Origin of the sequence: Streptacidiphilus sp. BW17 (genome assembly GCF_041262485.1) — a bacterium.
Classification (GTDB): Bacteria; Actinomycetota; Actinomycetes; order Streptomycetales; family Streptomycetaceae; genus Streptacidiphilus.
Genome location: NZ_JBGCCR010000006.1, coordinates 57,232 through 286,290, shown reverse-complemented (window position 1 = coordinate 286,290; position 229,059 = coordinate 57,232). Strand labels below are relative to the sequence as shown.

The following is a 229,059-nucleotide window of genomic DNA, read 5'->3' as shown; positions in this document are numbered from 1 at the left end:
CTCGACGCGGTGCTGGCACTGGCGCGCAGCGCGCCGGAGTTGCGGGCGTCGGCGTGGGATGCGGACGAGGAGATCGCCGCGCTCGGTCATTCCCTCCCCACCGGGCAACGTCCGGTCGTCGCGCTCGCGGGCGGTCCCGCGTTCTCGTTCTCCTACGCGGAGAACGCGGAGCTGCTGACTGCGGCGGGGGCGGACGTGGTGACGTTCGACCCGCTGCACGACGAGAAGCTGCCCGAGGACACGTCCGCGCTGGTCGTCGGCGGCGGCTTCCCTGAGGTCCACGCAGCGGAGCTGTCCGCCAACCGTCCGCTGCGGGAGGCGATCACGGCGATCGCCGCGTCCGGCGCGCCGATCGCGGCGGAGTGCGCCGGTCTGCTCTACCTCTGCCGCACGCTGGACGACCGCCCGATGTGCGGGGTGCTCGACGCGGACGCGGCGATGTCACCGCGACTGACCCTCGGCTACCGCGAGGCCGTCGCCCTGACCGACAGTCCCCTCGCCCCGGCCGGCCTCCGCGTCCCGGGCCACGAGTTCCACCGCACCGTCACCACCCCGGGCGCAGGCCCCACTGCGGCGTGGGGCTGGCGCACCTTCGAGGGCAGGCTGACGACCGAGGGCTTCGCCACCCCGACCCTCCACGCGTCCTATCTGCACCTCCACTGGACGGCCGCGCCGAGCCTCGCGGCCCGGCTGGTGACCAACGCCGCGCGGTACGCGGAGCAGCGCCAGGGCTAGCCGCGCGCAGAGCGGCGCATAAGACAGTTACCCCGGCCATCCGTCGCGGGAGACGGCCGGCCGGGGCTGGTGCCGACAAGCGCGAACTCCCTAACTCGACCCGACGTAGATCTGCGTGTCAGTCAACGAACAGGGAGACCCACTGCTGGACCGACCTGGCACTGGCACGCAATCCCGTTGGGGATTGCGTGACGTGTTCGGGGTACGGGTCGTGCTCACGAATGATGAACCCGGCCGGGTCCTCTCCGGGCAGACGCGTGCCGCACAGACGTATGACGCTACCCTCCGGGTCGGCCCACACGAGATCTGCCGGCCCTGGGCGCAAGCCGTCCGGAGCCGACACGCGTAGGGGCCTTCCCAGCCGTCGTCATATCCTCGTCCGTGGCACGGAACTGGTCGAACTGGCCGGACCGCACGCCCTCTACGAAGATGGTGAACTCAACTCGCGAGAAGGCCAGCACGGGGGCCTTCTCGTCCTTGTCGTCCGAGACGCCGACCATGCGCTTGCCGTCAGCGTCGGGTAGCTCCGTGACGATGACGGAGTCCTTGACGATGGGGTCAAGGTCGGTGTCGTACGCCTTGATCCAGCGCACACCCTCCGGCGCGTTGGGGTTGTTCCACGGGATCGTTGTCCTGCTGTTCGTCAGTGTGCCCATCATGATCTGTCTCCTCTGTGTCGTCGATCGGCGACCTGGAGTGCTCGCAGTCTGCGATGAAGACCAGCCCGTGAGCTGATGTGCGGTGTCGACGTTGCTCCTCGGCCGCACGCCTCATCCATGCGATGTCCCGCAGGACCGCCGCCGACAGGCGAGCCTGCCGCAGCCGGCTGCACTCTTCGCAACGGGCGGAGCTGCCCGGATTCCCTTCCGCTTGCAGAGCCCACACAGACGCGCTCATCCGTCACCCCAGGTGCACCGATTCGTGGTTTCGTCACGACGGTAGGGGGCTGCGACTGCGAGAATCCATGATCATTCAAGTGCCTGCATAGAAGCATTCAGCGGTCCCGCCGAAAGTCCTCGGACCACGCTCGCAGCAAGGTCCGCGCATCGTCCTCCTGCGCAGCCTCGCCGGCGAAGAAGTCGAACAGCTCCCGGTAGTGCTCGACATCCTTCGGGTCCCTCAGAGCCAGTCGGCCCGTGAACAGTTCCACTGTCACCAGCTTCGCCCCGTAGACGGTGAACGTGTGGAACGGAGCATCCGCTACCTGAGCGGACAAGGGCAGCACGGCAACGTTCACATTGGGCAGCAGAGAGACGGAGAGCAGCCGGTCCAGTTGCATCGCCATGACCAAGGGATCACACAGCCGCCACCGGACAGCAGATTCGGTCAGGAGAAAGTCGAACCGCTTCGAGCCGTTGAGGAGAACGGCTTGGCGTTGCAACTTGAGGGCGACTGCCGTGTTCACGTCGCCGTCCACCGGATCGATCGGTGGACTCATCGCCGTGCGCATGTAGTCCGGGGTCTGGAGAAGTCCCGTGATCATCGCTGGGAGGAAATAACGGATGTGCTGCGCCCCAGCCTCGAGAGACGCCAACTCACGCTGCCGTACGTCCAGCCCTCTGCGTACCGAGGACCGCACGTCCTCGTACTCGGCGTTCGCAACTCGGGCGAGGGCCAACAGTTCTCGGCCCAACTCGTCGTCTACGCCCAGGGCATTGAGGATCTGTTGAACGTCCACCACGGTCGGCAGAGTGCGCCCGTTCTCCAATCGGGACACCTTGGACTGACTCATGCCGCAACGGACAGCCAACCGTTCACCAGAAAGGCCGGAGGCACGTCGAAGATCCCTGAGCGCTGCGGCCAGGTCCCGGCGTTGCTCTCCGGCCTTGCTGGGGTCGAGGGTCAATCTGCGCTGTACTCCATGAACGGAACCGACAGCGAGAGGGCAAGGTCCCGCCACTTCCGGTACTGATCAAGGTCGGGTGCGTCGAGCAGATCCCGGCTGATCTGCGATCCGTCCGACCGGTAACGCATCTCTACCACGTTCTGGTCATCGAACAACCAGAAGTCCTGATCAGGTAGGCCAGGGTTCGGCTGGTCGGTGAGATCGAGAATCCGGACTTCTTCGCCGGCGGCCACGTTGTGCACGTAGGCCGCGAACTCGTAGCGGAGGTAGTCCGTCAAGGGCCGAGTGAGGACATGCACGCGGCCGATCCACCGGCCGGACGCCCGAAAAGCCCGAATCCGGGTGAGCCACGGGTCGTCGTCCGGGATGTGCAGTCCACCTGTCTCCAGAAACGCCATGAACTCTTCGTCTTCGTCCGGCATCGCGTACGCGTTCCGCGTTTCCAGCCGGAACGCCTCCCGCTCGAACGCATCGAAGTACGTCCTCCAGGCGTCACCAGCCAAGTGCACGGACCGCCTCCCTGAGCACGCTCTCGGGGATGCTGACGACAGCCTCACCCTCCGGGGTCCTGTGCTCCACGATGTCGCCCTGCACCGCGATCATGCCGGGCTCATCCGTCGTATAGATGGTCGGGCAGTCGTCGTTACAGCACTCCGGGTCTCCGCCGGCGATCCTCACAAGCTGCACGGTGCCTCCTCCGTTATGCGGTGACGTGCATAGGACGCTACGGACACGCCGCCCACCCCAGCAAGGCCCATTCACGTTCCCGCATAGACCCGCGCTACTCCGGCTCTGTGCGGAATGGGGCCCGGAACGCGGGAGAATGGCCCGCATGAGCAGCAAGTCCCGGAAGTCGTTCTCCGCCTGCCCCTGTGGTGGGCCCCGCCCGTACGCCGAGTGCTGTGGCCCGCTGCATGCGGGCAGCGCGCAGGCGGCCACGGCCGAGCAGTTGATGCGGTCGCGCTTCGCCGCCTTCGCGAAGCAGGACGCCGCGTACCTGCTGCGCAGTTGGGCGGCGGAGACGCGGCCCGGACGGGTCGACTTCGATCCGGGACTGCGGTGGGAGCGGCTGGAGATCCTGGGCACGACAGAGGGCGGGCCGTTCCACTCCGAGGGGACGGTCGAGTTCCGCGCCCACTACCGCGAGGGCCGCGCCGCCGGCTCGATGCACGAGAAGAGCCGGTTCCGGCGCGAGGGCGGCGCGTGGGTCTACGTGGACGGCGACATCCGCGACTGAACGTCTCCTGTACACCCGCCCAAGCGCCCCCGATCACCGGTCCTGACGTGCTTTCATGGGTCACGTGGGGGGTCTACTCGGACCGTGCCGGGGGGCGATGCGGCCGCGTCCGCGCCACTGGGCCGCTGTGCTGGCCGTGGCGCTGACGCTGGGCTGCCTGGTCGCCCTGCTGAACTCCGGCACCGGCGGGGGCCACCCGGCCTGGCCGCCAGACACCTCCGATCTGACGCCGGGTTGGGGCTTCACCCATACCCAGTACAGCGCCGACGACAGCGACGCGTCCGCCGCGGCCGCCGTGCGGCGGGAGGTGGGCGCCGTGCCGCTGGCGCAGGACCAGGCGCTGATGGGCTGGGGCGCGGACAACCCCGAGCCCTCCCCCGGCGTGTACGACTTCAGCCGCCTGGACGCCCGGATCGCGCTGATCACCGGCAGCGGCGGGCGGCCGGTCATCACGTTGTGCTGCGCACCCGACTGGATGAAGGGCGGCCAACCGGGTCGGACCGACTGGAACCAGTTGGAGACCGCCCCGTCCCCCGCCCACTTCGCCGACTTCGCCGCACTGGCCGCGACCGTGGCCCGCCGCTACCCGCAGGTCCACGACTTCCTGGTGTGGAACGAGTTCAAGGGCTTCTTCGACAACACCACCGGTGAGTGGGACGCGGCCTCCTACACGGCCCTCTACAACGACGTCTACCGCGCGCTCAAGGCGGTCCGGCCGGACATCCTGGTCGGCGGCCCCTACCTGCCTGTCGACAGCTACCCGACCGGGACGACCGCCCGTCCCTCGACGGTCTCCGGCCCGTGGGGGACGGTCGACCAGCGGGCGGTGGACGCGTTCCGGTACTGGCTCGCGCACGAGGCCGGGGCGGACTTCGTCGTCGTCGACGGTTCCTCCCTGCCCAAGGACGGCGGCTCGGGGGTGGACGCGTTCGCGGCGACGGCGAAGTTCAGCGCCGTCACCCGCTGGATCCACTCGCTGACGCCGCTGCCCGTGTGGTGGTCGGAGTGGTACGTCGAGCCGCCGGACTCCGGCTGGACCGAGCCGCACCGCGACGCGGTCCTCGCCGCCGGGATGACGGCGCTGGCCCAGGGCGGCGTGGCGGCTGCCTTCTACTGGAACCCGGAAACGCCCACCGGTCCCTGTCCCGGCTGCCTCTGGGACCAGTCGGGTCAGGCGCTGCCGCCGCTGACGCTGCTCCAGGGCTTCGCCCGTTGGTTCCCGCCGGGCACGCGGGCGGTCCCGCTCGCCACCGGCGGCCCGGACGTCCTGGCCCTGGCGCAGCCCGCCGAGGGCGTCGCCGTGAACACGGCCGACCGGCCGGTCAGCGTCGTGCTGAGCGGCCGGACGCGGACCTTGGGGCCCTACCAGGTCCTCTGGTTCTCCCGCTGAGAACAACCCCGCAAACTAACGCACCGTCAGAAATCGCTCGACGACGGCGGACAGGAAACCCGCCACCAGCAGGCCCGCGCTGAGAGCGAAGGCCCAGCCCCGGCCCCGCGTCATCCGGCTCGCGCCCGCCCGCAGCGCGACCACCTCCCGCCGGAGCAGGAACGGCACCAGTACGGCCAGCAGCACCGCCTCCGTCAGCGTCCAGCCCGACCAGTGAACCACCGGGCCGATGGGGCCGATCCCGATGTCGGTGGCGGCCTTGCCCGGTGGGGGCGCCGAGAGGCGGTAGAGGGCGGCATCCGGAGCCCGCACGACCGCGACCAGGTGCGGATCCGCGTCCAGAGCGGCGCGGGCGCGGGCGTACCAGTCGGGCGCATAGCCGTCGTTGGCGGCGAGATCCGCGCCCTCGGTCTGCGTCACGATGAGGTAGCTCTGCGGCCCGGCGCTGCGCAGCGCGGTCTCGAACGACCCGACGTCGGCCGGGTCGGACGGCGCGGTCGTGCCGACGTAGTCGATGGTGTCCATGCCGCGCTGGTTCCACGGGATGTCCGGCGTGGTCGTCGGGGCGCCGACGGGGCCAAGGTAGAGCACGCGGGCGCTCGGCGTGGCGTGCTGGTAGACCCAGCCGAGGGCGGCCACCTCGCCCGGCGTCACCCGCTCGAACGGCTCGTTGCCGTACCGGGCGATGCCGAAGGCGGCCACCGCGATCGCCGCCCAGGCCGTGACCAGCACGGAGATGCTCCGCCCCGGCCGCTCGCGTCCCGGATGCTCGCGCGGGTAGAAGAAGCAGGCCGCGAGCGGAGCCACGCCCGGCAGCGCGAAGAGGAAGACCCGCAGCGCGATCTCGCCGCCGTAACTCTGCATGCCGAGGGTGAAGAACGGCATCAAAGCGAGCACCAGCAGCACCCGGTCGCCCCGGTCGGCGCTGTCCGGGGCGTAGCCCGCGCGACGCCTGCGCCACCAGCCCAGCACCCCCAGCCCGAACCAGGCGGCGCTGAGCAGCACCCGCAGCTCCAGCACCGCCTGGTGGGCCGGATCGCCCTTGACCCGTCCGGCAACGCCGCTGCTGACGTTGGAGCCGAGGTGTCCGAGCCCGCCGAAGATGGTGTCCAGGTGGCCCGACCAGAAGCCCTCCGCCGCCAGGCTGATCCACCCCAGCGCCAACGCGCCCAGCAGCACGGCGAACCAGAGGCTGAGCGTGGTCCGCCTCAGCAGCCGCAGCAGTCCGACGGCGGCGATCATCACGAACGGCGTGAGCTGGTGCGAGACCAGCGCCGCGGTGAAGAGCAGCAGCAACAGGCCCAGCAGCAGCCCGCGTTCGAGGCCCGATCTGCCGCAGACACTCCGTTCGCTTCCCGAGCGCCCCCGGAAGACGGTCAACAGGACGGCCAGGAAGCACAGGTAGAGCGCGTAGGTGTAGGCCTGCGGCGAGAAGTAGTCCTGGCCGATCCAGGAGCCGACCGAGAAGAACCAGAGCGCGCACCACCGTGTCCGCCGCGGCAGGTCGAGAGCCCGCAGCACCACGGCTAGCGCCGTCAGGCACAGCAGTTGCGAGCCGACCTGGCTCCACTGCAGCACCGGCAGCGGGTTGCCGATCCCGCCGGAGCGGAACAGCAGCGCGGCCAACCCGAAGAAGCCGGGCCAGCTGAACCGCGCGTCCCAGAGCGGGAGGGTGTGACCGGTCCGCTCGATGTAGTCCACGAAGCCGAGGTGCTGCCAGGCCGTCGGGAACCGCGGCAGCGGCTCCACCAGCGCCGCCGCGCCGTGCAGCGCCAGCACCGTGGCCAGCAGCAGGAAGAGCTGCAGCCGGGGACGGGCCACGGCTGCGTTGAGGCCGAGGAAGTAGAGCACGCCGAGCCCGCACGCCGACGCCAGGGCGGCCGGGGGCAGCGCGGAGACCAGGCCCAGGCCGTCCATCCGGTCGAGCGCGGCGCCGGTGACGGTGGCCATCGACGCCAAGAAGACGCCGAGGGCCAGGGCCGATGTGGTCCAGAGCACGGCCGTGGCCGGACGCGAGCGCCGCGACCCCCCGGGCTCGGGTCGCGGCGTCGCTCCGGTCGGGTCGTCAAGGACGACGGGCGGTGCGGTCACGTGGCGTCCTCCGTTGCGGCCTCCGTTGCGGCTTGCGGTACGACATGCGTTGCGGCCTGAGCTCCGACACCCGGCCTGTCGCGCAGCACGCGGAGCAGGCCGGGCAGTGCGCAGATTGCGACGGCGCCCTGGCTGATCAGCACGGCCAGGCCGACACCCGCGATGCCCATCCGCGGCATCAGCAGCAGCGAGAGGCTGAGCACCAGGGTGCAGAGCAGCCCCTGGAACAGTGCGACCTCACGGGTGCGGCTGCGGGCCCGCAGCGTCCCGAAGTAGAGTTCGATCAGCACCCGGAGGAAGCCCGCCGCCGCCAGCCAGCGCAGCAGCGGCGCGCCCGCGGCGGCGTAGCCGGACCCGAAGACGTCGAGGATCGGGCCCGCCAGCAGCCCGAGCAGGGCGAAGCAGGGCAGCGTGACGCAGGCCATCCGGGCCAGCGCGCCGCGGGTGTTGGCACCGAGCTGGGACGGCTGACGCGAGGACTCGACGGTCAGGGAGGCGGCCATGTTCACCGCGAGCAGGTCCAGCGTGCCGCCGATGGTGTTGATGATGTAGTAGACGGCGTTCTGGTCGGAGCTGACCTTGGCCGCGACCAGGACCGGGACGAAGTAGGTGACGACCAGGTTGAAGACCGAGCCGGTGTAGTCACCGGCCAGGAACCGGCCGATCTGCCTCTCCGTCGGCGGCAGCAGGTCGCCGTCGGCAGCCGCGACTTGACGTGGAATCAGTCGCCGTAGGATCAACCAGCCGAGCGGCAGCACGGAGAGCGCGATCGCGGCGACCCAGGAGACGAAGACGCCGGTGGCCGGGATCGCCCCGGCCAGCAGGACCAGCAGTACCGCCTTGCCCACCGAGAAGGACAGGTTCCCGACCGGCACCCAGACGGCGGACCGCAGTCCGATCAGCACGCCGTCCTGCAACGTCAGCCAGGACCAGGCGAGCACCGCCAGCAGGAACCCGGCGGACCGCTGCCAGCCGCTGAGGAAGGCGTAGTGGGAGCCCCAGAGCGGCAGCGCGGCCAGGAAGACCACCGTGATCGCCGATGAGGCCAGCGCGTTGACCCCGTACGCGCGGCGCAGCAGCCGTCCGGTGGCACGGCCGGCGACCGGGACGAAGCGGGCCAGGGCGCCGGTGAACCCGAGCGCGGTGAGGCTGGACAGGAACTTCATGGCGGCGATCGCCGCCGAGCCCTGCCCCATGTCGGCCTTGCTGTAGTAGACGGCGGCCAGCCACCAGTAGACGAGGCCCAGGCCACCGGAGATGACGGTGTTCACCATCAGCGCGTAGCCGTTGCGGAACAGCGGTGCACGCGCGTCGGAGCGTGCCGGCTCCGGGTCCGACCGCCGATCGGGCCGGGGCTCGGGCTCGGGTTCGGGCTGCGTGACCGCGTCGTGCGGGGAGGTCGCAGTCACCGCAGGCTCCGCCCCCGGGTCCGCGCGAGCGTGCGGGTGCGGCGGACCACGGCGTAGCCCTTGGTCAGGGCGTGGTCGCCCAGGAAGTGGAGGGTCACCGAGCACCCCTGCACCAACTGCCGGAAGGCCGTGTCGGTCGTTCTCCGACGGATCGTCAATCGGGTGAGCTGATAAGGGCCTTGCGAGCGGCACGCGAGCGTGTTGGCCACCACGCTCGCGCCCGTCCATCCGGCTGCGCGGACGGCCGCGCGGACGCACGCGTCCGAGTAGCCGAACGGGTAGCCGAAGACGCGCTCCGGACGGCCCAGCCGGTCCTCCAACAGGTCGCGGCAGCGGACCAGTTCGTCGCGCATGGTCGCGCGGTCGACGGCGTCGAGCGCGGCGTGGCTGTGGCTGTGGCCGCCGACCTCGATCCCGGCCGACTCGATCTCGGCCAGCTGCGACCACGTCAAGGTGTCGTCCGGCCGCACGCCGGCCCGGTCGCGTCCGGCGTCGGCGAGCCAACCGGTGGTGGCGAAGAGCGTCGCCGGGAGCCCGCGGTGCACCAGCCTCGGCAGCACCTCGCTGTGGAAGTCCGCGTATCCGTCGTCGAAGGTCAGCACCACCGGCCGGTCCGGCAGCGGCGCGCCGCCGCGCCATCGGGCGAGCAGCGCACTGAAGGGGACCGGCGTCAGGCCGAGTTCGGCGAGCGCGTCCAACTGGGCGGCGAAGGCGTCGGGGTGGACGGAGAGTGCGGCCGTCCCGGCGGGCGGGTCGGCGCGGACCGAGTGGTACATCAGCACAGGCACACGCTCCTGCGCCGGTCTCGCGGGGTCCGACAGCTCGGACCGGTTCGGGTGGTTCACGACGCGTGCCTCCTCGCGCGCAGCCCGGCGGCGTAGCCGCAGGCCGTGATCAGCAGTCCGGCGGTGATCGCGCCGGCGCGCCCGAGGCCGTCCGGCTGCCCGCGCAGTACATCCCGCAGGCCCCTGGCGATGCCTGCGGGCAGCACCCGCCGCACGTAGGCGCGCTCGGTCGCGAGCCCGTCGGTCGCACCGACCTGCGCGGTGACCTGGGCCTTGGACAGGCCCTCCGCCCAGCACCGGCGGCACAGATAGCGGAACCGCTCGCGTTCGGACGGGACATGATGGTGGATCACGGCCCGGTCGTCGTATCGGAAGGAGGCGTCCGGGCGGGCCTGCTGGATCCGGATGCAGAGCTCCGTCTCCTCGCCGCCGCCCGCCGCTGCGCCCGTGGTGCCGGCGCCGCGCCCGATCCCGGACGGGAACCCGCCGGTCACGGCGAAGGCCGAGCGGCGGAACGAGGCGTTGCCGCCGAGGACGTTGCGCACCCGTGCCCGACCGACCGGCATGCCGCGGTAGCTCGCGCCGTGCACCCAGTCGAACTCCTCCGGATACCAGCCGGGTCGGCGTCCTGAGGCCCAGACGGGCAGGGTGCGGCCGCCGACGCCCATCACTGACTGATCGTCATATCCGGTGGTCAGTACGGACAGCCAGTCCGGCTCGGCGGAGGCGTCGTCGTCCAGAAAGGCCACCACCTCGCCAAGGGCCGCCTCGGCCCCGGTGTTGCGGCCGCCGGAGAGCCCCTTGCCGTGGGCGTTGGGCAGGACCCGGACCAGCGGATCGTCCTGGTGCCTGGCCCGCAGGCGGGCCAGCAACGCCTCGTTGTGGTCCACCACCACCAGGACGTCCACCGGTGGCACGGGCTGCTGCGCGCACGCCGAGTCGATCGCCGCGCAGAGCTGCGGCCAGCGTTGCTCGGTGTAGACACAGATCACCACCGAGGCGGTGACGACGGCGCGTTCGCGAGTCGGTGCGCCCAGCGGTGCGTCAACCGGTGCGTCAATCGATGTGCGTGGATCGAGAATTCCGGCTTCGTCGGATGCCGTCATGGTGCGGCGCTCCCCCTGGGATCGGTCGTGCGGGCCGACGGACGCGCGGTCGGTTGCGCGCTCCCCCGGCGGGTGCCCAGCGCGCCGAGAGGCCTCAGCGCGAGCAGGACGAGGGTCAGTGCCAGCGCGGCCAGTGCTCCCCCGGACGGCGACCAGAGCCGCAGCGTCAGCATCGCCTGGGCGATCACGGCGTCGGCGGCCAGCCCGCCGAAGACGCCGATCAGCAGGCGCAGCGGCAGTTCCTGTCCCGGCAGTGCCCAGGCCAGCGCTGAGCCTGGACCGGCCAGCAGAAGGAGCAGCGTCAACGCCGCGACGGGCTGGGCGTGCAGACCGATCGAGGAGAGCACCGTGGCCGTCGCCGCCAACCCCAGCAGGGCCCACACGGCCACGGCCAGCGCGCGTGCCGCGTGCCGCCCGATCTCTGATTGCGCGCGGTCAGGTCGCGGGCGGTCGGGACGCGTGCCGTCGGGTCGCGTCCGGTCGGGTTGCGTGTGGTTGTCCGTCACCGCTGCCACTCCTCGGCGGAGAGCACCACGGACGGGTACGGCCGCAGCGCGGTGATCGGCGGCGCGGCGTCCGACCGGGACGCGGCCGGATAGACCGGCAGCACCCGTTCCGTGGCAAAGCCGCAGGCCACCAGCCGGGCCGCGACCCGACCCAGTGCCGCGCCGGTCTGCGGCGGCCCGTCGCAGAGCAGCGCGACGCCGCCGATCCGCCGCACGCTCTCCGCGAGCTGCGGCTCCTCGGGCAACAGCGGTCCCTCGGGGCGGACGGTGCGGCAGACGACGTGCCGGAAGTCGAGGTCGGTCAGCGCGGCGGCTATCAGGGGGGCCAGGTAGGAGCCCTCCGGACGGACGCCGAGGACCAGCAGCACCCGGTCGCGGTCGGGGTGCTGCTGGGCGAAGCGTCCGGCCAGCGCGGCGCAGTCGGCCGGACGCAGGCCGCCTCCGCTCCCGGCCTCCGCCGAGGGGGCGAGCCAGCGCGGCGGTTCGGCGCGCAGACCGCGCAGCCAGCGCAAGGCGGCGCTCGGCACCCCGGCGCGCAGTGGCTCCAGCGCGCCCTTCAGCCCGGCCAGCGCCGCCTCCCGCTCCTGCTCCGGCTCGACCAGGACCGCCTCGGCCAGCACGTTGGCCAGGTCCCTGATGGTCACGTGCCACTGCTCCAGTCCAAGACGTCCGCGCAGCAGCACGGCTCCCCGGGCCAGCCGCTCGTGGCCGAAGCGCACGGCACGGACGCCCGCCCGCACCGGCAACGCGGCTCGCGCGGGCACCGGCAGGAGACGCGGTGCGCCCTGGAGCCGATCGGCCGTCAACTGGGCGAGCGCCGAGGCGGCGACGAACGCCGCCTCGGCGTCGGCGCGTTCGGCGGCCTGGACGACGCTACGGGCCAGCGCCGACGCGGTGCCGTCGGCACCCGGCCAGCGGTCAGGCATGACCCGCCCCCGGCGCGACGGGGGCGGCCACCGCGGAAGTCACCGCGGAGGCCACCGCGGAGGTCACCGGCGTGGCCTTGGAAACCGGCTGCGGATCCGTTTCGGCACGCTGCACCACGCCGGCGGCTCCGGTCCGGCCGGTGCCGGCCGTGCGCTCGCGCAGCAGCGTGCGCAGCACCCGGTGGCCGTCGCGGAACGTCCGCAGGTTGGACTGCCCGGTGCGGCGCGGGAGTTCGAGCGTCGGCACCTCGGCCACCCGCAGCCCTTCGAGCAGGGCGCGGCAGACCATCTCCGTCTCGATCTCGAAGCCGGAGGAGCGCAGGTCCAGCCTCTCCAGAGCCTCACGCCGGAAGCCGACGAAGCCGTAGCAGAGGTCCGTCAGCGAGGCCTGGTAGAGCAGGTTGGTGAGGGCCAGCAGCGCCCGGTTGCCGCACCGGCGCAGCGCGGTGATGTCGAGCGAACCGCCGCCCCCGGTGAACCGGGATCCCTTGACCACGTCGTAGCCGTGCTCCAGGAAGTGCACGTAGCGCGGGATCTCGCGCGGCGACATGGAGCCGTCGGCGTCGATCATGACGATGAAGTCGCCCTTGGCGTTGAGGAATCCGGTACGCAGCGCGTTGCCCTTGCCCGGACCCGACTGCGGCACCACCCGCAGCGACGGCAGGATGGCGAGCGCCCGTCCTGCGGTGTCGTCACTGGACTCGCCGTCGACGAGGATCACCTCGTCGACGCAGTCGGGGATCCGCCCGAGCACCCAGCTGATGTTGGCTGCCTCGTTTCGTGCCGGGACCACCAGGCTGACCGAGCCGCGGCTGCGGCCAGCCCGGAGGCCCGCGATGTCCTTCGCGGCGTCCCTGGCGGATTCCCCGACCGGCGTCCGCGCTGAAGCACGGACAGTTCCGGCCGTTTCGCTTGCAATGTCGATGGGTTGCACCTCGGTCCCCCCACAGGTCCCCCCTCACGACGCAGCACGGCGTCGTGACGGTGCGCGAAAAAGAAGGGCCATTCCCCCTGGGCCCGGTGAAGCGGCTCCCCCACGCCGCCTCAAGCAAGGTATCCGGGCCGAAGGCTCCGCGATAGCGATACGCGACAATCGATGCTCACCCGCGCATAACTTTCGTGACCTGAGCGGAACAGAACAATGCGTCATGCATTCGATCGTTGCTCACGCGTCACATCCGCACTCGTCCGTCACAAGAAGCAGACCGCTTCGTCGCGTGCGCCGTTGTGCGCCCCCACAGGTCGTCCGAAGTCCCTTGTGGACCAGTCGAGCTGCGGGGTACCTTGCGATTCGGTCAGCGCCAGAAATGGCGTCGCCGCCGTATCCCGGGGGGGACTTGTGGCACATCGGCCTTTGGCGCCGGATACCCGCACGCCCGCGCTCGTGCTGAAATTCGGTCATTATCCGCTGCATCACGGTGGAGTTGGCGCGATCCGCTCGCTCGGCCGGCTCGGCGTACCAGTGCACGCGGTCACGGAGGACCGGCTCACCCCGGCCGCCGTCTCCCGGTACACGCGCCGCGCACACGTCTGGCGCACCACCGGGACCGAGCCGCCGGACCGGCTCCTGGCCGGCCTGTTGCGCGTCGGGGAGCGGATCGGACGCCCCGCGCTGCTGATCCCGACGGACGAGGAGGCCGCGGTCCTGGTCGCCGAGCGGCAGCGGGAGCTCGCCGACCGGTTCCTGTTCCCACGCACGCCGGACGGCCTGGTCGCCGCGCTCGCCAGCAAGCAGGGGCTGCACGACCTCTGCCTGCGTCACGGCGTCAGCACGGCCCGCGCGGCGTTCCCGGAGACCCGGGCCGACCTGCTCGCGTTCGCCGAGACAGCGGTCTTCCCGCTGGTGGCCAAGAACCGCGACCCGTTCACCCGGCGCTCGCGTCCGGCGGTCCCCGGCACCACACGGATCGACGACGTGGACGCGCTGCTCGCCCTCGCCGAGCGTTGGGGTGAACAGCCTGGCGTCGTGCTGCAGGAGTACCTGCCGCGGGCCGACGCGGAGGACTGGATCGTACACATGCACACCAGCACCGCCGAGGATGCCCGTGTTCTGTTCACCGCCGTGAAAGCGCGCTCCTGGCCGCCGCACGCGGGAATGACGGCGATGGCGGTCACCACGCCCAATGAAGAACTCGCACAGTTGTCCGCGGATTTCTGCAAGGAGATCGGATTCGCCGGCGTCTGCGATCTCGACTGGCGGTTCGACCGGCGCGACGGACGGTACAAACTCCTGGATTTCAATCCCCGCATCGGAGCACAGTTCCGGCTTTTCGAGACGGAGGCACGGGTGGATCTCGTCCGGGCACTCCATCTCCACCTGACCGGACGGGAGATTCCCCGCGCGGAACAGATCCAGGGCCGCCGGATCGTGGTGGAGAACATCGACCTGCTGGCCCGGCTCGCCTACCGCCGCTCCGACTACCGCACTCCCTCCCTGCCGCCGCGCGCCCGGTGGACCGAGCGAGAACTGGGGTGGTGGGCGCCCGACGACCCGCTGCCCTTCCCGGCGATGCTGGCCCGTTCAGTGGCGCCCGGCCTCAAGTACCTGGCCGCCAGCGGCTTCCGACAGCGCTGAACCGACCCGACACGACCCGACACGCCCGTGGCGGTGCGGCTGTCGTGGCACGCCCCGAGCCGATCGCGCCGAGCCAACCGCGCAGCGGCCGTCCGTCCAAAAGCCGTGCACCGAAAAGGAGCAGCTCCATGTCCCAGTTCTCCTCCGGTAGTTCCCGGACCGTCGCAGTGATCGGCGCAGGTCCCTACGGGCTGTCGGTCGCCGCCCACCTGCGCGCGACCGGTCTTGCGGTGCGCGCCTTCGGCGACCCGATGTACAGCTGGCGCGACACCATGCCGGTCGGGATGAACCTCAAGTCCACTCCCGACGCCTCCAACATCTCCGCGCCGACGGCCGGGTACCGTCTCGACGACTACTGCCGGACCAACGGGGGGACGGCCCCGAGCGGACACGACCGGGTCCCGGTCGACCTCTTCGTCCGCTACGGGCAGTGGTTCCAGCAGCAGGCCGTGCCCTTCCTCGAGCGCGAGAACGTACGGAGCGTCCGTCAGAACATCGGTGGTGGCTTCCGGCTGGAGCTGGACGGAGGGGAGGCCTTCGACGCGGCGGCGGTCGTGGTCGCCAGCGGACTGACCGGCTTCGCACACATCCCGGGCATGCTGCGGACCGTCCTGGGGGCCGACGGCCCGTCGCCGGACGGCCCCCTCTCGCACACCTCGCAGCACCGCGACATGGCCGCGCTTGCCGGACGGTCCGTCATCGTGGTCGGCGCCGGACAGTCGGCGCTGGAGGGTGCCGCCCTGCTCCACGAGGCAGGTGCGCAGGTCGAGTTGGTGGCCCGCACGCCGCACGTGCGGTTCGGCGCGGCACCCGCGTACGGCCTCAGGTGGCAGCCGGAGTCCCCGATGGGCGCGGCCTGGTCGCTCTGGACCATGGCCCGGTACCCGCAGTCCTTCCGCGCCCTGCCCGTGCAGGCGCGGCTGCAGCTGGTCAAGAGGGTGCTCGGGCCGAGCGGGGCCTGGTGGCTGCGGGCCCGCGCGGACGGCGTCTTCCCCGTCCACACCGGCCAGTCGCTGCGCGGCATCCGGCGCGAGGGCGACAAGGTGGTGCTGATCACGGAGGACCGCGACAGCCGCGCGACCCGCGAGCACACCGCCGACCACGTGCTGTCCGCCACCGGCTACCGGGTGGACCTGTCCGCCGTCCCCTTCCTCGCCCCCGAGCTGCGCGGCCGGATCGCCCGGGTCGGCGGCTTCCCCGAACTGGACGCCGGGATGGCCGCGTCGGTGCCCGGCCTCTGGTTCACCGGGCTCCCGGCGGCGGCGAGCTTCGGCCCGTTCATGCGCTTCGTCTGCGGTACGGACTTCGCCTCGACGCGGATCGCGGAGGCGGTGCGGGCGCGGTTGGCGTAGTTCCGGGACAGCGTCAGGGGCTCGATCCCAGCGTGGGCCAGGCCACAGCAGGTCCGGTTGACTGCCATACGCGCAGCATGGTGGGATTTCGAGGCCTGAAAAGACCTGAAGAACTGAACACGGCGGCAATGACGAGGAAGTCCGGTGCGAATCCGGCGCGGTCCCGCCACTGTCAGCGGGGGTATGAAGCCCCGTGAGCCAGGAACTCTGGCCGCCGTTACCACGAGCCGGGGCGCGGACCCCGAGTGAGGACTGCTGCCGTGCGCGTACGCGCGTCTGGCCCACGCCTGGTCGGCGTGGGTATGGGACCGGGTGATCCGGAGCTGGTCACCGTCAAGGCGGTGCGCGTACTGCGCGAAGCCGACGTCGTCGTCGTGCCGGTCATGGACAGCGGCGAGACCGGTCGGGCCGAGGCCACCGTGCTGCACCACGCGGACGCCGCCAAGGTGGTGCGGGTCGTCTTCGCCCTCAACGAGCGCGAGGACCGGGCCCGCCGCGAGGCCGCCTGGGACGCCGCCGGTGCCCGCGTCGCCGAGTTGCTCCGCGCAGGCGAGGACGGGGACGAGGACACCGGGGTGACCGTCGCGTTCGCGACGATCGGTGACCCGAACGTGTACTCCACCTTCACCTACCTCGCCCACACGCTGCGCGAGCTGGTCCCCGGCCTGACGGTCGAGACCGTGCCGGGCATCACCGCCATGCAGGACCTCGCCGCCCGGAGCGGCACCGTGTTGGCCGAGGGCACCGAGCCGCTGACGCTGGTTCCGGTGACCGCGGGCGCGGACGTGCTCAAGGACGCGCTGGCCGGTCCGGGCACCGTGGTCGCCTACAAGTTCGGCCGCTTCGCGCGTCAGGTCGCCGCCGCGCTGGCCGAGTCCGGGCGCGACGCCGACACCGTCTGGGGTGCGTCGCTCGGCCTGCCGGACGAGCAACTGCACCCGGCCGGCTCGCCGCTGACCGGAGAAGTGCCGTATCTGTCGACGCTGATCGCCCCGGCGCGGCGCGAGGGCCGAGGGGGAAAGCTGTGACGACGCACGCAAACGGAAGCACTGGCAAGGTGACGTTCGTGGGCGCCGGTCCCGGCGCCGCCGACCTGCTCACCTTCCGCGCCGCGCGCGCCATCGCCGAGGCGGACGTGGTGATCTGGGCCGCCAGCCTGGTCCAGGCCGAGGTGCTGGAGCACGCGCGTCCGGACGCCGAGATCCTCGACTCCTCGCTGATCCCGATGGAGGACGTGCTCGCCGTCTACGAGCGCACCGCCCGCGAGGGCGGCCGGGTGGCCCGGATCCACTCCGGCGACCCGTCGCTCTGGGGCGCGGTGCAGGAGCAGCTGGACCGCTGCCGCGCGCTGGGCCTGGAGACCGAGATCGTGCCCGGCGTCTCCTCCTTCTCCGCCGTGGCGGCCCTGGCGCAGCGGGAGTTGACCATCCCCGAGGTCGCGCAGAGCGTGATCCTGACCCGGCTGGGCGGCGGCAAGACGCCGATGCCGCCGGGCGAGGAGGTCCGCGAGTTCGCGCGCCACGGGACCACCATGGCGATCTTCCTCTCCGCCGCCCGCACCAAGCAGCTGGTCGAGGAGCTCGTCGAAGGCGGCTACGCCCCAAAGACCCCGGTCGTGGTGGCCTACCAGGCCACCTGGCCCGAGGAGTTGCTGCTGCAGTGCACCGTCGCCACGCTGGAGGCGACGGTCAAGGAGCACAAGCTCTGGAAGCACACGCTGTTCCTGGTCGGCCCGGCGCTCGGCGCCGAGGGCACCCGTTCGCACCTCTACCACCCGGGGCACTTCCACACCTTCCGGAAGGCGGAGCGCGGCGCGCGCCGGACGCTGCGCGCGGCCGGGGCGAACGTCGAGGTCGACGTCACCGTCGACCGCGTCGCTGATCTGCCGTGATCACCGTTCTCGGCGAGGAGCACGGCTCCTCCGCCCCGCTTTCGAACGGCCCGCACCAGGCACTTTTGGCGCGTGCCGCGCTCGTCCTCGGCGCGCGGCGGCACCTAGACGCGGCGCAGGTACCGGCTGATCGGGCGCTCCCCCTCGGGCCGCTCGCGCCCGCGCTCGACGCCGTCGCCGCGCTGGTCGAACGCGCCCCGGACGCCGATGTCCTGGTGCTGGCCTCCGGCGACCCCGGCTTCTTCGGCATCGTCCGGGCGCTCGCCGAGCGCTTCGGGCCGGGCGCGCTCAACGTGCACCCCGGCGTGAGCAGCGTCGCGCGCGCCTTCGCGCGCCTCGGTGTGCCGTGGGACGACGCCATCGTGGTCAGCGCGCACGGACGCGATCCGCACCCGGCCTTCGCCGTCTGCCGTGCACAGCGCAAGGTCGCCGTGCTCACCGCCCCGGGCGCGGGCCCGGCCGAGCTGGGTGCGGCGCTCGCCGCGATCCCCTCGTCCGGACCAGCAGACGGCTGGCAGCGTCGGATGGTCGTCGCCGCCGATCTCGGCGGGCCGGACGAGAGCCTGGTGACGGTCACCCCGGCCGAGGCCGCGTCCCGCGACTGGCCCACCGTCAACCTCGTGCTCTGCCTGGCCGACACAACGCCCGTAGGTCCCGCGATGCGCAGCGTGGCCGGGTACTCCGGTCCGCCGCACGGTGGTTGGGCGCTGGCGGAGGACGCGTTCGAGCACCGCGACGCGATGCTGACCAAGGCGGAGGTCCGCGCCTTCGCGCTGGCCCGGCTGGGCCCGCGGCTCGGTGAGCTGGTCTGGGACATCGGCGCGGGCAGCGGCTCGGTCACCGTCGAGTGCGCCCGTCTCGGCGCGGCCGTCGTCGCGGTCGAGCGCGACGCGGACGGCGTGCAGCGCGTCCGCGCCAACGCCCGTGCGCACGGCGTCGACCACGCGGTCGCGGTGGTCCACGGCAGCGCGCCCGCCGCGCTCGCGGACCTGCCCGAGCCGGACGCCGTCTTCGTCGGTGGCGGTGGGGCCGACCTGCCGGCGATCGTCGCCGCCGCCTGCACACGGGCCCGGCGGACCGTCGTGGTCACCCTGGCCGCACTGGACCGGGTGCCCGAGGCCCGCCGCGCCCTGCTCGACGCCGGATTCCGCTGCGACGGCGTGCAGTTGCAGGCCAACCGGCTAGCGCCGCTGCCCGGCGACTCGGTCCGGCTCGCGGCGACCAACCCCGTCTTCGTCCTCTGGGGCCGACGCCCTCCCCTGACCGAACCGTCCACCGCCAACCCCACAGGAGCACCGTCGTGATCGGCCTGATCGCCGCCACCGCCGCAGGCCGCCGGGCCGCCGTCCAACTCGCCGACGCCCTGGGGCCCGACACCTGCCGGGTCTACGACGCGCCCGTCGGCGAGGCACTGCGCACCGCGTTCGGCGAGTGCGAGCAACTGGTCTGCTTCCTCGCCACCGGGGCGACCGTCCGCCTGCTCGCACCGCTGCTCGCGGCCGAGGGCTCGGACAAGCACACCGACCCCGGCGTGGTCTGCGTCGACGAGGCCCGCCGCTTCGCCGTCGCGCTGATCGGCGGCCACGAGGGCGGCGCGAACGCGCTCGCGGCCCGGGTCGCCGACGCGCTGGACGCCCAGCCCGTGGTCACCACGGCGACCGACGCCACCGGTCTGGCGGGCCTGGACACGCTCGGCCTGCCGGTCACCGGCGACGTCGCCGCCGTCAGCCGCGCGCTGCTGGACGGCGAGCCGGTCCGCCTGGTCGGGGCGGAGCGCCACCCGCTGCCCGCCTTCCCGGCCAACGTCTCGGCAGAGGTCTCGGCCGACGCGCCCGCGAGCGCCCCGGCCATCGTGGTCGGCGACGAACTCCCGGCCGACGGTGCCGCTTCCGCGACCGTCCAGCTGCACACGCCGAGCCTGGTCGTGGGCGTCGGCGCCAGCAAGGACGCACCCGCCGAGGAGATCCTGACGCTGATCCGCGAGACGCTCGCGGAGGCCGGGCTCAGCGAGCGCTCGATCGCCTGCCTGGCCACCGTCACCGCAAAGGCCGACGAGCCAGGACTGCTGACGGCTGCTCAGGAGTTCGGCGTCCCGGTCGAGATCTTCGAGGCCGACGCGCTCGCGGCCGTCGACGTGCCGAACCCGTCGACCGCACCGCTGAGGGCCGTGGGCACGCCGAGCGTGGCCGAGGCGGCGGCGCTGATCGCGGCGGGGGCGGACGAACTCCTGGTCCCCAAGCGGAAGTCCGCGCCGGAGGGCCGGGCCGCGATGGCGACGGTCGCGGTCGCCCGCAAGCCCGTCCGTGGTCGGCTGGCGATCGTGGGCCTCGGCCCCGGTGCCCGCGACCTGGTCACCGACCGGGCCCGCGCCGAACTGCGGCGCGCCTCGGTGATCGTCGGCCTGGACCAGTACGTCGACCAGATCCGCGACCTGCTCCGCCCCGGCGTGCGGATCGAGGCCACCGGCCTCGGCGCGGAGGAGGAGCGCGCCCGCAGCGCCGTCCGCCTGGCCCAGCAGGGCCTGGCCGTGGCGCTGATCGGCAGCGGCGACGCGGGCGTCTACGCCATGGCCTCCCCGGCGCTGGCCGAGGCGGGCGACGACATCGACGTGGTCGGCGTGCCCGGCGTGACCGCCGCGCTGGCCGCCGCCGCACTGCTGGGCGCGCCACTGGGCCACGACCACGTCTCGATCAGCCTCTCCGACCTGCACACGCCGTGGGAGGTCATCGAGCGCCGGGTCCGCGCAGCGGCCGAGGCGGACCTGGTCGTCACCTTCTACAACCCGCGCAGCCGCGCCCGGGACTGGCAGTTGCCCAAGGCGCTGGCGATTCTCAGTGAGCACCGTGAGGCGGCCACGACGCCGGTCGGCATCGCCCGATCCGTTTCCCGTCCCGACGAGTGGCACTCCGTCACCACCCTGGCGGCGCTGGACCCGGCGGACGTCGACATGTTCACCGTGGTCACGGTCGGCAACACCGCCTCCCGGCAGATCGCCGGACGGTTCGTCACCCCGCGCGGCTACCGGTGGCAGGGGTGAGCGTCGCCCCTGAACCGGGAACCCTGGTCGCTCCACAGCCGCAACACCTCGGAGGTGCCGCTTCCATGACTCGCCGTCAGGTCCACCCCATCGAGCAGGAGTCGTACCGCAGGCTGCGCGCCCGCGCCGACACCTCGCACCTGCCGCCGCTGACCCGCGCGGTCGCGGAGCGTGTCGTGCACTCCAGCGCCGATCTCGCCTACCTGGACGACCTGGTGATCGCCGACGAGAGCGTGCTGCGCTCCGCCGCCGACGCCCTGGCGGCCGGCGCGCCGCTGGTCGCGGACGTGGAGATGGTCGCCGCCGGGATCACCGCGCGGCGCGCGCTCTGCCATGTCCGGGACGCCAAAGGCGATCCGGCGACCGGGCTCACCCGCTCCGCCGCCGCGATCCGCCTGGCGCTGGAGGAGGTCGGCCACGGCGCGGTCTGGGTGATCGGCTGCGCGCCGACCGCGCTGGAGGAGTTGCTGCGACTCGACGCCCGCCCCGCGCTGGTGATCGGCCTGCCGGTCGGCTTCGTCGGCGCGGCCGAGTCCAAGGCCGCCCTGCGCGAGTCGGGGCTGCCCGCCGTCAGCAACGTCTCCGAGAAGGGCGGCTCCGCCGTCGCGGCAGCCGCCGCCAACGCCCTTCTCTACCCCGACCTCTACGAGTCCGCCTGCGACGACGTCGCTCCTGCACCATCCCCGAAGGAGTCCCTGTGACTGCCCCCGCGCTTCTCCTGGTCGGCCACGGAACCCGCGACGACGCCGGAGCCGAGGCCTTCCGCGCCTTCGTCGACTCGCTCAAGGACCGGCTGCCGGACACGCCCGTCGGCGGCGGGTTCATCGAGCTCTCCCCGCCGCCGCTGGCCGACGCCGTCGCCGAGCTGGTCGAGCAGGGCGCACGGCGCTTCGCCGCCGTGCCGCTGGTGCTGGTCTCGGCCGGGCACGCCAAGGGCGACATCCCGGCCGCGCTGGTCCGCGAACGCGAGCGCCATGCAGGCACCAGCTTCAAGTACGGCCGCCCGCTCGGCCCGCACCCGTCGCTGCTGACCGTCCTGGAGCGGCGGTTGGACGAGGTGCTGCGTCCGGAGGAGCGCGCCGACACCATGGTGCTGCTGGTCGGCCGCGGCTCGACCGATCCCGACGCCAACGCCGAAGTCGTCAAGGTGGCACGGCTGTTCTGGGAGGGGCGGGGCCTGGCCGGGGTCGAGCCGGCCTTCGTCTCGCTGGCCGCCCCGGACGTGGCAACGGGCCTGACGCGCTGTCAGCAGCTCGGCGCCAAGCGGGTCGTGGTGCTGCCGTACTTCCTCTTCACCGGCATCCTGCCGGACCGCGTCGCCGAGCAGGCCCGCAGCTGGGCCGAGGCCCACCCGGACGTCGAGGTGCGCCGGGCCGATGTGCTGGGCGCCACCGAGGAGTTGGCCGAGCTGGTGCTGGAGCGCTACCGCGAGACGCTCGCGGGCGACCTGCGGATGAACTGCGACACCTGTGTCTACCGCATCGCCATGCCCGGCTTCGAGTCCAAGGTCGGCGCACCGCAGCGCCCGCACCACCACCCGGACGACCCGGGCCACGACCACGGGCACGGCGACGACCACGGGCACCACCATCACGACCACGCCCACGGGCCGCACACGCATGCCCACTGACCCCGGCGCGGCTCGACCGACCGCTCAACCTGCCTCCGCCGAGCCGGATCTGCGCCACCACGGCGACCGTGAGGTCGGCGGCGGGCTGGTCGACCTCGCGGTCAACGTCCGGACCGGAACGCCGCCCACCTGGCTTCGGCGGGTCCTGGCCGACAGCCTCGACGGGCTCGCCGCCTACCCGGACGGCAGCACCGCACGTGCCGCCGTCGCGGCCCGGCACGGCCGACCGCCCGAGGAGGTGCTGCTGACGTCGGGCGCGGCGGAGGCGTTCGTGCTGCTCGCACGCGCGCTCCGGCCGCGCCGCGCGGTCGTGGTGCATCCGCAGTTCACCGAGCCCGAGGCCGCGCTGCGCGACGCCGGTCACCCGGTGGAAAGGCTGCTGCTGCGCAAGGAGGCGGGGTTCCGACTCGACCCTTCGGCGTTCCCCTCCGAAGCCGATCTGGTCGTGGTCGGCAACCCCACCAACCCCACCTCCGTGCTGCATCCGGCCACCACGCTGGCCCAACTGGCCCGGCCCGGCCGCGTCCTGGTCGTGGACGAGGCCTTCGCCGACACCGTCCCCGGCGAGACCGAGAGCCTCGCCGGGCGGTCGGACGTGCCGGGCCTGGTCGTGCTGCGCAGCCTGACCAAGACCTGGGGTCTGGCCGGGCTGCGGATCGGCTATGTGCTGGCGGAACCGGAGTTGATCGCCACACTCGCCGCTGCACAGCCGCTCTGGCCGGTCTCCTCGCCCGCGCTGGCCGCGGCGATCGCGTGCAGCTCCCCCGCCGCACTCGTCGAGGCCGACGCCGCCGCCAAGGCGACCGCCGCCGACCGCGACCACCTGCTGGCCCGCCTCGCCGAACTCCCGGGCATCCGGGTGCACGGCACTCCAGAGGCGTCCTTCCTGCTGGTCGAACTGCCCGGTGCGGACGAGGTCCGACTGCGGCTGCGTGCGGCCGGGTTCGCCGTTCGACGCGGCGACAGCTTTCCCGGCCTCGGGCCGGACTGGCTGCGCATCGCGGTGCGCGACCGCGCCACCACGGACGCCTTCTGCGCCGCGTTGGCGCGGGTGTTGGCCGCCTGACAGTTTGACGACCCGTCAGCCGCGTCGACGGCGCCGGGTCAGGGTGACCGCGCCGGCGCCCGCGCCGAGGAGGATCAGCGCGCCTCCGGCGATGGCGGGGGTGGCGCTGCTGCTCCCGGTCTCGGCGAGGTGGCCCGTCGTGGTGTCGGAGGCGTCCGTCCCGGTGCCCGAGCCAGTGCCCGTGCCCGAACCTCCAGACCCGGACGCCGCCGAGGCGGAGGAGCCCGGGGTCGGCTGCCCACCGCCGCCCGTGACGCCGCGTGTGCTGCCGCCGCCGGAACTGCCCCCCGAGGCCTGAGCGGGCGAACTGCTCGACGGCCCACCGGACGGCGTGCCGCCACCGGAGCTGCCGCCACTGCCACCGGTCCCGCCGCCGCTGTCACCCCCGCCGTTGCCGTCCGCCTTGGTGCAGGAGACGTCCGCCAGCAGGAACTTGCCGGTGACGGCAGCCACATTGAGGTTGAGCGGGTTCACCGAGACCTCCAGGTCCAGCGCCGTCGCCGCCGCCGAGTCGGAGGTGGTGCTGTGCTTCGACAGCCACAGGTCGACCTCGCCGAGCGCGGGCACCGGGACACGCGTCTCCCCCGACGCGCTGAGGTGGACGTGCAGGCCGAGCACCGTGATCTCGCCGAGCACGTTGGCCTCGGCGGTCGGCGCACCGTTCGCCGGGCAGTCCGCCGTCGCGGTGACGGCCTGGAGGCCGAGCAGCTCGGTCAGCGGCAGGCCGGGCAGGTGCAGGTGCGCCTCGGCCAGGGTGACGCTCGCGTGCGAGCCGCGCGCGTCGGCGGTGGCCGAGCTCTCGCCGACCTTGGCCAGCAGCAGGTTGACCGGCTGTCGCCGCCCCGGGCCGCCGACGCCGCCGACCACGGCGGTCAGCGCGGTGTCCTGCTTCGACGACGGGGCGGTGATCCGGTTCAGCGACACATCGATGGGGACATCGATGGCGCCGTTGAGCAGCCTCACGTCCAGCGCGGCCTCGGCGGTGGTCGCGGAGGCGGTACCGATACCCCCGCCCGATCCCCCGTCGGCATGCGCGGGAGTGGCGACCCCCAGCATGGAAACGGCGGCGAGCGCGCCGGAGAGCGCAAAGGGCGTGGCGAAGCGACGACGGGTGAACAAGGTGAAACCCCCACCTGGGAACGTGCGTACGCCGCTTCACGCTGACGGGCATCGAATTGCACGGACGAGCGGCGCACTATCTCGGATGCCGCCCATCCTTGCGAACCGTCCGTCACAGTGGCAGCACTCACCGTCAGTTCACTCTTAAGGGTGACTATGAATCAGAAACCTCAGGCACCACACACTCGTTAACGCCCAAACCTGGTAACACCGCAAGGCGGCCTCACCACGGTAATCCGGCACCCCGCCTCAAAGCCCACGGCCCAAGGCTCAAGTGCCGAGCCCCAAGCAAAATCCAAGCAGCACTCAGGACGGTCGCAGCGCCGTGACCACGTCCGCCGCGGTGAGCAGTCGGACCCGGGCCGCGTCGGGGGACGCAGACGCCGGGTAGAGGGCGTAGACCTCAGCGTCCTCGGCAAGCCGGACGGCGTCGCCGCGCAGCAGGTAGGCGAGCCGGGCGGGCGTCGAGGCCAGCAGCTCGTCGGCGCTGCCGTCATGGTCCGGCGAGCCGATGCGCCGCGCGAACGCAAGGGGCTCCTCATCCGCCCGGCGGGTGTAGCGGGTGGCGGTGCCGTCGACGTGGCGGAGGGCCACATCGGTCGCGCGGGCGGCGGCGTTCCAGGCGGCCAGCTCACCCAGGCCGACGCGGGCGCCGCCTGCGTAGAGCGCGGTGAGTTCCCGTGCCAGCAGGCCGAGTTGATCCTCGTGCCGGTGGACGGCGTGGTCGCTGCCGGTGACGCCCTGGACGACGTCGAGCCAGCGCAGCGTCCGCGCAGCGGTGTCGAAGACGAAGGGCACGCTCGCCCGCGCGCGGCCGACCAGGTCGAAGCGCTGCTCGACGGCGCGCGGGTCGAAGATCTCGCCCACCTGGCCGGGCTGATCACGCACCATGACCCCGGCGAAGGCCTCGGCCATGTCGTCGAAGGCGACGTTGTTGAACGAGAAGCAGACCGCGACGACGTAGCGCACACCCGTGTCGGCCAGGAGGTCCAGGTCCAGGTCCGCGAACTCGGTGGCCCCGTCCGGTGCGGGCGCGCTGGTCAGGTCCCCGGAGTGGACTGCGGCCGAGTCGGCGAAGCGCAGGTGGGTGTAGTCGCACGTCCCGACGTGCTTCCAGTCGGTGTCGAACATCGCCAGCGCGAGGTCGAGGTCGACCCGTCCGTGCTCCTCGTCCTCCATCCAGTGCAGGAACAGCCGCACCGATCGGCCTTCCGCCACCGGCAGTTCGCTGCCGCGCGGCAGGGTGAGCAGCGCCCGGGAGGCGGTGCGCTCGGCGAAGGGCGCGACGATCCCGTCGAGCGCCGCATCGAGCACGGCCAGCTCGACACGCGGTGCGGCGGCGGCACGGCGGGCGACCTCGCCGGTCAGCACCGTCACCGCCGCAGCGACGACCTCGGCCGGGATCGACGCGCGCTCGTCGGCGACGATGTGGGCCTTGGCGTTCCCGCCCTTGGGGAAGAAGACGCGCTGCGGCATGGTCGGCGCGAGGCGGGCCCGCAGGGCCCCGAGCGCGGAGAGCAGCACCGCCGGAGAGACCTTGGACACGGCTGCGCGTGCCGCGTCGAGGACCGCGCCGGTGTGGTCGTCCGCCTGGCCGACATTGCCTCCGGCGGCCAGACGCAGCATGAGGTCGAGACGCCGCAGCAACTCCCCCGGACGCCGCGTCAGCAGTGCCAGCGCCTGCGGCAGATCCCGATCGTGCAGTGCGGTCTCGACCTGACGGCCCCAACTGGGCAGCGAGACACGGCCGCACGCATCCAGCGTGAGGGGGGCCGAAGCGCCCTCGGACAGGGTTTCGGCGAGCGTCGTCCCCGTCGGCCGGGTCTGGCGCAGCGCGGCGACCGCCAGCGCGGCGCTCGGGTACCGCGCGGCGTACTCGAAGACGTGCAGCAGTTCCGCCAGCGGGAGCCAGCGGTTGCGATACCGGCGCATCTCCTCCGCCGCCACCGTCGGGTCCAGGCGGTCCAGAGCGGTCAGCAGGGCGCGGCGGACGGGCCTGCGCAGGCTGGTGAGACGTGGGCGGGTCAGCAGACCGGCGTCGCCGCCGGCCAGCACCGAGGCCAGGCGCAGCACGTCGGTGGCCGTCGTCAGACGCGCCGTCACCTCGGGCAGGGCCATCTCGAGGTGACCGGGGTCGGCCAGCAGCCAGGCGAGCACCAGGGCCTTCGTCTCCCGGCCGGGGATCTCGGCCGGGAGCCAGGAGAGATCGGTGCGGCCGGCCGCGTCGAGCAGCGCCAGCAGGTCGTCACGGTCCTGCGGGCTGAGCGCGCCGGAACGGTCCAGCAGGCCCGCGAGCTCGGCCCGCAGGTCGGCGGCAAGCTCGTCCGCTCCGCCACCGAACGTCAACACCCAGAGTCGGCGGGGCAGTTCACGCTCCGGGTCGGCTTCGGCACGGGCCCGACCGGGCCGCAGGAAGGGATCGGCCGGGTCGATCCGGCGGTGGCAGATCGGGCACGCGGAGAACTCGGCGCCGTCGAAGCAGGCGCCGCAGACCAGATGCGCGCACGGAGCGACCGCCAGCACCACGCCGGTGCGCCCACACAGCACACAGGGCTGCTCCGGCTCCTGGAGCAGCACCGTCAGCACCCGCCGCACGTAGAAGTCGGCGGTGTCGGCGGGGACGGTCTCCGGGAATCCGCGGAACAGCGGGACATGCGGCCGGTCCGCACCCAGGGCCGCGTCGACGTCGGCCAACAGCGCCCGCCCGGCGGCGGCGAGCGCCACGTCCCCGAGCGAGGCGAGCGCGTCCCGGAGCGGCCCGGCGAGCAGGTAGCCGCGGTCGAGCAGATCCGCTTCCAGCAGCGCCACTCCGATCGACTCGCGCGCGGACTCCGTCGACCCCGTCCGCCCCGCGACGGCTGTCGGCAGGTGGACGACGCCTCGCCGCGCCAGCAGCACACTTGCCAGGCTGCGCGTGACGGCGGCCGTGCTCGGAGCGTGCGGGCCGGTCGTCGCGGTGGCGGGCATGCGTCGGATCCCTCCTGGGGTGCCCCGCTGTGCAGACGCAGGGGCGGGCGCGGGCGCGGGCGTGGAAAGTCCCGCCCGCCGACGAAGACACAGAAGACGGCGAGCGGGACGGGAAGTCGAGGTGCGACGGAGATGGAGCGCACTCGTGTCAGGTGAGAGTCGGAGAAGGAAGCACCCTCGGGAGCCGCCGCACAGCGCCGAAGCTACCAGGCCAACAGCGCACGTCGCCAATGGTTTCAGGACCGGAACGCGGGCCCTTCCGTTACGGCTGACGCATCAACTGTTAAACCTGAATGCGATCTTCCGCAGCCCTCTTGTCGTGCTGCGGACAGGCGGATAGGTTCACGCCCAGTCGCCACCACTTCAGAGGGTGGTCAGAAGTTCCACGCAATTCCCTGCTCAACCCGCAGACGGGGGCGCCCCCTTCTTGCGGTCGCACCTGCACTCCCCCGGTCCCCAGTTCCAGGAGAAGTCCGTTGCGTACCAGCTCGATATCGACCGCCGCCCGCGCCGCCGTCCCGCTCATCGGGTCCGCCGCCCTCGCCATCTCCGGCCTGATCGCCGCCATGCCCGCGCAGGCGGCCACCGGCCACGGCGTCGCCTGGTCCCGCTCCTGCGCGGTGGACCTGACCCCGGGTCACGCCTTCTGCAACGCGCTGCACGTCACCAGCGCCTCCGAGCACGTCAGCGCCAAGGGCATCACGCCGAACGCGACCCCGTCGGGTTACGGACCCTCCGACCTGCTCTCGGCCTACAACCTCCCGGCCAACGGCGGCGCCGGACAGACCGTCGCCATCGTCGACGCCTACAACGACCCCAACGCCGCCGCCGACCTCTCGGTCTACCGCTCGCAGTACGGCCTCCCGGCCTGCACCACCGCCAGCGGCTGCCTGAAGATCGTCAGCCAGACCGGCAGCACCACCCTGCCGAGCAGCAACTCCGGCTGGGCCGGCGAGGAGTCGCTCGACCTCGACATGGTCTCCGCGATCGCGCCGAACGCCCACATCATCCTGGTCGAGGCCAAGACGGCGAGCATGACCAACCTCGGCACGGCGGTCAACGAGGCCGCCAAGCTGGGCGCGACGGAGATCTCCAACAGCTACGGCGGCTCCGAGTCCTCGGCCGACACGGGCTACGACTCCACCTACTTCAACCACCCGGGCATCGCCATCACCGCCTCCTCCGGCGACGGCGGCTACGGCGTCGAGTACCCGGCCGCGTCCCCGAACGTCACGGCGGTCGGCGGCACCTCGCTCACCAAGGCCTCCAACACCCGCGGTTGGAGCGAGAGCGTCTGGTCCACCTCCTCGACCGAGGGCGCCGGCTCCGGCTGCTCCGCCTACGAGCCCAAGCCCGCCTGGCAGACCGACAGCGGCTGCAGCAAGCGCACCGTCGCCGACGTCTCCGCCGTGGCGGACCCGGCCACCGGCGTCGCCGTCTACCAGACCTACGGCGCTTCCGGCTGGACCGTCTACGGCGGCACCTCCGTCGCCTCCCCGCTGGTCGCCGGCGTCTACGCCGACGCGGGCGCGCACAGCACCTCGGTCCCGGCCAAGAACCTGTACGCCAACACCGCCTCGCTGAACGACGTCACCACCGGCTCCACCGCCAGCTGCTCCCCGGCCTACCTCTGCACCGCGGAGACCGGCTACGACGGCCCGACCGGCCTCGGCACCCCCAACGGCCTGACCGCCTTCACCGGCTGACGTTTCACCACCTGAGTCAGGTCACCCAGAAGCACGCAACGACCCGGCCGCCCCCCGCGCGGTCGGGTCGTTGCGTGCTCCTCCTTGCCAACCCGCCGTTCCGGCGAGCGTCAGTGCTGGGTGGCCGCCGCGATCACCAGGAGCAGCACGAGGATGCCCACAGCGACCAGGCATCCGGCGCCGCACCCCGACGAGCCCTGGCGATACTCGACGATGCCACCGGGATCGAGGTAGGGGTGCCGCTTCTCGTAGTGACTCGCGATGCCACGCTCACCCTGTGACTGGTGCCCCCAGGGCGTGCGGTACCCGCACTCACCGCACCGGTACCGATAGCTGTCGGCCATGTCGCTCTCCCTCCTGTGCGCCGTTCGCGACCTCGCGCATCCCCCGTGTTTCGGTCAGCCGGCCTGCGGCGACCGGTGCACGAACTGCTCTTTACGTCCGCGGCGACGCGGTCAGCAGCACCTTCGCCAGCAGCACGGCCACATCACCCTCGGCGCCCGCGGTCGTATGACCCGGAGCCGGAGCCGAAGCGGGCTTGGCGAACACAGCGGTCCCCTCCATCGCGACGCGTAGTCGAATAGCGCTACTATCCGACTACGCGATGGTTGGATAGTGACACTCCCCGAGGGGCGGACGCAAGGGCGTCCACAGGAAAGGCGCAAGACATGCGGTTGGCAGAGCTGAGCAGGAACAGCGGGGTGTCCACCGCGACGATCAAGTTCTACCTGCGCGAAGGCCTGTTGCCGCCGGGCCGTCAGATCAACGCCAGCAACGCGGAGTACGACGAGGAACACCTGCGCCGCCTGCGCCTGATCCGGGCGATGATCCAGGTCGGCCGGATCCCGGTGGCGACCGTCCGCCAGGTGCTCGGACACATCGACGACGACTCCCTCAGCGGCTCGATCCGACTCGGCGCGGCCATGTGGGCGCTGCCGCAGGTGCCGGAACCGGACGAGGAGGACAAGCACATCCGGAGCGTCCGCGAGGATGTCGACGCCCTCCTGGAGCAGCTCGGCTGGACCAACGCCCTGGCGCTGCGCACGATCTCGCCGTCCTACCGCTCACTGGTGCTGGCCCTGGCCTCCTTCCGCCGCCTCGGCTACGGCGAGAGCGCTGAACTGCTGGTGCCGTACGCGAAGTTGATGCAGCAGATGGCCAACCTGGACCTGGACTTCATGGAGACCCACCCATCGAAGGCCGAGCAGGTCGAGGTCGCCGTCCTGGGCGCGGTCCTGCTGGAACCGGCACTGACGGCACTCCACCGGCTCGCCCAAGAAGAGGAGTCGACGCGCCGCTTGGGCTGGACCGACGAGTCCTGACTCCTTCCGCCTCGGGCCCAGGCGGGCACGATCCGTAAGAGACGGGGCGAAGGCGACCGCCGTTGGTTCGAGAGCCTGCAGTCCGTTCCACGTCCCGGATCAGCCACGGCATATGACCGATCATCACTTCCGGGAAGGAGGGTGAGCAGCATGGGCGACACCTCCCGCAACAAAACCCGGGAGGTCGCCGACGAGGAGCTCGACAACGTCGCGGGCGCCCTGGGTGCGAGCGGCAGCATCAGCGACCCGACCGCTCTTCGCCCAACAGCGTTGAGCGGGCAGTCCGGAAGATCCGTCGATCCTATGAGCGTTACGGCAGGCGCCAGTCCACCGGCTGCGCGCCCTGCTTGACCAGCAACTCGTTGGCGCGGCTGAACGGGCGCGACCCGAAGAAGCCGCGGTCTGCCGACATCGGGCTGGGGTGGGCCGACTCGATGCACGGGACCTGCCCGAGGAGCGGGCGCAGGTTGCGGGCGTCGCGGCCCCAGAGGATCGCCACCAGCGGCGAGCTGCGGGCGACCAGCGCGCGGATCGCCTGCTCGGTCACCGCCTCCCAGCCCTTGTTACGGTGCGCGCCGGGGTTGCGGGGAGCAGTGGTGAGCACCCTGTTGAGCAGCAGTACGCCCCGGTCGGTCCACGGCGTGAGGTCGCCGTTCGACGGAGCGGGCAGGTCGAGGTCGCGCTGGTACTCCGTGAAGATGTTCACCAGACTGCCCGGCAACGGCCGGACCTCCGGCGCGACCGAGAAGGAGAGGCCCACGGCATGGCCGGGCGTCGGGTAGGGATCCTGCCCGACGATCAGCACCCGGACCCCGTCCAGCGGCTGCTGGAAGGCGCGCAGCACGTTGGCCCCGGCGGGCAGGTAGGTGCGCCCGCCGGCGATCTCCGTGCGCAGGAACTCGCCCATGGTGGCGATGTTGCCCGCCACGGGCGTAAGGGCCTGGGCCCAGCCGGTTTCGACGATCTCGCTCAAAGGACGTGCTGCCACGCCCTTCAGCCTAGCCACTTCCACCGACGACTCGAACCACGGCCCCGAACCGGCCTCCCCGGCCCTACAGTTGCGCCCGCCCTACACTTGCGCCCGAGCCGCTTCCGCCAGCCCGTCCGCCGAGCAGGCGACGGCCAACTCGGCCGCCTGCTCGAAGGTTTCCCGCGAGGGCAGCCCCATGTCGCGGCGGGCGACGGCGAGGTCGAGCATCGCGCGGGCCCGCTCGTACGGGGCCGGAGCGCGCTCCAGGATCTGGACGGCCGTCCCCAGCCGGGCGACGCGCTCGGCCGGGTCCTCGGTCACCTCCGCGGCGGCCCGCAGCGCCGTGCCGATGGCCGAGAGCGTGCCGTAGCGCTCGGCCCGCTCCAACTGGTCCTCGGCCAGGGTGCGCGCCCGGTCCAGGTCGCCGAGCCCGGCACAGGCGGACATCAGACCGCGCTCCCAGCCGCACCAGCCCGGGTTGCGCATGCCACGGGCGTCCAACCGGGCTCCGGCCTCGGTCAGTTCCGCCTCGGCGTCGACGAACTCGCCACGGGCGAGCAGCAGCGTGCCGCGCACGGACTGCGAGTCGGGGAAGACCACAGCGTTGGAGTACGGCGCATGGAACCGGTAGCGCTCGGCCAGCGCGCCCGCCTCGTCGAGGGCGCCGCGCGAGGTCAGCACCAGGATCAGCGTGCCGACGGCGTACCAGTGCACCGGCGTTCCCTCGCCGACGCGGTTGGCCAGGTCGAGGCCGAGCCGGGCACTCTCCTCCGCCGCCGCCAGGTCGCCGGTGCGGTAGTGGACGTAGCCGCGGATGGTGTGGCCGAAGGCGAGGTGCGCGCCGCGCCAGCCCGCCTCCTCGTACTCGGCGATGCCCTTGGCGAACAGCTCCAGGGCGCGCTCGGGCCGGTCCCCGTACATGTAGGTCAGCGCGACCAGGACCGGGACCTCGAAGCCCCACTCCGGGTGTGCCCAACGCAGTTCGCCTTCCAGGGCCAGGTCGCTGTAGTGCAGCGCGACGTCGACCGGCTCGCCGCGCACGGTGGCGTCCCAGGCGCGCAGGCCCAGGATGTAGCGGGCGGCGATGCTGCGGTCGCCCTCGACGTCGAGCCGCTCGGCCAGGTCGGCCAGCCGCTTGGACCGCTCCTCCGAGCCCTGTTCCCAGGCGTCGAAGGCGCACCACATGAAGTTCCAGACCAGCAGCTTGAGGCGGACCTCGGCGGAGTCGGTGCGCAGCGCCTCCGCGGCCATGGTGCTCGCGGCCTCGGCCAGGTTGTTGCTGTGCGCGAGCGACTGGGCCAGCCGGACGCTGATCTCCTCGCGCAACCGCTCGGGAACCACCGGCTGTTCCAGCGCGGTGCGCAGTTGCCCGGCGGTGGCGGCCGGGTCGTAGAGCAGGGTGGAGCAGCCGAGTTCATAGAGCACGTGCGCCCGCTCCCCGACCGGCGGCGGCTCCTCGGCGGCCCTGGCCAGGCAGCGCTGCGCGGTCTCCGGTGCTCCGGACTGCATGAACAGCTGGGCAGCGGCGCGCAGTTGGTCCACCAACGCGGCGTTCCCGCTGGGCGGGACCTCCAGCCAGTGGCGGGCGGCCACCACCGGGCTGCGTCCGGCTTCCAGCACCGCCCACGCGGCCCGGTCGTGGAGTTCCGCGCGCATCTCCTCGGAGATGCTGCGGTAGACCGAGGAGGCGATCAACGGGTGGACGAACTCCAGTGTCTGACGCCCCGTCAATATACGTGCCTCGCGTAGGCGCTCGGCCGCGGCCTCCGCCTCGCCCGGCATCAGGGCGGCCACGACGGCGGCCAGGGGTCGCGGCGTAGCGATGCCCAGGACCGCGACCGCGCGGGCAAGTTGGACCGGCCCGGAGCCGAGGCGCTGCAGCCGCGCGATCAGACCGCTGCCCTTGGTCTCCGCGCTCAGCTCACGCAGCCGCGGCCAGGACGACTCGACGGGGACGATCCCCCGCTCCTCGGCCTTGGCGACCAACTCGACGGTCTCGAACGGGTTTCCGCCGGTGACCGCCCAGATCTCGCGGGCGAAGCCGTCCTCCACCCGTTGCCCGGACTCCGCGTACATCCGCCGCACCAGCGCGTCCACCGCCTCCGGCGTCAACGCGGCCAGGCCGAGCGGGCGGACGCCGTTGTGCCCGGCCATACCGCGGAAAGCGTCGGCCCAGTCCGGCAGTTCGTCCGGCCGGTAGGCGACGACGAGCAGCACGGGCAGGTCGGCGACCCGGGAGGAGAAGGCGGCGAGCCAGGCCAACGACTCCGCGTCGGCCCAGTGCGCGTCGTCCACGACGAGCACCAGCGGCCCGCGGGCGACGGCCAGGTTGGTGACCACCCAGTCCAGGCCGTCGCGGACACCCTGCGGGTCCGGCGCGGCCCCGGTGGTGGCGATGCCGACGGCCGGCGCCACGATGTCGTACCAGGCGCCGAGCAGTTCGCGTTGGCCTTCCTCGCCGGCGGACTCCAGCAGCATCCGCAGCAGCCCGCGCACGACGTGGAACGCGGAACCCTGCTCCTGCTCCCCGCCACGGGTCGCCAGCACCAGAAGCCCCGCGGCCTCGGCCGCCTGCCGCACCTCGGCCAGCACACTGGTCTTGCCCAGCCCGGCGGCCCCGGTCACCACGACCAGCCGGTCCGTGGCAAGGTCGGCCACCCCGCTAGACGCGGCTTCGGTCGCGGCGTCGGACGCGGCTTCGGACCCACTGCCCGTGCCCGGCCCACCGGGCCCGCGACGCCCGTCGGACGCGGCCGACCCGGCCAGCTCAGCCACCGCCGCACGCACGGCGGCGAGTTCGGTGTCGCGTTCGAGCAGCCCGTGCACCCTGACCTCCCAGTTCGCTGGCCCGAGAGTAGTCCTGACGGACCGCCGTTGGAGCGGTTCGGCAGTTTGATCTGCGGGTAGGGATGCCCCGTTCGGGCAAGGTACGGACAAGTGCGGTCGAAGCGGACGCGCAGCGCCCCGAAGCGGGGTGTACGACCAGTTGTGCGGACGGAGTTCAGCCGCCCGTCGGCCTGCCGTTCACCACCACGAGCCGCGGATCCCGCAGCACCCGGACGTCCGCGCGCGGGTCCTCGGCGAAGAGCACCAGGTCGGCCGGAGCGCCCTCCGCAAGGCCCGGACGCCCGAGCCAGCGCCGCGCGCCCCAGGTCGTGGCGTCGAGCGCGGCGATCGGCGGCAGACCGGCCGTGACCAGCTCCGCGACCTCGTCGGCGACCAGCCCGTGCGCCAACGAGCCGCCCGCGTCAGTACCGGTGAAGATCGGGACACCGGCCTCGTAGGCGGCGGCCACCGTGGCGTACCGGCGCGCGTGCAGATTGCGCATGGTGCGGGCGTAGTCGGGGAACTTGGCCTCGCCCGCCGCCGCGTGCTCGGGGAAGTGGGCGATGTTGACCAGCGTCGGCACGATCGCCACCCCGCGCTCCGCAAAGAGCGGGATGGTGTCCTCGGTCAGCCCGGTGGCGTGCTCGATGCAGTCGATCCCGGCCTCGACCAGGTCGCGCAGCGCGTCCTCGCCGAAGACGTGGGCGGTGACCCGGGCCCCCTCCTCGTGGGCGGCGGCCATCGCGGCCGCAAGGGCCTCACGGGGCCAGCACGGTCCGAGGTCGCCGGTGCCGCGGTCGATCCAGTCGCCCACCAGTTTGACCCAGCCGTCGCTGCGCCGCGCCTCCTGGCGGACGTAGTCGGCGAGCTGGTCCGGCTCGATCTCGTGCGCGTAGTTGCGGATGTAGCGGCGGGTCCGGGCGATATGACGACCGGCCCGCACCACCTTGGGCAGGTCCTCGCGCTCGTCCATCCAGCGGGTGTCCGCCGCGGACCCGGCGTCACGCAGCAGCAGTGCGCCCGCGTCGCGTTCGGCGAGCGCCTGCTTCTCGCTGGTCGCGTCGTCGACCGCGCCGTGGGCGTCGAGGCCGACATGGCAGTGGGCATCGGTCAGGCCCGGCAGCACCCAGCCCTGGAGGGTCCGTACGTCCGCCCCAGGGGAGACGGGTGCGGTGAAGCTGATCCGGCCGTCGACCACCCAGAGCTCGTCGCGGACGTCCTCCGGGCCGACCAGGACCCGTCCCTTGACGTGCAGTATCGGCTGATCCACCGTCACTCCCCCTCCTTCGCGGCGCTCGTGGTCCCCGGGTCCTCGTCGCCGCCCTCCGGCTCGCCCGCGTCGCGTTCCAACGCACGGCTCCTGACGGCACGTCGCATGTCGTCCAGCCGGTCCGACAGCCCGCGCCGCAGCGCCGCGCCGAGATCCTCGCGGCAGAGGTACCGCTCGCCGATCGCCAGCACCTCCGCAGAGGCGGCGTGGCCGGGGAACCCGGACGGCGCGGTGAGCGCACGGGCGATGGCCGGGCCACGGCGCTCGGCGACCGCGGCGGCGTCGGGGAAGAAGCGCTCCGGCAGCGAGAGTTCGTCGAGCAGCTCGGCCTGCTCCGGCTGCCAGATGCCGTCGATGGTGGCCCGGAACAGGTAGTTGGAGAGGTCACCGGCGAACACGGCTTCCCAGGCGGCCAGTTTGCCGTCCCGGTCCGGCAGCGCGGCGCGGCAGCGGGCCGCACCCTCCGCGCTGGTGGCGCTCGGGTCGCGGTCCACCTCGGCCACGATCTCGGCCTCGCCCGCCGCGCTCAGCACGCAGAGCCGCAGCAGCAACTGCCAGCGCAGCGCCGGGTCCAGCTCCGGGCCACCGGGGACCGCGCCCTCGTCCAGCCAGCCGCGCAGCTCGGCCCGCTCCACCGAGGTGGAGGCGGCGTCGATCAGCCCGCGCACGGCGACCAGGCGCAGCCCGCTCGCACCCGGGTCGCCCTCGGTCCGGCGCAGCAGCGAGCGGCAGACCCCGGCCAGCCGCGCCAGCGCCCACACGCGTCGCTCCGGCGGCAGGTAGTGGTCGCTGCATCCGCCACGAGCGAAGGCCAGCACGTCCTGTACCAGGTGCACCGAGGTCTCACCCGGCAGATGGGCGGCGACCAGCTCGAGGAACTCGCTCGCGGGCAGCTCGCCGTCGCGGACCTGGTCGCGTGCGCTGTTCCACAGCACGGCCCGGGCCAGCACGTCGGGGATCTGCCCCAACGAGTCCCTGACGGTCTCCCAGGACTTCTCGTCCAGGCGGATCTTGGCGAAGGCCAGGTCGGTGTCGTCCGGCACCAGCAGCTCGGCGCGCCGCTCGGGCAGCATCGCGGGCTCACCGGGAACCAGCTCCAGCGGCGTCCGTTGACGCAGCGTCAGCGTCCCGTCCGGCAGCCGGTCGTAGCCCGCGACGGTGATCAGGTGCGGACGCAGCTGCCCGTCCGCGCTGCGCTGCTGCAGCACGCCGTCCGCGGGACGGAGCGTGTCCAGCCCCGTCGTCCGCAGCCACCGCTCGGCCCAGGCGTGCACGTCCCGGCCGCTGGTCCCGGCGAGCGACTGCAACAGGTCGTCCAGGGTGGCGTTGCCGAAGGCGTGCGCCTCGAAGTGGCGGTTGACGCCCGCGAAGAAGGCCTCGTCGCCGAGCCAGGCCGCCAACTGCCGCAGCGCGGCGGCACCCTTGGCGTAGGAGATGCCGTCGAAGTTCTGCAGCGCCTCGGCGGTGTCGGCGACCGACTCGGGGGCGACCGGGTGCGTCGACGGGCGCTGGTCGGCGTCCCTGCCCCAGGCCTTGGTGGACGCGAAGCCGGTCCAGGCGGCGGTGCCGAACCGGGTCGCGTCGGCGACCACGCGGAAGCCCATGTACTCGGCGAACGACTCGTTCAACCACAGGTCGTCCCACCAGCGCATGGTGACCAGGTCGCCGAACCACATGTGGGCCATCTCGTGCGCCACCACGATCGCGCGGTGTTCCCGCTCGGTCTCCGGCACGGCGGACCGGAACAGGAAGGTGTCGCGCAGCGTCACACAACCCGGGTTCTCCATCGCACCGACGTTGAACTCCGGTACGAAGCACTGGTCGTAGCCGCCGAAGGGATAGCGCTGCCGGAACAGCCGGTGGTAGGCGTCGAAGCACTGCCTGGTGACGGTCAGCAGCTCCTCGGCGTCCGCGTCCAGGTAGGGCGCGAGCGAGCGACGGCAGTGCAGGCCGAGCGGGATGCCGTCGTGCTCGGAGCGCACCGAGTGCAGCGGCCCGGCGACGACGGCGACCAGGTAGCTGCTGATCGCGGCGGTGGGCTCGAAGCTGGTCCGGGTGGCGCCGCCGGCTGCGCCGTGTTCGGGCAGCTCCTCGCGGGTGCCCGTGGCGTTGGCGACGACGGTCCAGGCGCTCGGCGCGGTGACAGTGACCTGGTATGGCGCCTTGAGGTCCGGCTGGTCGAAGGCCGCGAAGACGCGCGGCCCGTCGTCCAGGAACGACTGGGTGTAGACGTAGACCTCGCCGTCGGCCGGGTCCACGAACCGGTGCATGCCCTCGCCGGTACGGGAGTAGGCCATGTCCGCGTCGACCAGCAGCTCGTTGTCGTCCGCGAGGTCGTCCAGCGGGAACCGCCCGCCGTCCAGCGCGCCCGGATCCAGCTCCCGCCCGTTGAGCACGACGCGCCGCAGGAGCGCCGGCTTGACGTCCACAAACGTCGCGGCGCCCGGGGTCCGGCAGCTGAAGTTGATCACGGTGACGGACCGGAACGCGTCCTCCCCGGCCGTCAGATCCAGCTCCACGGAGACACAGCGGACGTCGAGCAGACGCCGCCGGACCTCGGCTTCGGCGCGCGTGAGGGCAGCAGACATGGGGATCATGCTAGGCGCTCAGCCGGTCCGGGCGAAGAACCGATCCACCCCCGGACGCGCGTAGGGGGCGTGAGCTGCGACAACGCGCGCGGTTTGTCCCCACTGAGAGGGGTTGCACCACCTCAGGGGCGCGGGGCCCTGAGGGCGTGCAACTCCTTGGCCGACCGGTGCGGCTTCCCCTGCCGTCTCTCGGTCCTCGAAGCCTGTCAGTGCTGCGCGCTAGACCGTCCGTACACGCCACATACGGCTGTTCAACCCCTGGTCCCCCTGGAGGCGGCATGGACCCCGACGCCACCACCCCCGCCCACCGCTACCTCTCGCTCGCCGGCCTGCGGCACCGCGGCTGGACGCCCAGTATGGTCGCCAAGCTGCTCGGCTCGCCCGACAAGACCGTGCGCAATCCGCACTTCCGGAGCGCCGCGCCGTCCCGGCTCTACGCGGTCTCCCGCGTCGCCGCCGCCGAGGCGACGGACGCCTTCGCCGCGCTCGCCACCGCCGCCGCCCATCGCGCCGCCAACTCCCGTGCGGCGGCCCAGCGTCGACGCCGTGCGGTGCTCGCCGAGGTCGCGGGGCTGGACATCCGCGTCCCCCGGCTGTCGCCGGAGTGCCTCACCCGACGGGCCGTCGCCCACCGCAACCACCGGGACGCGCTGCGCGCCTGCCGATACGGGGACCACGCCGCGGCCCCGGCCCGTCCCGACGCCGCCGAGCCGGGCGCGCTGCGCCGTTGGCAGGTCAACTACCTGCGCCACGCGCTCACCGACTACGACGCCGTGCTCGACGGCCTGCACGGCAGCGCCGGCCGCGCCGAGGCCGAGTGTCTGCTGCGCCGACGCGTGTACGAGGCGATCGGCACGGCGTATCCGCAGCTGGCCGCCGAGTGCCGCCGTCAACTGAACGAACGTCAGCCCGCCCCCCTGCTTGCGGAGGGGGACGGGCGGGCGGGCGACGCCCCTGTCGGCTCGGGCTGAGCCGCACGACCGTCCACGACCCGAATTCCCGCGCCGATTGTCAGTCGTCGACGATAGATTCGAGGCATGCAGAACGTGATCACCCCGCTTTCGCGAGCCGATCTCGCGAACAACCGCATCCGCGCGCTTCTCGCGCGCGCCCGCGGCCGTCGTCTCACGACGTCGGAGCGGGATCTCTACACCCGCCTCGTCAACGAGTACCTCGCCGCCCGCAACGCCGCGAACCAGCCCCTGGAGATAGCCACCGCCGCCTGAACCGCGGCGTGGCTGCTTCATCGAAAGCAAAACGGCTTGCGGGGCAGCCTGGAATGCCCCGACCATCGGCCCATGACCGGGTCACCCCTCCTCACACTGCCGCTGCCGCCGTCGCTGCCTTCCTCAGCCACGGCGGAGCACGGCCGACAGCAGTCCGGCCGCCGCCCGGGAGGCTCGATCCCGCACCGCGCATGAGCGCGGGCAGCGCAAGCAGCGCGGCTCTCGTCGCCGGGCTCCTCGCTGGTTATGGCATCGCCATGCCGGTAGGGGCGGTCGGGACGTACCTCGTGGCACTCACCGCCCGGACAACACTGCGGATCGGATCGTGTGCCGCTTTCGGCGTCGCGACCGCTGACGGCCTCTACGCACTGGTCTCCGTACTCGGGGGCTCGGCCCTGGCGCCCGCCCTCACCTCGATCACCGTGCCCCTGCACTGGGCCTCGGCCACGGTGCTCGTCGCGCTCGCGGTGCTCGGCGCGACGCGCGCCGTCTCCCGGTACCGCGCGCGGCAGCGTGCGGAGCCGGAGGACCGCGCCGCGCTCAGCCCGGCGCAGGCGTATCTCGGGCTGCTCGGCATCACGCTGATGAATCCGATCACCGTGATCTACTTCGCCGCCCTGGTGCTCGCCCGGCAGGGCGCAACCGCGCCCGGTCGCTGGGACGAGGCCGTGTTCGTCGCGGCCGCCTTCGCGGCGTCCGCGAGCTGGCAACTCCTGCTCGCTGGCGGCGGAGCACTGCTGGGTCGTGCCCTGACCGGCCCTTACGGGCGCCTCTGCACGGCCCTGCTCTCCAGCGCCGTGATCTTCGGTCTCGCCGTTCGCCTACTGCTGCAGCGTCACTGAGGCTCGGGCGAGTCAGGCAACTCGGGCGACTGGGGCGGCTCAGACGGCTGGGGCGATTCGACCTCGTCCGATGTCACCGACCCCGTCGCCGACTCCGACCCCGACCCCGTCGCCGACTCCGCCTCCGCCTCCGCCTCCGGTCGGGGGCTGCGCCGCTGCAGGACGACGAACCAGACCAGGCCGAACAGCGTCAACGCCGAGGCGACGTAGAAGTTCAGGCGCAGACCGAGGAAGTACTGGGAGGGGTCGACACGCAGCGACTCCTCGAAGATGCGAAAGGCCGAGTACCCCGCGACGTAGAGGGCCATCAGGCTGCCGGGCCGGACCTTGCCGCTCCTGCCGAGCCTGATCAGCAGCCAAGCGAGCAGCAGATCCCAGACGAGCTCGTACAGGAACGTGGGGTGGAACGTCGGGTCCTGGAGGTAGCCCGGCGGCCGGTAGGCGGGCGCGATCTCCAGCCCCCAGGGCAGGCTGGTCGGGCCACCGAAGAGTTCCTGGTTGAAGTAGTTTCCGATCCGGCCGATCCCCGAAGCGACCAGCAGGCACGGCGCCAACGCGTCCATCATCGCCAGCACGTCGGCCCCGGCCTTGCGCAGCCGCCAGATGCCGACGACCGTGGCCAGCGCCACCCCGCCCCAGATGCCCAGCCCGCCGTCCCAGACCGCCAGCGGCCCCCACCAGTGTGGCGGGATGTACTTGGGCGTGGTCAGGTCGAAGTAGATCCGGCCCCCGACGATCCCGGCGGGCACGCACCAGATCGCGATCTCGTCGACCAGCGCCGGGTCGCCACCCACCGCGCTCCACCGCCGTCGGCCGAGCAGCACGGCGAGGCTGATGCCCACGATGTACATCAGCGCGTAGAAGTGGATGAAGAGCGGCCCCAGGTGGAAACCGTTCACCGAGGGGGACGGGATGGCGGCTAGCTGCATGCTGCGAGGGTAACCGCGCCCCCTGTCGAACCCCGACCGCCCCCGCCACCAGGGCACTCCCCCACGCCGGGCGGACGCCCGCCGCGGCTTACCCGTTACCGCTGCCGCAGTGGTTGAGGTGTTCGGCCTCGTCGCCGCCCCAGTGGCTGAGGACGGGCACGACGGCCATCTCCTGGAGGCAGGACACGGCGCTGGAGAAGTCCCAGGGGCGTGGCGGCTCGGCCGGGCCGATGTGACGGCCTCCGTCGGTGGCGCACGCGGGCGCGGCCGACGCGAGGGCGGCGGTGGCGAGGACGGCAGCGGTGACGATCTTCTTCACGCTCACGCCGGAACAACGAGCCGCCGGAGCGACGGTCACGTCCCAGGTACGTCGTTCAGGTGAGGCCGAGCGGCCCACCGCCGTCCGGGCGGGCCGGACGGTCCGTCGCGTGAGTCCGGTTCGCGGGGGCCTCTTTTGGTGTTGGTGCCGTGCTGCGGTTGGCCCGTCGCAACAGTCCGGCACCCGACGGCCTCGGGCAGCCCCTCCACGAGCCGCCAGGCGGCAGCTACCTGGCGGCCAGCCGAGCCCTGCGTGCATCGTGCCCGGGGCAGTCGCAGCCGTACACCCGGCCGTTGACCTTGTAGACGCCGACACCGCAGCTGCACGCGCAGTCACTGACCCCCCCGTGCAGCCGGGGAAGACGTAAGTGCCGCCGTTGGACGGCTGCCACGTCCTGACGCCGGGCGTGGGCCAGGTGAACGGCACGAGCGTCTCCGGATAGGCCGGGCGCGGCGAGACCGCGTCATGGCCGTGCCCTGGTAGCTCGCGGGCGCTCACCGGCGCCGCCGCTTCCGTGCGATCTCCGCGAACAGCTCGGCGCGGCGGGTCAGCATGTCCTCGGCCTCGGCGCGGTGGTCGAACGCGAGCGGGTAGCCGTCGCCGTCGGCCATCAGCCGGCCGCCCTCCCGGACACGGAAGACGTCCCAGTGCGCGTCGTACTCCACGGTCGCGCTCACGACTGGACATCGCCGTCGGCCTGGTGGCAGGTACAACCGCAAGCGACCGACACCCAGCCGAGCACGCGATGCCGGTAGCCGGGCGCCCGGCACTGCTGGTGCAGGTCCGGCCAGCGGTCAGCACCGACCTTGCACGGCGGCGTCAGGTACGGGCGCGGTAGGGGTCCAGGTACAGCAGGGCTTGTAAGCGTAGGCGCGTTGCTCATCGGAAGGGTCCTCGCATCCGGGCGAGTGAGGGCTCGTCAGTCGGCGGTGCGAGGCAGCGCTCGAACCGGCCATGAGCAGCACGTTAAGCGCGGGTGCTTCTCGAAATGAGGGGTGCTTCTCGACGTTTCTCGGGCACCGCTGGGCGCTTCACGAGATTGCGCGCGGAGTCTCCAGAGAGGCCCTGGCGAGGGCCATCAGACGGCGCGCGTGGCGGCCGTAGACGGCGGCCTGGTCGAGGCGCTGCCAGACGCGCTCGTACAACGTGAGGTCATCGGCGTCGTCGAGCCAGAGCTCGGCGTTGACGGTCTCGACGATGACGAGCCGGTGATCGTAGATCCAGAAGCCGTGACGCGGCGTCACACTCATCTGAGCACCGAAGGGGACGACGCCCAGCTTGACGGTGCTGAGTCCGATGAGCCCGGACAGGCGGTCGAGTTGGCCGATCATCACGTCGACCGGGCACGGCAGCACGCGCAGGGCCCCCTCCCAGAGCACCGCGTGGAAGACGTGGCCCGGCTCGTACAGCAGCTCCTGGCGGCGCATGCGCGCCTGCACCGCAGCCTCGGTGTCGCGTGGCGTTCCACGCAGGTCAGCGTTGTTGAGCAAGAGATGCCGGGCGTACTCGGGCGTCTGGAACATGCCGTGGATGACCGTGGACTCGTAGGCCCGGATCAGCTCGGTCCGCCGCTGGTGCGCGAGGGCTTCCTCCTGCCGCGCGCGGTGCCCGGTCGCAAGCTGTCGGCGCCAGGAGCGATAACTCGTCTCCAGCCCGTTCAGCCGCCCCTTGAGCTCGGCGGCTGCCTCGGGCTGACCGACCGCGAGCGCCCAGGCGTCGAGGTCCGCGGGCGTCGGTGTCTGCTTCCCGTTCTCCAGCTTGGACACCTTCGAGGGCGGCCAGTCGAGCCGCCGCCCGACCTCCCGGCCGGACAGACCAGCCTCGGCGCGCAGTTGACGGAGCCGCGCGCCGAGGGCCTCTCTTCCGCGCTGGAAGTCGGTGGTCACACCTTGGACCGTACCCGCTGCGTGAAGTCGGCGTAGGGGACGGCGTAGTGCCAGGCCAAATCCCTCAGCTGGCAACCCGCCAGGACGACGGACGGATCGTCGAACAGCTCCATGCCGAGCGACTGGTCACCGTCGTAACGGAACTCCCCGAGGACCTGCGAGTCGAAGAGCCAGAAGTCCCGCTCGGGCAGCCCGTAGCCGAGGGCCTCCGACCGCATCAGGTAACGGATGTCCTCCCCAGCGGCCACCGTGTCGCCCGTCCCCCACAAGAGGAACCGCTGGTAGTCCGTCGGCGGGTCGTCGAACATGCGGACCCGCTCGACACGGACGCCGCGGCCGGTCAACGAGCGGATCGTGCCCAGCCAGCCCTCGCGCCCGGCCGTGCCCGGGTCCTCGCCGCGAAGGAACGCCTGGAAGCGCGGGCTCTCGTAGTCGACCTGGTAGACCCGCCGGGCCTCCAGCCGCCATGCGGTGTGCTGGAAGCCCGTGCGGAAGAACTCGGTGATCTCGTTCGCTTCGACGAACTGGGGCACGCGGTCTACTCCTTGGGGGCGTGCTTGGTGAGGAGCTCACGCGGCACGACGACGAAGTTCTCACCTGGGAGCACGTCCCTGAGCTGGGTCAGGGCCTCCTCGTCGGTGAGCTCGTAACCCTGGACGACGATGTCGCCCGTCGGGGTCTCGTACAGGGTGGGGCAGTTGCCGTCTTCGGAGCTGGTGCCGAGGAACTTGAGCTTCATGGTCCGACCCTTCGCTCGTGCTGGCGTGATGCTCAGGACCGTCGAACCGTAGCGAGAAGCGCCTGCGCCGGAAAAGCACGCCGCGGTGGTGGGCGCCGGGTGGCGTCGCGATCTTGTCACCCTCGGGACGTACGCTCGGACGCTTGGCTGACGTGCTCCCGATCCCCGACGAATTGGTCCAGCTTCAGCGCGCCATTGGTGCTGGCGAAGACGGCGATCTCCACGACCACGGCGTGCAGGTATTTCGCCCGCAGCTCGGGGACGTTGGCGAAGTGTCCGTCGACGAGCGTGCCGGTGCCCTGCACCGCGTTGCCGTTCTTGGCGATTCGCAGGCCGCGGTTGCCGGTCGCATTGTTCGGGAAGCGCACGGTCCCGGACACCCTGTGCCAGCCCGGTGTCTGGGCGGTGTAGCGGGACGGGTTACTCGAGGACCAGCCGCAGTAGGTGTCGGCGAGGATGCCGCTAAGTCCGCGAAGTTGATCGGAGTCCAGGTGCTCGCGCTGCGGCACAGGTGGGGCAAGCCCCGACATCGGCACCTCCAGGGGTCTTTGAGACATAGCGGAATGCCGAGGAACGGGGCGTGTGGGTGGGTATGCTGGCGCCCGCTTTCTTGATCTCCAGGGGGACTTATGCGCAGCTTCGTACGATCAGCCGCAGTTCTGGCCGCTGCCTCCGCGATCTGCGCGAGCGTGGTCACGTCGGCGCAGGCGGAGGCTGTTCCCGCTCAGAAGCCGGCGGCGAGGGTGAGCACGAACCCCAATGCGGGAGACTTGTATCTCGCCGTGAACGGGCTGCCGAAGACCGTCAAACTCGGTGAGACGGTCAATGTCGTCTATTGGTACATGCAGACGAGCCAGGACACGTTGGTCCCGGCGGAAGCTGACCTGGAGCTGTCGGGCTACGAGGCCAGCCTCTGTCTCAAGGGGATGTCGCTTCAGATTCTCGACCCCTCCACAGGCAAGTGGGAGAAGTCGGGCCAGCCGGATTGCGGAGACGCCGGCTTCCTCCTGCCCTACTGGTCGAAGCCGATCTCTGTCCGCCCTCACTACTGGGCGCACCTTGACATGAAGATCACCTTTGGTGCCGGTACCCATCTCGGAGCCTGGCACCTGAGCCCGTTCATGGGCGGTTTCCAGCTCTGGAAGCGACCGGGTGTCTACGACCCCCGAGACCTGCAGATCATCGCCCCCAACTACGCCTTTCAGGTCGAGCGCTAATCCGAGCGAAGTGAACCATCAGGCCAGGTCCCCGGCGAAAGCGCACGCACTTCATGCCGGAGACCGGTTCGCGCGGGCGCGCAGCGCTGGACGCGTGGATGAGCGTCGATTCCTAGTGGATCTGGACGTGCACTCCACGGGTTGGCAATCGATCTCCCGAGCCGCCGAGTGGCACAGACCATCTCAACACACCTGCGGCGGAGCCCTATCAGGCTCCGCCGCAGGTGAGATGGTATTCCGTCAGCTCTTCGTCGCCAGCGCGCGAAGGAAGAACGCCAGGTTGGCCGGGCGCTCCGCGAGGCGGCGCATGAAGTAGCCGTACCACTGGTTGCCGTAGGGCAGGTAGACGCGCATGGTGTTGCCCTCGGCGATGAGGCGCTCCTGCTCCTCCGGGCGGATGCCGTACAGCATCTGGTATTCGAAGGAGTCCGCCGAGCGGCCGTTCTGGGCGGCCAACTGGCCCGCGACGCGGATCAGACGCGGGTCGTGGGAGGCCACCATCGGGTAACCCTCGCCCGCCATCAGGACCTTGAGGCAGCGGACATAGGCCAGGTCGACCTCGGACTTCTTCTGGAAGGCCACCGACGCGGGCTCCTGGTACGCGCCCTTGCAGAGGCGGACGCGGCTGCCCGGACCGCTGAACTCGGCGCAGTCCGCCTCGGTGCGGTGCAGGTAGGCCTGCAGCACGACGCCCAACCACGGGTAGTCCGCGCGCAGTTCGCGGGCGATGCCCAGCGTGGAGTCGGTCGTGGTGTGGTCCTCCATATCCAGGGTGACCGTGGTGCCGACCGCTGCCGCAGCCGCGCAGATGCGGCGGGCGTTCTCCAGGGCGACCTTCTCGCCGTCCTCGGGCAGGAACTGCCCGACGGCGGACAGCTTGACGGAGACCTCGGCGCGGTCGGCCAGGCCGGTTTCGGCGAGGGCCGCGAGCAGCTTCTCGTAGGCCTCGGCGGTGGCCGCCGCCTGGGTGGCGTCGGAGGTGTCCTCGCCCAGGTGGTCGAGGGTGATCCGGCGGCCGGTGCCGACGAGCGTGTCAGTGACGGAGACGCCCTCGTCCAGGGTGTCACCGGCGACGAAGCGCTTGACGATGGCGCGGGTGGGCGGGAGCTGCTCGATCAGCTTGCGGGAGCGCGGGGACCGGGAGGCCGCAAGCAGGGTGGTACGGAGCATGTCAACTCCTGGGAGTGCGGGAGAAGCAGGGAAGCGGAAGCGGGGAAAGCAAAGACAGGAGTACCGACGGCGTCCCCTCCCCCGGGGGGAGTTGGGAGGGGACGCCGCCTCCGTCGGCTCACCGGCCGTGCAGGGCAGGCGAACCGACGGGGGTGCGACGGTCGTCGATCAGCGGGCCGGGCGATCCCGTCCGACGACCGTCACAACTGGGGCCGGAGCCATCAGGGAGCTGATGGACCGTCAGCCCATGTGCGGGTAGCGGTAGTCGGTCGGCGGAACGAAGCTCTCCTTGACCGAGCGGGCGGAGGTCCAGCGGAGCAGGTTCTGCGCCGCGCCCGCCTTGTCGTTGGTGCCGGAGGCACGGCCGCCGCCGAAGGGCTGCTGGCCGACGACGGCGCCGGTGGGCTTGTCGTTGATGTAGAAGTTGCCGGCCGCGAAGCGCAGCTTGTCCATCGCGTGGGCGATGGCGGTGCGGTCGGTGGCGAAGACGGCGCCGGTCAGGCCGTACGGCGAGGCCGCGTCCAGCTGGGTGAGCGTGGCGTCCCAGTCGGCGTCCTCGTAGACGTGGACAGCCAGGATCGGGCCGAAGTACTCCTCGCGGAAGTACTCGGCGGCCGGGTCCGAGCCGACCAGGACGGTCGGGCGGACGAAGTAGCCCACCGAGTCGTCGCAGCTGCCGCCCGCGAGGACCTCGACGTTCGGGTCAGCGGCGGCGCGCTCGAGTGCCGCCTTGTTCTTGGCGAACGCGCGGGCGTCGATGACCGCGCCCATGAAGTTGGACAGGTCCGCCACGTCGCCCATGGTCAGCGACTCGGTCTGGGCCTTGACCTCGTCCTTGATCCGTGCCCACAGCGACGCCGGCACGTAGGCCCGCGACAGCGCGGAGCACTTCTGGCCCTGGAACTCGAACGCGCCACGCACCAGCGCAGTGGTGAGCGAGGCCGCGTCGGCGGACGGGTGGGCGATCAGGAAGTCCTTGCCACCGGTCTCGCCGACCAGCCGCGGGTAGGTGCGGTAGGAGGCGATGTTCTCGCCGACCGACTTCCACAGGTGCTGGAACGTCGCGGTCGAACCGGTGAAGTGGATGCCGGCCAGGTCCGGGTGCGGGAGCACGACCTCGGAGACGGCCAGGCCGTCGCCGGTGACCATGTTGATGACGCCCTTGGGCAGGCCCGCCTCCTCCAGCAGCTGCATCAGCAGGTGGGCGGCGAACTGCTGGGTGGGGGACGGCTTCCAGACCACGGTGTTGCCCATCAGCGCCGGGGCGGTGGGCAGGTTGCCGGCGATCGCGGTGAAGTTGAACGGCGTGATCGCGTAGACGAAGCCCTCCAGCGGGCGGTGGTCGGTGCGGTTCCACACGCCGGGCGAGGAGATCGGCTGCTCAGCCAGGATCTGGCGGGCGAAGTGGACGTTGAAGCGCCAGAAGTCGACCAGCTCGCAGGGGGTGTCGATCTCGGCCTGCTGCGCGGTCTTGGACTGGCCGAGCATGGTCGCGGCGGCCAGCGTCTCGCGCCACGGGCCCGAGAGCAGGTCTGCGGCGCGCAGGAAGACGGCGGCGCGGTCGTCGAAAGACAGCGCCCGCCACGCGGGACCGGCGGCCAGCGCGGCCTCGACCGCGTCGCGTGCGTCCTGCGCGGTGGCGTTGCGCATCGTGCCGAGCACGGCGGCGTGGCGGTGCGGCTGCACCACGTCGATCGGCTCGCCGCCGCCCAGGCGGCGCTGGCCGCCGACGGTCATCGTCAGCTCGACCGGGGCCTGCGAGCCCAGCCGCTTCAGCTCGGCCTCCAGCCGGGCCCGCTCCGGGCTGCCCGGGGCGTAGCCGTGCACCGGCTCGTTGACCGGCGCGGGAATCTGGGTCACAGCGTCCAACACGCGCGTTCTCCTCGTTGAGACGTCCAGACGGACGGGACGTTCGGGCGGATCAGTGCTCCTGGGCCACCTGGCAGCTCACCAGGTGAATCCAGGGGCATCCAGGGGGATCGTCGACCGACCGGGCGTGGTTCGCACGTCGGCGCGGTCCGTCGAGTCACACGCTAGGCCCGTACGAAGCGCTCCTCTTTGTCCGGGCGCATAAGATCTGACCATGGAGCATGTCCGATCGGACAACACTGCCGAAGACCCCCAGGAACCGGCCCGACCGGCCCCACCGGTTCCGCCGGTCGAGCCGGACCTCCCGCCGGAGCTGCCCGTGCCGCCGGTCGAGCCGGACCTCCCACCGGAGCTGCCGCTGGTCCGTCCCGGTGGCCTCTCGCTGCGCCAGCTGCTGATGTCCCTGGGCGAGCCGGTGGTCGAGCTCCAGTGCGCCCCGGCGGGGCTGGACGTCGAGGCGGTCGACGTTGCCCTGCTCGACCCGGAGGACCCGCCGACCGCGCGTCCGGGCGAGCTGGTGCTGGCCATCGGCGTGCGCGGACGCGCGGCGATCCCGGCACTGCGGGCCGCGGCACGGGCCGGCGCGGCGGCGGTCGCGGTCCGCATCGACTCCTCCGCGCAGCGCGAGACGCTGCGCGACTTCGCCGAGCAGGCCGGGATCGCGCTGCTGTCCGTCCGCCGCGAGGTCCGCTGGGAGCACCTCGACGCCCTCGCCCGCGCCGCGCTCGGCAGTGGCCGCCAACTCCCGGGCGGCGCCGTGGAGAACGGCGCGGAAGAGGGCGACCTGTTCGCCCTGGCCCAGACGACTGCGGTACTGACCGGTGGCATCGTCAGCATCGAGGACACTGCCAACCGGATCCTCGCCTACTCGCGCTCCGCCGACTCCGACGAGATCGACGACCTGCGACGGCTCACCATCCTGGGCTGGCAGGGACCGGAGCCCTATCTGGCCAAACTCCGCGAGTGGGGCGTCTTCCAGCGCCTGCGCGCGGGCGACTCGGTCGTCGCGATCGACGAGCACCCGGAGCTGGGGCTGCGCCGCCGTCTGGCGGTGGCGATCCGGTCCGGCGAAAGGCAGTTGGGGACGATCTGGGTCCAGGAGGGCGCGACGCCGCTCGCCGACCGCGCCGACCAGGCCCTCCTCGGCGCGGCCCGGGTCGCCGCGCTGCAGCTGATGCGAAGGCGACGACTCGTCAGCTCGGAACTGAGGCTCACTCAGAATCTGCTGTCCGGCGTCCTCCAGGGCACCACGGCGGCCCAGTCGCTCGCCGGCCATCTCGGCCTGGACGCCAAACGACCGGCCGCCGTCCTGGGGTTCGCCCTGCCGGGCTCGGACGAGTTGCACCGCGAGGAGACGCTCAGCCTGATGGCGGTCCACGCAGCCGCCCGCCACCGCAGCGCACTGGTCGCCGCAGCGGACGAACGCGTCTACGTGCTGCTGCCCGAACTCCCCCACGGCATCGCCGCGGTGACACTTCTCGGCTGGGCACGCGAACTCGCGGAGGCGGCGACCCGGCACCTCGCGGCGGCGACGGCGAGCGCGCCCGTCCGCGGCGCGGTGGGGACCGTCTCCGCCGGACTCGTCGGCACCGCCGCGTCCCGCCGCGAGGCGGACCGGGTGCTGGACGCGATGGCGTCCGGGCAGGTCGACGCCCAGGTCGCGGAGATCACCCAGGTGCAGGCCCAGGTCCTGCTGGCCGAGACCCTCGCCCTGCTCGCCGCCGCCCCGGCGGTCCGCGACCCGCGCCTGACCGCGCTGCTCGCCCACGACGCCCAGCACGGCGGCCAGTTGGCCGCCTCGGTGCTGGCCTGGCTGGACGCCTTCGGCGACGTCCGCACGGCAGCGGCAACCCTGCACATCCACCCCAACACCCTCCGCTACCGCGTCCGCCGCGCCGAACAGCTCACCTCCCTCGACCTCAGCCGTCCGGAGGACCGCCTGCTGGCCATGCTGCAGCTCCGCCTCTGACCACGACCGGGCTGTAACCACGATCGGGCTGTGGCCACGATCGGGTGAATCGGGTCAGAAATCTCCCAACGCCGGGCCGCGGTCAAGCCCGCCCAGGGCTCCCTGGCTGCGGAGGGCCTCGCGCCGAGTGCCGAGGAATCGGCCGACGCCGAGGCCTACGTCAAGGGCGAACTGTCGGCAGACGAGATGGTCGAACGGGCGTTGTCCCGTCACCGACCGACGCCTGACCGCCTCGTTGGCTGAGGGTCACTGCCGGGGTGGCGCGTCGTGCCAGGTGCGCCAGAGGTCGAGCCAGGAGGCGCGGGACTGCACCCGCAGTTCGTGGAGGAGACGGGCCTCCTCCGGGGAGCGGGCGCTGCCGGGGGTGGCCGCGATGCCCGGGAGGTCCAGGCGGTGCCAGTCGCGGAGCCAGGCGCGTTGGGCGGGGGCGCTGCGGACCTCGCTCTCGAACGCGGTGAACCGGATGCTCTCCTCCAGGGCGGCCTTGCCCTCCGGGGAGTCGGGGAACCAGTCGGCTGCCTCGGAGAGCGAGACCATGTGGTTGACCAGCGCGGTCACCGACTCGTTGGCCTCGTCGTGGTCCTCGCCCGCCAAACGCATCTGCTGACGGACCGCCTCCTCCCAGAGGTCCCCGTGGCGACCCGCGTCGCGACGCGGGAGGCGCGGCACGCGGTGTTCGCGCACGGCAGCCTCCACCCGCAGCGCGTGGGCGACGCAGTAGTCGACCAGCTGCCGGTGCGCCGCGAGGTTCAGCGGCGGGTCCGCCGGGCCCTGCTCGGACTCGGCCGCAGACCGAGCCGCAGGCGTCGCGCCCGGCTGCCCGGCGCGACGACCCTCGTCAAGCCTGCGGCGCCGCACCAGCAGGGCGTTGAGCAGCGCCTGGCGCCCGACCGCGTACGGCTCCAGGTCGTGGACGACGCGCAGCGCCACCCGGTCGGGGTCGACGCCGCGGCCGGTGACGGTGAGCACGACGCGGCCGTCGGGCGCGCGCAACCGCGCGGCCCAGATCGGGCCCTCGCGGCGCAGGAGGGCCTCCACCGGAACGCCGTCCACGGGCAGGCGCATCTGCGACTCGACCGCCAGCCCCGCGAGCACGTCCCCCGTCGCACCGGGCGACTCGTCGATGCCCGCATGGCTGAACAGCCGGTCGCGCTCGTCCTCGACGATGTCGGCCAGGCCGTACTCGATCGTCCCGGCGCCCGCGTCCGCATTGGCGACCTGGAGCCACGGGCCCTCCGCGGTCATCGGCTCGCCATGGCAGAGCACGACCTTGACCAGTACGCCGTTGGTGATCTGCCACTCCGTCAACGCGGGCGAGGGCAGCAGCGGCGCCGTGGGCGCGTAGAGCGGAAAGGGACAGGAGGAAAGGGTGTTGAGGTCGGCTTGCGCCGCGTCGCGCCACAAGTCGTCCGGGCTGTCGAACCTGCCGAAGCTGCCGCCGCCGAACTTCACCACGCCTCCCCTTCACGTCGCGCTCCACCCTACGGAGTGACGGTCCTCGCGTGCACCATGCTCTGGATTACCCGTACGCCGTACGGCTGACGCACGAACGGCACGAGCACGTCTGCGCCACACCGACGCCCGCCGCGCGTCAGCGTGGTGGCATGACGCATGCTCACCCCGTGCACCGCACAGGTCGATCCGCCGCTGCACGCCTCCTCGGCGCGACCGCCCTGCTCCTCGCCACCGCGCTGCCCGGACTGGTCAGCCTGCCCGCAACCGCGCACGCCGAACCCTCCCCCGCGCGTGCGGCGCACCTCGGCGGCGTCCACGACCCGGCGCTCGGCGCCTCCCCCGAGCACTGCACCGCGCCGATGGAGGCCGGCAACGGCGGCGCGTTGGCCCTGCTGCTCGACTGGCCGGACCGTCCCGTGACGCCGGGAACGACGCAGGTGCTCGGCATCCACGTCACCAACCTCAGCGCCCGGTCGACCACCGGCCCGACACAGGTGGTCGTGCACAACTTCGCACCGAACCGGCTCAGCGCGGATCCGAGCCTCCACCCCCGGACCACGGCGACGGACCTGGCCCTCTCGCTCCCGGCCGACCTCCCGCCCGGCGCGACCGCGTCCGCAGCGGTGACGATCGGCCTGGGCGCGTCCATCCCGCCGGACACCACCGAGCACTGCTCGGTCACCGCGACCGGCGGCGGCCCGGACGACCGGGCGACCGCCGCCTACGACGTGGTGACGGGCGCTCCAATCGTGCATCTGACGGCGGCGGTGCTGCCGCTGTCGGCGCGGCCCGGGCAGACCGTCATGGTCCAGGCAGTCTTCGGCAACACGGGACCGTCGAACGAGTACACCGGCCCGGCCGTCTTCACCTTCACCGCTCCCGAGCACACCCACTGGACGCAGCCCCACGCCTACCGCTGCACGCCGGACGCAGCCACCCCGGACCACCCGGCCGCCACCCGGCTCAGCTGCAACTACCCGGGCGCACCGCTGACCTGGCGCAACGAGCTCGAGCAGCTCCCCCTCACGGTCGACACCGACGCCGTCCCGGGCACCACGCTCACCGGCGGTCGGGTCGACGCCACCGATCCGTTCGACCCGACCCCCTTCCGGGGGGCGGAGTTCGGCGTCACGGTGAGGCGCTGAGGAGCTGAGGAGCTGAGGCGCTCACACACTGACGGTCGGTCAGATCCTGTCGGCCGTCTTCCCGCTCGCCCGCCCGTCGATGCCGTCCAGCAGCAGCCGCAGCGCCAGCTCGAAGCCGCGCCCGTCCAGCCCGCTCGCACCGCCGCCCCTGGCGAAGGAGCCTGACAGCGCGTCGGCCAGCGCGGGGTACTCGGGGCGGTAGCCGTCCGGTTCACGGGTGAAGCCTGCGGTGAAGGTCTCCAGCGCGGAGCCGAGCACCAGGTAGTCGAGCGCGGCAGCGGTCTCCGCGGCGTCGGCGGGGTCGAGTCCGGCGCGGCCGAGCGCGCCGAGCAGTGCGTCGTAGCCGCGCAGCGCCCGGTCGGCCTCGACGCGGCGGCGGGCCAGCAGCGCGATGGTGTTCGGGTGCCGCAGGAAGACCGCGCGGTAGCCGTGCGCGTACCCGGCGAGCCCGGCCCGCCAGTCCGGGTCGGCCAGCGGGGTGTGGTCGATCTCCTCGTTCACCAGCTGCGAGACCGCGTCGACCAGCGCTTCCTTGCTCTCGACGTGGTTGTAGAGCGAGGCGGCCTTGACGCCGAGACGCTCGGCGAGCGCGCGCATGGTCAGGCCGTCCGCGCCCAGCTCGTCCACCACGTCCAGCGCCGCCGCGGCGATCCGCTCGCGCGTCAGCAGCGCCCTGCTCGGTCGGCCCACGCCGCAAACTCCCTCTTCCGCAGTCGGCATTCGACGGCTATCGTGCCAGATCAATCCGACTGACTAACTAAGTTAGTTTTATGTCCCGAAGAGGAGGCCGCACCTTGGCGACCGACGAACCCGACCAGCACGACAGCGACCGGCTGGAGGCCCTCGGCTACCGGCAGGAGCTGAGACGCAGCCTGAACGTCCTCGGCAACATCTCGATGGGCTTCGCCGTGGTCTCCCCCGTCGTCGGCCTCTACGCCGCCGCGCAGGTCGGCATGAGCGTGGCCGGGACGGCGTGGGTCTGGGCGCTGCCGCTCTGCCTGCTCGGCCAGTGCCTGGTCGTCTGCGTCTACTCCGAGCTCGCCTCGCAGTGGCCGCTGGCGGGCGGCGCGTACCAGTGGAGCCGCCGGCTGGCGAGTCCGGCCTTCGCCTGGCTCAGCGGCTGGATGTGGCAGTTCGCGGTGATGTTCGGCAACACCACCGTCGCCTACCTCGCCTCACCCTGGCTCTTCGCGCTGTTCGGCACGGTGCCGACACCGACCGAGCAGGTACTGGCCTCGGTCGGCTTCATGCTCTTCTGCACGCTGGTCAACGCCTACGGGATCAACTTCCTGCGCTGGTTCGTCAGCCTCGGCATCGCGGCGGAGGCGGTCGCCTCGGTGCTGGTCGGGGTCACGCTGCTGCTGGTCTTCCGGCAGCACGGATTCTCGCTGCTCACGAACTTCCTCGGCGCCCCGAAGGGGCTGGGCGTCAGCAACCTCGACGGGTTCCTCGCGGCGGTCGCGGTCGCCGGGTGGGCCTTCATCGGCTTCGACGCCTGCGTCTCGACGGCCGAGGAGACCAAGGACGCGGCACGGCAGGTCCCGAAGGCCATGTGGTGGTCGCTGCTCAGCGTGGGCCTGGTGGTGATCCTCAACGCGATCTCGGTCGAACTCGCCCACCCCGACCCGGCCGAGGTCGTCGCGGGCAAGGACCTGGACCCGGTCACCACGGCCGTGACCCACGCCTTCGGCGGCTGGGCGGACAAGCCGTTCGTGCTGGTGGTGCTGGTCAGCTTCACCGCCTGCCTGATGGCCTCCCAGGGCGGCGCGGCCCGCGGGCTGTACTCGCTCGCCCGCGACGACGTCTTCCCGTTCGCGAAGCACGTGCGCAAGGTCAACCGCCACAAGGCCCCGATCGGCGGGCTGGTCGCCGCCACGGTGATCAGCTGCGCGGCGCTGCCGCTGGGTCTGAACACGTCGGCCATGGGCAGCTTGATCACCTTCGGCAGCGCGGCGACGTTCGTGCCGTTCTTCCTGCTGACGGTGGTCGCGCTGGTCGCGCGGCTGCGCGGCAGTTGGGCCCCCTCCGGCGCGGTCCGCTACGGGCGTCTGGGGACGCCGCTGAACGCACTGGCCGTGCTGTGGACGGGCTTCGAGGTCGTCAACATCTGCTGGCCCCGCGCGATTCTCGCGCCTGTCGGCGCGCCCTGGTACCAGGTGTGGGCCGCGTTGCTCGGCGTGGGCCTCGTCTGCGTGGCGGGGGTGGCGTACCTCGCCGTCCGCAAGCCCCACCTGCGCATGCGCGCGGCAGACGAGGACCGCCCCCTCGGCGACGAGCTGGCGCCCGCGGTGCTGTAGTTGCACTGCTTGAGGGGCGCGGGGAACTGCGCGAGCAACCACCCCGTGCGGATGGGCCTGCTCGTTCAGCGACACACCACACTGGGTGGCTTGTCGCGCCCACGCGGCGGAGCCGCACACGAGCAGAGCCCCGCGCCCCTGCCGGAGGCGCGCGTCAGCGCCCCGCGGACTTGGCCTTGAACGCCGCCTTGCGGGCCTGCTTGGCCACCGACTTGTCGGGGTGCAGGGCCCCGACCGCTTCCAGCACCGCGCGGGTGTAGGTGTGGTCGACGCGCCACATCTCCTCGAAGAAGCGCTCCGAACCGTCCGGGCCGGGCAGCATGCGGATCAGTTCGAGCATGGGCTCCTCCTCACCGCCGGTGTCGATCAGCTGGGCGGCCAGCGCGTCGACCGTGGTCCAGAGGACGACGTCCCGACCGGGCGTGGGGAAGTCGGTGACGCCGCGTTCGGTGAGCCACGCGCCGGCGATGCCCGCGAGCTCGGGGTCGGTGAGTGCCTCCCGCGCCGCCGGCTCGGCGGGAGTGCCGAGGTGACGCAGCGCCACCTGGCAGTACAGGCGGCGGACCGGCGCGACGAGGTCGTCGCCCCGCGCAGCAGCCAGCAGCTCGCTCGCGGCCGGGAGCGGCTCCCGACCGGCGATCCACTCCAGGATCTCCTCCTCCGGCAGCACGTTCGGCGACTCGCAGATGCCGCGCAGCAGCGCCTCCGCGTCACCCTGCGCGTGCTCGCCGATCAGCGGTGCGTCGATGCCGTCCTCGAGCAGCCACTGGCGGACGCCGAAGACGCCGAGGTCGGTCAGGCGGACATGGCCGAAGCGGTCGACGTCCGCGTCGTCCAGCTCCAACTCGCCGCCCTCGCCGCCCTCGCCGAAGGTCGACTCGTCCTCCTCCTCGAAGAGCGCCGGGTCGATCGGGCGGTAGTCGAGCATGCCGAGGTCGGCCAGGTCCTGGAGCATCGGGTCGAGGATGACCATGGTGTCGGTGATCTCGCCGAGCAGCTCCTCGGTCGGGTCCTCGCCCTCGGGGACGACGAGCAGGGCGGCGAGGACGCCGAGTGGCAGCGTCTGCTCGGTGCGGGTCGGGGCGAGCGCGCGGGTCTCGTAGAGGACCTGGAGGGCGTCGTCGAGCAGGCCCTGAGCCTCGTCGCGGGCTTCCTCCAGCCGCGAGTACTCCTCCTCGGACTCGTCCTCCTCCTCGGTTCCCTCGGCTCCGGCCGCCACCTCCGCCAGAACCTCGTCGTCCTCGGAGTCCGCAGAGTCCTCCTCGTTCTCCCCGTCCTCCCCGTCCTCCTCGTGCTCTTCGTCCTCGTCGTCTTCTTCGTCCTCCTCGTCCGCCGCGTCCGCCGCGTCCCGGGCGGCCTCGACGTCGTCCAGCGCCGCCTCCACCGCCGTGGCGGCGATGATCGACGCGGAGGTCAGCCAGTCGTCCAGGATCGCCTCGACGTCACCGGACGCCAGCCGCTCCAGCTGCGGACCGGCGACGCCGCGCTCGGGTGTGTCGGCCTTCTCGGGGTTGCCGTCGGCGGCGGACTCCAGCACGACCAGCTCCAGGTCGACCGCCAGCGCCCACGCGCGCTCGATCTCACCGATGTCCTCGGACTCCAACTCCAGCGCCTTCACGGCTGCCGCGGCCTGCTCCTCGGGAAGCTCGCCCCACTCGTCGACGGGCTTGCCCTCGCCGACCCAGCGGGCCAGACCGATCGCCTGGGCGAGGAGCGGCGAGGCCAGCGCAGACTCGGCCAGCGCCTCGGGCGCCGCCAGCCGGACCGGCGGAACCAGGATCAGCTCCTCTTCCTCCGCGTCCTCGGCGTCCACCTCGCCGACGGTGCCGGGACCGCCGGTGGCACCGTAGAGGGTCTCCAGGTCGAGGTCCGCGGGGAGGGCCCGGCCCTCGTCGCCGGAGCCGTCCTTACGACTGCGCGCTGCCATGATCCGACCTGTCTCTCGCTCGCCCCGGACCGCCGGGAACCCGATGTGTTCCAGCTGGAGCCGCCTGACCACCTGGGCGGCCAGACCCTGGGCCGTCACGCCGTCAGGACCGACGTGAGCAACGGCACAAGCGCTCCTGAGCCGAGAGTAGTCCCTGGTAGGCCCCGTTGCCGTTTCCCTTGACAGGCGGCCAGGCCGTATCCTCCGCTGGGCTGATGCGCACACCCCGCGCCGAGGCTCCGCACCCCCTTGCACGCCTGCTCCACCCGGACCCTCCCCCAGCCTTCGGCCGGGGGCCCGCACCCGGCAACACCCCGCCGACCCGGCCCGGAGCCCAGACGCCAGGAGACCCCTGCCATGGCGGAACTCTCCCCTGCCTCGACGCGCCTTCGTGAGGCCCTGCTCCCGCTCGAACTCGCTTCCCCCGAGCGCCTGCGCACCCCGACGCTGAGCCGTTGGAACGCGCTGCGCGGCGTCCGAGTGGGCCTGACCGTCGCGGTCCTGCTGCTCCTGCTCATCGGAGCCAACCTCGCGACTCCCCTCTATCCCGCGCTGCAGACCCGACTCGGTCTGAACCCGGTGGACACCACCGTCCTCTTCACCATCTACGTGTTCGCCCTGGTCCCGGTGCTGGCCGCCGTCGGCCACTGGTCCGACCAGCTCGGACGCCGGGCGCTGGTGCTCCCGGCGGTCGTCCTCGCTGCGGGCGGCGACGCGGTCTTCGCCACCGCGAACGGCCTCGGTCAGCTGGCCGCCGGGCGCGCCATCCAGGGCGTCGCCGTCGGTCTGGCGACCAGCGCGGCCGGTGCGGCCCTCGCCGACCTGCTGCCGGACCGGCCCGCCCTCGCCGCCAAGCTGACGCTGGCCGCCTCGGCAGGCGGCGTCGCGCTCGGCCCGCTGCTGGGCGCGGCGCTGGCCCAGGGCGCGGACCCGGTGGTCACGCCGTTCACCCTGCACGCGATCGCACTGCTGGCGCTCTGCATCCCGCTGGCCATGCTGCACCCGCGCGCGCCCGGCCACCACGCCGCCCCGGTTCGCGTGCCGGGTCGGCTGAGCCTGCGCCCCCGCGCGCTGAGCCTGCCGCGGCAGGGCCGCGGGATCTTCCTGCTGGCGGCGGGCACCGGGTTCGTCTCCTACGCGGTCTTCGGCGTCTACCTGAGCCTCGCGCCCAGCTACGCGGCCTCACTGCTGCACACCCACGCGCCGATCGCGGGCGCGGGCGTGGCCGCGCTGCTGCTCGGCTCGTCGGCGGTCGCGCAGCTGCTGGCGCGCCCGACCCGGTCGCGGGCCGTGCCGGTGCTGGGCATGTCGGGCCTGGCGCTCGGCCTCGGCCTGGTCGTGCTGGCCGGGTACGCGCACCTGCCCGTGCTGCTCTTCGTCGGCAGCATGCTGGGCGGCGCGGCGCAGGGGCTGGCCTTCCGAGCCCTGTTCGCCCGCGCGGTCGCCGCGATGGAGCCGGAACGCCGCGCGTCCCAGCTCAGCGCGCTGTGGGTGGTGGTCTACCTGGGCAGCTCGCTGCCGATCGTCGCGGTGGGCTTCCTGGCCCGCGCGTACGGCATCCTCCCGGCGGTCACGGTGTTCGCCGCCGCCGCGGGAGCTGCCTGTGTGGGCCTGGCGGTGGCGTCGGCCCGGTCGAGTCAGTAGCCGTCTTCTGCGCCTGCGGCTCGACGAGCTCGCCGCTCACCACCCACGGGCGATCGTGCCGCCAGCCGAGCCCGGCTCGTCGCTCCTCCGCGATCCGGGCCCGGATGACCAGCAGATCGACGAACGCGATGAGCGCGAGCAGGCCGCAGACCGCGGCGAAGCCGAGGAAGGTGTTGCGACCGCTGACGTCGCCGGGCTTGGCGTTGACGGAGACGAACGCGAAGAAGCCGGCGGCAAGGAGGTAGAGCGGCCCGAAGATGGCGGCGAGGAGCCGCCGCGCGGGCAGGTCGCTCAACGCGGTCGACGGCTCGCTCCCGCTCCTCGCCCGGCGGCGGGCAGGCGGGGACTCACGCGCGCCCGAGCCCACCGGCGAGGTCAGCGCGCGCGGCGGCGGGCGATGCCCCCGGCCGAGCGCGAACTGCATACGCGGCCCCTACCCCGAAAGGGACGTTGCACTCACCCCAGGGGCGCGGGGCTCCGCTGATAAGCGGCTCCGCCGCACGGGCGCGACGAGCCACCCTGGGAGGGAAAGCTCCGAACGTTCAGGGTTCATCCGCACAGGGTGGTGTTCTCGCGCAGTTCCCCGCGCCCCCGAGGTGCATGGCACCTCGCCCGCAGATCCGCGCGCCCCCGAGGTGGCTGCAACGTCCCTCTTTCGAAAGAGGTCACATCCGCCCCGCCGGCTGGCGGTCCTGTGGCCGCCGGGGCGGAACGGGCGTGGCCGGGAAGTCGCGGGGGCCGGTCCACAGCGCGGGGACCGCGTCCGCCCAGCGGCAGAGCTCGTAGGCGATGGACTCGTAGTTCACGCGCCAGCCGCGAAAATGCTCCCACGCCTCCTCCACCGGGCGTTCCTTCGCGAAACCGGTCGCGGCGATCATCGCCACGGCCGCGTCGAACTCGGCGAAGCTGAGCCGGATCGGCGTGTTCGGCTGCGGGTCGGGGTCGAAGGAGATCCGCATGGTGCGGGCGATGTCGCGGAGCGACGAGAAGCCCGCGCGCAGGACCAGACGGGCCTCCGGCGGCGCGGACTTCGGGGCGATGGAGAGCTGGATCGCCGCCGCGTCCATCACCGCGAGCAGGCTGACGATCCAGCTGCGCTGCGGGCGTGGCGAGCGGAACGAGAGCAGCAGCGGGTAGTTGGAGTGGCTCTCGCCGATGTCGGCCGCCAGACGCTCCCAGTCGCGGTAGAGCGCGGGCAGCGCGGTCTGGGTGTCTACCAGCCACTGACGGGCCAACAGTTCCGGTCCCCACGCGGGTTCTCCGGCGCGGGACTCCAGCAACGTCACCTCCGTCTCGCGACGGTTGTACGCGCCGTACAGCGTGGGCAGGTACGCGATCTGCAGCGCGATGATCAGCGGACCACTGGCTGCGGCGAGGAAGTCCAGTCCGGAGAGCTTGAGCCTGCTGCCACTGGCGAAGCCGAGCGTGAACAGGCTCGACCCGGCCTCCCGCACGGCGGTGCCGAAGTCCAGGGTGGACAACCCGTACAGCAGGCACGAGTACGCGAGGAGCATCCCGCCGAGCCACGCGGTCAGCATGCCCAGCAGCACCAGCGGCGCGAGCCACGCCTGCGCACGGTCCATGGCCCGGAACGTGCCGAGGGGCGCGGCGGAGAGCCGCAGCAGGTACCGGAAGCTGCGGGTCAGCCGGAAGACGAGGGCGGAGTACAGCCCCCTCGGAACCACGAGCGTCCGGAGCACGCTGCTGACGACCATGATCAGCAGCAGTACGCCCAAGGCGATGGAGAGAGCTCTCATAGATCACATTGTCTTGCAAACGGCTTCAGGGGCGCGGGGAAGCCGCCCATCGGCAGAGCCCCGCGCCCCTGAGGGGGTGCAACAACCTCTTGGATCAGACGTTGAAGCCCAGCGCCCGCAGCTGGTCGCGGCCGTCGTCGGTGATCTTGTCCGGGCCCCACGGCGGCATCCAGACCCAGTTGATCCGCAGATCCTTGACCAGGCCGTCGGTCGCCGTGCGGGCCTGGTCCTCGATGACGTCGGTCAGCGGGCAGGCCGCCGAGGTGAGCGTCATGTCGATGGTGGCCACGTCGGCCTCGTCGACGTGGACGCCGTAGATCAGGCCCAGGTTGACGACGTCGATGCCGAGCTCCGGGTCGACGACGTCCATCAGGGCCTCCATGAGGTCCTCGACGGCGACGGAGCCCTTGCTGACACTCTCGAACTCGGTCGCGGCTGCGGCCTCCGGGGCCGCCTCCGCAGTGGTCTCAGTGGTCTCGCTCATGCGCTCTCCTTGACGGGCGCGTCGGCCAGGGCCTGCGCCGTGGCGTCCTTCCAGGCCATCCAGCTCAGCAGGGCGCACTTGACGCGCGCCGGGTACTTGGAGACGCCCGAGAACGCGATCGCGTCCTCCAGCACCTCCTCGTCCCCCTCCAGCTGGCCCTTGGACTGCATCAGCTCCAGGAAGGCCTCCTGGATCTTCTGGGCCTCGCCCAGTTCCTTGCCGACCAGCAGGTCGTTCAGCACCGACGCGCTGGCCTGGCTGATCGAGCAGCCCTGGCCCTCGTACGAGACGTCCTTCAGCACGGTCCCGTCGAGCTTGACGCGCAGCGTGATCTCGTCGCCGCAGGTCGGGTTGACGTGGTGCACCTCGGCGTCACCGTCGCGCAGGCCACGGCCGTGCGGGTGCTTGTAGTGGTCCAGGATGATGTCCTGGTACATCGAGTCGAGCTTCATCGACCGCCGCTCCCTTTCCGACTAACCGAAGAAGGCGCGGACGTGGTGCAGCCCGTCGATCAGGGCGTCCACCTCCGCCTCGGTGGAGTACAGATAGAACGACGCCCGCGTGGTCGCCGGAATTCCGTAACGGAGGCAGACCGGACGGGCGCAGTGGTGGCCGACGCGCACGGCGATGCCCTGCTCGTCCAGCACCTGGCCCACGTCGTGCGGATGGATGTCGCCCAGAGTGAAGGAGATCGCCCCGCTGCGACCCTCGGCCGTGGCCGGGCCGATGATCCGCAGGTCGGGGACCTCCTGCAGGCGGTTCACCGCGTACTCGGTGATCGTGTGCTCATGGGCGGCGATCGCGTCCATGCCGATGCCGTTCAGGTACTCGATGGCCGCGCCCAGACCGACCGCCTGCGCGATCGGCGGGGTGCCCGCCTCGAACTTGTGCGGCGCGGGGGCGTAGGTCGAGGACTGCATGGAGACGGTCTCGATCATCTCGCCGCCGCCCAGGAACGGCGGGAGGTCCTCCAGCAGCTCCTGACGACCCCACAGGACGCCGATGCCCGTGGGCGCCAGCATCTTGTGGCCGGTGAAGGCGACGAAGTCGGCCTCCAGCGCCTGCACGTCCAGCGGCATGTGCGGGGCGGCCTGCGAGGCGTCGATGACGACCAGCGCGCCGACGGCCTGCGCCCGGCGGACGATCTCCTCGACCGGGTTGACCGTGCCCAGGATGTTGGAGACCAGCACGAACGAGACGACCTTGGTCTTCTCGGTGATGATCTCGTCGATGTTGGACAGGTCCAGGCGGCCCTCGTCGGTCAGGCCGAACCACTTCAGCTTCGCGCCGGTGCGCTGCGCCAGCAGCTGCCACGGGACGATGTTGGAGTGGTGCTCCATCTCCGTGATGACGATCTCGGAGTCGGCGTCGACCTTGTAGGGCTCGTCGGCCCAACCAAGCATGTTGGCGACCAGGTTGAGCGACTCGCTCGCGTTCTTGGTGAACACGACCTCGTCGCGGCTGGGCGCGTTGATGAAGGACGCGACGGCGTCACGCGCGCCCTCGTACAGCGCCGTGGCCTCCTCGGCGAGCGTGTGCACGCCGCGGTGGACATTGGAGTTGTGCAGCTCGTAGTAGTCCGTCAGCGCGTCGAGGACCTGCCTGGGCTTCTGCGAGGTGGCCGCGTTGTCCAGGTAGATCAGAGGCTTGCCGTTCGGCAGGATCCGGCCGAGGACCGGGAAGTCCTTGCGGATCGCGTCGACATCCAGCGTGCGAGAGGTAGGGATCACTCGGCTGCACCGCCCTTCACGTACTGCTCGTAGCCGTTCTCCTCCAGCTGGTCGGCCAGCTCGGGGCCACCGGAGGTGACGATCTTGCCGCCGGCGAAGACGTGGACGAAGTCGGGCTTGATGTAGCGCAGGATGCGCGTGTAGTGGGTGATCAGCAGGGTGCCGACCTCACCGGTCTCGCGGGCGCGGTTGACGCCCTCGGAGACGATGCGCAGCGCGTCGACGTCCAGACCCGAGTCGGTCTCGTCGAGGATCGCGATCCGCGGCTTGAGCAGCTCCATCTGGAGGATCTCGTGGCGCTTCTTCTCGCCGCCGGAGAAGCCCTCGTTGACGTTGCGCTCGGCGAAGGCCGGGTCCATCTGGAGGTCGGCCATGGCCTCCTTGACCTCCTTGACCCAGGTGCGGAGCTTGGGGGCCTCGCCGCGGATCGCGGTGGCGGAGGTGCGCAGGAAGTTGGAGACGGAGACGCCGGGGACCTCGACCGGGTACTGCATGGCGAGGAAGACGCCTGCGCGGGCGCGCTCGTCCACGGTCATCGCCAGCACGTCCTCGCCGTCCAGCAGCACCTCGCCACCGGTGACGGTGTACTTGGGGTGGCCGGCCAGCGAGTAGGCCAGGGTCGACTTGCCGGAGCCGTTCGGGCCCATGATCGCGTGGGTCTCGCCCTGCTTCACGACCAGGTCGACGCCCTTGAGGATCTCGCGCGGGCCGTTCTCGGCGTCGACGGAGACGTGGAGGTCGCGGATTTCAAGCGTTGCCATGGACTCAGGACTCCTGGGTGACGGAGACGAGCACATCGTCCCCTTCGATCTTTACGGGGTACACGGGGACGGGCCGGGTGGCGGGGAGGCCCGAGGGCTTGCCGGTGCGCAGGTCGAAGCGCGAGCCGTGGAGCCAGCACTCGATCGAGCAGTCCTCCACCTCGCCCTCGGACAGCGACACGTTGGCGTGCGAGCAGATGTCGTTGATGGCGAAGACCTCGCCCTCGGCGGAGACGATCGAGACGGCGATGCCGTCGACCTCGACCCGCTTCGGGGTGTCCGCCTCCAACTCACTGAGCGCGGCGACGCGCACGAAGCCGTTGCTGCTCATCCGACCGTGGCCTCCAGCTCGGCGTCGATCTTCTCGATCAGACGCTCCTGGAGCTCCGGCAGGCCGATCTGCTGGACCAGCTCGGCGAAGAAGCCACGGACCACCAGGCGACGGGCCTCGTCGGCCGGGATGCCGCGCGACTGCAGGTAGAAGAGCTGCTCGTCGTCGAAGCGGCCGGTCGCGGAGGCGTGGCCGGCACCGACGATCTCGCCGGTCTCGATCTCCAGGTTCGGGATCGAGTCGACCCGCGCGCCGTCGGTGAGCAGCAGGTTGCGGTTGAGCTCGTAGGTGTCGGTGCCCTCCGCCTCGGCGCGGATCAGCACGTCGCCGACCCACACCGCGTGCGCGTCCTGGCCCTGCAGCGCGCCCTTGTAGGCGACGTTGGAGCGGCAGTGCGGCGTGTCGTGGTCGACGAAGAGGCGGTGCTCCAGGTGCTGCCCGGCGTCGGCGAAGTACAGACCGTAGAGCTCGGCCTCGCCGCCGGTGCCGCCGTAGATCACCCGCGGGTGCAGGCGCACGACGTCGCCGCCGAGGGTGACGATGACGGACTTGAAGGTCGCGTCGCGGCCGATCAGCGCGGTGTGCTGGGCGGCGTGGACGGCGGTGTCGTCCCAGTCCTGGATGGAGACGACGGTCAGCTTGGCGCCGTCACCGATCAGGTACTCGACGTTGGCGGCGAGCACGGCGTCACCGGTGTGCTCGATCACGACCACGGCCTCGGCGAACGCGCCGACCTCGATCACCTGGTGGCCGTAGGCGACGCCGCCCTCGCCGTGGATGGTGATCCGGACCGGCTCGGTCAGCTGCGCGTTCTTCGGGATGGAGACCAGACCGGCCTTGCCGAAGCTGCTGAACGCCTGCGCGGCGACGCGGTCGACCGGCTTGCCGGCGGCGCCCACGCGGGCGTCGTCGCGCTCGACGGCGGTGACGAGGACGCCCTCGGGGGCGGTCACGTCGACCTTGATCGCGCCGGAGCTCGCCTCGGCGGTGCCGTCGTGCAGGCCCCCCAGGCGGTGCAGCGGCGTGAAGCGCCAGTTCTCCTCGCGGCCCTGCGGGACCGGGAAGTCGTTCACGTCGTAGGACGCGACGGCCTCGGTGCGGGCATCCGCAGGCTGTGCGGCGAACTCGCCGGGCACACCGGCGACCTGGATCGAGCCGGAGGTGGTGGATCCCCCGGAGGTGGTGGTGACGTCAGCCATGGCTGTCGTGCTACTCGCTTTCTGGAAAGGACTAAGTGGCAGATCAGGGGCGCTCGGGACTACCCGACGGCACCTTCCATCTGCAGCTCGATCAGCCGGTTGAGCTCCAGCGCGTACTCCATCGGCAGTTCCTTGGCGATCGGCTCGACGAAGCCGCGGACGATCATCGCCATCGCCTCGAACTCCGTCATACCGCGGCTCATCAGGTAGAAGAGCTGGTCGTCGGAGACCTTGGAGACCGTCGCCTCGTGACCCATGGAGACGTCGTCCTCGCGGACGTCGACGTAGGGGTAGGTGTCGGAGCGGGAGATCGTGTCCACCAGCAGGGCGTCACAGAGCACGTTCGACTTGGCGCCGTGCGAGCCCTCGCCGATCTCGATCAGGCCGCGGTAGGAGGTGCGGCCGCCGCCTCGCGCCACCGACTTGGAGACGATGTTGGAGGAAGTGTTGGGCGCCATGTGCACCATCTTGGCGCCGGCGTCCTGGTGCTGGCCCGCGCCGGCGAACGCGATGGAGAGCGTCTCGCCCTTGGCGTGCTCGCCCATCAGGTACACGGCCGGGTACTTCATGGTGACCTTGGAGCCGATGTTGCCGTCGACCCACTCCATGGTCGCGCCCTCGTAGGCCACGGCGCGCTTGGTGACCAGGTTGTAGACGTTGTTCGACCAGTTCTGGATCGTCGTGTAGCGGCAGCGGCCGCCCTTCTTGACGATGATCTCCACGACGGCGCTGTGCAGCGAGTCCGAGGAGTAGATCGGGGCGGTGCAGCCCTCGACGTAGTGGACGTAGGCGTCCTCGTCGACGATGATCAGCGTCCGCTCGAACTGGCCCATGTTCTCGGTGTTGATCCGGAAGTAGGCCTGCAGCGGGATCTCGACGTGCACGCCCTTCGGCACGTAGATGAACGATCCGCCGGACCACACGGCCGAGTTCAGCGAGGCGAACTTGTTGTCGCCGACCGGGATGACCGTGCCGAAGTACTCCTGGAACAGCTCCGGGTGCTGCTTGAGCGCGGTGTCGGTGTCCAGGAAGATGACGCCCTGCTCCTCCAGGTCCTCACGGATCTGGTGGTAGACGACCTCCGACTCGTACTGCGCGGCGACACCGGCGACCAGGCGCTGCTTCTCCGCCTCCGGGATGCCGAGCTTGTCGTAGGTGTTCTTGATGTCCTCGGGCAGGTCCTCCCAGGACTCCGCCTGCTTCTCGGTGGACCGCACGAAGTACTTGATGTTGTCGAAGTCGATGCCGGAGAGGTCGGAGCCCCAGGTCGGCATGGGCTTCTTGCCGAAGAGCTTCAGGCCCTTGAGGCGGAGCTTCAGCATCCACTCGGGCTCGTTCTTCTTCGCCGAGATGTCCCGGACGACGTCCTCGTTGAGACCACGACGGGCGGCGGCGCCGGCCGCGTCGGAGTCGGCCCAGCCGTACTCGTACGTGCCCAGGCCTTCAAGCTCCGGGTGAGCGGTGGTGGTCATGCGGGGTTCCTCCCGGATGCGGCGGTGTCGTCGTCAGTCGTGTCAGTCGTAGGGGGCTGGTCAGTCGATGGGGGCTGGAGGTGGGGCGGCGGTGCCGCCCTGGGCACGAAGGTCGTGCAGACCCCGTCGCCGTGGGCGATGGTGGCCAGCCGTTGCACGTGGGTGCCCAGCAGCTGCGAGAAGAGCTCGGTCTCGGCCTCGCAGAACTGCGGGAACTGCTCGGCGATGTGCGCCACCGGGCAGTGGTGCTGGCAGAGCTGCTCGCCGAGCGGCGCACTGCGCACCGTTGCAGCGTAACCGTCCGCGGTCAGCGCCCCGGCGAGGGCCTGCGCCTTGGCCTCGGTGTCCGGGCACGCGCCCAGCGAACCGGCGTAGCGCTCGGCGTCGCGGGCGAGACGGGCCCGTGCGAAGGCGGCGAGCGCCTCGCGTCCCTTCTCGCCGCCACCGGCAGCCTCTGCGAGGAAGCCGAGGGCGTCGGCGGCGAGCTGGTCGTACGCCTGGTAGAAGGTGCTCCGCCCGGAGTCGGTCAACAGGAACACGCGCGCGGGGCGGCCCCGGCCGCGGTGGCCGTAGACCTTCTGCTCCCGCGAGGTGACGAGCCCGGCGGCGGTCAGCGCGTCGAGGTGGCGCCGTACGGCCGCCTGGGTGAGGCAGAGTCGCTCGGCGAGGTCGGCAGCGCTGGACGGTCCGTGGTCGAGGATCGACCGCGCGACCCGGTCGCGCGAGGACGTGCCGGACTGCGGCGCGGTAGCAGTCGCTTCGACCGCCTCGCGTCCCTCCGCCATCTCGCGCGCGTATTTCACAACGCCATTGTTGCGTAATTCCTTCGGATGCAACAAGCAGAGCTGGTCAGCGGGCGGAGTGCCCTCCATCACTAAGGGTTACCTAAGCACCAGGGCCCGGAGGGCGGATCCAGCGGCGCGAGGAACTGCGCGACAAGCCATCCGTACAGGTGGAGCACCGAACGCAGGGCCATCCGTTCACCCGTGGCGTCTCGCGCGCAGTTGATCAAGCAGAGCCCCGCGGCCCTGGCGAAAGTGCAACGGAACGCCCCACCTAGACTCGTCCGCATGCATGACCACGCCCCCGCCGTCGAGATCCGGGATCTCACGAAGCGCTACGGCGCCAAGACCGCCGTCGACGGGCTGGACCTCACCGTCGCCCGTGGCAGCCTCACCGCCGTACTCGGCCCCAACGGCGCGGGCAAGACGACCACCATCGAGACGTGCGAGGGCTACCGCCGCGCCGACGCCGGGACCGTCCGCGTCCTCGGTCTCGACCCCGTCGCCGACGCGGCCGCGCTCCGCCCCCGCATCGGGGTGATGCTGCAGTCCGGCGGCATCTACCCCGGCGCCCGTGCGACGGAAATGCTGCGGCACACGGCCAAGCTGCACGCGAACCCGCTCGACGTCGACGAACTCGCCGAGCGTCTCGGGCTCGGCTCCTGCGGCCGGACGGTCTACCGGCGGCTCTCCGGCGGCCAGCAGCAGCGGCTCGCGCTCGCGATGGCCGTCGTCGGGCGGCCCGAGCTGGTCTTCCTGGACGAGCCGACCGCCGGTCTGGACCCGCAGGCCCGCCGCGCCACCTGGGACCTGGTCCGCGACCTGCGCCGGGACGGCGTCAGCATCGTGCTCACCACCCACCACATGGACGAGGCCGAGCAGCTCGCCGACGACGTCGCCATCGTCGACGGCGGCAAGGTGATCGCCCAGGGCAGCCCGGAGGAGCTCTGCCGCGGCAACGCGGGCAACACCATCCGGTTCCAGGGCCGCTCGGGCCTGGTCCTGGACACGCTGCTCAAGGCGCTGCCGGACGACTGCACCGCTGCCGAGCCCAGCCCCGGCAGCTACCTGGTCTCCGGCCCGGTCGACCCGCAGCTGCTGGCCACGGTGACCAGCTGGTGCGCCCAGTCCGACGTGATGCCCGAGAAGCTGTCGGTCGAGCGCCGCACCCTCGAAGACGTCTTCCTCGAACTGACCGGACGGGACCTGCGCTCGTGACCACCACCTCCCATGCGGCCACCTCCCCCACGGCCGCCTCCCCCACCGTCGGCGCCTACACGCCCGACCCGGGCGCGGCCCCGCTGGGCCGCATGCTGCGCGCGCAGACCGGCCTGGAGACCAAGCTGCTGCTGCGCAACGGCGAGCAGTTGCTGCTGACCGTCGTCATCCCGAGCGTGCTGCTGGTGCTGTTCAGCGCGGTCGACATCGTGGCGACGACCGGCCCCGGCAAGCGCGTCGACTTCCTCGCCCCCGGGCTGCTGGCACTGGCGGTCATGTCCACCGCCTTCACCGGCCAGGCCATCGCGACCGGCTTCGAGCGCCGCTACGGCGTGCTCAAGCGCCTCGGCGCGAGCCCGCTGCCGCGCTGGGCGCTGATGACCGCGAAGACCGGGAGCGTCCTGGTCACCGAGGTGCTGCAGGTGGCGCTGCTCGGCGTGATCGCCCTCGCGCTGGGCTGGCAGCCGCACGGCAACCCCCTCGCGGTGCTGCTCCTGCTGGTCGCGGGCACAGCGGCGTTCTCCGGCCTCGGGCTGCTGATGGCGGGCACGCTCAAGGCGGAGGCGACGCTGGCGGCGGCCAACCTGGTCTTCATCCTGCTGCTGCTCGCGGGCGGCGTGATCGTTCCGCTGTCGAAGTTCCCCTCCGCCGTCCGTCCGGTCCTTGAAGCGCTGCCGATCAGCGCCCTCTCCGACGGCCTGCGCGCGGTGCTCCAGCAGGGCGCGGCGATGCCCTGGGGCGACCTCGGCATCCTCGCCGTCTGGGCCGTCCTCGGCCTGGCCGCGGCGGCGCGTTTCTTCCGCTGGGAGTGACCGCAGGGCCCGGCCGCCCGACCGGCGGGCACAGAAACACCTGAGCCGTCGACGGATTCTCCGTCGACGGCTCAGTGCTTCAGCTCTGTCGATCCGTCAGCTCATGGCTCTCGGTCAAGCCGAGTGGCGGCCACGGGCACGCTTGCGCATCACGAAGACCGCCGCGCCGCCCAGCAGGACGCAGCCCGCGCCGACGCCCGCGATGACGGGGGTCGCGCTGCTGGCACCGGTCTCGGCCAGGCCCGGGCTGCTCGGCGAGGCGGAGACCGCCGGGGTGGGGCTGGCGGAGGGCAGGCTGCCGCCGCCGGTCGGCTTGCAGGTCAGGGCACCGGTGAAGGTCTTGGCGAAGCCGTTCGGGCCGGTCACCGTGATGCGGTAGGCCGCGCCCTCCTTCTCCTTGACGAAGACGGTGGTGGTCGCGCCCGGCACGACGGTCACGCTCTCGCCGCCGACCTGCGCGGTCCAGGGCTGGTCACCGCCGTTGCTGAGGGCGACGTCCACGCCGCCCTTCTTGCAGTCGGTGGCCGCGTTCGCCGCCGGGACCGCGCCCTTCGGCGCCCACTGCGCCTGCGCCTGGGCGCTGACCGAGACGGGAGCGGTACCAGCCAGGATCATGGTCTGACTGGAGCCGTCGACCGCCGCGAACGCGCGACCGACCGGCAGCGAGGTCACCGCACTCCCGGTCACCTGCGCGTTCCCCGCGGCCGTCCCCTGCGGGACGTCCACGTAGAGCTTCTCGCCGTTGACGGCGGTGGTGACCGGCCGGCCCGAGCCGTCGACCAGCTGCACCGAGGCCGGAGCGGAGAGGCCGAGGCTCACCGACTGCGCGCTGGTGGCGACCGTCAGCGGGCCCAGCCTGCCCGCGTGTCCGGCGACCGAGGACGGCGAGAGCGCCAGCGACGGAGCGGGCTCGCTGACGTTCTGGGCGTTGCTCTCCAGCCAGGTGGTCACGGTCGCCGCCGTGGCGTCCTCCGGCGTGGCGGTGACGTGGTCGGAGAAGTGCCAGATCGCGGCCTGCGTGGCGGCGGCGGCCTGGTCCGCGTCGAGACCACCGTTCACCCCGGCGGCAGAGGCCAGCGCCGAGGGGGTGACCACCGGGTACGAGTGCTGCAGGATCCACTCGATCTTGCCGCGGTCCGGGTTGCCCGAGAGCGTCGACTGGTCCCAGCCCGTCTCCTGGTACTGGACGCCGCTGTGCGTGTCGTGGTGCAGGTCGATGCAGTACACAGCGAGGGTCTGGCCGCCGTCCTGGAGCGCGACCGTGCCGCCGTAGGCGACGCCGGACTCACCGGCGACATCGACCTTGCCGTAGTGGATGAAGTCGCCGAGCGTGGCGACCGCACTGCCGTTCTGGTCCGCGACAGCGGTCCCGGCGGCGGCCAGCGGCCCCGCGATCGCGAACGCCCCGGCCGCCAACATCGCGGCCGCGAAGCGCTTCGCCCCTCCCTGCCCAGGTATTCCGAACATGACGTGCCCTCTCCCCTTGCCTGGAACGGGGGCTCTGGTTGCAGCGCGATCGTGCCACCGACCCCGAAAATGGCAAGGGACATGACACATAGCGGCGTTCGATCCAGCACGCCCCCCTATGACGCCGGATACTAGTGACACCTGAGGGGCCTGTGCGACCCCAGTGCGCCAACGAGGAAAAGCCTCCTGACGCTCCGTCGGCGCGGCCGACTGCCAGCGGGGACTGTGAGCGGGAACACGGAAGCTCCGGTTCCGCAGAAATGTCCGGGAGCAGTGCACACGAACGGCCCGCACGTGTCCGGGGCGAACCGGGACTCCGCAGGTCAGTGCGGTCCTCGCGGGGCTCCGGCAGGGCCGTCCGGCCGAGCCCGGCCCCCCGTCCGGATTGTCGGGGGCCGCGAACTACGATGAGGCGCGTGCGTACCCCCTTCTCCCTCCTCGCCGAGCGCGTCTCCGTCCCGGACCGCTGGGTCCGCTGGACCGCGCTGGCGACGCTGGTGTGCAGCGTCCTGATCGTGGTCACCGGCGGCGCGGTGCGGCTCACCGGCTCCGGCCTGGGCTGCCCGACCTGGCCCACCTGCACGTCGTCGACGCTCGCGCCGACGTCGGCGATGGGCTTCCACGGCGTCATCGAGTTCAGCAACCGCATGCTGACCGACGTGATCTGTGTGGTCATCGGCCTGGCCATCCTGGCCTCGCGCTGCGCCAAGCCGTGGCGCAAGGAGGTCACCCGGCTCGGGTGGGCCCAGTTCTGGATCACGGTCGTCGACGCGGTCGTCGGCGGGATCACGGTGCTGACGCACCTCAACCCCTACGTCGTCGCGATCCACTTCCTGCTGTCGATGGTGCTGATCCTCACCGCCCACGCGATGTGGCAGCGCACCCGTGAGGGCGACGCCGAGCCGGTACGCACCGTCGGCCGCCCGATCATCCACCTCTCGCGGGTGACGGTCGCGATGACGGCCCTGCTGATCGCCGCGGGCACCCTGGTCACCGGCTCCGGCCCGCACCCGGGCGACAGCAGCGACGTCAAGCGGATGCCGTTCAACTGGGAAGAGATCACGCAGTTCCACGCGGACTTCGCGATGGTCAGCGTCGGCCTGGCCGTGGCGATGATCTTCGTACTGATGGCCGTGGACGCGCCGGCCGCGCCGCGCAAGCTGGCCAAGGTCTTCCTCGGGGTCCTGCTGGCCCAGGGCGTCCTGGGCTTCGTCCAGTACTTCACGCACGTCCCCGAGCTGCTCGTCGGTATCCACCTGCTCGGCGCCGCGCTGTGCTGGGTCTCGGTCCTCCGCCTCCACCTGTCGCTCCGCGTGCGCCCGGAGGTAGGGGCGCTGCCGCGCCCCGCGGACATCGAAGCCTTGGCAACCGTCTAAGCTGCAACACCTTTAGGGGCGCGGGGAACGGCGCGAGAAACCACCCAGTGCGGATGGCCCTGCTCGTTGAGGACCATCCGCGCCGGGTGGCTTGTCGCGCCGTTCCCCGCGCCCCTGGTAGTGCAACTAACTCAGATCTGAATGCCCGCCATGCGGCGCCACTCGTACGCGCTGGTCTTGACCTTGAGGCCGAGCTCGCCGTCGAAGTCCTCGTGCTTCGTGACGCCGGACAGCTCCACCGCGCGCTCCGCGACAGCGGGAGTCGGGGCGACCTGGTCGCCCCACGCGCCGTCCGCGCCGACGAGGGCGATGCGGGTGGCCGACGCGCCCACGTACTCCACGACGCCGTCGGCGCTGCCGCCGTGCTCGGCGGCGAAGGCCTTGACGTGCTTGGCGATGCGCTGGGCGCGCTTCTCGTCCTTGGGCGACAGGACGCTGGTCTCTTCGGTGGTCATGGACAGCAGACTACTCAGCGGTAGCGACACAGACGACCGGGCCCCGATGTGCTTTCCTGCACATCGGGGCCCGGCGAAGGTGAAACGAGACCTACTTCAGGAACGGGTCGATCGCGATCTCGACGAACAGCAGCGTCAGATAGGTGATCGACCAGTGGAACAGCCGCATCTCCTTGAGCTTCGCGCCCACGACCCCGGCCTTGGCGCGAGCCTGCAGGCCGTGCGCCTCCTTGAGCCAGAAACCGCCCAGGACCACCGCGGCGATCGGGTAGACCACGCTGGTGTGGTCCAGCGGCCACAGCGCCATGGAGACGGCGACCATGACCCAGCTGTAGATCACGATCTGCTTGGCCACGGCCTCATTGGTCGCGATGACGGGCAGCATCGGCACGCCGACCTTGGCGTAGTCCTCCTTCACCTTCATCGACAGCGGCCAGTAGTGCGGCGGCGTCCAGAAGAAGATGACCAGGAAGAGCACGACCGGCGGCCACGCCAGCGAGTTGGTGACCGCGGACCAGCCGATGAAGACCGGCATGCAGCCCGCGATCCCGCCCCAGACGATGTTCTGCGCGGTCCGCCGCTTCAGGCCCAGCGTGTAGACGAAGACGTAGAAGAGGAGGGCCGCGAGCGACAGTGCCGCGCTCAGCGGGTTGACCAGGACGGCGAACCACGCGGTCGAGCCGATCGCCAGCGCGATGCCGAAGACCAGCGCCTCACGCGGGGAGACCATGCCGGTCACCAGCGGACGGCGCTCGGTCCGGGACATCAGCGCGTCGATGTCGCGGTCGATGTACATGTTGAGCGCGTTGGCGCCACCGGCGGAGAGATAGCCGCCGACGACGACCTCAAGTACCAGCAGCAGGTTGGGCACACCGCGCTGGGCCAGGAACATCACCGGGACGGTGGTGATCAGCAGCAGCTCGATGATCCGCGGCTTGGTCAGCGCGATGAAGGCCCCGACACGGGCCGTCAACGGCCTCTGTCCGGGGTTCCCCTCGACCAGACCGGCCGGACGGGTTTCGACGGCGGTCACGAACACCCCTGGTTGATGAAGCTCACGAGTACCACGCCACCTTAGACGCTCCATATCTCGGCTCCGGCGGCGGGGGGCCGTGTCGGCGCAAAGCCCGTCGTAAGCGCACTGAACGAACGCGCGGATGAACGCGCGGGTGACCGCTCGGAGGCGCGCACGGAACACACGCCGAACAGTGCCCCGACGATCGCGCCGCACTGACCCGTTCAGCGCTCGTTGAGCGGGAACCCTTGTGCGCATGAGCGGTAGGCTCGCTCTGTACAAAGGGTCAACGTTCTGTGCCCAAGAGACCGCCGCCGAAGTCGGCTCCTGGCGCCGGGTCGAAAGACGTTACGGAAGGAGCCCTGATCCAGGGTGAGCACGACGCCGAACAGTACCTTCGAGTGGACCGAACTTGACCAGCGCGCGGTGGACACCGTGCGCGTTCTGGCGGCAGACGCCGTGCAGAAGGTCGGCAACGGCCACCCCGGCACGGCGATGAGTCTGGCTCCGGCCGCCTACCTGATCTACCAGCGCTTCCTGCGCCACGACCCGGCCGACGCCCAGTGGCTGGGCCGCGACCGCTTCGTCCTGTCCCCCGGGCACACCTCGCTGACGCTCTACATCCAGCTCTACCTGTCCGGCTACGGCCTGACGCTCCAGGACCTCGAGGCGTTCCGCACCTGGGGCTCCCTGACGCCGGGCCACCCTGAGCACGGGCACACCGTCGGTGTGGAGACCACCACCGGCCCGCTCGGCCAGGGTGTCGGCAACGCGGTCGGCATGGCGATGGCCAGCCGCTTCGAGCGCGGCCTGTTCGACCCGGAGGCTCCTGAGGGGGCCTCCCCGTTCGACCACACCATCTGGGCGATCGTCTCCGACGGCGACCTGGAGGAGGGCATCTCCTCCGAGGCGTCCTCGCTCGCGGGCCACCAGAAGCTGGGCAACCTGGTCTGCCTGTACGACGACAACCACATCTCCATCGAGGGCGACACCGAGACCGCCTTCTCCGAGGACGTCCTCAAGCGCTACGAGGCGTACGGCTGGCACGTGCAGCGCATCGAGCCCGCCGCCAGCGGCGACATCGACGTCAAGGCGCTCAACCGGGCGCTGACCGCCGCCAAGGCCGAGACCTCGAAGCCGTCCATCATCGCGATGCGCACGATCATCGCCTGGCCGGCCCCGAACGCGCAGGACACCGAGGCCGCCCACGGCTCCGCGCTGGGCGCGGACGAGGTCGCCGCCACCAAGCGCGTCCTCGGCTTCGACCCGGAGAAGTCCTTCGACGTCGAGCCGGAGGTGCTGGAGCACGCCCGCAAGGTCGGCGACCGCGGCGCGCAGGCGCACGCCGAGTGGGAGAAGCAGCTCGCCGACTGGCGTACCGCCAACCCGCAGCGTGCCGCCCTGCTGGACCGGATGACCGCGGGCGAGCTGCCCGAGGGCTGGGAGAAGAGCGTCCCCTCGTTCGAGCCCGGCACCTCGATCGCCACGCGTGCCGCGTCCGGCAAGGTGCTGCAGGGCCTGGGCAAGGTGCTGCCGGAGCTGTGGGGCGGTTCGGCCGACCTCGCCGGCTCGAACAACACCACCATCGACGCCACCTCGTCGTTCCTGCCGGTCGGCAACCCGCTGCCGGAGGCCGACCCCTACGGCCGCACGGTGCACTTCGGCATCCGTGAGCACGCCATGGGCTCGACCATGAACGGCATCACGCTGCACGGCAACACCCGCATCTACGGCGGCACCTTCCTGGTGTTCTCCGACTACATGCGTCCGACCGTGCGTCTGGCCGCGCTGATGAAGCTGCCGGTCACCTACGTGTGGACGCACGACTCCATCGGCCTGGGCGAGGACGGCCCGACCCACCAGCCGGTCGAGCACATGGCCGCGCTGCGCGCCATCCCGGGTCTGAACATGGTCCGTCCGGCCGACGCCAACGAGACCGCGGTGGCGTGGGAGGAGATCACCCGCCGTCACACCGACAACCCGGCCCCGCACGGCCTGGCGCTGACCCGCCAGGGCGTGCCGGTCTACCCGCGCAACGAGAACGCGGCCAAGGGCGGCTACGTCCACACCGAGGCCGAGGGCGGTAACCCGAAGGTCATCCTCATCGGCACCGGTTCCGAGCTGCAGTTGGCCGTGGCCGCCCGCGAGACGCTGCAGGCCGAGGGCATTCCCACCCGCGTGGTCTCGATGCCGTGCCTGGAGTGGTTCGAGGAGCAGACCAAGGAGTACCGCGACTCGGTGCTGCCGCCGGCCGTCAAGGCCCGCGTCGCGGTCGAGGCCGGTATCGCGCTGACCTGGTACCGCCTGGTCGGTGACGCCGGACAGGTCGTCAGTCTGGAGCACTTCGGCGCCAGCGCCGACGCCAAGGTGCTGTTCCGCGAGTTCGGCTTCACCCCCGAGGCTGTCGTCGCCGCCGCCAAGGAATCCCTCTCCGCCGCCGGGCGCTGAACCATTCGACACGCGAGGAAAGTGATTGATCATGACTGACGCACTGCAGCGCCTCAGCGACGAAGGCGTGGCGATCTGGCTGGACGACCTGTCCCGCAAGCGGCTCACCTCCGGCAACCTGGCCGAACTGGTCCGCGACAAGCACGTCGTGGGCGTGACCACCAACCCGTCGATCTTCCAGAAGGCGATCGGCTCCGGCGACGGCTACGAGGAGCAACTGGCCGACCTGGCCGTGCGCGGCGTGACCGTGGACGAGGCGGTGCGGATGATGACCGCCGCCGACGTCCGCGACGCGGCCGACGTGCTGCGCCCGGTCTACGACGCCAGCAACGGCCGCGACGGCCGGGTCTCCATCGAGGTCGACCCGCGCCTGGCCCACGAGACGGCGCCGACGATCGCCGAGGCCAAGCAGCTGTGGTGGCTGGTGGACCGTCCCAACACCTTCATCAAGATCCCGGCCACGGTCGAGGGCCTGCCCGCGATCAGCGCCGTGCTGGCCGAGGGCATCAGCGTCAACGTCACGCTGATCTTCTCGCTGGAGCGCTACCAGGCCGTCATGGACGCGTTCCTGACAGGTCTGGAGGGGGCCAAGGCCAGCGGCCACAACCTCTCCACCATCGAGTCGGTCGCCTCGTTCTTCGTGTCCCGGGTGGACAGCGAGATCGACAAGCGCCTGACGAAGATCGGCACCGACGAGGCGCTCGCCCTCAAGGGCAAGGCCGCCGTGGCCAACGCCCGCCTGGCGTACGAGGCGTACGAGGAGGTGTTCGGCTCCGCCGACGGTCAGCGCAAGCCGTCCGACCGCTGGAAGGCGCTGGCCGCCGCGGGCGCCAAGCCGCAGCGTCCGCTGTGGGCGTCCACCGGCGTCAAGGACCCGGCCTACGACGACACCATGTACGTCGTCGAGCTGGCCGCCCCGGGCACGGTCAACACCATGCCCGAGGCCACCCTCGACGCCGTCGCCGACCACGGCGTGGTCCGCGGCGACACGGTGACCGGCAACTACGCCGACGCCACGGCGGTGCTCGAGAAGATCGCCGCGGTCGGCATCTCCTACGACGACGTCGTCCAGCTGCTGGAGGACGAGGGCGTCGACAAGTTCGAGGTCTCCTGGAAGGAGCTCCTGGAGACCGTGCAGAAGTCTCTCGACGCGAAGGGCGGCTCCTCCAAGTGACCGATCCTGCGGCGGTAGCGGACGAGTCCGTTCTCGACGACCTCACGTCGGACGACGGGTCCGGCGAGACGAACGTGTGGATCAACCCCCTCAGGGACGAGAAGGACCGGCGGCTCCCGCGTATCGCGGGGCCGTCCGGCCTCGTCATCTTCGGCGTCACCGGCGACCTTTCGCGCAAGAAGCTGATGCCGGCGATCTACGACCTGGCCAACCGCGGCCTCCTGCCCCCGGGCTTCTCGCTGGTGGGCTTCGCCCGCCGCGACTGGGAGGACGAGGACTTCGCGCAGGTCGTGCACGACTCCGTCAAGGAGCACTCGCGCACTCCCTTCCGCGAGGAGGTCTGGCAGCAGCTGGCCAAGGGAATGCGCTTCATCCAGGGCGAGTTCGTGGACGACGCGGCCTTCGACAGGCTGCGCACGACCATCCAGGAGCTCGACAAGGAGCAGGGCACGGGCGGCAACTTCGCCTTCTACCTCTCCGTCCCGCCAAAGTTCTTCCCGCAGGTGGTCCAGCAGTTGAAGGACCACGGCCTGGCCGACCCGCCCAAGGGCTCGTGGCGGCGTGCCGTCATCGAGAAGCCCTTCGGTCACGACCTGGCCTCCGCGCAGGAGCTCAACAAGGTCGTCCACGAGGTCTTCCCGCGTGACGAGGTCTTCCGGATCGACCACTACCTGGGCAAGGAGACGGTCCAGAACATCCTGGCGCTGCGCTTCGCCAACTCGATGTTCGAGCCGATCTGGAACCGCGGCTACGTCGACCACGTGCAGATCACCATGGCCGAGGACATCGGCATCGGCGGTCGCGCGGGCTACTACGACGGCATCGGCGCGGCGCGCGACGTCATCCAGAACCACCTGCTGCAGCTCATGGCGCTGACGGCGATGGAGGAGCCCGCCTCCTTCCACCCCAAGGCGCTGGTGGCGGAGAAGCTCAAGGTGCTGTCCGCCGTCCAGATCCCCAAGGATCTGGGTCGGCACACCGTGCGGGCCCAGTACACGCACGGCTGGCAGGGCGGCGAGGAGGTGCCCGGCTACCTGGAGGAGGAGGGGATCAACCCCAAGTCCACCACGGACACCTACGCCGCCATCAAGCTGGAGATCAACAACCGCCGTTGGGCGGGCGTGCCGTTCTACCTGCGCACCGGCAAGCGGCTCGGCCGCCGGGTCACCGAGATCGCGGTGGTCTTCCAGCGCGCCCCGTACCTGCCGTTCGACGCCTCCGCGACCGAGGAGCTGGGGCAGAACGCCCTGGTCATCCGGGTCCAGCCGGACGAGGGCGTGACGGTGCGGTTCGGCTCCAAGGTGCCGGGCACCTCGATGGAGGTCCGGGACGTGACGATGGACTTCGCCTACGGCGAGTCGTTCACCGAGTCCAGCCCGGAGGCATACGAGCGGCTGATCCTGGACGTGCTGCTCGGGGACGCCAACCTGTTCCCGCGCCACCAGGAGGTCGAGCAGTCCTGGCGGATCCTCGACCCGATCGAGCAGTACTGGGACAGGCACGCCAAGCCCGCCCAGTACGAGGCCGGCACCTGGGGCCCTGAAGAAGCGGACGAGATGCTCGCACGAGACGGCAGGAGCTGGCGCAGGCCATGAAAATCGACCTCACCGACACCACCTCCGGCAAGATCAACGCGGCGCTGATCGACGCCCGCCGGGCCATCGGCACAGCGACCGTCGGCATGGTGCTCACCCTCGTCATCGTCACGGACGAGGGCAGCGCCTACGACGCGCTCAAGGCCGCCTCCGACGCGTCGCGCGAGCACCCCTCGCGCATCCTGGCCGTCATCAAGCGGCCGGGGCGCTCGCCCCGGGCGCGGTCCCAGGCCCGGCTGGACGCCGAGGTCCGGGTCGGCTCGGACTCGGGCACCGGAGAAACGGTTGTGCTGCGCCTCCACGGCGAGCTCGCCGCGCAGGCGCAGTCGGTCGTGCTGCCACTGCTGCTGCCGGACGCCCCCGTGGTGGTCTGGTGGCCGGAGAACGCTCCGGAGAACCCGTCCAAGGACCCGCTGGGCGCACTGTCCCAGCGCCGGATCACCGACGCGGTCACCGCGGAGAACCCGGTCCAGCAGCTGGCGGCCCGCGCCGCGTCGTACGCGCCCGGCGACACCGACCTGGCCTGGACCAGGATCACCCCGTGGCGGTCGATGCTGGCCGCCGCGCTCGACCAGCGGCACGTCAAGGTCGAGTCGGCGATCGTCGAGGGCGAGTCCTACAACCCCAGCACCGAACTGCTGGCGCTGTGGCTGGCCGAGCGGCTCAAGATCAAGGTCGAGCGGACCGTCAGCGAGGGCCCCGGCATCACCGGGGTCCGGATGCACACCAAGGACGGCGACGTCTGCCTGGACCGTCCCGACGGCCTGCTGGCGAAGCTCTCCATGCCGGAGCAGCCGGACCGGATGGTCGCGCTCAAGCGCCGGGAGACCTCGGAGCTGATCGCGGAGGAGCTGCGCCGCCTCGACCCGGACCTGATCTACGCCTCGGCGGTCCGTTACGGGGTGGACAGGCTCCACGACAACACGGTCGCCGGCGAGGTCGTCGACGGCTCGTCGGAGGGCGGGGACGGGAAGCAGGACCCGAAGCCGGCCGCCAAGACGGCGGCCAAGAAGAGCACCGCTTCGACGTCCAGGACCCAGAAGTGACGGCACCTCAACTGGTCGTGCACCGCGACAAGGAGCTCATGGCCCTTGCCGCGGCCGCACGGCTGATCACCCGGATCGTGGACGCGCAGTCCGCACGCGGCACCGCCTCGGTGGTGCTGACGGGCGGGCGCAACGGCAACGCGCTGCTCGCGGCGGTCGCCGCGTCCCCGGCGCGGGACGCGATCGACTGGTCGCGGCTGGACCTGTGGTGGGGCGACGAGCGGTTCCTGCCGGAGGGCGACCCGGAGCGCAACTACACGCAGGCGCGCGCCGAACTGCTCGACGCGGTGCCGCTGGATCCGGCGCGGGTGCACCCGATGCCGGCCTCCGACGGCCCGGACGGCAACGACCCCGAGGCGGCCGCGGCGAGCTACGCGGCCGAACTGGCCAAGGCGGCGCGCCCGCAGGACCGGCTCCGGGTGCCGGAGTTCGACGTGCTGCTGCTGGGGGTCGGTCCCGACACCCACGTGGCCTCGCTCTTCCCGGAGCTCCCGGGCGTGCGCGAGACCGAGCTGACCGTCATCGGAGTGCGCGGCGCGCCCAAGCCGCCGCCCACGCGGGTCTCGCTGACCCTTCCGACGATCCGCGCCGCCCGCGAGGTCTGGCTCCTCGCGGCGGGAGACGACAAGGCGGACGCCGTCCGCCTGGCGCTGTCGGGCCCCGGCCCGATCCAGGCCCCGGCGTCCGGTGCGATCGGCCGACAGCGCACCCTCTGGCTCCTCGACCGCGCCGCCGCGGCGAAGATCCCGCCCGCGCTCTACCCGCCGGACGTCGCGTAGACGTCGACAACCGGCACGGCTGAACGGCGCCCCGGCCCGTCTCCCCCTTTCGGAGGAGGCGGGCCGCATCGTGTGAGGACGAATGCCGTTCCAGGCCAGGATGGGGCCATGGCAATCAAGCGCGTCACCGTCCATCTGGACGCCGATGACCTCACCGTCCTGCGTGAGGCGGCCCGCTGGGCCGGGGTTCCGCTGGGCAGGCTCCTCCGCGAGGCGATCCACGCCAGGGCGGAGCACATGCGCGGGGTCCTCGGAACAACAACCCCCACCCCGGGCGATGCCGCGCGGCCTCGGGCGACCTCGCCCGACAGCCAGGCGTAGCAGCCCGCCGGGTCGGGCCACGGGGCGTCCGGGCTCAGTCCTTCCCGGTGACCGTGTCGAGCTCGGCGAGCATGCGGTCCATCCGGTCCCGCTCGTCCGCGTAGTACTGCTCGGCCCAGCGCAGGGTCAGCACCGGGAAGATCCACTCCGGGTGCACCTCGGCCGCGGTGACGTCCGCCGCCGCCTGGGCGCGGCGCTGCTCGGCGAGGTCGCGGTGGGCGTGCAGCGTCTCGCGCAGCCGCGCGGGCTCCTGGAGGTGCCCGAGCCAGAGCCGCAACATCGGCCCGTGCTTGAGCACCGCGGGCTCGACCGGCGCCGCGTCGGCCCAATCCCGCAGCGCCTCCTCCCCGGCCGGCGTGATCCGGTAGAGGCGCTTGGCCCGGATGTCCCCCGGCACCTCCTCCGAGGCGGCGTAGCCGACGGACTCCAATCTCCGTAGCTCGCTGTAGATCTGACTGTACGACGGGCTCCAGTAGAAGAAGCCCATGCTCTGGTCCGCCCACTTCTTCAGGTCGTAGCCCGACAGCTCCCGCCCGAAGGAGAGCAGGCCCAGCACGGCCCAACTGGTGATCGGCAGAGGCTTCATTCCCGCAGTGTACGTGCTACTACAACACGCCTTCCCTTCTTGGGATATGACTGCTAGTCATATGTCTAGTCGGCATATCGGAGGCAGCCCGTGAAGTTCTCCATGATCTTCGAAGCACAGCTGGCCCACCCCACTCCCGAACGCGAGCACGCCCTCCTCCACGACTGCGTCGACCAGGCAGTCCTCGCCGAGGAGGTCGGCTTCGACCGCATCTGGGCGGTCGAGCACCACTCCCTGCTCCGGTACGCGCACGTGAGCGCGTCGGAGATCTTCCTGTCCTGGGTGGCGGCCCGTACCTCCCGGATCCGCATCGGCCACGGCGTGGTCACCATGCCCTTCGGCTACCAGCATCCGCTGCGCGTCGCCGAGCGGAGCGCGATGCTGGACGCCCTCTCCGGCGGCCGGGTCGACATCGGCGCGGGACGCGGCGCGACCACGCAGGAGATGGCGATGTTCGACGTCCGCGCCGAGGACACCTATCCGCAGGTGGAGGAGGCACTGCAGATCGTCGCGGCGGCGTGGCGGAAGGAGCAGTTCGAGTGGCACGGCTCGATCGACATCGGCCCCGGCGCGGTGCTGCCGCGCCCGGTCCAACTCCCGCACCCTCCCCTGTTCATGGCGTGCAGCAAGCACGACACGCTGCGCACGGCGGCCGAGTACGGCGTCGGCGCGCTGGTCCTCGGCTTTGCGGGCGCGGACGACGTCCGCGAGATGCGCGCAGTCTACGACGCGGCGCTCGCCGCGCGGGACGGCTCCCGCCTGGTCTCGTCGGAGGTCAACGACCACTTCGCGGCGCTCTGCCCGACGGTCGTCCTGGACGACGCGGAGGAGGCGTACCGCGCGGGCACGCGCGGGCAGCGCTTCTTCGCCGAGTCCATCGCCCAGTGGTACGGCGGCGGCCCCGCGCCCGTCGAGGACCCGGAACCGGACACGGACCACGCGGCGGCGATGGCCTCGCACCGCGAGGAGTTGGTCGCCAAGCTCCACGAGGCGAGGGTTCCGGTCCGCCCCAGCGCGACGGGGACGTTCAACGTCGACCACGCCTACGGAACGGCGGAGACGGCGGTGGCTTACGTCGAGCGCTTGGCCGACATCGGCGTCGACGAGGTCATCTGCCTGATCCAGATGGGCACGGTGCCTCAGTCGGCGTGCCTGGAGACCATCCGGCAGTGGGGCGAGCACGTGATCCCACGGTTCCGGTAATTCCTTTGAACGGCGGGCCAGTTGCAAGGCCTAGGGGCGCGCGGCTCTGCTGATGTGCGGTTCCGCCGCGTGGGCGCGACAAGCCGGGCTGTGCTGCCGCCTCGCCGCGGACGTCGTCAGATCTCGCCGCGCAGCTTGGCCAGCGCCTCGGCGAGGATCGCCTCGCCGTCGGCGTCGCTGCGGCGCTCGCGGACGTACGCGAGGTGCGTCTTGTAGGGCTCGGTGCGCGGCGGAGCCGGCGGGTTCTCCTCGTCCTGACCAGCGGGGAACCCACAGCGCGGGCAGTCCCACGTGTCCGGGACCTGCGCGTCGGAGGCGAAGCTCGGCTTCGTCTCGTGTCCGTTCGCGCACCAGAAGGAGATGCGCAGTCGCGGCGCGGACTCGCCCCGCTCGGCCTCGCCCATCGGACCGGCCCCGACCCTGCTGCCACGGATGGCGTTCCCACTTGCCACGGTCTGACTCCCTGCGTGATGGTGCGGTACTGCGACCACCCGGTCGACTGGGCCCGGGCGAAGGTCGTCCTAGTGTACGGAACGCATAAGCGTCGCCCCACACCCCCGTCACAGACGGGCCGGTGACGACCGTCACCCATGATAGGCGTGGAGGCGACGCTCCGTCAGACCTCCTGACAGCGTCCTGCCGACCTGCGCAATCAGCCGTTCTTGGCCTTCATGAGCAGCGACAGGATGATGATGCAGGTGAACCATCCGACGCCCATGAAGATGGTGATCCGGTCGAGGTTGCGCTCGGCCACCGCGGAGCCACCGCCGGTGGAGGACATGCCGCCACCGAACATGTCGGACAGGCCGCCGCCCTTGCCCTTGTGCAGCAGGACCAGAATGACCATCATCACGCTGAAGAAGATCAACGCAATCGAAAAGCTGAGGATCACAGCCGGACCAATCTTTCAGGTGAGTGTCTGCTGGCAGCAGGCCCGGCACCCTACAGTGCCGGGACCTACCACCTTAGGCATGCGACAGCCTACGGGGAAACCCGTTGGCGAAACAGTCGCTCGAAAGACCGCGGTTCAGGCGTCGCCGCTCAGGAGACGGCCTGGTCGCGATAGCGGACGATACGGACGAACTCCTCCGCGTCCAGCGAGGCGCCGCCGACCAACGCGCCGTCCACGTCCGGCTTGGCCATGATCCCGGCCGCGTTGGAGCCCTTGACCGAACCGCCGTAGAGGATGCGGACCTTGTCGGCCACCGCCTGGCTGTAAAGCTCCGCCAGGCGGACCCGGATCGCGCCGCAGACCTCCTGCGCGTCCTCGGGGGTCGCCACCTCGCCGGTGCCGATGGCCCAGACCGGCTCGTAGGCGATGACGATCTGCTCCACCTGCTCGGCCGGGACGCCGTCCAGCGCACCCTCGACCTGGGCCAGGGTGTACGCGACCTGGTTGCCGGCCTTGCGGATGTCCAGGCCCTCGCCAACGCAGAGGATCGGCACGACGCCGTTCCGGAACGCGGCCTTGACCTTGCCGCCGACGATCTCCTCGTTCTCGCCGTGGTACTGGCGGCGCTCGGAGTGGCCGATGACGACGTAGGCGCACTTGAGCTTGGCCAGCATCGGGCCGGAGATCTCGCCGGTGTAGGCACCGGAGTCGTGCGCGGAGATGTCCTGCGCGCCGTACTTGATCTTCAGCTTGTCCCCGTCGACCAGGGTCTGCACCGAGCGCAGGTCGGTGAACGGGGTCAGGACCGCGACCTCGACCGCCGCGTAGTCCTTGTCGTTGAGCGCGAAGGCGAGCTTCTGGGTGTGGGCGATGGCCTCGAGGTGGTTGAGGTTCATCTTCCAGTTGCCGGCCATCAGCGGCTTGCGGGTGGTGGCGTCAGTCATGTCAGGGATGCTCACTTCTCCAGTGCGGCAAGACCCGGCAGGGTCTTGCCTTCCAGGTATTCGAGGCTGGCGCCGCCACCCGTCGAGATGTGACCGAACTTCGACTCGTCGAAGCCCAGCAGCCGGACCGCGGCGGCCGAGTCGCCACCGCCGACGACGGTGAAGGCGTCCGAGTCGAGCAGGCCCTGCGCGACGGCGCGGGTGCCGTCGGCGAAGGCGGGGTGCTCGAAGACGCCCATCGGGCCGTTCCAGAAGACCGTCTTCGCGTCGGCCAGCTTGGCCGCGAACAGCTCCTCGGTCTTCGGGCCGATGTCCAGGCCCATCTTGCCCGCAGGCATGGCGTCGACGCCGACGACCTCGGCGTCCTCGACCGCGGCCTTGGTCTTGAGGTCCGGGAAGCTCGCGGAGACCCGCACATCGACGGGGAGCACGAACTCCACGCCCTCGCGCTCGGCGCGGGCCAGGTACTCCTTGACGGCCTCGATCTGGTCCTCCTGCAGCAGGGACGTACCGACCTCGTGGCCCTGGGCCGCGAGGAAGGTGAAGACCATGCCGCCGCCGACCAGGATCCGGTCGGCCTTGCCCAGCAGGTTGTCGATCACGGCGAGCTTGTCGGAGACCTTGGCCCCGCCCAGCACGACCGCGTACGGACGCCGGACGTCCTCGGTGAGGCGCTTGAGCACGCCCACCTCGGTGCCGATCAGCAGACCGGCCGCGTGCGGCAGCCGCGCCGGCAGGTCGTAGACGGAGGCGTGCTTGCGGTGCACGGCGCCGAATCCGTCGCCGACGTAGAGGTCGGCCAGGGCGGCCAGCTGGTCGGCGAACTCGCCGCGCTCGGCGTCGTCCTTGCTGGTCTCGCCGGGGTTGAAGCGCAGGTTCTCGATGACGGCCACCTGGCCGGGCTCCAGGCCGTTCACGGCGTCGTGCGCGGCCGGGCCGACGGTGTCCTGCGCGAAGGCGACCGGCTGCCCGAGCAGTTCCGCCAGGCGCTCGGCCGCCTGCAGCAGCGAGAACGCCGGGGCCGGCGCGCCCTTGGGGCGGCCCAGGTGCGAGGCGACGACGACCTTGGCGTCGGCCTCGACGAGCTTCTTGACGGTGGGCAGCACGGCACGGATCCGGCCGTCGTCGGTGATCAGGCCGTCCGACATCGGCACGTTCAGGTCGGCTCGGACGAAGACGCGCTTGCCGGCGACACCCGGCCCGGCGATCAGGTCGTCGATGGTCTGCATGGTGGAGATGTTTTCCTGTTCTTCTGGGCGGTCGGCTGGGGAGTCGTCGGAGTGAGATTACTGCCCGACGGCATGCGGACAGGGTCCGGGCAACGCCTGCCCGGACCCTGTCGTCTCACACCTTCTGCTGTCTGTCCGTCAGAGCTGGCTGCCGACAAGGGCGGTCAGGTCGACCAGACGGTTGGAGTAGCCCCACTCGTTGTCATACCAGCCGAAGACCTTGACCTGGTTGCCCTGGACCATGGTCAGCGGCGCGTCGAAGATGCAGGAGTACGGCGAGTTGACGATGTCCCGGGAGACGATCGGGTCCTCGTTGTACGCCAGGATGCCCTTGAGTGAGCCCTCGGCGGCCTTCTGGTAGGCCGCGTTGACCTCCTCCTTGGTGACGTCCCGCTCCAGGGTGGCCACCAGGTCGGTGATCGAGCCGGTCGGAACGGGGACACGCAGGGAGGTGCCGTCCAGCTTGCCCTTGAGCTCCGGCAGCACCAGCGCGGTGGCCTTGGCGGCACCGGTGGAGGTCGGGATGATGCTCAGGGCCGCGGCGCGGGCGCGACGCAGGTCCTTGTGCGGGAAGTCCAGGGTGACCTGGTCGTTGGTGTAGGCGTGCACGGTCGTCATGAAGCCGGTGGTGATGCCGAAGGCCTCGTGCAGGACCTTTGCCAGCGGCGCCACGCAGTTGGTGGTGCAGGAGGCGTTGGAGATGATGCTCTGCTTCGTCACATCGAGCTTGTCGTCGTTGACGCCGATGACGATGGTGATGTCCTCGTCGCTGGCCGGAGCCGAGATGAGGACCTTCTTGGCGCCCGCGGCCAGGTGCTTCTTCGCACCCTCGGCCTTGGTGAAGATGCCGGTGGACTCGATCACGATGTCTGCGCCGAGCTCCCCCCAGGGGAGCTTGGCGGGGTCGCGCTCCGCGGTGACCTTGAAGGTCTTGCCATCGACGGTGATGGTGTCGTCCGTGTGAGTGACCTCGGCCTGGAAGGTGCCCAGGGTCGAGTCGTACTTGAGCAGGTGCGCCAGGGTCTTGGTGTCGGTCAGGTCATTGACACCGACGACCTCGATGTCGGCGCCCTGGGATGCGATGGCACGGAAGTAGTTACGGCCGATACGGCCAAAACCGTTGATGCCTACCCGGATCGTCACGAACCGATCTCCTCGCTGTTAGTCAGCCAGAGGGGCTGACGAGCTGGAATGGGATGTCCCCGACCGGTAACGACCCTACCTCCGCAAGGTGTTCTTGAGCACATCCGACCAGCCCTGAACGGGGGCTCTTTGGGCGCTTCTCAGCGCACGAACGACAGGGGTGCGGGGCTTTGGTGATGTGCGGTGCACATCACCAAAGCCCCGCGCCCCTGAGCACAGTGCGACTACCTGCAAGAGCGGACTGTCAGCCGGCGACCATCTCTTCCGTCAGGCTCTGCTCCGTGTTCGGCAGGCCCAGTTCGATCGCTCGCTTGTCGGCCATCGCCAGAAGGCGGCGGATCCGGCCCGCCACCGCGTCCTTCGTCAGGGGCGGGTCGGCGAGGGAGCCCAGCTCCTCCAGGGAGGCCTGCTTGTGCTCCATGCGCAGGCGGCCCGCGGCCGCCAGGTGCTCGGGGACCTCGTCGCCCAGGATCTCCAGCGCCCGCTGGACCCGCGCGCCCGCGGCAACCGCCGCGCGCGCCGAGCGGCGGAGGTTCGCGTCGTCGAAGTTGGCGAGCCGGTTGGCCGTCGCCCGGACCTCGCGCCGCATCCGGCGCTCCTCCCAGGCCAGCACCGACTCGTGCGCGCCGAGGCGCGTCAACAGCGCGCCAATCGCATCACCGTCACGAATGACCACCCGGTCCACCCCGCGGACCTCGCGGGCCTTCGAGGGGATGCCGAGCCGCCGCGCCGCGCCGACCAGCGCGAGCGCCGCCTCGGAGCCGGGGCAGGTGATCTCCAGCGAGGAGGACCGGCCCGGCTCGGTCAGCGAGCCGTGCGCGAGGAACGCCCCGCGCCACGCCGCCTCCGCGTCACAGGTGGCCCCGGAGACCACCGCCGGGGGAAGCCCCCGGATCGGGCGTCCGCGCCCGTCCACCAAGCCCGTCTGCCGGGCCAGCAGATCGCCGTCCTTGACCACCCGCACCACGTACCGACTGCCGCGGCGCAGCCCGCCGGGGGCCATCACCACCAGGTCCGAGGAGTGTCCGAAGATCTCCAGCAGGTCCTTGCGCAGTCGCCGCGCCGCGACACCGGTGTCGAGTTCCGCCTCGATCACGATGCGTCCGCTCACAATGTGCAGACCGCCCGCGAAGCGCAGGATCGACGACACCTCCGCCTTGCGGCAACAAGCCCGGGTGACGGGAAGCCGACTGATTTCGTCCTTCACAGCTGCCGTCATCGCCATGGCGCGATCCTTCCATGCGTTCTGAAGATCCGGTCGTACGCTGCGGCCAGAAGCTCCGGGTCGTGTCGCGCGCCGTCACCGGCGGCGACGGGCGCCAGCACCAACTCGGCGCCCAGGCGCTTGGCCGCGTCCCGCAGCGCCTCGGTGTCCGCGACGGCCCCGACGGCGTCGAGATCGGCGAGGACGAAGTCCAACTCCACACCGCGGGCGTGCTCCAGGAACACCTCCAGGTGCCGCTGCGGCGAGAAGCCCTCGGTCTCCCCGGGCTGGGCGACCAGGTTGAGCGCCAGGACCTTGCGCGCCTGCGTGGCAGCCAGGGCGTCCCGCAGTTGGGGAACCATGAGGTGCGGCAGCACGCTGGTGAACCACGAGCCCGGGCCGAGGACGACCCAGTCCGCGGCACGGACTGCCGTGACCGCCTCCGGGACTGCGGGCGGGTCCTCCGGCAGCAGCCGGATCGCCTCCACGGTACCGGGCGTGACCGCGACCTCGGCCTGGCCGCGGACGGTGCTGAGCTCCTCGGGTCGCGCCGGGTCCAGGCCGCGGACGGTGGCCTCGATGTGCAGCGGCACCGCGGACATCGGCAGCACCCGGCCGTGCGCGCCCAGCAGGCGGCCGACCCACTCCAGCGCGAGGACCGGGTCGCCGAGCTTCTCCCACAGGGCGACGATCAGCAGGTTGCCGACCGCGTGGCCGTGCAGGTCGCCGTCGCTCTGGAACCGGTGCTGGATCACCTCGGACCAGGTACGGCCCCACTCGTCGTCCCCGCACAGCGCCGCCAGGGCCTTGCGCAGGTCACCCGGAGGCAGCACGCCGAGCTCGTCGCGGAGCCGACCGCTGGAACCGCCGTCATCCGCGACGGTGACCACCGCGGTGAGCTCCCCGGTGAGCCTGCGCAACGCGGAGAGCGAGGCGGACAGGCCCCGGCCGCCACCGAGCGCGACGATTCTCGGGGCGCGGCGGCTGCCGCGCCTCATCTGCCGGAGAGGACCGCCGCCGCCGCTGAAGCTACCCGCCACCCGCGCCCCTATCACTCTTCGAGGCGCGCGTCCGTCAACCGCGTCCGCGCACCGTCACTCACGCCCCATGTCCCGGTGGACCAGCACCGTCTCCAGGCTGTCGGCGCTGAGGCGCTTGGCCAGCCGTTCCGACATCGCCACGCTGCGGTGCTTTCCTCCGGTGCAGCCTACGGCAATCGTCATATAGCGCTTTCCCTCGCGGCGATACCCCTCGGTGACGATCCGCAGCAGTTCCACATAGCCGTCGAGGAACTCCTTGGCGCCCGGCTGGTCGAAGACGTAGCGGGCCACCTCCTCGTCGGTGCCGGTGTGGGAGCGCAGCTCGGGGACCCAGTGCGGGTTGGGCAGGAAGCGGCAGTCGACCACCAGGTCGGCGTCAACCGGCAGGCCGTACTTGAACCCGAACGACATCACCGTGGCGCGGAGTTCGGGCTCCTGCTCGTCGGCGAAGTGGGCGTCCATCTTGGCGCGCAGCTCGTGGACGTTGAGGTTGGAGGTGTCGATGACCAGGTCGGCCTCGCCGCGCAGCTCGCGCAGCAGCTCGCGCTCGCGCTCGATGCCGTCCACGATCCGGCCGTCACCCTGGAGCGGGTGCGGACGGCGGACGTTCTCGAACCGGCGGACCAGGGCGTCCTCGGAGGCCTCCAGGAAGACCACCCGGAGCCGGACCCCGCCCTTCTCCAGTTCGTCCAGGGCGGAACGCAGGTCGTCGAAGAAGCTCCGGCCACGGACGTCCACGACCGCGCTTATCCGGGCGACGGCGCCCTGCGAGCGCGCGCCCAGGTCGACCATGGTCGGTATCAGGGCGGGCGGCAGGTTGTCGACGACGAACCAGCCGAGGTCCTCCAGGCACTTGGCGGCGGTGCTGCGTCCGGCGCCTGACATGCCGGAGATGATCACCAGCTCCGGGACCTCGGAACTGTCCGTCGCCTCGCCCGTGTCGGACTGCGGCTCCAGAGGCAGCTCCGGCGGCGTCTGCGCTTGCCTTTCAGGATCCGGCGTACTCACTACATCTCCCCGCTTTCGGTCGCATCAGTACAAACAACGCTTGCGGTCGTCTGCGGCTTCCCCTAGTCACTCCATGGAGTGACGTTACTGGGATCAGGTGACGTTTTCTCCGTCCGACTCTTCCAAAATCTCCCCTGTGGTCATGTTGACTGCCGGTGCTGCCGGTTTCCTGGCGGCCAGCGCGGCGACCACGGCCTCGGCCGTGCGGCGGCCGACACCGGGGACCTCGCAGATCTCGTCGATCGTGGCGGCGCGGAGTTTCTTCACCGAGCCGAAGTGCTTGATCAGCGCCTGCCGTCGGGCCTCCCCGAGGCCGGGCACGGTGTCCAGCCCGCTGGCGGTGGCGCGCTTGCCGCGCTTCTGGCGCTGGTAGGTGATCGCGAACCGGTGCGCCTCGTCGCGGACGCGCTGCAGCAGGTAGAGGCCCTCGCTGGAACGCGGCAGCACGACCGGGTCGTCCTCGTCCGGCAGCCAGACCTCCTCCAGCCGCTTGGCCAGACCGCACAGGGCGACGTCGGTGACGCCGAGCTCGGTCAGCGCCAACTGGGCGGCGGCGACCTGCGGCTGGCCGCCGTCGACGACGATCAGCTGCGGCGGGTAGGCGAAGCGGCGGGCCTTGCCGGTCTCCTCGTCCTTGGGCGGGGCGTGCTCCTGATGCCGGAACCGGCGGGTGATCACCTCGTGCATGGACCGGACGTCGTCCTGGCCCTCGAAGCCCTTGATCGCGAAGCGCCGGTACTCGCTCTTTCGGGCCAGCCCGTCCTCGAAGACGACCATGGACGCGACCACGTCCTGGCCCTGGAGGTGGGAGATGTCGTAGCACTCGATCCGCAGCGGCGCGGTCTCCAGCCCGAGCGCGTCGGCGATCTCCTGCAGGGCGACGCTGCGGGTGGTGAGGTCGGCGGCGCGCTTGGTCTTGTGCAGGGCGAGGGACTGGGCGGCGTTGCGCTCCACCGTGGTCATCAGCTCGCGCTTGTCACCGCGCTGCGGGACACGCAGGTCGACCTTGGCGCCGCGGCGCTCGGCCAGCCAGGCCAGCACCGGCTCGACCGGCTCCGGCAGCGCGGGCACCAGCACCTCACGCGGGACGCCCTCGCCGCGCTCCTCGCCGTAGAGCTGGAGCAGCGCGTGCTCGACCAGCCCGGCGGTGTCGACCTGCTCGACCTTGTCGGTGACCCAGCCGCGCTGGCCGCGGACCCGGCCGCCGCGCACATGGAAGATCTGCACCGCGGCCTCCAACTCGTCCTGGGCCAGGGCGAGCAGGTCGGCGTCGGTGCCGTCGGCGAGCACGACGGCGTTCTTCTCCATGGCGCGGCGCAGCGCCTCGATGTCGTCGCGCAGCCGCCCGGCCTTCTCGTACTCCATCTCGGCCGCGGCCTCGCGCATCTGCGTCTCGAGGCGCCTGAGGTAGCCGGCGGCGTGGCCGGACATGAAGTCGCAGAACTCCTCGGCCAGTTCGCGGTGGTCCTCGGCGGAGATCCGCCCGACGCAGGGCGCGGAGCACTTGCCGATATACCCGAGCAGACAGGGCCGCCCGATCTGCTCGGCCCGCTTGAACACACCGGCGGAGCAGGTGCGCACCGGGAAGACGCGCAGCATCAGGTCGACCGTCTCCCGGATCGCCCAAGCATGGCCGTAGGGCCCGAAGTACCGCACGCCGCGCTTCTTCGGCCCACGCATCACCTGGACGCGCGGGAACTCCTCGTTCAGGGTGACGGCGAGCGAGGGATAGCTCTTGTCGTCCCGGTACTTGACGTTGAAGCGCGGGTCGAACTCCTTGATCCAGCTGTACTCCAGCTGGAGCGCCTCCACCTCGGTGCCGACCACCGTCCACTCGACCGAGGAGGCCGTGGTGACCATCGTCCGGGTGCGCGGGTGGAGGCCCGCCAGATCCTGGAAGTAGTTGGCCAGCCGCTGGCGCAGGCTCTTCGCCTTGCCGACGTAGATCACCCGCCCGTCGGCGTCCCGGAACTTGTACACCCCGGGCGAGTCCGGAATCTGCCCTGGCGCGGGCCGGTAGGTGGACGGGTCGGCCATCACTTCCCCCATGCGTGCGGACTGCCACCGACCGACTCCCGCGCGGTCGTGACATGCGTGGACACCGCTACGGGAACCCCCCGCAGCGACACCTACGACCCTAGCGCGCAGGTCTGTCAGATCCGCGTCTGTTCCCAGGTCCGGGCGCTTGTCCCTCTCCTACGCGAGCCAGAAGCCGAGGGCGGCGAGGGCAGCGCCGACGAGAAAGAGGAGCACGCCCGGACCGCGCTCGGAGGACTTCCGCGCCGTGGCGCCCAGCTTGACGGCAAGCACGAGGCCGCCGACGGCCAGCAGCACGCCGAGCGCGATCAGCGGGACACCCGCGAGCAACCCCCAGTGCATGCTGCCGTGCCCACCGCCGCCCTGCGGAGGCAGGTTGCCTCCGGCGAGCTGCAGAGGGGCATTGGTGGTGTCGGACATGGATTCCTTTCAGCTGGCGGCGACTGGCTGCTAGGCGAGCCAGAAGCCGAGGGCGGCGAGGACAGCGCCGATGAGGAGCAGCAGCACGCCGGGCACGCGGTCGGCGGGCTTCCGCGCCTTGCCCCTAATCTTCACGGCGTACAGAACGCCGCCTCCTGCAAGCAACAGGCCCAGCACGAACAGCGGGACACCGACGAAGACCCACCAAGGAAAGGGGCTGTGACTATTAGGGTCGGGGACCACAATGAGTCCCGGGACCAGCAGCGGCCCAGCAGCAACGGCGGACATGGGTTTCCTTTCAGCACACCCGCGTGCGCGGGCGGAGCTCACTGGGCCGGGCTCTGGTTCGCGAGCTGCTGCTGCTCCTGCTGGAGGTTCTGCAGATCGGACTCGACCCCGGAACCGGCGTTGTAGACAGCCGTGTTGTCCGCAGTCCCGACCGAGAACTTGAACGCCTCATCGAGCCGCTTCCCCTGTTCGCTCAGGTTCTCGCCACCGAACTTGCCCTGCTCCGTCAGGCCGTCGATCTTCCCGTCGACGCGCGCGTTGCCGACCGCGCCGGTGACACCGGCGGTGAGCAGGTCCTCGGCGACGCCACTGCCGCTCTTGGCCTGCTGCTGGTTGGGGTGGAAGTACTCGTCCAGCCCGGTTCCCGCCATGTTGCCGAGCGCCCCGCTGGTCAGGCTGCTGACCTTGCCACCGTTGCCGGACAGGAAGTCCCCAATCTTGCTGGCCGCCCCCGACCCGGCGCCGAGACCTCCGCCCAGCCCCGCGAACGCTGCCGAGCCGCCCGCCTCGACGGCGCCGTCCTTGAGGTCCGCGCCGAGGTTGACATGCTGACCGGAGAGCGCCTGATTGGCCGCCATGCTGGCCGTGTCCGCGACGAAGTTCCCGGCGAAGGACTTCCCCGCGTCGCCGAGCGCCTTTCCGGAGATCTTGGCCAGCGCGGACAGCACCTTGCTGAGCGTCGCGGCCGACTCCTCCGAGAGCTCGAACAGCTCGGTCAGCACCTCGGAGAGCTTGTCCGCCACCCTGCCGAACTGGGCCACCAGGTCGACGATCTTGGCGACCTTGGCGGCCACCGCCGTATTGGCGACCAGGTCGGAGAGGAAACCGGTGAAGGCCGACAGCACCGCGCCCGCGACCTCCATCTCCGCGATCTGCACGCAGATGTCGATGATCGACTCGTTGATCTGGTCGATCTCGGCGGCGTAACTGCGCAGGCCGCTGGCGGCCTTGTGCATGTTGGACGCGAAGTCGTCGAGCGTCTTGGCCTGCTGCTGCCAGTGCTGATCGAAGGCCTGCCGCGCCGAGCCGGACCAATCGCTCGTGCCGGTGTAGGACACCCGGGTGTTGAGCAGGTTGACCCGATTGGAGAGATCCGTGGCCATGGAGTCCCAGTCGGAGGCGATGGACCGCAGCGTGTCCCCGTCGCCCCCTGGCAGCTCCACGCCGAAGGCCTGAAGGACGTCCATGACATGGCTGTCGATCCAGCCGTTGATGTTCACCACCGTGGTCCCCCGACCCTCAGAAGCTCTTGTGCACGGCAACGAAGCCCTGCTGGGCCTGCTGCTCGTTGCCGTCGTAGGTCTCGATCGTCTGCCCGAGCTGCTCGGACTCGGCCTGCAGCGCTTCGGCAATCATGCCGAGCGCGTTCAGCGTGCTGTTCAGCAGGCTGGCGTACTGCTGGGAGGCGCCGTCGCAGGCGCCGAGGATGCCGAAGGCCTGACCGATCTGGCCAGCGGCCTCACCGAAGGAGACGGCGTCACCGGCCAGGCCGCTCGCCTCCTGGTTGAAGCTCTCCGACAGGAACTTCACACTGCTGTACGTGATCTCAAACTGAGTGCTGATGGGCATCCGAACCGCTCCCCCGTTGCGTGACGCGGGGAGCCTAACAGCCCGCTGTGACACGCCTCGCAGGCGCTTGGCACTCCATCACAACTGCTTCACGCGAGCGCCCCGCCACCGAGCGGCGGCGCTTCCTCAGCTGAAGGTGGCGACGAGCTTGCCGTTCTTGACTGCGAGCGGGATGGACGGCAGCGGCGCGGTAGCCGGGCCCTGGACGACGGAGCCGTCGGTCGTCTTGAACTCGCTGCCGTGGCACGGGCAGGAGATCACGCCGTTGGAGACGCCGTCGACCACGCAGCCGGCGTGGGTGCAGACGGCGCTGAACGCCTTGTAGCTGCCGGCGGTCGGCTGGGTCACGACGCACTGCTGCGCGCTGTAGAGCTTGCCGCCGCCGACCGGCACGTCGCTGGCCGCGCCGAGCGTCACCGGCCCCTTGGGCGCGGGCGTCGCGGAGCAGGCCGACAGCGCGACCACTCCGGCCCCCGCGAGACCGACGGCGGCGGCGCCGCGCAGCAGCTGTCGCCTACAGCAGCCCTCGGACGCGGGCGCGGCGACAGCGGCAGGGTCGGCGGGGGTGGTCATCTCGGTGCTCATCGCTGCACGCGCTCCAACGGGGTTCAGGCCCCCGCGGTCACGAAGGCATCGAGAGCCACGATAAGCCGCGCACCTGTGAGTCACGTTGGTGGGGGACGTGCCCTTACCCGGGGCGCGGCAGCTCTGCGGCTGAGCCCCGCGCCCCTGCGATAGGTGCAACTACTTCTTCGCCGCCGCCTTCTTCCTCACCGTCTTCTTGGGCTTCGCGGGCGCCGCGGCCTCGTCGAAGACGCGGTCCTCGCCGAGGATGTCGCGGAGGAACTTGCCCGTGTGGCTCTCGCCGACCGCGGCGACCTGCTCCGGGGTGCCCTCGGCGACGACCATGCCGCCGCCCGCTCCGCCCTCCGGGCCCATGTCGATGACCCAGTCCGCGGTCTTGATGACATCGAGGTTGTGCTCGATGACGATCACCGAGTTGCCCTTGTCCACCAGGCCCGTCAGCATCTTGATCAGCTTGCTGATGTCCTCGAAGTGCAGGCCCGTCGTCGGCTCGTCCAGGACGTAGATCGTCCGGCCGTTGCTGCGCTTCTGCAGTTCCGACGCGAGCTTGACGCGCTGCGCCTCTCCGCCCGACAGCGTCGTCGCGGACTGGCCCAGCCGGACGTAGCCGAGGCCGACGTCGACCAGGGTGCGCAGGTACCGCGCGATCGCCGGGACCGCCTCGAAGAACGCGAGCCCCTCCTCGATCGGCATGTCCAGGACCTCGGCGATGGACTTGCCCTTGTAGTGGACGTCCAGCGTCTCGCGGTTGTAGCGGGCGCCATGGCAGACCTCGCACGGGACGTAGACGTCCGGCAGGAAGTTCATCTCGATCTTGATCGTGCCGTCGCCCGCACAGTTCTCGCAGCGGCCGCCCTTGACGTTGAAGGAGAAGCGGCCCGGCAGGTAGCCGCGGACCTTCGCCTCCGTCGTCTCCGCGAACAGCTTGCGCACGTGGTCGAAGACGCCGGTGTACGTGGCCGGGTTGGACCGCGGGGTGCGGCCGATCGGCGACTGGTCGACGTGGACGACCTTGTCGACCAGGTCCGTTCCCGTGACCCGGGTGTGGCGGCCCGGCACGCTGCGCGCGCCGTTCAGCTCGCGCGCCAGGTGGGTGTAGAGGATGTCGTTGACCAGCGTCGACTTGCCGGAGCCGGAGACGCCCGTCACCGCCGTGAACAGGCCCAGCGGGAAGGAGACGTCGACGTCGCGCAGGTTGTGCTCACGCGCGCCGTGGACGGTGATCTTGCGCTTCGGGTCGAGCGGGCGGCGCATCTCCGGGAGCGCGATCGACTTGCGGCCGGAGAGGTACGCGCCGGTCAACGACTTCTTGTTGGCCAACAGGCCCTCGCGGGAGCCGGTGTGGACCACGTGGCCGCCGTGCTCGCCCGCGCCCGGGCCGATGTCGACGACCCAGTCGGCGGCGCGAATGGTGTCCTCGTCGTGCTCGACGACGATCAGCGTGTTGCCCAGGTCGCGCAGGCGGACCAGGGTCTCGATCAGGCGGTGGTTGTCGCGCTGGTGCAGGCCGATGGACGGCTCGTCCAGCACGTAGAGCACGCCGACCAGACCGGAGCCGATCTGCGTCGCCAGACGGATGCGCTGCGCCTCGCCACCGGAGAGGGTGCCGGCCGCGCGGTCGAGCGAGAGGTAGTCCAGGCCGACGTCGACCAGGAACTTGAGCCGCTCGTTGACCTCCTTCAACACCCGCTCGGCGATGGTCTTCTCACGGGCCGTCAGCCGCATCGCACCGAGGAACTCGGCGCAGTCGCTGATCGACATCGAGGAGATGTCGGAGATGGAGCGCCCCGCCATCTTGACGGCGAGCACGACCGGCTTGAGGCGCGCACCGTGGCACGCCGGGCAGGCGGTCTCGCGCATGTAGCCCTCGAAGCGCTCGCGCGCACTGTCGCTCTCCGCGTCCACGTGACGGCGCTGGACGAACGGGACCGCGCCCTCGAAGCCGGTGATGTAGGAGCGCTCGCGGCCGTAGCGGTTGGTGAACTTGACCTCGATCTCGGTCTTGTGGCCGTAGAGCAGCGCCTTCTTGGCGCGCGCCGGCAGACCCGCCCACGGGATGTCGGTGCGGAAGCCCAACTCCTTGCCGAGGGCCTTGATCAGCCGCAGGTGGTAGTCCTTGATGTGGCCGTGTGACCAGGGGTGGATGGCGCCCTCGTCGAGGGACTTCTCCTCGTCGGGGACGATCAGCTCCGGGTCGACCTCCATCCGGGTGCCGATGCCGGTGCACTCCGGGCAGGCGCCGAACGGCGAGTTGAAGGAGAACGAGCGCGGCTCCAGCTCCTCGAACGACAGATCGTCGTAGGTGCAGTAGAGATGCTCGGAGTACATCCGCTCGCGCTCCGGGTCGTCCTCGGGGAGGTCGACGAAGTCGAGCACGACCGTGCCACCGGAGAGGCCGAGAGCCGTCTCCACCGAGTCGGTCAGCCGTCGCTGGGCGCTCTTCTTGACCGTGAGGCGGTCGACGACCACCTCGATGGTGTGCTTCTCCTGCTTCTTGAGCGTCGGCGGCTCGGTCAGCTGGATCGTCGTGCCGTCGACCCGGGCGCGGGAGTAGCCCTTCGTCTGCAGGTCGGCGAAGAGGTCGACGAACTCGCCCTTGCGGCCCTTGACCAGCGGGCTGAGGAGCTGGAACCGGGTGCCCTCGGGCAGCTCCAGCACCTTGTCGACGATCTGCTGCGGCGACTGCCTGGCGATCGGACGGCCGCACTCGGGACAGTGCGGGTGGCCGATCCGCGCGAAGAGCAACCGGAGGTAGTCGTAGACCTCGGTGATCGTGCCCACCGTCGACCGCGGGTTGCGGGAGGTGGACTTCTGGTCGATGGAGACGGCCGGCGACAGGCCCTCGATGAAGTCGACGTCGGGCTTGTCCATCTGCCCGAGGAACTGCCGGGCGTACGAGGACAGCGACTCGACGTACCGCCGCTGGCCCTCGGCGAAGATCGTGTCGAAGGCCAGGGACGACTTGCCGGAGCCGGAGAGACCGGTGAAGACGATCAGGGAGTCGCGCGGCAGGTCGAGCGAGACGTTCTTGAGATTGTGCTCGCGAGCACCGCGGACGATGAGGCGGTCTGCCACGCTACTGCGCCCTTCAAAAGCGGGTGTACGGGGATGTACCCAGGGATGCGCCGAGAGAGGCGGGGTACGGAGAACCATTCCAGAGTAATGGGAGCACGTGTTCGATTTTTGAGGCAATCGATAGTGTTCGCCCGAACGGATGACACGCTAGCGCGTGGGGCCTCCACTCGTGGGAACGACGAAGAAGTGCTCCGGGACACGACCGACTGCGGTACGTGCGCCGACACCGGCCACGGCACGAGCGGTGACCGACGGAGCGACGGATGCAATCGGAGATGAGGGACCACAGGTTGAGCATCGCACCCACCACTGACATTCCCGCCCTGGCCGAGTCGACCGCGCGCCTGCTGGCCACGGTCGAGGCGATGGACGAGGCGCAGCTCGGCGAGCCCTCGCTGCTGCCCGGCTGGACCCGTGGCCACGTGCTGGCCCACCTCGCGCGCAACGCCGACGGCCTGCTCAACCTGCTGACCGGGGCGCGGACCGGCGAGACGATCCCGATGTACGCGAGCCCCGAAGTCCGCGACCGCGACATCGAGGCCGGCGCCAAGCACTCCCTTGCCGAGCACATCGCCGACCTGCGCGCCGGCGCGGCCCGCTTCGACGCGGGCGTCGCCGCGATGACGGACGCCGCGTGGTCCGTCACGGCGGCCCACCGCCTCGGCCCGCTCCCGGTCGCCGAGGTCCCGGCGAAGCGGCGCAAGGAGGTCGAGTACCACCACGTCGACCTCGGTCTGCCGGACCGCTACTCCCCCGCCGACTGGCCCGCAACCTGGGTGGCGACGGAGCTGTCGCACGTCGCCGCGCAGTTCGCGGGGAACCCGGAGGTGGCGTCGATCGCGCTTGCGCCCGTCGGCGGGGAGGTCCTGACCACCGGCCGCTCGGCGGCCACCGCGGAGCTGACCGTCTCCGGCCCCGGCCACGCGCTGCTGGCCTGGCTGACCGGCCGGTCCGACGGCTCCACCCTCGCGGTCCTCGGCCAGGCCGGGACGACCGCCCTTCCCGCGCTCCCGCCGCTAGGCTGACCCCATGACGTACCACGGAGCGGTGAAGGTCGGCGGGGCCCCGGACGTCCGGGAGTTGGCGCATCTGGTGATCACCAAGATCGCCGTGGGCCCCATGAACAACAACGCCTATCTGCTGCGCTGCCGCGCGACGGACGAGCAGTTGCTGATCGACGCCGCCGCCGACGCGCACGCCCTGCTGGAGTCCGTCGGCGAAAACCTCGCCACCGTGGTGACCACGCACCGACACCAGGACCACTGGAACGCCCTCGCCGACCTCGTCCGCGCCACCGGAGCGCGGACGGCTGCCGGGCGGATCGACGCAGCGGGCATCCCGGTCCCGACCGACGTCCTGCTCGACGACGGCGACACGGTCCACGTCGGCCAGGTCCAGCTCACGGTCCGCCACCTGGTCGGCCACACCCCGGGCGCGATCGTGCTGCTCTACGACGACCCGCAGGGGCATCCGCACCTGTTCACCGGCGACTGCCTCTTCCCGGGCGGTCCTGGAAGGACGACAAATCCGGGTGAGTTCGCGTCACTGATGCACGACGTCGAGAGCAAGCTCTTCGACCCGTTGCCTGACGAGACGTGGGTGTACCCGGGCCACGGTGACGACACGACGCTCGGTGTGGAACGTCCGCACCTCGCGGAGTGGCGAGCCCGAGGCTGGTGATCCGCGTGGGGCCCCGTTCAGTGCGGGGCCCCGTTCAGTGGCGGGGCCCGTTCAGTGGCGGGGCCCGTTCAGTGGGGGAAGGGCAGGACCCCGTCGATTGCGGAGATGATCCCGTAAAGGGTGCTGCCGATGGATGCGAAGACGGTGCCGGCGAAGGCGAGGGCGGCGGCGATGAAGATCAGCGGGAGTGGACCGGACGGCATCACAGGCTCCAGGGGTCAGGTGGGTGCTGTGGCCAGTGGAGCAGCCGGCAGTCGTCGGAGCGGGCAGGTTGGACCGTTCAGCGCGTGTCGACTGCTCCGGCTCCGCTGAAGTTCCCCGTCAGCGGGCCGCTTCGTCAGCGCTGGGCGTCAACCGTCGGCCCCCGATGTAAGCCTTGACCGGAGCCACCCGCTCCGCGAGGATCGGCGCCCGGTGGTCCTGCCGCGTCCCCCGTCGGCAGGGCCACCACCTCGTTGCTCTGACGCCAGGCAGCCTGCCCCTCAGGCAGATCTCACCCGGTGGCCACAGGGTTCGAAGTCCAGGATCGGACGTCCGCCGCCGCCTTCGAAGTTGATCGCGGACGGCGTCTCCGAGCACACCGGGCATTGCAGAAGATCACCGCGATGCACCCTCCGCACCAGGTCTGCGAACTGGTGGGAATCCAGCTCAGTGGGCTCTTGATCGGTCATGGTTCTCCCTGTCCGGACCCCCGTGATCACTCCCAGGTCTGCGAGTCGCCGCCCTCCCAATCGACCAGGTCGGGGTCCTCGACGTCCAAGCCCACGCGGCGGATGAGCTCGATCACGTCTTGCAGCCCGTAGGCCTTCCCGACGGGCTGGCCGAAGATGGTGACACGCCGGAACGGTAGTCCGGCCTCGGGGTTGACGACGTGGTGGACGACCACCCGTCCGCCACGCCGTTCCTCACCGTCCAGATCGCTCATGGTTCCAGCGTGTGACCCGCTCCCGGCTCACGCATCCGCGTCCACCCGGACGAGCGAACGGCCCCCGACGCCGCGGCGCAGGCGAGCGAAGCCGAGATGCCGACGGGCGAGTGAGTCGAGCAGCAAGCTACCGCGCGAGATGTTCGACGCTGAACACCGCCGCGGTATGCACCGCTGCCCTCATGCTCTCCACCGCGTGACGCGCCTCCGCCTCGCTGCGCAGGCCGGTCAAGGTGTACAGCTGCTCGCCGGTGTCATCGCGGACCAGCGTCAGCGTCCACTCGCCCGGGACGATCTTGGTGATGGTGAAGGAAAGCTTCATGTGTCACCCCCAGAGCTAGGGCCCGACACCGGGCAGGCCCGGTCCGGCCGACCGGACCGGTAGCAGAACGGCCCCGGCACCCGTGACGGGCAGCCGGGGCCTTCCGCGTTGCGTGGGTCAGCTCCGGACGACGTTCTCGGCCTGCGGACCCTTCGGGCCCTGGGCGACGTCGAAGGTCACCTTCTCGCCCTCCTGCAGCTCTTTGAAGCCGCCGCCGGTGATGGCGCGGAAGTGGACGAACACGTCCGGGCCGCCGCCGTCCTGCTCGATGAAGCCGAAGCCCTTCTCCGCGTTGAACCACTTCACAGTGCCGGATGCCATTGCGTTCTCCCGTTCGGGACGAGGGGCCTGTCTCGTCAGTACCCCTGGGGTTGGTCGCGTCCTCGAACTGCAGAAGAAGCGGTAACGCGGACAGCGAACTTCAGTGATCACGCTAACCGGTGATCCGCTGCTTCGCCTGGCAAGCGGCGCACCACCCGACTGGACGTGTCGAAGCCGAGCGGCCGACCGCCCTCGCCCTCACGTGGTGCCCGACCTCAGACGGACTGTGGCTCCTGGGCCCGCGCCTCGCACGTGGGGCAGATGCTGTCGTTGCTCCGGGGAGTCGGAGGCCATGGTCCAAAAGCGGCGGGCACCGGATGCAGCGCGCGGGTGCTCTTCTCGCAGAGAGTCCACTGAGGACCGTCGGCAGCGTGGAAGACGCGCCAGCGAACCGGGCCGCCGGCAGCGGGGTCCAGACCCTGCTCTATCCACGTGACGACTCGCATAGCTCAACAATCGGCGTGGTGCCACGAGAGCGCATCCCGAGCAGGGCGATAGCCCCAAGGTCGGCAGTCGGGGCAGAGACCCGCGATGGTGGGCGGCGGCAGCGTAGGGTCGTGCCATGCCGACCGATGCGACCGATGCGAGGAATGGCCGGAGGCTGACCGCAGACGCGAGCGTGGTGGCCAAGCTCGGCGCGGAGCCGGGGCTTTGTGCGGCCTGCGCGCACGTGCACCTGAACGAGACCCGGCGTGGGACGGCTTATCTGCGCTGCACGCGCGCCGCGTGGGACGCGCGGCTGCCGCGCTACCCGCGTCTCCCCGTCCTGACCTGCTCGGGCTTCGAGCAGGGGTCCTCCTGACGTCGTCCCGGCCGCTGCCCGCGCCTCGGGTCGACTAGGGCCTTCCGCTCCTCGCGCTGCTACCCCCGCAGCCGCACCTCGAAGACCGTCCGGCCCGGCCGGGAGTCGACGTGGACGGAGCCGTCGTGCGCGGTGGCGACCGCGTGGACGATGGCGAGGCCGAGGCCGGTGGAGCCGGTGGCGCGGGTGCGGGCGCGGTCGCCGCGGACGAAGCGTTCGAAGACGTGCGGCAGCAGGTCGGGCGGGACGCCCGGGCCGGTGTCGGTGACCGTGAGCAGGACCGTGTCCGGCTCGGTGGCCGGGTCCGGGCGGGAGAGGGCGAGGGTGACCTCGGTGCCCGCAGGGGTGTGGGTGCGGGCGTTGGCCAGCAGGTTGGCGACGACCTGGCGGAGGCGGTCCGGGTCGCCGGTGATGAGGACCGGCTCCTCCGGAAGCTCCAGCCGCCACCGGTGCTCCGGGCCCGCCGCCTGCGCGTCCGAGGTGCAGTCGAGGGCGAGGCGGGTGAGGTCGACCTCGGTCGACGCCAGGGGGCGGCCCGCGTCGAGGCGGGCCAGCAACAGCAGGTCCTCGACGATCGCGCCCATCCGCAGCGACTCCGCCTCGATCCGCTGGAGCGAGTGGCGGACCGGCTCCGGGGTGGGCGTCGGATGCTGCAGCGCGAGCTCCGCATGGCCGCGGATGGAGGCGACCGGGGTGCGCAGCTCGTGGCTGGCGTCGGCCGCGAAGCCCCGCAACCGCTCCTCGACGGACTGCCGTTGGGCCAGCGCATCCTCGACATGGCCGAGCATCCGGTTGAGCGCGACGCCGACCCGACCGACCTCCGTCTCCGGGTCCTGATCGGGGACGCGCTCGCGCAGCGCGACCTGGCCGCTGGCCAACGGCAGGCCGCTGACCCGCTCGGCGGTGCCGGCCACCCGCTCCAGCGGGCGCAGCGTCAGCCGCACCCAGAGCGTCCCGGCCACGGCGGTGATCGCCAGCGCGACCGCGAAGACCAGTACCTCAATCACGATCAACTGCCGGACGGTGCCCTCGACCTGACTGAGCGGCAGGCCGGTGACCAGGACGTCGCCCTCCTTGCCCGCCTGGGCCATCATCCGGTAGTCGCCCATGCCGTCCAGCCGTACCTCGTGGGGCGGGCCGCCCACCGGGAGCGCGGCAAGCCGCGCCTGGTCGTGGGCGTCGAGCTTCGGATGGTCGTCGGGGTCGCCCCCGACCAGGTCGTCGGCATCGCCGTCGACCACACCGCTTGCGGTGACCTTGCCGTCCACGAGACGCGCGCCGAAGGTCCCGATGGACTGGGCTCGGGTGTCACCGTGGCTCTCGTGCTCGAAGCTGGCGGCGTAGCGGCCCCCGGTGGCCACGAGTTGCTGGTCGACCTTGGCGACCAGGAAGCGGTGCAGTTCCGCGGTCGTCGCCAGCCCGACACCCGCGCAGGTGACCACCAGCAGCGCCAGCAGACCGGCGATCAGCCGTCCGCGCAGGGTGCGCGGCAGCCGTGGGCGGCGCAGCCTCACGCGGGGGCCTTGATCAGGTAGCCCGCGCCGCGGACCGTGTGGATCAGCGGCTCGCGGCCGTGGTCGATCTTCTTGCGCAGGTAGCTGATGTAGAGCTCGACCACATGGGCCTGTCCGCCGAAGTCGTAGGACCAGACCGCGTCCAGGATCTGGGCCTTGCTCAGCACCCTACGCGGGTGCTTGAGCAGGTAGCGCAGCAGTGCGTACTCGGTGGGGCTGAGCTCGATCAACTCGCCGCCCCGGCTGACCTCGTGCGAGCGCTCGTCCAGGATCAGGTCGGCCAGCGAGAGGGTCCCCTCGTCCGCGACCACCGGCTGCGGCTCGGCGCGACGGAGCAGGCCACGCAGCCGGACCACGACCTCGGCCAGGCTGAACGGCTTGGTGACGTAGTCGTCCCCACCCGCGGCGATCCCGCCGATCCGGTCCTCGACGGCGTCGCGCGCGGTGAGGAAGAGCACCCGCACCTCGGGCCGCTCGGCGTGGATCCGGCGCAGCACCTCGAGGCCGTCGAAGTCGGGCAGCATCATGTCCAGCACGACCGCGTCCGGGCGCCAGTGCGCGGCCAGTCGGACCGCCTCCTGACCGCTGGCCGCCCCCTGGGCCTCCCAACCCTCGTAGCGCAGGGCCCCGCAGAGGACCTCGACGAGGTCAGGCTCGTCGTCGACGACGAGGATGCGGCGCGGCGCGACGGCAGGGGTCTCCGGGGCGGTGGCGTGCGACATGGGGCCCATTCTGCGGCAGGTGGGTGGTGCAGCCATGAGAATGCCATGAGATCCCGCCCACGAGAAGCATTCGGAGCGCGTTGTTCGCATCCGTCCTGACCTGGGAAAACGCCAGGTAGATCGCTCTTTTGCCGTCCTCGCACTCATAGCCAACTGAGAATCTGCGCTGTCAGGGTTGCCCCAGGATCGGCACGGCCGCACCCGTACGAGGACACCTCACAGGGTCGCCACAGCGACTCGGTGCAGAGTGGCACCACCAGCACGGCGAGCGCAACGGCGCGCCAGTCGGCGCAGCGACGCGGCGGCTCTGCAAGCTCAGCAGTCGGGCGGCTCAGTAGTCGGGCGGCACGGCGCAGAGGGAACGGCGCGGCGAGCAGCAGGCGGCGGAACCGGTCCGGAGCACCAAGGAACGGAGGCACGGGTGGCAACAGCGACCCAGCAGCGCGGTACGCAAGCCCGCCGCGCCCACGCGAGCCGGCCCGGCGGCGGCGCGCTCCCGGTGGACACGGTGGCCCGGGCGGCACTGGCTGCGATCGCCTTCGGCGCGCTGATCGTGATCGGCATCTGGTGGAAGAACACCCTGGGCATCGTCGGCACGGACCAGTGGCTGACGAACGCCGGGCGGATAACCGGCCTGCTGGCTGGGTACGCCGCGCCGGTCCTGCTGCTGCTGATGGCCCGCATCCCGCTGTTGGAACGCGAGATCGGCTCGGACCGGCTGGCCCGTTGGCACGCCATGGGCGGGCGCTACATGGTCGGCCTGGTCACCGCGCACGTGCTGAGTGTCATCTGGGGCTACTCGATGACCGACCACATCAATGTGGTGGGTGAGGGCGTCACCATGGTGTTGACCTTCCCCGACATGGTGAAGGCCGCCATCGGCACGGTGCTGCTCTTCGCCACCGGTATCTTCTCGGCGCGCGCCGCCCGCCGGAAGCTCAGCTACGACACCTGGTACTACCTCCACCTGGCCACCTACCTGGCCATCGCGCTGGGCTTCGAGCACCAGCTGACCAACGGCGCAGACCTGGGCTCGGGCATCGGGCGGCTGTTCTGGTACGCGCTCTACGTCGGCACCGCCGGAGTCCTCGGCTGGTTCCGGCTGCTGCGGCCCTATCTGCAGGACCGCAGGCACCAACTGCGGGTCGCCGAGGTCCGCCCGGAGGGCGCGGGGACGGTCTCGCTCTTCCTGACCGGCAGGTACCTCGACGAACTGGGCGCGGAGGCCGGGCAGTTCTTCCGGCTCCAGTTCCTCGCCCCCGGGCTGCGGTTCGCCGCCAACCCGTACTCGCTCTCGGCCCCGCCGACCGCCGAGTACCTGCGGTTCACGATCAAGGACCTGGGCGGGCACAGCGCCGCCGTCGCCCACCTCAAGCCCGGCACCAAGGTGCGCGCAGAGGGTCCGTACGGTGCGTTCACCGCGCGGCGGCGCCGGTCGCGGCAGGTGCTGCTGCTGGCGGCGGGCGTGGGCATCACGCCGCTGCGGGCCCTCTTCGAGACACTTCCGGCCCGACCGGGCGAGCTGACGCTCCTCTACCGGGCCAGCCGCGAGGAGGACGTCCTCTTCCACCGCGAGCTGGTGGCGATCGCTCAGTCACGCGGCGCCAGGCTGCAGTTCCTGGTCGGCCCGCGCTCGGAGGTCGGCGATCCGCTGGAGCCGAGCACGCTCAACCGGCTGGTGCCGGGACTCGCCCGGCACGACGTCTTCCTCTGCGGGCCGGACCCGATGATGGAGAGCGCCGTCGCCGCGCTGACCGCCGCCGGGGTGCCCCGACGAAACATCCACCACGAGTCGTTCAGCTTCTAGCCCGCGACCCTCGCGACCCCCGCGAGCTTCCGCATTCCACGAAGCTGACCGACACGCCTGACCGACACGAACCCGATCAAGGAGCTGCCGTGCGCCGCGCCATCGTCACCACCACCGCCACCGCGGCCGGCGTCGTCCTGCTGCTCTCGCTCAAGCCGCACGGGTCCGCGTCGGCGGCCGGCGCGCCGGTCATCAGCTCGGGCTCCGGCTCCAGCTCCGGTACGGCGGCGAGCACGGGCGGCCAGCCGAACGGCACGGCCTCGTCGCCCGCCACGGGATCGTCGTCCGGCTCAGCCGGTTCGACCGGTTCGACCGCTCCGACGGCGGGCTCGTCGGGCTCGTCGGCGTCGGGTGCCAAGTCCGGCACCTTCACCGGCCAGGCCGCGGACACCCGTTACGGTCCGGTCCAGGTCCAGTTGGTCGTCAGCGGCGGGAAGATCAGCAACGTCAACGTGCTGCAGTATCCGAACGAGAGCCAGCGCGACATCAACATCAACAGCTACGCGCTTCCGACGCTCAACCAGGAGGTGCTCTCCCAGCAGAACGCGCAGATCGACATGGTCTCCGGTGCGACGTACACCAGCAACGGCTACCTCCAGTCGCTGCAGAGCGCACTCGACTCCGCCGGCATCAAGTGACGTCGGGGTCAGGGACGTCGGGGTCGGGGACGTCGGGGTCGGGGACGGCAGAGCAAGGAGGGTCAGCGCTGACCACTACTACTCATGCCGAACACGTCATGGGGACGGTGTTCTCGTTCGCGGTGCGCGACCCCTCCCCCGCCGTGGACGAGGCGCTGCGCGAGGCCGTGGCCCGGCTGCACGCGATCGACGCACTGTTCTCGCCCTACCGCGAGGAGAGCGAGTTGAGCCGGGTCGCCCGGGGCGAGCTCGCGCTCGCGGACGCGGACCCGGAGCTGGCCGAGGTGCTGGAGCGCTGCCGCGAGGTGGAGACGGAGACCGACGGCTGGTTCACCGCCTGTCCGGGCGGTCGGCTGGACCCGAGCGGGTGGGTCAAGGGCTGGGCCGTCAACGAGGCCTGTGCGCTGCTCTGTCGGGCCGGTTCGACGGAGCACTGCGTCAACGGCGGCGGGGACATCCAGTCGGTCGGCGGCCCCTGGCGGATCGGCATCGCGGATCCGGCGCGGCCCCGCAAGCTGGCGGCGGTGCTGGCCGGGCGGGACCTGGTCGTCGCCACCTCAGGGACGGCGGAGCGCGGCGCGCACGTCGTCAACCCGCACTCGGGCGAGGCGGCCACGGATCTGCTCTCACTGACGCTGGTCACCAACGGCCCCGGGCGGCTGGCCCGCACCGACGCGTGGGCCACGGCCGTCTTCGCCATGGGGCCGGAACGCGGGCTGGCCTGGGCGGAGCGGCAGCCCACTCTGGAGGCGCTGGCGATCCTCCCCGACGGCACCCGCCTGGCCACCAACGGCTTCCTGCGCTTCGCGGGGTGACCGCGTCTGCGTCGGCCGGCCATGCCGGTCCGTCCCGTCAGACGCAGAACGCCCCGCCCGGCAGAACCGGGACGGGGCGCTTGTGCCTCCCACTGCGGCCTGAGCTGTGGCTCAGGGCCGACCGGGGGTCAGACGATGGTGATGTTCTCCGCCTGCGGGCCCTTCTGGCCCTGGGTGACGTCGAACTGGACCTTCTGACCCTCCGCCAGCTCGCGGAAGCCCTGCGCGTTGATGTTCGAGTAGTGGGCGAAGACGTCGGCGCCGCCGCCGTCCTGCTCGATGAAGCCGAAGCCCTTCTCGGCGTTGAACCACTTGACGGTACCGGTCGCCATAATCTGCCTCTTCTGTTTCTGCGGACGTGCAAGCCAAGACCGTACACGCTTGGCGATCACTCGACCACGATCCGCGCGGTACGCCACGCCGATGAGTGACGGAGTCGTCAATCCTGTAGGCTTGGGATCAGTTGCAGTCGTGGTTCCCTAAGCTTCACCGCCCGTGATCGCGATCACGGGCGTTCGTGCTTTCTGAGGTCTCTCCAGACCAGGGCGATCATTCCGGCGACATAGCGACCGCGGATTCCCGCGGTCGCTGATCAACTCTGGAACAAGGAGAAACCTATGGCCAGCGGTACTGTGAAGTGGTTCAACGCCGAGAAGGGCTTCGGCTTCATCGAGCAGGACGGCGGCGGCGCCGACGTCTTCGCGCACTACTCGAACATCAACTCTCAGGGCTTCCGCGAGCTCTTCGAGGGCCAGAAGGTCGAGTTCGACGTCACCCAGGGCCAGAAGGGCCCGCAGGCGGAGAACATCACCATCGTCGCCTGATCTCAGTCCGATCGCGGTTCGTCCGCATCGTGAGACAGAAGCGGTAAAGGGGCGCCCCGTCCGGTTCGACCGGACGGGGCGCTCGCGCGTTCCGGACTCTCCGCGAGCCCCCGGAACCCGCCTATGCGGCGTTCCGCCGACGACGGGGCCGACCCTCGTCGGGGAACTTGAACCCACCCATCAGGAAGGCCAGCAGGCCCGCGCAGATGACGATCACTGCGATGGAGAAACCGAACATCGCCAGGATCATCATGGTGTGCCCCTTTCCTCGCCTCACCCGACCCTAGAACAATTCGGTCATGCCTGCGATTCAAGTGCATTCCGGGCGCGTCGCAGCCTGCCGTGCCCCAGGCTCTGGTGCGCCTCAGGCCGTGCGGCGGCGCAGGGTTGCTGCTCCGAGGGCGAGCGCCAGCAGCGTGCAGCCCAGCACCACGCCCAGATCGACCGCCACACCTCCGCCGAAGCCGGACTGGTGGGTCAGCTTGTCCATCGCGTCCACCGCGTAGGAGAGCGGCAGCACGTCGGAGATCCAGCGCAGCAGCGTCCCCATCTCGGCGCGGGGCGTGAAGAGACCGCAGAGCAGCAACTGCGGTAGCAGGAAGGCCGGCATGAACTGGACGGCCTGGAACTCGGTCGCCGCGAACGCCGAGACGAAGAGGCCGAGTGCCATGCCCAGCACCCCGTCGGCCACCGCCACAGCCAGCAGCGCCCAGCTCGGCCCGGCGATGTCCAGCCCGAGCAGACCCACCGTCAACCCGAAGGCCAGCACGCCCTGCACCAGCGCGACCAGCCCGAAGGCGAGCGCGTAGCCGAGCAGCAGGTCGAGCTTGCCCAGCGGCATCGTCAGCAGCCGCTCCAGCGTCCCGCTGGTCCGCTCGCGGAGCGTGGCCACGGCGGTGACCAGGAACATCACGATCATCGGGAAGATGCCCAGCATGGGTGCCCCGATGCTGTCGAAGACCTGCGGGGAGCCGTCGAAGACGTACTTGAGCAGCAGGATCAGCACGCACGGGACGACCAGCAGCATGGCCACGGTCCGCGGGTCGTTGCGAAGTTGCAGCAGCACCCGGCGGGCGGTGGCGAGAGTCCGGCGGAGGTTCATCGGGACTCCTGAGCATCGGTCCGGCGCGGAGCTTCGACATCGGGGCGGCGTGGAACGTCAGCGTCGGTGCGACCTGGGGCTTCGCGGTCGAAGCCGGAGACGAGCTTGAGGAACGCCGTCTCGACGTCCGGTGCGCCGGTCGCCGCGAGGAGGCCGGTCGGCGTGCCGTCGGCCAACATCCGGCCGTCGCGCATCAGCAGCAACCGGGTGCAACGGGCGGCCTCGTCCATGACGTGGCTGGAGACCAGCAGCGTGACGCCGTCGGCCGCGAGCCGGTGGAACAGCTGCCACAGGTCCTGGCGCAGCACCGGGTCCAGGCCGACCGTGGGCTCGTCCAGGACCAGCAGCCGGGGCGATCCGAGCAGCGCCGCCGCCAGCGAGACCCGCGCACGCTGACCGCCGGAGAGCTGTCCGACCAGGTCCTTCTCCCGCCCGGCCAGGCCGACCTGCTCCAGCACCCGCGCCGGATCGGTCCTGGGCGCGCCGAGCACCTCGGCGAAGTAGCGGAGGTTGGCCCCGATGCCGAGGTCGGCGTAGACGGACGGGGCCTGGGTGACGTAGCCGACGCGGTCGCGCAGCTCGGGGCTTCCGGCGGGGCGGCCGAGCACCGTGACCTCTCCGGCCGCGGTCTTCTGCACGCCGACGACCGAGCGCAGCAACGTCGTCTTGCCGCAGCCGCTCGGGCCGAGCAGGCCGGTCACCGAGCCCGTCGCGACGGTGAGGTCGAGCCCGTGCAGCACGGGGCGTCCGCCGCGGACCACGCTGAGGCCGCGGACCTCGACGGCTGCTCCGGCCGCGGCGCTAGAATTCATCATGTGATGAGTTTTGCTCCGCGCAGCGCCACCCGTCAAGCACCCGAACAGACCGAAACCCGGCCCGAGCTCTCCCTGGCGCTCCCAGGCTCACCCCTGACTCACCCCGCGAGATACCGCTGGATCGTCGGCGCCAGCAGGGACACCAACTCCTCCGGGCCCACCGAGGCGATCGGCTCTGCGGCGACGATGTAGCGGACCATCGCCAGGCCGATGATCTGCGAGATCACCAGCTCGACCCGCAGCTCCGGCCGGTCGACGGCAAGGCCCTCCGCCAACCTGCCGACCAGCTCGCGGACCATGAAGTCGCGCAGCAGTTCGGCGATGGCCTCGCTGGCGACGACCGTCCGCACCACGGCCATCAGGCGATTCAGCACCTCCGGCTGCTCCCACAGCGCCACGACGAAGCGTGCGACCCGCTCCCCCACCTGCGCCCGGTCGCCGTCCAGGATCACCACCGCCACGGTGGCCGGGTCGATCGGGAAGTCCAGTGCGGCCAGGAAGAGTTGCTCCTTGCTGCCGAAGTAGTGGTGCAGCAGCGCCGGATCGACCCCGGCCACCCGGGCGATGCCGCGCATGCTCGCCTTCTCGTAGCCGCGCGCGGCGAACTCGGCGCGAGCAGCGTCCAGCACCACGCCACGGGTGTCGGCGCCGCCGGGCCTGCGCCCGGTGCGTTTGGCGGCCGCCTTTCCGGCGGCCTGGGTTCCGGCCCGCTCTTCGGACGACGGCGGCTGAGCGTCACTCATGTCTCCATCCTCGCCGACGGACGCCGAATGTTCTTTCACGCAGGGGCCATGACGCCGCAACAGAACAGGTTCAGAAGCCGCTGCGGGTGCACCTCACCGGGCGGACGCCTCCTCGGCGGACGCGGCACGCTCGGGCTGCTTCCGCGAAGCCCGCAGCGAGGTGACGGTGGTGACGGCGAGCACCACGACGATGAACCCGAGCGAGAGCGGGGTGCTGATCTCCGGCACCCCGTGCGCGCCCGCCTCGTGCAGGGCGTGGAGCAGCAGCTTGACGCCGATGAAGCCGAGGATCACCGACAGGCCGTCGGAGAGGTGGACCAGTCGCGTGAGCAGGCCGCCGATCAGGAAGTAGAGCTGGCGCAGGCCCATCAGCGCGAAGGCGTTGGCGGCAAAGACGATGTACGGGTCCTGCGTCAGCCCGAAGATCGCGGGGATCGAGTCCATCGCGAAGAGCACGTCGGTGCTGCCGATGGCGAGGATCACCACCAGCATCGGGGTGATCAGCCGCCGGCCGCCCTCGACGACGACCAGCCGCGTGCCGCGGTAGCCGTCGGTGGACGGGAATCGGCGCTCGACGTCCCGCAGGAAGCGGTTCTCCCGGTACTCCTCGCCGTCGTCGGCGGTCATGCCGGTGTCGGCGGTCATGCCGGTGCCGGCAGCGGGGCCGGTGGCGTGTCCTGCCCTGGCCTCCTTGATCAGCTTCCAGGCCGTCCAGATCAGGAACGCGCCGAAGAGGAAGAAGACCCAGGAGAAGCTGTCGATCACGGCCGCGCCGGCCGCGATGAAGACCGTGCGCAGCACCAGCGCGATCAGCACGCCCACCATCAGCACCCGCTGCTGGAGCTCGGCCGGGACGGCGAACTTCGCCATGATCAGCACGAAGACGAAGAGGTTGTCGACGCTGAGCGACTTCTCGGTGATGTAGCCGGCGAAGAACTGACCGGCTGCGGCTCCGCCCGAGTGCCACCAGAGGAAGCCGCCGAAGAGAGCGGCGAGGACGACCCAGACCACGGTCCAGATCCCGGCCTCGCGCAGCGAGACCTCATGGGGCTTGCGACCGCCGACGAGGAAGTCGGCGGCGATGAGGACGACGAGTACGGCGATGGTGACGGCCCACAGGGCCACGGACACGTCCATGGACGGGTTGCTCCTCCGGCAGGCGACAGCTGTTGTCTGCCGGAGGTCTCCTCCGCCCCACCGTCGATGTCGGTGTGGGCCGACGACCCCGGTCGGTGCTGGGCACCGACGTGCTGACGGGGACGTCGTTTCAGGGAGTACTCCCCTCCGCTTCCTGCCGAGGCTAACAGCAGCCCCGGCAGGAAAACGTAAGGAATCGCGCGAGTGCGGCGCTAGCGGCGCTCGCGGCGCTCAGTTGTAGACGCGGACGTAGTCCACGGAGAAGCTGATCGGCGCGGTGCCGCTCGGGGCCGGGTGGTACTGGCCCGCGGAGAGCGACAGGTTGAGGATCAGGTAGGCGGACCAGTTGGCGCCCACGCCCGTGTTGTCGGAGTAGACCTTCACGCCGTTGATGTACCAGTCGACGGAGTTGGCACCGTACTTGGTGCCGATGGTGACCCACTGGCCGGGCTTGATCGCGTTCGCGTCGGTGTAGTAGTCGTGCGCGGCGTTGACGTGGTTGGAGAGCTCGAGCAGGTTCGGGTTGTCCGGGTGGTACTCGAACGAGTCGATCTCGCCGTTGCCGTTCTTCCAGGTCCAGAGCGCGGGCCAGGCGCCCTGCTGGGTGGGGAGCTTGACGCGGGCCTCGATGTAGTCGCCGGTCTTGACCTGGAATCCCTCCTGCGAGCCCTCGGTGGTGAGCAGACCGGTGGTCCAGGCCTGCCGGCCGTTCTCCAGGGTGTGCGAGCTCGGCTGGGCGGTGAAGGTGGCGACGCCGCCCGCAACCGCGACGTCGTTCGGGTCGAGCCAGTCCAGCTTGTTGTCGCTGGGGTTGTGGTCGCCGTACTGGTAGGACGAGGTCGTGGTGCCGACCCAGCGCTGGCCCCAGGTGATCGGGTTGTTGAACTCCTCGTCCCAGACCGGGGTGGTGGAGGTGGCGACACCGGCGGGCAGGCTGCTGCTCGGAGCAGGCGTCGACGGAGCCGAAGTGGGTGCCGGGCTGGGCGTCGACGCGGACGTCGGCTTCGGGGCCGGGGCCGGGGTGCCCGTGGTGGCGGCGGAGCCGACGGCCAGCGTCTTGGCCGCCAGGTTGTGCCAGCCTGCGGCGTCCAGGTAGGCGCCCATCATCGTGTAGCGGCCCGGCGCGAAGGTGCGGCTGCCGGCGTGGAAGGTGAGCCCGGTCGGGCAGATCCGCGCGTTGCTGTCCCACTGCGGGAAGTCGACGTTGTTGCCGGACGCGTCACGGACGGCGACGCCGAGGCTCCGTACGGTGGTGCAGGCGGTGGAGCGGACCGTGAGCGTGACGTTGGCGGTGTTCCCGCTGGTGGTCGCGGTCAGGCCGGTCTCGCTGACGCTCGGCGTGGCCGCCTGGGCCTGGGTCGCCACGGCGCCGCCGAGCAGCAGGGCGGGCGCGGCCGTGAAGGCCAGTATTCGGGCAGGGGTGGACAGGGTGGATCGCATGGCGCCTCTCCGACGCCTGCGAGGTGAGCTGTCGGGTTCGGGCCGGAAGGCTGGCCCGGCCGCGCGGCGGCGGCTTCACCCCGAGCCCCGACCGGTCCCGCGCGTGGGCGCAGGGCAGAGCGGGGCGCTTACCTGGTTCCCCCGCTCCGGCCCGTGGTACTCGTGCGATCCGGCGTCGACGGGCAGGACAAGGCGTACCGGCGCACGGTGCCCGTCTGTGGCGACGGACTCGGGCAGGTTAGGCAGATGAGGTCGGCGCGCCCCAAGCCCTCGAAGGGTATTGAGGGCTATCTCACAGATCCTTTACACGACGCAGAAGGCCCTGCTCAGAGCCTGCTCAGGCGCTGCCAAGGCCCTGCCGAGGCCATTGAGCCGACCCTGCTCAGAGCGCCTGCTCGATCGCCGGGAGCATCTCCTGGAAGGTGCGGCCCTGTGCCGGGATGCCGATCGCCGCCATCTGCCAGCTGCCGCCCGCGTCCCGGTAGACCTTGGCCATCACCTGGCCGGTGTGCGGGCCGCCGCCGCTGAGCGTGAAGCGGGCCAGCTCGTCGCCGGTGGCCTCGTCGACCAGGCGGCAGTGGGCGCGCTGCACCTCCTGGAAGCTCTGGCCGTTGTAGGAGTTGACGGTGAAGACGATCTGGGTGATCCGGTCGGGGACCCGGCGCAGGTCGACCAGGATCGACTCGTCGTCCTCCCCGCCCTTGCCGCCGACCAGGTTGTCGCCGGTGTGGCGCACCGAGCCGTCGTTGCTCACCAGGTGCTGGAAGAAGACCACGTCGGCCAGCGAGCCCTGGGAGTAGAGCACCGCCGAGGCGTCCAGGTCGATCTCGCGGCGGCGGGTGCCGAACAGGCCCTTGCGCGGCGCCGCCTGCCACCCCAGGCCCATCCGCACCAGGGACAGCATGCCCCCGTCGTCCTTCTCCAGACTTACGCTCTGACCCTTGCTCAGATTCACCGACACGGCACGCCCCTCCCGAACTCGTTCGCGAACCGCAGCCTCGGTACCGGCGCCCGTCCGGCTCCGACGCAGCCCTCACTGCACCATACGACCCGGACGGGCCTGCGGGTTCCCCGGGAGTGCCGACGATCACTCAAGCGGTGCACTCGGGCGCACTCAAGCGGTGCACTCAGGCGAGGCCGGCTTCGCGCATCTGGCGCAACTCCTTCTTCAGTTCGTTCACCTCGTCGCGGAGCCGCGCGGCGACCTCGAACTGCAGCTCGGCCGCGGCGGCGTGCATCCGGTCGGTCAGCTCGCCGATCAGCTCGGCCAGTTCGGCGGCGGGCAGGCTCTTGGCGTCCTTCTTTCCCGCGGCGGCTGCGGCCTTGGCGCCGAGCGCCGGGACCGGGGCCTTCTGACCGCGCCCGCCGCCACCGCCGCCCTGGCGGTAACCGGTGCTGAGCAGCTCGGCGGTGTCCATGTCCTCGCGGGCGAGCGAGTCGAGGATGTCGCCGATCTTCTTGCGCAGCGGCTGCGGGTCGATGCCGTGGTCGCGGTTGTAGGCCTGCTGGATCTCGCGACGACGGTTAGTCTCGTCGATGGCCCGCTCCATCGCCGGGGTGATCCGGTCCGCGTACATGTGGACCTGGCCGGAGACGTTACGGGCGGCACGGCCGATCGTCTGGATCAGCGAGGTGGGCGACCGCAGGAAGCCCTCCTTGTCGGCGTCCAGGATCGCCACCAGCGAGACCTCGGGCAGGTCGAGGCCCTCACGGAGCAGGTTGATGCCGACCAGCACGTCGTACTCGCCGGCCCGCAGCTGGCGCAGCAGCTCGACGCGGCGCAGCGTGTCGATGTCGCTGTGCAGGTACCGGACCCGGATGCCGAGTTCGAGCATGTAGTCGGTGAGGTCCTCGGACATCTTCTTGGTCAGCGTGGTGACCAGGACGCGCTCGTCCTTCTCTGTGCGCAGCCGGATCTCGTGGACCAGGTCGTCGATCTGACCCTCCGTCGGCTTGACCACGACCTCCGGGTCGATCAGGCCGGTGGGACGGATGATCTGCTCGACCTGGCTGTCGGAGCGGGAGAGCTCGTAGGCGCCCGGGGTGGCCGACAGGTAGACCGTCTGACCGATCCGCTCGACGAACTCCTCCCACTTGAGCGGGCGGTTGTCCATGGCCGAGGGCAGCCGGAAGCCGTGCTCCACCAGCGCCCGCTTGCGCGAGGCATCACCCTCGTACATCGCGCCGATCTGCGGCACAGTGACGTGCGACTCGTCGATGACCAGGAGGAAGTCCTCCGGGAAGAAGTCCATCAGGGTGTTGGGCGCACTGCCGGGGTCGCGGCCGTCGATGTGCCGGGAGTAGTTCTCGATGCCGGAGCAGGTGCCGATCTGACGCATCATCTCGATGTCGTAGGTCGTGCGCATGCGCAGCCGCTGGGCCTCCAGGAGCTTGCCCTGCTTCTCCATCGTGGCGAGGGTCTGCTCCAACTCGGCCTCGATGCCGGCGATGGCGTGCTCCATCCGCTCCGGGCCGGCCACGTAGTGGGACGCGGGGAAGACGTGAAGCGACTGGTCCTCGCTGATGACCTCGCCGGTGAGCGGGTGGAGCGTGCTCAGCGCCTCGATCTCGTCGCCGAACATCTCGATCCGGACCGCGAGCTCCTCGTAGACCGGGAAGATCTCGATGGTGTCGCCGCGCACCCGGAAGGTGCCGCGGGTGAAGGCGAGGTCGTTCCGGTTGTACTGGATGTCGACGAAGCGGCGCAGCAGCGCGTCCCGGTCGATCTCGTCGCCGACCTTGAGCTGGACCATCCGGTCCACGTACTCCTGCGGCGTACCCAGGCCGTAGATGCAGGAGACGGAGGCGACGACGATCACGTCGCGCCGGGTCAGCAGCGAGTTGGTCGCCGAGTGGCGCAGCCGCTCGACCTCCTCGTTGATCGAGGAGTCCTTCTCGATGTAGGTGTCCGTCTGCGCGATGTACGCCTCGGGCTGGTAGTAGTCGTAGTACGAGACGAAGTACTCGACGGCGTTGTTCGGCAGCAGCTCGCGGAACTCGTTGGCCAGCTGGGCGGCCAGCGTCTTGTTCGGCGCCATGACCAGCGTCGGGCGCTGCAGCTTCTCGATCATCCACGCCGTGGTGGCGGACTTGCCCGTGCCGGTGGCGCCGAGCAGGACCACGTCCTTCTCACCCGCACGGACGCGACGCTCCAGCTCCGCGATGGCGGCGGGCTGGTCGCCGTTGGGCTGGTAGGGACTGACGACCTCGAAAGGCGCCACGGACCGCTGAAGATCGGTGATGGGTCTCACGCGACCAACCGTACGACCCCCCACTGACAAACCCGTCACGTAAGCGGAGAACGCCCCCCGGTCCGGCTCAGGCGGTCGCCGCTATCTGCTTGCTGTCGCGGGCCAGCGCGACGAGGCGGGATATCGCGCGGAAGTACTTCTTCTTGTACCCCCCGGCCAGCATCTCGTCGCTGAATATGGAGTCGAAGCCCGCGCCGGAGGCGACGATCGGCAGTTCGCGGTCGTACATCCGGTCCGCGAGGACCACGAGGCGCAGCGCCGTGCTCTGGTCCGCGACCGGGGTGACGCCGCGCAGGAAGACGGCGTCCACGCCGTCCAGCAGGGCGCCGTAGCGGCTGGGGTGGACCTCGGAGAGGTGGTTGAGGAGCGCGTCGAAGTCGTCCAGGGACGCCCCCTCGCCGTAGGACGCGGCGAGCTGCGCGACCTCGGCGTCGACGTACGGGGGCGGCGCCTCGGGGAGGCCGCGGTGGCGGTAGTCCTGGCCGTCGATGCGGACGCTGCGGAAGCGCGAGGCCAGGCCCTGGATCTCGCGCATGAAGTCGGACGCCGCGAAACGGCCCTCACCCAGCTTGCCCGGGAGGGTGTTGGAGGTGGCGGCCAGCTTCACGCCCGCCTCGGCGAGGCGGGTCAGCAGGCTGGAGACCAGGACGGTGTCGCCCGGGTCGTCGAGCTCGAACTCGTCGATGCACAGCAGGGTGTGCCCAGACAGCGCCTGGACCGCCTGCTGGAAGCCGAGCGCACCGACCAGGTTGGTCAGCTCGACGAAGGTGCCGAAGGCCTTGGGGCCGGGCGTGGCGTGCCAGAGCGAGGCGAGCAGGTGGGTCTTGCCGACGCCGTAGCCGCCGTCGAGGTAGACGCCGCCTGGACCGGCCGGGGTCGCGGGCTGCGTCGAACGGCCGAACCAGCGCTTCCTGGGCGCGGGCACGGTGCCGCGCGCGGCCAGGCCGGACGCGAACGCCTCCAGGATCCGTACGGCCTCGCTCTGGCTCGGCTGCTGCGGGTCCGGGATGTACGTGGCGAAGCGCGCTCCCTGGAAGCGCGGCGGCGGGACCATCTCGGCGATCAGCCGCTCGGCTGCGACAACGGGCCGGCGCTCGGACAGGGCTATAGGCGACACGAGTCCCAAGGGTACGGTCCGCGGGGGCGTGGAAGACTGCCCCATGTGCGCAGACTGCTTCCTCACGCCCCTGATGTGACCGACCTCACCCCGCAGACCCCCACGGGCGCGGGGAGCGGCGCGGGGACCGCGGACGTCGAGTGGAGCCTTGACGAGCTGGCCGCCGCCTACGCGTATCCCACCGAGGTCGTGGACGCGGGACGGCCGTGGTTGCGCGGCAACATGGTCAGCAGCCTGGACGGCGCGGCCCGGCTGGACGGCCTGTCGGAGGGGCTCTCCTCGGCCGCGGACAAGCGGATCTTCGGCGTCCTGCGGGCGCTGTCCGACGTGGTGCTGGTCGGCGCGCAGACCGTGCGGGCGGAGGGCTACCGTCCGGCCCGTGCGCGGGAGCACTTCGCGGCCGAGCGCGCGGCGCGCGGGCAGAACCCCGCGCCGGTGATCGCCGTCGTCACGGCGAGCCTGGACCTGGACTTCTCGCTGCCCCTGTTCACCGAGCCGGTGGTGCGGACGATCGTGGTCACCGCCGAGCGTGCCCCGGCGGACCGCTTGGTAAAGGCGCGTCAGGTCGCCGACGTCGTCCTGGCGGGCGAGCAGGAGGTCGACATGGCCCGTGCCGCGACGGCCCTGGCGGAGCGGGGACTGCTGCGACAGCTGACCGAGGGCGGGCCGCGCCTGCTCGGGCAACTGGCCGAAGCCGGGCGGCTGGATGAGCTCTGCCTCACCCTGGCACCCCTGATCGCGGCCGGCGACGCGCCGCGGATCGCCCACGGGGCGACCTCCGTGGCACAGCACATGGAGCTGCTCGGCCTGCTGGAGGAGAAAGGTTTCCTCTTTGCTCGCTACGCCCGTAGCGTGAAGATTGCGCAATAACGGAGCAAGAGACTCCACTTATTGCGAGAGGATGCACGACGGGTCTGAACCACGGGTTCGACGAGATCGAGAACGATGGCCGGGACAACCGAAAGGAAGCACGTGTTCACCACCGTACTGTTGATCGAGAGGGCCCTCTCCGATGCCGACGCCGACATGGTGACCACCCTGCACGGCGAGGAGCCCGTCTCGTTCCACGTCGTCATGCAGCCGCGCGGCAAGCAGGACGAACTGCTGCGCGCGATTGACGACGTCGCCTTCGGTTATCTGGAGCAGGCCGCGAAGGAGCGGGACGAGCCGCACGGCCAGGACGCGCTGACCGCCGCCGACACCGCCCTCCAGCACACCCTGCGGCTGCTGCGCGAGCACGGCGCGGGGCGCGCCGAGGGCGCGGTGGTGGACCACAACCCGCTGGACGGCCTGAAGGACCTGGTCAAGGAGGTCCAGGCGGACGAGGTCATCGTGCTGGCCGCTCCGCACTGGGTCGAGGGCCTGTTCCACCGCGACTGGGCCTCGCAGGCTCGGCACAAGGTGGGGGTCCCGGTACTGCAGCTCTTCGCGCAGCAGAGCTGACCCCCGGCGCGGGGGACTTCTGCAGGCGAGGTGCCATGCACCTCAAGGGCGCGGGGAACTGCGCGAACAACCCCTGATGAGCGGATGGCCGGAGCGTTCGGGACTCCACCTCGCAGGGTGGTTTCTCGCGCAGTTCCTCGCGCCCCTGGTAGTGCAACCAGGCGCGAGAGCAGAAGCACCGGCTTGTCGGGCCCACGCGGCGGCGCCGCAGATCAGCAGAGCTCGCGCCCCCGGATAGTGCAACTCATTGCCGGAGCGCATGCCTGCGACGGGCGGTGAGCCGGATGCGGCAGAATCGAGGCGACCGCACGCCCGGCCCGTCGGGCCGGCACGACCCTCGGAGCCCGACACCATGACCGCCGCCCCGGCAGCCACGTCAGCAACGTCCGCGCCTCTGTCCGCCCCGCACTTCATCGGCATCGGGGGCGCCGGCATGTCCGGGCTCGCCAAGATCCTGGCGCTGCGCGGCGCCCAGGTCTCCGGCAGCGACGCCAAGGAGTCCACGGTCGTCCTCGCCCTGCGTCAGCTGGGCGCGGAGGTCCACGTCGGCCACGCCGCCGAGCACGTCCCGGCGGAGGCCAGCTGCATCGTCGTCTCCAGCGCGATCCGCGAGGACAACCCGGAGATCGTCGAGGCGCGGCGACGTGACCTGCCGATCATCCACCGCTCCGACGCGCTGGCCGCGTTGATGGCGGGCCGCCGGGCGCTGGCCGTCGCGGGCACGCACGGCAAGACCACCACGACGAGCATGCTGGCGGTCAGCCTGACCGCGCTCGGCGTGGACCCGTCCTTCGCCATCGGCGGCGACCTCAACGAGCCGGGCAGCAACGCCCACCACGGCACCGGCGAGATCTTCGTCGCCGAGGCGGACGAGAGCGACCGCAGCTTCCAGAAGTACACGCCCGAGGTCGCCATCGTCCTCAACGTGGAGCTGGACCACCACGCCAACTACGCGTCCATGGACGAGATCTACGAGTCCTTCGAGGCCTTCGCCGACCGGATCACGCCCGGCGGTGCGCTGGTCGTCGACATCGACCACGCGGGTGCGGCCGAGCTGGCCTCCCGGGTCGCCGGACGGCAGTTCGAGATTGTCACCGTCGGCGAGGGCGAGCGCGCCGACGTGCGGATCCTGAGGATCGTGCCGCGCGGCATGACCAGCGAGGTGACCGTCGCCCTGCCGGGTGGCGAGGGGCAGACCCGCGAGGAACTGACCTTCACCGTCAACGTCCCCGGCCGCCACTACGCGCACAACGCCGTGGCCGCGCTGGCGGCGGGCGTGAAGCTCGGCATCCCGGCGGCACAGCTGGCCCCGGCGCTCAGCAGCTACCAGGGCGTACGGCGTCGGCTGCAGCTCAAGGGCGAGTCCGCGGGCGTCCAGGTGATCGACTCCTACGCGCACCACCCGACCGAGATCGCCGCCGACCTGCAGGCCATCCGCGGGGCGGCGGGCGAGGGGCGCGTGGTCGTGGTCTTCCAGCCGCACCTCTTCAGCCGCACCCGGGAGCTGGGCCTGGAGATGGGCGAGGCGCTCGCCCTGGCCGACCAGGTCCTGGTGCTGGACATCTACCCGGCGCGCGAGGACCCGATCCCGGGCATCACCAGCGAGATCGTCATCGAGTCGGCCCGCGCCAAGGGCACCGACGTCCAGGGCGTCCACTCGCTGGCGGCCGTTCCGGAGCTGGTCGCGGGAATCGCGAAGCCCGGTGATCTCGTTCTCACCATGGGCGCCGGGGACGTCACCTTCCTCGGCCCGGAGATCCTCTCCCGCCTGGACACCCTCGGCTGACCGAAGGAGCGCGCGATCATGGCCTACGACATCGAGAAGACGGACGCCGAGTGGCGTGAGGAGCTGACGCCCGCCGAGTACGCGGTGCTGCGTGAGGCGGGCACCGAGCGCCCCTTCGTCGGCGAGTACACCGACACCAAGACGGAGGGCGTCTACTCCTGCCGCGCCTGCGGCAACGAGCTGTTCACCTCGGGCACCAAGTTCGAGTCACACTGCGGCTGGCCGAGCTTCTACGACCCGCGCGACTCGTCAGCGGTGGAGCTGATCGAGGACCGCACGCACGGCATGGCTCGGGTCGAGGTGCGCTGCGCCAAGTGCGGCTCGCACCTGGGCCACGTCTTCGAGGGCGAGGGCTACCCGACGCCGACCGACCAGCGCTACTGCATCAACAGCATCTCGCTGCGACTGCGCGCTGCCGGGGAGTAGTTGGCCGAAATCCAGTAAGGAAACCTGATCAGACCTCGACTAGCCTGGCTCCCTGCTCACCCGCACAACTTGCAGAGAACGGGTAGACGAGGTCGTGCCTGCCATCGAGTTCCAGGTGCTCGGTCCGATGCGGGGCCGACGCGGCTCCTCGGCATTGGCGATGGGCACGCCGCAGCAGCAGGCGATGCTGGCCACCCTGCTGCTGCGTCCCGGCCGTTCGGCCGGGACGGACGAGCTGATCGAGGCGTTGTGGGGCGACCGCTCGCCCTGCCGGGCCAGGTCGATCCTGCGCACCTACGCCTGGCGCTGGCGCAAGGCGCTACGCTGCGACAGCGCCGCTGACGGCGGCCCGGGGATCCTGCTCTCGGTCTCCGGCGGCTACCGGGTGGACCTGCCGGACCAGGCCGTCGACGCCGCGCAGGCGGAACTGCTGGCCGCACGCGCCGAACAGGCGCGGGCCGCCGAGCGCCTCCACGAAGCGGCGGACCTGCTGCGCGAGGCGGTCGCGCTGTGGCAGGGCGAGCCGTTGGCCGGCGTCCCCGGCCCCTTCGCCGAGCGGCAGCGGCACCGCTACGCCGAGCTGCGGCTGAGCCTGGTCGAGCAGCGGATCGGGCTGGACGTGACGCTGGGACGCGCAGCCGCGTGCATACCCGAGTTGACCGCGCTGACCGCCGAACACCCGCTGCGCGAACGCCTGCACGGGCTGCTGATGCAGGCGTTGACCCAGGTCGGCCGCCAGAGCGACGCGCTGACGCTCTATCAGGACGTGCGCCGTCGCCTGGCCCGGGAGTTGGGGGTCGATCCGGGCCATGAACTGACCTCCGTCCACGCTGCCGTCCTGGAGGGCGGTGGTCCGGCTACCGCGGCCGCAGCCGCACCGCAGAGGCCGCGCGAGGTGGTGCCTCCGGCCGCGACCGCCGAGCCCGGCGCGCGGCCCGAGGGCGTACTCCGGTCCGAAGGGGCGTTCCGGGCCGAGGGGGCCTTCCGGGCCGAACGCAGGTCCCCGCCCGTACCGGCACAACTGCCGCCGCAGGAGCCGGACTTCGTCGGGCGCACCAGGCTGGTCGAGGACCTCTGCGCGGCGTTGGCCGGGCCGGAGCGGACCGCGCCGCCGGTGCTGGCGCTGTCCGGGATGGGCGGCGTCGGCAAGACCGCACTGGCGCTGCACCTCGCCCACCGCAGCCGTCCGGCCTTCCCCGACGGCCAGCTCTACGTCGATCTGCGCGGCAACACCGGTCGCGCCGCCGACCCGGAGGAGGTTCTCGGCGGCTTCCTCTGCGCCCTGGGCCTGGCTCCGGAGGAGGTACCGGACGGAGTCACGGCCCGATCGGCGCTGTTCCGGTCGACGGCGGACGGGCGTCGGCTGCTGATCGTGCTCGACAACGCGGCGGGGGCGGCCCAGGTCCGCCCGCTGCTGCCGGGGGCTGCCGCCTGCGCGGTGGTGCTGACCAGCAGGATGCGACTGGCCGGTCTGCCCATCACCGCCCAACCGGACCTCGGCGGCTTCGAGCCTGCCGAGGCGCTGCGCCTACTGCGGTCCGTGACCGGCGAGGCACGCGTCGACGCCGAACGCGAGGCGGCGGTCGAGCTGGTCCAGGCCTGCGGCCGACTGCCGCTGGCGGTGCGCATCGTGGCCACCCGCCTGGCTGCGCGGCCGTCCTGGACGCTGCGGGCCCTGGTCGGGCGGCTGACGGACGAGCGACGCCGGATCGACGAACTGCGGATCGGCGAGCTGGCGGTCGCGGCGGCCTTCGAACTCGGCTACGGCCAGCTCACGGAGGCGCAGGCGGAGGCGTTCCGTCTGCTCGGAGCCGTCGACGCGGCCGAGTTGGGGCTGGCCTCGGCCGCGGCCCTGCTGGACACCGACCCGACCCGCGCCGAGGAGTTGCTGGAGTCCCTGGTCGACATCGCGATGCTGGAGTCGCCCGCCGAGAACCGCTACCGGCACCACGGCCTGCTCCGCGACTTCGCCCGCCGCGTCTCGCTGCGCACCGCGCCCGGCGAGGAGCGGGCGGCGCGAGCGCGGCTGCTGGACTTCCTGCTGGCCGGGGCGTGTTCCGCGTTCGAGCGGGCGGTTCCCGGCGACTGTGTCCGGGACGCACTGGGGCCGTTGCCGTTGCCGGGTCCCGACTTCCCCAGCGCGGCAGCGGCCCGTAACTGGGCGCGGACGGAGGGTCCGGGCGCGGTGGACCTGGCCGCCCGGATCGCACGGGAGTCGCTCGACGAGAGCAACGAGCGCGACGGGCACGCCCAGCCCGACGAGCGCGTCGGTAGCGCGGAGCGCGACGGGAGAACGGAGCAGGGCGGGCACGCGGAGCAGAGCGGCAGCGGCCCCGGCTATGCGGCGCTGCTCCCCCGAGCCGTCAACCTGCTCATCGCGCTCAGCCCGTTCGGCCCCGGACCCCGGCGTCGCCAACTCGTGGAGACCGTCGACGCGCTGGCCCGCGCCGCAGCCCGGCACGGGGACCGGCACACGGAGGGGCGGGCCCGGTTCCTCGCGGGCAACATCGCGGTGGGTGCGGGCCGTTGGGCCTCAGCGGAGCCGGAGACGCTGCGCGCGGTGGAGCTGTGCCAGGAGGACGGCGATCTGGTGATCCTGCGTCAGGCGCTCAACGACCTCGGCGCGATCGCCCATGCGCAGGGCCGGGACGAGGAGGCCGTGCTGCGGTTCGGCGAGGCCGTGGCGCTGGCCCGCGTCCTCGGTCACCGCAGTGGGGAGACCGCCTCCCTGCTGAACGCCGCCGTGTCACGGATCAGCACGGGCCGCGCCGAGGAGGTGCTGGAGCAGTGCCGTCCGCTGCTGGCCCGGCTCCGGACGGAGGGGGACTGCGCAGGCACCGCGCACACCTTCTTCGTCCTCGGCCTCGCCCATGACGCGCTGGACCACCCCGCCGAGGCCGTCGCACACCTGACCGCGGCGGCGGAGGCGTGGACCGTGGCCGCCCTGCCCGGCCGCGCCGCGCACGCCCACCACCGGCTCGCCGTACTCCTGCATCGGGCCGGCGAGTCGGACCGGGCGCGCGTCCATGCCGAGGCAGCGCTCGACGAGTTCGAGAACTCCGGCAGCGCGGCCGACCGCCACAGCGCCCGACGGCTGCTCGACCGCACGTGCGCGGCAGTCGCTCCGGCGCTCTCCCCGGCACTCGTTCCGACCGAGCCGTTCACCGGGGACCGGCGCCGCCTCCGGTGACGATCGTGTTCCAGTCCTGCGTGCCGACGCTCATGGCGCTCATGGCGTGCTGTTCCTCCCGTAGCGGTGCACGTGAGCATGCCGGAGCGGAGTCTACGTCCCGTCTATGCGCGCGTAGATCCGACCTTGATCCCCGTCAGGCAGCCTGTGTCCCTGTCAGGCACACGCCGCCACAAGCGGATTGTGCATCACCCCGTTTCCACAGAAAGGGGACAGAGATGAAGGTCCTGTTCGCCGTTCGCAACGCCGTCTTCGCCCAGAAGAGCCTGAAGGCCAACGCCTGGTACCTGTGGTACTGAGCCGACGGACCCCATCCCCGCGCCCTGCGGGGTGATGCACCACCGGGCCCGCGTCCGGCACCGCCGTTCCCACGGCGTGCCGGGCGTGGGCTCTGCCCTTCGGCCGAACTCCCGAACTCCCGAACTCCCGGCCCCCGGAGACGCGTGATGCCCGCTGCCCGCACCCTGACCACCGGCCGGACCACGGTCCTCTCGCCGCGCCTGGCCGCCCTGCTCGACAACCACCTCGGGCAGGACGCCTTCCGCCTGGAACCCGACACCATGGGGGTCGCCGGCCACGAGCTGACGGACCGGATCCTCGCGGCCCGGCGTGCCACCGAGACCGAGCGCCCGACCTTCAAGCCGCTGCACGGCCGGTCCATCTCCCGACCCGAGGCGTCCTCGGTGACCCAGACCGTCGGTCGCGACGTGCGCCGAGCCCTGGAACACCCGATCCCGGCGGGCGCGGACCTCTCCGGCCCGTGGCCGCTCACCGGCCACATGCTGCTGCGCGACCTGGTCCTCGGTGGCGACCCGCGTCGGCTCACCATGCTGATGAGCCGCAACCTGGAACTGACGCCGGTCCTGACCTGGACCGTGATCGCCGCCGGTGCGGCGCTGCCGATCCGCCTCCGGGCCACTGCGGCGTCCAGCAACCTCGCCGAGCTGACCGCGCAGGCGGGCGGCTACCAGGACCGGCGCCACGCGATGGGCATCTACCGGCGGGCCGCCGCGCCCGTCTGCTTCACCGTCTCCACGCTGGTGGCCAACGCGCTCTGGCTGGGCGCGCCCTTCGACGAGAGGGTCTCGAACCGCAACATCGTCCTGGAGTCGCTGCGCCTGCTGCCGCCGTCCTGGAACATCCTGCGCCGCTCCTCGCCCGAGTATCCGGAGATCGATCCCCGGATCGGCCCGGCGGACGACGTGCTGGTGCTCCCTCTGCTCTCGCACCGCGACCCGGCGCTGTGGGAGGACCCGGACGAGTTCCGTCCGGAGCGCTGGGACGACCTCGATCCCGACCACACGCCCGGCTACCTGCCCTTCGGCCACGTCTCCGAACGCTGCTGGGGACGGCACATGGTGATGCCGCTGGCGGAACTGCTGCTCGACCGGCTCCGTGCGGACGGGCTGACCGTCGACCCGGACCAGCGCCGCGCCAAGGTGCCGCTGCTCGGCCTGCTGGGGGTCGAGGAAGTCCGGGTCACCCGGGTACGCAAGGCGCTGTGACGGTCGGCTGCCCTCCCGGATCAGGGATCAGGGATCCGGGAGGGCGGCCGACGGGTGTACAGCCCCGTGGTTGACGGTTGACGCTTCGTCAGCGGCTGAGCGGCATCGTCATCGTCGGCTTGACCGGCGTGACGTCCGGCCGGACCCGGCTGACCGCCGTACCCATCGAGAAGAACTCGATCGCGTGCTCGCCCCAGTAGCGGTGGTCGTTGACGAAAGTGCCGACGATGCCGTCGGAGCCGAGCTGCTGGCCCTCGTACTGCATCCGCGCCATCGCCAGCTCGCGGGCGTCGTAGAGGGCCTGGGTGAACTGCGGCAGTTCCGCGTTCTGGCCCACCTGCGACAGCAGCTGACGCATCGTCTGATGTGCGACGTGGTAGACGCAGTTGCCCAGCACCAGTCGACGCGGCAGCCAGCCGTGCTGCCAGAGCGTCCAGAAGTCCTGCCCGGTGAGGTTCGTGGTGAACGGCTTGCCGTTCGGCGCACGGTAGTTGGTTCCGTCGGTGGCCTTGACGGCGGTGCCGGTGGCGAAGAACTCGACGACGTCCGACATGAAGGCGTAGTTCACCGGCCGCAGTGTCACGCCGATGACGCCGTCCGCGCCGAGCTCGGCGGCCTCCGCCTCCATCCGGCTCATGGCCAGCTCGCGGACGTTGTACATCGCCTGGGTGAGTATGCCCAGCTCCTGGCTGGTCTTCCAACCGCCGTACTGGACACCGACGTGGTAGACGCTGGTGCCCATCACCATGCCGAGCGGCTCGAAGCCCGACTCGGTGACCAGGACGAACTCGTTGACCGACAGGTCCGAGGTGAAGCAGGGACGCCCCTGTCGCGACCCGTCCAGACGACCGCGCGCGATCTCGTTGAGCTGAACCTGCTGGTAGCCGGGCGTGCTCATGTGGTTCCCCTGCCTTCCCCGTGGATAAGTCCGGTCCGTCCGCAGCGCGACGGGCCGGCCCGACCCTACCCCGCGTGGCTGAACACCGGTCATTCAGCCTCCGTTCACCTGGAGCCCTCTTGGCGACCGCGGAGGGCATGGGTCAAAGTTGGCTATACAACTTTTGGAGAGAGGTCGAAATCGAATGACCACCACGGAGACGGCCGCCGCAGGCACGGGCCGAGCTCACGCACCGCGGCCCGCCGGCCTGTCGGCGATGTGGCTGCGCGACAACTGCGGCTGCGCCGAATGCCGCGACCCCGGGACGGGCCAGAAGCTGTTCCAGATCACCGAGGTGCCGCAGGCTCTGGCGCTCGCCGCGGCCGAGCGGCGTTCCGAGGCCGGACGCGACGGCTGGGACGTCGTCTGGTCCCCGGACGGCCACCGCTCGCGCTACGACGCCGACTGGCTCGCCGCCGCGGCCGAGCCCGACCCGCGCGCCGAGGACGGCAAGGAGCTGTGGCTGCGCGCCGAAACGCTGAACGGACGCCTCCCGGAGGCGTCCTGGGACGCGTTCATGGGAAGCGACGAGGAGCGCCGGCGGATGCTGGGCGCCGTCCACCGCCTGGGCTTCTGCCTGCTGCGGGATGTGCCGCTGCGCGACGGCCAGGTGCAGGAAGCCGCCCGCGCGTTCGGCTTCGTCCGGGAGACCAACTACGGCCTGCAGTTCGAGGTCCGGGTTGAGGAGCAACCCAACAACCTCGCCTTCACGAACGTCGCGATCACCCCGCACACCGACAACCCCTACCGCGACCCGGTGCCGACCCTGCAGTTGCTGCACTGCCTGGTCAACAACGCGCTGGGCGGTGACTCCGGCCTGGTCGACGGCTTCGCCGTCGCCTCGCAACTGCGCGAGGAGGACCCCGAGGCGTTCGCCGTACTGACCACCACCCCGGTCGAGTTCGCCTTCCGGGACGCGGTGACGGAGCTGAGCGCGCGCCGACCGCTGATCGACCTGGACGCCGAGGGCCGGATCCGCGAAGTGCGCTTCAACAACCGCTCGCTCGGCACGCTCCGACTCCCCAAGGAGCGGACCGACGCCTTCTACCGGGCCTACCGCGCCTTCGCCGAGCTGCTGCTGGCACCGGAGGCGCAGCTGGAGTTCCGGCTCGAGCCCGGCGACTGCCTGATCTTCGACAACACCCGTCTGCTGCACGCCCGCACGGCGTTCGAGCGCGGTGGTGCCCGGCATCTCCAGGGCTGTTACGCGGATCTGGATGCCCTGCTGAGCACGGTGGCGCTGCTGGGCCGCACGCGTCCCAGTGAGGAGAACTGAAATGACGCCCGATCAGATCGTGACCGCCATCGGCGAACTGTTCGCCGGCGAGGGTGCGGCGGACTACCTCGGCGAGCACGTCACCCAGGCCGAGCACATGCTCCAGGCAGCCGCTCTGGCCGAAGCCGAGGGGGCCCAGCCCGCGCTGGTCGCCGCCGCCCTGCTGCACGACGTCGGTCACTTCCGCGGCGCGATCCACGGCCGCGAACTGATGGCCGGGACCGCCGACAACCGCCACAGCCACCAGGGCGCGGACTGGCTCGCCCCCTGGTTCGGTCCGGCGGTGACGGTGCCGGTCCGCCTCCACGTCGCGGCCAAGCGCTACCTGTGCGCGGTCGAGCCCGCGTACTTCGACAGGCTCTCCGAGGCGTCCGTCCACACGCTCTCGCTCCAGGGCGGCCCGATGGACCCGGACGAGGCGGCGGCGTTCGCCCAACTTCCGCACGCCGAAGCAGCAGTACGGCTCCGCCGTTGGGACGACGACGCCAAGGACCCGGACGCGGTCACGCCGCCCTTCGCCCATTTCCGGGACCTGCTGGTCGAGTTGGCCTCCGCACCGGCGCAGGCCCGCTGACAGGCCCGCTGACCACCCTCAGCTCCCCGCCTCCCGCAGGCGCGCGAGCGTCGTCGCGGCAAGGGAGTTGTGGACGGTGAAGGCGACCGTTCCGGGCAGGTAACGGTCCTCGGACCACTCGATGGGGAGGCCCGTCGGATCCGTCGTCCGGCGGCGCTCGCGGAGCAGCGGCGCGCCGGGCTCGCAGCCGAGCAGGGCGGCGTCGTCCGCGTCCGCGAGGGTCAGGTCGATGGTGTGGTCGGCGTCGGCCAGAACCAGGCCGTTGGACTCGAGTAGTTCGGTGACCGAGACGGCGTCGCCCGGCATCTCCGCGACCAGCGCGCCGATCGGCTCGCCGTAGACGGTCCGTTCGACCATCACCGGGCGGCCGCCGAGCGTGCGGCAGCGGCGCACGGACAGCACCCGGTCGCCCTCGGTCAGCCGCAGTTGCGCCGCCTCCGTCGCGTCGGCCTCGCGCCACTGCAGGGCGACCACCGACCCGCCCGGCTCCTCGCCGAGCGAGCGGGCCCAACGCGTGAAGCTGAGCAGTTCGGTGAAGCTCTGCAGACGCGGCTGCTCCAGCACCACACGGCGGGTGCCCCGACGGGAGGTCACCACGCCCTCGGTGCGCAGCAGCGCCAGCGCCTGGCGGACGGTGCCGCGTGAGACGCCATGGGCGGCCGCCAGGGCCTCCTCGCTGGGCAGGCGTCCGCCCGCGCCGTACTCGCCGCTCAGCACGCCCGCACGCACGGCCGCCGCCAGTTCCCGGTACCTCGCCGGCTTCGCCATCGCCACGCCCTGATCCTTTCACGCCGAGCGGCAGCGCCTGCGCGCCTTGCTCTCCCGTGTCCTGCGCCTTCCTGTGCCCTGCGCCTTCCTGTGTCCTGCGCGTCCATTGCGATTCTCGCAAGCAGGTCGTACCGTGGGCCCATGGACGAATCCGTCTCCGGGCGGGTACGCACGGTGATCACGGCGGCGCGGATGAGCTACGCCGCCTTCGCCGCACGCGTAGGGATCACGCCCGACAAGCTCTCCAAATCCCTCAACGGCATCCGCCGCTTCAGCTCCACCGACCTCGCGCTCATCGCGGAGGCCGGATCGGTCACCGTGGACTGGCTGCTGACTGGCCGTCAGTTGCGCCGGGCCGGCGTGGCCGGACGCGGGGACGCCGCCGCGCACAGCAGTAGCCTGAGCGACATCGCCGAGCGATTCACGGCCGCCTACGAGGTCCTCGAACTCCTCGGCCGCGCACCGGAGATGCCCACGCTGCCGGAGGTGGGCCCGGGCGACCCGGACGAACAGGGCGAGCAACTCGCCGCCACCGTACGCGCCTGGTTGGGGCAGACCCTGGGCCCTGGCGAGCCGCTCGCCACCGATCCGGCGCTGCTGCCCACCGGCGAGCTCCTCTCCGTCATCGAGCGGGCGTTCGGCGTGGACTTCGCCGTCGTCGAACTCCCGGGCCTGGTCGACGGGTTCTCCTGGCAGCAGGAGGGCGGCCCACGCCTCGCCCTGGCCCGCAGGGACGACCGCTGGACCCGGCAGCGGTTCACCCTCGCCCACGAACTCGGCCATCTCCTCGCCGGGGACGCGGCCGAGCCGCGCACCGAGTCCCCGGTCGCGCCGGGCCACCAGGCCGAGCCCGACGAGGTCCGCGCCAACGCCTTCGCGGCCGCGCTGCTCATGCCGGAGGCCGACATCCGCCGGGCTGCGGCCCAGTCCGGGCCCGAATCCGCGGCCAAGTCCGGCGCCGACTTCAGTGTCGACTTCAATGTCGAATTCGCCGAGCTGGTGGTGAGGTTCCGGGTCTCCCCCAGCGCGCTCGCGGCCCGGCTGCGGCGACTCGGCCTGATCGACGCGTCCCAGCAGACACGGCTCCGGCGCCGGACGACTGCGGAGTGCCATCTCGCGGTCGGGGCCATGGACGCCTACCTGCGCGAGGCGGCCCTCGCCGAGGCGGAACGCCCACCCGCACGGCTGGCCGAGGGCCTCTACCTGGCGTTCCGGTCCGGGGAGACGACCCTCCGTCCGCTCGCCGCACTCCTCGGCGTCGAGCCGAAGGAGTTGGAGGACGACCTGCTGCAGGACGACCGACCGCAGGACGGCGCCGTCGAGCGGGACGGCGGGGAGCTGGTCTACCAGCCATGACCGAGTGGTGGTTCCCCGACAACACCGTCCTGTGCAACTTCGCCGCCGTGGACCGGGTCGCGTTACTCGAGAAGGTGCTCGACGGCCGGGGTCGCTGGTCCGAGGCGGTCGCCCGGGAGGCCCGGCTCTCCACCCGGCATCTGCCGCCCCTCGCCGGACTGGCCGAACGCGGCAGCCTCGGCGAACCGGTGGAGATCAGCGACCCCGACGAACGCACCGAGGTCGAACGCCTGCGGCGCGCGGTCTTCGGCGGCGACCGCCGCCGCCCGACCCAACACCTGGGCGAGGCCGAGACGCTGACCCTGATCACCCGCCGCCGAGATTTCCGCCACGCCGTCTGGATCTCCGACGACCGCGACGCCGCCCGCTACGCTCGTAGGCGCGGGATCACCACCCTGGAGACCTTCGACCTGGTCCGCGCCGCGGTCAGGGAGCAGCTCGTCGACGCCGCCGAGGGCCATGGCTTGCTGCTGCGGATGACCGGGGCCGGACGCCGCCTGCATCGCATCAGTGCAGGCCCCGAGGATCTGCTCGGCCCACGGTGATCGCCGGCCGAGACGGCCGCGATCAGGGCGACCCGCGAGGCAAGCCCGTGAAAGCTCAAATCTAGCTCTGAGAATCGCGCCGCCGTCTTCCTTGGCTCGCAGCCAGCCGACATGCTCTCCCCATGGAGCCAGGTGCGGGGGACCTGGCTCCTCCCATTCCTGGGAAGGGGTGTCCTGATGAGCCTCGGTCCTTTCATCGATCCGTTCGTCGATCCGTTCTTTCTGGCGTCCGCCACGGCGGTCGGTCTCGCCGGTGCACGGGTGCTCTGGACATCCCTGCGCACCGCGCCGAGGCAGCGCGCGGTACGCGGCGCGATCCGACTGCTGCTCGGCGCGCTGTTCTTCGCTCTCGCTCTGGCGACAGTGGCGACCTTCCGCTGGTCGGACGCGACGATCACCGGGAGCGCGACGCCCTCGGGCGCCTCCGCACCGTTCTGGCCGCCGCCGCTGCTGGCCTTCCTGTCACTCGCTGCGACGGCTCTGCCGGTCCTGGTCATCGGCCTGCGCCGGCGGAGCGACCGCCGATCACGGTTGGATATCCGTCCGCACACGGATCTTGAGCGGCGGTCAGGAGTGAGGTTGGTTATGCCTCATGGCGTACGTGTTCCTGATCCCCGCGTGCCTGCTGGCGATGCTCTCCGCGCTGAGACTGTGCCGCCTGGTCGCGACGATCGACCCAGCGGTCAACGGCACGTCCACGCCGGGCGGGTCGCCTGAGACCGGCTCCGAGGAGCTGTCCGACGACGAGCACGCGCCGGACCTCTTCGACGCGGCGTACCTGGCCGGCGGCCCCGAGCGGGTGGTCGAGCTGACCCTGGTCCGCATGGTGGCCAAGGGCGTGCTCCACCTCGCCCACACCGGCTGGACCTCCGTGGCCCGCCCCCACCCGCAGAACGAGCTGGAGGCGGCGGTCCTCACCGCGATCGGCCCCGAAGGCCAGTGCCGCACCGACGAGTTGCGCCGCGAGGTCGCCCACGGCACGGCGGTACGCGAGATCGCCGACCGGCTCACCCGCCGGGGCCTCGCGGTCGCCCCCGGCACACGGGACACCCTGGCGCAGGCCGTCACGGGCGTGCGGTGGTCCCTGGTGACCACCCTCGGCCTCTTCGCCGCCGCGCTGGGTGCCGCGGGCGCGCGTGACCTCACCGGCGCGAGGATCGGCCTTGCCGCGCTGGCGGCGTGGTTCACCCTGCCGCTGGTGCTGAGCGCAGGCACCCTGCTGATGGCCCGCATCGAGGTCTACCCGGTCACCCCCTGGGCCGCTCCCCCGGGCCAGGACCTCCTCCGCGGCCTGCGCGCGGGCACACGCCGCGCCCGCACCCACCACGCACGCTCCCGCGGCGCGGACCAGACCCTAGCTCTGATCCTCCGCGGCCCCGGCGCGCTGCGCGAGCCGTACCTCCGCGCAGCCCTCAAGCCCTCCCGAGCGCTGTAGGGACGGCAGACGGGGCGTTGCAACACGTCAGGGGCGCGGGGCTCCGCTTGATCAACTGCGCACGCGTCAAGCCACCCACGCAGTTGATCAAGCAGAGCCCCGCGCCCAGACGAATGCGACTACCTCTTGTTACGCCAGACCCGCGAGCAGCTCGCTGATCTCCTTGCGCCGGCCCGTGTAGAACGGGACCTCCTCGCGCACGTGCAGACGTGCGCGGCTCCCGCGCAGGTGGCGCATGAGGTCGACGATGCGGTGCAGCTCGTCCGCCTCGAAGGCGAGGAGCCACTCGTAGTCGCCGAGGGCGAAGGACGCGACCGTGTTGGCGCGGACGTCCGGGTAGCCGCGGGCCATCTTGCCGTGCTCGGACAGCAGCTCGCGCCGCTCCGCGTCCTCCAGCAGGTACCACTCGTAGGAGCGGACGAAGGGGTAGACGCAGACGTACGACCGCGGCGTCTCGTCCGCGAGGAACGCCGGGATGTGGGACTTGTTGAACTCCGCGGGACGGTGCAGGGCCATGTTCGACCAGACCGGCTCCAGCGCGCGGCCGAGCCGCGTGCGACGGAAGCGGTTGTAGGCCTCCTGCAGGTTGTCACTGTCGCCGGAGTGCCACCAGATCATCAGGTCGGCGTCGGCGCGCAGGCCGGACACGTCGTAGGTGCCGCGCACCGTGACGTCCTTCTCGGCGAGCTGCGCGAACAGCTCCTCGACCTCGGTGCCCAGGGCCGCGCGGTCCTCGGGCAGCACGTCCTTGAGCCGGAACACCGACCAGAGGGTGTAGCGGATGACGTCGTTCAGCTCACGCGCCTTCGGCTTCTGCGACTTCTCGCTGCCCTGCGCCTCGTGCGCGTTCTGCTCGCTGTGCTCACTCATGCGCTCATTGTCTCCCTTGCTCGGAACGCTCCGGTCACCAGGTCCACCGCTCGCCACGCGCTGCCGACACAGGCGGGGATGCCCACCCCGTGGTACGCCGCGCCGCACAGCGCCAGGCCCGGCAGCGCGGCGACCTCCGCCTCGATCCGGGCGACCCGCTCGGGGTGGCCCACCGGGTACTGCGGGAGGCCGCCACGCCAGCGGGTGACCGTATGCGCATACGGTCGCGCGGTGATCCCGGCCGCCTCGCGGAGATCGGAGAGCGATCGTTCGATCAGATCCGCATCGTCCTGATCGAGCACGGCCTCCTCGCCGTGGCGACCGAGCGAGGTGCGGAGCACGAACGTGTCCGGGGCGGACCGGTCGAGCCAGCCCCACTTGTTGCTGGAGAAGGTCGACGCCTTGATCGACCGACCGTCGACCGGCGGGACCAGGAAGCCGCTGCCCTGGAGCGCGCCGACGTCCGCGCGGCGGAAGGCCAGCGTGACCAGGGCCATGCCCGCGTACTCGACCTCCGCCAACTCGGCGGCGGCGCGCGGCGCGTGGGAGGTGAGCAGGCGGGCGGCGACGTTCGCGGGAACGGCGAGCACCACCGCGTCGGCGGCCAGCGCCTCGCCGGTCGCGCTCCCGCCGAGCACCGCGGTCCAGCCGTCGGCGGTGCGGCGGAGCGAGTCGACCGGGGTCTCGGTGCGGATGGTGACGCCCGCGTCGCGGCAGGCCTCGGCCACCGCGACGGGCAGACGGCCGATACCGCCCTCGATGCCCATGAAGACCGGGGCCGGGTTGGGGTTCTTCGCGGCTGCGGACAGGGTCGCCCGCACGCCTTCGATCGCCGATCGATCGCGCCGAGCGATCGCAAGCAGTTGCGGAACAGCGGCACTGAGCGAAATTCGATCAGCGTGACCGGCATAGACGCCGCCGAGCAGCGGTTCGACCAGTCGATCGACCACTTCCCGGCCGAGGCGCGCGGCGACATACTCGCCGACGGCGATGTCCTGACCGACCTCGGTACGCGGCAGGGTCTCGTCCTCCGCCGCGCGGGCCAACCCCTCGGCTGAGAGCACGCCGGAGGCGGCGAGCGCGTCGAGGTCCCCGGGCACGCCCATGAGATGACCGGTCGGCATCGGGCGCAGCGCACCACGCGTCCAGATCGCGGCCTTGGCGGTGGTCGGCGGCTGGAGGGCGTCGTCAAGGCCGACGCCACGGCCCAGCGCGACCGCCTCGGGCCGCCTGGCCAGCATGGACTCCGCGCCCAGGTCGACGGTGACGCCGCCGACCTCGCCCGTCCGGAGCTTGCCGCCGAGCCGGGGCCCGGCCTCCAACAGCGTCACCCGCGCACGGGCCGCATGCCCGTCCGCCCCGGCCAGCCGAGCCGCCGCGGCGAGGCCGGCGATACCCCCGCCGACCACAAGGACGTGCGGGAGAGAAGGGGCCTCGGAGGCGGACGTCGTGCTGTTCATGCCCTCACTCTCGCACACCCCCGTTCGGGTCCCCGAAAGCGCGGCGGCCTCCCGCCCCTTGCCCGCCTCGTTGCTGACAACTCGTCGGGAAACACGGGGAGTTGCAGCACGTCAGGGGCGCGGGGCGCTACGCGGAGAGCCACCCCGCGCGGACGGTCCTGCTCGCTCGGCCTGCCCCGTGGGCGGGTGGCTTGTCGCGCAGTTCCCCGCGCCCCTGGATGCCGACACCCGCGCGTCAGCGCTCAGTGCGCTCGTGCACGTGGGCGACCAGCTTGGTCAGGGCGTCCGGGTCGGTGGTCGGGTGAACCCCGTGGCCGAGGTTGAAGACGTGGCCGCGGCCGGAGGCCTTCGCCGAGGCGAGGACCTCGTCGGCCTTCTCGCGGACCACCGACTCGGGGGCGAAGAGGACCGTCGGGTCCAGGTTGCCCTGGAGCGCCTTGCCGCCGCCCACGCGGCGGGACGCCTCCTCCAGCGGGACGCGCCAGTCGACGCCGACCACGTCCGCGCCCGCCTCACCCATCAGACCGAGCAGCTCGCCCGTGCCGACGCCGAAGTGGATCCGCGGGACGCCGTACGAGGCGACCTCCGCGAAGACCTTCGCCGAGGCCGGCATGACCGAGCGGCGGTAGTCCTCGGGGGCCAGGCCGCCCGCCCAGGAGTCGAAGAGCTGCACGGCCGAGGCCCCGGCCTCGATCTGCACCTTGAGGAACCCGGCCGTGATCACCGCGAGCCGGTCGACCAGCGCGGCCCACAGGTCGGGCGCGCCGTACATCATGGCCTTGGTGTTCTCGTAGGTCCGCGACGGGCCGCCCTCGACCAGGTAGCTGGCCAGCGTGTACGGCGCACCGGCGAATCCGATCAGCGGGGTCGCGCCGAGCTCCGCGACGAGCAGGCCGATCGCCTCGGTCACGTACGGGACGTCGGAGGGCTCCAGCGGACGCAGTTGCTCCAAATCGGCGGCCGTGCGGACGGGGTTCGCGATGACCGGGCCGACGCCGGGCTTGATGTCGAGGTCGACGCCGATCGCCTTGAGCGGGACCACGATGTCGCTGAAGTAGATGGCCGCGTCCACGTTGTGGCGGCGGACCGGCTGGAGCGTGATCTCCTTGATCAGCTCCGGCATCATGCAGGAGTCGAGCATCGCGATGCCCTCACGGACCTTGCGGTACTCCGGCAGCGAGCGGCCCGCCTGGCGCATGAACCAGACCGGCGTGTGCGGAACCTCCTCCCCGCGACAGGCGCGCAGGAACGCGGAGTCGTACGTCGGCAGGTTCTCGGGGCGGGTGCTCTGGCTCTCGGTCACGCAGAAATCTTCGCACGCCGGACCACGCGTCCTTCGTGGTGTCGGCACTCAGCGGGCTGGCCGGGCGCATAGTCTTCCGGCATGGCTGCGGTGAACGGCGGGAGGCCGATGTACGAGGGTGGTTCCGCATTCGGCGAAGGGACCACGGGGGCGGAGACCGCGCCAGCCGCATTCCGCGCCGCGGTGGCCGAGTTGAAGAGCACCCGGGTGCGTCCCGAGGTGCGCATCGACGACACCCCCGCACCGCGACGGCTGGCACCGTACGCCTACGCACTGACCGCCTCCGTCGAGGTCGACGGGGAGGAGCTGGCCGACGGTCGGCTCGTACTGCTCCACGACCCGTCCGGGCACGAGGCCTGGCAGGGCCAGTTCCGGCTGGTCTCGCTGACGCAGGCGGACCTGGAACGGGAGATCGCGGACGACCCGATGCTGGCCGAGGTGGGCTGGTCCTGGCTGGTCGACGCACTGGAGCAGTTCGGCTGCGCCTACGTCGAGCCCGGCGGGACGGTGTCGCGCGCGTACTCCCAGTACTTCGGTTCGATGGTCGAGCGTCCGTCCAGCACCGAGATCGAGATCCGCGCGTCCTGGACACCGGTGCCGCCCGCCCACTCCGCGATCCCGTCACTACCGTCGATGCCGTCCGTGACCGGGGGCGGGGCAGCCGTCACCGGGCTCGGGCTGGGTGCGCACCTGCGTGCGTGGTGCGAGCTCCTGTGCCAGTGCGCCGGGCTGCCGCCGCTCACGGTTCCTTATCCGGCCACGCCCGTGGTGGGCGAGGGATCGGGCCAGGTCAGCAGCGTCGTGCCGATGCCGACGCGGCGGCAGCCGCGCGGCGGCGCGTGAAGCGGTCGCTGCGCGATCAGGTGAAGGATCGTCAGCTTCGACGTACGCTTAGGTTGCCATTTCGGACATTTCGGTCAGACGTTCGGCGTGTCGACCGCTTTTGATCACTTACGGGTGACTTAGGCTCAATCGGGTTGAACAAAATATCCGAACTGCCCGAATTGCCCCTCACTCAATCGTGATCATTCGCTAAAGCCGGGCACCGATGGTGCCGAAGCAGACAGTGACCCTCTTCCCGGCACCTCTCAATCAGGAGGCCTGGTGTCCGTTCTCCTTGAGCACCCCGCAAACCTGGTCGCCTATCGTCCGACGAAGCCCACCGCCATGGTGGTCATCGCCGACCCTCGCGTCCGCAGCACGGTCACCCGGCACCTCTGGGCCCTCGGCGTGCGCGACGTGATCGAGGCGTCCTCACTCGCCGAAGCGCGTCCGCGCGTCGGAACCCCACGCGACATCTGCGTCGCCGATGTCCATCTCCCCGACGGCTCCGGACTGGCGATCCTCGCCGAGACCCGCGCCGCAGGCTGGCCCAACGGGCTGGCCCTCTCCGCAGCCGACGACATCGGTGCGGTCCGGAGCGCGCTGGCCAGCGGCGTGAAGGGCTACGTCGTCACCGGTACCCGCGTCGGCAGCGGCATGCCGCAGCGTCCGGGCATGCCCGGCACGGGCGGGCTCCGGCCCGGCATGTCCGGCCACGTCCGCCGTCCCGGCATGCCGGGCGCGCCGGTCGGCGCGGGCGTCCCCGGCGCTCCGAACGGCGCTCCCGGCGCGACGCAGGCGGCTCCGCCGCAGGCGTACCGGGAGCTGTCCGGCCGCGAGGTCGAGGTCCTGCGGCTGGTCGCGGAGGGGCAGTCGAACAAGGCGATCGGCGTCGCCATGGGCCTCTCCGCGCTGACGGTCAAGTCCCACCTGGCCCGCATCGCTCGCAAGCTCGGCACGGGCGACCGTGCGGGGATGGTCGCGGTGGCGCTGCGGACGGGCATCATCCACTAGACCGACTCCCGGCCCCGCTTGCGAGGGAACGTTTCTTTCTTCCCCGTTCCCCGGCAAGCGGGGCCGAGACGTGCGCTGGCAGGCCGCCAAACGGGCGCGCGAGGAAGTTGCACGCCACCAGACCCCCACCCCCAGGTGGTGCGTGGTCCCCACTTGCCCATCCATTCCCCGCCCGCCCGTGTCCTTCCGTCAGCGGGAGCGGTGTCGTGGTCCGGGCGTACGCTTGGGGGCGTGACCGACGCCCGTGAAGATGCCATCGACGACGCCAGCGAAACCGCCCACGGGCAGGCGGTCCCCTTGCTGGAACCGCGTGAGGGCATCCCACCCGTCGTCTCCGACGCGGACTCGCTCGCCGCGATAGTGCAACGTTTCGCCGCCGGGCACGGGCCCGTCGCGATCGACGCCGAGCGGGCCTCCGGCTACCGCTACGGACAGCGCGCGTACCTGGTTCAGCTGCGGCGCGAAGGCGCCGGCAGCACGCTGATCGACCCGGTGGCCTGCCCGGACCTCTCCTCCCTCGGGGCCGCGCTGGCCGACACCGAGTGGGTGCTGCACGCCGCGACGCAGGACCTCCCCTGCCTCTCCGAGCTCGGCATGCGGCCGACGCGCCTGTTCGACACCGAGCTGGCCGGACGGCTCGCCGGCTTCCCCCGGGTCGGGCTCGGGCCGATGGTCGAGAACGTGCTCGGGCTGACCCTGGAGAAGGGACACTCCGCCGTCGACTGGTCGACGCGTCCGCTGCCCGAGCCGTGGCTGCGCTACGCCGCGCTCGACGTCGAGGTGCTGGTGCAGCTCCGCGACTCGCTGGAGCGGGAGTTGGCGTCGCAGAACAAGTTGGACTGGGGCCTGCAGGAGTTCGCGGCGATCGTCGCCGCTCCCCCGGCGGGACCGCGCACGGATCCGTGGCGACGGACGTCGGGCGTGCACAAGGTGCGCCGTCGGCGGCAGCTCGCCGCCGTGCGGGAGCTGTGGCTGGCGCGTGACCAGCTGGCGCGCGAGCGCGACGTCTCCCCCGGGCGGGTGCTGCCGGACTCCGCGATCGTGGCCGCCGCACTGGTGATGCCGTCGACGATCCCCGCGCTGCAGGCGGTGCCGGGCTTCGGCCCGCGCGCGCACCGGCGGGCGCTGGAGCAGTGGATAGCGGCGATCGAGACCGCCCGCACCATTCCCGAGCACCAGCTCCCGCCCGCCACCGCGCCGCACGACGGACCGCCGCCGCCCCGCGCCTGGGCCGAGAAGGACCCGCTGGCCGCCGCCCGTCTCTCCGCCGCCCGCTCCGCCGTGACCGCCCTCGCGGAGCAGCTGCACCTGCCGCAGGAGAACCTGATCACCCCCGAGCTGGTGCGCCGGGTCTCCTGGACTCCGCCCAAGAGCGCGACGGCGCTCACCGTCGGGGACGCGCTGCACGCGCTCGGCGCACGCGACTGGCAGGTGGAGCTGGTCGCACCGGTCATCGCCAAGGCCTACGCGGGCGCGAAGGCCGAGCCCCGGCCCGTCGTCGTCCCCGGAAAGGGCGCGAACTCGGCGGCTCGCAGCGCGGAAGCCGCCGCCGACGCGGGCATCGACGCGGCCATCGAGAGCGCCGCAGCACCCAAGAACGGCGTGCCGCAGCGCAGGGAGTGACCCAGAGCTCACTCCTCCCCTCCTTGGCCAGTTGGTTACCGGCGGGTAGCATCACTGTCGGGACGTGCATCCGTGGGCCCTTTTCGCCGTCGGCTGCGACCGTTCCTCTGTGACCGCACCGTGCCCGCTCTCGAACGGGCGCTTGGGAGGAGAGCCACCGTGCCTCGTACCGCGAGGGACGTCGTCTTCGTCGACGGCGTCCGCACCCCCTTCGGCAAGGCAGGCCCCAAGGGCATCTACGCCGAGACCCGCGCCGACGACCTGGTGATCAAGGCGATCCGGGAGCTGCTGCGCCGGAACCCGAACCTGGACCCGGCCCTCGTGGACGAGGTCGCGATCGCCGCCACCACCCAGATCGGCGACCAGGGCCTGACCCTCGGCCGCTCGGCCGCTCTGCTGGCCGGCCTGCCGAAGTCCGTTCCGGGCTACTCCATCGACCGTATGTGCGCCGGCGCGATGACCGCCGTGACGTCCGTGGCCGGTGGCATCGCCTTCGGTGCCTACGACATCGCCCTCGCCGGTGGCGTCGAGCACATGGGCCGCCACCCCATGGGTGAGGGCGTCGACCCGAACCCGCGCTTCCTCTCCGAGAAGCTGGTCGACGAGTCCGCCCTGTTCATGGGCATGACCGCGGAGAACCTGCACGACCGGTTCCCGCACCTGACCAAGGAGCGCTGCGACGCCTACGCCGTCCGTAGCCAGGAGAAGGCCGCCAAGGCCTACGCCGACAACAACATCCAGCCCGACCTGGTGCCGGTGGCGATCCGCCGCACCAACGCCGATGGCGGCGAGACCGGTTGGGGCCTGGCCACGGCCGACGAGCCGATGCGTCCGGGCACCACGCTGGAGTCGCTGACGGGTCTGAAGACCCCGTTCCGCCCGCACGGCCGGATCACCGCCGGTAACGCGGCCGGTCTGAACGACGGCGCCACCGCCTCCCTGATCGCCGCCGAGGACGTGGCGCGCGAGCTGGGCCTGCCGGTCAAGATGCGCATGGTCTCCTACGCCTTCGTCGGCGTGGAGCCCGAGGTCATGGGTATCGGCCCGGTCCCGGCGACCGAGAAGGCGCTGGCCAAGGCCGGTCTGACGATCGCCGACATCGGCGCGTTCGAGATCAACGAGGCCTTCGCCGTCCAGGTCCTCTCCATGCTCGACCACTTCGGCATCGCGGACGACGACGAGCGGGTCAACCCGTTCGGCGGCGCGATCGCCTTCGGCCACCCGCTGGCCTCCTCCGGCGTGCGTCTGATGACGCAGCTGGCCCGCCGCTTCGAGCAGCGTCCGGACGTCCGTTACGGCCTGACCTCCATGTGCATCGGCATGGGCATGGGCGCGACGGTCATCTGGGAGAACCCGCACTTCGACGGTAACGGGAGCAAGTGATGACCACCACCACCGAGCAGCTGCTCAAGGCTCACGAGCTGTTCCCGGACGAGGTCGTGACGACCGCTCACGTGCGTCACCTCGACCTGCCCCTGGGTGCCGGCCGCTTCGCGCTGATCACCCTGGACAACGGCTTCGACCACACCAAGCCGACCACCTTCGGCCCGGGCTCGCTCGCCAAGCTGAACGAGGCGCTGGACCAGGTCGAGCGCGAGGCCGCGGCGGGCGAGATCGTCGCCGTCGGCATCACCGGCAAGCCGTTCATCTTCGCCGTGGGCGCCGACCTCAAGGGCGTCGAGGTGCTCAAGGAGCACAGCGACGCGCTGGCCATCGGCAAGGGCGGCCACGACGTCTTCAAGCGGATCGCGGCCCTGCCCGTCCCGTCCTTCGCCTTCTACAACGGCGCGGCGATGGGCGGCGGCGTCGAGGTCGGCCTGCACTGCACCTACCGCACCGTCAGCACCGGCGTCCCCGCCTTCTCGCTGCCGGAGTGCTTCCTGGGCCTGGTCCCGGGCTGGGGCGGCTGCACACTGCTGCCGAACCTGATCGGCGCGGGCAAGGCCGTCCAGGTCATCATCGAGAACTCGCTCGCCCAGAACAAGCAGCTCAAGGGCAAGCAGGTCTTCGAGCTGGGCATCGCGGACGCGATCTTCGAGCCGGCCGACTTCGTCGAGCAGTCGCTGCTGTGGACCGCCGAGGTCCTCACCGGCGCCGTGACCGTCGAGCGTCCCGAGATCGACCGCGGCCAGGCCTGGGACGACGCCGTCGCCTGGGGCCGCGCCGTCGCCGACGGCAAGGTCCACGGCGCTGCTCCGGCCGCCTACCGGGCGCTGGACATCATCGCCCAGGTCAAGGACGGCGACCTGCAGGCGGGCTTCGACGCCGAGGACGCCGCGCTGGCCGACCTGATCATGGGTGGCGAACTGCGCTCCGGCATCTACGCCTTCAACCTGGTCCAGAAGCGCGGCAAGCGCCCGGTCGGCGCGCCGGACAAGTCGCTGGCCCGCCCGATCACCAAGGTCGGCGTCGTCGGCGCGGGTCTGATGGCCTCTCAGCTGGCTCTGCTCTTCGCCCGCCGCCTGCAGGTGCCGGTCGTCCTCACCGACATCGACCAGGCGCGCATCGACAAGGGTGTCGGCTACGTCCACGGCGAGATCGACAAGCTGCTCGCCAAGGGCCGCGTCAACGGCGACAACGCGAACCGCCTGAAGGCGCTCGTGACCGGCTCACTGGACAAGGCCGCCGCCTTCGGCGACGCGGACTTCGTCATCGAGGCCGTCTTCGAGGAGATGGGCGTCAAGCAGCAGGTCTTCGCCGAGGTCGAGGCCGTGGTCTCGCCCACCTGCGTGCTGGCGACCAACACCTCCTCGCTGTCCGTCAGCGAGATGGCGTCGAAGCTCGAGCACCCGGAGCGGGTCGTCGGCTTCCACTTCTTCAACCCGGTCGCGGTCCTGCCGCTGCTGGAGATCGTCCGCGGCGAGCAGACCGACGACGCGTCGCTGGCCACCGCGTTCGGTGTCGCGAAGAAGCTGAAGAAGACCGCCGTCCTGGTCAAGGACGCTCCGGCGTTCGTGGTGAACCGGATCCTCACCCGCTTCATGGGCGAGATCCAGCAGATCATCGACGAGGGCACGCCGATCGCCGTGGCGGAGAAGGGCGTCGAGCCGCTCGGCCTGCCGATGTCCCCGATCGTGCTGCTGGAGCTGGTCGGCCCGGCCATCGCCCTGCACGTGTCGGAGACCCTGCACGCGGCCTTCCCGGAGCGGTTCTTCGTCTCCGAGAACCTGGGCCGCGTGGTCAAGGCCGGCAAGCGCGGCTTCTACACCTGGGCGTCGGGCCAGCAGGAGCTCGACCCCGAGGTCGAGGCGCTGCTGCAGGTCGGCGACAAGGCTCTCACCGAGGAGCAGGTACGCGAGCGCGCGCTCGACGCGGTGGCGCAGGAGATCCAGCTGATGCTGGACGAGGGCGTCGTCGCCGAGGCGCAGGACATCGACCTGTGCCTGATCACCGGCGCGGGCTGGCCCTTCCACCTGGGCGGGATCACCCCGTACCTGGACCGTGAGGGCGTCTCCGAGCGGGTCAACGGCAAGCGCTTCCTCGCCCAGGGCGTGGCGAGCGTCCCGGCGTAACGCCGGCAGCTAGCACACAAGGGGCGGCTCTCCGAGAGATCGGAGGGCCGCCCCTTTCTCTGCAGACGAGGACCATGCACTACCAAGGGGCGCGGGGAACTGCGCGAGAAACCACCCTGTGCGGATGGCCCTGACCGTTGAGGACCATCTGCTGTGGGTGGCTTGTCGCGCAGTTCCCCGCGCCCCTTGGTAGTGCAACTACAGGTCAGTGCGAAGAAGACGTAGCGGACGGAGAAGCCGAGGCCGTCGCCTTCTTCTTGTGGTCCGCTGCGGCCTTGGCACTACCGCTCGGGCTCGCGCTGGCGGTCGCGCTCGGGGTGGCCGCCGCCTGCGGCGTCGCGCCGTTGGTGACCGGGATGGACGGCATGTCCGAGGCCGTCGGCGAGGCCGCGATCGCAGCGTCGGTGACGCGCGCGACCAGGTCCTTGACGCTGATCGACTGGGTCGCGGAGGCCAGCACCGTCTCCGGGGCCGGGTCCTTGACGGTGCCGCCGATCTGCATGGTCAGCAGCGGCACGGAGCCCAGCTTGGAGCTCTGGAGCAGCGAGGTGGAGTCCTTGACCCAGACCTTGTGGTCGCCGCCCGTCACGCACGCGCGGAAGACGTCGGTGTCCAGGTCCTTGACCTTCTTGGACAGGTCGATCAGGTGGTTCGTCGAGGCGAAGGCGTCGTCCGACACGGCCGGCTGGTTGTTCAGCAGCACCGCGCGGTAGTCGGCGAAGGCGTTCGCCGGCTTGGCCGAGTCCTGCGCGCAGCCGAGCGCGTTGCCCGCCTGGAGCGAACCGCTGCCGCCCTGGGCGGCGTCGATGCCGTCGGTCTCGCGGTAGTAGATGTTCGCCTGACCGGAGGCCACCAGCTGGCGCAGCGTGGCGCCGTAGGTGTTCTCGAACTTCAGCGAGTTCGGGTCCCGCATGTCCTCGTAGAGGTTGAGGGTGACCGGCGCGTGCCCGTATGCGGGGACGGCCAGACCGCTCGGGCCTGCGGCGGCGGTGGGGAGCTGCAGCTGCGACTCCTTGTTGCTGCGGACCACGGAACCGATCATTCCCGCGATCACGAAGACCACGACGATCGCACCGCTCACGGCCGCCCACCGTGTCCACGGCGTCGTACGCATGGACGCACCCGCCGGCTGCGGGTCCTTGTCCGGGGAGCTACTCACTTCCACCCATCCTCAACCACTCGTGTCCCCGCACTTCTGCGTCAGCGCGCGTGGATCGGACTCAGCATGTCATGCGGAGTTAAGAAGCCTTCAACTGGATCACGGCTTCCACTCATAAAGCACCGCGCCGCCGACCGTGCCCACCCTCGTGCCGTGGGCGGCCAACAGGGCCTGAAGTGGAGCGATGTGATCCGGGCCATACGGGGCGCCCTGGGAGTCGTCCACGAACAGGCCCGGCGGATGCTCACGCATCTCCTGTTCAAAAGTCTGCCATGAGCCGTTCACGCCTTGAGCCAGCCCCACTCCCCGACCGTCGCGGCCCCCGGCGAAGTTGGTCAGCAGACCCGCCGTCAGATAGCGGCTGGCGGGCGGGCGGTCGGCGAGCCAGTAGATCTCCGGGTGCATCCCCCAGACCAGCACCGGCTGCCCTGGCCCGGTCCGGGCGTCGACGGCCCGCGCGACGGCCTGCACGCGGGTCACCGACGCGGTCGACCACGTCAGCCCCAGCACGACGAACACGGCGCCTGCGGCGGCGCTCCAGGCGAGCACGGCCGGCGTCCAGCGCGTGGGCGCGCGGTGCAGTGCGGAGGCGCCGAGGAGGGCGAGCGGGGGGACCAGCTGGAGGTAGTAGTGGCCGAAGAAGTGCAGCCCGGTCACCACCCCGAGCGCGGAGCCGCCCAGCCACACCCACAGGTCGCCGTCCTCCCGCAGCGACGTCCGCGGATCCCGGGCGACGACGAGCAGGACGCCGAGCCCCGCGGCCCCGAGGAGCGCGGCGTTACCTGCAGCACGGGCGAGCGCCGTCAGCCAGGCCCCGTCGAGCGAGGCGTAGCCGCTGCTGCCGGAGACGACCCAGAAGAGGAAGTCGTGCGGCCCCAGCAGGACGGCCAGCGCGGCGACGGGCACGGTTGAGCCGAGCAGCACGCGTACCAGTGCGGCGCGACGGCCGTCGCGTTGGCGGAGGAGAAGGAAGAGGACGGGGAGCAGCACCGCTCCCCCGGTCTGCTTCACCATCGCGGCTGCGGCGGTCGCGAGCCCCGCGCCGGCCCAGCGCTGCCGGTCCGCGCACCAGAACGCGGCGGCGGTGGCGGGCAGCATGAAGACCTCGAAGGTCGCCGCCTGGCTGTCCTCGGGCGAGAGCCCGACGCTGAGCAGCAACGCGAGCACGCCCGCGACCAGCGCCGCGCGCGGCCCCCAGCGCCGCCGCGCGACGGACGCGAGCAGTAGCGCGGTGGCGAGGTGCGCGAGGACCGCGAGGACGCGCAGCGGCCAGAGGGAGTCGGAGCCGAAGACCCAGAACGCGGCCTGGTAGAGCCACGGCAGCAAGGGCGGCTTCCGGTCCACGACGGTCGTGTAGAGCGTCCCCCCGACAGCCAGCATCCGCGCCTCGGTGGCGAGGTAGCCCTCGTCGGGATTCCAGAACGGCCGTAGGAAGGAGGGGAGATGGGTCAGTACGGCGACGACGGCGAGAAGCCCTGCACTCCGCAAGGGGCGCGAGGAACTGCGCGACAAGCCACCCACGACGGTAGAGCCCCGAACGCGCAGGGCCATCCGCATGCCGGTGGTATCTCGCGCAGTTCCCCGCGCCCCTGGGTGTTGCAACTACAACACTGCTGCCGGGTCCAGCGAGACCTTCGCGACCAGCGCTGCCGTCTTCTCCGCCACGCCGTCGGCCGTCAGGCCGATCTCGGCGAGGATCTGGTCCCGCGTCGCGTGGTCCAGGAACGACTGCGGGATCCCGAGATCCCGGAGCGGGACGTCGACGCCCGCGTCGCGGAGCGCCTGCGAGATCGCCGCGCCGACGCCGCCCGCGCGGCCGTTGTCCTCGACCGTGACGACCGCACGGTGGCGCGCCGCCAGAGGCGCGAGCTCCGGGTCGACGGGCTTGACCCAGCGCGGGTCGACGACCGTGGCGCTGATGCCCTGCGCGGCCAGCTTCTCCGCCGCGTCGAGGCAGGTCTGGGCCATCGCGCCGACCGAGACGATCAGGACATCGGCATCAACGCCGTCAACGGCACCGTCGCGCAGCACGTCCATCCCGCCGATCCGGGCGACGGCCGGGAACGCCGGGCCGACCGTGCCCTTGGAGTAGCGGACGACCGTCGGCGCGTCCTCGACCGCGACCGCCTCGCGCAGCTGCGCGCGCAGCTGGTCGGCGTCACGCGGCGCGGCCAGCCGCAGGCCGGGGACGACCTGGAGGATCGACATGTCCCACATGCCGTTGTGCGAAGCGCCGTCCGAGCCGGTGACACCGGCGCGGTCCAGGACGAAGGTCACGCCGCACTTGTGCAGCGCGACGTCCATCAGCACCTGGTCGAAGGCGCGGTTGAGGAAGGTCGCGTAGACCGCGACGACCGGGTGCAGGCCGCCCGTGGCCAGGCCCGCCGCCGAGACGGCGGCGTGCTGCTCGGCGATGCCGACGTCGTAGATGCGGTCCGGGAACTCCTTGGCGAAGGGCGCCAGGCCGACCGGGTGCAGCATGGCCGCGGTGATACCCACCACGTCCTTGCGCTCGCGGCCGATGGCGACCATCTCCTCGCCGAAGACGGAGGTCCAGTCCTGGCCGCCGGAGGACTTCACCGGCAGGCCGGTGTCCGGGTGGATCACCGGGACCGCGTGGAAGCGGTCCTCCTCGTTCTGCTCGGCGGCGCGGTAGCCGCGGCCCTTCTGGGTGAGGCAGTGGACGATGACGGGGCCGCCGAAGCCGCGGGCGCGACGCAGCGCGGACTCCAGGGCCTGGACGTCGTGGCCGTCGATCGGGCCGACGTACTTGAGGCCGAGGTCCTCGAACATGCCCTGTGGGGCGATGAAGTCCTTGAGGCCCTTCTTGGCGCCGTGCAGGGTCTCGAAGAGCGACTGGCCGACGACCGGGGTGCGCTGCAGTGCGTCCTTGCCCCAGGCCAGGAAGCGCTCGTAGCCCTGGGTGGTGCGCAGGGTGGCCAGGTGGTTGGCCAGGCCGCCGATGGTCGGCGAGTAGGAGCGCTCGTTGTCGTTGACGACGATGATCACCGGGCGGTCGGACGACTCGGCGATGTTGTTGAGCGCCTCCCAGGCCATACCGCCGGTCAACGCGCCGTCACCGATGACGGCGACGACGTGGCGGTCGTCGTGGCCTTGGAGCTGATTCGCCTTGGCCAGGCCGTCCGCGTAGCCGAGCACGGTGGAGGCGTGCGAGTTCTCGATCACGTCGTGCTCGGACTCGGCACGCGACGGGTAGCCGGAGAGGCCGCCCTTGGTGCGCAGCTTGGAGAAGTCCTGACGCCCGGTGAGGATCTTGTGGACGTAGGACTGGTGGCCGGTGTCGAAGAGGATCCGGTCCTTCGGCGACTCGAAGACGCGGTGCAGGGCGATGGTGAGCTCCACCACGCCGAGGTTCGGGCCGAGGTGACCGCCCGTCTTGGAGACCTCCTCGACCAGGAAGCCCCGGATCTCCTCGGCCAGGACGGCCAGCTGTCCCGGGGTGAGACGGTCAAGATCGCGCGGTCCCCGAATGCGGGTCAGCAGGGCCACCCGTTCCTCCTCTATCTCTGTCGGCCGCGAGCGACCGCGAGCGCCCTCGCCCGCCGCCCGTTCACTCCGGGCTCGACCGTGGGTCTGTCCGAATCCGCTCAGTCTACGGCCCTGTCCCGGTGACGCGACCGACCGGAGTGCCGCCTTGGCCGGAACGTGCGACCACCCGGCACCGGAGCGGTTCGGTGCCGGGCGGTCCTTCTTGCAGTCCGTCAGCCCCGCGACCCGGTCCTCCCCCTCAAGAGGCCGGTTCGCGTTGCGGAGGGCCGACGGGCGTCGGTACGCCCGAACGGGCGAACGAGCACCTGCGGTCGGTGGGTCGTCGCAGCCTCAGCCGCGGCCGGAGGACTTCTGGGTGCGGCGCGACAGCGAGTCGACGACCACGGCGGCGAGCAGCACGACGCCCATGATCATGTACTGGATGTCGAGGTTCAGGCCGAGCATGTACAGGCCGCTCTGGATCGACGAGATCACGAGCATGCCCAGCAGCGCGGACCAGACCCGGCCGCGACCACCGAAGAGGCTGGTGCCGCCGATGACAGCCGCGGCGATGGCCATCATCAGGTTGTTCGGGTCGGAGCCCGCCTGGCCGGCCGCGCCGGTCTCGGCCGCGATGGCCAGACCGCCGAGGGCGGCGAAGGCGCCGGAGATCGCGTAGACCGAGATCCGGATCGCGGAGACGGAGATGCCCGCGCGGCGGCTGGCCTCGATGTTGCCACCCACCGCGAAGATCTTGCGGCCGTAGGCGGTGCGGCGGAGCACGAAGTCGGCGATGATCAGCAGCGCCAGGAAGAGCACGGCCGCGTTCGGTACACCGCTGGCCTGGTTCAGCACATACGCCACCCCGAAGGCGCCGATGGCGAGCAGGACGGAGCGCAGCACGATCTCGCCGGTCGCACGGAACGGTACACCGGCCTTACGACGGCGGCCCTGCTCCAGGAAGCTGCCCACCGCCAGCGAGGCGACGGCCAGGGCGGCCAGGATGTAGGCGCCGGAGATGTCGCCGCCGAGGAAGTAGGAGTTGCCGGACAGGAAGTGGATCAGGCCGGTGTCCGGGAGGTTGATCGTGCCGGTCGAGCCGAGCAGCCAGAGCATGACGCCCTGCCAGGCGAGGAAGCCGCTCAGGGTGACCACGAACGCGGGCACGCCGATCTTGGCGAAGACCCAGCCCTGCAGCGCGCCGACCAGCGCGCCGCCGGCCAGCGTGAGCAGCACCGCCAGCCACGGGTTCAGCCCGTCGTTGACGGATATCACGGCGAAGAAGGCCGCTGCCAGACCGCTGACCGAGCCGACCGAGAGGTCGATCTCACCCAGCAGCAGGACGAAGACCAGGCCGATCGAGAGCAGACCGACGCCGACCATGTAGTAGGCGACGAACTCGGCCGTCGAGGGAGCGAAGAACTTGCCGTCGTTGAGGCTGAAGACCGCCCAGATGACGATCAGGCCGATGATGACCGGGAGCGAGCCCAGCTCACCGCCGCGCACCTTGCGGACGAACTCGTTGACGTAGCCCTGCAGTCCGGCCTCGCGCTGAAGCAGGCGAGGGTCGACGGCGGGGGACTCCGGCGCGGGGGTCGCGGGGGTCTTGGTGTCGTTGCTCACTTCGCGGCCTCCGCCGTGCGCGCCTGACGCCGGGTCACCGCGTTCTCGGTGGCGCCGGTGATCGCGGCGATGATGGTCTCCTGGGTGGTCTCCTGGACCGGGAAGCTGCCGTTGTTCCGGCCCAGCCGCAGCACCGCGACGGTGTCCGCGACGGCGCGGACGTCGGCCATGTTGTGGCTGATCAGGATGACGCCGAGGTTCCGCTCGCGGAGCCGCTCGACCAGGTCGAGGACCTGCGCGGTCTGCTCGACACCGAGGGCCGCGGTGGGCTCGTCCAGGATCACGACCTTGGGCTCGCCGATCAGCGAGCGGGCGATCGCGACGACCTGGCGCTGACCGCCGGAGAGTCCGGCGATCGGTATGCGCACGCTCGGGATGCGGATGGACAGTGTGTCCAGCAGCTCCCGCGCCTTCTGCTCCATGGCCACCTCGTCGAGGGTGCCGCGACGCTTCAACTCGCGTCCGAGGAACAGGTTTCCGACCACGTCCAGGTTGTCGCAGAGCGCGAGGTCCTGGTAGACGGTGGCCACACCGAGCTGCTGGGCGTCCTGCGGACGCTGGATCGAGACGGGGGTGCCCTCCCACTCGATCTCGCCCTCGTCGATCGGGTGCACGCCCGCGATCGTCTTGACCAGGGTGGACTTGCCGGCGCCGTTGTCACCGACCAGCGCCACCACCTCTCCGGCGTGAACCTCCAGCTCGACGTCGGTGAGGGCCTGCACCGCGCCGAACCGCTTGGAGACCCCGCGCAACGCCAGTACGGGCGCGCTTGTCACGTGAACCAACTCCTTCTGCCCACCCGGTGCCTCGGATGGGCTGGTCGACGCCCGCGCGGGATCACCGCGCGGGGGACGACGTCTGACGAAAGCTCAGCACCAGGCGTGCCGAGGGGGAAGGTGCGGCCTACTGCAGGCCGGCGGCCTTGCAGGCGGCGGCGTAGTCAGCGGTGCAGATCTGGCTGACGCTCCAGAGGCCGTCCTGGACCACGGTGGACTTGATGTTGGCCTTGGTGACCAGGACCGCGGGCAGCAGGTCCGAGGGGGCCTTGTCGCCGGACAGGCTGGTGCTGGTCGTGGTGGCGACCGAGCTGATGCTGGTGCCGTTCAGCAGGTCCACGGCCAGCTGGGCGGCGGCGTCGGCCTCCGGCTTGTAGGCCTTGTAGACCGTGTACGCCTGGGTTCCGGCCACGATCCGCTGGATCGCGTCGAGCTGGGCGTCCTGACCGCCGATCGGCAGCGCGGACAGGCCGGCCGTCTTCATCGACTGGACGATACCGGCGGCCATGCCGTCGTTCGCCGAGTAGAAGGCGGCGATGTTGCCGGCGCCGAGCTGGTTGATGGCAGCGGTCGCCTTCTGCGCGGCGACGTCCGCCTTCCACAGGCCCGAGGCGTCGTAGGCGATGTTGACCTTCCCCGCGACGGCCTCCTGGAAGCCCTTCTTGAAGTAGGCGGCGTTCGGGTCGGCCGAGTCGCCGTCGATCTCGACGATCTTGGCGGTCGGCGTGGCCTTGCTGCCCAGGGCGTTGAGCAGGCCCTGGCCCTGGAGCTCGCCGACCTTCTCGTTGTCGAAGGAGACGTAGGCGTCGATCGGGCCCTCGGCCAGGCGGTCGTAGGCCACGACCTTGATGCCCTTGGCGTGGGCGGCCACGACGGAGGCCTTGATCTGGGTGGCGTCCTCGGCGTCGACGACCAGGACCTTGACGCCCTGGTTGATCATCGTCTGCACCTGCTGCGCCTGGACCTGCGCACTGCCGCCGGCGTTGTCGTACTGGACGGTCGCGCTCGGGTCGAGCTGCTTGACCTGGGCCTCGAACAGCGGCTTGTCGAACTGCTCGTAGCGGGTGGTCTGGTTCTCCGGGAGCAGCAGGCCGATGACCTGGGAGCCGCTCGAACCGGAGGAGGAAGAGGAAGAAGAGCTGGAGCTGCTGCCGGCCTTGCCACATGCGGCCAGACCAAGTGCTATGGAAACGGCGGTGGTTACCACGACCGTGCGGCGCAGAGTGCTGTTCATCGTGTGGGGTGCCTCCCTGACGCGGTCGCAACGTTGCGACCGAGGTGTGAGGGAGTCAACCCCGCACACCCCGATGGCGTCAATAAGTAAAACCGCACTCTGTTGAATCCGAACCCTTTCGTTATCTTCCTGAAGACACAGGGGCAACCAAGCCCCTGTAAGCCGAACCTCAGCCCATCGGCAATGCGTTGGAATCGCTCATTTCCGACATCACCAACGCCAAGGCTCCAAGGACCTCGGCCCGGCCGCCGAGCGTGCCGGGCACCACGGAGAGCTGCCGCGCGGCGCTCGGGATCGCGTAGCGCGCCACCGACTCGCGGATCGGGTCCAGCACCAGGTCGCCGGCCTCGGCCAGGTCGCCGCCGAGGATCACCCGGCGCGGGTTGAGCAGGTTGCACATGGTCGCCACGCCGCTGCCGATCTGGCGTCCGGCGTCGGCCAGCACGCGACGGCAGCCCAGGTCACCGCGCTGGGCCAGCTCGACCACCTTCGGGATGCTCAGGTCCTGACCGTGGCTCTGCTGGAGCAGGCCGAGGATGTGCCGGGCGCCGACGAACGTCTCCAGGCAGCCGCGGTTGCCGCAGCGACAGACCGGTCCGGCCTCGTCCAGGGTGATGTGCCCGATCTCGCCCGCCGTGCCGCCGGGGCCGCGGTAGATCTGACCGGCGATCACCAGGCCCGCGCCGACGCCGCTGGCCACCTTGATGTAGGCGAGGTCCGACAGCCCGCGACCAGCACCCCACACCAGCTCGCCGAGCGCGCCCAGGTTGGCGTCGTTGTCGACGCGGACCGCCATGCCGAGCCGGGCGGAGAGCTCCTTGGCCGGGGAGATGCCGCTCCAACCGGGCAGGATCGAGGTCGAGCCGAGGGCGCCGGTCTCCACGTCGATCGGTCCGGGCACGCCGAGGCCGACACCGATCACCTTCTCCGGGGCGAAGCCGGTCTGCTCCAGCAGCCGGGCGACCAGCTGCTCGGTGCGGCCGAAGCCCTGCTCGGCGGAGGCGTCCGTGTCCAGCGGCTCGCTCTCCTCGGCGAGCACCCGGTGGGCCAGGTTGCCGATGGCCACCCGCAGGTGGGAGTGGCCGAAGTCGACGCCGACGACGATCCCCGCGTCCGCGCTGAGCGAGACGCTGCGGGCCCGCCGGCCACCGGAGGAGGTGGGCGTGACCACGACCGTCCCGGCTTCGCTGAGCTCGCGGACGATGTTGGACACGGTCGCGGCGGACAGCCCGGTGCTGCGCGCGATCTCGGCCTGGGTCAGCGAGCCGGCCATCCGGACCGCCCGGAGCACGCGCTCCAGGTTCGCCCGGTGCAGCGACGACTGGGATCCCGGCGTTTCCACGGACATGAGCGTTCCATCCTCGCCGCCCGCGCCGCGTCCTTGCGGCGGAGCCCTCTGCGTGGCCTTGAATTCGGCCTTGAATACAACTTCTGAACTTCAAGCAGAGCCAACAGGGTGAACTCATGTCAAGAGTGAAGGGAAAGAGATGCCCTAAATGTTGCTGAAACGCGCCCACCCCGGACTGAAGGCGGTCCGGGACGGGCGAAGGCAGGGCCTGACTTCAGGCGGTGCGCGGCGTCAGGCCACGCCCCGGATCCGGCGGACCAGGAGGCCGCCGGCCACGGTGACCAGGGCCGTCGCCAGGTAGAGCCCGGTGTAGCCGCCGGCATGGGCGATGACCGGTGCCGCGAGGGCCGGGGCGAGGACCTGCGGGCCGGAGTTGGCGATGTTGATCACGCCGAGGTCCTTGGCCCGGTCCTGCGCCTGCGGCAGCACCTGGGTGACCAGCGCCTGGTCCACCGCGAGGTAGACGCCGAACCCCGCGCCCAGCACGGCGGCGGCGACCATGGCGGCCGCCCAGCTGTGCAGCAGGGCCAGGATCACCGCGGCCACGGCCATGATCGCCGCCGACAGCAGCACCAGCCCCTTGCGCCGACCGCGCCGGTCCGAGAGCACGCCGACCGGGATCGCGGTCAGCGCGGCGCAGACGGTGTAGATCACGGTGAGGATCAGCACGCCCGTTCCCGGATCGGCGTAGTGCACCGAGTCGGTGAGGTAGTAGAGCAGGTAGAGGGTGCCGAGCGCGTTGCCCAGGTTGATCAGGAACCGGGTCAGCCAGGCCCAGCCGAAGTCCGGGTACCGGCGCGGGCTGACCCACAGCGTCCGCGCGATCACGCGGGCGTCCCAGGCTGGCCGCAGCGCACGCGGCAGCACCGGCTCGCCGTGGCGCAGCACGAACGGCAGCGCGAGCACGACGGTCAGCAGCGCCAACGTGCCGTAGCCGGACCAGATCCCCGTCACCAGCAGCGTGGTGATCAGCGCGCCCAGCACCAGCCCGAGCGACTGCATGATCCCGGTCCAGCCGCTGACCTCCGCCCGCTGCGCGACCGGCACCCGGTCCGCGATCGGGGTGGTCACCCCGGCCAGCATCGCGTTCAGCCCGGCCTGCGCGACGCACCACCCGAGCGTCACCCCGAGCAGACTGTGCTGCGCGGCGGTCACCACCAGCCCGACGGCCCCCGCCACGGCCCCGCCCAGGATCCACGGCCGCCGCCGGCCGAACCTGCTGGTCGTCCGGTCCGAGAGCGCCCCGGCGAGCGGGTTGGCGAGCACCGCGACGAGCGCGCCGACGCCGGTGACGACGGAGAGCGCGGTGTCCTTGCCGTGCAGGTCGATGTGTTCGAGCTGGAGCGGCAGCAGGATCTGGATCGGGGTCATGAACGCCATGAAGACAGCGAGCGTGGCGAGCGACAGTCCCCCGGTCCAGCCCGCCCGCACGCGCTCGTCGGGTTCGGCGAAGACATCCGGGAAAGGAGTCGCGGACTGCTCCACGGCTTGCTTCATGGCGACTCCTCGACGAAATTCATGAGCCCATTCATGAGCATGACTCATGTTTTTCGCCGGAGTCTAGGACCGGGAGAGCCCTTTGAACAGGGGTCGCGTCCTCACATTCTTGCCACCGCCGGCCCGTCAGGCACTCGCGGTGTGGACGAAGCCGAGCGTGTCGAGGCCCTCGGCCTGGCACAGCGCGTCGGAGGCGCCGCCGAGTCGGGTGAGCAGCAACTGGTAGTCGGCGCCGCTGGACTGCCCCCAGTGCATCGCGGCGCGCCACAGCCTGCGCCCGTGGCCGTGGCCGCGCTGCTCGGGCAGGACACCGAAGTACTGCGGCAGCAGACGGACGCGCCCGGCCGGGTCCTTCATCGTCTCCATCGGTCCGATCGCCCCGACGATCCGTCCACCGGACACGATCGTCAGAACGGGTCCGGTCTGGGCGTCGGCCTGGAACCGGCGCCACAGGAACGCGAAGCCGTCCGCAGCCATCTGCTCGGCGAACACCGCGAAGCGGGCCCGGACCTGCTCGGGCAGGTGCCGCAGATCCTCGACACCGTCGACCGGCTCGTTCTCGCCGGGGCGGAAGGTCTTGAGCTGCACGCGGGTCACGGCGACGCCGGACTGCCGCTCCGGCCGGTCGGCCTGGTCGGGCCGGTCGACCTGCTCCGGCTGGTCGGGCCGGTCGGGCCGGAACCAGATCGCGCGCGCCCTGTCGACGTCCTCGCGGGCGGCCAACTTCCGTGCAAACTGCAGCAACTCCGCCACGGGCGCAGGGTCAGTGCCGAAGTAGTGCACCTTCACCATCCCGCGTCCCCAGGGGCTGATCGTCGGGATCACCGTCCGATCCGGGCCGTGCTCGACGTCCTGCGGCATGATGCGCTCGTCCTTCACCCCCGACCAACGATGGTCCTTGTCGTACGGCAGGAACCGCCCGGTTCCAGCGACCGCCAACACGTCGGCGAGCAGGTCCGGGCCGAGCGCATCCGGGTGGATCGGGCCGAGAGTCGGGACGTAGGGAACACGCATCACGGGGCGCAGCAAGTCCCACGAGAGGTCCATGGCCGCACCCTACTCGCGCCGCGCACGCGGAACGAGCCCCGACACTGGTCAGCGCGGCGACGCGGCCTGTCGCTGCGCGGCGATGAAGGCCCGGTACCAGTCGAAGCTCGCCCGCGGCGTGCGGGTCCGCTCCGGGGAGTCGAAGTCGACCTCGACCAGGCCGAAGCGCTGGTGGTAGCCCTCCGCCCACTCGAAGTTGTCCAGCAGCGACCAGGTGAAGTAGCCGCGCACGTCCACCCCTTGGTCCATCGCGTCGCGTACCGCCGCGATGTGCCCGGCCAGGTAGGCGATGCGCGCCGGGTCGTCCGGCCCGGCGGGCTGGGAGCAGCCGTTCTCGGTGATCCAGACCGGCGGGAGTGCCGCGCCGTAGCGCTGCTTCAGTCCCACCAGCAGCTCGGTCAGCCCGTCCGGCACGACCGGCCAGTCGAACGCGGTGCGCTCGTAGGCCTCCTGCGGCTCCACCAGGTCGAAGGGCAGACCCGCGCCCTCGCTGGGAGCGCTGATCCAGGTGGGGTTGTAGTAGTTGATCCCCAGCCCGTCCAGCGGCGCGCCGACGATCTCCATGTCGCCGTCCCTGACCACGCCGCCCCAGCTCGGACCGTCCACCCCGAACGCCGACAGGTCCGGGTAACGCCCCAGCAGCAGCGGGTCGTTGAAGAGCCGGTTGTGCAGCGCGTCGTACACCTCCGCCGCCGCGAGGTCCTCGGCCCGGCCTGCCGTGCGCACCGGGCTGCAGTTGTTGGCGATCAGCACCTCGGCACCCGGCACCGCCGCACGCAGCGCGGCGACCGCGAGGCCGTGGCCGAGCAGTTGGTGGTGCGCCACCGGCACCGCGTCGAGCAGCAGCGCCCGCCCGGGAGCGTGGACGCCGAAGGCGTAGCCGAAAGCCATGTGCACGAAGGGCTCATTCAGCGTGATCCACCGCCGGACGCGGTCGCCCAGCCGTTCCGCGACGACCGCCGCGTACTCGCCGAAGCGGTACGCGGTGTCACGGGCGAGCCAGCCGCCGCCGTCCTCCAGTGCCTGCGGGAGGTCCCAGTGGAAGAGGGTGGGCGTCGGCGTGACGCCCGCTTCGAGCAGGGCGTCGACGAGGCGGTCGTAGAAGTCGAGCCCGCGCGGCTCGACCTTCCCCTCACCCGCGGGCAGCACGCGCGGCCAGGAGAGCGAGAAGCGGTAGGCGTCCAGCCCCAACTGCCGCATCAGCGCGACATCCTCGGGAAACCGGTGGTAGTGGTCGCAGGCGATGTCGCCCGTGTGCCCGTCGCGCACCGCGCCCGGTCGGCGGACGAAGGCGTCCCAGATCGACCGGCCCTTTCCGTCCTCCTCGGCGGCGCCCTCGATCTGGTACGCGGCGGTCGAGGCACCCCAGACGAAGGAGGCGGGGAACCTCGGCTCCTGGGAAGTCGGCGGGGTCGGCGACATGCGGATCACACCCTCACGAGCGAGCACAGGCGGGAACATGGAGACGCAAGAACATGAGAAACACTCATATTAGAGACTCGCCAAGCGTACACTCGATCAGGCAGAGTGAGGCCATGCACGTTCCCGCGTCCTCCGCAGGCATCGTCCGCCGTCGGCCCGTGCAACGGCGCAGCCAGGAACGCTTCGACCGGATCCTGGACGCCACCGCACGGCTGCTCGACGAGGTCGGCTACACCGCGCTGACCACCAAGGAGGTCGCCCGCCGCGCGGAGGTCCCGATCGGGACGCTGTACCAGTTCTTCCCCGGCGTCGACGGGCTGCTGGGCGCGCTGGCGGAGCGCAATCTCGAACACTTCATGGACCGTCTCACCCGGCGAATGGAGGCCGAGCGGCCCTCCGACATCGCCACCCTGGTCGACCTCGCGGTCGAGGAGTACGTCGCCATGCACCGCGCCGTCCCCGGTTTCGGCGTAGTGGACTTCGGCGCGGTCGGCCGCGAGGACAGCCAGAGCGTCCACCTGCTCGACGCGGTCCTGGAGAACAACGCCGCCGTCGCGGACCGCCTCTGGCTCCTCCTCGGCGACCTGATCGGCGGCGCGGACCGAGCGGCCGCGAGGGTCTCGCTCCACGTCGCACTGGAGTGCGCGGACGCGGTCCTCCGGCTGGCGTTCCGCAGCGATCCCGAAGGCGACCCGGTGCTGATCGCGGAGTGCAAGCGCCTCTTGCGGGGCTACCTCGCGTCGACGGACTGAGCAGCCCTGGGCACAAGGGGCGTTGCGCGCGCCCCCGCGTAGTGCAACTGCCCCTGCTCAGTACCACTGCGTAGTGCAACTACCTGATCTGCGGCATCACTTCGTCCGTGAAGAGCCGGAGGCTCTCCCACCCCGCCTCGACCGGCATGCCCCCGCACAGCGGATGCAGCATCAGCGTCCCCATCGCCCCTTCCTCCGCCGCAGCCGCGACACACTGCTCGGGCGTCAGGCAGCAGTACACGCCCTCGGCCCGGAGTTGATCCACCGTCAGCGCCTTGGTGGAGACCGCCGAGCGGATGTCCGCCGTCTGCCAGGACGCGTACGTCCGGGCCTCGTGGAGGAAGTGCTCGCCGTAGCGGGCCCAGGCGCGGTCCGGGTCGTCGGTGCAGTGGAGCATCCGCGTGCGTTCCGGCGGCAGCAGCACGAAGCCGCCGTCCCAGCCGGCGCCAGCGGCCAACGCGTCGTAGTACTCGACCAGTTCGGGCAGGTGGGCGGCCGTGAAGAGCGGCAGCCGCAGGCGCACCGCGCGGCGGACGGCCGCCTTGGAGGAGCCGCCGACGATCAGCGGCGGGTGCGGCGCGGTCAACGGCGGCGGCGTGAGCCGCACCCTGCGGCCCCGGTGCTCGAACTCCTCGCCGGACCAGGCCGCAAGCAGCGTCTCCAGCACCTCGTCCTGGATCCGGCCGCGCTCCTTCCACTCGACGCCCATCAGCGCGTACTCGGCCGGCCGGTAGCCGATCCCCGCGACGGTGGTGACCCGCCCGTCGCCGAGATGGTCCAGCACGGTGAGCTCCTCGGCCAGCCGCAGCGGGTCGTAGAGCGGGGTGATCAGCGCGCAGAGCATCATCGGGATCCGGCTGGTCGCCCCCGCGATCGCCGCCGCCGTCGTGATGGGCGCGGGGCTCCAGCCGTCGTCGACACCGTGGTGCTCCTCCAGCGTGATCAGGTCGAAGCCGTGCGCCTCCGCATGGACGGCCATCTCGACGGTGGCGCGGTAGCGGGCGGCAACGTCCTTGCGGTCCAGGCCGGGGGCGACCTGGTTGAAGCGCAGCGTGGTGACGGTCACTGGCCTGGTCCCTTCCGAGCACCGCAAACTGACGGATAGTCAGCTCAGCTATGCGAGATGGGTACCACCGGCCGCGTGAGAGAACAAGAGAAATCACCACTCACAGACGGGGCACCCAGCGCACCCCCGAGAGGGCGTCCTCGACCGACTGCACCTGGCGCACCAGAAGGTTGAGCCGAGCGCCCTCCTCGGCATACGCGCGCAACCGCTCCTCGATGGCATGCGGCTCGAAGTGGTCGGCGAGCTCCACCCGCGCGCGCGAGTACGCGGACCTCGCGGCCTGCAGCGAGCCTTCGGCGAGGTAGCGCACGTCGCGGGCGAGCATCAGCGGGTGCTTGTAGAGCACGTGGTACCGCCGCCACTCCCCGGGGGCCTGGTCGTAAAAGCCACCTCCTGGCGGATTCCTCCCAGCCGGGACTGCCGGGTGGCTGGACGCGTTCTGGCCAGCCGGGAGGGACAGGGGAGGTGTTCACTCCTCCAGTATAGGAACATATTTTCGAATACGACGCGCCCACGTGCGCAATGTGACCGGGCATGCTCAAGGCCGACTACTGTGCGTATACGGATGGATACGTAGCATCGAGCAGAGGAATCCCATGACTTCAATGTCCCGCACGGCAAAGTCCCGCACGGCTCTGAAGCACACCCTTCGGCTCTCCGCCGCCCTCGCGTTCGTCACGGCGACGACCAGCGCGTTCTCCCCCGCAAGTGCCATCACCCACGTCTCGCACCGCAGTTGCGCGGTGGTTGTGAGCAAGGCGGGTTCCGCCGGGCACCGCTCCCACATCATCAAGACCGTGTGCGCCGAGAGCCCGGACGCGAAGGCGCTCCGGGCCGTCCGCTCCGGCAACACGCTGCTGGTCACCTTCTGGGAGGACGCCAACTTCGGCGGCCTCCAGACCAGCATCTACGGCGCCAGCGGCCCCTGCGACTCCTCCGGCTACACCTTCAACGACACCAGCGGGGCGAACGGCCTGGTCAACGGGATCTCCTCGTACCGCGTCTACAACAGCTGCAACCTCTCGGCCATCTGGACCGAGAGCGGTCAGAACGGCTACGGCAGCGGCAACCGCCGCGGCGACGTGTCCTACGTCGGCGACCAGTGGAACGACAGCGTCAACTCGATGAAGGTCTGGAACGGCTGACGTTCCGTCCACCGAACGGGGACTGAGCCGGGCACGCCGCACCCGGCTCAGCCGGAGCGGTCAGAGACCGGCATTGCCCAGTCGGCGTTCGATCGCGTCCAGCCGCTGGACCAGCTTGTCGAGAACCGCCGTCGTCGCCGAAGCGGCCGAGGCCGCCGACGCGCGCGACTGGGCGAAGCCCGCGAGCGCCGAGCTGATCGACCTGCGGACCCCCGCCGCGTCGAGGCCCGCCTGCTGAAGCACCCGACCCGCCCCGCTCCCAGGGTCGGCAAGCAGCCCCAACAGCAGGTGCTCGCAACCGATGTAGTTGTGCCCGAGGTCGATCGACGCTTCCAGCGCCGCGCCGATCGCGCTTCGGGCCGACAGGGTCAGCCCCGACCAGAAGCCGCCCTCGCTGCCATCGGTCGGCGCGGTGGGCGCGGTCGGTGCGGCCGTCGGCATCGGCTCCGCCACGGTGCTCGTCAGCGCCGCCTCGCGCAGTTCGTCGACGTCCTCGTCGAGGGCTTGGAGCAGTCGCACCGCAAGGTTGTCGTGCTCGTCGATCACGCCGACCAGCAGCGACCCGGTGCCCACCGGCTGCCCGGCCGCGGCCTCGCGGCCGAGCTCGATGGACCTGCGCAGGCGGTCGGTCATCCGGTTGGCCAGCCGGGTGGCGAACTCCGGCCGGGCGTCGGGGTCGAAGTCCGGGTTGCGCAGCGCCGCGATCCCCTTGCGCGCGACCGTCACCACCTGCACGGCGTCAGCCAGCGCCTTCTGGCAGACAGCCGACACGGGGATCTCGGCGGCCTTCACGGCGGCGGCGAGCTCGTCGGGCAGATAGACGTTGATCTTGGGCATGGCATACCTCCGACGGAGAGTCCCTCATCTCTAACCCCATCTAGGGTTACAGGCAGGGTTATATCCGTCAATGGCCTGTCGTCAACGGCCTGTCGGAGAACCAGGAAAACGCAGAGCGGCCCCGCTCCCCCGGAAGGGAGCGGGGCCGCTCGGAGCAGCAGCGCGTGATTACTTGATCAGCGAGCGCAGCACGTACTGCAGGATGCCACCGTTGCGGTAGTAGTCCGCCTCGCCGGGGGTGTCGATCCGGACCTTGGCGTCGAAGGAGACGCCGCTGTCCGTGGTGACCTTGACGGTCTTCGGGGTGCGGCCCTCGTTCAGCTCGGTCACGCCCGCGAAGGAGAAGGTCTCCTCGCCGGTCAGGCCGAGGGAGTCGGCCGTCTGGCCCTCCGGGAACTGCAGCGGCAGGACGCCCATGCCGATCAGGTTGGAGCGGTGGATGCGCTCGTAGGACTCGGCGATGACGGCCTTGACGCCGAGCAGCGCGGTGCCCTTGGCCGCCCAGTCGCGGGACGAGCCGGAGCCGTACTCCTTGCCGGCCAGGACGACCAGCGGGGTGCCGGCGTTCTGGTAGTTCTGCGAGGCGTCGTAGATGAACGACACCGGGCCGTCAACCTGCGTGAAGTCGCGGGTGTAGCCACCCTCGGTACCCGGCGCGATCTGGTTGCGCAGACGGATGTTGGCGAAGGTGCCGCGGATCATGACCTCGTGGTTGCCACGGCGCGAGCCGTAGGAGTTGAAGTCACGCTTCTCGACGCCGTGGGCCTTGAGGTACTCGGCGGCCGGGGTGCCGTCCTTGATGTTGCCGGCCGGGGAGATGTGGTCGGTGGTGACCGAGTCGCCCAGCTTGGCCAGGACGCGGGCACCGGAGATGTCGGTGACCGGAGCCGGCTCGTGCGCCATGCCCTCGAAGTACGGGGGCTTGCGGACGTAGGTGGACTCGGCGTCCCACTCGAAGGTGTTGCCGGTCGGCACCTGCAGGGACTGCCAGCGGTGGTCGCCCGCGAAGACGTCCGCGTAGTCCTTGGTGAACATGGCCTGGTCGATCGAGCTCGCGACGACGTCCGCGACCTCCTGCTCGGTCGGCCAGATGTCGTGCAGGTAGACCGGGTTGCCGTCGGCGTCGGCGCCCAGCGCGTCACGCGTGATGTCGACGTTCATGTTGCCCGCGATGGCGTAGGCGACCACCAGCGGCGGCGAGGCCAGGTAGTTCATCTTGACGTCGGGGTTGATCCGGCCCTCGAAGTTGCGGTTGCCGGAGAGGACCGAGACGACGGCCAGGTCGTGCTCGTTGACGGTCTTCGAGACCTCCTCGGGCAGCGGGCCCGAGTTGCCGATGCAGGTCACGCAGCCGTAGCCGACCAGGTTGAAGCCCAGCTTCTCCATGTACGGGAGGAGACCGGCCTTCTCGTAGTAGTCCATGACGACCTTGGAGCCCGGCGCCAGCGTGGTCTTGACCCACGGCTTGACGGTCAGGCCCTTCTCCACGGCCTTCTTGGCCAACAGGGCGGCGCCCAGCATGACCGAGGGGTTGGAGGTGTTGGTGCAGGAGGTGATCGAGGCGATCACGACCGCGCCGTTGTCGATCTCGTAGGTCGTGCCGTCGGGGGCGGTGACCGGAGAGGGGTTGTGGATGCCGTTGGAAGAGGCCGGGGAGTCGGAGGCCGGGAAGGACTCCTCGCCCGACTCGTCCGAGGTGGAGATGTAGTCACGCACGGCGGAGCGGAACTTGGTGGCGGCCTCGGCCAGGACCACGCGGTCCTGCGGGCGCTTCGGGCCGGCGATCGACGGAACGACGGTGGCCAGGTCCAGCTCCAGGTACTCGGAGTAGACCGGCTCCTGCGCCGGGTCGTGCCAGAGGCCCTGCGTCTTGGCGTAGGCCTCGACCAGCGCCAGCTGCTGCTCACTGCGGCCGGTCAGGCGCAGGTAGTTGATGGTCTCGCCGTCGATCGGGAAGATCGCGCAGGTCGAGCCGAACTCCGGCGACATGTTGCCGAGGGTGGCGCGGTTGGCCAGCGGCACGGCGCCGACACCGTCACCGTAGAACTCGACGAACTTGCCGACGACGCCGTGCTTGCGCAGCATCTCGGTGATGGTCAGCACCAGGTCGGTGGCGGTGGCGCCGTCCGGCAGCGCGCCGGTGAGCTTGAAGCCGACCACGCGCGGGATCAGCATGGAGACCGGCTGGCCCAGCATGGCCGCCTCGGCCTCGATGCCGCCGACGCCCCAGCCCAGCACGCCCAGGCCGTTGACCATGGTGGTGTGCGAGTCGGTGCCGACACAGGTGTCGGGGTAGGCCTGGCCGTTGCGGACCATGACGGTGCGGGCCAGGTACTCGATGTTGACCTGGTGCACGATGCCGGTGCCCGGCGGGACGACCTTGAACTCGTCGAACGCGCCCTGACCCCAGCGCAGGAACTGGTAGCGCTCCTTGTTGCGGCCGTACTCGATCTCGACGTTCTGGGTGAACGCGTCCTTGGTGCCGAACTTGTCGGCGATGACCGAGTGGTCGATGACCATCTCGGCGGGGGCCAGCGGGTTGATCCGGGACGGGTCGCCGCCGAGCTCCTTGACGGCCTCACGCATGGTGGCGAGGTCGACGACACAGGGCACGCCGGTGAAGTCCTGCATGATCACACGGGCGGGGGTGAACTGGATCTCCTCGCTGGGCTCCGCGGACGGGTCCCAGCCGGCGAGCGCCCGGATGTGGTCGGCGGTGATGTTCGCGCCGTCCTCGGTGCGGAGCAGGTTCTCCAGCAGGACCTTCAGGCTGTAGGGAAGGCGCGCGGCGCCCTCGACCTTGTCGAGCTTGAAGATCTCGTACGACTCGTCGCCCACCTGCAGCGCGCTGCGGGCGTCGAAGCTGTTCGCGGACACGACTTCTCCCTGTGTTCTGGGTCTATCGACAAGCACGGATGCGCGGCGGCGTTGACGAGGCGCGGGTGGTTCCGAGCGCGCTGCTCACGCGATCAGGGTCGAGTGTAGCGGCAGATATCTTGATGTCGAGATACCACCCTAGTACACGCCGTGGAATGGTGCGAAACCAAGGGCCGAACGATTGGTTCAGGTGGCCCACAGCGGTTGCGGCTCGGCAGCGGCGGCCTGGAAAGCAGTCCAGTTCATACACGCTGATCCACTGCATCGGCACGGCGGCAACGCTAGCGCCGCAAGGCACCGGAGTCGCGTGACCCCGGCGCCCGGCAGGTACCGCCTCAGCCGATCAGCACCGGCGCGTTCGCATCCTCCGCGGCGTCGCTCGTCGCCTCCGCACCAGCCGCGTCCGGCGCGTGCGTGGAGCGCTTGGGGAGGGCGGTGATCAGGAGGGTGACGACGGCCAGCGCGCCGACCATCCAGAGCATCGCGTGGCCGAAGGCGTGGACGACGGTGGTGCCGGTGAATGCGACCGAGGTCAGGGCCAGGCCGAAGGCGTTGCCGAGCTGGTTGGTGGTGTTGATCAGGCCGGACGCGGAGCCCGCGTGTTCGCGCGGGACCTCGGAGAGGACAGCGTCCGTCAGCGGGGAGAAGATCATGCCCATCCCGGCGCCCATCACCAGCAGCGGGAGGGCCATCTGCCAGGAGTGGACCGCGTGGCCGTAGCGGTAGGCCTCGCCGATGTAGAGCAGTGCGCCCGTCGCCGTGATCAGCGCGCCGCCCTGCAGCACCCGGCGACTGCCGACGCGGGGCACCAGCAACTGGACCGAGAGTCCCGCCGTGGCCGAGCACGCGACCGTGAACGGCAGGCCGGTCAGCCCGGCGTGCAGCGGGCTCCAGCCGAGGCCGATCTGCATGTAGAGGGTCCAGACCAGGAAGAAGATGCCGCACGCCGCACCGAAGACCAATTGCACGCCGACCCCGGCCGCAAAGCTCTTGGCTCGGAAGAGCGTCAGCTCGACCAGCGGCGAGCCGTCCTTGGCGGTCTTGCGCCGCTCGTAGCGGACGAAGCCGCCGAGCACTGCCACCCCGCCCGCCATCAGCAGGTAGCCCCAGACCGGCCAGCCCAGCTCACGTCCCTGGACCAGCGGGTAGACCACGAGCAGCAATCCGACCGTCGCCAGCGCCACGCCGACCAGGTCCAGCCGCAGCGCCTGCGGGGCCTTGGACTCGTCGATGAACCGGCGGCCCAGCACCAACCCGGCTATCCCGAAGGGCAGGTTGATCAGGAAGATCGGCCGCCACTCCAGCCCGAACAGGTTCCCCTGCGTCAGCACTGCGCCCAGCAGCGGTCCGGTGACGGCCGCCAGGCCGATGATCGCGCCGAACATTCCGAAGACCTTGCCGCGCTCCTCGCCGGTGAACGTCGCGTGGATGATCGACAGCACCTGAGGCACCATCAGCGCCGCCGTGACGCCCTGCAGCATCCGCGTCGCGACCAGCATCTCCGGGTTGACCGCGAGCCCGCAGAGCAGCGACGCGGCGGTGAAGCCGGCCGTGCCCAGCAGGAAGACCCGCTTGCGCCCGTAGATGTCGCCGAGCCGCCCGCCGGTGATCAGCCCGACCGCGAAGGCGAGGGCATAGCCCGCGGTGATCCACTGGATCGCGCTGAAGCCCGCACCCGTGTCCCGTTCGATGCTCGGAATCGCGACGTTGACGATCGTCGCATCCACCAGGTCCATGAAGCTGGCCGTCATCACGACAGCCAATGCGAGCCACCGCCTGCGGTCCGTACTACTACTCATCGGGCTCTCCCGCCGCTCTCTCGTTGACGGGACCTACGCTAGGAGCGATATAGGACAGGTCTTGTCCTAGTGGACGCCGAATCTGGAAAGCATGATGGACACCTCCGCACGGCTGTTGAACCTCCTCTCCCTGCTGCAGACGCCCCGGGAGTGGCCCGGCAGCGAGCTCGCCGAGCGGCTCCAGGTGACGACCCGGACCATCCGGCGGGACGTCGACCGGCTGCGTGAGCTCGGGTACCCCGTCGAGGCGACGCTCGGCGCGGTGGGCGGGTACCGGCTGGTGGCCGGAAAGGCGTTGCCGCCCTTGCTGCTGGACGACGAGGAGGCGGTCGCGATCGCCGTCGGCCTACGCGCGGCGGCCGGGAGCGCCGTGGGCGGGATCGAGGACGCGTCGCTGCGCGCCCTGACCAAGCTGGAGCAGGTGCTGCCGTCACGACTGCGCTACCGGGTCGGGGCGTTGGGGTCGGCGGTGGTGACGATGACGGGCGGCGGCCCGCGCGTCGAGCCGTCCGTGCTGACGGTGCTGGCGGGCGCGATCAGCAACCACGAGCGGGTCCGCTTCGCCTACCGCGCCGCGGACCGCACGGAGACACGACGGCACGTCGAGCCGCAGCGCCTGGTCGCCACCGGGCGCCGCTGGTACCTGGTCGCCTGGGACCTGGAGCGCGACGACTGGCGGATGTTCCGCGTCGACCGCCTGGACGCGCCGCAGGCGACCGGCGCCCGCGCGACCCCGCGCGAGCTCCCGGCGTCCGACGCGGCGGCGTTCGTCAAACAGAAGCTGCGCGATCTTCACCAGGGGGCGAGCGCGGTGGTGCTCGTGGACGCCCCGGCCGAGGCGTTGCGCAACCGGCTCGGTCCGCTGGGCGAGGTCGAGGACCTGGGCGACGGCCGCTCCCGCTGGCGCTTGGACGCCGACCGCCTCGACTGGACGGCCGTCCGCCTGCTCATGCTCGACCTGCCGTTCCGGGTCGAGTCGCCCCCGGCGCTGGTCGAGCAGATCCGCCTGCTGGGCACGCGGGCGCAGCAGGCGCTCGGCTGAGGCCCGGGGGGGAGACGGGCCAGGACGGACCAGGACGGCTCCGGACGAATCAGGGACGAATCAGTCGCCCAGCGTGGCGACCATCACGGCCTTGATGGTGTGCAGGCGGTTCTCCGCCTGGTCGAAGACGATGGCGTGCTTGGACTCGAACAGCTCGTCCGTGCACTCGAGTTCGGACATGCCCGTGGCCGCGTGCATCTCGCGGCCGACCGCCGTGCCGAGGTCGTGGAAGGCAGGGAGGCAGTGGAGGAACTTGGCGTCCGGGTTGCCGGTGGCGCGGATGGTGTCCATGGAGACCTGATAGGGCGTCAGCAGTGCGATCCGCTCGGCCCAGACCTCCTTGGGCTCGCCCATGGAGACCCAGACGTCGGTGTAGAGGAAGTCCGCCCCGGCCACGCCGGCGGCCACGTCGTCGGTGAGGGTGATCCGCGCGCCGCTGTCGTCGGCCAGGCGGCGGGCCTCGGCCTGGACCTCGTCGGTCGGCCAGAGCTGCCTGGGCGCGACGATGCGGATGTTCATGCCCAGCAGCGCACCGGTGACCAGCAGCGAGTTGCCCATGTTGTTGCGCGCGTCGCCGAGGTAGGCGAGGGCCACCTCGCCGAGCGGCTTGTCGCAGTGCTCCCGGATGGTGAGCATGTCGGCCAGCATCTGGGTCGGGTGCCACTCGTCGGTCAGACCGTTCCAGACCGGGACGCCCGAGTAGGCAGCCAACTCCTCGACGATCTCCTGACCGTGGCCTCGGTACTCGATCCCGTCGAACATCCGGCCGAGCACCCGGGCACTGTCCTTGACCGACTCCTTCGCTCCCAGGTGGGAGCCGCTGGGGTCGAGGTAGACGGCGTTGGCACCCTGGTCGGCAGCGGCCACCTCGAAGGCGCAGCGGGTGCGGGTCGAGGACTTCTCGAAGATCAGCGCGACGTTCTTCCCGCGCAGCCGCGGCTGCTCCGTCCCCGCGTACTTGGCCGCCTTGAGCTGGGCCGACAGGTCGAGCAGGAAGCGGAACTCCTCGGCGGTGAAGTCCAGCTCCTTGAGGAAGTGCCGGTTGCGCAGGTTGAAGGCCATGCCGGGCTCCAGAGCTTGTACGGGGACGCTACCCAGGAAGCATATACGACGAGCCGAATGATTATGCATGAGTTGGCTCGGTTGTGCGTGCTTCAGTCCGAGCTCTTCAACCCTCAGCCCGAGCTCCTCAACCCAAGCTTCATCTCCAGTTCGGCGAAGCTCGGATCGCGCGAGTACGGCATGGTGTCCCCGGTCAACGTGAAGCCCCGGCGCTCGTAGTAGCACCGGGCACGCGGGTTGGCCTCGTGCACGTGGAGCCGCATCTCGGGCACCCCGGCCTCGTCCCGTGCCCAGGCCAGGCAGGCGTCCAGCAGCGCGTCGGTCACCCCGGGCGCCCGACCGCGGTGGGCCGGGTCGACCCAGACGCCGTAGGGCGGCAGCTCACCGGGATCGGCGACGGGGAGGTAGGAGTTCATGGTGCCCACCCACTCCCCCGTCGCCGCGACCACCGCCGCGTAGCCGGTGTTGCCCGGCTGGGTGCTGCGCCCGGCCCGGAAGCGCCACTTGTCCTCGCCCAGGGTCAGCGCGGTCTCGTGCGTCTCGATGTACGCCATGGGCGTGTCCTTGGTCATCCGCAGCCGGATGTCGCGGACGCGCTCCCAGTCCGCCGGCTGGACGCGGTCGATGCGGTAGGTCATGTGCACATTCCTTGTCTCTGTCGCGGTCTCTGTCGCGCCGCTCAGAGCCGGGGGTCGACCGGCTCCGACTCCAGCGCGAGGACGGCGAAGACCGACTCGTGCACCCGCCACAGCGGCTCGCCCTCGGCCAGCCGGTCCAGCGCCTCCAGGCCCAGGGCGTACTCGCGCAGCGCGAGCGAGCGCTTGTGGCCCAGGGCGCGGGCCCGCAGCCGGCCCAGGTGCTCGGGACGGGTGTAGTCGGGGCCGTAGATGATCCGCAGGTACTCGCGCCCACGGACCTTGACGCCCGGCTGGACCAGCCGACCGCTCTCGGTACGGACCAGCGAGGCAAGCGGCTTGACCACCATGCCCTCGCCGCCGCGCGCGGTCAGCTCCTCCCACCAGGCCGCGCCCGCCGCGCAGGAGTCCGCGTCGGCGGTGTCGACGAGCAGGCGGCGCGTGCCGTGCAGCAGGCCGCTGTCGTCCGCGGCGATCATCCTGTCGATCCAGTCGAGGTGCTGGTCGTGCGGGCGCACGGCCAGGTTGGCGCCCTCCGCCGCGAGCAGCTGGAACGGCGCGATCCGGATCGCGTCGATCCCCTCCACCGTCCAGCAGTAGCGGCGGTAGGCGTCGGTGAACGCGGACGCGTCCGCCGCGCGTGCGGCCTGACGCTCCGACAGCTCCCGGACGTCCACGCCGAGTGCGGTCGTCGCATCGAGCGCCGCCCGTGCCGCCGCCAACGCAGCGCCCGACGCCGCGCCGACCGCCGCGTACTGACGGCGCAGCAGGCCGGTCGACTTGAGCGACCAGGGCATCAACTCGGCGTCGAGCAGCAGCCAGTCGCTCTTCAGCTCGGCGAAGAGCCCGGCCGCCTCGGCGGCGGCACGCAGCCGCGTCAGGACGGCGTCGTTCAGCGCCGGGTCGTCGAGGAAGGCACGCCCGGTGCGGGTCCAGACCTGTCCGCCGGTCGGCACGCCGAACCGCTTCTCGCCTGCCGAAACTTCACCGTCACCGTCAGGGGTGTCCCGGCAGACCAGGACGACCGCGCGCGAACCCATGTGCTTCTCCTCGCACACCAGGTGCCGCACACCGTCAGCCCGGTACGCGGCGAAGGCCTCGTCCGGGTATTCCAGCCAGTCCTCACGCTGCGAGGTCGCGACCGGGGCCATGGTCGGCGGCAGGTAGGCGAGCAGGCGCGGATCGATCGCGAACCGGCTCATCACCTCCAGCGCCGCCGCCGCGTTCTCCTCGCGGACGGCGACCCGTCCGTGGTGGCGGGTCTCCACGATCCGCTTGCCCGCGACGTCCTCGATCGCGAGCGGACGCCCCTCACGCCCGCCCGGCGCGTCGGTCGCCAGCGGACGCACCGGCTCGTACCAGACCTGCTCGGCCGGGACCTCGACCAGCTCCCGCTCCGGGTAGCGCAGCGCGGTCATCGTCCCGCCGAAGACGCAGCCGGTGTCCAGGCAGATGGTGTTGTTCAGGAAGTTCGCCACGGGCGTGGGCGTGTGGCCGTAGACGACCAGGGCCCGGCCCCGGTACTCCTCCGCCCACGGGTAGCGCACCGGCAGCCCGTACTCGTCGGTCTCGCCGGTCGTGTCCCCGTAGAGCGCGTGCGAGCGCACCCGGCCGCTGGTGCGGCCGTGGTACTTCTCCGGCAGACCGGCGTGGCAGACCACCAGCCGGCCGTCGTCCAGCAGGTAGTGGCTGATCAGGTCGCCGATGAAGTCGCGTACCCGCTGCACGAACTCCGGCGGCTCGGCGGCCAGCTGGTCCAGCGACTCCTGCAGCCCGTGACTGACCGTCACCTTGCGGCCGGACAGCGCTCGGCCCAGCTTGTTTTCGTGGTTGCCCGGGACGCAGAGCGCGTGCCCGGCCGCGACCATGCCCATCACCAGGCGCAGCACGCCGGGGGTGTCCGGACCGCGGTCGACCAGGTCACCGACGAAGACGGCGGTGCGGCCCTGCGGGTGCACGGCGTCGACCGCGCGCCCCTCGGCGTCACGCAGGACCTCGTACCCGAGTCGGCCGAGGAGGGTGACCAGCTCGGAGCGGCAGCCGTGGATGTCGCCGACGATGTCGAACGGTCCGGTGAGGTGCCGCAGGTCGTTGTAGCGCTTCTCCAGCACGATCCGGACGGCGTCGACCTCTGCCTCCGAGCGCAGCACGTGCACCTTGCGGAAGCCCTCGCGCTCCAGGTGGCGGAGCGAACGGCGCAGGTCGCGCTGGTGGCGCTGGAGCACGTGCGGCGGGAAGTGAGCACGGTCCGGCTTACGGGAGTTGCGCTCGGCGCAGAGCTGCTGCGGCACGTCGAGAACGACGGCGACCGGCAGCACGTCGTGCGCGCGGGCCAGCTCGACGAGCTGCCGCCGCGCCTCCTGCTGCACGTTGGTCGCGTCGACGACGGTCAGCCGCCCGGCGTCGAGGCGCTTGCCGACGATGTAGTGGAGCAGCTCGAAGGCCTCCTTGCTCGCCGACTGGTCGTTGGGGTCGTCGGAGACCATGCCGCGGCAGGCGTCCGAGGAGACGACCTGGGTGGGCAGGAAGTGCTTCGCGGCGAAGGAGGACTTGCCGGAGCCGGTGGCACCGATAAGGACGACCAGGGAGAGGTCGGGCACGGTCACCTTGCGGGTGACCCGCTCGGCGCCGGTGGCTGGTGTGGGGTCCGTAGCGTCGGTCATCTGGGTCACTCTCCCTTCGCGGTCTGGGTGTTGGTGGTGGTGCTGGTGTCGGGGTGGTCGGGGAGTTCAGGGCGGTCGGTGCCCGGGGCGTCGGTGCCGGGGGCGTCGTCGGCGCGGCCGAGGCTGAACGTGGCGAGCTGGGTGGGCGCGCCCACCTCCGGGTCGTCGTCTCCGACCGGGCCGAAGGCGACCTCGTACCCGTAGCTTCGCCCGACCCTCTCCGCCCAGGCGCGGAACTCCCCGCGGTCCCACTCGAAACGGTGGTCGGCGTGGCGCATCTCCCCGGCCGGAAGGGTCTCCCAGCGCACGTTGTACTCGGCGTTGGGCGTGGTCACCACGACCGTTCGCGGCCGGGCCGCTCCGAAGACCGCGTACTCCAGCGCGGGCAGGCGCGGCGGGTCGACATGCTCGATCACCTCGGAAAGGACGGCCGCGTCGTAGCCGGTCAGCCGGGAGTCGGTGTAGGTGAGCGCGCCCTGGAGCAGCCTGATCCGGGCGGCCTGACGCTCGTTCATCCGGTCCAGCCGGAGACGGCGCGCGGCGATCACGAGGGCGCGTGCCGACACCTCGACGCCGACCACCTCGGTGAACGTGCGGTCCTTGAGCAGCTCGGTCAGCAGGGCGCCCTCGCCACAGCCCAGGTCCAGTACGCGTGTTGCCCCGGCGGCGCGCAGCCGCGCGAGGATCGCCTCGCGACGGCGGACCGCGAGGGACACCGGCTTGGGGTCGGCGTCCGGCTGGGGGTCGGCGTCCGACCGGGCCGCAGCGTCCGCCGGGAGCTCGCCGGTTTGCTGCGTCTCGTGCGTCTCGTGCGTCTCCTGCATCTCGTGCGTCTCGTGCGTCTCCTGCGGGACGGCGTTGTCGATCTCCTCCAGCTCGCGGTCGTCCGCCTCGGCCAGCCGGGCCAGCTCCAGACGGGCCGTCGCGGCGCGCGCCAACGACCAGCGGCGGGCCAGGTAGCGACGGGTGATCAGCTGCTGCTCCGGATGGCGCGGCAGCCAACCCTCGCCACGGGCCAACAACTTGTCGACCTCGTCCGGCGCGACCCAGTAGTGCTTCGCGTCGTCCAGGACCGGCAGCAGCACGTACAGCTGGCTGAGGGCGTCCGCCACCCGCAGCGTCCCGGTCAGCCGCAGCTCGACATAGCGCGAGTCGCCCCACTCCGGGAAGGTCGGATCCAGCACGATCGGCTCCGCCTCCGCCTGCCAGCCGAGTGGCTCGAAGAGCCGGTGCACCAGTTCCACCCCGCCCTTGGCGGGCACGGCGGGCAGCTCCACACGCAGTGGCTGCGGCTGGTCGGCCAGCTCGGGACGGGCGGTGCAGACGCCCTTCATCGCGCTCTTGAACACCGCGCTCATCGCCACCGCCAGCAGCGAGGACGCCGCGTACGGACGGTCGTTGACGTACTGCGCGAGCGCGAAGTCGGGCGAGGACCCCCCGCGTCCCTTGCTGCCGCGGCCCCGACGCACCAACGCGATCGGGTCCACCTCCAACAGCAGCGCGGCCGTGCACCGCTCGGCCGTCGCCTCCGGATAGAAGACGTGCGCACGACCGTGGGCGGTGCTGAACGACTGCGCCTTGCCGGGGTGCTTGTGCAGCAGAAAGCCCAGATCGGTCGCGGGACGCTGGTCAGTGCCGTGAGTGCTGATCGTCAGGAACACACGGACGAGTATCGTCCCGCGGCCGGATTTCGCCCACAGACTTTTCGGCGTACGGGCGTTACACGGTCGTCTCCTCGACCGGCCCGTCGTGGCGTGCGCTGGACCGCCAGTCCGCCACGCGGACCAGTGTCTCCAGGAAGGCCAGCCGGAACGGGCCCAGGTCGGCGCGGCGCAGCAGCGCAACGGCGTTCGCAGTCAGACGTACGGCGTTGCCGGTGTCCAACACCTGAGCGGCGAACCGCTCGCCGCTCGACAGCTCGACGGGCGGGGTGCGGTCGCCGTCGAGGACTCCGAGCAGAGCGGGTTGCTCGTCCGGCTCGGGCAGCACGCTGACCCGGATCCGGCCGTGGTGGGCGGCGACGAGGTAGGGCAGCAGGTCGGCAAAGTCTGCGCCTGCCGGGGACTGGTGGAGCAGGATCAGTGCGCTGACCAGCTCGTGGCGGAAGTACGGACGAGCGTAACGGCCGCCGTTGTGGGGCGCCTTGGACTTGGCCAGCAGCCCGGCGGGAGGGTCGCCGCCGCCACTGCGGATCATGTCCTGGAACAGGTCGTGGCTCTTGCCGAGGTCGTGGTAGCGCGCGGCGCGGGTGACCGCGTCTCGGTGATCCACCGTCAGGCCGGGGTGCGTGAGGGACTCCAGTGCGAGGGACTCCGGAGCGAGGGACTCCAGCAGGGCGCGCGCCTCGTGCTCGGTCTCCTGCAGGTGCTGGTCCAGGCTGACCCACGCGGTGCAGGCGAAGGACCGGGGGGCGGCGGTCCCGTCGCCGAGCGGTTCCACAACGGCCACGCTGTCCGGGGTCCAGCCCTCCTCGGGCGTCCAGCCGCCGTCGGCGGCGTCGAGCAGCATGGTGACACCGGGCCGCAGGTCCGCCGCCGAGGACTCCGGGTCGACCGGCCGCCACGCCCAGTCGAGCCGCCGGTCCCGTATCCACGCCGTGCGGGCCCGTGTCCGCGTCCGCTTCCGGGGCTGGGCGGCCAGCGCGGCACGGAGTTCGGCCAGCGGGACCGGGCATAGCTCCTGGCGAGTCGGGTCGCTCTCCTCCGGGCCGGGGCGGTCCGGAGTCTCACCGTCGGGTGCGTCGGTTCGTGCGTCGGTTCGTGCATCGGTTCGTGCGTCGGACCAGTCGCGCCAGGCGACAAGGACGGTTCCGGGGTCACGGCCTGGCGGACTCACCCAAGGGGTGACGTCGATGTCGGGAGCGGTGTCGAAGAGGCGGAACAGGTCTGCGTCGCCGGGCGGCGGCGGACCGACGGCGGGCGTGCTGACCTGGGCCTCGTGCAGGTCGCGCAAGCTGACGGTCCGTCCGTCGTGTGCCTCCAGCCAGTCCGCGACCGGTGCGAGCGCGGAGGGGTCTGCTGAGGAATCGGAGCCCGCATCCGGGCCGGCACTCCAGAGCAGTTCGCCCGCTCCGTCGGTGAGTCGGCCCGCACGAAGAGCAACGGCGGCCCAAGGCGCGAGCTCCGTGTAGACCGTGCGGGCGGGCAGCTCCCCGCCCAGGTCCAGGGCGTGGCCGACAGCGACCACGATCCGGTCGGCGGCCGGCTGCTCCAATGCCTCGGTCAACTCCCGCAGTTCGGGCTCACGACGGTAGGGGTGGGCGAAGAGCAGCTCCCGGTCCGCGTTACGCGCACGCAGTGCGCGGACCAGGGCTCGCGCACGGGCGAGGGAGCCGAGCACGGCCAGGGTCTGCGTGCCCGCGACGTGCACTGCGGCGAGTGCGGCGGCAAGGGAGCCGATGTCCTGCGGGTCGAGGCCCGGATCGAGTCTGCGCACCCGGAACGATCCGCCGGATCGCGCGCCCAACCCGCCTGCCCAGTCCGCGTCGCCGGGACCGGCGACCGCGTCCGGCCCGTCGAACGCGGAGCGGACGCTCGACACCAGCGTCGTGCCGGTCGGCGCCGACGTGCCGAGCCGCTCGCGGAGCCCCTGCAACGCCAACGCCGTTCGCGCGCCCGCCCCGAGGAGCGTGGGCTCGTCGAGCACCCAGTGGGCGTCGTTGTGGAGCAGCGCGAAGGAGACGTCCGTCATCGTCGGCCCGTCGGCGAAACCGCGCAGCAGGGCCCGGCTCAGCAGCACCTCCTGGGTGCCGATCAGGATCGCGGTGCGTTCGGGGGCGCGCCGCCAACCGCCGTCGCGCGCCGACGCGCCGGTGAGCAGATGCAGACCGACCTGGTCCGCACCGCCGAGCGTGCCCAGGCGTTCGAGCCAGCGAGCGACGGTGGCGTGGATGCTGCCCGCGAGGCTGCCCTCCGGCAGGACATGGACCAGCCTGCGCGGGGTGCCCGGCGGATCGGCGATCAGCCGCCGGTACAGCCAGGCGAGCACGACGGCCTCGGCCCCGCCGCCACCCGGAGGCGCGGCCAGACGCTCCGGCAGCGGATCGATTGGCACGCGCGGATCGAGCGGCTCAGCCGCCAGTTCGGCCTGGTACGGGTAGGGGGTGTGACCGGTCGCCACCGTCGTGAACCGGGCGAAGTCCAACGCTGCCTCCGACATCAAGACCCCTCTCCGCTGATCCGGTTGGTCCGGCCGCTTGCGCCCCGTCGGCGTACGCGGGCGTCTCGGCGCGAGCACGAAGGCGACGCAGCATCCGGGCGTCGTCGAAGCCGACCTCCCTGGCCGCCGTCTCGACCGTCGTGCCGTGGCTGATCAGGTGCTCCGCTCGCTCGACGCGCAAGGTCTGCTGGTAGCGCAGCGGAGTCAGGCCGTCGGTCGCACGGGTGAACAGCCGGGTCAGAGTGCGCTCACTGACCCCGGCGGACGCGGCGAGCAGCGCGAGCGGCAGCGTCTCGGCGAAGCGTGCGTCGATCAGGTCCTGCACCCGGTGCACCGTGTCGTCGAGGTGCGCGCGGTGTCGCAACATGGCGCTGGCCTGCGGCTCGTGGCCGTTGCGCCGGGCATAGACGACCATGTCGCGGGCAACCTGCGCGGCCACCGCCGGTCCGTGGCGACCCGCGACCAGATGCAGGGCCAGGTCTATCCCGGACGCGATCCCGGCCGAGGTGACCACCCGGTCGTCCGTGGTGAAGAGCACGTCGCGCACCACCTGGGCGCACGGGTGACGGCGTGCCAGCTCGTCCTGGATGTCGTGGTGCGTGGTGCAGCGCCGCCCGTCGAGCAGCCCGGCCGCGCCGAGCGCGGCGGCACCGGCGCAGATACTCGCGACGGTGCCGCCCGCCTCGTGGTGGGCCCGCAAGGCCTCCAACACGCCTGCGCCGAGCGGTGGGACGAGCCCCGGGACGACTGGGGGGACTGGGGGGACTGGGGGGGCATGTGCGGGGACGAGTGCGGGTGGCGCGCCCGCATCGGCATCCGGCACCCGCCAGCCCGGCACGACCAGCAGGTCGTCGGCGTCGAGCTCGGGCCACACCGTCGTGGCGTGCAGCGGCAGCCCCTGGGCGCTGGGCACCAACTCCTGCTCCGCGACGTAGTCCAGCCGGTAGGGGAAGCCGAAATCCCCTACCGTGTCGAAGACCTGCGCCGGGCCCGCGAGGTCCAGCAGATGGACCCCGGGCACCAGCACGAACACGACGCGGTTGCTCACGAAGTCATCATCCCGCAGGGCACTGACACTCCGGACAGTCCTGGGGTGTTACCTGTGTCGCCTACCACCCGCTCGCGTCACTCGGCCGAGGCCGCCCCGGCGGCGACCAGCTCGTCCACCGTCGCGATACGCGCGAACCGGTCGCGCAGGACGGCGGTCGTCCGCTCGATGATCGCGGCGGCGCTCAGCCCCCCGATCGGGTGGGTGGTCGTGGCGTCGACGACGAAGGTGCAGCGGTAGCCGAGGTCACTGCCGACCCGGGTGGTGGTCTCCACGCACTGCTCGGTCCGGATGCCGCAGAGCACCAGCTCGGTGACGCCGCGCTCGGTCAGCTGCTGCTGCAGGTTGGTCGTGGTGAACGCGTTGTGGCTGGTCTTGTGGACCGTGAGCTCGCCGGGACGCGGCTGTTCCAGCTCCGCGAGGAGCCGGACATGGCCCTGGACCGGGTCGAAGACGGTGTCGCTGCCGGGCTCCTGGTGCAGTACCCACACCACGGTGTCGCCCTGCTCACGGGCCAGCCGGACCAGGCGGTTCACCGGCTCGGCGATCTTCGGATTCTCCACCAGCGGCCAGTCCTCGCCACGGGCGCGGAAGGACTCCTGGACATCGATAACGATCAGTGCGCGACTCATGGAACCAATCCTGGCCTGGCCGGGAACACCGGGAGAAGGCCGGATCGGGTCCGCCTACGGAACGATCCGGTCACCCACTGATCACGTCCGACACCCGGGACGGTTCGGCATCCGGGCACCCGATTGGTTAGCGTTCTGGCGTGACTACTGAGACTTCCACCTCCTCCACCGCCCCCAAGGGCGGCGCCGTCGCCGCCGGCCTGGCCACGATCGCCGCGGACGGCACCGTCCTCGACACCTGGTTCCCCGCTCCGGAGCTGGTCGCCGAGGCCGGTCCGGCCGGGACCGTCCGGCTCAGCGCCGAGGAGGCGGAGGCCGCGCTCGGCGCCGGTGCCGCTGCCGCGCTGCGCTCGGACGCCCGTCGCGGCGTCGAGGTGATCGCGGTCCGCACGGTCATCGGCTCGCTCGACGACAAGCCCCTCGACACGCACGACGTCTACCTGCGTCTGCACCTGCTCAGCCACCGCCTGGTGCAGCCGCACGGCCAGAGCCTGGACGGCATCTTCGGCATGCTGGCCAACGTCGCCTGGACCAGCGTCGGCCCCACCCCGGTCGACCGCGTCGAGGCGGCCCGTCTGGCCGTCCGTGCCGAGGGCGGCCAGCTGGCCGTCTACGGGATCGACAAGTTCCCGCGCATGACCGACTACGTCGCCCCGACCGGCGTCCGCATCGCCCACGCCGACCGGGTCCGCCTCGGCGCGCACCTGGCCGAGGGCACCACCGTGATGCACGAGGGCTTCGTCAACTTCAACGCCGGGACCCTCGGCACCTCGATGGTCGAGGGCCGGATCTCGGCCGGTGTGGTCGTCGGTGACCACAGCGACATCGGCGGCGGCGCGTCGATCATGGGTACGCTCTCCGGCGGCGGCAAGCAGGTCGTCTCGGTGGGCCAGCGCTGCCTGCTCGGCGCCAACGCGGGTATCGGTATCTCGCTCGGCGACGACTGCGTGGTCGAGGCCGGTCTCTACGTCACCGCAGGCACCCGGGTGACCACCCCGGACGGCGCGATCGCCAAGGCGGTCGAGCTCTCCGGCCAGTCCAACCTGCTGTTCCGCCGCAACTCGCAGAGCGGCGCGGTCGAGGTCATCGCCCGCTCCGGCTCCTGGGGCGGCCTCAACGCGGAGCTGCACGCGCACAACTGAGCCACGTTCAGCTCAGGGCGCTGACAGCTGGCAGCTGTCAGCCGACAGCTGCCAGTCGGCAGCCGACACAGGTGGTCAGGGGGTCGGGCGGTACGCGCCCGACCCCCTCCCGCGTCCCCGCAGCACCGCAGCAGACTCCGCGAACTCCGCGAACGCGCCCTACCAGGCCGAGGGCCTGCGGCCCAAGCGGCGTCCCGCCTCGGGGTGAACGCGGGTGAACCGGCGGCCCGTGGGAGCGCCCGTCGGTGTGACAGGCAGTGACCGGCGGTGGGGGCCGATCGTTGGCCGCACGGGACCGGCACCGTCTGCCGGCGCCCCTGTCCGTGCCCGCCCCCTGAAGGGTCAGCCACCCATGTCCGATGCACCCCCCGCTCCCGACAGCCCGCAGAGCCTGCTGGCGCAGATGGAGCAGATGCTGGCGGCCCTCAACGCCGACCTGTCCCAGTTCGACGCGGACCTGCAGACACCCGATTCGCACGCGACCGGCCACGCGAGCGGCAGCGACGACGCGCAGCAGCCGGACGAACTCGCACACGAGTAGCCCCGGGTAGCCTCCTGCCGCCGCCGGGCCCGTGCCAACCGGGCCCGCACCGGCTCGCCGCTCCCTCCCACTCCACTGCCCTGCCCCTCCTCCCCCTGCTCACCCCGTCGGCGGCTCCAGCCGGACCACCGCGGCAGCCGGGCCGAGGACGGCCCGCCCCAGCTCCCGGGAGCCGACGCCGACAGGGCCCGGCTCGTCCAGCCTCTCGGCCTGCGGCGCTTCTTTCGCCGTTTCCTCCGCTGCTTCCTCTGCCCCGTCCGCGTCCTCCGCGCCGACGGCGCGCAGCAGCTCGGTGAGCAACTCCCGTGCCGGATGGGCGGCGTCGACGCCGTCGACGCAACTCCAGTACAGCTCCTGCTCGTCCGCGCCGCAGGCCACCACCAGCAGTGACTCGGCGGCCTCCTGGATCAGCGACCGCAGCTCGCGCAACGTCCCGCCGAGATCCGCGAGCGCGGTGAGCCGGGAGGCGCGCTCCCCGGTGACCGGTTCGTCCGGCGGACGCCCGATGCACTCGGCCGCATGCGACGCGGCCTCGGCCAGGGCCCTGGCGATCTCGACCGCCCCGCAGCCGCCGCCGGTAAGCGCCCGCTCGGTCAGCACCAGGGCCGAGGTCTGCCCCACCGCCTCCGCCAAGCGGCAGGCCTGCCAGGCCTCGACCATCACGTCGGACGCGGTCCGCGCCTCTGCCAGCGCATGCCGGGTCGCCTTGATCAACCGCACTGCGTCCACGACGCCACCCGCCCCTCGGGAGCCGCCCGGCGGCCTCTCCGCCGAGTCTGCGCCCAGCCTCCGCCCGCCCGCGGACTGCCGCGACGAACCGGCCACCAGGCTGTGGACAACCCGGGGGTGTGGAAAACCCGACCACCCGCAGGGGTGAGTCGGCGAGGCCGTCGGACCGGATCAGTCCAGCGGCTGCGGCTCCGCCGCGGGGAAGCGGAGCTCGTTACGGTCGATCTTGGCGGCAAGGGCCGTGAGGGGGTCGACGCCGAGGACGCCACAGAACTGGAGCAGATAGGCGAGGACGTCGGCGACCTCGTCCTCGACCTGGTGGGCCCGCTTGGGGTGGGACATGACCTCGGCGGCCTGCTCCGGGGTGAGCCACTGGAAGATCTCCAGCAGCTCCGACGCCTCCACGCTGAGCGCGGCCGCGAGGTTCTTGGGCGTGTGATACGGCTGCCAGTTGCGCGCCGCCGCGAAGTCGCGCAGCCGCTGCTGCAGCGCCTCGACGGTCAGGTCCTGGTCCTGGTCCTGCTCCTGGCCGTAGCCCTGGTCGTGGCCTTCGTCATGGCCGTGGTCGTGGTCGCGGCCGGAAGCAGGGGTGACGTCATCCATACGGTCATTCTCGCGGATCAGCCGACCGGAACGGCGGGGTGATCCACAGGCGCACTCACCGGAGCGTCCTCCGGCACCAACTCGCTCCGCCCCGATGCCGGATCGACCGCGCACCGGACCGGGAAGACCCCGGGCACCACCGCCCGCTCCGTCGCCGTCGCCAGCAGCCGGACGTGGCCGCGCGAGGCCACCTCCACCGCCAGCCGGAGCAGCGACTCGACCTGCGCGGCGCCGAGTCCCAGGTCAAGACCCTCCCCCAGCACCGTCAACAGCCGCTCCGCGTCCGGGACTTCCATCGCCGGGCTCATCTGGAGCACGCCGGGGCCGGTCAACAGCACCGTCGCGAAGGCCAACTGCCGCAGCACGCCCGAAGGGAGCAGCTCCGCTCCCAGGCGACGGCCGTCACCGAGCTGCAGCGCCGCGCAGACCCGGGTCGTCCCGTCGGCGGCGGTCGAGCGCAGCGCGCCGAGGCCGGAGACCAGCACCGGGCTCATCGCCCGGGTCGCCTGGACCAGCTTGCCGAAACGGATCCGGCACTCGCCCTCGATCCGGGCGATCACCGCCGACAGGTTCTCCGCCGAGCCGCGCAGCCGGGCGTCGTCGTCCGCGCGGACCCACTCCCTCATCGCCACCGGAACCGGCTCCAGCGCGAAGCTCTCCCGGAGCGCGGTGAGCACCGCCTCCGCGGCTGCCAGGACCAACCGCTCCCCCGGCGTCGCACCGGCGACGCGCAGCGGCAGTTGGGCCGTGACCAGGCCGTGTGCCCCGAGCGGTGCGCGGATGTCGCCCTGGCGGCCGTCGCTGTGCCAGGCGGCGTCGATCCGGCTGCTCGACGCGTCCAATGCGCCGGTGGTCAGCAGCAGTCGGCCGCCGGCAGTGAGCCGCTCCGAGGTCAGCAGCACGGTCCCTCCCACGCGCTGGAAGGAGACGTCGAGCCGCACCTCCCCGACCGCCGCGGCGACCGAGCAGCCCAGCCGGACGGTGTCCGCGCCGAACGGCAGGCAGCCCGCCACGCCGCCCCGGACCAGGGCGAGCGCCTCGTCGGCGTCCTCGCCCTCGGCCAGGGACGCCAACACGCGCAGGCCTTCAAGGGCGTTGGACTTGCCCGCGCCCGACGGACCGTGCAGCAGGGTGACCCGTCGCAACGGCAGTACCGCGTCCCGGAAGGACTTGAAGGCACCGAGGCGCAGTTCGACCAAGGCGGGGCGGAGCACGGGGGGAGAAAGCGCATCGGGGCGGGGCACAGCGGAGGAGAGCGCATCGGGGTGGAGCACTTCGGGCCTGGGCACGGGGATGGTCACACCCGCGAGGCTAGACCGCCCACCACCTGCGGAAACGTCCCTCCAGCCATCCCGTCCACCGGGTGCGACGCCCAGATCACCCGGACAGGCGAACGAAACGGCTGAGCGTCACCGACGCGGTGACCTCGACCGGGTCCGGCAGTGCGGCGATGCGTGCCGCCAGCGCGTCCGGATCGGTGTGCCAGGCGCTCGGGCCCATGCCCACCACGGTGGCGACCTCGGCGTGGGAGAGCCGGACGCCGAACGTCAACTCCCGTGCACCCGCCGGGGAGAGATGCGGCACCAGCGTGCGCGCCAGCCGCTCGTCCTTGCGCTCGTCGACCCCAAGTAGACCCAACTCGCCCACCAGCTCCCGCAGATGCTTCGACGTCGGCGAGACGACCAACAGTTCGCCGCCGGGCCGCAGCACCCGCCGGATCTCCTCGCCCCGGCGCGGGGCGAAGACGTTGAGCATCACGTCGGCGACCCCGTCGCGCAACGGGAGCGGCTTCCAGGCGTCGCAGACCACGGCCGCCGCGCGCGGATGCGCCTTGGCTGCGCGGCGCAGCGCGAACTTGGAGATGTCGAGGGCGAGTCCGGTCGCTCCGGGCACCGCGTCGAGGGCGGCGGCCAGGTAGTGACCAGTGCCCGCACCCAGGTCGACGACGCGTCCGGCCTCGGCCTCGCGGACCGACTCGGCGAGGGCGGTCGCGATGGGCGCGTAGTGGCCCGCACCCAGGAAGTCGACGCGGGCGGCGACCATCGCGGTGGTGTCGCCGGTGCCGGTGTGGGCGCCGCCGGGCAGCAGGTTGGCGTAGCCCTGCTTGGCGACGTCGAAGCTGTGGCGGGCCGGGCAACGCAGGGCGCCGCCGTCCTGAGCGAGCGTCAGTTCCTCGGCGCAGACGGGACAGCGCAGCCACGCGGCGACCCGCTGCAGCACGGGGTTCACAGAGGTGGTGGGCATGGGTGGTTCGGCTCGCTCAGTCCCCGGCCCCGCCGTCGGCGCTGCCGTGCTCGTCGTCGTCCCGGCCGCCCTCATCGCCGAGGTCGTCCCGGTCGTCCTGGTCGTCTTCGTCTTCGTCGTCCCCGCCCTCGGCTCCGATCGACTCCGACTCGGGGGCCTGGTCGACGACCCAGCCCGCAAGCCGCTCGGCGGTGCCGGCGACGCCGAGGCGGCCGTCGCACAGCGCGCGGGCCAGGGAGCGCATCTCGCGCGTGGTGGTGGCCACCGTCGCGCCACCCGCCACCAGGTAGGCGAAGGCCACGGCGGTGGCGAAGAGTTCGTTGTTGCGCTCCAGCGCGGGCACCCGGATCAGCTGGTGCATCAGCGCGGCAGCGCGGTCCTCGGGCTCGGGGTAGACGAGGACGTCGAAGATCTCCGCCTGATGCCGGGTCACCGCTGCGACCAACGCGCCGTAGTCGGTGACCCGGGGGTCGCCAGGGGTGTACTGCTCGGCGACCATGAGCAGCCAGGACAGATCGATCTCGATGTTCAACGGCGCGTCCCCGCGCCCTCTCGCTCGCCACCGAACTCGGCGAGGAAGACGGACTCGTACTCCTTCATGAACTGTGCGGCGGCGTCCACGAAAGCGCGTCCGGTCTCGCCCATGTCCTGTTGGACCAGCTTCTCGATGTACTGGTTCATGCTGATCCCTTCCTGTTCCGCGCGGGCCCGGGCGACCTCCGCCGTGGCGACGTCGACCCGGACGTTCAGCTGCTTTTTACTCATAGCTCGAAGCTAGCGCGATTCCGCTAGCACAGGAAGGGGTATCAACATGGTCATTTTCGGACAGCTCCCCGGCGCTTCACTCGAACCTCTGGCGACGTTCCGCAAGCGGTCACTTCCGGACAGTTCCGAGCAGCTGTGGAGAACTCATTCCCCGCCGACGGGCTCCAGAATCGCCACGCACTCGAAGTGGTGCGTCATCGGGAAGAGGTCGAACGCCCGCAGCCCGGCCACGCGGTAGCCGGCGTCGGCGAAGAACTTCAGGTCGCGGCTGAGCGCCGCCGGGTCGCAGGCGACATAGGCGATGCAGCGGGCACCGAGACCGGCCAGGTGGGCGACGGTCTCGCGGCCCGCGCCGGCGCGCGGGGGGTCGAGGACGATCAGGTCGGTCTCGGTGATGCCGGTGCGGGGCAGCAGCTTCTCGACCTTGTCGCACTCGATCCGGACGCGCTTCTCGCCCACCAGGTCGGCGAGGTTGTGGCGGGCGTCGGCGACGGCCTGCTTGCTCGACTCGATGCCCAGCACCGCGCCGTCCTCCCCGAGCCGCTCCGCCAGCGCACCCGCGAAGAGGCCGACGCCGCAGTAGAGGTCCAGCGCATTTTCGCCCTCGCGCGGCTGCAGGCCGTCAAGGATCGCGTCGACCAGGGTCTGCGCGGCAGCCGGGTGGATCTGCCAGAAGCCGCCGTCGCTGACCCGCCAGGTGCGCTCCGCCGCGCGCTCGCGGACGAAGTTGCGCCCGTGGACGCGGTGCACGCCGCCGTGGTCGTCGATCCGCTGCACCGAGACCGGCCGGTCCAGCTCGACGATCGGCAGCCGTCCGCCCGCGACGGGCGTCAGGATGACCGCGCGGTCGGAGGAGCCGGTCGCCGCCACGGCCTCGACGGTGTCGATCTGCGGCCACTCGCGCTTCTCGATGCCCAGCTCCTGCACGCCCGGAGCGGCGATCAGGCAGCGCTCGACGGGAACCACCTCGTGCGAGCGGTGGCGCCGCAGACCGGCCCGACCGGTCTCCTGGTCCACGGCGTACTGGACCCGGGTACGCCACGCGGGCACCTCACCCGCCGGGAGCTTGTCCCCCGGCGCGGGCTCGACGCTGCCGTCCCAGCCCGCCTGCTCCGGCGTCAGACCGGCCAGCTTGGCCAGCTGTTCGGTCAGCACGGAGGCCTTGAGCTTGCGCTGCGCACCCGGGGTGGCGTGCTGCCAGTCGCAGCCGCCGCACAGGCCGGGGCCCGCGTACGGGCAGGGCGGGGTGACCCGCTCCTTGGCCGGCTCCAGCACCTCGACCGCGTCCGCGCGGAGGAAGCGCGAGGCCTCCGTCCCGTCCGTCACCAGGGCGACCACCCGCTCGCCCGGCAGCGCGTGCCGGACGAAGAGCACCCGGCCCTCGTGCCGGGCCACGCAGTGGCCGCCGTGGGCGACCGGGCCCACCTCGACCTCGTAGCGCTCGCCGACGAGCGACGGCGACTCCGGTGCGCCGGAAGGGCGTGCGGCGGGACGCGCGCCGGAGTTGGTGGAGGCGGAACGGGAGCGGGTGGTGCGGCGGGATGTCACGCCTGGTCGTCCTTAGCGGCTGCGGGTGCGGGCACGGGTGCGGGTCCGGTCGTCGCGGAGGCGGCGGCCATGGGCCGTTCCTCGCGGCGTCCGACATCGCCGCGCCGGACCTGTCCCGGCGCGATCCACGGGCGCGGCTTGCGGCGGCGCTCGGAGGACTCCAGCTGCCAGGGTACCGAGGTCACCATCACCCCGGGCTTGAAGAGCAGGCGACCCTTGAGTCGCAGCGCGCTCTGGTTGTGCAGCAGGTGCTCGTACCAGTGGCCGACGACGTACTCCGGGATGTAGACCGTCACCACGTCGCGCGGGTTGTTACTGCGCAGCTGGCGCACGTGCTCCACCACCGGGCCGGTGATCTCCCGGTACGGCGAGTGCAGCACCTTGAGCGGGACGTCGATGCCGCGGCGGTCCCACTCCTCCTGCAGCGCCTTGGTGTCGACCGGGTCGACGTCCACGGTGACCGCCTCGAGACGGGCCGTGCCGCGCGAGGAGAGCTGGGCGTACGCCAGCGCCCGCAGGGTCGGCTTGTGCAGCTTCGAGACCAGCACCACGCTGTGGATCTGGGCCGGCAGCGCCTCCTCCTCGTCCGCCGCGTCGTCCAGCGCGAGCTCGGTGGAGACCCGGCTGTAGTGGCGGTTGATCGCCTTCATCAGCACGAAGAAGACCACCATCAGCAGGCAGGACATCCAGGCGCCGGACATGAACTTCGTGGAGAGCACGACCACCAGCACGCAGGCGGTGCAGGCGAGGCCGATCGTGTTGATGACCCGGCTGCGCATCATCCGGCGGCGCTCCGCCGGGTCGGTCTCGGTCTTCAGCAGCCTGGTCCAGTGCCGGATCATGCCGGTCTGGCTCATGTTGAAGGAGACGAAGACGCCGATGATGTAGAGCTGGATCAGCCGGTTCGGGTCCGCGCCGTAGCCGATGATGAAGACGATCGCCACGCCCGCCAGCAGAATGATGCCGTTGGAGAAGGCCAGCCGGTCACCGCGGGTGTGCAACTGCCGCGGCAGGTAGCGGTCCTGGGCGAGGATCGAGCCGAGCACCGGGAAGCCGTTGAAGGCGGTGTTGGCGGCCAGCACCAGGATCAGGCCGGTGACGGCGGCGATGAAGTAGAAGCCGGGCGTGAAGTTGGAGAAGATCGCCTGCGAGATCTGCGCGATCGCGGTCTTCTGCTGGTAGCCCGCCGGGGCGCCGATCAGCTGGGCCGGGTTCTCGGCCATCTTCAGGCCGGTGAGGTTGCCCATCCAGATGATGCCGATCAGCATCGTCACCGCGACCACGGCCATCATCAGCAGCGTGGTCGCCGCGTTGCGGCTCTTCGGCTTGCGGAAGGCAGGCACGCCGTTGCTGATCGCCTCGACACCGGTCAGCGCGGCGCAGCCGGAGGAGAAGGTCTTGAGCAGCAGCAGGACCAGCGCGATGCCGGTCGGATCGATGTGCCCGGCCTCGGGCACCAGGTGGAACCCGGCGCTGGCCGCCTGCATGTGCTGACCGAAGAAGAAGTCGCGCACCGCCGCCCAGATCATCAGCAGGAAGATCCCGCCCATGAACCCGTAGGTGGGGACGGCGAAGGCCGTGCCGGACTCACGGACGCCGCGCAGGTTCATGCCCATCAGCACGAGCACCAGGACCACCGAGATGAGCACCTCGTGGCCGTGCAGCGCGGGCACCGCGGAGACGATGTTGGCCACGCCCGAGGTGGTCGACACCGCCACCGTCAGCACGTAGTCGACCAGCAGTGCGGAGGCGACGGTCAGACCGGCGTTGCCGCCCAGGTTGACCGTGGCGACCTCGTAGTCGCCGCCGCCGCTCGGGTAGGCGTGCACGTTCTGCCGGTAGGAGGCGACGACCACGAGCATCACCAACGCGACCACCGCGCCGATCCACCACGAGAAGTGGATCGTGGCGATGCCCGCCACCGACAGCGTCAGGAAGATCTGCTCGGGGGCGTAGGCGACCGAGGAGAGCGCGTCGGAGGCGAAGACGGGCAAGGCGATCCGCTTGGGCAGCAGCGTCTCGCCGAGCTTGTCGCTCTGCAGCGCTCGCCCGATAAGGATCCGTTTCGGGAGGTCAGTGAGTTTTGACACGAGGAGGATCGTAGAGGGTCTCCCAGGTTCGCAGGCAGGGAGCCCGGGAAATAACCCGGTTCGTAGGTGCCGCAGGCTCTCCACCTGCGGTGACGGGCAGCGGACGATCGCCGGGGATTCTGTGCGGTGGTTGTGCCGACTGCATACAAAATCGCCTTGGGGGTGCCACCCTGGTGACAAGAGGGCGTTAAGAGACTGTCACTATCGAGCACGAGACACCGAGACACCGACACCGAACCGGAAGGACGGTCGTGCACATCGTCATCATGGGATGCGGTCGCGTGGGTTCCTCCCTCGCGCGCGCCCTGGAGAAGCAGGGTCACTCGGTCGCCGTGGTCGACCAGGACCCCACGGCGTTCCGCCGTCTCGGTTCGGACTTCGCCGGCAAGCGGGTGACCGGGGTCGGCTTCGACCAGGACACCCTGCGCGAGGCGGGGATCGAGCAGGCCGGCGCGTTCGCCGCGGTCAGCAGCGGTGACAACTCCAACATCATCGCGGCGCGCGTGGCCCGGGAGAACTTCGGCGTCGAGAACGTCGCGGCCCGGATCTACGACCCGCGCCGCGCCGAGGTCTACGAGCGCCTGGGCATCCCGACGGTGGCCACCGTCCGCTGGACGGCCGACCAGATGCTGCGCCGCCTTCTCCCGTCCGGCGTCGAGCCGCACTGGCAGGACCCCAGCGGCGCGGTCGAGTTGGCCGAGGTCCCGGTGGCGACGGCCTGGATCGGCCACCGCATCGTCAGGCTGGAGCAGGCCGCGCCCGTCCGCGTCGCCTTCGTCACCCGGCTCGGCCAGGGCCAACTGCCCACCCCGGACATGGTCCTGCAGGAGGGCGACCTGGTGCACATGATGATGCGCACCAACGACCTGGACGCCGTCGAGGCGATCTTCGCCAAGGGCCCGGAGGAGCACTGATGCGGGTAGCAATCGCCGGAGCGGGCGCGGTCGGCCGCTCCATCGCCGGAGAGCTCCTGGAGAACGGCCACGAGGTGCTCCTCGTGGACAAGAACCCGAAGTCCATTTCGGTCGAGCGCGTGCCCCAGGCCGAGTGGCTGCTCGCCGACGCCTGCGAGATCACCTCACTGGACGAGGCGGCGCTGCAGCGCTGCAACGTGGTGATCGCAGCGACGGGTGACGACAAGGTCAACCTGGTGGTCTCGCTGCTGGCGAAGACCGAGTACGGCGTCCCTCGGGTCGTCGCCCGGGTCAACAACCCGAAGAACGAGTGGCTCTTCAACGAGGCCTGGGGCGTGGACGTCGCCGTCTCCACGCCGCGGCTGATGTCGGCGCTGGTCGAGGAGGCCGTCAGCGTCGGCGACCTGGTCCGCCTGATGCGTTTCAGCCAGGGCGACGCGAACCTCGTCGAGCTGACGCTCGCCTCGGACGCGCCGCACGTCGGCACCCAGGTCAAGGCGATCGCCTGGCCGGACGACACGGCGCTGGTCACCATCATCCGCGAGGGCCGCGTGCTGGTCCCGTCGGGCAGCGACACCCTCGAGGGCGGCGACGAACTGCTGTTCGTCGCAACGGCGGAGAGGGAAGCGGACCTGGAGGCACTGCTCTCGCCGTCGGCGAGCTGAGCGTTCGCACGCCGCGGAAGCGGTCGCGGGTCTTCGGACTTGCGGCCGCTTCCCCGTTTTGTGAGAGGGACAGTTGCGCTGTTCAGGGGCGCGGGGCTCTGCTGATGTGCGGCTCCGCCGCGTGGGCGCGACAAGCGAGCCTGCGCTGCCGCAGGTAGTTGCAACGCTCAGGGGCCCGGGGAACTGCACGACAATCCCCCAGCCTTCGGCCAGGGGGACCCCCATCCCACGAAGGTAGAGCCCCGAACACGCAGGGCCATCCGCATGGGGGCACCTCCCGGCCGAAGGCTGGGGGACAGTGGTTACTCGCGCGCGCAGTTGATCGAGCAGAGCCCCGCGCCCCCGGAGATGCTGCAACTTCCCTGCGTGCCCTGACTAACTCTCGACTGCCTGCTCGGACTCGGCGTCCTCGGTTTCGACGTTCACCTTGATCGGCGCCGGGGCCTTCGACAGGATCAACCACGACAGGTAGATCGCGACCAACCACGGCGGGACGCCCAGTCCGATCTTCGCGACGCCCAGCCACGTCACCTGCCCCGCCCAGTACAGCGGGAAGAGGATCGCCGCCCGCAGGGCGAACAGTGCGACCCAGACCCAGGTCGCCTTCGTGTACGCGGACAGGCGGCCGGGGTTCTGCGTCCGCCAGGTCATGTTCTCGCCGAGGACCGGGCCCAGCATGACGCCGAGCAGCGGCCACTTCACGAGCGCCGAGATCGCGTACGCGACCAGCAGGACCAGCCCGTAGATCATCGACGGCAGGTAGAAGTCCTGCGGCTTGCCGGACTGCATCGCGATGAACGCGCCGATGCCGACGCCCAGCACGCCACCGAAGGCGTGCTTCAGCGTCTCCCGCCGCGCGACGCGTACCACCGCGAGCAGGACGGTGACGCCGACCGCGGACCAGGACGAGATCGCGACGTTCTGGGTGATCGTGTAGAGGACGACGAAGACCAGGCCGGGCACGGTCATGTCGATCATGCCGCGGACGCCGCCGAAGGCGTCGATCAGCGAGGTGTCGACGGGCTGCTTGGAACGGTCCCCGGCGTCCGTGGGGTTCGTGGCAGCCGGGCTCGCGTCGGCGAGAGGGGCGCGGTGGCTCACGCGATCACTCCTGTCCCGTCGGGCGGAGTTCGTAGCGCGGGTTGAAGAGCACCCGGCGCCCGCGCGCGTGACTGATCCGGCCGCGAGCGACCACCTTGCGGCCGGGCTCGATTCCCACGATCGAGCGACGGCCGAGCCAGACCACGTCCAGTGCGTCGCTGCCGTCGAACAGCTCGGCCTCCAGCGCGGGGACGCCGGCGCGCGGACGCAGGGTGACCGCCCGGAGCGTGCCGGTGACCGTGACCTCCTGACGGTCGCCGCAGGCCGCGATGGGTGTGGCACCCGTTTCCTCGGCGTCGTGGCGCAGCTGCTCCGCGTTCAGCTCCTCGTTGGAGGTGCCGAGCTTGCTGAACATGCGCCTCAGCCGGCCCTGCGGCCGTGCGCTGGAGATCTCACTGCTCATGCCCGAAGGGTACAGGCCGCGCCCCCGCCGGGAGGCGTCCTCGCGCAGTCCGAGCGGCCTCCCGAACACCCGTACTCACGGCTCGAAGCGGTAACCCATACCCGGTTCGGTGACGAAGTGCCGCGGGTGGCCCGGGTCGACCTCCAGCTTGCGGCGCAGCTGGGCCATGTAGACCCGCAGGTAGTTGCTCTCGGTGCCGTACGCCGGCCCCCAGACCTCCTGGAGCAGCTGCTTCTGGCTCACGAGTCGGCCGCTGTTGCGGACCAGCACCTCCAGCAGGTGCCACTCGGTCGGGGTGAGCCGGATGTCCTTGCCGTCGCGGCTGACCCGCTTGGCCGCCAGGTCCACGGTGAAGCTCTCGGTGCCGATGACGGCGCTCTCGCTCTCCGGACCGGCCGGCGCACCGCGCCGGACCGCCGCGCGGAGCCGGGCCAGCAGCTCGTCCATGCCGAAGGGCTTGGTCACGTAGTCGTCCGCGCCCGCGTCCAGGGCCTGGACCTTCTCGTCCGAGGTCTGCCGGGCGGAGAGGACGATGATCGGCACCTTGGTCCAGCCGCGCAGGCCGCGGATCACCTCGCTGCCGTCCATGTCGGGCAGGCCGAGGTCGAGCAGCACCGCGTCGGGGTGACGGGCCGCGGCCAGCTCCAGCGCGGTGGCGCCGTCGTGGGCGGCGTCCACCTCGTAGTGGCGGGCCTTGAGATTGATCACCAGGGCGCGGACGATCTGCGGTTCGTCGTCGACGACCAGGACCCGGATCATGAACGCTGCTGCCTTTCGGTCTGCTGCTCCAGCGGCAGCGGCTCTGCGGACACGGCCTCGACCGCGATCCGGGGACCGGTCTCGAGATCGGTCTCGGAACCGGCCTCGGAACTGACCTCGGGATCGGTCCCGGTCGCGCCGTCGGACGCCTCGCTGCTCTCGTGCGCGACCTGCGCACACGGAAGAGTGAACACCATGGTGAGACCGCCACCGGGCGTGTCCTCCGCCGTCAGGGTGCCGCCGGTGGCCTCGACGAATCCGCGGGCGACGGCGAGCCCCAGGCCGACGCCCGCGCCGCGCGGGGCGTCGCCGTAGCGCTGGAAGGGCTCGAAGACCTTCTCCTTGGCCTCGTCCGGGATACCGGGACCGTGGTCGGCGACGCGGACCTCCACGCGGCCGTGCAACACGCTGGCCGAGACACCGACCTGGCAGGGAACACCGTTGACCTGCTTGCGGCTACCCGCGTTGTACTTCACCGCGTTCTCGATCACGTTGCCGAGCGCACGTTCGAGCAGCCCCGGGTCGGCCGAGACCATCGGCAGCTCCTCAGGGATGTCGGTGCGCACCGCGTCCTCGGGGACGCCGAGCAGGGCGAGGGGCACGACCTCGTCGAGATCGGTCTCGCGAACGATCGGAACGACCGTTCCGGTCTGCAGCCTGCTCATATCGAGCAGGTTACCGATCAAATGATCGAGTCGATCAGCGCCCGCCTCGATACCCGCCAGCAGTTCGGCCTCGTCGTCCGGCGTCCAGGCCACGTCCTCGGCGCGCAGCGAGCTGACCGAGGCCTTGATCCCGGCCAGCGGGGTGCGCAGGTCGTGGGAGACGGCGGCGAGCAGTGCGGTGCGGATGCGGTTGCCCTCGGCCATCCGGCGGGCCTCGGCGGCCTCCGTCTCCAGTCGGCGCTTCTCCAGCAGCACCGCGGCCTGGGCGGCAAAGGCGACCAGCACACGACGGTCGGCGGCGGGCAGCACCCGGCCGCTCAACGCCAGCGCCAGCCGGTCGCCGACGGGCACGTCGACGTCGGCGTCCTCGGGCCGGGAGACGGGGTCGGGACCGACTGCCCCGGCGAGGCGCCACGTCGAGAAGTCGTCGGGTCGCTCCAGCAGGGCGACCGACTCCATCTGGAAGGTCTCCTGCACCCGCTCCAGCAGCGCCGGAAGACCGTTCCGGCCGCTCAGCACGCTGCCGGCCAGGAAGCTCAGCGTCTCCGCCTCGGCCCGGCTGCGCGCCGCCTCGGCGGTCCTGCGTGCGGCCAGGTCGACCACGTAGGCAACCGACAGCGCCACCCCGAAGAAGACGCCCACGGCGATCACGTTGGCGATCGATCCGATCGTGAGCGTGTGCAGGGGTGGGGTGAAGTACCAGTTGATCAGCAGTGAGCCGACGACCGCCGAGGCCAGCGCCGGGAACAGCCCGCCGAGCAGCGCCGCGCCGACCGTCAGGCCCAGGTAGAGCAGCATCTCGGTGTGGGTGGTGCTGCTGCTCGGCAGCAGTACCAGCACCCAGGTCAGCAGCAACGGGCCGGCCACGCCGACCAGCCAGCCGGCCACGGTGCGGGGCAGGCCGAGGCTGGCGATCCGCCGGATCGGACGGATCCGCCCGCGCGCCACGTGCTCGTGCGTGACGATGTGGACGTCGATGTCCCCGGCCTCGCGGGCGACGGTCGCGCCGACGCCGGGGCCGAAGATCCACTGCCAGGGCTTGCGGCGGCTGCTGCCCAGCACGATCTGGGTGGCGTTGACGCCTCGGGCGAACTCCAGCAGCGCCTCGGCCGCGTTGTCGCCGAGCACGTGGTGGAAGCTGCCGCCGAGGTCCTCGACCAGGCCGCGCTGGACGGTCAGTTCCTTGGGTGAGGCGCTGGTCAGGCCGTCGCTCTTGGCCACGTAGACGGCCAGGATCTCGCTGCCGGAGCCCTTGGCCGCGATCCGCGCCGCCCGCCGGATCAGGGTGCGGCCCTCGGGACCGCCGGTCAGACCGACCACGATCCGCTCGCGCGCCTGCCAGGTGGAGGCGATGTGGTTCTCGGCCCGGTAACGCTGCAGGTACTCGTCGACCCGGTCGGCGACCCAGAGCAGCGCCAGCTCGCGCAGCGCGGTCAGGTTGCCGGGCCGGAAGTAGTGCGCCAGCGCCGCGTCGATCTTCTCGGGCGCGTAGACGTTGCCGTGCGCCAGTCGGCGGCGGAGCGCCTCGGGGGCCATGTCGACCAGCTCGATCTGGTCGGCCCGGCGTACCACCTCGTCCGGCACGGTCTCCTGCTGGCGCACCCCGGTGATGCCCTCGACGGCGTCGCCCAGCGACTCCAGGTGCTGGATGTTCAGGTTGGAGATGACGTCGATGCCCGCGTCGAGCAGCTCGTCGATGTCCTGCCAGCGCTTGGCGTTGCGGGAGCCCGGCACGTTGGTGTGGGCGAGCTCGTCGACCAGCGCCACGGCGGGGCGCCGGCGCAGCACCGCGTCGACGTCCATCTCGGTGAACTCGGCGCCGCGGTGGGTCATCGCCTTCCGCGGCACCACCTCGAGGCCCTCGATCTGGGCGGCGGTGTGGGCGCGGCCATGCGTCTCCACGAAGGCCGCCACCGCGTCGGTGCCACGCTCGGCCCGGCGCTTGCCCTCGTTGAGCATGGCGTACGTCTTGCCCACCCCGGGGGCTGCCCCGAGGTAGATGCGCAGCCTGCCACGTCCCATAACGTCCATTCTCCTTGCCGACTCCCTGAGCCGAACAGCGAGGGTACGGCAGACCGTCGCCCGAGTGGACCAGTCGTGCATGACACCGGCGGCGTGGTCGGGGGTCCGCTGTTAGGAAGGACGGGCAGGACAGGAGCCGGAGATGGCCTGGCCGAGGGGGCGCGCGGGAGGCCTCACTGCTGCTAGATTGGTCTATACCACATAGTGCGTACGCGCCTCGTGCATGCCCCGTACGTGCCGTACACGGCCCCAGCACAGCACCGTGCGCGCCCCGTGGAGCCCTTCTCCTCGTCCCAGCTTCGTCCAGCTTCGTCCAGATCGGTAGGTAGGCCAGCGTGGAAGTTGTGATCGTTCCTGACGCCGCGGCGGGCGGCGAGCTCATCGCCACGGCGATCGCCGATCTGCTGACCCGGAGGCCGGACGCACTGCTCGGCGTGGCCACCGGATCGACCCCGCTGCCGATCTACCAGGCGCTCGCCACCAAGGTGCGCTCCGGCGCGGTCGACGCCTCCCGGGCCCGGATCTGCCAGCTCGACGAGTACGTGGGCCTCCCGCCCGGTCACCCCGAGTCCTACCGCTCCGTGGTGCTGCGCGAGGTCGTGGGGCCGCTCGGGCTCTCCGAGTCCTCGTTCACGGGCCCGGACGGTTCCGCCGCCGACATCACGGCCGCCTGCGCGGACTACGACCGGGCGCTGGCCGCCGCGGGCGGGGTCGACCTGCAGTTGCTCGGCATCGGCACCGACGGCCACATCGGTTTCAACGAGCCCTGCTCGTCACTCGCCTCACGCACCCGGATCAAGACGCTCACCGAGCAGACCCGGATCGACAACGCGCGCTTCTTCGACGACGACATCGACCAGGTGCCGCACCACGTGATCACCCAGGGCATCGGCACCATCCTGGACGCACGCCACCTGGTGCTGCTGGCGACCGGCGCGGGCAAGGCCGAAGCGGTCGCCGCGACGGTCGAGGGCCCGGTCGCCGCCCTGGTCCCGGCCTCGGCGCTGCAACTGCACCCGCACGCCACCGTGGTCGTCGACGAGGCCGCCGCCGCGGGGCTCAAGCTGGCCGACTACTTCCGCGCCACCTACGCGGCCAAGCCGCACTGGCAGGGGCTGTAGCGCGGCACCAGGTCGTAAGGCGAGCTCGCTTCGGCGCGGGGCGCGGACACCCGGAAATTGCCGGGCGTCCGCGCCCGTGTCGGCGTTATGGTGCGTCATGGAACAGAACCCGCCGGCCCGCAGGGCCGCCGCCGTCCCCGAGAAGCCCTCCCTCGACGGGCTCGAAGAGAGCTGGTCGCGCCGGTGGGACGAGTCCGGGGTATTCGCCTTCGACCGGACCAGGCCCAGGGCCGAGGTCTTCTCCATCGACACGCCGCCGCCCACGGTCAGCGGCTCACTTCACGTCGGCCACGTCTTCTCGTACACGCACACCGACACCGTCGCCCGCTACCAGCGGATGCGCGGCCGGGCCGTCTTCTACCCGATGGGATGGGACGACAACGGCCTGCCCACCGAGCGCCGGGTCCAGAACTACTTCGGCGTCCGCTGCGAACCGTCCCTCCCCTACGACGCGGACTTCACCCCGCCTGAGCATCCGGGCCGGGAGCAACTGCCGATCTCGCGCCGGAACTTCATCGAGCTCTGCGACCGGCTCACCGAGCGGGACGAGCAGGCCTTCGAGGAGCTCTGGCGTCGGCTCGGCCTCTCCGTCGACTGGTCGATGACCTATCGAACGATCGACACCCGTGCGCGTTCGATCTCGCAGCGAGCGTTTCTTCGGAACCTGGCCCGGGGCGAGGCGTATCTGGCCGAGGCCCCGACGCTCTGGGACGTCACCTTCCGCACCGCAGTCGCCCAGGCCGAGTTGGAGGACAGGGAGCGCCCCGGCGCCTACCACCACCTGCTCTTCCACGCTCCGGACGACAGTGGAGTGGAGATCGCCACCACCCGCCCGGAACTGCTGCCCGCCTGCGTCGCCCTGGTCGCCCACCCCGACGACGAGCGCTACCGGGCGCTCTTCGGACGGACCGTCCGCACCCCGCTCTTCGGTGTCGAAGTCCCGGTCCTGGCACACCCGCTGGCCGATCCGGAGAAGGGCACCGGCATCGCCATGGTCTGCACCTTCGGCGACACCACCGACGTGGTCTGGTGGCGGGAGCTGCAGCTGGCCACCCGACCCGTCATCGGCTTCGACGGCCGGTTCCTGCCCGAGCCGCCGTCGGGACTGACGAGTGATCAGGCTCTGTCCGTCTACGCCACCCTGGCCGGCGCCACCGCGCACACAGCGCGGGAGCGGGTCGTCGCCGCGTTGCGCGAGAGCGGCGAACTGCTGGGCGAGCCACGGCCGGTGACGCACGCGGTCAAGTTCTACGAGAAGGGCGACCGCCCGCTGGAGATCGTCACCACCCGCCAGTGGTACCTGCGCAACGGCGGCCGGGACGAGAAGCTGCGCGCCCGGCTGCTCGCACGTGGCGACGAACTGCGCTGGAGTCCTGGATTCATGAAGACCCGTTACGAGAGCTGGGTCTCCGGCCTCAACGGAGACTGGCTGGTCAGCAGGCAGCGGTTCTTCGGCGTCCCGATCCCGGTCTGGTACGAGCTGGACGAGCACGGCGCGCCGCGCCACGACCGGCCACTTCTCCCCGACGAGTCGCGGCTGCCGGTCGACCCGAGCACGGACGTGCCGGACGGATACCGCGAGGAGCAACGCGGCGTCCCCGGCGGCTTCGTCGGCGACCCGGACGTCCTGGACACCTGGGCCACCTCCTCGTTGACCCCGCTGATCGCCGGACGCTGGAGCGCGGACGAGGACCTCTTCACCCGGGTCTTCCCGATGGACCTGCGCCCGCAGGCCCACGAGATCATCCGCACCTGGCTCTTCTCGGCGGTGGTCCGCGCCGACAGCGAGTTCGGCGAACTGCCGTTCCGTCAGGCGGCCATCTCCGGCTGGATCCTGGATCCGGACCGGAAGAAGATGTCCAAGTCGGTCGGCAATGTGGTCACCCCGCACGACTTGCTGGTCCAGCACGGCTCGGACGCGGTCCGCTACTGGGCGGCCAGCGCCCGTCCCGGCACGGACACCGCCTTCGACACCGGTCAGATGAAGATCGGCCGACGACTGGCGATCAAACTGCTCAACGCGAGCAAGTTCGTCCTCACTCTCGGCGGTGAGACAGGCCACGAAGCAACGACCACCGAAGCGACCACCGAAGCGATCACCGAGGCGATCGACCGGTCGATGCTGGCACAACTCGCAGAAACGGTCGCTGCGGTGACCGAAGCGTTCGAAGCCCTCGATCACGCCCGTGCGCTGGAACGGACCGAGACCTTCTTCTGGCGCTTCTGCGACGACTACCTGGAGCTGGTCAAGTCGCGCGCCTACGGCGACGAGGGCGGCGACGGTTCCGACCCGTCGGGCGCAGCCTCGGCCCGTGCCGCGCTGCGTGTCGCCCTCTCCGCACTGCAGCGCCTCTTCGCCCCGGTGCTGCCGTTCGCCACCGAGGAGGTCTGGTCCTGGTGGCAGCAGGGTTCGGTCCACGTCGCCGCCTGGCCCGACGCCGAGGAGCTGCGCGAGCTGGCCGGTCCGCGCGCGCAGCCGCAGGTGCTCGACCTGGCAGCCGAGATGATCGCCGCGGTCCGCAAGGCCAAGTCCGAGGCTCAGGTCTCCATGCGCACCGAGGTCGCCGAGGCCCGGATCACCGCCCCACCCGCACTGCGTCCCCTCGCCGACCAGGCGCTCGCCGACGTCCGCGCCGCAGGGCGGATCGCCCGGATCGCGGTCGTCGACGCGGCCGAGGACGGCGGCGGTGGCGGTGGCACGTCCGAGCTCGACGTCACCGTCGTGCTCTGAGGACACCTCGGGGAAGGCCCCGGTCGGGCGCGTGGAGGGAAGAGCCGGACCGGGGCCACCAAGGGCCGTGCTGGTGCACGACGCCGCCAGGCCACTCAGCACCCGCCGCCCCCGCCCCGGCCCCAAGCGCTACGAGCGGTGGATCCGCCGCCCGCACACCCCTGGCCAGGCTCCCGTCGCGGTGCGAGGATCGCGGGCGGGAAGCGGGAGCTACCCGCTGGTAGGAATCTGGGAGGCCGGTATGCCGCAGTTGCACGATCTGACCGCGTTGGAGCAGGGCGAGTTGATCGCGACAGGCAAGCTCTCCCCGGTCGAGCTGACCCAGCACTACCTGGAGCGGATCGAGCAGCTCAACGAGACCGTCGGCGCCTACGTCACCGTCACCCCGGAGTTGGCGCTCGCCCAGGCCGCGCAGGCGGAGGAGGACTCCGTCGAGGCCCGCCGCGAGGGGCGCACCCTCGCGCCGCTCCACGGCGTGCCCGTGCCCGTCAAGGACCTCAACTTCGTGGCCGGAGTGCGGGCCACGCTCGGCTCCCGCGCGTACGCCGAGCATGTTCCGGACGTCGACGACCATGTGGTCACCCGGCTGCGCCAGGCCGGAACGGTCATGCTCGGCAAGACCCAGACGCCCGAGTTCGGCCTGCCCTGCTACTCGGAGAACGAGGTCGCCCCGCCCGCCCGGACGCCCTGGGACCTGGACCGATCCGCGGGCGGCTCCAGCGGCGGCGCGGCCACCGCCGTGGCGTCCGGCCTCGCGCCGCTCGCCCACGGCAGCGACGGCGGCGGCTCGATCCGCATCCCCGCCTCGGTCTGCGGGCTGTTCGGGATCAAGCCGAGCCGGGGCCGGATCAGCGCCGGCCCGACCCTGCACGACATCAGCGGCCTCTCCACCAGCGGCCCGCTGGCCCGGACCGTCGCCGACGCCGCCGCGCTGCTCGACGTGATGGCGGGCAGGATGCCCGGCGACACGTACGTCGCACCCGAGTTGCCTGCGGGCGAGACCTTCCGGGCACACGCCGAGCGGGACCCCGGCACGCTGCGGGTCGCCGTGCTGACGGCCGCGCCGGTGCCGGGCGTCGAGGTGCACGCCGACTGCGTCGAGGCCACGCGGGACGCCGCCGAGCTGCTGAGCGGTCTCGGTCACCGGGTCGACGAGATGGCGCTCCCTGCGGACGACACGCTCGCTCGCGTCTTTCGCCAGGTCTGGGCGGTGATGGCCACCCAGCGCCCGGTCGCGCCCGAGGACGAGGAGAAGCTGATACCGCTGACCCGGCACCTGCGCGGCCTCGGCCAGCAGGTCTCCGGCCCGGAGTTCGCCACAGCGCTCTACACCTTCCGCGCGGTCGGCCAGCTGGTCGCCCAGCTCATGGCCGACTACGACGTGGTGCTCAGCCCGACGCTGGCCAAGCCACCCGCGCTGGTCGGCGGCCTGCGCAACGACGCCGACCCGAGCGCGGAGTTCGACAGCCTGGCCCACTTCACGCCGTTCACGCCGCTCTTCAACGCCACCGGCCAGCCCGCGGTCAACCTGCCGCTGCACTGGTCGGCCGAGGGCCTCCCGATCGGCGTGATGCTCGGCGGCCACTACGGCGCCGAGGCGACCCTGATCTCCCTCTCCGCCCAGCTGGAGGCCGCCAGGCCGTGGGCAGGACGCAAGCCCGAGGTCTGGTAGGCCGGGGCAAAGGCGATGTAGTCGCACTCTGATCAGGGCCGCGGGGCTCTGCTTGATCAACTGCGCGCGCGAGACACCACCCGCGTGCGGATGGCCCCGCACCTTCGGCCTGCCACCTGCGTGGGTGGCTTCTCGCGCAGTGCCCCGCGCCCCTGGACAGTGCAACCACCTGCGAGAGTGCAGGCTCGGCTTGTCGCGCCCACGCTGGGGGTCCCCCCGCCGAAGGCAGGAGAGGAGCCGCACGTCAACACCAGCCCCGCGCCCTGGGTCGTACGACTGCCTCGCGGTGCAAGCGCACTCAGGCGGACACGATCTGCCCGTCGCGCAGGTCCAGGACGCGGTCGGCCAGTTCCATCAGTGTCGGGTCGTGCGTGGCGACCAGGGCGGTCACGCCCTCGCTGCGCACGACCGCGCGCAGCAGCCGCATCACGGAGCGGCCGGTGTCCGAGTCCAGTTGGCCGGTGGGCTCGTCCGCGATGATCAGTTCGGGGCGGTTGGCGAGCGCGCGGGCGATGGCCACGCGCTGCTGCTGACCGCCGGAGAGCTCGCCGGGCCGCTGCCGGGCGTGGTCCGCGAGCCCGACCAGGGCCAGCAGTTCGCGCACCCGCTCCTCGCGCTCGGCGACCGGCGTCCGGCACAGCCGCATCGGGACGCCCACGTTCTCGGCGGCGGTGAGGATGGGCAGCAGCCCGAAGGACTGGAAGACGAAGCCGATCCGGTCCCTGCGCAGGTCCAGCAGCCCGTCCTCGCCCAGCCCGGCGAGGTCGCGGCCGTCGATCCTGATCTGCCCGCCGGAGGGCCGGTCCAGCCCGCCGACGAGGTTGAGCAGCGTGGTCTTGCCGGAGCCGGAGCGGCCCTTCAGCGCGGTCAGCTCGCCGCGCCGGACCGTGAACGAGACCCCGCGCAGCGCGTGCACCGCCGTGGGTCCGCTGCCGAAGGACTTGTGCAGGTCGACGACCTCGACCATGGGCGGCAGCTCCGTCTGCGTCGCCCCGCCGCTCGCCACGGCGTCCACGTCCCTGCCTGTCACGCGTTCCCCCTCGCTGTCCGGTCAATCTGTCCGGGCCTCGCCGACGGGAACTCTCGCACGTGTGCCCGCCCCTGGAAAGGGGCGGGCACACGTCGTACCGGCTGTGACAGCGCTGCCCTAGCGGACCTCGGTGATCTCCGGGCCGCGCTCGAACGGGTTCAGGTCGTCCACACCGGGGTGACCCTGCTGCTGCGGCATGCCGTCGGCGACCATCTGCGCGTCCTCGGGCAGACGCAGCACGATCGGGTCGCGCGGGGCCATCGGGGCCTCGCCGCGGACCACGACGGTCTTGCGGAAGATCTGCTCCAGCGCGTCGGCCGACTCCGGCTGCACCGCGGCCTGGCCGGAGATCACGCCGCGCAGGAACCAGCGCGGTCCGTCGCAACCGACGAAGCGGACCAGCTGCACGCCCTGCGTGCCGTCCGGCAGCTGCACCGGAACGCGGGCCCGCAGGCCCCAACCGAGCGCGGTCTCCTCCTCGTCGACAGCACCGCCCTGCTCGACGATCCCGTCGGCGATCTCCTTGCGGACCTCGCCCCAGATGCCCTCGTTCTTGGGCGCGGCGAACGCCTGCAACTGGACGGCGCTGTTGCCGAGCACGAGCGTGGCCGCGACGATCGCGTCACCGGCGACCTCCACCCGGAGCTCCATGCCTTCGACTCCGGGCACCAGCAGGCCGCCGAGGTCGACCCGGCCCTCCTTGGCGTCGTCGACCTCGGAGGAGTCGAACGGCCCATCGGGGCGGGGCGCGGGCGGCAAGCCCACGCGCTCGTCTGCGTCGTCCTCATCCTCGGAGGTCGCCCCTGCGATCTCCTCGCTGTCGGCGTCGACGATCTCGTCGAGCTGATCGGCAGCGTCCTCGCCCTTGGCGCGACGACGGAACACGGTCACTGTCCTTCCCGGTCGGGTACCGAAGAGTCTTTCTGCCCGGCCGCGGGAATGCTAACCGCGGCATGGCCCCCCGTCGACCCGAAGCCTCCTGCGGCGCGTGCCGACCCCGGCAGTTCCACCACCTCGTGGAACCGGACCTTCTCCACCCGCTGGACGACCAGTTGGGCGATCCGGTCCCCGCGACGGAAGACCACCCGCTCGCGCGGGTCGAGGTTGACGACGATCACCTTGATCTCACCACGGTACCCGGCATCGACCGTTCCGGGGGCATTGACGAGAGCGACGCCGCACCGCGCGGCCAGCCCGGAGCGCGCGTGTACGAAGGCCGCGTATCCGTCGGGCAGCGCGATCGCGATCCCGGTCGGCAGCACGGCGCGCTCGCCGGGCTCCAGCACGGCGTCGACGGTGGTGCGCAGATCGGCGCCCGCGTCGCCGGGGTGCTCGTACGCCGGGGCCGGCATCTCGTCGTCGAGACGGCGCAGCAGGACGTCGACGGGGTGGATCTCGGTGCTCATTCCTGTCCTCAGCTCCCCACTCACAGGTGAATCTTTCGCGCTCCGCTTCGAGGACTCACGGGTTCACTTCGAAGGCGCGGGTGCGCTTGATCAGGTCGGGGTTCTCGATGACCGCCTTGATGTCCTCGGGGCGGCCGTGGCTGACGAAGTGGTCCAGCGTGACCTGGATGAAGAGGGCGCGCGCGGTCAGGGCCAGCGGCCCGTCCGGCGCGTCCAGCCGGGCCTCGCCCCGGCAGTAGATCTTGCGGCCGACGACGGCCTCGGCCCAGGTGTGCAGGTAGAGCGTCGAGCCCACCGGCACCGGAGCGCGGAAGTCGGTCTCCAGGCGGGCGGTCACGGACGTGGTGTGCAGCAGCCAGTTGAGCGTGCCGAGCGCGTCGTCCATCGCGGTGACCAGCACGCCGCCGTGGGCCAGTCCGGGCGCACCCTGGTGGGCGGCGGCCACGGTGAACTCGGCGAAGACCTCCACGCCCTCACCCGCACGGGACGAGAGGTGCAGGCCGTGCGGCTGGGCGGGGCCGCAGGCGAAGCAGTGCTCGTAGTGCGGCTCGATCGCCTTGCCGGGCGCGGGTGCGTCCGGGTGCCGGACCGGCGGAGCCGCGTCAGGCGGTGGCGTGAGACTGGGGCGGGGACGATCGGTCACCCCGCGACCTTACAGGCAGAGGCCCCCGGAGCCCTGACGCGTCGCGGCCCGGCGCACAATGGGAGCCATGTACGACGAACGCCTCTCCGCCCCGGCGGCCATGTGGCTGCTTCCTGTAGGAAGCGGCATCTCCTTCATGCTGGTCTTTGTGATCTTCGGGCCCATTCCCGGCCTGCTCGGACTGGTCATCGGCGGCGCCGCGGCCGCGATGCTGGTGAGCAGCTACGGCTCCCCGCGGATCCGCGTCGTGCAGGGCCACCTGGTGGCCGGTGACGCACGTGTTCCGGTGTCCGCGCTCGGCACGGCCGAGGTCCTGGACAAGGAGGCCGCCTTCACCTGGCGCACCGCCAAGGCCGACGCCCGCGCCTTCATGCTGCTGCGCGGCTACATCCCGACGGCCATCCGGATCCCGGTCACCGACCCGGACGACCCGACGCCGTACCTGTACCTCTCCACGCGCACGCCGGAGCGTCTCGCCCAGGTCCTGGAGTCCGCGAAGGCGGAGACCATCCCGGCCGCCTGAGGCCTGCGGCACGACAGACGGAGAAGCGATCGTTCGGACCGGTCACGGGCACAGCCCGCGGCCGGTCTTCGGCGTTCAGGGGCAGTGCGCTGGAGGGCCGTGCACTCGGGAGGCAGTCCGCTCGGGAGGCAGTGCGCTCGGGGTGACTGCGAGGAGCCTGCGTCCGCGTCGGCGCTACTCGCCGCGCTCCGCGCGCCGTGCGCGTCGGGAGTGGGATCGGACGTCTGTGGTCGCCACGCGGGCCCGGTGCCAGTACTCCGGGTCGGTGGGACGGCGTTCCCGCAGGTCGCGGCGGATCTCCTTGGCCAGCCGCGCGGTGTCCTTGCGGTTGACGTAGGCACCGGCGGCGGCGCCGATCATCAGCGGCGTCAACGAGGGAAACCTGCGCACACCCGCATGCGTGAGCCGCTTGCGCAGCGCCTTGCGCAGACCCGCGCTCCGGGCCAGGGCGATCACGGTGGCAGGGCTGGACACGTCCATGCCGCGCCGCTCGGACCAGACGGTCAGATAGGCCGTGGCCCGCTGCTTCGCATTTCCGGGGGCGGGCTGCCCGTACGCCTCGTACAGCTCGGCGATCATCTTGAACTCGACCGCCGCCACGGCGAGGAGCTCCGCGGCGATCTCGACCGGCATCGTCAGCGGAACCGGCATCATCGCGGCGGTACCGACGCTCGCACCGACCGCGCCCGAGACGCGTGCGGCGGTGGCGGCGATCCGGTCGGCCAACTCCTCGGCGCTCGCTGCATTGGGGTGGTGAGCCCGGAGTTTGGACACGTCACGGATCGCGATCCGGGGAGCCGCGTCGACCAGCCGGTCGACCAGACCGACGGCGCCTCCCTTGGCGCCGTGGGCGCCCTTGCCGAGGCCACGCCCCAGCTTCCTGCTGAGCGAGGCCAGACGACCCCGTTCAGCGGGGACGGAGTCCGCGGGAGCGGACCCGTCCCAGACCTCCATCTCGGCGGCGATCCGTGCCAGATCGGCCGACGTCTCGTCCAGGGACGCCTCCAGGACCTGCGACTGCGAGGCTCCGTCGTCGGAGCCGTCGGTGGAGTCACGTCTGGAGTCGTCCATGGCGACGGAATCCGCGAGCGGATCCGCCTTCGAGCGTTCGGCCGGCCGACCGTGCGACCGGTCTCCGTCCGAGGATCTCTGCGGCTTGCGGAACGGTCCCATGAGTCCCCTTCCTCTCACCGCTCGATCAGGCGGCGCAGTCCCGGCAGATCGGCTGGCCGTTCTTCTCGCTGGCCAGCTGGCTCCGGTGGTGCACCAGGAAGCAGCTCATGCAGGTGAACTCGTCGGCCTGTCGCGGCAGGACACGGACGGAGAGCTCTTCATTGCTCAGGTCCGCGCCCGGCAGCTCCAGACCCTCGGCAGCCTCGAACTCGTCGACATCGACCGAGCTGGTCGTCTTCTCGTTCCGGCGTGCCTTGAGTTCCTCGATGCTGTCTTCGTTGAGGTCGTCATCAGTCTTGCGTGGGGTGTCGTAGTCAGTCGCCACTTCACTCTCCCCCTATGGGTGCTTACGGGTATCTCCAGCGCAGGTAACGCGCAGGGAGTCGGACTTGTGCCCGACCCGAGGGCGAGATTTTGCCTTACTTCAAGGCCCGTTACTCAATCGACACCCGAGTTGCCCCTCGTGCGGGTGATCAATGCCCCCGTTCGCCGGGTGCACGACAGAGTCGGGCTTATGCTTCACTGACCACTTACCGTGATCATGACCTGTGGAAACGCTGTAACCGCAGGGCCTGTACACAAAGCCGCCGTTCACTGTCGGTAATCGCCGCTTCGGCTACAAATTGGCCGAAACTGCGTGCCTCCGGTCGCGACTCCATGAAATGTGACGTTCATCACAGTTCAGGAAAGTCGGACTTGTCGGCCCCGTCGCCTCCCGACGGACCGCCGGGGAGGCGACGACGGGACTCAGCCGCGAGCGGCCGCAGCAGCCGCCTTACGGGCCTTGATGGCCTCCTGACGCTCCTCGAAGCGCCGGGCCTGGGCGTCGAGGCCGTCCATGAAGAGGCCGATCTCCTGCTGCGCCTTCTGGCCCTCCGCGCCGAGTCCGGTGAGCTCCAGCACCTTGAGGTGGCGCAGCACCGGCGTGAGCACGTCCTCATGGTGGATCCGCAGGTTGTAGATACCGCCGAGGGCCATCTTGGCCGCAGCGCGCTCGAAGCCCGGCATGCCGTGACCGGGCATCCGGAAGTTGATCACCACGTCGGCGATCGCGCGCATGGCCTGGTCGGGGGCGATCTCCAGCGCGGCCTTCAGCAGGTTCCGGTAGAAGACCATGTGCAGGTTCTCGTCGGTCGCGATGCGCGCCAGCATCCGGTCGCAGACCGGGTCGCCGGAGTTGTGGCCGGTGTTGCGGTGCGAGACCCGGGTGGCCAGCTCCTGGAAGGCGACGTAGGCCACCGAGTGCAGCATCGAATGGTTGTTGTCGGACTCGAAGCCCTCGGTCATGTGCGTCATCCGGGCGCGCTCCAGGGCGACCGGGTCGACCGCGCGCGAGGTGAGCAGGTAGTCGCGCATGACGATCGCGTGGCGGCCCTCCTCGGCCGTCCACTGGTGCACCCAGGTGCCCCACGCGCCGTCGCGGCCGAACATGGTCGCGATCTCGTGGTGGTAGCTCGGCAGGTTGTCCTCGGTGAGCAGGTTGACCACCAGCGACACCCGGCCGACCTCGGTGACCGGCGACTGCCCGACCGCCCAGGCCTCCCCGCCCATCACGCCGTCGAAGTCCCGCCCCAGGCTCCACGGCACGTACTCGTGCGGCATCCACTCCTTGGCCACGCCCAGATGGCGGTTGAGCTCGCGCTCCACCACCTCCTCAAGGGCGTGGATCAACTGCACGTCGGTCCAGTGTGCGCGGCCGGCGGCGGGGCGGTCGGGGGCGATGGTCACGTGAATCCAACTCTCGGTACGACGCTCACCTACGCTTCCGTAGGTTACGCCACCGTAGGTTGTTAACGGGCCTGCTGGCAAGGGGCACGGACGCACGTCACAGCCGCTTTTCTGGTTACTGGACGGTCAACTGAAACGCCGTCGAGGCCGCTGCGGGCGGCCTCGACGGCGTGATCGATATGATTGATATGTCGGATAAGCACTTTTCGTTCGAAATTGGCGATCAGCGCGTTCTGCGCCTTCGGAACCGAGGGTCAGGAGGTCAGGCCGCGCGGCTGCATCGGAGGGGGCAGCGTGGGCGCCTTGGCGGCCGGGATACGCACCCGGATCAGCAAGCCGCCCTCGGTCCGCGGCACCGCCTCGATCGAACCTCCATGGGCGCGCACGACCGATCGAACGATCGAAAGACCCAGCCCGACGCCCTTGTCACTGTGCGTCCGCTCCCGGCCCTTGCCGCGACGGAACGGCTCGAAGATGTGCTCGACCTCGTAGCCGGGCACGAGAGGGCCGCTGTTGGCCACCACGAGCTCCCCGGCGCCGTCCGGAGCGGCGTGGACCTGGACGTCCACCCAGCCGTCCGCGGCCAGGTTGTACTTGACCCCGTTCTGGATCAGGTTGAGCGCCATCCGCTCCAGCAGGACGCCGTTGCCGGAGACCACCACCTCGCCGGGGACCCGCGGGAGCGTCGCGGTCAGCCGCACGTGCCGGGAGGCGGCCTCGCCGCGCGTCTGCTCCACGGCCTGCCGGGCGACCTCGGTCAGGTCGATCGGCTTCCGCTCGGTGAGCTCGTTCTCGCTGCGCGCGAGCAGCAGCAGGCCCTCGACGAGCTGCTCGCTGCGCTCATTGGTGGCCAGCAGGGTCTTCCCCAGCTGCTGCAGCTCCGCCGTGGCGCCCGGGTCCGAGAGCTGCACCTCCAGCAGGGTGCGGTTGATCGCCAGGGGGGTGCGCAGCTCGTGCGAGGCGTTGGCGACGAACTTTCGTTGCGATTCGAAAGATCGATCAAGACGATCGAGCATTTCGTCGAACGTGTCCGCCAGCTCTTTGAGTTCGTCGTCCGGACCGTCGAGCTCGATCCGCCGGTGCAGGTCGGATCCGGCCACCTGTCGTGCGGTGCGGGTGATCCGCCCCAACGGGCTGAGCACCCGGCCGGCCATGGCGTAGCCGAAGAAGACGGCCATGATCAGCAGGGCTATCAGCGCCGCCAGCGACTTCAGCACCAGCAGGTGCAGTGCCTCGCCGGTGTGCGCGTGCTGGTAGCCGTAGAGGTACTGGTTGAGCTGGTCACCGGTGAGCTGCTGGCCGTCCGGGGTGGTGATGAAGACGCCCTGCCCCACCCGGAAGTGCGGCATCTGCGTCGCCGAACCGAACGCCTGGTCCACGAACAGGTACATCACCAGCACCATGACCAGCCCCGCGAGCAGGAACATCCCGCCGTAGAACATGGTCAGCCGGATCCGCAGGGTCGGCCGGAACGGGAGCACGGACTCCCGCACCTCGGCCCCGGACCAGTGGCTCTGCTTCGGCGCCTGCGCCGTTCCGGAGCCGGTGGCGGGCTGAGGCGTCACGGTCACGCTGCGTTGCTCTGCCACGGGTCAGATCCGGTATCCCGAGCCGGGCACGGTGATGATCACCGGCGGCTCGCCGAGCTTGCGCCGCAGGGTCATCACGGTGACCCGGACGACGTTGGTGAACGGGTCGGTGTGCTCGTCCCAGGCCTTCTCCAGCAGCTGCTCCGCGGACACGACCGCGCCGCCGGCCCGCATCAGCACCTCGAGCACCGCGAACTCCTTGGGCGCCAGCGAGATCGGGCGCCCGTCCCGCAGCACCTCGCGCCGCCCCGGGTCCAGGCTGATCCCGGCCCGCTCCAGCACCGGCGGCAGCGGCGTCGTCGCCCGGCGGCCGAGCGCCCGGACCCGCGCGACAAGTTCGCTGAAAGCGAACGGCTTCGGCAGGTAGTCGTCCGCGCCCAGTTCCAGCCCCTCGACGCGGTCGCTGATGTCACCGGCAGCGGTCAGCATCAGCACGCGGGTGGGCAGCGCCTCCTCGACCAGCTTGCGGCAGACGTCGTCCCCGTGGACCAGGGGCAGGTCACGGTCGAGCACGACCACGTCGTACTCGTTCAGGGCGATCCGGTCCAGGGCGGCCTGGCCGTCGTACACCACGTCCACAGCCATCGCCTCCCGACGCAGACCGGTGGCGACAGCATCGGCGAGCAACTGCTCGTCCTCGACCACGAGAACTCGCACCGCAGGTCCTTTCGGGCACGGCACACCCGCTGCGGGCGCGCTCACAGGCTTCCATCCTGCCTCGCCTGCCTGTAAAGCACTGGTAAGCGGCCCCGGAACCGGGCTGCGCAGACGGCTTACGCACGGCTTCCGGACGGCTCCGGGCCGGCTTCCGGGCCGGTTCGAGGGTGTGAGGGATTTCTCGTCCCCGGCGAGGTTTCCCCCGAAGAGGCCGTGGGCAGGAAGCTCCGTACACCCGCGATGCACGAGCGCTCCTGGCGCTCCGGCACTCGTGTGCGTCGCACCCGCCCGCCGTGCGGCCATCCGCGCCGGTTTCTCCGAACGTTCGGAGGCCGGGGTCGCCCGACACTCAGCAAGGGGGTCATGCCTCATGGACGCCTTCACCGCCGGCATCCTTCAGCGCATAAGGAACGCAGAACAGGATCTTCATCGCGCCCTGGAGTCGGGTGACGACTTCCTGGCCGAGGTCGAGCAGTCAGAGCTCGACGACCTTCGACGACTCGCGGCAGAGCACGGCATCGAGCTGATGCCTTCCGCTCCGCCTACTGCGGCGTAACGCCGCACCCCCGACCACCCTCGACCCGCACCCCGCCCGCCCCGGACAAGCACCAACGTCCGGGGCGTTGCTATGCCATGCCGTGGGCGGGCGAGGTGCCCTGCGGCGCCCACCTGTGGGGGGCGGGAGCGCGGCTCAGTCGTGCCAGGCACCCAGGCGCTCCAGCGCCTCCTGCAGGGGCTCGAAGAGGCCGCTCGGGGCGGCGACGGTGAGTTCCGGGCTGGGCGGGGTGCCCGGGCGGCCGGCCACCAGCGCCCCGGCCTCGGCGGCGATGAGCGCGCCCGCGCTGTAGTCCCACGGGTTGAGGCCGCGCTCGTAGTAGCCGTCGAGCCGCCCCGCGGCGACGTCGCAGAGGTCGACCGCCGCCGAGCCGCCGCGGCGGATGTCGCGGAGCGACGGCAGCAGCGCGGCCACCACCTCCGCCTGGCGGGCCCGCCGGTCACGGAGGTAGCCGAAGCCCGTGGCGACCAGCGCCTGGTCCATCGGCGGCGCGGGACGGATCGAGAGGGCGTGGCCGTTGAGGTACGCGCCCCCGCCGCGCACCGCGTGCACCCGCTCGCCGCGCGGGGCGATGTCGACGACGCCGACGACCACCTCGCCGTCCAGCTCCACCGCGATGCTCACGCACCAAGCAGGCAGTCCGTAGAGGTAGTTGACCGTGCCGTCCAGCGGGTCGATCACCCAGCGGACGCCCGTGGTGCCCTCGCGCGAGGCACCCTCCTCGCCCAGGAGGCCGTCGTCGGGGCGGCGTTCCGCGATCAGCTCGGTGATCAGCTTCTCGGCGGCGATGTCCATCTCGGTGACCACGTCGACCGCGCTGCTCTTGGTCGCCGCCACACCCAGGTTCACGGGACGACCGTCGCGCAGCAGCGTTCCCGCACGTGACGCGGCGTCAACGGCGATTTCCAGCAGCTCCGCGTACAGGTCCTGATGATCCGTCATGATCCCTTTGCTTCCTGTTCACTTGACGTTGCAGTTGCCGGTGCAGTTGCGTCTGCCGGTGTCGTCGTTGTCACGGCCGCCTACGCGTCGGTCCAGTCCGCACCTGCCGCGGCCGGGGACGCGCCGCGTGCCGCCGGGCAGCAGCCGACCGGGCAGACGTCATGGGAGGCGCCGAGCAGACCCAGCGCACAGCGGGTGGGCGACTCGCCGCGTTCGGTCGCGGAGCGCTCCAGGACCAACTCGCGTACCGCCGCGGCGAAGCGCGGGTCCGCGCCGACCGTGGCCGCGCGGGCGATCGGGAGGCCGAGCTCCTCGGCCTTCTCCCGGGCCTGGGTGTCGAGGTCGTACTTGACCTCCATGTGGTCGGAGACGAAGCCGATCGGCACCATGACCACCGCCGCCGCGCCCGCCGCGTGCTGCGCCTCCAGGTGGTCGCAGATGTCCGGCTCCAGCCACGGGGTGTGCGGGGCGCCGCTGCGGCTCTGGTAGACGAGCTCCCAGGGACGGTCCGCCACGCCCGTCGCCGCGCTGACGGCCTCGGCGATCAGCCGGGCGACCTCCAGGTGCTGGGCGACGTAGGCGCCACCGGGCCGGCCGTGGGCGGGGTCGCCGGGTGCGCCGGAGGAGTCGGCGAGCGTGTTCGGGATCGAGTGGGTGGTGAATGCCAGGCGAGCGTTCGATCGAATGCTCGCCGGCAGCAAGTCGATCGCCGCAAGCGTGCTTTCGATCATCGGCTCGACGAAACCGGGGTGGTTGTAGAAGAGCCGGAGCTTGTCGACCCGGAGCTCGGCCGCACCGGGAACCCCCTCCTCCCGCAGCACGGTCAGCGCGGCGGCGAGGTTCTCCCGGTACTGGCGGCAGCCCGAGTAGTTGGCGTAGGCGCTGGTGGCCAGGACCAGCACCCGGCGGTGGCCGTCGGCGAGCAGCTCGCGCAGCGCGTCCGGCAGGTAGGGGGCCCAGTTGCGGTTGCCCCAGTAGACCGGCAGGTCCAGGCCGTGGTCGGCGAAGTCCTTGCGCAGTGCCTGGAGCAGCTCGCGGTTCTGGGCGTTGATCGGGCTGACCCCGCCGAAGAGGAAGTAGTGCCGGCCGACCTCGACCAGGCGTTCCTTGGGGATGCCGCGCCCGCGGGTGACGTTCTCCAGGAAGGGGACGACGTCGTCCTCCCCCTCGGGACCGCCGAAGGAGAGCAGCAGCAGGGCGTCGTAGGGAGCATGGGCATGCGCGTCGGACATGCTCCGATCCTGCCATCCCCCGCGCCGCGGTCCGGCACGCCTCCGCCTGCCGGACCGGTCCCGGCGTCCCGCCCGAGGCCCGGTCGAGGCCCGCCGGAGCGGGCCGGACGCGGCGGCGGGCGGGCGGAGGAGCGGTGAGAATTGGTAGGACATCCCATGTATGTCCACGTAAGCTGTCATGACAAACCACATCCCTTACGGCACGTCCCGTACGCCGAGCCGTCTGTTTCGCCGATACCTGCCCCTACGGACTTACGGAGCCGTTCTTGTCCGCCGCGCTGTCAGGTCTCTCCGCGTACCGCCGGATCTTCGCCGAGGCCCCCGGCAGCCTGGCCTTCTCGGTCACGGGGTTCGTCGCGCGGATGCCGCTCTCGATGGTCGGCATCGGCATGGTCACCATGCTCTCCACGCTGCGCGGCGACTACGGCCTCGGCGGCGCGGTCTCGGCGACGGTCGCGCTCTCGGCCGCGGTGCTCGGGCCGCAGGTCGGACGGCTTGTGGACCGGTACGGCCAGAACCGGGTCGCGCTGCGCGCCACCGGCGTCGCCGTCGCCTCGATGGGTGCGCTACTGCTCTGCGCCGCCCTCGGCGCGCCGGACTGGGCGCTCTTCGCCTGCGCCGTGCCGACCGGCGTCATCCCGAGCATGGGGTCGCTGGTACGCGCCCGCTGGGCGCACATCTACAAGGGCTCGCCGCTGCTGCACACCGCCTACTCGTTCGAGTCGGTGGTCGACGAGATCGTCTTCATCGTCGGGCCGATCCTGGCGGTCGGGCTGTCGACCTCCTGGTTCCCGGAGGCTGGACCGCTGTTGGCGACGGTCTTCCTCTCCGTCGGGGTGCTGCTCTTCTGCACGCAGTCGCGCACCGAACCGCCGCTGCACCCGCACAGCCACGAGGCCGGCGGGACGTCGGCGCTGCGGACCCGCGGACTGCTGGTGCTGGTGCTGACCTTCGTGGGCGTCGGCGCCGTCTTCGGCAGCGTCGAGGTGGTGACCGTGGCCTTCGCCGACCACCTCCACCACAAGGCGCTCTCCTCGGTCGTGCTGGCCGTCTACGCGCTCGGCTCCTGTATCGCCGGAATCGTCTTCGGGGCACTGAAGTTGAACGGACCGCTGTCCCGGCGGTTCCTGGTGGGGATCGTCACGCTGGCAGTGAGTATGCTGCCGCTCCTATTCGTGAAGAACCTCGTGGCTCTGGCGGCGGCGCTGTTCGTCGCCGGGTTGTCCATCTCGCCCACCATGGTCACCACCATGGGGCTGGTGGAGCGGATCGTTCCTGCGGCCAAGCTGACCGAGGGGATGACCTGGACCACCACCGGTCTGGCTGTCGGCGTGGCCTTCGGCTCCTCCGCGGCGGGCTGGGTGGTGGACGCCTCGGGTGCCTCCGCGGGCTACTGGGTGACCGTGGCCGCGGCGTCGCTCGCGGTCGCCACGGCCTTCCTCGGCTCTCGCCGGCTCCGGTCGGCGCCGGAACAGCAGGAGCGAGCACGTGTCGACAGAGACCCAGCACGGCCTGTGGAGCAACTGGGCCGGTAACCAGACCGCGCGTCCGCGCCGGGTGGTCACCCCGGGATCGGTGGCCGAACTGGCCGAGGCGATATCCGCCGCAGCCGCGGACGACCTCACGGTCAAGGCGGTCGGCAGCGGTCACTCGTTCACCTCGATCGCCGCGACCGACGGAATGCTCGTCCGTCCCGATCGACTGACCGGGATCCGGGAGATCGATCACCAGGGCGGAACGGTCACCGTCGAGTCGGGCCTCCCGCTGGAGCAGCTGAACCGGCTGCTGGAGCACGCCGGGCTCGCCCTGACCAACATGGGCGACATCATGGTGCAGACCGTCGCGGGCGCGACCAGCACCGGAACCCACGGCACCGGCCGCGCCTCCGGCTCACTCGCCGCGCAGATCAAGGCGCTGGAGATCGTGCTCGCCGACGGAACGATCACCCAGTGCTCACCGACCGAGAACGCCGAGCTGTTCCAGGGCGCCCGGCTCGGCCTCGGCGCGCTCGGCGTGGTCAGCGCGATCACCTTCGGCGTCGAGCCCGCCTTTCTGCTCACCGCGCACGAGGCCCCGATGACCTTCGACGAGGTGGTCGGCCGCTTCGACGAACTGGCCGACGACAACGAACACTTCGAGTTCTACTGGTTCCCGCACACCGAGGGCTGCACCACCAAGCGCAACAACCGCAGCGACGGCCCCGCCGCACCGCTGCCGGCGTTCAGGCGTTGGCTGGACGACGACTTCGTCTCCAACACCGTCTGGGAGGGCGCCTGCCGCGTGGGCCGGGCGCTGCCGGGGACGATTCCCGCCATCGCGAAGATCGCCAGCAAGGCCTGGTCGGAGCGGACCTACACGGACGTCTCCTACAAGGTCTTCACCAGCCCGCGCCGGGTGCGCTTCGTCGAGATGGAGTACGCCGTCCCGCGCGCGGCGGCCACCACCGTGCTGCGCGAGCTCAAGCGGCTGGTTGCGCGGTCGGACTGGCGGATCTCGTTCCCGGTGGAGGTGCGCGTCGCGCCCGCCGACGACCTGTGGCTCTCCACCGCGAGCGGGCGTGACACCGCCTACATCGCCGTCCACCTCTACCGGGGTACCGCCGACCAGGGCTACTTCACCGAGGTCGAGAAGCTCATGACGGCGCATCAGGGACGCCCGCACTGGGGCAAGCTGCACACCCGCGACGCGGAGTACCTGGCCACCGTCTATCCGCGCTTCGCGGACTTCACCGCGCTGCGGGACCGGGTGGACCCGGACCGCCGGTTCGGCAACGACCATCTGCGCCGCGTACTGGGCGACTGAGCGCGTGTGAACGCGCGGGAGGCGCGGTGGGCCCGGTTCCGGGCAGCCTCAGAGGCCCGACAGCCTCTCAGGGGCTGGGCGTGACGCTCGGCGCCACACCCTCGCCCGAGACGGCGGATCCGCCCGTGCCGGAGCCCGCACCGGTCGAGGACGACGCGCCGGGCGAGGGCGAGGTACCGCCAGCGCCTCCGCCGGTCCCGCCGGTGCCGCCGCCCGCACTGGAGCTCGGGCTCGGGTTCGGTGTCGGCGTCGGCGAGGAAGAAGGGCTCGCGCTCGTGCCCGAAGAGGCGGCGCCGGACCCCGAGCTGTTGCCCTGCCCCTGGCGGTCGGAGCCGCTGCGGTCCGCCGAGGTGGAGGAGGAAGAGGAACCGGACGGGTCCGCCGGCGCGGACACGCCCGAGCCCGGCTTCGGTCCGCCGCCCCCGCTGCCGCCGAAGAACTGGCCGGCGGGCTTGCCCACGGCCAACTCCATCGCGCCGACCGCGCCCAGCGCGATCACGAAGACGAGCGTCGCCGTGATCGCGTAGACCCGCCAGCCCTTCGGCTTCCAGGTGGTGCGCCCGCGATAAACCGCCACCGTCTCGGCCGGATCCGGCGGGTTGATTTGCGCCATCATCCGGGTGTGCTCGCCGCCCGGGTCGAACGGGTCGAAGACCTGCGTCTTCTCCTCCAGCTTCTCCTCCAGCCCGCCCGGAGGCACCTTCCCGACCGGCTCCTCGGTGCCGCTGAGGGCCTCCACCCGACGGGTCTGCCCCAGGGGCACGGAACCGCCGGATATCTCGCGCAGCTGTTCGCCGGTGCGCCGGAAGACGTGCTGGAACAGCGCGCTCCCGGTGGTCGCGCCCGCGCTGACCACCGCCGCACCGAGAATCGTCCCGTAGACCCCGAGCTGGGATGCGAGCAGCGCGCCGACCACCGCCGCCAACGCACTCGCGGCCACCTGAGTGAAGCTCAGATCGAGGCGCTTTCGCCCGGACGTTCGGGCCGACTTTTCCAGATCCTCCACCAATGCCCCTCGATATCCGCCTTTCTCCATACTGCACCAGGTACGACCGTTCGATGGATGTGATGGTTCCGGATGGCCGAAATGTGTGAAGATGATCACCGTACGTCGGTCGGTCGACGCCCATCGGAGTGGCGACCCTTGAGAATCCGATGATTCAGGGGAGACTTGAGCCGCGAGCCGCACCACCTGGATGCCACGAATGGAGTACCGTTCATGACGCCTGGCTGCGCGCGGTCGGGAACGCTCATCCCGGGGTGATCGCCACGCAAGGCGTGGCGACAGCATGGAAAGAGAACAGCACACAGGAACGACAACATCGGCTGCAGCAGTGACAACTCGTCACATGACGCAAAAGAAGTAACTGTGCCATAACGGTGAGTCGCGGATAGAGGCCGACACACCGGGTAACTCTGCAATGTTGTGGTCGGCCGGCCGTCGGCACGCCACACTCGTTACGGGAGCAGCGACGCAGGTGACGTCGGCAGGCACCACCCGGGAGGTAACCGTGCCCGAACTGCGTGTCGTAGCCGTCAGCAATGACGGCTCACGACTGGTGCTCAAGGCTGCCGATTCGACGGAATACTTTCTTCCGATTGACGAGCGGCTGCGCGCCGCCGTGCGTGGCGACCGCCCGCGGCTGGGCCAGATCGACGTCGAGAGCCACCTGCGTCCGCGCGACATCCAGGCGCGGATCCGCGCCGGTGCGACCGCCGAGGAGGTGGCGCAGCAGGCGGGCATCTCCGTCGAGCGGGTCCGCCGCTTCGAGGGCCCGGTCCTGGCCGAGCGCGCGTTCATGGCCGAGCGGGCCCGCAAGACCTCGGTCCGCCGTGCGGGCGAGAGCACCGGTCCGCAGCTGGGTGACGCCGTGGCCGAGCGCCTGCTGCTGCGCGGCGCCGACAAGGACAGCACCGGCTGGGATTCGTGGCGGCGCGACGACAGCACCTGGGAGATCGTTCTCAGCTTCGCCGCCGAGGGCGCCGCACGGCAGGCCCGTTGGACGTACGACCCGCCGCGCCGTCTGGTCCAGCCGCTCGACGACGAGGCCCGTGCACTGATCGGCGAGACGCCGGAGCGGGTGGAGGAGCCGACCTTCCCGTTCGTCCCGCGCATCGCCCGCCTGCCCGGAGCCGACCGCGGCATGGGCATGCGTCCGCACGCGCCCGAGCGCACGCCGGTCGAACGGGTGCCAGTTGAGCGGGTGCCGGTTGAGCGGGTTCCGGTTGAGCGAGTCCCGATCGAGCGGGTTCCGATCGAACGGAAGCCGATCGAACGCCCGACGGGTGAGCGGACGGCAGGTGACCGGACGGCAGAGCCGCCGGCCGCTTCTGCCGCTGCGTCCGCGTCGTCCCCCTCCGCCCTGGTGTCGCAGGTCGGACCGGTCACTCCGGTGGACTCGCTGACCAGCATTCTCGACGTGGCCACGCCCGGAGCGGTGTCCGACGAGTCGTCGGAATCGGTCCCGGTCGAGCCGGAGGCTCCGGCCGCGGCGGCGGTGGGCGCGGGCTCGGCCTACGCGGACATCCTGATGCCGCGCACCGCCAGCCCCCACCGCGACCGCCTGGTCGGTTCGACCGACCGTCAGGCGGAGGCCGACGGCGTCCGCCCGGGCCGCCGGGCCGCGGTACCGAGCTGGGACGAGATCGTCTTCGGCACCCGCCGCAAGAAGCAGGACTGACGAAGGCGGGACTGACGAACGAAAGCGTGAGGGCCTCGGGCGGACTGCCCGAGGCCCTTCGTCCGTTCCCCGCCGGATCGCCCAGCACGGTTCACTTAGCGCGGGTCGCTCAGCGCGGGTCGGGGCCCGTCGCGGCCGGGCGGGACGGGTCCCCGGACCACTCGCTCCACGAGCCCGGGTACAGCGTCGCCGGAACACCGGCCAGGTGCAGGGCGAGGATCTCGTGCGCCGCGGTCACGCCGGAGCCGCAGTAGACGGCGACCTCCGCGTCCGGCGTCGCGCCCAGGGCGGCGAAGCGCGCGGCCAGCGCGTTGGCCGGGAGGAAACTGCCGTTCGCGTCGACGTTGTCGCCGGTGGGTGCGGAGGTCGCGCCAGGGATGTGGCCGGCGCGCGGGTCGACCGGCTCCGTCTCGCCGCGGTAGCGCTCCCCCGCCCGTGCGTCGAGCAGCACGCCCGCCGGACGGTCCGCCCAGGTCGCCGCCCCGTCCGCGTCCACCGTCGGCAGGCTGCCCGGACGGACCGTGAAGTCGCCCTCCACGACCGGGGGTTCGGTCAGCGACACCGGAAGTCCGGCGTCCGCCCAGGCCTGGAGGCCGCCGTCGAGCACACGGACCGCGTCGTGACCTGCCCAGCGCAGCAGCCACCAGGCGCGGGCGGCGGACATCGACGTGGCGGCGTCGTAGACGACCACCTCGCGGTCGCCGCTCACGCCGGCGCGGCGCAGTGCCGCCTGCAGCACGGCCGGGTCGGGGAGGGGGTGCCGTCCGGCCCGGCCGGGCGCAGCGGCGAGATCGCGGTCCAGGTCCACGAAGTGGGCGCCGGGCAGGTGACCCTTGGCGTACTCCTCGGCGCCGGGCGGGCCGCCCAGGGCCCAACGGATGTCCAAGAGCACGGGCGGGCGATCGCCTGCGAGCAGTTCGGCGAGGTCCGCCGGAGCGATCAGCGATGTCGGCGCGGCATTCGATGACGACTGAGCATTCATAGCGGACATTCTCGTGCCTTGGACGGTTTCCGCAGCCGTGAGGTGGGAGCATCGGGAGAGTGAGTGACTCCGTGCGACATCCGCAGGGCACACCGTGCTGGGTAAGTCTGATGGCACACGATCTCCAGGGGGCGTGCGACTACTACCGCGCGCTGCTCGGTTGGGACTTCGGGCCCGGACCCGCCCGGCTCGGGCCGTACGTCCGCGCCTCCGTCGGCGGGCGGCTGGTCGCCGGAATCGGCGAGATCGCGGAGGAGGCCGGGTATCCGGTCGACTGGATCACCTACTTCGCCGTCGACAGCGCGGACCAGGTCGCCCAGCGGATCCGCGACTGCGGCGGCACGGTCGCGCTCGGACCGCTCGACTCCGGGGACGCCGGCCGCCTGGCGCTGGCCGCGGACCCGTGGGGGGCCACCTTCGGCATCTGGGAGGCGCACGCCCATGCCGGCTGGCAGCTGCGCCGTGCCCACGGGTCAGTGGTGTGGAGCGAGTTGCTCGCTCCCTCGGTACTGGACGCCGCCGACTTCTACGCCAAGTCCTTCGGCATGGACTCGGTCGCCGACGGCGCGGCGGAGGTGGAGCGGGACGAAGACGCGATCCTGTTGAAGCTCGACGGCCACCGGGTGGCGGGCATCCGCGAGGCCGGTCCGGAAGAGCCGCATCCGCGCTGGCGGGTCTACTTCGCGGTGGACGACGTCGACCTCGCGGTGAAGTCCGCGGAGTCGCTGGGCGGCCGGCTCGTCGCCACCCCACGCGCCCGCCGCTACGGCGAGGTCGCCTACCTGCAGGACCCGCAGGGCGGCCCGTTCGCTCTGGTCCGGCTCGCGGACGCGGCGGCCTGGCCGAACAAGCCGGTCTGACCACCGCTGACCGCGTCCGACCCCAGGACGGTGGCGGGATACGTCCAACTGTGCGGCGGCAAACCTGATCGAGTGACCGGATGATTGTTTTGCGAAAGCACCGGTACGGCGATTCGCTAGGCTTCGCCTGACGCGCTGCCAGTCCCGGTCCCAGGGATTCAGCCGCACCACCACCGCAGCCGCTCACTCTGGGGGAAACCGTGCGCCCTTCCGTCGACGAACGGCACGAGCAGATCCTGCTCCTGGTCCGGGAACACGGCTCGCTGCGGGTCACCGATCTCGCAGAGGCCCTCGGGGTGTCCGCGGTCACGGCGCGGCGGGACGTCGAGATCCTCGCCGAGGCCGGTCGGCTGCAGCGTGCGCACGGCTTCGTCACCTGGCCCGACCCGGCGGCCGAGCCGCGCTCCGGTCAACTGCTCGGCGCCGCCGCCCCGGCCCGACGCGTGCTGCCGCCGGACACGGTGCTCGGACTGCTGGTTCCGGCCGCCTCGTACTACTACGCCGAGGTCATCCGCGGTGCGAAGAGCGCCGCCGCTGCCGCCGGGGTCCGGCTGATCCTCGGGATCTCGGACTACCGGCCGGAGCAGGACCGGGCGCAGATCGCCTCCATGCTGAACGCGGGCGTCGGCGGCCTGCTCCTCACGCCGACCTGGCCGAGCGGTGCGCCCAGCGCCGAGGAGGAGGACGCCGTGCTCGAACTCGGCGTCCCCACCGTGCTGTTGGAGCGTCGAGTGACGCCGGGTTCGCCGCTGGCCGAGCTGGACCGGGTGTGCACCGACCACGTCCACGGCGCGTGCGTCGCCGTCCGCCACCTGGCCTCGCTCGGCCGCCGCCGGATCGCCGTGCTGGCCCGACCCGGCACTCCGACCGCCGACTACATCGCCACCGGCTACCGCGTCGGCATGGACGCGCTCGGCCTGCGTCCGCCACGGACACCGGTCGCGGAGGACTTCACCGAGCGGCTGGAGGCCCTGCCGACCGCGATCGCCGAGGGCGAGATCGACGCCGCGCTCGTCCACACCGACTCGGACGCGCTGGTGCTGCTCCAGCAGTTGCAGTCGCACGGGCTGCGCGTGCCGGACGACCTGGCCATCGTCGCCTACGACGACGAGACCGCCGCCCTGGCCGACGTCCCGCTCAGCGCGATCGCCCCGCCGAAGCACGCCCTGGGCGCGACCGCGGTCGACCTGCTGCTCCAGCGCCTCACCGAGGGCCCGGACGACCAACTCCCCCATCGCCACCTCGACCTGCTCCCCGCCCTCCACGTCCGCGCGTCCACGAGAGCCTGAGCTCTCGCCGGGCGAACCGACGGGTCCGCGGTGGCCGTGAGCCGACGCCTGGTCGACGGCGAAGAAGCAGACAGATGGAAAGCGCTTTCCGGAGTGCCTCCCTACCGCTAAGGTGACCGCACAACCAGCACAGTCAGCCGTCTCTCTTCACCGCCACGGGGAGCCCACCGCGATGCCGTTCCAACCCCAGCCCTCCCCGGAGCACGGCTCCGTGCCGCGTCGTCGCGTGCTCGTCGTGGGCATCGACGGCGTGCGGCTCGACCTGCTCGGGGAGGTGCCGACCCCGCACCTGGACTCCGTCGTGCGCGCGGGCTTTCTCTCCCCCGTGCGGATAGACGACGGGACGCCGACGATGTCGGGGCCGTGCTGGGCGACGGTCGCGACCGGCGTGCACGTGCTCAAGCACGCCGTGTGGAACAACGACTTCAGCGGCCACCGGCTCGCGGTCTACCCGGACTTCCTCACCCGGCTCAGTCGGGGCTTCGGCCGCCGCACCTACGTGGCCGCGGGCTGGGAGCCGCTGGTGCTTGCGCGCGGCGGCGGGCCGCTGTTCAACGGGCCGTCGCGGCTGAGCTTCGCCGCGCCGACCGCCGAGACCTGCGAGGACTGGGAGGACTGCGACGGGACCGTGGTGGCCGACGCCGTCCGGGTGCTGCGCGAGGAGGACCCGGAGGCCTCGTTCGTCTACCTCGGCGCGGTCGACGAGACCGCGCACCTGCGCGGCTGCGGTGAGGACTACCACGCCTCGATCCGGCGGGCCGACGAGCGACTCGGGCTGCTCCTCGACGCGGTCCGGTCCCGGCCCGGCCATGCCGAGGAGGCGTGGACGGTGATCGTGGTCACCGACCACGGCCACGTCGACGAGGGCGGGCACGGTGGTGACAGCGACCTGGAGCGCACGGCGTGGATCGCCTGCTGCGGGCCGGACTTCGCGCCGGGCGAGCAACTTCGCCCGCTGCGCCACGTGGACGTCGCACCCCAGGTCTTCGCCTCGCTGGGGATACTGGCGGACCGTCACTGGACGCTCGACGGGCGGGCGTTCACCGAATCCGGGATCGCACCGGAGGCGGCTGCCGTGCAGGCCAGGCGCCAACACACTCCGTACGTCCCGGTCGCCCAGCCCGTGTAGGTCCTTTCCCTGGCAGGCAGCGCGGGCGCCTACGCGGTGCGGTCGAGTTCCTCCCGCAGGACGGGGTGGGCGAAGGGCAACCCACGGCCGAGGCGGGCGATTTCGGCGATGGCCGAGTCCGCCATCCGATGGAGCTCGCCGCCGACCGAACCCGCGATGTGCGGGGTGAGCAGGACGTTCGGCAGGTCGTAGAGCGGCGAGTCGGCGGGCAGCGGCTCCGGATCGGTCACGTCGATCACCGCGTTGAGCCGCCCGGTGGACAGTTCGTCGACCAGCGCGTCGGCGTCCAGCAGCGCGCCGCGGGCAGTGTTGATCAACGTGGCGCCGTCGCGCATCAGGGCGAGGCGTGAGCGATCAATCAGGTGAAAGGTCTCCGGCAGGGACGGTGCGTGAATGCTCACCACGTCCGACTGCGCGCACAGCTCGTCCAGCGTCACCACCCGCACGCCCAGGGTGCGCGCCTCCTCCTCGCTCAGGTAGGGGTCGCTCACGATCACGTCCAGATCGAACGGTCGCAGTAGTTCGATCACCCGGCGACCGATTCGGGAGGCCCCGATCACGCCCACCGTGCGGCGGTAGTTGCCGATGTCGGCGTAGCGGTGGTGCCAGTCGTCCCAGACCCGCAGTCGGCGGAGGTCGTCCCGGGCCCGCAGCAGAGCCTTGTTGGACATCAGCACGGCAGCCACCGTGTACTCGGCGACCGGCAGGGCGTTGGCCCACGCCGCCGAGGAGACCACCACGCCGCGCTGCCAGCAGGCGTCGGAGACCAGGGTCTTGACCGATCCGGCAGCGTGCACGACGGCACGCAGCCGGGGTGCCGCGGCCAGCACCGCAGCGTCGACCGGCGGGCAGCCCCAGAAGGTGAGGAGCACCTCGGTGTCGGCCAGCACGGCCCGCGCCTCCTCGGTCGAGAAGTCGTGCAGCACGCCGTCCACCGGGACTACCTCGGCGACCTCGTGCAGTCGTCCCAGTTGGTCCGGTCCGAGGACGCGCGGCATCAGGCCCGGGTCCATGGCCAGCGCGGTACGCGGCCGGTGGAGTCGGGACACGGTCATTCGATCAGGCTCCTTTCGTCGGCGCCGGTGAGCACCGGTTCCTTCACGGAACCCGGCTACTTCACGGCGCCGGCGGTGAGTCCGGAGCGCCAGAAGCGCTGCAGGCAGACGAACAGGACGATGACGGGCAGCACCGCGATGACGGAGCCGCTGATCACCAGCGAGACCAGCGAGGGCGCGTCGCCCGCCACCGCGTTGTTCCAGATGTACAGGCCGAGGCTGACCGGGTAGAGGTTCTGGTCCGCCAGCATGACCAGGGCCAGGAAGAAGCCGTTCCAGATCGCCGAGAACTGGAAGAGCATGATGGTGGCGAAGCCGGACTTCATCATCGGCAGGCCGATCCAGCCGAAGATGCGCAACTCCCCCGCGCCGTCCACCCGGGCCGCCTCCACCACCTCGTCGGGCACGTAGCCCTGGGAGAAGACGCGGGCCAGGTAGACGCCGAAGGGGTTGACCAGGGAGGGGATCAGCACCGCCCAGACGGTGTTGACCACATGGACCTTGCTCGCCAACAGGTAGAGCGGCAGCACGGTGGCCGCACTCGGCACCAGCACGCCCAGCAGCACCAGCCCGAACAGCTTCTCCTTCCCCCGGAACTGGTACTTGTCGAACGCGTACCCAGCGGCGCAGCAGACCAGCGCACAGACGACGGAGCCGACACCCGCGTAGAAGAAGGAGTTGAGCAACCAGCGGAAGTAGATGCCGCCCTGAAGGTGCATCAACCCCGAGAGGTTCCCCATCAGATCGAAGTCGGAGAGGCTGAGGACGCGCCCGCTCATGATGCCGCTGGCGTTCTTGGCCGCGGCCATCAGCATCCAGACGGCGGGGAAGAAGGTGTAGACGCCGGCCAGCACCAGGGCCGTGTTGACCGCGGCCTTGGACATCCAGCGGGGTCTGGCCGGTCGCGTGGACGCGGTCGGCCGAGGTGCCGGGGTGGTAGCCCTGGAGTCGGAGTCGAGCGCGGTGGTCATGACTGCCTCCACGGGTTGGACAGGCGGGTGACCCCGAAGGAGAGCAGGCCGCAGATCACGGCCAACATGATCGAACCCGCCGAGGCGTAGCCGTAGTTGGAGTTCTTGAAGGCGGCCACGTAGGTGTAGAGGTTGGGCGTCCACTGGGAGCCGATGACGGCAGGGAACGCCTGGTTGAGTTGGAGCGGCTCCTGGAAGAGCTGGAGCACGCCGATCGAGGTGAACAGCCCGACCAGCCCCACGCTGGCGCGGATGCTGGGCAGTTTGATCGACCACGCGGTGCGCAGTTCTGACGCTCCGTCAATCAGCGAGGCTTCCAGCACCTCCTTCGGGATCGCCTGGAGCGCGGCGTAGAAGACCACCACGTTGTAGCCGAGCACCTCCCACAGCGCCACGTTGACCAGGGAGGGGACGGCGACCCAGGGCGAAGCGATGTCGAAGCTGATCCCGCCGCTCTGCAGCGCGCTCACCACCGGGCTGACACCCGGCGTGTAGAGGTAGAGCCAGACGATGGCGGCGATGATGCCGGGGACCACGTGCGGCAGGAAGAGGCTCAGCTGGAAGAAGCGCTTCGCCTTGGCCAGCGTCGAGTCGAGCAGCAGCGCCACGCCGAGCGAGCCGACCAGCATGACCGGGACGTAGATCACGGCGAAGAGCGCGACGTTGAGGAAGCCGTCGCGGTAGGCCGGATCCTTCAGCACGTCCAGGTAGTTGCTGAGCCCGGCGAAGATGTTCGTCGGCGGACCCCCGAAGCCGAGCCCGGAGACGTGCTGCTTGAAGAGGCTCAACCAGAGCGCGTAGACGATCGGTGCGAGCGTCGCGGCGGCGAAGAGCACGAAGAAGGGGGCGAGCAGCACGGTGGCAGCGCCGCGCGTGCGAGTTGCCCTGGTGCGGTCGGTCCGGGGGCGTTTCGTCCGGGCGCGGGATTCCCCGGTGCGCGAGGCCCGGCCGCGGGGTGCGGTGTCGGGGCCGACGCCCGAGCCGGAGTCCGGCTCGGGGCCCGGCCCGGAGGCCCGGTCGGAGAGGACGGCCATGTCGCGGTCCTCAGCCCTGGGCGTTCAGGCCGGCCGCCTTGATCTGCGACACCGTCTGGGACTGGGCGGACTGGAGCGCGGTGGTGATCGAACCGCCGGCACCCAGCTTGGCCCACTCGTCGGAGAAGTCGGACCAGGTGGAGAGCATCAGCGGGCCCCAGGTCCAGCCGCTCTTGACAGTGGTGGCGGCCTGCTTGCTGACGGCGTAGATGTCCTGGCCGCCGAAGAGGCTGCTGTCGAAGGCCTTCTGAGCCACGTCGGCCATGGCGGGGTCGGCGGGCAGGGAACTGGACGCGCCGCCCGCGACGCGAGTGGAGACGGCGTCGGCGTTGGTGGCCATCCAGGTGGCGAACTCGATCGCGGCTGCGGCGTGGGCGCTGTTCTTGCTGACCGCGTAGCTGGAGCCGCCGACGGTGCCTGCTGCCGGGGTGCCGTCCCAGGTCGGCAGCGGGACCTCGGCCCACTTGCCGTCCTGGCCGGACGTCATGGGCTTGAGGTAGGCCGCCTCGTAGGGGCCGTTGATCATGCCGATGATGCTTCCGTCGCCGATCCCGGCGGTGAGCGCCGGGCTGGCGCTGACCAGGTGGCTGACCTGGCCGCTGTCGAGCAGGCCCTGCCAGTAGGCGGCGACCTTCAGGGTGGCCGGGTCCTGGAAGTTGACCTTCCAGGTGTTGCCCGACGTGCCGAACCACTGACCACCGGCCTGCCAGGCGAGGGCAGCGAACATGCTCGGGTCGTCGATCGGGAAGTTGACCAGGCTGGCACCGGGGTCGGCCTGCTTCAACGCGGCGGCGTCGGTCTTGAACTGGTCCCAGGTGGACGGCACGGTCAGGTGGTACTTCTGGAACAGGTCCTTGCGGAAGTAGAACACCTCCGGCTCGATGTCGAACGGGACCGCCCAGGTCTTGCCGCCCAGGGTGGTCAGGTTCATCGCGTTGCCGAGGGCGGAGCGGGTGGAGCTGCCGACCAGCGAGCTGACGTCCTGGACCAGGCCCTGGCTGACGAAGTTGGGGAGCTGCGCGTACTCGACGTTGAACAGGTCCGGGCCGTTGCCCGCCTTGATCGCGGCCACGTCCTTCGCGTAGCCCGCCGGGCCGCCGCTGGTCTGGACGAAGGTGACGTGGACGTCCTTGTGGGTCGCGTTGAACTCCTGGGTGACCTTGTCGGCGTTCTTGGTCCAGGTCCAGAAGGTGATGTTGACGGGCTGTCCGGAGGAGGCGTTGGCGGAGCCACCGGCGCTGCCCCCGCTGCTGCCGCAGGCGGCGACGGTGACCAGGGTGAGCGCGGCACAGGCGGCGAGGGAGATGCGGCGACGGCGGTTCGAGCTGTGCGTCATTGCTGAGCTCCTGTCAGGAGACGCCCCGGTGGGTGGAGTCCGGGAGGGAGGGGTTCAGGCATCCGAGCGACGTTCGTGGGCCGTACGGCGGTGAGGCCGTGGGCGATGATGCGTCATCCTTGGCTTCGAGTCGCTCGTCGTCAAGAGCGAATCATCGAAAAACTTTCATTCGATCACTCGATCGTTATCTGATGGCTACCTGAGCGGAAGAGCGGACGCGGGCACCGTCGGTGCCGCCGCTGGCGCCACTGTCGGCGCCGCCGCCGTCCCGCCGCGTCCCACGGAGACGCCGCAGGAGCTGCGGACCCGCAGCGAGGGCAACAGGTCGAGATGGCTGTTCGGCCTGGGAGCCGCGGAGGCGGGCTCGGTACGAAGCCGGTCGAGCAGCAGCGCCACGGCCGTCGCGCCGAGACGGCGCTTGGGCGGGGCGACAGCGGTCAGCGGCACATCGGCCAGGGCCGCCACCTCGTCGTCGTAGGCGACCAGGGCCAGTTCGTCCGGCACCCGCAGGCCGTGCTGGTGCAGCGCCTGGAGCAGCCGGAGCGCATCCTCGTCGGTGTGGACCAGAGCAGCGTCGAGTCGGGCATGACGGATCGATTCGACCAGGTCGTGGAAGGGTGCACCGCCACTCCCCTTGGGGCCGGGCAGGTCGAGCGACAGCGGCTCCAGACCCAGGGCTGCGGTGGCGGAGAGGTAGCCCGCGCGCAGGTGGTGCGCGGTGGGCGTGTCGGTGCGGACCAGCAGGCCGATCCGGCGTCGGCCCAGCTCGGCGAGGTGCCGGACGGCCAGGCCTGCCCCCTCGGCGTGCGCGGTGCACACCCGGTCCAACTCGGCCAGACCGGTCCCGGGATCGGCACGCCGTTCCAACAGCACGGCGGGGACGCCGAGTTCGAGGATGCGACGTTCCTCCGCCACCCCGGGACGGCCCGACGCCCAGCTGGGTGTGAGCAGCAGTCCTGCCGCTCCGCTCTCGACCAGGGCGGCGAGTTGGACCCGGTCGGCCTCCGGCGAGTAGTGCGAGATCCCCAGCACCAGCCGAACTCCCGCCCGGGCAGCCGCCTCGCGGGCACCACGGACGACCTCGGCGTAGTAGTAGTCGGCGACCGGCACCAACATGCCGATGACCTGCGGGTTCCCCACAACTCCGGGTTCGGCTGCCGGTCCGGCGGCGGATCCCGGAGTGGAGCCGACCGCGACCGCCGCCGGAGCGGGACGGGGACGGCTGACCCGGCCGTGGGCGCGCTGGAGCAGGCCCGCGACGGACATGGCCTCCACGTCACGGCGGGCGGTGGCGACGGAGACGCCGAGCGCGACGGCGAGTTCGCCCACGCGCAGGCTGGTCCGCACACTGAGCAGGTCGAGTATCTGCCGGTGCCGGGCCTCGGCGGTGGCGCGCATGTACTTCCCCTCGCGTCGCATGACGACTCACGGAACGACGGACATGATCGGCACGACCGGAAGCACCCCGTACGTTCTGAGCGAGCAGAGCGAATCCGCACCGATCTTTCGTTTCGCGATCATACGATCATTCAGTCTTGACGCAAGGGGTCGCTCTTCCTAGATTCGGGACAAACACCGTGCGACCCGTGACCCGCGACCCCAGGAGCGCCGTGTCCTTCGCCTACGTCGTCGACCCCGCACCGGGAGTCGGCGCCCGTCCACCCCGCACCACCGCCGACTCCGACGCCCCCTCGCTCTCCCTCAACGGCCTCTGGGAGTTCCGGCTGGACCAGGGCCCGTGGACCGGACTCCCCGTCCCGGCGCACTGGCAGCTGCACGGCCACGGCTCCCCCGCCTACACCAATGTCAGCTACCCGTTCCCGATCGAGCCGCCGTTCGTCCCGGACGACAACCCGACGGGCGAGTACCGCCGCACCTTCGAACTGCCCGCGGACTGGCGGCCGGTCGCCGCCGACGCCGAACCTGCGACGCGCAGCCTGCTCCGCTTCGACGGCGTGGACTCCTGCTTCGCCGTCAGCCTCAACGGCACGCCGCTGGGCCACGCCAAGGGCAGTCGACTGGCCCACGAGTTCGAGGTGGGGGCGTTGCTGCGTGCCGGCACCAACATTGTCGAGGTCCTGGTCCACCAGTGGTCCAGCGGCAGTTACCTCGAGGACCAGGACATGTGGTGGCTCTCCGGGATCTTCCGGGACGTCACCCTGCTGGCCCGCCCCGAGCCCGCACTGGACGACTTCTTCGTCCACGCCGACTGGAACCACGTCACTGGTTCCGGCACCCTCGCGATCGAGACGGCCGGGACCGGCGTCCGGCTCAGCGTGCCCGAACTCGGCCTGCACGACGTCGATCCGGCCGGACCGCACCTGATCGAACGGGTCGAGGCGTGGTCGGCCGAGTCGCCGCGCCGCTACGACGCCGTGCTGCGGACTGACCGCGAGACGGTCCGGCTGCAGATCGGCTTTCGTTCGATCGCCGTGGTGGACGGCGTGCTCCTGGTGAACGGAGCGCCGATCACGCTGCGCGGCGTCAACCGGCACGAGTGGCACCCGGAGCACGGCCGTGCCCTGGACCGCGCCACCATGCTGCAGGACGTGCTGCTGATGAAGCGGCACCACGTCAACGCCGTCCGCACCAGCCACTACCCGCCGCATTCCGCCTTCCTGGAACTGTGCGACGAGTACGGCCTCTGGGTCGTCGACGAGTGCGACCTGGAGACGCACGGCTTCGAGCAGGTCGGCTGGCGGCGCAACCCCAGCGACGACCCGCGCTGGGAGGAGGCGATGCTGGACCGGATGCGGCGGACGGTCGAGCGGGACAAGAACCACCCCTCGGTGCTGTTCTGGTCGTTGGGCAACGAGGCCGGGACCGGCCGCAACCTGGCCGCGATGGCGCAGTGGTGCCGCTCCCGGGACCCCGAGCGCCCGATCCACTACGAGGGCGACCGGGACAGCGGCTACGTCGACGTCTACTCGCGGATGTACGCCAACCACGCCGAGGTCGACGCCATCGGCCGCCGCGAGGAGCCGCCGACCGACGACCCCGCGCTCGACGCCCACCGCCGTGCCGTGCCGTTCGTGCTCTGCGAGTACGCGCACGCGATGGGCAACGGCCCCGGCGGCCTGAGCGAGTACCAGCGGCTGATCGACACGTACCCGCGCGTCGCGGGCGGTTTCGTCTGGGAGTGGATCGATCACGGGATCGCGCGGACGACCGCTGACGGCCGCCGCTGGTACGCCTACGGCGGCGACTTCGGCGAGCCGCTGCACGACGGCAACTTCATCGCCGACGGGCTGGTCTTCCCCGACCGCACTCCCTCCCCCGGGCTGATCGAGTTCGCCAAGGTGATCACGCCGATCAGGTTCGATCTGGATCTGACGCTCAACGCGATCTCGGTGACCAATCGCTACGACTTCCGATCGCTCGATCACCTGGCCTTCGCCTGGTCCGTCGCACGCGACGGTCACCAGGTCGCGAGCGGGACGCTCGACTTTCCCGAAACGGTGGCGGGCGACACGTCGACCCTCGTGACCGAGGACCTGCTCTCCTCGGTCGGCGAGGTCGGCGAGGACGGCGAGGACAACCAGGACGCAGCCGAGCTGTGGCTGACCGTCACGGCGCGGCTGGCGCAGGACCAGCCGTGGGCCGAGGCGGGCCACGAGATGGCCTGGGCGCAGTTCCCGCTGGACGCCGAGGGGTTCACCTCGCGGGCCGCCGCGTCCACGCCCGCCGCCGCGACCTCGGCCTCCGCGTCCTCTGCGTCTTCGTCGGCCTCCTCCCCGTGGCCCGCCGGGCTGCGCGATGCCGTCACCGCCGCCCGCCTGCACGTCTGGCGTGCGCCCACCGACAACGACCGTGGCGGCGGCACGCGTTCACTCGCCAACCGGTGGGCGCAGGCGGGCCTGCACCGGATGCGGCACCGGACGATCGACGACTCCACCGAGTCCGGCGTCCGTACCGTCCGCACCCGGGCCGCTGCGGCCGCGTCCGACCTGGGCCTGCTGGCCACCTACCGCTGGCGCGAGACGGACGGTGGCCTGCGCCTGGACCTCGCTGTCGAACCCGACGGCGAACCGGCCCACTGGGGCGACCTGACGCTGCCTCGGCTCGGCCTCCACCTCGCGCTGCCCGCTTCGCTGACGCAGGTCGCGTGGTTCGGCCTCGGGCCTGGCGAGTCCTACCGCGACAGCCGCGCGGCAGTTCGGATCGGT

Annotated in this window: 208 protein-coding genes, 2 pseudogenes and 2 riboswitches (2 of these 212 cut by a window edge); of the genes and pseudogenes, 77 read left to right on the top strand and 133 right to left on the bottom strand. The window is 71.3% G+C overall.

Annotated elements, in window-relative coordinates:
• Positions 1-735, top strand: partial view of a cobyrinate a,c-diamide synthase gene (locus tag ABH940_RS10595; RefSeq protein ID WP_370105116.1) — the 3' portion only. It extends 663 nt beyond the left edge of the window; 735 of the gene's 1,398 nt are visible here — the last part of the coding sequence; the start codon falls outside the window, past its left edge; its stop codon occupies positions 733-735.
• A gap of 278 nt (positions 736-1,013) precedes the next feature.
• On the opposite strand, the gene ABH940_RS10590 is transcribed toward ABH940_RS10595, so the two are convergent.
• From ABH940_RS10590 to ABH940_RS10575, 4 genes are all read right to left on the bottom strand, one after another.
• Positions 1,014-1,394, bottom strand: a complete 381-nt coding sequence (locus tag ABH940_RS10590; protein WP_370105115.1) for a DUF397 domain-containing protein — start codon at positions 1,392-1,394, stop codon at positions 1,014-1,016.
• Positions 1,395-1,729: 335 nt separating this feature from the next.
• Positions 1,730-2,581, bottom strand: coding sequence for a helix-turn-helix domain-containing protein (locus tag ABH940_RS10585; RefSeq protein ID WP_370071504.1), 852 nt, complete (start codon positions 2,579-2,581; stop codon positions 1,730-1,732).
• Complete coding sequence (locus tag ABH940_RS10580) at positions 2,578-3,090, bottom strand: DUF6879 family protein (protein WP_370105114.1); 513 nt, start codon at positions 3,088-3,090, stop codon at positions 2,578-2,580. The genes ABH940_RS10585 and ABH940_RS10580 overlap by 4 nt, the downstream gene beginning before the upstream one ends.
• Positions 3,074-3,268: a hypothetical protein gene (locus ABH940_RS10575; RefSeq protein ID WP_370071506.1), complete on the bottom strand. Its 195-nt coding sequence runs from the start codon at positions 3,266-3,268 to the stop codon at positions 3,074-3,076. Before ABH940_RS10575 ends, ABH940_RS10580 begins: the two co-directional genes overlap by 17 nt.
• A 136-nt stretch (positions 3,269-3,404) precedes the next feature.
• On the opposite strand from ABH940_RS10575, the gene ABH940_RS10570 reads away from it, so the two are divergent.
• Both ABH940_RS10570 and ABH940_RS10565 read left to right on the top strand, forming a co-directional pair.
• Positions 3,405-3,818, top strand: a complete 414-nt coding sequence (locus ABH940_RS10570; RefSeq protein WP_370071507.1) for a YchJ family protein — start codon at positions 3,405-3,407, stop codon at positions 3,816-3,818.
• A 97-nt stretch (positions 3,819-3,915) separates the two neighbouring features.
• Positions 3,916-5,208, top strand: a complete 1,293-nt coding sequence (locus tag ABH940_RS10565; protein WP_370105113.1) for a xylan 1,4-beta-xylosidase — start codon at positions 3,916-3,918, stop codon at positions 5,206-5,208.
• A gap of 15 nt (positions 5,209-5,223) precedes the next feature.
• Here the strand turns inward: ABH940_RS10565 and ABH940_RS10560 are convergent, their stop codons facing one another.
• From ABH940_RS10560 to ABH940_RS10530, 7 genes are read right to left on the bottom strand one after another with little or no spacing between them, the layout of a single operon-like run.
• Entirely contained in the window at positions 5,224-7,299 is a 2,076-nt protein-coding gene (locus ABH940_RS10560; RefSeq protein WP_370105112.1) for a hypothetical protein, read from the bottom strand.
• Positions 7,296-8,708, bottom strand: a complete 1,413-nt coding sequence (locus tag ABH940_RS10555; RefSeq protein ID WP_370105111.1) for a lipopolysaccharide biosynthesis protein — start codon at positions 8,706-8,708, stop codon at positions 7,296-7,298. Before ABH940_RS10555 ends, ABH940_RS10560 begins: the two co-directional genes overlap by 4 nt.
• Positions 8,705-9,553, bottom strand: a complete 849-nt coding sequence (locus ABH940_RS10550; RefSeq protein WP_370071511.1) for a polysaccharide deacetylase family protein — start codon at positions 9,551-9,553, stop codon at positions 8,705-8,707. The genes ABH940_RS10555 and ABH940_RS10550 overlap by 4 nt, the downstream gene beginning before the upstream one ends.
• A complete protein-coding gene (locus tag ABH940_RS10545; protein ID WP_370071512.1) occupies positions 9,550-10,599 on the bottom strand; it encodes a glycosyltransferase family 2 protein in 1,050 nt (349 codons plus the stop codon). Before ABH940_RS10545 ends, ABH940_RS10550 begins: the two co-directional genes overlap by 4 nt.
• A complete protein-coding gene (locus ABH940_RS10540) occupies positions 10,596-11,105 on the bottom strand; it encodes a hypothetical protein (protein WP_370105110.1) in 510 nt (169 codons plus the stop codon). The genes ABH940_RS10545 and ABH940_RS10540 overlap by 4 nt, the downstream gene beginning before the upstream one ends.
• Positions 11,102-12,031 (bottom strand): hypothetical protein, encoded by a 930-nt coding sequence (locus ABH940_RS10535; RefSeq protein WP_370105109.1) that lies wholly within the window; start codon positions 12,029-12,031, stop codon positions 11,102-11,104. The genes ABH940_RS10540 and ABH940_RS10535 overlap by 4 nt, the downstream gene beginning before the upstream one ends.
• Positions 12,024-12,824 (bottom strand): glycosyltransferase family 2 protein, encoded by an 801-nt coding sequence (locus tag ABH940_RS10530; protein ID WP_370105108.1) that lies wholly within the window; start codon positions 12,822-12,824, stop codon positions 12,024-12,026. The genes ABH940_RS10535 and ABH940_RS10530 overlap by 8 nt, the downstream gene beginning before the upstream one ends.
• A gap of 561 nt (positions 12,825-13,385) precedes the next feature.
• On the opposite strand from ABH940_RS10530, the gene ABH940_RS10525 reads away from it, so the two are divergent.
• The 9 genes from ABH940_RS10525 (at position 13,386) to cobC (ending at position 23,582) form a co-directional block, all read left to right on the top strand.
• On the top strand, positions 13,386-14,606 hold the full coding sequence (locus ABH940_RS10525; RefSeq protein WP_370105107.1) for an ATP-grasp domain-containing protein: 1,221 nt from the start codon (positions 13,386-13,388) through the stop codon (positions 14,604-14,606).
• A 128-nt stretch (positions 14,607-14,734) separates the two neighbouring features.
• Positions 14,735-15,958: an FAD-dependent oxidoreductase gene (locus ABH940_RS10520; protein ID WP_370105106.1), complete on the top strand. Its 1,224-nt coding sequence runs from the start codon at positions 14,735-14,737 to the stop codon at positions 15,956-15,958.
• A 106-nt stretch (positions 15,959-16,064) separates the two neighbouring features.
• Positions 16,065-16,189, top strand: a riboswitch (cobalamin riboswitch).
• A gap of 29 nt (positions 16,190-16,218) precedes the next feature.
• A complete protein-coding gene (gene cobI / locus ABH940_RS10515) occupies positions 16,219-16,986 on the top strand; it encodes a precorrin-2 C(20)-methyltransferase (protein WP_370071518.1) in 768 nt (255 codons plus the stop codon).
• Positions 16,983-17,849 carry a precorrin-4 C(11)-methyltransferase gene (gene cobM / locus ABH940_RS10510; protein WP_370071519.1) on the top strand — a complete coding sequence of 289 codons (867 nt, stop codon included), beginning with the start codon at positions 16,983-16,985 and terminating at the stop codon, positions 17,847-17,849. The genes cobI and cobM overlap by 4 nt, the downstream gene beginning before the upstream one ends.
• Positions 17,846-19,153 (top strand): precorrin-6y C5,15-methyltransferase (decarboxylating) subunit CbiE, encoded by a 1,308-nt coding sequence (gene cbiE, locus ABH940_RS10505; RefSeq protein ID WP_370071520.1) that lies wholly within the window; start codon positions 17,846-17,848, stop codon positions 19,151-19,153. Before cobM ends, cbiE begins: the two co-directional genes overlap by 4 nt.
• Entirely contained in the window at positions 19,150-20,886 is a 1,737-nt protein-coding gene (gene cobJ / locus ABH940_RS10500; RefSeq protein WP_370071521.1) for a precorrin-3B C(17)-methyltransferase, read from the top strand. The genes cbiE and cobJ overlap by 4 nt, the downstream gene beginning before the upstream one ends.
• Positions 20,887-20,951: 65 nt before the next feature.
• Entirely contained in the window at positions 20,952-21,587 is a 636-nt protein-coding gene (locus tag ABH940_RS10495) for a precorrin-8X methylmutase (RefSeq protein ID WP_370071522.1), read from the top strand.
• Positions 21,584-22,516, top strand: a complete 933-nt coding sequence (locus tag ABH940_RS10490) for a sirohydrochlorin chelatase (RefSeq protein ID WP_370105105.1) — start codon at positions 21,584-21,586, stop codon at positions 22,514-22,516. The genes ABH940_RS10495 and ABH940_RS10490 overlap by 4 nt, the downstream gene beginning before the upstream one ends.
• A complete protein-coding gene (gene cobC, locus ABH940_RS10485; protein ID WP_370105104.1) occupies positions 22,506-23,582 on the top strand; it encodes an Rv2231c family pyridoxal phosphate-dependent protein CobC in 1,077 nt (358 codons plus the stop codon). The genes ABH940_RS10490 and cobC overlap by 11 nt, the downstream gene beginning before the upstream one ends.
• Before the next feature lie 15 nt (positions 23,583-23,597).
• On the opposite strand, the gene ABH940_RS10480 is transcribed toward cobC, so the two are convergent.
• Together ABH940_RS10480 and ABH940_RS10475 are read right to left on the bottom strand one after the other, a co-directional pair.
• Positions 23,598-24,701, bottom strand: a complete 1,104-nt coding sequence (locus tag ABH940_RS10480; protein ID WP_370105103.1) for an SCO1860 family LAETG-anchored protein — start codon at positions 24,699-24,701, stop codon at positions 23,598-23,600.
• 306 nt (positions 24,702-25,007) lie between these two features.
• A complete protein-coding gene (locus ABH940_RS10475; RefSeq protein WP_370105102.1) occupies positions 25,008-27,668 on the bottom strand; it encodes an MXAN_6230/SCO0854 family RING domain-containing protein in 2,661 nt (886 codons plus the stop codon).
• A 476-nt stretch (positions 27,669-28,144) separates the two neighbouring features.
• Between ABH940_RS10475 and ABH940_RS10470 the strand changes: the two genes are divergently transcribed.
• The gene (locus tag ABH940_RS10470; protein WP_370105101.1) at positions 28,145-29,374 is read left to right on the top strand and encodes a peptidase S8; all 1,230 of its coding nucleotides are present in this window, start codon (positions 28,145-28,147) and stop codon (positions 29,372-29,374) included.
• Positions 29,375-29,484: 110 nt separating this feature from the next.
• Here ABH940_RS10470 and ABH940_RS10465 read toward each other — a convergent pair whose 3' ends face one another.
• Complete coding sequence (locus tag ABH940_RS10465; protein ID WP_370105100.1) at positions 29,485-29,718, bottom strand: hypothetical protein; 234 nt, start codon at positions 29,716-29,718, stop codon at positions 29,485-29,487.
• A 91-nt stretch (positions 29,719-29,809) separates the two neighbouring features.
• On the bottom strand, positions 29,810-29,938 hold the full coding sequence (locus tag ABH940_RS10460; RefSeq protein WP_370105099.1) for a hypothetical protein: 129 nt from the start codon (positions 29,936-29,938) through the stop codon (positions 29,810-29,812).
• 104 nt (positions 29,939-30,042) lie between these two features.
• Between ABH940_RS10460 and ABH940_RS10455 the strand changes: the two genes are divergently transcribed.
• A complete protein-coding gene (locus tag ABH940_RS10455) occupies positions 30,043-30,696 on the top strand; it encodes a MerR family transcriptional regulator (protein WP_370071529.1) in 654 nt (217 codons plus the stop codon).
• A 310-nt stretch (positions 30,697-31,006) separates the two neighbouring features.
• On the opposite strand, the gene ABH940_RS10450 is transcribed toward ABH940_RS10455, so the two are convergent.
• The 4 genes from ABH940_RS10450 to pepN all read right to left on the bottom strand — a co-directional run bounded on the left by ABH940_RS10450 (position 31,007) and on the right by pepN (position 38,359).
• On the bottom strand, positions 31,007-31,684 hold the full coding sequence (locus ABH940_RS10450) for a uracil-DNA glycosylase (RefSeq protein WP_370105098.1): 678 nt from the start codon (positions 31,682-31,684) through the stop codon (positions 31,007-31,009).
• Between the two features lie 81 nt (positions 31,685-31,765).
• Positions 31,766-34,492 carry an AAA family ATPase gene (locus ABH940_RS10445; RefSeq protein ID WP_370105097.1) on the bottom strand — a complete coding sequence of 909 codons (2,727 nt, stop codon included), beginning with the start codon at positions 34,490-34,492 and terminating at the stop codon, positions 31,766-31,768.
• Positions 34,493-34,667: 175 nt separating this feature from the next.
• Positions 34,668-35,762 (bottom strand): amidohydrolase family protein, encoded by a 1,095-nt coding sequence (locus ABH940_RS10440; protein ID WP_370071532.1) that lies wholly within the window; start codon positions 35,760-35,762, stop codon positions 34,668-34,670.
• 2 nt (positions 35,763-35,764) lie between these two features.
• Positions 35,765-38,359, bottom strand: coding sequence for an aminopeptidase N (gene pepN, locus ABH940_RS10435; protein WP_370105096.1), 2,595 nt, complete (start codon positions 38,357-38,359; stop codon positions 35,765-35,767).
• A gap of 269 nt (positions 38,360-38,628) precedes the next feature.
• Between pepN and ABH940_RS10430 the strand changes: the two genes are divergently transcribed.
• The 3 genes from ABH940_RS10430 (at position 38,629) to ABH940_RS10420 (ending at position 40,418) form a co-directional block, all read left to right on the top strand.
• The gene (locus tag ABH940_RS10430) at positions 38,629-39,321 is read left to right on the top strand and encodes a hypothetical protein (protein WP_370071534.1); all 693 of its coding nucleotides are present in this window, start codon (positions 38,629-38,631) and stop codon (positions 39,319-39,321) included.
• Positions 39,322-39,387: 66 nt separating this feature from the next.
• Positions 39,388-39,576 (top strand): hypothetical protein, encoded by a 189-nt coding sequence (locus ABH940_RS10425; RefSeq protein ID WP_370071535.1) that lies wholly within the window; start codon positions 39,388-39,390, stop codon positions 39,574-39,576.
• 191 nt (positions 39,577-39,767) lie between these two features.
• Positions 39,768-40,418, top strand: a complete 651-nt coding sequence (locus ABH940_RS10420; protein ID WP_370071536.1) for a LysE family transporter — start codon at positions 39,768-39,770, stop codon at positions 40,416-40,418.
• Here ABH940_RS10420 and lgt read toward each other — a convergent pair.
• From lgt to ABH940_RS10385, 7 genes are all read right to left on the bottom strand, one after another.
• Positions 40,412-41,347 carry a prolipoprotein diacylglyceryl transferase gene (gene lgt, locus ABH940_RS10415; RefSeq protein ID WP_370105095.1) on the bottom strand — a complete coding sequence of 312 codons (936 nt, stop codon included), beginning with the start codon at positions 41,345-41,347 and terminating at the stop codon, positions 40,412-40,414. The two genes, ABH940_RS10420 and lgt, sit on opposite strands and share 7 nt — an antisense overlap.
• Before the next feature lie 88 nt (positions 41,348-41,435).
• Positions 41,436-41,672: a hypothetical protein gene (locus ABH940_RS10410; protein ID WP_370105094.1), complete on the bottom strand. Its 237-nt coding sequence runs from the start codon at positions 41,670-41,672 to the stop codon at positions 41,436-41,438.
• Positions 41,673-42,160: 488 nt separating this feature from the next.
• The gene (locus ABH940_RS10405) at positions 42,161-42,343 is read right to left on the bottom strand and encodes a hypothetical protein (protein ID WP_370105093.1); all 183 of its coding nucleotides are present in this window, start codon (positions 42,341-42,343) and stop codon (positions 42,161-42,163) included.
• Between the two features lie 354 nt (positions 42,344-42,697).
• Positions 42,698-43,552: a helix-turn-helix domain-containing protein gene (locus tag ABH940_RS10400; RefSeq protein WP_370071540.1), complete on the bottom strand. Its 855-nt coding sequence runs from the start codon at positions 43,550-43,552 to the stop codon at positions 42,698-42,700.
• Positions 43,549-44,085: a DUF6879 family protein gene (locus tag ABH940_RS10395; protein WP_370105092.1), complete on the bottom strand. Its 537-nt coding sequence runs from the start codon at positions 44,083-44,085 to the stop codon at positions 43,549-43,551. The genes ABH940_RS10400 and ABH940_RS10395 overlap by 4 nt, the downstream gene beginning before the upstream one ends.
• A 5-nt stretch (positions 44,086-44,090) precedes the next feature.
• Positions 44,091-44,291, bottom strand: a complete 201-nt coding sequence (locus tag ABH940_RS10390) for a hypothetical protein (protein ID WP_370071542.1) — start codon at positions 44,289-44,291, stop codon at positions 44,091-44,093.
• A 116-nt stretch (positions 44,292-44,407) separates the two neighbouring features.
• The gene (locus tag ABH940_RS10385; RefSeq protein ID WP_370071543.1) at positions 44,408-44,821 is read right to left on the bottom strand and encodes a hypothetical protein; all 414 of its coding nucleotides are present in this window, start codon (positions 44,819-44,821) and stop codon (positions 44,408-44,410) included.
• A 99-nt stretch (positions 44,822-44,920) separates the two neighbouring features.
• On the opposite strand from ABH940_RS10385, the gene ABH940_RS10380 reads away from it, so the two are divergent.
• Positions 44,921-45,508, top strand: a complete 588-nt coding sequence (locus tag ABH940_RS10380) for a hypothetical protein (protein ID WP_370071544.1) — start codon at positions 44,921-44,923, stop codon at positions 45,506-45,508.
• 240 nt (positions 45,509-45,748) lie between these two features.
• Here the strand turns inward: ABH940_RS10380 and ABH940_RS10375 are convergent, their stop codons facing one another.
• Both ABH940_RS10375 and pruA read right to left on the bottom strand, forming a co-directional pair.
• Entirely contained in the window at positions 45,749-46,678 is a 930-nt protein-coding gene (locus tag ABH940_RS10375) for a proline dehydrogenase family protein (protein ID WP_370071545.1), read from the bottom strand.
• 240 nt (positions 46,679-46,918) lie between these two features.
• A complete protein-coding gene (gene pruA / locus ABH940_RS10370) occupies positions 46,919-48,547 on the bottom strand; it encodes an L-glutamate gamma-semialdehyde dehydrogenase (RefSeq protein ID WP_370071577.1) in 1,629 nt (542 codons plus the stop codon).
• A gap of 214 nt (positions 48,548-48,761) precedes the next feature.
• Here pruA and ABH940_RS10365 point away from each other — a divergent pair, with 214 nt between their 5' ends.
• Both ABH940_RS10365 and ABH940_RS10360 read left to right on the top strand, forming a co-directional pair.
• A complete protein-coding gene (locus ABH940_RS10365) occupies positions 48,762-50,516 on the top strand; it encodes a PucR family transcriptional regulator (RefSeq protein ID WP_370071546.1) in 1,755 nt (584 codons plus the stop codon).
• Positions 50,517-50,564: 48 nt separating this feature from the next.
• Positions 50,565-50,759 (top strand): antitoxin VbhA family protein, encoded by a 195-nt coding sequence (locus ABH940_RS10360; protein WP_370105120.1) that lies wholly within the window; start codon positions 50,565-50,567, stop codon positions 50,757-50,759.
• A gap of 3 nt (positions 50,760-50,762) precedes the next feature.
• Here ABH940_RS10360 and ABH940_RS10355 read toward each other — a convergent pair whose 3' ends face one another.
• The gene (locus ABH940_RS10355; RefSeq protein ID WP_370071547.1) at positions 50,763-51,971 is read right to left on the bottom strand and encodes a hypothetical protein; all 1,209 of its coding nucleotides are present in this window, start codon (positions 51,969-51,971) and stop codon (positions 50,763-50,765) included.
• 149 nt (positions 51,972-52,120) lie between these two features.
• Between ABH940_RS10355 and ABH940_RS10350 the strand changes: the two genes are divergently transcribed.
• Positions 52,121-53,116 carry a hypothetical protein gene (locus ABH940_RS10350; protein ID WP_370105091.1) on the top strand — a complete coding sequence of 332 codons (996 nt, stop codon included), beginning with the start codon at positions 52,121-52,123 and terminating at the stop codon, positions 53,114-53,116.
• A gap of 39 nt (positions 53,117-53,155) precedes the next feature.
• Here the strand turns inward: ABH940_RS10350 and ABH940_RS10345 are convergent, their stop codons facing one another.
• Positions 53,156-53,806: a TetR/AcrR family transcriptional regulator gene (locus tag ABH940_RS10345; RefSeq protein WP_370105090.1), complete on the bottom strand. Its 651-nt coding sequence runs from the start codon at positions 53,804-53,806 to the stop codon at positions 53,156-53,158.
• A gap of 104 nt (positions 53,807-53,910) precedes the next feature.
• On the opposite strand from ABH940_RS10345, the gene ABH940_RS10340 reads away from it, so the two are divergent.
• Positions 53,911-55,413 carry an APC family permease gene (locus ABH940_RS10340; protein WP_370105089.1) on the top strand — a complete coding sequence of 501 codons (1,503 nt, stop codon included), beginning with the start codon at positions 53,911-53,913 and terminating at the stop codon, positions 55,411-55,413.
• A 154-nt stretch (positions 55,414-55,567) separates the two neighbouring features.
• On the opposite strand, the gene ABH940_RS10335 is transcribed toward ABH940_RS10340, so the two are convergent.
• The gene (locus tag ABH940_RS10335; protein ID WP_370105088.1) at positions 55,568-57,340 is read right to left on the bottom strand and encodes a hypothetical protein; all 1,773 of its coding nucleotides are present in this window, start codon (positions 57,338-57,340) and stop codon (positions 55,568-55,570) included.
• Between the two features lie 357 nt (positions 57,341-57,697).
• On the opposite strand from ABH940_RS10335, the gene ABH940_RS10330 reads away from it, so the two are divergent.
• A complete protein-coding gene (locus ABH940_RS10330) occupies positions 57,698-58,984 on the top strand; it encodes an MFS transporter (protein WP_370105087.1) in 1,287 nt (428 codons plus the stop codon).
• Here ABH940_RS10330 and ABH940_RS10325 read toward each other — a convergent pair.
• The 10 genes from ABH940_RS10325 to ABH940_RS10280 all read right to left on the bottom strand — a co-directional run bounded on the left by ABH940_RS10325 (position 58,911) and on the right by ABH940_RS10280 (position 67,503).
• Positions 58,911-59,408 carry a hypothetical protein gene (locus tag ABH940_RS10325; protein WP_370071553.1) on the bottom strand — a complete coding sequence of 166 codons (498 nt, stop codon included), beginning with the start codon at positions 59,406-59,408 and terminating at the stop codon, positions 58,911-58,913. The genes ABH940_RS10330 and ABH940_RS10325 overlap by 74 nt on opposite strands.
• Positions 59,409-59,649: 241 nt before the next feature.
• Complete coding sequence (locus ABH940_RS10320) at positions 59,650-60,741, bottom strand: hypothetical protein (protein WP_370071554.1); 1,092 nt, start codon at positions 60,739-60,741, stop codon at positions 59,650-59,652.
• Positions 60,742-60,835: 94 nt separating this feature from the next.
• On the bottom strand, positions 60,836-61,123 hold the full coding sequence (locus ABH940_RS10315; RefSeq protein ID WP_370071579.1) for a metal-sulfur cluster assembly factor: 288 nt from the start codon (positions 61,121-61,123) through the stop codon (positions 60,836-60,838).
• Between the two features lie 98 nt (positions 61,124-61,221).
• Positions 61,222-61,677, bottom strand: a complete 456-nt coding sequence (sufU, locus tag ABH940_RS10310) for a Fe-S cluster assembly sulfur transfer protein SufU (protein WP_196196415.1) — start codon at positions 61,675-61,677, stop codon at positions 61,222-61,224.
• A gap of 21 nt (positions 61,678-61,698) precedes the next feature.
• A complete protein-coding gene (locus ABH940_RS10305) occupies positions 61,699-62,955 on the bottom strand; it encodes a cysteine desulfurase (protein ID WP_370071555.1) in 1,257 nt (418 codons plus the stop codon).
• Positions 62,952-63,716, bottom strand: a complete 765-nt coding sequence (gene sufC, locus ABH940_RS10300) for a Fe-S cluster assembly ATPase SufC (RefSeq protein ID WP_370071556.1) — start codon at positions 63,714-63,716, stop codon at positions 62,952-62,954. Before sufC ends, ABH940_RS10305 begins: the two co-directional genes overlap by 4 nt.
• Positions 63,717-63,720: 4 nt before the next feature.
• Positions 63,721-64,047, bottom strand: coding sequence for a non-heme iron oxygenase ferredoxin subunit (locus tag ABH940_RS10295; protein ID WP_370071557.1), 327 nt, complete (start codon positions 64,045-64,047; stop codon positions 63,721-63,723).
• A complete protein-coding gene (gene sufD / locus ABH940_RS10290) occupies positions 64,044-65,246 on the bottom strand; it encodes a Fe-S cluster assembly protein SufD (RefSeq protein ID WP_370105086.1) in 1,203 nt (400 codons plus the stop codon). The genes ABH940_RS10295 and sufD overlap by 4 nt, the downstream gene beginning before the upstream one ends.
• A gap of 59 nt (positions 65,247-65,305) precedes the next feature.
• Positions 65,306-66,718, bottom strand: a complete 1,413-nt coding sequence (gene sufB / locus ABH940_RS10285; RefSeq protein ID WP_370071559.1) for a Fe-S cluster assembly protein SufB — start codon at positions 66,716-66,718, stop codon at positions 65,306-65,308.
• Positions 66,715-67,503 carry a helix-turn-helix transcriptional regulator gene (locus tag ABH940_RS10280; RefSeq protein ID WP_370071580.1) on the bottom strand — a complete coding sequence of 263 codons (789 nt, stop codon included), beginning with the start codon at positions 67,501-67,503 and terminating at the stop codon, positions 66,715-66,717. Before ABH940_RS10280 ends, sufB begins: the two co-directional genes overlap by 4 nt.
• Before the next feature lie 285 nt (positions 67,504-67,788).
• On the opposite strand from ABH940_RS10280, the gene ABH940_RS10275 reads away from it, so the two are divergent.
• Together ABH940_RS10275 and ABH940_RS10270 are read left to right on the top strand one after the other, a co-directional pair.
• Positions 67,789-68,718, top strand: coding sequence for an ABC transporter ATP-binding protein (locus ABH940_RS10275; RefSeq protein WP_370071560.1), 930 nt, complete (start codon positions 67,789-67,791; stop codon positions 68,716-68,718).
• Between the two features lie 92 nt (positions 68,719-68,810).
• On the top strand, positions 68,811-69,530 hold the full coding sequence (locus ABH940_RS10270) for an ABC transporter permease (protein WP_370071581.1): 720 nt from the start codon (positions 68,811-68,813) through the stop codon (positions 69,528-69,530).
• 114 nt (positions 69,531-69,644) lie between these two features.
• On the opposite strand, the gene ABH940_RS10265 is transcribed toward ABH940_RS10270, so the two are convergent.
• Positions 69,645-70,997, bottom strand: a complete 1,353-nt coding sequence (locus ABH940_RS10265) for a Cys-Gln thioester bond-forming surface protein (protein ID WP_370071561.1) — start codon at positions 70,995-70,997, stop codon at positions 69,645-69,647.
• A 407-nt stretch (positions 70,998-71,404) separates the two neighbouring features.
• Here ABH940_RS10265 and ABH940_RS10260 point away from each other — a divergent pair, with 407 nt between their 5' ends.
• Complete coding sequence (locus tag ABH940_RS10260) at positions 71,405-72,373, top strand: heme A synthase (RefSeq protein ID WP_370071562.1); 969 nt, start codon at positions 71,405-71,407, stop codon at positions 72,371-72,373.
• A gap of 131 nt (positions 72,374-72,504) precedes the next feature.
• Here ABH940_RS10260 and ABH940_RS10255 read toward each other — a convergent pair whose 3' ends face one another.
• Positions 72,505-72,828 (bottom strand): hypothetical protein, encoded by a 324-nt coding sequence (locus tag ABH940_RS10255; RefSeq protein WP_370071563.1) that lies wholly within the window; start codon positions 72,826-72,828, stop codon positions 72,505-72,507.
• Positions 72,829-72,919: 91 nt separating this feature from the next.
• Positions 72,920-73,861, bottom strand: a complete 942-nt coding sequence (locus ABH940_RS10250; protein WP_370071564.1) for a heme o synthase — start codon at positions 73,859-73,861, stop codon at positions 72,920-72,922.
• Between the two features lie 354 nt (positions 73,862-74,215).
• Between ABH940_RS10250 and tkt the strand changes: the two genes are divergently transcribed.
• From tkt to ABH940_RS10220, 6 genes are all read left to right on the top strand, one after another.
• The gene (tkt, locus tag ABH940_RS10245; RefSeq protein WP_370071565.1) at positions 74,216-76,291 is read left to right on the top strand and encodes a transketolase; all 2,076 of its coding nucleotides are present in this window, start codon (positions 74,216-74,218) and stop codon (positions 76,289-76,291) included.
• A gap of 31 nt (positions 76,292-76,322) precedes the next feature.
• Positions 76,323-77,465 (top strand): transaldolase, encoded by a 1,143-nt coding sequence (gene tal / locus ABH940_RS10240; RefSeq protein ID WP_370071566.1) that lies wholly within the window; start codon positions 76,323-76,325, stop codon positions 77,463-77,465.
• Between the two features lie 74 nt (positions 77,466-77,539).
• On the top strand, positions 77,540-79,060 hold the full coding sequence (gene zwf, locus ABH940_RS10235; RefSeq protein ID WP_370071582.1) for a glucose-6-phosphate dehydrogenase: 1,521 nt from the start codon (positions 77,540-77,542) through the stop codon (positions 79,058-79,060).
• A complete protein-coding gene (opcA, locus tag ABH940_RS10230; protein WP_370071567.1) occupies positions 79,057-80,106 on the top strand; it encodes a glucose-6-phosphate dehydrogenase assembly protein OpcA in 1,050 nt (349 codons plus the stop codon). Before zwf ends, opcA begins: the two co-directional genes overlap by 4 nt.
• The gene (gene pgl, locus ABH940_RS10225) at positions 80,103-80,885 is read left to right on the top strand and encodes a 6-phosphogluconolactonase (RefSeq protein ID WP_370071568.1); all 783 of its coding nucleotides are present in this window, start codon (positions 80,103-80,105) and stop codon (positions 80,883-80,885) included. The genes opcA and pgl overlap by 4 nt, the downstream gene beginning before the upstream one ends.
• Before the next feature lie 108 nt (positions 80,886-80,993).
• Positions 80,994-81,206, top strand: a complete 213-nt coding sequence (locus tag ABH940_RS10220; protein ID WP_370071569.1) for a ribbon-helix-helix domain-containing protein — start codon at positions 80,994-80,996, stop codon at positions 81,204-81,206.
• Positions 81,207-81,240: 34 nt separating this feature from the next.
• Here the strand turns inward: ABH940_RS10220 and ABH940_RS10215 are convergent, their stop codons facing one another.
• Positions 81,241-81,792: a PadR family transcriptional regulator gene (locus ABH940_RS10215; RefSeq protein WP_370071570.1), complete on the bottom strand. Its 552-nt coding sequence runs from the start codon at positions 81,790-81,792 to the stop codon at positions 81,241-81,243.
• A 90-nt stretch (positions 81,793-81,882) separates the two neighbouring features.
• On the opposite strand from ABH940_RS10215, the gene ABH940_RS10210 reads away from it, so the two are divergent.
• Entirely contained in the window at positions 81,883-82,995 is a 1,113-nt protein-coding gene (locus ABH940_RS10210; RefSeq protein WP_370105085.1) for an LLM class flavin-dependent oxidoreductase, read from the top strand.
• A gap of 116 nt (positions 82,996-83,111) precedes the next feature.
• On the opposite strand, the gene ABH940_RS10205 is transcribed toward ABH940_RS10210, so the two are convergent.
• The 15 genes and pseudogenes from ABH940_RS10205 to uvrA form a co-directional block, all read right to left on the bottom strand.
• Positions 83,112-83,399, bottom strand: a complete 288-nt coding sequence (locus tag ABH940_RS10205) for an RNA polymerase-binding protein RbpA (protein ID WP_370071583.1) — start codon at positions 83,397-83,399, stop codon at positions 83,112-83,114.
• 248 nt (positions 83,400-83,647) lie between these two features.
• Entirely contained in the window at positions 83,648-83,887 is a 240-nt protein-coding gene (secG, locus tag ABH940_RS10200) for a preprotein translocase subunit SecG (protein ID WP_370071571.1), read from the bottom strand.
• 149 nt (positions 83,888-84,036) lie between these two features.
• Positions 84,037-84,831 carry a triose-phosphate isomerase gene (tpiA, locus tag ABH940_RS10195; RefSeq protein WP_370071572.1) on the bottom strand — a complete coding sequence of 265 codons (795 nt, stop codon included), beginning with the start codon at positions 84,829-84,831 and terminating at the stop codon, positions 84,037-84,039.
• An 11-nt stretch (positions 84,832-84,842) separates the two neighbouring features.
• Positions 84,843-86,060, bottom strand: a complete 1,218-nt coding sequence (gene pgk / locus ABH940_RS10190) for a phosphoglycerate kinase (RefSeq protein WP_370071573.1) — start codon at positions 86,058-86,060, stop codon at positions 84,843-84,845.
• Between the two features lie 138 nt (positions 86,061-86,198).
• A complete protein-coding gene (gap, locus tag ABH940_RS10185) occupies positions 86,199-87,203 on the bottom strand; it encodes a type I glyceraldehyde-3-phosphate dehydrogenase (protein WP_370071574.1) in 1,005 nt (334 codons plus the stop codon).
• A gap of 244 nt (positions 87,204-87,447) precedes the next feature.
• Positions 87,448-88,428 carry a DNA-binding protein WhiA gene (gene whiA / locus ABH940_RS10180; protein WP_370068665.1) on the bottom strand — a complete coding sequence of 327 codons (981 nt, stop codon included), beginning with the start codon at positions 88,426-88,428 and terminating at the stop codon, positions 87,448-87,450.
• Positions 88,419-89,405, bottom strand: a complete 987-nt coding sequence (gene yvcK, locus ABH940_RS10175; protein WP_370068663.1) for a uridine diphosphate-N-acetylglucosamine-binding protein YvcK — start codon at positions 89,403-89,405, stop codon at positions 88,419-88,421. Before yvcK ends, whiA begins: the two co-directional genes overlap by 10 nt.
• A 96-nt stretch (positions 89,406-89,501) precedes the next feature.
• Positions 89,502-90,410 carry an RNase adapter RapZ gene (gene rapZ, locus ABH940_RS10170; protein WP_370068692.1) on the bottom strand — a complete coding sequence of 303 codons (909 nt, stop codon included), beginning with the start codon at positions 90,408-90,410 and terminating at the stop codon, positions 89,502-89,504.
• 138 nt (positions 90,411-90,548) lie between these two features.
• Positions 90,549-92,492 carry an excinuclease ABC subunit UvrC gene (uvrC, locus tag ABH940_RS10165; protein WP_370068690.1) on the bottom strand — a complete coding sequence of 648 codons (1,944 nt, stop codon included), beginning with the start codon at positions 92,490-92,492 and terminating at the stop codon, positions 90,549-90,551.
• 159 nt (positions 92,493-92,651) lie between these two features.
• Positions 92,652-92,912, bottom strand: a complete 261-nt coding sequence (locus ABH940_RS10160; RefSeq protein ID WP_370068661.1) for a hypothetical protein — start codon at positions 92,910-92,912, stop codon at positions 92,652-92,654.
• Positions 92,913-92,942: 30 nt separating this feature from the next.
• Positions 92,943-93,200, bottom strand: a complete 258-nt coding sequence (locus tag ABH940_RS10155; protein ID WP_370068659.1) for a hypothetical protein — start codon at positions 93,198-93,200, stop codon at positions 92,943-92,945.
• Between the two features lie 38 nt (positions 93,201-93,238).
• Entirely contained in the window at positions 93,239-94,423 is a 1,185-nt protein-coding gene (locus tag ABH940_RS10150; protein ID WP_370068657.1) for a WXG100 family type VII secretion target, read from the bottom strand.
• Between the two features lie 16 nt (positions 94,424-94,439).
• The gene (locus ABH940_RS10145) at positions 94,440-94,769 is read right to left on the bottom strand and encodes a hypothetical protein (RefSeq protein WP_370068655.1); all 330 of its coding nucleotides are present in this window, start codon (positions 94,767-94,769) and stop codon (positions 94,440-94,442) included.
• A gap of 126 nt (positions 94,770-94,895) precedes the next feature.
• Positions 94,896-95,354, bottom strand: a complete 459-nt coding sequence (locus ABH940_RS10140; protein ID WP_370068653.1) for a Rieske (2Fe-2S) protein — start codon at positions 95,352-95,354, stop codon at positions 94,896-94,898.
• 162 nt (positions 95,355-95,516) lie between these two features.
• Positions 95,517-98,429: pseudogene (gene uvrA / locus ABH940_RS10135) on the bottom strand (excinuclease ABC subunit UvrA); the annotation flags it as partial.
• Between the two features lie 290 nt (positions 98,430-98,719).
• Between uvrA and ABH940_RS10130 the strand changes: the two are divergent.
• Both ABH940_RS10130 and ABH940_RS10125 read left to right on the top strand, forming a co-directional pair.
• A complete protein-coding gene (locus ABH940_RS10130; protein WP_370068651.1) occupies positions 98,720-99,454 on the top strand; it encodes a maleylpyruvate isomerase family mycothiol-dependent enzyme in 735 nt (244 codons plus the stop codon).
• 4 nt (positions 99,455-99,458) lie between these two features.
• Positions 99,459-100,109 carry an MBL fold metallo-hydrolase gene (locus tag ABH940_RS10125; RefSeq protein ID WP_370068649.1) on the top strand — a complete coding sequence of 217 codons (651 nt, stop codon included), beginning with the start codon at positions 99,459-99,461 and terminating at the stop codon, positions 100,107-100,109.
• Positions 100,110-100,177: 68 nt separating this feature from the next.
• Here ABH940_RS10125 and ABH940_RS10120 read toward each other — a convergent pair whose 3' ends face one another.
• The 4 genes from ABH940_RS10120 to ABH940_RS10105 all read right to left on the bottom strand — a co-directional run bounded on the left by ABH940_RS10120 (position 100,178) and on the right by ABH940_RS10105 (position 101,677).
• The gene (locus ABH940_RS10120; protein WP_370068647.1) at positions 100,178-100,312 is read right to left on the bottom strand and encodes a hypothetical protein; all 135 of its coding nucleotides are present in this window, start codon (positions 100,310-100,312) and stop codon (positions 100,178-100,180) included.
• A gap of 494 nt (positions 100,313-100,806) precedes the next feature.
• Positions 100,807-101,034 carry a hypothetical protein gene (locus tag ABH940_RS10115; RefSeq protein WP_370068645.1) on the bottom strand — a complete coding sequence of 76 codons (228 nt, stop codon included), beginning with the start codon at positions 101,032-101,034 and terminating at the stop codon, positions 100,807-100,809.
• 127 nt (positions 101,035-101,161) lie between these two features.
• On the bottom strand, positions 101,162-101,356 hold the full coding sequence (locus ABH940_RS10110; RefSeq protein ID WP_370068643.1) for a hypothetical protein: 195 nt from the start codon (positions 101,354-101,356) through the stop codon (positions 101,162-101,164).
• 117 nt (positions 101,357-101,473) lie between these two features.
• Positions 101,474-101,677 (bottom strand): cold-shock protein, encoded by a 204-nt coding sequence (locus tag ABH940_RS10105; RefSeq protein ID WP_370068641.1) that lies wholly within the window; start codon positions 101,675-101,677, stop codon positions 101,474-101,476.
• Between the two features lie 562 nt (positions 101,678-102,239).
• Between ABH940_RS10105 and ABH940_RS10100 the strand changes: the two genes are divergently transcribed.
• The gene (locus ABH940_RS10100) at positions 102,240-102,479 is read left to right on the top strand and encodes a hypothetical protein (RefSeq protein ID WP_370068639.1); all 240 of its coding nucleotides are present in this window, start codon (positions 102,240-102,242) and stop codon (positions 102,477-102,479) included.
• 59 nt (positions 102,480-102,538) lie between these two features.
• Here the strand turns inward: ABH940_RS10100 and ABH940_RS10095 are convergent, their stop codons facing one another.
• Positions 102,539-103,993, bottom strand: coding sequence for a sensor histidine kinase (locus tag ABH940_RS10095; protein ID WP_370068637.1), 1,455 nt, complete (start codon positions 103,991-103,993; stop codon positions 102,539-102,541).
• Positions 103,990-104,715, bottom strand: coding sequence for a response regulator transcription factor (locus tag ABH940_RS10090; protein WP_370068635.1), 726 nt, complete (start codon positions 104,713-104,715; stop codon positions 103,990-103,992). Before ABH940_RS10090 ends, ABH940_RS10095 begins: the two co-directional genes overlap by 4 nt.
• A 421-nt stretch (positions 104,716-105,136) precedes the next feature.
• On the opposite strand from ABH940_RS10090, the gene ABH940_RS10085 reads away from it, so the two are divergent.
• The 3 genes from ABH940_RS10085 (at position 105,137) to ABH940_RS10075 (ending at position 107,975) form a co-directional block, all read left to right on the top strand.
• Positions 105,137-106,522 carry a ferric reductase-like transmembrane domain-containing protein gene (locus ABH940_RS10085; protein ID WP_370105084.1) on the top strand — a complete coding sequence of 462 codons (1,386 nt, stop codon included), beginning with the start codon at positions 105,137-105,139 and terminating at the stop codon, positions 106,520-106,522.
• An 89-nt stretch (positions 106,523-106,611) separates the two neighbouring features.
• Positions 106,612-107,160: an FMN-binding protein gene (locus tag ABH940_RS10080; RefSeq protein ID WP_370068632.1), complete on the top strand. Its 549-nt coding sequence runs from the start codon at positions 106,612-106,614 to the stop codon at positions 107,158-107,160.
• 98 nt (positions 107,161-107,258) lie between these two features.
• On the top strand, positions 107,259-107,975 hold the full coding sequence (locus ABH940_RS10075) for an FAD:protein FMN transferase (protein WP_370105083.1): 717 nt from the start codon (positions 107,259-107,261) through the stop codon (positions 107,973-107,975).
• Positions 107,976-108,103: 128 nt separating this feature from the next.
• Here the strand turns inward: ABH940_RS10075 and ABH940_RS10070 are convergent, their stop codons facing one another.
• Positions 108,104-108,307, bottom strand: coding sequence for a cold-shock protein (locus ABH940_RS10070; protein WP_370068628.1), 204 nt, complete (start codon positions 108,305-108,307; stop codon positions 108,104-108,106).
• A 285-nt stretch (positions 108,308-108,592) separates the two neighbouring features.
• On the opposite strand from ABH940_RS10070, the gene ABH940_RS10065 reads away from it, so the two are divergent.
• Positions 108,593-108,799: a cold-shock protein gene (locus tag ABH940_RS10065; protein WP_370068626.1), complete on the top strand. Its 207-nt coding sequence runs from the start codon at positions 108,593-108,595 to the stop codon at positions 108,797-108,799.
• A 121-nt stretch (positions 108,800-108,920) separates the two neighbouring features.
• Here ABH940_RS10065 and ABH940_RS10060 read toward each other — a convergent pair whose 3' ends face one another.
• From ABH940_RS10060 to zapE, 9 genes are all read right to left on the bottom strand, one after another.
• Complete coding sequence (locus ABH940_RS10060) at positions 108,921-109,052, bottom strand: hypothetical protein (RefSeq protein ID WP_370068624.1); 132 nt, start codon at positions 109,050-109,052, stop codon at positions 108,921-108,923.
• Between the two features lie 111 nt (positions 109,053-109,163).
• A complete protein-coding gene (locus ABH940_RS10055; protein WP_370068622.1) occupies positions 109,164-109,901 on the bottom strand; it encodes an ABC transporter permease in 738 nt (245 codons plus the stop codon).
• Positions 109,898-110,716, bottom strand: a complete 819-nt coding sequence (locus ABH940_RS10050) for an ABC transporter ATP-binding protein (RefSeq protein WP_370105082.1) — start codon at positions 110,714-110,716, stop codon at positions 109,898-109,900. Before ABH940_RS10050 ends, ABH940_RS10055 begins: the two co-directional genes overlap by 4 nt.
• Before the next feature lie 98 nt (positions 110,717-110,814).
• Positions 110,815-111,459 carry a TetR family transcriptional regulator gene (locus ABH940_RS10045; RefSeq protein WP_370105081.1) on the bottom strand — a complete coding sequence of 215 codons (645 nt, stop codon included), beginning with the start codon at positions 111,457-111,459 and terminating at the stop codon, positions 110,815-110,817.
• A 93-nt stretch (positions 111,460-111,552) separates the two neighbouring features.
• Positions 111,553-112,596, bottom strand: a complete 1,044-nt coding sequence (locus ABH940_RS10040) for a TerC family protein (RefSeq protein WP_370105080.1) — start codon at positions 112,594-112,596, stop codon at positions 111,553-111,555.
• Between the two features lie 231 nt (positions 112,597-112,827).
• The gene (locus ABH940_RS10035; protein ID WP_370105079.1) at positions 112,828-114,036 is read right to left on the bottom strand and encodes a family 16 glycosylhydrolase; all 1,209 of its coding nucleotides are present in this window, start codon (positions 114,034-114,036) and stop codon (positions 112,828-112,830) included.
• Positions 114,035-114,156, bottom strand: a riboswitch (cyclic di-AMP (ydaO/yuaA leader). It overlaps the preceding gene by 2 nt.
• Positions 114,157-114,418: 262 nt before the next feature.
• The gene (locus ABH940_RS10030) at positions 114,419-114,997 is read right to left on the bottom strand and encodes a TerD family protein (protein ID WP_370068612.1); all 579 of its coding nucleotides are present in this window, start codon (positions 114,995-114,997) and stop codon (positions 114,419-114,421) included.
• A gap of 166 nt (positions 114,998-115,163) precedes the next feature.
• Complete coding sequence (gene uvrB, locus ABH940_RS10025; protein ID WP_370068610.1) at positions 115,164-117,287, bottom strand: excinuclease ABC subunit UvrB; 2,124 nt, start codon at positions 117,285-117,287, stop codon at positions 115,164-115,166.
• Positions 117,288-117,354: 67 nt separating this feature from the next.
• On the bottom strand, positions 117,355-118,449 hold the full coding sequence (gene zapE, locus ABH940_RS10020; protein ID WP_370068608.1) for a cell division protein ZapE: 1,095 nt from the start codon (positions 118,447-118,449) through the stop codon (positions 117,355-117,357).
• A gap of 30 nt (positions 118,450-118,479) precedes the next feature.
• Between zapE and ABH940_RS10015 the strand changes: the two genes are divergently transcribed.
• From ABH940_RS10015 to ABH940_RS09985, 7 genes are all read left to right on the top strand, one after another.
• Positions 118,480-119,274 (top strand): pyrimidine reductase family protein, encoded by a 795-nt coding sequence (locus ABH940_RS10015; RefSeq protein WP_370068606.1) that lies wholly within the window; start codon positions 118,480-118,482, stop codon positions 119,272-119,274.
• A gap of 102 nt (positions 119,275-119,376) precedes the next feature.
• The gene (locus ABH940_RS10010; RefSeq protein ID WP_370068604.1) at positions 119,377-119,847 is read left to right on the top strand and encodes an indole-3-glycerol phosphate synthase; all 471 of its coding nucleotides are present in this window, start codon (positions 119,377-119,379) and stop codon (positions 119,845-119,847) included.
• A gap of 352 nt (positions 119,848-120,199) precedes the next feature.
• Complete coding sequence (gene murC / locus ABH940_RS10005) at positions 120,200-121,633, top strand: UDP-N-acetylmuramate--L-alanine ligase (protein ID WP_370068602.1); 1,434 nt, start codon at positions 120,200-120,202, stop codon at positions 121,631-121,633.
• An 18-nt stretch (positions 121,634-121,651) separates the two neighbouring features.
• The gene (gene msrB, locus ABH940_RS10000; protein WP_370068600.1) at positions 121,652-122,059 is read left to right on the top strand and encodes a peptide-methionine (R)-S-oxide reductase MsrB; all 408 of its coding nucleotides are present in this window, start codon (positions 121,652-121,654) and stop codon (positions 122,057-122,059) included.
• Between the two features lie 94 nt (positions 122,060-122,153).
• Positions 122,154-125,249, top strand: a complete 3,096-nt coding sequence (locus tag ABH940_RS09995) for a BTAD domain-containing putative transcriptional regulator (protein WP_370068598.1) — start codon at positions 122,154-122,156, stop codon at positions 125,247-125,249.
• A gap of 32 nt (positions 125,250-125,281) precedes the next feature.
• Complete coding sequence (locus ABH940_RS09990) at positions 125,282-125,548, top strand: tryptorubin family RiPP precursor (RefSeq protein ID WP_370068688.1); 267 nt, start codon at positions 125,282-125,284, stop codon at positions 125,546-125,548.
• Between the two features lie 147 nt (positions 125,549-125,695).
• A complete protein-coding gene (locus ABH940_RS09985; protein ID WP_370068596.1) occupies positions 125,696-126,754 on the top strand; it encodes a cytochrome P450 in 1,059 nt (352 codons plus the stop codon).
• 88 nt (positions 126,755-126,842) lie between these two features.
• Here the strand turns inward: ABH940_RS09985 and ABH940_RS09980 are convergent, their stop codons facing one another.
• Positions 126,843-127,652, bottom strand: coding sequence for a heavy metal-binding domain-containing protein (locus tag ABH940_RS09980; protein ID WP_370068594.1), 810 nt, complete (start codon positions 127,650-127,652; stop codon positions 126,843-126,845).
• Positions 127,653-127,836: 184 nt separating this feature from the next.
• Between ABH940_RS09980 and ABH940_RS09975 the strand changes: the two genes are divergently transcribed.
• Together ABH940_RS09975 and ABH940_RS09970 are read left to right on the top strand one after the other, a co-directional pair.
• Positions 127,837-128,967: a TauD/TfdA family dioxygenase gene (locus tag ABH940_RS09975; RefSeq protein ID WP_370068592.1), complete on the top strand. Its 1,131-nt coding sequence runs from the start codon at positions 127,837-127,839 to the stop codon at positions 128,965-128,967.
• Between the two features lies 1 nt (position 128,968).
• The gene (locus tag ABH940_RS09970; RefSeq protein WP_370105078.1) at positions 128,969-129,541 is read left to right on the top strand and encodes a phosphonate degradation HD-domain oxygenase; all 573 of its coding nucleotides are present in this window, start codon (positions 128,969-128,971) and stop codon (positions 129,539-129,541) included.
• 18 nt (positions 129,542-129,559) lie between these two features.
• Here ABH940_RS09970 and ABH940_RS09965 read toward each other — a convergent pair whose 3' ends face one another.
• Positions 129,560-130,309, bottom strand: a complete 750-nt coding sequence (locus ABH940_RS09965) for a GntR family transcriptional regulator (RefSeq protein WP_370068686.1) — start codon at positions 130,307-130,309, stop codon at positions 129,560-129,562.
• A gap of 141 nt (positions 130,310-130,450) precedes the next feature.
• Here ABH940_RS09965 and ABH940_RS09960 point away from each other — a divergent pair, with 141 nt between their 5' ends.
• The 4 genes from ABH940_RS09960 (at position 130,451) to ABH940_RS09945 (ending at position 133,645) form a co-directional block, all read left to right on the top strand.
• Positions 130,451-131,665 carry an ImmA/IrrE family metallo-endopeptidase gene (locus ABH940_RS09960; RefSeq protein WP_370105077.1) on the top strand — a complete coding sequence of 405 codons (1,215 nt, stop codon included), beginning with the start codon at positions 130,451-130,453 and terminating at the stop codon, positions 131,663-131,665.
• Positions 131,662-132,210 carry a hypothetical protein gene (locus ABH940_RS09955; RefSeq protein ID WP_370068586.1) on the top strand — a complete coding sequence of 183 codons (549 nt, stop codon included), beginning with the start codon at positions 131,662-131,664 and terminating at the stop codon, positions 132,208-132,210. Before ABH940_RS09960 ends, ABH940_RS09955 begins: the two co-directional genes overlap by 4 nt.
• 177 nt (positions 132,211-132,387) lie before the next feature.
• Positions 132,388-132,927: a hypothetical protein gene (locus ABH940_RS09950; RefSeq protein ID WP_370105076.1), complete on the top strand. Its 540-nt coding sequence runs from the start codon at positions 132,388-132,390 to the stop codon at positions 132,925-132,927.
• Entirely contained in the window at positions 132,812-133,645 is an 834-nt protein-coding gene (locus ABH940_RS09945) for a TIGR04222 domain-containing membrane protein (protein ID WP_370105119.1), read from the top strand. Before ABH940_RS09950 ends, ABH940_RS09945 begins: the two co-directional genes overlap by 116 nt.
• Positions 133,646-133,774: 129 nt before the next feature.
• Here ABH940_RS09945 and hemQ read toward each other — a convergent pair whose 3' ends face one another.
• The 3 genes from hemQ to hemE all read right to left on the bottom strand — a co-directional run bounded on the left by hemQ (position 133,775) and on the right by hemE (position 137,278).
• A complete protein-coding gene (gene hemQ / locus ABH940_RS09940) occupies positions 133,775-134,515 on the bottom strand; it encodes a hydrogen peroxide-dependent heme synthase (protein ID WP_370105075.1) in 741 nt (246 codons plus the stop codon).
• Positions 134,512-135,975 carry a protoporphyrinogen oxidase gene (gene hemG / locus ABH940_RS09935; protein ID WP_370068579.1) on the bottom strand — a complete coding sequence of 488 codons (1,464 nt, stop codon included), beginning with the start codon at positions 135,973-135,975 and terminating at the stop codon, positions 134,512-134,514. Before hemG ends, hemQ begins: the two co-directional genes overlap by 4 nt.
• Before the next feature lie 235 nt (positions 135,976-136,210).
• Entirely contained in the window at positions 136,211-137,278 is a 1,068-nt protein-coding gene (hemE, locus tag ABH940_RS09930) for a uroporphyrinogen decarboxylase (RefSeq protein WP_370068577.1), read from the bottom strand.
• Between the two features lie 81 nt (positions 137,279-137,359).
• On the opposite strand from hemE, the gene ABH940_RS09925 reads away from it, so the two are divergent.
• The 5 genes from ABH940_RS09925 (at position 137,360) to ABH940_RS09905 (ending at position 144,249) form a co-directional block, all read left to right on the top strand.
• Positions 137,360-138,121, top strand: a complete 762-nt coding sequence (locus ABH940_RS09925; protein ID WP_370068575.1) for a DUF3000 domain-containing protein — start codon at positions 137,360-137,362, stop codon at positions 138,119-138,121.
• A gap of 261 nt (positions 138,122-138,382) precedes the next feature.
• On the top strand, positions 138,383-139,114 hold the full coding sequence (locus ABH940_RS09920; protein WP_370068573.1) for a LuxR C-terminal-related transcriptional regulator: 732 nt from the start codon (positions 138,383-138,385) through the stop codon (positions 139,112-139,114).
• Between the two features lie 231 nt (positions 139,115-139,345).
• The gene (locus ABH940_RS09915; RefSeq protein WP_370068571.1) at positions 139,346-140,737 is read left to right on the top strand and encodes an HRDC domain-containing protein; all 1,392 of its coding nucleotides are present in this window, start codon (positions 139,346-139,348) and stop codon (positions 140,735-140,737) included.
• A 159-nt stretch (positions 140,738-140,896) separates the two neighbouring features.
• On the top strand, positions 140,897-142,120 hold the full coding sequence (locus tag ABH940_RS09910) for an acetyl-CoA C-acyltransferase (RefSeq protein ID WP_370068569.1): 1,224 nt from the start codon (positions 140,897-140,899) through the stop codon (positions 142,118-142,120).
• The gene (locus ABH940_RS09905) at positions 142,120-144,249 is read left to right on the top strand and encodes a 3-hydroxyacyl-CoA dehydrogenase NAD-binding domain-containing protein (RefSeq protein ID WP_370068567.1); all 2,130 of its coding nucleotides are present in this window, start codon (positions 142,120-142,122) and stop codon (positions 144,247-144,249) included. Before ABH940_RS09910 ends, ABH940_RS09905 begins: the two co-directional genes overlap by 1 nt.
• Positions 144,250-144,454: 205 nt before the next feature.
• Here ABH940_RS09905 and ABH940_RS09900 read toward each other — a convergent pair whose 3' ends face one another.
• The 10 genes from ABH940_RS09900 to ABH940_RS09855 all read right to left on the bottom strand — a co-directional run bounded on the left by ABH940_RS09900 (position 144,455) and on the right by ABH940_RS09855 (position 157,844).
• Complete coding sequence (locus ABH940_RS09900; RefSeq protein WP_370105074.1) at positions 144,455-145,408, bottom strand: DsbA family protein; 954 nt, start codon at positions 145,406-145,408, stop codon at positions 144,455-144,457.
• A gap of 99 nt (positions 145,409-145,507) precedes the next feature.
• On the bottom strand, positions 145,508-146,929 hold the full coding sequence (locus tag ABH940_RS09895) for a glycosyltransferase family 39 protein (protein ID WP_370105073.1): 1,422 nt from the start codon (positions 146,927-146,929) through the stop codon (positions 145,508-145,510).
• An 81-nt stretch (positions 146,930-147,010) separates the two neighbouring features.
• Complete coding sequence (dxs, locus tag ABH940_RS09890; RefSeq protein ID WP_370105072.1) at positions 147,011-148,918, bottom strand: 1-deoxy-D-xylulose-5-phosphate synthase; 1,908 nt, start codon at positions 148,916-148,918, stop codon at positions 147,011-147,013.
• Positions 148,919-149,248: 330 nt separating this feature from the next.
• A complete protein-coding gene (locus ABH940_RS09885) occupies positions 149,249-150,520 on the bottom strand; it encodes a sugar ABC transporter permease (protein ID WP_370068559.1) in 1,272 nt (423 codons plus the stop codon).
• Complete coding sequence (locus tag ABH940_RS09880) at positions 150,517-151,305, bottom strand: ATP-binding cassette domain-containing protein (protein WP_370068557.1); 789 nt, start codon at positions 151,303-151,305, stop codon at positions 150,517-150,519. Before ABH940_RS09880 ends, ABH940_RS09885 begins: the two co-directional genes overlap by 4 nt.
• Before the next feature lie 118 nt (positions 151,306-151,423).
• Positions 151,424-152,530, bottom strand: a complete 1,107-nt coding sequence (locus ABH940_RS09875; RefSeq protein ID WP_370068555.1) for a substrate-binding domain-containing protein — start codon at positions 152,528-152,530, stop codon at positions 151,424-151,426.
• 169 nt (positions 152,531-152,699) lie between these two features.
• Complete coding sequence (locus ABH940_RS09870; RefSeq protein WP_370068682.1) at positions 152,700-153,872, bottom strand: ROK family protein; 1,173 nt, start codon at positions 153,870-153,872, stop codon at positions 152,700-152,702.
• A gap of 237 nt (positions 153,873-154,109) precedes the next feature.
• Positions 154,110-155,375, bottom strand: coding sequence for an MFS transporter (locus tag ABH940_RS09865; protein ID WP_370068553.1), 1,266 nt, complete (start codon positions 155,373-155,375; stop codon positions 154,110-154,112).
• 126 nt (positions 155,376-155,501) lie between these two features.
• Positions 155,502-156,422 (bottom strand): GNAT family N-acetyltransferase, encoded by a 921-nt coding sequence (locus ABH940_RS09860; protein WP_370068551.1) that lies wholly within the window; start codon positions 156,420-156,422, stop codon positions 155,502-155,504.
• Between the two features lie 48 nt (positions 156,423-156,470).
• The gene (locus tag ABH940_RS09855) at positions 156,471-157,844 is read right to left on the bottom strand and encodes a GH1 family beta-glucosidase (protein ID WP_370068549.1); all 1,374 of its coding nucleotides are present in this window, start codon (positions 157,842-157,844) and stop codon (positions 156,471-156,473) included.
• Positions 157,845-157,957: 113 nt separating this feature from the next.
• Here ABH940_RS09855 and ABH940_RS09850 point away from each other — a divergent pair, with 113 nt between their 5' ends.
• Positions 157,958-158,596 (top strand): TetR/AcrR family transcriptional regulator, encoded by a 639-nt coding sequence (locus ABH940_RS09850; protein WP_370068547.1) that lies wholly within the window; start codon positions 157,958-157,960, stop codon positions 158,594-158,596.
• A 79-nt stretch (positions 158,597-158,675) separates the two neighbouring features.
• Here ABH940_RS09850 and ABH940_RS09845 read toward each other — a convergent pair whose 3' ends face one another.
• Positions 158,676-159,662: an LLM class flavin-dependent oxidoreductase gene (locus tag ABH940_RS09845; protein WP_370068545.1), complete on the bottom strand. Its 987-nt coding sequence runs from the start codon at positions 159,660-159,662 to the stop codon at positions 158,676-158,678.
• 100 nt (positions 159,663-159,762) lie between these two features.
• Complete coding sequence (locus tag ABH940_RS09840; protein ID WP_370068543.1) at positions 159,763-160,008, bottom strand: hypothetical protein; 246 nt, start codon at positions 160,006-160,008, stop codon at positions 159,763-159,765.
• Between the two features lie 259 nt (positions 160,009-160,267).
• On the opposite strand from ABH940_RS09840, the gene ABH940_RS09835 reads away from it, so the two are divergent.
• Positions 160,268-160,807, top strand: a complete 540-nt coding sequence (locus ABH940_RS09835; protein WP_370068541.1) for a hypothetical protein — start codon at positions 160,268-160,270, stop codon at positions 160,805-160,807.
• A gap of 60 nt (positions 160,808-160,867) precedes the next feature.
• Here ABH940_RS09835 and ABH940_RS09830 read toward each other — a convergent pair whose 3' ends face one another.
• The 3 genes from ABH940_RS09830 to ABH940_RS09820 form a co-directional block, all read right to left on the bottom strand.
• Positions 160,868-161,644, bottom strand: a complete 777-nt coding sequence (locus tag ABH940_RS09830; RefSeq protein ID WP_370068539.1) for a Clp protease N-terminal domain-containing protein — start codon at positions 161,642-161,644, stop codon at positions 160,868-160,870.
• Between the two features lie 168 nt (positions 161,645-161,812).
• Positions 161,813-164,521 carry an aconitate hydratase AcnA gene (gene acnA, locus ABH940_RS09825; protein WP_370068536.1) on the bottom strand — a complete coding sequence of 903 codons (2,709 nt, stop codon included), beginning with the start codon at positions 164,519-164,521 and terminating at the stop codon, positions 161,813-161,815.
• Between the two features lie 335 nt (positions 164,522-164,856).
• A complete protein-coding gene (locus tag ABH940_RS09820; RefSeq protein WP_370105071.1) occupies positions 164,857-166,320 on the bottom strand; it encodes an MFS transporter in 1,464 nt (487 codons plus the stop codon).
• Between the two features lie 91 nt (positions 166,321-166,411).
• Here ABH940_RS09820 and ABH940_RS09815 point away from each other — a divergent pair, with 91 nt between their 5' ends.
• The gene (locus ABH940_RS09815; protein WP_370068532.1) at positions 166,412-167,362 is read left to right on the top strand and encodes a helix-turn-helix transcriptional regulator; all 951 of its coding nucleotides are present in this window, start codon (positions 166,412-166,414) and stop codon (positions 167,360-167,362) included.
• Between the two features lie 60 nt (positions 167,363-167,422).
• Here ABH940_RS09815 and argF read toward each other — a convergent pair whose 3' ends face one another.
• The 7 genes from argF to ABH940_RS09780 form a co-directional block, all read right to left on the bottom strand.
• Positions 167,423-168,424: an ornithine carbamoyltransferase gene (gene argF / locus ABH940_RS09810; RefSeq protein WP_370068530.1), complete on the bottom strand. Its 1,002-nt coding sequence runs from the start codon at positions 168,422-168,424 to the stop codon at positions 167,423-167,425.
• A 113-nt stretch (positions 168,425-168,537) separates the two neighbouring features.
• Positions 168,538-169,062 (bottom strand): GNAT family N-acetyltransferase, encoded by a 525-nt coding sequence (locus ABH940_RS09805; protein WP_370068528.1) that lies wholly within the window; start codon positions 169,060-169,062, stop codon positions 168,538-168,540.
• 41 nt (positions 169,063-169,103) lie between these two features.
• Positions 169,104-171,722, bottom strand: a complete 2,619-nt coding sequence (locus tag ABH940_RS09800) for a polynucleotide kinase-phosphatase (RefSeq protein WP_370105070.1) — start codon at positions 171,720-171,722, stop codon at positions 169,104-169,106.
• Between the two features lie 5 nt (positions 171,723-171,727).
• On the bottom strand, positions 171,728-173,383 hold the full coding sequence (locus tag ABH940_RS09795; RefSeq protein ID WP_370105069.1) for a 3' terminal RNA ribose 2'-O-methyltransferase Hen1: 1,656 nt from the start codon (positions 173,381-173,383) through the stop codon (positions 171,728-171,730).
• A 58-nt stretch (positions 173,384-173,441) separates the two neighbouring features.
• Complete coding sequence (locus ABH940_RS09790; protein ID WP_370105068.1) at positions 173,442-175,880, bottom strand: CRISPR-associated endonuclease Cas3''; 2,439 nt, start codon at positions 175,878-175,880, stop codon at positions 173,442-173,444.
• Positions 175,792-176,928, bottom strand: a complete 1,137-nt coding sequence (locus ABH940_RS09785) for a GlxA family transcriptional regulator (RefSeq protein ID WP_370105067.1) — start codon at positions 176,926-176,928, stop codon at positions 175,792-175,794. The genes ABH940_RS09790 and ABH940_RS09785 overlap by 89 nt, the downstream gene beginning before the upstream one ends.
• Positions 176,929-177,005: 77 nt before the next feature.
• Positions 177,006-177,560: a cysteine hydrolase family protein gene (locus tag ABH940_RS09780; protein ID WP_370105066.1), complete on the bottom strand. Its 555-nt coding sequence runs from the start codon at positions 177,558-177,560 to the stop codon at positions 177,006-177,008.
• A 140-nt stretch (positions 177,561-177,700) separates the two neighbouring features.
• On the opposite strand from ABH940_RS09780, the gene dapD reads away from it, so the two are divergent.
• Positions 177,701-178,702 (top strand): 2,3,4,5-tetrahydropyridine-2,6-dicarboxylate N-succinyltransferase, encoded by a 1,002-nt coding sequence (dapD, locus tag ABH940_RS09775; protein ID WP_370105065.1) that lies wholly within the window; start codon positions 177,701-177,703, stop codon positions 178,700-178,702.
• Between the two features lie 352 nt (positions 178,703-179,054).
• Positions 179,055-179,243, top strand: a complete 189-nt coding sequence (locus ABH940_RS09770) for a hypothetical protein (RefSeq protein ID WP_370068514.1) — start codon at positions 179,055-179,057, stop codon at positions 179,241-179,243.
• Between the two features lie 99 nt (positions 179,244-179,342).
• On the opposite strand, the gene ABH940_RS09765 is transcribed toward ABH940_RS09770, so the two are convergent.
• From ABH940_RS09765 to ABH940_RS09730, 8 genes and pseudogenes are all read right to left on the bottom strand, one after another.
• Complete coding sequence (locus ABH940_RS09765) at positions 179,343-179,972, bottom strand: DUF6099 family protein (RefSeq protein WP_370105064.1); 630 nt, start codon at positions 179,970-179,972, stop codon at positions 179,343-179,345.
• A 171-nt stretch (positions 179,973-180,143) separates the two neighbouring features.
• On the bottom strand, positions 180,144-180,476 hold the full coding sequence (locus tag ABH940_RS09760; RefSeq protein WP_370068680.1) for a nucleotide pyrophosphohydrolase: 333 nt from the start codon (positions 180,474-180,476) through the stop codon (positions 180,144-180,146).
• A 116-nt stretch (positions 180,477-180,592) separates the two neighbouring features.
• Positions 180,593-181,789: an AAA family ATPase gene (locus tag ABH940_RS09755; RefSeq protein ID WP_370105063.1), complete on the bottom strand. Its 1,197-nt coding sequence runs from the start codon at positions 181,787-181,789 to the stop codon at positions 180,593-180,595.
• A gap of 163 nt (positions 181,790-181,952) precedes the next feature.
• Entirely contained in the window at positions 181,953-182,795 is an 843-nt protein-coding gene (locus ABH940_RS09750) for a putative RNA methyltransferase (RefSeq protein WP_370068678.1), read from the bottom strand.
• 193 nt (positions 182,796-182,988) lie between these two features.
• Positions 182,989-183,351 (bottom strand): annotated as a pseudogene (locus tag ABH940_RS09745) (fic family toxin-antitoxin system, toxin component); the annotation flags it as partial.
• Positions 183,348-183,584, bottom strand: coding sequence for a toxin-antitoxin system HicB family antitoxin (locus ABH940_RS09740; RefSeq protein ID WP_370068508.1), 237 nt, complete (start codon positions 183,582-183,584; stop codon positions 183,348-183,350). The pseudogene ABH940_RS09745 and the gene ABH940_RS09740, both read right to left, overlap by 4 nt.
• 144 nt (positions 183,585-183,728) lie before the next feature.
• The gene (locus ABH940_RS09735; protein WP_370105062.1) at positions 183,729-185,132 is read right to left on the bottom strand and encodes a class I SAM-dependent RNA methyltransferase; all 1,404 of its coding nucleotides are present in this window, start codon (positions 185,130-185,132) and stop codon (positions 183,729-183,731) included.
• Positions 185,129-187,222 carry an APC family permease gene (locus ABH940_RS09730; RefSeq protein WP_370068504.1) on the bottom strand — a complete coding sequence of 698 codons (2,094 nt, stop codon included), beginning with the start codon at positions 187,220-187,222 and terminating at the stop codon, positions 185,129-185,131. The genes ABH940_RS09735 and ABH940_RS09730 overlap by 4 nt, the downstream gene beginning before the upstream one ends.
• Positions 187,223-187,473: 251 nt before the next feature.
• Between ABH940_RS09730 and ABH940_RS09725 the strand changes: the two genes are divergently transcribed.
• Positions 187,474-188,136 carry a TrkA family potassium uptake protein gene (locus ABH940_RS09725; protein ID WP_370068502.1) on the top strand — a complete coding sequence of 221 codons (663 nt, stop codon included), beginning with the start codon at positions 187,474-187,476 and terminating at the stop codon, positions 188,134-188,136.
• Entirely contained in the window at positions 188,136-188,801 is a 666-nt protein-coding gene (locus tag ABH940_RS09720) for a TrkA family potassium uptake protein (protein WP_370068500.1), read from the top strand. The genes ABH940_RS09725 and ABH940_RS09720 overlap by 1 nt, the downstream gene beginning before the upstream one ends.
• A gap of 375 nt (positions 188,802-189,176) precedes the next feature.
• Here the strand turns inward: ABH940_RS09720 and ABH940_RS09715 are convergent, their stop codons facing one another.
• The 4 genes from ABH940_RS09715 to ABH940_RS09700 all read right to left on the bottom strand — a co-directional run bounded on the left by ABH940_RS09715 (position 189,177) and on the right by ABH940_RS09700 (position 193,751).
• On the bottom strand, positions 189,177-189,902 hold the full coding sequence (locus ABH940_RS09715) for a DUF3159 domain-containing protein (RefSeq protein WP_370068498.1): 726 nt from the start codon (positions 189,900-189,902) through the stop codon (positions 189,177-189,179).
• A gap of 4 nt (positions 189,903-189,906) precedes the next feature.
• Positions 189,907-190,305 (bottom strand): OB-fold nucleic acid binding domain-containing protein, encoded by a 399-nt coding sequence (locus ABH940_RS09710; RefSeq protein ID WP_370068496.1) that lies wholly within the window; start codon positions 190,303-190,305, stop codon positions 189,907-189,909.
• Positions 190,306-190,380: 75 nt separating this feature from the next.
• Complete coding sequence (locus ABH940_RS09705) at positions 190,381-191,064, bottom strand: response regulator (protein WP_370068494.1); 684 nt, start codon at positions 191,062-191,064, stop codon at positions 190,381-190,383.
• Positions 191,061-193,751 carry an ATP-binding protein gene (locus ABH940_RS09700; RefSeq protein ID WP_370105061.1) on the bottom strand — a complete coding sequence of 897 codons (2,691 nt, stop codon included), beginning with the start codon at positions 193,749-193,751 and terminating at the stop codon, positions 191,061-191,063. The genes ABH940_RS09705 and ABH940_RS09700 overlap by 4 nt, the downstream gene beginning before the upstream one ends.
• A 335-nt stretch (positions 193,752-194,086) precedes the next feature.
• Between ABH940_RS09700 and nagB the strand changes: the two genes are divergently transcribed.
• The 3 genes from nagB (at position 194,087) to ABH940_RS09685 (ending at position 199,275) form a co-directional block, all read left to right on the top strand.
• Positions 194,087-194,872 carry a glucosamine-6-phosphate deaminase gene (gene nagB / locus ABH940_RS09695; RefSeq protein WP_370105060.1) on the top strand — a complete coding sequence of 262 codons (786 nt, stop codon included), beginning with the start codon at positions 194,087-194,089 and terminating at the stop codon, positions 194,870-194,872.
• A gap of 97 nt (positions 194,873-194,969) precedes the next feature.
• A complete protein-coding gene (gene valS, locus ABH940_RS09690; protein WP_370105059.1) occupies positions 194,970-197,603 on the top strand; it encodes a valine--tRNA ligase in 2,634 nt (877 codons plus the stop codon).
• Positions 197,604-197,844: 241 nt separating this feature from the next.
• The gene (locus ABH940_RS09685) at positions 197,845-199,275 is read left to right on the top strand and encodes an amidase (RefSeq protein WP_370068676.1); all 1,431 of its coding nucleotides are present in this window, start codon (positions 197,845-197,847) and stop codon (positions 199,273-199,275) included.
• Positions 199,276-199,573: 298 nt separating this feature from the next.
• On the opposite strand, the gene ABH940_RS09680 is transcribed toward ABH940_RS09685, so the two are convergent.
• From ABH940_RS09680 to ABH940_RS09665, 4 genes are all read right to left on the bottom strand, one after another.
• Positions 199,574-200,242, bottom strand: a complete 669-nt coding sequence (locus ABH940_RS09680) for an ABC transporter ATP-binding protein (protein ID WP_370068674.1) — start codon at positions 200,240-200,242, stop codon at positions 199,574-199,576.
• 180 nt (positions 200,243-200,422) lie between these two features.
• Positions 200,423-201,190: a DUF3710 domain-containing protein gene (locus tag ABH940_RS09675; RefSeq protein WP_370068486.1), complete on the bottom strand. Its 768-nt coding sequence runs from the start codon at positions 201,188-201,190 to the stop codon at positions 200,423-200,425.
• Between the two features lie 2 nt (positions 201,191-201,192).
• Positions 201,193-201,711 (bottom strand): dUTP diphosphatase, encoded by a 519-nt coding sequence (dut, locus tag ABH940_RS09670; protein WP_370068484.1) that lies wholly within the window; start codon positions 201,709-201,711, stop codon positions 201,193-201,195.
• A gap of 55 nt (positions 201,712-201,766) precedes the next feature.
• A complete protein-coding gene (locus ABH940_RS09665) occupies positions 201,767-202,354 on the bottom strand; it encodes a PaaI family thioesterase (protein ID WP_370068482.1) in 588 nt (195 codons plus the stop codon).
• Between the two features lie 67 nt (positions 202,355-202,421).
• Between ABH940_RS09665 and ABH940_RS09660 the strand changes: the two genes are divergently transcribed.
• Positions 202,422-202,877, top strand: a complete 456-nt coding sequence (locus tag ABH940_RS09660) for a DUF3093 domain-containing protein (RefSeq protein ID WP_370068480.1) — start codon at positions 202,422-202,424, stop codon at positions 202,875-202,877.
• A gap of 174 nt (positions 202,878-203,051) precedes the next feature.
• On the opposite strand, the gene ABH940_RS09655 is transcribed toward ABH940_RS09660, so the two are convergent.
• From ABH940_RS09655 to ABH940_RS09635, 5 genes are all read right to left on the bottom strand, one after another.
• The gene (locus tag ABH940_RS09655) at positions 203,052-203,948 is read right to left on the bottom strand and encodes a hypothetical protein (RefSeq protein ID WP_370068478.1); all 897 of its coding nucleotides are present in this window, start codon (positions 203,946-203,948) and stop codon (positions 203,052-203,054) included.
• A 127-nt stretch (positions 203,949-204,075) separates the two neighbouring features.
• The gene (locus ABH940_RS09650; protein ID WP_196196674.1) at positions 204,076-204,375 is read right to left on the bottom strand and encodes a DUF4193 domain-containing protein; all 300 of its coding nucleotides are present in this window, start codon (positions 204,373-204,375) and stop codon (positions 204,076-204,078) included.
• A 422-nt stretch (positions 204,376-204,797) separates the two neighbouring features.
• Positions 204,798-205,778 carry an acyl-ACP desaturase gene (locus tag ABH940_RS09645; protein ID WP_370105058.1) on the bottom strand — a complete coding sequence of 327 codons (981 nt, stop codon included), beginning with the start codon at positions 205,776-205,778 and terminating at the stop codon, positions 204,798-204,800.
• Between the two features lie 254 nt (positions 205,779-206,032).
• Positions 206,033-207,349 carry a sensor histidine kinase gene (locus ABH940_RS09640; RefSeq protein ID WP_370105057.1) on the bottom strand — a complete coding sequence of 439 codons (1,317 nt, stop codon included), beginning with the start codon at positions 207,347-207,349 and terminating at the stop codon, positions 206,033-206,035.
• A 21-nt stretch (positions 207,350-207,370) separates the two neighbouring features.
• Positions 207,371-208,024, bottom strand: a complete 654-nt coding sequence (locus ABH940_RS09635) for a response regulator transcription factor (RefSeq protein ID WP_370068471.1) — start codon at positions 208,022-208,024, stop codon at positions 207,371-207,373.
• A 370-nt stretch (positions 208,025-208,394) separates the two neighbouring features.
• Here ABH940_RS09635 and ABH940_RS09630 point away from each other — a divergent pair, with 370 nt between their 5' ends.
• Positions 208,395-208,580 (top strand): hypothetical protein, encoded by a 186-nt coding sequence (locus ABH940_RS09630; protein WP_196196677.1) that lies wholly within the window; start codon positions 208,395-208,397, stop codon positions 208,578-208,580.
• Between the two features lie 135 nt (positions 208,581-208,715).
• Here the strand turns inward: ABH940_RS09630 and ABH940_RS09625 are convergent, their stop codons facing one another.
• Entirely contained in the window at positions 208,716-209,522 is an 807-nt protein-coding gene (locus tag ABH940_RS09625) for an inositol monophosphatase family protein (RefSeq protein WP_370068468.1), read from the bottom strand.
• An 80-nt stretch (positions 209,523-209,602) separates the two neighbouring features.
• On the bottom strand, positions 209,603-210,754 hold the full coding sequence (locus tag ABH940_RS09620) for a ferrochelatase (protein ID WP_370105056.1): 1,152 nt from the start codon (positions 210,752-210,754) through the stop codon (positions 209,603-209,605).
• 266 nt (positions 210,755-211,020) lie between these two features.
• Here ABH940_RS09620 and ABH940_RS09615 point away from each other — a divergent pair, with 266 nt between their 5' ends.
• Together ABH940_RS09615 and ABH940_RS09610 are read left to right on the top strand one after the other, a co-directional pair.
• Positions 211,021-212,289, top strand: coding sequence for an MFS transporter (locus ABH940_RS09615; RefSeq protein WP_370068464.1), 1,269 nt, complete (start codon positions 211,021-211,023; stop codon positions 212,287-212,289).
• Positions 212,243-213,556: a D-arabinono-1,4-lactone oxidase gene (locus ABH940_RS09610; RefSeq protein WP_370105055.1), complete on the top strand. Its 1,314-nt coding sequence runs from the start codon at positions 212,243-212,245 to the stop codon at positions 213,554-213,556. The genes ABH940_RS09615 and ABH940_RS09610 overlap by 47 nt, the downstream gene beginning before the upstream one ends.
• A gap of 67 nt (positions 213,557-213,623) precedes the next feature.
• Here the strand turns inward: ABH940_RS09610 and ABH940_RS09605 are convergent, their stop codons facing one another.
• A complete protein-coding gene (locus ABH940_RS09605; RefSeq protein WP_370105054.1) occupies positions 213,624-214,496 on the bottom strand; it encodes a hypothetical protein in 873 nt (290 codons plus the stop codon).
• A 538-nt stretch (positions 214,497-215,034) separates the two neighbouring features.
• On the opposite strand from ABH940_RS09605, the gene sepH reads away from it, so the two are divergent.
• Positions 215,035-216,237: a septation protein SepH gene (sepH, locus tag ABH940_RS09600; RefSeq protein ID WP_370105053.1), complete on the top strand. Its 1,203-nt coding sequence runs from the start codon at positions 215,035-215,037 to the stop codon at positions 216,235-216,237.
• A 109-nt stretch (positions 216,238-216,346) separates the two neighbouring features.
• Here the strand turns inward: sepH and ABH940_RS09595 are convergent, their stop codons facing one another.
• Positions 216,347-217,219: a sulfurtransferase gene (locus tag ABH940_RS09595; protein ID WP_370068456.1), complete on the bottom strand. Its 873-nt coding sequence runs from the start codon at positions 217,217-217,219 to the stop codon at positions 216,347-216,349.
• Positions 217,220-217,329: 110 nt separating this feature from the next.
• Here ABH940_RS09595 and ABH940_RS09590 point away from each other — a divergent pair, with 110 nt between their 5' ends.
• The 3 genes from ABH940_RS09590 to ABH940_RS09580 all read left to right on the top strand — a co-directional run bounded on the left by ABH940_RS09590 (position 217,330) and on the right by ABH940_RS09580 (position 220,497).
• Entirely contained in the window at positions 217,330-218,079 is a 750-nt protein-coding gene (locus ABH940_RS09590) for a VOC family protein (protein WP_370105052.1), read from the top strand.
• Between the two features lie 200 nt (positions 218,080-218,279).
• Positions 218,280-219,368, top strand: coding sequence for a substrate-binding domain-containing protein (locus ABH940_RS09585; protein WP_370105051.1), 1,089 nt, complete (start codon positions 218,280-218,282; stop codon positions 219,366-219,368).
• Between the two features lie 172 nt (positions 219,369-219,540).
• Complete coding sequence (locus tag ABH940_RS09580) at positions 219,541-220,497, top strand: alkaline phosphatase family protein (RefSeq protein ID WP_370068450.1); 957 nt, start codon at positions 219,541-219,543, stop codon at positions 220,495-220,497.
• Between the two features lie 29 nt (positions 220,498-220,526).
• Here ABH940_RS09580 and ABH940_RS09575 read toward each other — a convergent pair whose 3' ends face one another.
• The 5 genes from ABH940_RS09575 to ABH940_RS09555 all read right to left on the bottom strand — a co-directional run bounded on the left by ABH940_RS09575 (position 220,527) and on the right by ABH940_RS09555 (position 226,291).
• The gene (locus tag ABH940_RS09575) at positions 220,527-221,552 is read right to left on the bottom strand and encodes a hydroxyacid dehydrogenase (protein WP_370105050.1); all 1,026 of its coding nucleotides are present in this window, start codon (positions 221,550-221,552) and stop codon (positions 220,527-220,529) included.
• A 56-nt stretch (positions 221,553-221,608) separates the two neighbouring features.
• A complete protein-coding gene (locus tag ABH940_RS09570; protein WP_370068446.1) occupies positions 221,609-222,523 on the bottom strand; it encodes a carbohydrate ABC transporter permease in 915 nt (304 codons plus the stop codon).
• Complete coding sequence (locus tag ABH940_RS09565) at positions 222,520-223,557, bottom strand: carbohydrate ABC transporter permease (protein ID WP_370068444.1); 1,038 nt, start codon at positions 223,555-223,557, stop codon at positions 222,520-222,522. Before ABH940_RS09565 ends, ABH940_RS09570 begins: the two co-directional genes overlap by 4 nt.
• Positions 223,558-223,567: 10 nt before the next feature.
• Positions 223,568-224,893: an ABC transporter substrate-binding protein gene (locus ABH940_RS09560; RefSeq protein ID WP_370068442.1), complete on the bottom strand. Its 1,326-nt coding sequence runs from the start codon at positions 224,891-224,893 to the stop codon at positions 223,568-223,570.
• Positions 224,894-225,088: 195 nt separating this feature from the next.
• Positions 225,089-226,291 carry a substrate-binding domain-containing protein gene (locus ABH940_RS09555; protein WP_370068440.1) on the bottom strand — a complete coding sequence of 401 codons (1,203 nt, stop codon included), beginning with the start codon at positions 226,289-226,291 and terminating at the stop codon, positions 225,089-225,091.
• A gap of 188 nt (positions 226,292-226,479) precedes the next feature.
• Between ABH940_RS09555 and ABH940_RS09550 the strand changes: the two genes are divergently transcribed.
• Positions 226,480-229,059, top strand: partial view of a glycoside hydrolase family 2 TIM barrel-domain containing protein gene (locus ABH940_RS09550; protein ID WP_370105049.1) — the 5' portion only. 366 nt of this gene lie beyond the right edge of the window; only the first 2,580 of its 2,946 coding nucleotides appear in the window; its start codon is at positions 226,480-226,482; the stop codon falls past the right edge of the window.

Bases quoted from the DNA above. Each gene is read 5' to 3' on its own strand.
- ABH940_RS10590 (WP_370105115.1), bottom strand. From the start codon at position 1,394: ATGATGGGCACACTGACGAACAGCAGGACAACGATCCCGTGGAACAAC.
- ABH940_RS10570 (WP_370071507.1), top strand. From the start codon at position 3,405: ATGGCCCGCATGAGCAGCAAGTCCCGGAAGTCGTTCTCCGCCTGCCCC.
- ABH940_RS10565 (WP_370105113.1), top strand. From the start codon at position 3,916: ATGCGGCCGCGTCCGCGCCACTGGGCCGCTGTGCTGGCCGTGGCGCTG.
- ABH940_RS10545 (WP_370071512.1), bottom strand. From the start codon at position 10,599: ATGACGGCATCCGACGAAGCCGGAATTCTCGATCCACGCACATCGATT.
- ABH940_RS10535 (WP_370105109.1), bottom strand. From the start codon at position 12,031: ATGCCTGACCGCTGGCCGGGTGCCGACGGCACCGCGTCGGCGCTGGCC.
- ABH940_RS10520 (WP_370105106.1), top strand. From the start codon at position 14,735: ATGTCCCAGTTCTCCTCCGGTAGTTCCCGGACCGTCGCAGTGATCGGC.
- ABH940_RS10495 (WP_370071522.1), top strand. From the start codon at position 20,952: ATGACTCGCCGTCAGGTCCACCCCATCGAGCAGGAGTCGTACCGCAGG.
- cobC (WP_370105104.1), top strand. From the start codon at position 22,506: ATGCCCACTGACCCCGGCGCGGCTCGACCGACCGCTCAACCTGCCTCC.
- ABH940_RS10475 (WP_370105102.1), bottom strand. From the start codon at position 27,668: ATGCCCGCCACCGCGACGACCGGCCCGCACGCTCCGAGCACGGCCGCC.
- ABH940_RS10465 (WP_370105100.1), bottom strand. From the start codon at position 29,718: ATGGCCGACAGCTATCGGTACCGGTGCGGTGAGTGCGGGTACCGCACG.
- ABH940_RS10460 (WP_370105099.1), bottom strand. From the start codon at position 29,938: ATGGAGGGGACCGCTGTGTTCGCCAAGCCCGCTTCGGCTCCGGCTCCG.
- ABH940_RS10455 (WP_370071529.1), top strand. From the start codon at position 30,043: ATGCGGTTGGCAGAGCTGAGCAGGAACAGCGGGGTGTCCACCGCGACG.
- pepN (WP_370105096.1), bottom strand. From the start codon at position 38,359: ATGATCCCCATGTCTGCTGCCCTCACGCGCGCCGAAGCCGAGGTCCGG.
- ABH940_RS10430 (WP_370071534.1), top strand. From the start codon at position 38,629: ATGGACCCCGACGCCACCACCCCCGCCCACCGCTACCTCTCGCTCGCC.
- ABH940_RS10425 (WP_370071535.1), top strand. From the start codon at position 39,388: ATGCAGAACGTGATCACCCCGCTTTCGCGAGCCGATCTCGCGAACAAC.
- ABH940_RS10420 (WP_370071536.1), top strand. From the start codon at position 39,768: ATGAGCGCGGGCAGCGCAAGCAGCGCGGCTCTCGTCGCCGGGCTCCTC.
- lgt (WP_370105095.1), bottom strand. From the start codon at position 41,347: ATGCAGCTAGCCGCCATCCCGTCCCCCTCGGTGAACGGTTTCCACCTG.
- ABH940_RS10390 (WP_370071542.1), bottom strand. From the start codon at position 44,291: ATGAAGCTCAAGTTCCTCGGCACCAGCTCCGAAGACGGCAACTGCCCC.
- ABH940_RS10385 (WP_370071543.1), bottom strand. From the start codon at position 44,821: ATGTCGGGGCTTGCCCCACCTGTGCCGCAGCGCGAGCACCTGGACTCC.
- ABH940_RS10380 (WP_370071544.1), top strand. From the start codon at position 44,921: ATGCGCAGCTTCGTACGATCAGCCGCAGTTCTGGCCGCTGCCTCCGCG.
- ABH940_RS10375 (WP_370071545.1), bottom strand. From the start codon at position 46,678: ATGCTCCGTACCACCCTGCTTGCGGCCTCCCGGTCCCCGCGCTCCCGC.
- ABH940_RS10365 (WP_370071546.1), top strand. From the start codon at position 48,762: ATGGAGCATGTCCGATCGGACAACACTGCCGAAGACCCCCAGGAACCG.
- ABH940_RS10350 (WP_370105091.1), top strand. From the start codon at position 52,121: ATGACGCATGCTCACCCCGTGCACCGCACAGGTCGATCCGCCGCTGCA.
- ABH940_RS10335 (WP_370105088.1), bottom strand. From the start codon at position 57,340: ATGGCAGCGCGCAGTCGTAAGGACGGCTCCGGCGACGAGGGCCGGGCC.
- ABH940_RS10330 (WP_370105087.1), top strand. From the start codon at position 57,698: ATGGCGGAACTCTCCCCTGCCTCGACGCGCCTTCGTGAGGCCCTGCTC.
- ABH940_RS10325 (WP_370071553.1), bottom strand. From the start codon at position 59,408: ATGCAGTTCGCGCTCGGCCGGGGGCATCGCCCGCCGCCGCGCGCGCTG.
- ABH940_RS10320 (WP_370071554.1), bottom strand. From the start codon at position 60,741: ATGAGAGCTCTCTCCATCGCCTTGGGCGTACTGCTGCTGATCATGGTC.
- ABH940_RS10315 (WP_370071579.1), bottom strand. From the start codon at position 61,123: ATGGAGGCCCTGATGGACGTCGTCGACCCGGAGCTCGGCATCGACGTC.
- sufU (WP_196196415.1), bottom strand. From the start codon at position 61,677: ATGAAGCTCGACTCGATGTACCAGGACATCATCCTGGACCACTACAAG.
- sufC (WP_370071556.1), bottom strand. From the start codon at position 63,716: ATGGCAACGCTTGAAATCCGCGACCTCCACGTCTCCGTCGACGCCGAG.
- ABH940_RS10295 (WP_370071557.1), bottom strand. From the start codon at position 64,047: ATGAGCAGCAACGGCTTCGTGCGCGTCGCCGCGCTCAGTGAGTTGGAG.
- sufD (WP_370105086.1), bottom strand. From the start codon at position 65,246: ATGGCTGACGTCACCACCACCTCCGGGGGATCCACCACCTCCGGCTCG.
- sufB (WP_370071559.1), bottom strand. From the start codon at position 66,718: ATGACCACCACCGCTCACCCGGAGCTTGAAGGCCTGGGCACGTACGAG.
- ABH940_RS10280 (WP_370071580.1), bottom strand. From the start codon at position 67,503: ATGGCGGAGGGACGCGAGGCGGTCGAAGCGACTGCTACCGCGCCGCAG.
- ABH940_RS10275 (WP_370071560.1), top strand. From the start codon at position 67,789: ATGCATGACCACGCCCCCGCCGTCGAGATCCGGGATCTCACGAAGCGC.
- ABH940_RS10270 (WP_370071581.1), top strand. From the start codon at position 68,811: ATGCTGCGCGCGCAGACCGGCCTGGAGACCAAGCTGCTGCTGCGCAAC.
- ABH940_RS10265 (WP_370071561.1), bottom strand. From the start codon at position 70,997: ATGTTCGGAATACCTGGGCAGGGAGGGGCGAAGCGCTTCGCGGCCGCG.
- ABH940_RS10260 (WP_370071562.1), top strand. From the start codon at position 71,405: ATGAGGCGCGTGCGTACCCCCTTCTCCCTCCTCGCCGAGCGCGTCTCC.
- ABH940_RS10255 (WP_370071563.1), bottom strand. From the start codon at position 72,828: ATGACCACCGAAGAGACCAGCGTCCTGTCGCCCAAGGACGAGAAGCGC.
- tal (WP_370071566.1), top strand. From the start codon at position 76,323: ATGACTGACGCACTGCAGCGCCTCAGCGACGAAGGCGTGGCGATCTGG.
- opcA (WP_370071567.1), top strand. From the start codon at position 79,057: ATGAAAATCGACCTCACCGACACCACCTCCGGCAAGATCAACGCGGCG.
- ABH940_RS10220 (WP_370071569.1), top strand. From the start codon at position 80,994: ATGGCAATCAAGCGCGTCACCGTCCATCTGGACGCCGATGACCTCACC.
- ABH940_RS10215 (WP_370071570.1), bottom strand. From the start codon at position 81,792: ATGAAGCCTCTGCCGATCACCAGTTGGGCCGTGCTGGGCCTGCTCTCC.
- ABH940_RS10205 (WP_370071583.1), bottom strand. From the start codon at position 83,399: ATGGGCGAGGCCGAGCGGGGCGAGTCCGCGCCGCGACTGCGCATCTCC.
- tpiA (WP_370071572.1), bottom strand. From the start codon at position 84,831: ATGACTGACGCCACCACCCGCAAGCCGCTGATGGCCGGCAACTGGAAG.
- pgk (WP_370071573.1), bottom strand. From the start codon at position 86,060: ATGCAGACCATCGACGACCTGATCGCCGGGCCGGGTGTCGCCGGCAAG.
- whiA (WP_370068665.1), bottom strand. From the start codon at position 88,428: ATGGCGATGACGGCAGCTGTGAAGGACGAAATCAGTCGGCTTCCCGTC.
- yvcK (WP_370068663.1), bottom strand. From the start codon at position 89,405: ATGAGGCGCGGCAGCCGCCGCGCCCCGAGAATCGTCGCGCTCGGTGGC.
- uvrC (WP_370068690.1), bottom strand. From the start codon at position 92,492: ATGGCCGACCCGTCCACCTACCGGCCCGCGCCAGGGCAGATTCCGGAC.
- ABH940_RS10160 (WP_370068661.1), bottom strand. From the start codon at position 92,912: ATGTCCGACACCACCAATGCCCCTCTGCAGCTCGCCGGAGGCAACCTG.
- ABH940_RS10155 (WP_370068659.1), bottom strand. From the start codon at position 93,200: ATGTCCGCCGTTGCTGCTGGGCCGCTGCTGGTCCCGGGACTCATTGTG.
- ABH940_RS10145 (WP_370068655.1), bottom strand. From the start codon at position 94,769: ATGCCCATCAGCACTCAGTTTGAGATCACGTACAGCAGTGTGAAGTTC.
- ABH940_RS10140 (WP_370068653.1), bottom strand. From the start codon at position 95,354: ATGAGCACCGAGATGACCACCCCCGCCGACCCTGCCGCTGTCGCCGCG.
- ABH940_RS10125 (WP_370068649.1), top strand. From the start codon at position 99,459: ATGACGTACCACGGAGCGGTGAAGGTCGGCGGGGCCCCGGACGTCCGG.
- ABH940_RS10120 (WP_370068647.1), bottom strand. From the start codon at position 100,312: ATGCCGTCCGGTCCACTCCCGCTGATCTTCATCGCCGCCGCCCTCGCC.
- ABH940_RS10115 (WP_370068645.1), bottom strand. From the start codon at position 101,034: ATGAGCGATCTGGACGGTGAGGAACGGCGTGGCGGACGGGTGGTCGTC.
- ABH940_RS10110 (WP_370068643.1), bottom strand. From the start codon at position 101,356: ATGAAGCTTTCCTTCACCATCACCAAGATCGTCCCGGGCGAGTGGACG.
- ABH940_RS10105 (WP_370068641.1), bottom strand. From the start codon at position 101,677: ATGGCATCCGGCACTGTGAAGTGGTTCAACGCGGAGAAGGGCTTCGGC.
- ABH940_RS10100 (WP_370068639.1), top strand. From the start codon at position 102,240: ATGCCGACCGATGCGACCGATGCGAGGAATGGCCGGAGGCTGACCGCA.
- ABH940_RS10090 (WP_370068635.1), bottom strand. From the start codon at position 104,715: ATGTCGCACGCCACCGCCCCGGAGACCCCTGCCGTCGCGCCGCGCCGC.
- ABH940_RS10075 (WP_370105083.1), top strand. From the start codon at position 107,259: ATGGGGACGGTGTTCTCGTTCGCGGTGCGCGACCCCTCCCCCGCCGTG.
- ABH940_RS10070 (WP_370068628.1), bottom strand. From the start codon at position 108,307: ATGGCGACCGGTACCGTCAAGTGGTTCAACGCCGAGAAGGGCTTCGGC.
- ABH940_RS10065 (WP_370068626.1), top strand. From the start codon at position 108,593: ATGGCCAGCGGTACTGTGAAGTGGTTCAACGCCGAGAAGGGCTTCGGC.
- ABH940_RS10060 (WP_370068624.1), bottom strand. From the start codon at position 109,052: ATGATGATCCTGGCGATGTTCGGTTTCTCCATCGCAGTGATCGTCATC.
- ABH940_RS10055 (WP_370068622.1), bottom strand. From the start codon at position 109,901: ATGAACCTCCGCCGGACTCTCGCCACCGCCCGCCGGGTGCTGCTGCAA.
- ABH940_RS10050 (WP_370105082.1), bottom strand. From the start codon at position 110,716: ATGATGAATTCTAGCGCCGCGGCCGGAGCAGCCGTCGAGGTCCGCGGC.
- ABH940_RS10045 (WP_370105081.1), bottom strand. From the start codon at position 111,459: ATGAGTGACGCTCAGCCGCCGTCGTCCGAAGAGCGGGCCGGAACCCAG.
- ABH940_RS10040 (WP_370105080.1), bottom strand. From the start codon at position 112,596: ATGGACGTGTCCGTGGCCCTGTGGGCCGTCACCATCGCCGTACTCGTC.
- ABH940_RS10035 (WP_370105079.1), bottom strand. From the start codon at position 114,036: ATGCGATCCACCCTGTCCACCCCTGCCCGAATACTGGCCTTCACGGCC.
- zapE (WP_370068608.1), bottom strand. From the start codon at position 118,449: ATGGGGCAGTCTTCCACGCCCCCGCGGACCGTACCCTTGGGACTCGTG.
- murC (WP_370068602.1), top strand. From the start codon at position 120,200: ATGACCGCCGCCCCGGCAGCCACGTCAGCAACGTCCGCGCCTCTGTCC.
- msrB (WP_370068600.1), top strand. From the start codon at position 121,652: ATGGCCTACGACATCGAGAAGACGGACGCCGAGTGGCGTGAGGAGCTG.
- ABH940_RS09990 (WP_370068688.1), top strand. From the start codon at position 125,282: ATGGCGCTCATGGCGTGCTGTTCCTCCCGTAGCGGTGCACGTGAGCAT.
- ABH940_RS09985 (WP_370068596.1), top strand. From the start codon at position 125,696: ATGCCCGCTGCCCGCACCCTGACCACCGGCCGGACCACGGTCCTCTCG.
- ABH940_RS09980 (WP_370068594.1), bottom strand. From the start codon at position 127,652: ATGAGCACGCCCGGCTACCAGCAGGTTCAGCTCAACGAGATCGCGCGC.
- ABH940_RS09975 (WP_370068592.1), top strand. From the start codon at position 127,837: ATGACCACCACGGAGACGGCCGCCGCAGGCACGGGCCGAGCTCACGCA.
- ABH940_RS09970 (WP_370105078.1), top strand. From the start codon at position 128,969: ATGACGCCCGATCAGATCGTGACCGCCATCGGCGAACTGTTCGCCGGC.
- ABH940_RS09965 (WP_370068686.1), bottom strand. From the start codon at position 130,309: ATGGCGAAGCCGGCGAGGTACCGGGAACTGGCGGCGGCCGTGCGTGCG.
- ABH940_RS09960 (WP_370105077.1), top strand. From the start codon at position 130,451: ATGGACGAATCCGTCTCCGGGCGGGTACGCACGGTGATCACGGCGGCG.
- ABH940_RS09955 (WP_370068586.1), top strand. From the start codon at position 131,662: ATGACCGAGTGGTGGTTCCCCGACAACACCGTCCTGTGCAACTTCGCC.
- ABH940_RS09950 (WP_370105076.1), top strand. From the start codon at position 132,388: ATGAGCCTCGGTCCTTTCATCGATCCGTTCGTCGATCCGTTCTTTCTG.
- hemQ (WP_370105075.1), bottom strand. From the start codon at position 134,515: ATGAGTGAGCACAGCGAGCAGAACGCGCACGAGGCGCAGGGCAGCGAG.
- hemG (WP_370068579.1), bottom strand. From the start codon at position 135,975: ATGAACAGCACGACGTCCGCCTCCGAGGCCCCTTCTCTCCCGCACGTC.
- ABH940_RS09925 (WP_370068575.1), top strand. From the start codon at position 137,360: ATGGCTGCGGTGAACGGCGGGAGGCCGATGTACGAGGGTGGTTCCGCA.
- ABH940_RS09905 (WP_370068567.1), top strand. From the start codon at position 142,120: ATGACCACCACCACCGAGCAGCTGCTCAAGGCTCACGAGCTGTTCCCG.
- ABH940_RS09875 (WP_370068555.1), bottom strand. From the start codon at position 152,530: ATGAACAGCACTCTGCGCCGCACGGTCGTGGTAACCACCGCCGTTTCC.
- ABH940_RS09865 (WP_370068553.1), bottom strand. From the start codon at position 155,375: ATGAAGCAAGCCGTGGAGCAGTCCGCGACTCCTTTCCCGGATGTCTTC.
- ABH940_RS09860 (WP_370068551.1), bottom strand. From the start codon at position 156,422: ATGGACCTCTCGTGGGACTTGCTGCGCCCCGTGATGCGTGTTCCCTAC.
- ABH940_RS09855 (WP_370068549.1), bottom strand. From the start codon at position 157,844: ATGTCGCCGACCCCGCCGACTTCCCAGGAGCCGAGGTTCCCCGCCTCC.
- ABH940_RS09850 (WP_370068547.1), top strand. From the start codon at position 157,958: ATGCACGTTCCCGCGTCCTCCGCAGGCATCGTCCGCCGTCGGCCCGTG.
- ABH940_RS09835 (WP_370068541.1), top strand. From the start codon at position 160,268: ATGTCCCGCACGGCAAAGTCCCGCACGGCTCTGAAGCACACCCTTCGG.
- ABH940_RS09830 (WP_370068539.1), bottom strand. From the start codon at position 161,644: ATGCCCAAGATCAACGTCTATCTGCCCGACGAGCTCGCCGCCGCCGTG.
- ABH940_RS09820 (WP_370105071.1), bottom strand. From the start codon at position 166,320: ATGAGTAGTAGTACGGACCGCAGGCGGTGGCTCGCATTGGCTGTCGTG.
- ABH940_RS09815 (WP_370068532.1), top strand. From the start codon at position 166,412: ATGATGGACACCTCCGCACGGCTGTTGAACCTCCTCTCCCTGCTGCAG.
- argF (WP_370068530.1), bottom strand. From the start codon at position 168,424: ATGGCCTTCAACCTGCGCAACCGGCACTTCCTCAAGGAGCTGGACTTC.
- ABH940_RS09805 (WP_370068528.1), bottom strand. From the start codon at position 169,062: ATGACCTACCGCATCGACCGCGTCCAGCCGGCGGACTGGGAGCGCGTC.
- ABH940_RS09800 (WP_370105070.1), bottom strand. From the start codon at position 171,722: ATGACCGACGCTACGGACCCCACACCAGCCACCGGCGCCGAGCGGGTC.
- ABH940_RS09790 (WP_370105068.1), bottom strand. From the start codon at position 175,880: ATGTCGGAGGCAGCGTTGGACTTCGCCCGGTTCACGACGGTGGCGACC.
- ABH940_RS09780 (WP_370105066.1), bottom strand. From the start codon at position 177,560: ATGAGTCGCGCACTGATCGTTATCGATGTCCAGGAGTCCTTCCGCGCC.
- ABH940_RS09770 (WP_370068514.1), top strand. From the start codon at position 179,055: ATGTCCGATGCACCCCCCGCTCCCGACAGCCCGCAGAGCCTGCTGGCG.
- ABH940_RS09740 (WP_370068508.1), bottom strand. From the start codon at position 183,584: ATGAGTAAAAAGCAGCTGAACGTCCGGGTCGACGTCGCCACGGCGGAG.
- ABH940_RS09720 (WP_370068500.1), top strand. From the start codon at position 188,136: ATGCGGGTAGCAATCGCCGGAGCGGGCGCGGTCGGCCGCTCCATCGCC.
- ABH940_RS09710 (WP_370068496.1), bottom strand. From the start codon at position 190,305: ATGAGCAGTGAGATCTCCAGCGCACGGCCGCAGGGCCGGCTGAGGCGC.
- ABH940_RS09705 (WP_370068494.1), bottom strand. From the start codon at position 191,064: ATGATCCGGGTCCTGGTCGTCGACGACGAACCGCAGATCGTCCGCGCC.
- ABH940_RS09700 (WP_370105061.1), bottom strand. From the start codon at position 193,751: ATGGGACGTGGCAGGCTGCGCATCTACCTCGGGGCAGCCCCCGGGGTG.
- valS (WP_370105059.1), top strand. From the start codon at position 194,970: ATGGAACAGAACCCGCCGGCCCGCAGGGCCGCCGCCGTCCCCGAGAAG.
- ABH940_RS09685 (WP_370068676.1), top strand. From the start codon at position 197,845: ATGCCGCAGTTGCACGATCTGACCGCGTTGGAGCAGGGCGAGTTGATC.
- ABH940_RS09680 (WP_370068674.1), bottom strand. From the start codon at position 200,242: ATGGTCGAGGTCGTCGACCTGCACAAGTCCTTCGGCAGCGGACCCACG.
- dut (WP_370068484.1), bottom strand. From the start codon at position 201,711: ATGAGCACCGAGATCCACCCCGTCGACGTCCTGCTGCGCCGTCTCGAC.
- ABH940_RS09660 (WP_370068480.1), top strand. From the start codon at position 202,422: ATGTACGACGAACGCCTCTCCGCCCCGGCGGCCATGTGGCTGCTTCCT.
- ABH940_RS09655 (WP_370068478.1), bottom strand. From the start codon at position 203,948: ATGGACGACTCCAGACGTGACTCCACCGACGGCTCCGACGACGGAGCC.
- ABH940_RS09630 (WP_196196677.1), top strand. From the start codon at position 208,395: ATGGACGCCTTCACCGCCGGCATCCTTCAGCGCATAAGGAACGCAGAA.
- ABH940_RS09625 (WP_370068468.1), bottom strand. From the start codon at position 209,522: ATGACGGATCATCAGGACCTGTACGCGGAGCTGCTGGAAATCGCCGTT.
- ABH940_RS09620 (WP_370105056.1), bottom strand. From the start codon at position 210,754: ATGTCCGACGCGCATGCCCATGCTCCCTACGACGCCCTGCTGCTGCTC.
- ABH940_RS09595 (WP_370068456.1), bottom strand. From the start codon at position 217,219: ATGAATGCTCAGTCGTCATCGAATGCCGCGCCGACATCGCTGATCGCT.
- ABH940_RS09590 (WP_370105052.1), top strand. From the start codon at position 217,330: ATGGCACACGATCTCCAGGGGGCGTGCGACTACTACCGCGCGCTGCTC.
- ABH940_RS09580 (WP_370068450.1), top strand. From the start codon at position 219,541: ATGCCGTTCCAACCCCAGCCCTCCCCGGAGCACGGCTCCGTGCCGCGT.
- ABH940_RS09575 (WP_370105050.1), bottom strand. From the start codon at position 221,552: ATGACCGTGTCCCGACTCCACCGGCCGCGTACCGCGCTGGCCATGGAC.
- ABH940_RS09570 (WP_370068446.1), bottom strand. From the start codon at position 222,523: ATGACCACCGCGCTCGACTCCGACTCCAGGGCTACCACCCCGGCACCT.
- ABH940_RS09565 (WP_370068444.1), bottom strand. From the start codon at position 223,557: ATGGCCGTCCTCTCCGACCGGGCCTCCGGGCCGGGCCCCGAGCCGGAC.
- ABH940_RS09560 (WP_370068442.1), bottom strand. From the start codon at position 224,893: ATGACGCACAGCTCGAACCGCCGTCGCCGCATCTCCCTCGCCGCCTGT.
- ABH940_RS09555 (WP_370068440.1), bottom strand. From the start codon at position 226,291: ATGCGCGCCACCGCCGAGGCCCGGCACCGGCAGATACTCGACCTGCTC.